Consider the following 230,686-nt stretch of genomic DNA (forward strand, 5'->3'; position numbering starts at 1 on the left):
AGCCAGGATCTGAGGGACTGAAGGTCACCAGCGCCATGGAAAGATAAATACAGAGCGCTATCAGAGCAATAACGGCGCCTTCCCGGGCGCCCTGGGCTGCCAGGCGGCGAAAGCGCAGCTGCTTCTCTGTCAGTTCCTGTGGTGCTTTCTTCGCTTTTGCAGATTCGGCCATGAATGCTCAGACGTTATCGGTGCTTGCGTTGCGAAGCGCCTGGAAGCCCCTCTCCAGATCGGTTTTCAGGTCTTCGACAGCTTCGATGCCTACGGAAATCCGGATCAGGTTTTCCGTAATCCCGGCCCGCGCCTTGTCCTCCGGCGATAAGCGCCCGTGAGTAGTCGTAGCCGGGTGCGTAATTGTGGTTTTGACGTCACCCAGGTTTGCTGTGATGGAAATCATTCGGGTGCCATCAATGAAGGCCCAGGCCTCTTCCCTCGCGCCCTTGAGCTGGAATGACAGCACGCCGCCAAACCCGGTTTGCTGCTTTTTCGCCAGCTCATGTTGGGGATGGCTCTGCAGACCGGCGTAGAACACACGCTCAACCGCCGGCTGTTGCTCCAGCCACAGCGCCAACTCTAACGCATTGTCACAGTGGGCGCGCATACGAATTGGTAAGGTTTCCAGACCCTTCTGGAACACCCAGGCGTTGAAGGGGCTCATGGTGGGACCAGCAGACCGAAGGAAGCCATAGATCTCTTCCATCATCTTCTCGGCCCCAACCACAACACCGCCCACGCAGCGGCCCTGGCCATCGAGGTATTTGGTGGCCGAGTGGATCACGATATCCGCGCCCTGCTCCAGCGGTCGCTGGAGCACAGGCGTACAGAAACAGTTGTCCACCACGAAAAGTGCGTCGTTATCCCGGGCCAGCTGCCCGAGGGCCGCCATATCTGCAACTTCGCACAGCGGGTTGGATGGCGTTTCAATGAACAGCATACGGGTCTCGGGGCGCACCGACGCCCGCCACTCTTCCATGTCCGTCAGACTGACAAACGTGGTTTGTACTCCGAAACGGGCCATGTATTTCTGGAACAGCACGTTGGTGGTGCCGAACACACCCCGGGAGCAGATTACATGGTCGCCGCTCTGCAGCAGCGCCATGCAGGTGCTCAGGATTGCGGCCATACCGGAGGCGGTAGCAACTGCCCGCTCTCCACCTTCCATGGCGGCAATCCGGCCTTCGAAAGCCTGGACCGTCGGATTGGTAAATCGGGAATAGATGTTTCCCGGCTCATCACCGCCAAATCGCGCCGCTGCCTGCGCGGCACTGCCATAGACGAAGCTGGACGTAGGGAAAATGGCATCGCTGTGCTCGAGCTGCCCGGTGCGGATCTGCCCTGCCCTCACTGCCAGTGTGTCCACCGACATACCATCAAGGTCCGACTCGGGAATCCAGACAGTCTCTTCACGGCGAAAGGTCATCAACTACTCCTGCCTGCTACGGCTCTTTCAGTCTTCGTCATTGTAAAGATCGATAATACCGTTATCGCCAGATGTGGCGCCGGCGCTCTTGAAACGCTTGTCATCGTTACGCAGCTCTTCCAGACGGTTCAGATACGCTGCATCGACATCGCCGGTTACGTAGTTGCCGGTAAACACGGAACATTCCCAGCCTTCGATGTCGTCATTGACATCACTAACACAGGTTACCAGATCCTCCAGATCCTGATAGAGCAGCCAGTCGGCCCCGATCAGTTCACGGATTTCTTCAACGGTGCGGTCATGGGCGATCAGTTCACTGGCCGAAGGCATATCGATCCCGTAAACGTTCGGGTAGCGAACGGGGGGTGCCGCAGAGGCAAAATAGACCTTGCGAGCTCCGGCATCCCGGGCCATCTGCACGATTTCCTTGCAGGTGGTGCCACGCACGATGGAATCGTCCACCAGCATGACATTCTTGCCACGGAATTCCAGATCGATCGGGTTCAGCTTCTGGCGTACCGATTTCTTACGCATTTTCTGACCGGGCATGATAAACGTCCGCCCGATATAGCGATTCTTGATGAAGCCTTCCCGGAATTTCACGCCCAGACGGTGGGCCATCTGCATGGCTGAAGTGCGGCTGGTGTCAGGAATGGGCATCACCACGTCGATGTCGTGGTCCGGCGTCTCGCGGAGCACCTTCTCGGCCAGGGTCTCGCCCATGCGCAGACGGGCTTTGTAAACCGACACTTTGTCGATAATGGAGTCCGGACGGGCAAAATACACGTGTTCGAAAATACACGGGTACAGATGGGGCTGCTCGGCGCATTGCTGGGTATATAGCGTGCCGTCGGTTTCAATGTAGACGGCCTCACCGGGCGCAATGTCCCGCACCAGAGTGTAGCCTGCCGCATTAAGGGCAACGCTTTCCGAGGCAATCATGTATTCCTTGCGGCCATCTTCGGAGGTGCGCTCGCCGTAACAGGCAGGACGTATGCCGTTCGGATCACGGAAGCCCACAATGCCGTAACCGGTGATCATGGCAATCACGGCGTAGGCACCCCGGCAGCGTTTGTGAACGGCTCTCACTGCGGAGAAAATCTCGTCCTTGGTCGGGTCGAGCTTGCCGAGCTTCTGCAGCTCGTGGGCAAACACATTCAGCAGAACTTCCGAATCGGAGTTGGTGTTGATGTGCCGCAGATCGGTCCGGAACAGGTCCTTGCTCAGATCATCCGCGTTAGTCAGGTTGCCGTTGTGGGCCAGGGTAATGCCGTAGGGACTGTTTACGTAAAACGGCTGGGCTTCGGCGGAACTGGAACTGCCCGCTGTCGGATAGCGCACGTGGCCGATGCCCACGTTACCCACCAGCCGGCGCATGTGCCGGGTATGGAATACATCCCGCACTAGGCCATTATCCTTGCGCAGGAAAAACCGATCATCCTGAAATGTCACAATGCCCGCCGCGTCCTGGCCCCGGTGCTGAAGTACAGTCAGCGCATCATAGAGCGACTGATTGACGTTGGAAGTACTGACGATGCCGACAATGCCACACATGGATAAAGGTATCTCCGAGTGTTAAAACTGAATGTTAGCGGGACGCGGACGCAGGTTCCACGCCTTCCTGCTCTGTAACGGGTTCCGGTTCCAGCGCGTTTTCCGGTGCAGGCCCCAGAAAGCGTGCAAATTCATCGCCCAGGGTCCGTCTGGACCAATCTTCCACCACGGCCAGGCGATCAATGATAATTGAGGTTCGCCACCAGGTGTCCTGTGCCAGCGGCGTATACCGCGTAAACGCAATGGCCACAATCACCACCACCACACCGCGCAGAAGTCCAAACCCCATACCGAGTACCCGGTCAGTGGCCGACAGCCCAGTGGCCCTGATCAGATGGCCAATCATGTTATTGATGATGGCGCCAACAATAAGGGTTCCAAAAAAGAGTATGGCAAAGGCAGCAATCAGCCGGACAAGTGGCGTTTCAACCGTACTTTCCAGCAGAGACTGCATCTGGGGGTGGAAGGTTCTGGCCAGGATAAACGCGCCCACCCAGGTCACCAGCGACAGCGCTTCCCGAACAAAGCCCCGTTTCAGACTGATGAGAGTGGAAACTGTAATGAGGGCGATAATGACCCAGTCAATCCAGATCAGCGCTTCCATTGAAAACCCGGTGGAGAAAAGGAAGCGCGAATTCTATCAGGAAACCCCTGCTCGCCAAACCGCCAGACACACATTAACCGGACCCCGAGCGTTATTTTTCGCCGGAGGTGACCAGGCTATTGAGCCCAAAGGCATCGTCCAGAGCCCTCTTGGCAGATTCAGCTTCGGATTTGGATGCGAAGGGACCACTGAATACCCGGGTTAACGTGGTATCGCCTCGAACAACTTCCTGCAGGTGGGAGCCATAGCCTTTTTCTCGCACCTGGTCTCTGAGCCGGCGGGCATTATCGGAATTGCCGAAGCTTCCCAATTGAACCACCCAGGCGCCTTCCAGGGATCGTTCGTACTCAGCGGTTTCCGTGACAGAGCTCTCCGAGGCTTGATTGTCCGTCTCGACGGAAGCGCTGGACGGTTCCTGAGACGTGCTGGCTTGGGACTGCGGGCTTTCGGACGATGGTGCATCCCCGGAGGCTGTCTCCTCGCCCGGGGATTCCTCAAGGATCCGATACCCCGGCGAATCGGCGCTTTCTTCCTCGACAGCCGGTATCGTTACACCGCCTTCACTGGTTTCAAGGCCGTAAGATGGTGGGGGTTCCACCCCGGATTCAGGTGCTTCAACCTCGGGAAATGGCGGTTCCTCTGGAATCTTTATGGTGGTGGAAGTGCGCTCGGAATGAGGCTCATCGAAGAGCATGGGAACAAAGATAACCGCCAGGGAAACAAGGACCAGCGCCCCGATTATTCTCTGTTTCAGTCCATCCACGTCGTAAGGCTCCCAACTGTTATGACTGCGCCCCGAGAGGCACCTATCCGCAGATACTAACTGCCCGAAAGCCGGAACTCAAAGTGCTACCCGCTGCCATGGACAAAGTTTAAGGGGGTTTCGCCTGGCTTCGGCCTGATTCTTCAGCGAAGCAGAATCTCGCGACCCTCTGCGACCGTAAAGAATGAGCCGAAAACGACCACGATATCCTCGGGACTGCAGGCTGACAAAGCTGACTCGAGGGCCTCACCTACGGACTCGAAACCCGAGGCATCAGCGATACCGGCTTTGGCCAACCGTGCCTGCAAATCATGGGCAGACAGCCCCCTCGGCACCTTGAGACTGGATAGATACCAGGCATCAACCACACCAGCCATTGCTTTTCCGACACCTTCCACGTCTTTGTCCGCCAGGGCACCGTAGACCGCATGGACTCGCCGGCCAGAGGACTTCAGGCTATTCAGTTGTCCGGCCAACCATTCTGCGGCATGGGGATTATGCCCGACATCCAGATAAACATCCGGGGAAGACCCCAGACGCTCAAATCGGCCGGGAACGCTCAGACTTCCGAGCACCTGCTCAATGGCGGAAACCGACAGACCCGGTTCAAGCTGCCGCACAGCAACGACAGCCGCTGCCATGCTTTTGACCGGCAAGGGCCCTGCGGGCAGGCGTACCGGCTGGTTTTCATAGTCCAGAATCACCTCAGGAAACCCGGAACCAGACTGCGGTTCTGAACTTAACTGATAGTCCCGCCCCAACATCGCTAACCGGACCTTCTGGGCCGCCGCCTGCTGAAGCACCGACCGCGGCGGATCGGTATCCGCATAGATCGCCGGAATCCCCGGTCGGAGCACCCCTGCTTTCTCAAAACCGATGACTTCCCGGTTATCGCCAAGAAAAGCAACGTGGTCGATGTCCACCGATGTCAGTATGGCGAAATCTGCATCCAGAACATTGACCGCGTCCAGTCGTCCGCCCAGGCCAACTTCAAGGACCCAGTCGTCCAAGCCTGAGTCAGCAAAAGCCACAAACGCAGCGAGAGTCCCGAATTCAAAATAAGTCAGCGACACATTGCCGCGGGCGGCTTCAACCGCTTCAAAGGCCCGCACCAGCGCGTCGTCGGAGATATCGTCACCATTGAGGCGCACCCGTTCGTTATAGCGCTGTAGGTGGGGCGAGGTATAGGCTCCGACACGACGACCGGCGGCGCGCAAAAGCGCTTCTGTAGCGCCCACAGCGCTGCCTTTGCCATTGGTGCCGGCCACCGTGATGATCCGGGCTTGCGGCTTTCGCCGGAAAAGCCGGCGCATAACCACAAGCACCCGATCCAGGCCGAGGTCAATCTCTGTTGGGTGTATCGCTTCGAGGTAGGCAAGCCACTGATCAACAGAGGCGCCAGCCCCCGGTGAAGCCGGGGGCTGGTCCGAACGGTTACTCGGCGGGGGCATCGGTTTCAGGCTTTTCCGTCACTTCAAACTCGATGGGCTCTTCGGTTCCCGGACGTTCCTGGCCAGTGAACTTGGCCAGCACGTGGGCAATACGTTCACGCATCTGGTGACGATGGAGAATCATGTCGATAGCGCCATGCTCCAACAGGAACTCACTGCGCTGGAACCCTTCCGGCAGCTTTTCACGCACGGTCTGTTCGATGACTCGGGGACCGGCGAAACCAATCAACGCATTCGGCTCGGCAATATTCAGATCACCCAGCATGGCCAGACTGGCGGAAACGCCCCCGAACACGGGATCGGTCATTACCGAAATGTAGGGGATCCCCTCCAGTTTCATCCGTTCAAGGACCGCCGCCGTTTTCGACATCTGCATGAGCGACAGGATGGCTTCCTGCATCCGGGCGCCACCACTGGCGGAGAAACAGACCAGAGGAATTCTTTCTTCAAGGGCAACATTGGCAGCCTGGACGAATTTTTCGCCGACGACCTGGCCCATGGAGCCGCCCAGGAAACCGAATTCAAAGGAGCAAGCAACCAGAGGCACGCCAAGTGTGGTGCCTTTCATGGCCACCAGAGCGTCTTTCTCACCGGTACCTTTCTGGGCCTGGGACAGACGATCCTTATAGCGTTTGCTGTCTTTGAACTTCAGACGATCCCAAGGCTCCAGCTGGGCAGCAATCTCTTCCCGACCATCCGGATCAAGAAAAACGTCCAGACGACGGCGGGCCGTCACCCTCAGGTGGTGATTGCATTTGGGGCAAACATCCAGGTTTTTTTCAAGTTCCGGCTTGTAGAGAAAGGCGCCGCATTTGGGGCATTTCTTCCACAACCCCTCAGGTACCCCGGTCCTCTGCTTGGATTCCGAGCGTATCTTGCTCGGCATGATCTTGTCCAGCCAGTTACTCATGGTCTCATCCTGTCCTTTGACGCCTGTTTGCCCCGCTCCTCTCCAATCAGGAGGCGAGACTGTCCAGTGCTTCACGCATCGGGTGGAGCAGATCCGTCAATGCCCGCTTGAGCTGGTCGGTATCTGCCTGATTTCTGGCTATTGTATCGACCAGGACACTGCCAACAATTACACCATCGGATACCCGACCCACGGCGGCAGCCGTATCCGCATCGCGAATGCCGAAGCCAACACCCACGGGAAGCGCGGTCAGCTCGTGAATATGATTCACTTTCTGGGCAACCTCATCCACATTGATGGTGGCGGAACCTGTCACACCTTTGATAGAAACATAGTACACATAACCGGATGAGTGCTCACTGATTGCACGGATCCGATCATCGGTCGTGGTCGGGGCGAGCAAGAAGATGGCGTCGAGATTTCGCTGGGTAAACAGCGGGGCAACCTCGTCAGCCTCCTCTGGCGGCAGGTCCACGGTCAGGATCCCATCCACGCCGGCCTCCTTGGCGGCGTCGGCAAATTGCTCGTACCCCATGGCTTCCATCGGATTCAGGTAACCCATCAGAACCACCGGGGTCGCATCATCCGTCTTGCGAAACTCCTTGACCATGGCAATCACCTGTCGCAAGGAGGTGCCATGAACCAATGCCCGCTCGCAGGCCAGCTGTATAACCGGCCCGTCCGCCATCGGGTCGGAGAAAGGAACACCGAGCTCGATAATATCGGCACCTGCTTTCACCAGCGTATGCATCAGATCAACCGTGACATCGGGATGAGGGTCACCGGCGGTAATGTAGGGAATAAGTGCCTTACGACCCTGTCCTTTCAGGGCCTTGAGGACCCCTTCAATTCGGCTCATGCCTGCTCCTGTTAATTCTTCAGATCTCGATGCCTTCAAGCTTGGCAACAGTGTTGATGTCCTTGTCTCCGCGGCCGGAAACGTTGATCACGACGGTCTCGTCTTTGTCCATGGTCGCAGCCAGTTTGATGGCGTATGCGACAGCGTGAGCCGTTTCCAGAGCAGGCATGATGCCTTCCACACGGGTCAGCTTCCGGAATCCCTCCATGGCTTCATCATCAGTGACTGACACATAGCTTGCCCTGCCGATATCCTTCAACCAGCTGTGCTCTGGCCCCACACCCGGATAGTCGAGACCGGCGCTCACTGAATGCGTGCCCGCAATCTGACCGTTCTCGTCTTCCATCAGGTAGGTTCTGTTGCCATGGAGCACGCCCGGGCGACCGGCGCACAGGGGCGCTGCGTGCTTACCGGTATCAATACCAAGGCCGCCCGCTTCAACACCATAGATTTTGACTGACTCGTCAGCGAGGAACGGATAGAACATCCCGATTGCGTTCGAGCCACCACCCACACAGGCCACCAGCGCGTCCGGCAGTTTCCCGGTTTTCTCCAGTGCCTGGCGGCGGGTTTCACGACCGATCACGGACTGGAAATCCCGGACCAGCAGAGGATAAGGATGCGGGCCTGCAACGGTGCCGATGATGTAGAAGGTATCGTCCACATTGGCCACCCAATCACGCATGGCGTCGTTCATGGCATCTTTCAGGGTTTTGGTGCCACTTTCCACGGCATGCACGGTTGCACCCAGAAGTTTCATACGGAACACGTTCAGGGACTGGCGCTGGACATCTTCCGCACCCATAAACACATGACACTCCAGACCCAGACGAGCACAGACCGTGGCAGTGGCAACACCGTGCTGGCCGGCGCCGGTTTCAGCGATGATCCGCTTTTTGCCGAGAAAGCTTGCAAGCAGGGCCTGGCCGATGGTGTTGTTCACCTTGTGAGCGCCCGTGTGACAGAGATCTTCGCGCTTCAGCCAGATCTGGGCGCCACCGGTTTCACGGCTAAGACGTTCGGCGAAATACAGCGGCGTTGGCCGACCAACATAATCGGCGAGCTCTTTGTCGAACCGCGCCTGGAATTCCGGATCCTTCTTAAGGCGGGCATATTCTTTCTCGAGGGTCATCAGGGAATCCATCAGGGTCTCGGAAACAAATCGCCCACCAAAGGCCCCGAAGTGACCCCGCGCGTCCGGCAGTGCGCTCAGCATTTCTTCAGTCAGTTTTACAGACACGGTGAACCTCTTTAATGAAATGAGAAATTTTCTGGATGTCCTTGATACCTTTGGCCTGCTCAACACCGCCACTGACATCCACAGCCCAGGGTTTCACCTGCTCTACAGCGGCAGATACGTTATCAGATGACAACCCACCGGCCAATACGATCGGGAGTGGCCGATGGTCGGGAATCAGGTCCCAGTTGAACGACTTTCCGGTTCCGCCATACCGGTCGGGATCCCAGGCGTCTACCAGCAAACCAGAAGCATTCCGGAACTCGTCAAACGCGGCTTCTATCTGGCCGGCCTCACGAACACGAATAGCCTTGATCCAACGGCGTCCAAAGCCGGCACAAAACCCGGCCTCTTCGTCGCCATGGAACTGCAGCAAGTCGAGCGGCACCTGTTCCAGAACCCTATCGACAAACTGCTGGGTGGGGTTTACGAATAGCCCCACGACCGACACAAACGCCGGAACGCGTTTTGCCAGTTCCGCGGCCTGCTCCACAGTCACGGACCGGGGGCTGGGCTCATAGAACACCAGGCCCAGGGCGTCGGCGCCGGATTGAACAGCACCGTCAATATCCTCAGGACGGGTGAGGCCGCAAATTTTAACCCTTGTACTCATTGGCTCGGAACCCGCTGTTTGACATGGATATGCGTTGGTCTGACCGGGCTGTTTTCGGCCTTGGTGAACCATGGCCGCAGAAACCCCGGCCCACATTCTGCTGCTGGTATCCGGAGCTCCTCGGGATAGCCCACATCGACCAGGTACAAACCATGGGGAGGCGCGGTGACACCCGCAGCTGTCCGGTCCCGGGCAACCAGTATCTCATGAATCCACTCCGGTCGCTCTTTTCCAGAACCAACGGCCATGAGGGCACCGGCAATGTTCCGGACCATGTGGTGCAAAAAGGCATTGGCCTGCACGTCTATTACGACAAAGTCCTGTTTCCGGGTTACCGTAATCCGCTCGAGAAACCGGATGGGCGTCCGGGATTGGCAGCCGGCGGCCCGAAAGGAGGAGAAATCATGTTCCCCGGCAAGTACCTGCGCCGCATCATGCATGCGCTCGGCATTGAGGGAACGAAATGTCCAGCTAACCTGCCCTCTTTGAATGCCGGGGCGCACGGGGTGGTTATAAATGATGTATCGATAACGCCGGTAGGTGGCGGAAAACCGGGCATGAAAATCTCCAATGCCATTTCCGGCCCAATGAACAGAAATGTCTTCGGGTAAGGCAGTATTGATTCCCATCACCCAGGAACGGAGATTACGCACCGACGGGGTATCAAAATGGGCAACCTGATAACTGGCATGGACGCCGGCATCGGTTCGCCCCGCGCACACCAGCTCGACCGGATGATCCGCAACCTTCGCTACAGCCTTTGTCAGTTCCGCTTCTACCGAACGGACGCCGGATTTCTGCAGCTGCCAACCATGAAAGCCTCGCCCATCATATTCAAACGCGAGGGCGACACGCCCTGCCCCGATGGCATTATCCGTAGTCAGTTGCTGGGTTTCGAGAAACAAGTGTGAATCCGGAAAGAGTGTTGCTGTAAAAACAAAACGCCGGCTTGTTACCGGGTGTTTACCCGGCAGCCGGCGCTTGCTGCCTGTCAGATCCGATTATAACGAATCAGGACAGATTTTTAAGGAGGTCCTGCGCCTCCGCTTTCTGATCTTCGTTTCCTTCCAGTGCGACTTCCTCAAGGATATCGCGGGCTCCGTCAGCATCGCCCATCTCGATGTATGCCCGTGCAAGATCGAGTTTGGTGGCCGCTTCGTCGGTGCCTGCGAGGAAATCAAAGTCATCTTCGTCACCGAGCTCGCTTTCTTCAATATCAGCGGTCTGTGCTTTACCCGATCCATCAGAAACTTCATCGGAAGCCACCGGCAGATCCAGATCTTCTTCCGAAGTTGCCTCGTCACTTGCCGCGGCGTCAGATTCCTCCAGTTCCTCGGTGATGCCCTGCTGTTCGAGTTCCTCGGCACCCTCTACAGATTGCTCTGGATTGGCTTCGTCCGCATCGCCCTCACCAAGGGCATCTTCAAGACCAAGCTCTTCGTCGAGAGGCGCTTCTTCAGTTTCCTCAGGATTGGCCGAATCTGCAGAGTCGGAGAACTCCTCCATCAGGGCCAGATCTTCGTCAGAGACATCAAGCTCAAGATCGTCCAGCGAAGATTCTTCAATCTCGCTGCCGCCGAGCTCGTCTTCTTCGCCGGCGACCTTGTCCAGTTCTGCATCCAGTTCATCCAGGAAGGATTCGTCCAGTGAATCAATGTCCGCCTCAGCATCCGACTCTGCAAGCTCTTCAGTCGACGCTTCAGGCTCGGTCGTTGATTGCTCCTCAGACAGATCGCTGTCGGCGAGATCACCCTCTTCGAGATCCAGGCTCAGGTCTTCTTCGGATTCACCAAGCTCTTTTTCTGCGACAGATGACTCTTCAGAACCCTCGTCGAACTCGGAAGACAGGTCCCAATCACCGGATTCTTCCAGTTCCGAGGCGTCTTCAGCCTCAGCCTTTTCTTCATCAGACTCCAGTTCGAGGCCCGACAGATCGTATTCGATCATGTCGTCGCGGCTCTCTTCCTTACCGCCTTCAGCCTCTTCACCTTCGGAAGCCTCGGCAGTCTCCTGCTCGTCGAATTCATTCAGCTCGAAATCGGAAAGGTCTGTCTCGGACAGATCAGAGTCGAAGTCACCGAACTCATTCTCGACGGGCTCTTCGCGCTCGGAATCGAATTGATCCGCAAGAAGCTCCTCGGATTCCGGCTTATCCTGCGTTTCTTCCGGCTCTTCACCAGTGTCTTCCGAGTCGTAAGAGGTTGCGAAGGAATCCGAACGCAATTGCGATTCGAGATCATCGATGCTGGGCATCGACTCGGCTTCCTCCAACCGAGCCCGCAGTTCGTTGGCACTTGTCAGCGCCTCTTCGTCTTCCAACGCCTCAATCTCACCGAACTGCTTCTCAAAGGAATCGCGGTCCTGAGTGTCTGCATAGACACCCAGAAGCTTCAGGCGCAGATCAGTACGGCTGGGCTCGCGAGAGATTGCAGTCTCCAGGGTTTGCGCCGCCTGATCATGCTGGCCATAGGCTATGTAGGAATCCGCTTCGGCAAGGGCATCGCCTGCGGCCGATTCCTGATCCTCCTCATCCAGGCTCAGGTCGAACGAGTCGGTTCCCTCGTCAGCTTCACTGTTGAGCTGCTCATAAAACGCCTTTTCCCGGTTTGCATTGCGACGGGCAAGCAACAGAAGCAGCAGTAGAAGAAGAATCAGACCGCCACCCAGGGCAATCTGATACATCGGATTACCGGTAATGGCATCGATGACATTACCCGGGAAGCCCTTATCCGCCGCGGGTGCCTGGGGTGCCGGTTTGGGTGCAGGCTCCTGTGCCTGATCTGGCTCCGACGCAGCTGGCGCTGCAGCACCCGTTTCCTCAACAGGTTCATCAGCTTCCGCACCAGCGGGTTCTTCTGCACCTGCCATCGCTGACTCTTCAGGAGCTTCGCCAGCCTCCGCAATTGCCTGCTCATCAGTTGATTCACCCTGCTCGGCCGTGGTGCCGGTTTCATCAGCCATGGCATCAGACTCAGCGATTTCTGCAGGTTCGGCAGAACCTTCGGCCTCTACCGTCTCACCATCCGTCATGTCGGCATCAACGGCTACCGGTGTTTCGCCCTCAAAAACCTCGTCTGCTGCTCCGGTACCTTCCGAAGCCATCGTTTCGTCGGCCGCCGAATCCGCAACCTCACCTTCAAGTGACTCGGCCGGCTCAGTAGGTTCGGCGCCGGTTGCCTGCTGCATTTCAGCAAGCTGAGTGTTCTTCAGCTCAAGCAGCCGCTGAAGGGTCTGAACCTGATCCTGAAGATCCTCCACGCGGCTGTTCAGCTCGTCATTTTCGCGACGGGCGCTTTCAAGCTCTTCCATTGCGACTGCAGTACCCGCGTCAACGCCGCCGGGCAGTTCGCTGTCACCGCCCGCAGAGCCACTTTCGCTCGACTCTGTACCAGTTTCCTCGGAGACCACCAGTTTCAGTTCATCGCCACCGGAAGCAGCCTCTTGCTGAGCTGAAGGTTCTGGTTGCCGCTGAGCGGTTGCATCCACGGTACGCTGGGGAGCCTGGAATGCTTCATTCTGCTGGGCTACCAGACGGGTAGCCTCAGCACGGGTCCGGCTCTGGATCTGATCCAGAGAGGGCACGCGCAGGACTTCACCGCGCTTCAGGCGGTTAATGTTATTACCAATGAAAGCGTCTGGATTGAGGTCCTGGATTGCCAGCATGACCTGCTGCATGGAAACGCTGTTGTCAGGACGCACCTGGGAAGCGATGGTCCAGAGAGTGTCCGAAGCACCGGTGGGCCCGAAGGTATTGGCCTGATACCCGGTGCTGAGGGAGCGCTCGGCCTGTTGCTGACGACGCACTGACTCGGCACTGCGGGTGGTGCTCGGCTGACTGGTTGCCCGAGTCGTAGTGACTGTTGGAGTACTGACCTGCTCCTGCACGCCAGACTCTTCCGCGTAGACAGGCGGATCCACAAGCACCGCGTATTCCCGCATTAACCGGCCGCTTGGCCAGGTCAACTCAAGCAGGAAGTTCAGGTACGGTTCCCTGAGCGGTTCCCGGGAGGAGACATTGACAATGAGACTGCCATCGTTGCCGGTTACCACCTGGAAACGAAGCTTGCTGAGAAACTGGTTGCGATCCAGCCCCACCCGCTCGTATGCCTGTTCCGAAGCAATGTTGACGAACACGTCCGCTGGATTGACGCCACGGCTTTGGGGCAGAACAATTTCTGCATCCAGTGGCTCGTTCAGATAGGACTGAAGTTCAATTTCACCCAGCCCCAGGGCCTGTGCGACGCCGGATCCGAGCCCTCCCGCCAGAGCCAGGGCAACCGCAAGCTTGCGTACCTTCATGCTTTTTCCTTTCCAGTCTCCGTTATTCGTTACTGCTCTCTTTCAAACAGAATCGGACGAGGTTGGATGACTTCCGTCTGGATCATTCTCGTTATTATGAGTTCTTTTTAATTTTCAGTCCGGCAAGTATTGTTGATAAAACCTCTTTTATCAATCAATCAGCCGCAATCCTTGTACCATTTTTTTATCAATCGCGCGGAACTACCTAGCGCTCTTGAAAATAACAGGGGCGGAGGCTGAAATCAGCCTCCGCCCCATTACCGGTTCACTGAAACCGGACACAGTTGGCATTTATTGCCTCTGTGTAACAATTTTTAACGCTCCTGAAGGATCCGGAGCATCCGACGAAGTGGCTCAGCGGCACCCCAAAGCAACTGGTCGCCCACGGTGAACGCAGAAATGTACTCCGGTCCCATGGTCAGTTTACGGATGCGGCCAATCGGCACGCTCAATGTGCCTGTCACCTTCGCAGGGGTCAGTTCCTCGATGGTCGCATCGCGATCATTGGGAATGACCTTCACCCAGTCGTTCGCTTTGGCAAGGATCGATTCGATTTCAGAAACCGGCAGATCCTTCTTGAGCTTGATGGTCAGCGCCTGGCTGTGGGAGCGCATCGCGCCGATCCGCACACAGATACCATCAATGGGAATCGGGTTATCGGAGCGACCAAGAATCTTGTTGGTCTCAACACCCGCTTTCCACTCCTCCTTGCTCATTCCGTTGTCGAGCTGCTTGTCGATAAACGGAATCAGGCTGCCCGCCAGGGGCACCTGGAAGTGCTCGGTCGGGAAGCCATCCGAACGCATGGTTTCGGTTACCTTGCGGTCGATCTCCAGGATCGCAGAGGACGGATCATCCAGCTCGGATTTCACGCTTTGATTGAGCTCACCCATCTGGTTCAGCAGCTCGCGCATATTCTGTGCGCCAGATCCGGAAGCCGCCTGGTAGGTCATGGGTGAGACCCACTCAATAAGATCCTGCTCCAGCAGGCCACCAAGGGCGAGCATCATCAGGCTCACGGTGCAGTTGCCACCGATGTAGTCCTTGACGCCTTTCTCAAGGGCAGCATCAATCACGTTACGGTTGACCGGATCCAGAACAATCACGGAATGGTCGACCATCCGGAGCGTGGAGGCTGCATCTATCCAGTAGCCTTCCCAACCGGCGTCCCGCAGCTTCTGATAAACCGCACCGGTGTAATCGCCACCCTGACAGGTCACGATCACATCCATCGTTTTCAGAATCTCGACGTCAAAAGCGTCCTGAAGAGGCGGAACGCCTTCCTTACCTACGTCCGGTGCAGGCTTGCCAGCCTGGGAAGTGGTGAAAAACACCGGTTCGATGTCGGCGAAATCGTTTTCTTCACGCATGCGCTGCATGAGGACCGAGCCCACCATGCCACGCCAACCTACAAGTCCAACTCGCTTCATGTGCGATCTTTAGACCTCGTTTTATGCCCGCCCTCTACCTTTATCGCTGGCAGGGACAGGATGGATGATCCCGCGGCAACTGCGTCCCGTTGCCGTCGGGTCTCAAATACACTGGCCGGGGCCTCGGCTTTACAGCGCTGCCAGAACCGCCTCACCCATTTCCCGGGTGGAGACCTTCTTCGCGCCCTCGGACATGATGTCCGCAGTACGCAGCCCCTGATCCAGAACCTTGCTGACCGCCGCTTCAATAGCTTCAGCGGCCTTTTCCTCATTCAGACTGTACCGCAGCATCATGGCGGCACTGAGGATAGTGGCCAGCGGATTGGCAATACCCTGGCCGGCAATATCCGGCGCAGACCCGTGGCAGGGCTCATACATACCCTGCTTTTCCGAGTTCAGCGACGCCGATGGCAACATGCCAATTGAGCCGGTGAGCATAGCCGCTTCGTCCGAGAGAATATCACCAAACATGTTTCCAGTCACAATCACATCAAACTGCTTGGGTGCGCGGACCAGTTGCATAGCGGCATTGTCCACATACATATGAGACAGCTCGACATCCGGATATTCCCGGCGCAAATCGTTCATGATTTCGCGCCACAGAACAGTTACTTCCAGCACGTTGGCCTTGTCCACAGAGCACAGTTTCTTTCCCCTCTGCTGGGCGGCCTCAAAGGCAACGCGACCAATACGACGAATTTCCGATTCGGTGTAGGCGTAAGTGTTGTAGCCCTGGCGTTCACCGCTCTCAAGCTCACGCACGCCACGAGGCTGACCGAAATAGATTCCACCGGTCAGTTCGCGGACGATCATGATATCCAGACCGGAAACAACCTCGGGCTTCAGGGAGGAGGCAGAGGCCAGCTGCGGATAAAGAATGGCCGGGCGCAGATTGGCGAAGAGCTCAAGGTTGGAGCGCAGGCCCAACAGGCCTTTTTCGGGGCGCTTAGCCATCGGCAGGCTGTCCCACTGGGGGCCGCCAACAGCGCCCAATAGAATCGCATCGGCCTTGGTTGCCTTCTCAAGGGTTTCATCCGGCAGCGGCGTGTCGGCCTCATCAATCGCCGCGCCGCCCACGAGGCCGGACTCGAAGCTCAGACCCAGATTGAACTGATCGTTAATCTTATGAAGTACCTTTTCCGCTTCGGCAACGATTTCCGGGCCGATACCGTCCCCTGGGAGCATCAGGATTGTTCTGGACATGTTGTTTCCTTGTTCTATTCCTCAATGTCGGATTACGCCTCCGGCTAATCCGACCTACGTTTTCGGGTATTCCTGCGAGATGACAGGCAGGTCGGATTAGCGCCAGCGTAATCCGACACTAAAATCAGCTGCCAGCCCCAAACAACCAGGGCGCCGTCTTCCGGCGGCTTTCCTCGTAAGAGTGGATCAAATCCGAATCTTCCAGAGTGACCCCAATATCGTCGAGGCCGTTCAGCAAGCAATGACGACGAAAATCATCCACCTCGAACGTGAAGGTTTCACCAGCAGGCGTCGTCACGGTTCTCGCTTCCAGATCGATCGCCAGTTGATAGCCTTCACTCTGCTCGACTTCCTTGAACAGTTGGTCGACCACTTCCTCCGGAAGAACAATGGGTAACAGCCCATTCTTAAAGCAGTTATTATAGAAAATATCGGCAAAACTCGGGGCGATGATCACCCGGAAACCGAAGTCTTCCAACGCCCACGGCGCGTGCTCCCGGCTGGACCCACAGCCAAAGTTACGCCGCGCCAACAGTACACTGGCGTTTTTGTACCGATCCTGATTCAGGACAAAATCCGGATTGATCGGTCGGGTGGAGCAATCCTGGTCCGGCTTGCCCTCATCCATATATCGCAGTTCATCAAACAGGTTCGGACCAAAGCCGGTGCGCTTGATGGACTTCAAAAACTGCTTCGGAATAATCATGTCCGTATCCACATTGGAACGGTCCATGGGGGCGACGACGCCCTGATGTTGCTTGATTGCGCGCATGGTTCTCTCCTGTGGATCAGTTCATCAGCTCACGGACATCAACGAAATGCCCTGTTACCGCGGCAGCGGCAGCCATCGCCGGGCTTACCAGGTGGGTTCGCCCACCGAAGCCCTGCCGACCCTCGAAGTTCCGGTTGGAGGTAGAGGCACAATGCTCACCCTGCCCCAGCTTGTCGGCATTCATGGCCAGACACATGGAGCAGCCCGGATCACGCCATTCCAGGCCGGCTTCGATAAAGATCTTGTCCAACCCTTCCTGCTCTGCCTGGGCTTTCACCAGCCCGGATCCCGGCACCACCATGGCCTGTTTCAGGATCGGAGAGACCTTGCGACCTTTCACCACGGCGGCTGCCTCGCGCAGGTCTTCAATCCGGCTGTTGGTACAGGAGCCGATAAACACCCGGTCCAGCTTGATGTCAGTAATTGCCATATTGGGCTGCAAACCCATGTACTTGAGGGCGCGAACGATGCCTTCCCGCTTGATCGGATCGGCTTCCTGCTCGGGATCGGGAACCTTGCCATCGATTCCGGCCACCATTTCCGGCGACGTACCCCAGCTCACCTGCGGCTGGATTTCCGAGCCTTCCAGCTCGACAACCTTGTCGAAGACCGCATCGCTGTCGCTGTGCAGGGTGCGCCAGTACTCAACAGCAGCGTCCCATTGCTCACCCTTGGGCCCGAATGGACGATTGCGGACATACTCAATGGTGGTGTCATCAACCGCGACCATACCAACCCGTGCACCGGCCTCGATGGACATGTTGCAGATGGTCATCCGCCCTTCCATGCTCAGCCCCTGAATGGCCTCGCCGCCGAATTCGATGGCGTAACCAGTGCCGCCGGCAGTTCCGATCTTGCCTATGATGGCCAGCACGACATCCTTGCCGGTAACGCCAGGCCCCAGCTTGCCGTTCACCTTCACCAGCATGTTCTTCATCTTCTTCTGGACGAGACACTGGGTGGCCAGCACATGCTCAACCTCACTCGTACCAATACCATGAGCCAGGCAGCCAAAGGCGCCGTGGGTAGAGGTATGGGAATCGCCACAAACGATGCTCATCCCAGGCAGGGTTGCACCCTGTTCGGGCCCGATCACGTGCACAATGCCCTGGCGCTGATCCTTGATCTTGAACTCAAGAATCCCGAACTCGTCGCAGTTCTTGTCCAGCGTTTCAACCTGAATTCGAGAAACCGGGTCTACAATGCCCTCGACACCGCGGTCGCGATCCGTGGTGGGCACGTTATGGTCCGGCGTCGCAATGTTGGCATCGATCCGCCATGGCTTGCGTCCAGCCAGACGCAGGCCCTCAAATGCCTGAGGTGATGTCACTTCGTGCAGCAGCTGGCGATCGATGTAAATCAACGCCGAGCCGTCATCACGCTGTTTGACGAGATGATCGTCCCACAATTTGTCGTATAAGGTCTTGCCCGCCATGGTTCTCTCTCACTCTCTGGGGGTTTCTGGTTCTGAAGTTTGATGCTGGTATCTTACCGCCTGGATCCGGATAACCTCAATTCATGTTTTTTATCTTTGGCATCCCTTTTGGTTATACTTCGGCGAAGGTCCCGGGTTGGGACAGCACTTTCAAAACACGCCTACAAGCACATCCATGTGGGCTCGAATCGGGCCATCCCTGGCCCTCTACGGTTTTGAAAGTGCTGTCCCAACCCGCTCCCCAGACAATTGAGCAGCCCGCAATGATGCCCGGGGCGCCTGGTGAGGCGAACCTCCCAAAACCGTGGAGCGCCAGGGATGGCGCGACCGAGCCCTACAGGGATGTATTTACGGGCGTGTTTTGGGAGGTTTGCCCCTCCAGGCAACCTGCTCCCAAGTTCCAGGCCAGAGGACCCTTACGTGGACTCAAACGCATTAAAAGCTTTTCTGACAATCGTGGACCAGGGCTCCTTCTCAGAGGCCGCAGAAACCCTGCACCTGACACAGCCGGCCATATCCAAACGGTTGGCGGCCCTGGAAAACCAGCTTGGCACCAGTCTTATCGATCGGAGCCACCGACAGATTCGGCTGACCGATGCCGGTAGCCGGCTGCTGCCGCATGCGCGTCGAATACTGGATGAAATCCACAATGCTCGTGTCGCGTTATCGCCCGACTCAGGACAGGTAGAAGGCGAGCTACAGATTATCGCTAGCCACCACATCGGCCTTCATCACCTGCCGAACTGGCTCCGACGGTTCAAGCGGGAATACCCTCAGGTGTCCATCAACCTGCAATTCATGGAATCCGACGCCGCCTATGAACAGATGCGAAAACGCAACGCCGAGCTCGCGTTTGTGACACTCAGCGACAGCATGGAACCCAGTTTTCATGTTTTCGCCCAATGGCCAGACCAGATGGTATTCGTGGCCGGTGCTGAGCATCCTCTGGCGTCACTAAAGCGCCCGGGACTGTCAGATCTCGCAGGCCACCCTGCTCTTTTACCGGACACCAGCACCGCAACATACCGGGTGGTCAGCCGGCTGTTTCTGGAAGCGAATCTACACCTGAATCCGCAGATGCCAACCAACTACCTGGAAACCATCAAAATGATGACCAGCGTTGGCCTGGGCTGGAGTGTTCTTCCCCTGCGCATGGTTGATGACAGCCTGAGGGTGCTTGAGGTGGGCAAGCGAGTTTCGAGGGTGCTTGGTGCAATTGGTCTCTCCGGGCGGCAGCTCAGCAACGCTGCCCGGGCACTGCTGGAAATAGTTCAGGAAGAAGAGAATGCCTGAACTTCAACCCTCACCAGGCCCGGGTGGCGGCCGCAGGCCTCGCCAAGTGATCACGATTGCAATCGCCATGGCAGCAGCACCACCCCAGAAGGCCGCCGAGGTGCTGAAGCCATCCACCAGAAACCCCGACAGCCAGGCACCCAGTGCGCCGCCAGCTCCAAACGTCAGGCCGCTGTATAGCGCCTGCCCCTGGCCGTGATGGTGCTTGCCGAAAAAGCCCTGGATGTACTGAACCGAAATCGCATGCAACGCTCCGTAAGACGCCGCGTGCAGCAGCTGTGCGAACAGCAGCACGACAACAACGTCGGTGACCTCGGCAATCAAGATCCAGCGGATCATGGTTAATGTCAGAGCGCCAACCGCAATCTGGCGCACCGTGAAACTCCGCGTTAAACGATGCATCACCAGAAACAGCGCAATCTCTGCAAAAACACCCAGAGACCACAACAGACCGATCGACAGTTTGCTGTATCCGTGCTGCTCCAGATGAATGCTGAAGAAGGTGTAATAAGCACCATGGGAGACCTGCAGGAGGAAGTTCATCAAAAAGAAAGTCACCACCGCCGGGTGCGTGACGATGGCTTTCAGGCTCCCCTTCGGTGCCGGCGGCTTTCGCTCGCCCCGCTCGGCCGGCACCAGGAAGGCTGACACCGCAATGCCCGCAAATACCGGCAGCAAAAGCCATGGCAGGTTCTGAATCGGCACCATTTCCAACAATCCGCCAACCAGAGCTACCGCTCCGATAAACCCCACCGAGCCCCAAAGCCGAACCCGCCCGTATTTTTCCTTCTGCTCGCCCAGGGTTCGCAGGGTGATCACCTCATATAGCGGCAGAATGGCATTCCAGAAAAACGTGAACGCCAGCATCACCAGCAGCAACCCATAGAACCCCGGTTCCATGAACACACCGGCGAAGAACAACGAACCGGTAATGGCGCCGAACCGGACCAGACGAACCCGTTGTCCGGTTTTATCGCCTAACCAGCCCCAGACACTGGGTGCAATGATTTTGGTGAGCTGGATCGTCGCCATCAGCGTGGCGATTTGAAGATAGGAAAAGCCCTGGCCTTCGAGGTAAAGGGACCAATATGGCAGGAGCCCTCCGAGGAGAGCGAAGAACCAAAAATAGAGGTTAGACAGGCGCCAGTAGATAACGAAACCTCTTATCGGTACCAAAGAATCAGATTCGCAACGGCAGTGCCTTGGTGTGCTGTCGGATTACGCCTTTGGCTAATCCGACCTACATGGACGGTGACCGAACCTTCAGAGCCGAACATGAGAGCATCACCAGAGTCAGGCTGGTGTGGCGGGCTCTATTGCCCAAAAATGTGGAGCGCCAGGGATGGCGCGACCAAGCCCTACAGGGACGTATTTACGGGCGTTTTTTGGGCAATAGAGCCCGCCACAGCAGTTTCACCAAACCTTAAAAAGCAAACTTAGAGCTGCCCAATCACCGGCGTAGAAACCGACACGTCGGCGTTCTGCCCACGGTGCCGCAGGTAATGGTCCATCAACACAATGGCCATCATCGCTTCGGCGATGGGCGTTGCCCGGATCCCAACACAGGGATCATGCCGCCCGGTGGTGATCACTTCACAGGGATCGCCGTTCACATCAATACCCCGCCCCGGCAACCGCAGACTCGACGTGGGCTTAAGCGCAATACTGGCCACAATGGGCTGGCCCGATGAAATGCCACCCAGCACACCACCCGCATTGTTCGAGAGGAAGCCTTCGGGCGTCATCTCATCCCGGTGCTCGGTGCCCTTTTGCTCAATACAATCAAATCCAGCGCCAATCTCCACGCCCTTCACGGCATTGATACTCATGAGTGCATGGGCCAGATCCGCATCCAGACGATCAAAGATCGGCTCGCCAAGCCCTGGCGGCACGCCCTCGGCAACCACGTTAATCCGGGCACCGATGGAATCCCCCTCCTTACGGAGTGCATCCATGTAGGCTTCCATCTCGGCAACCTTGTCCGCATCCGGGCAGAAAAACGGGTTCTGATGAACCTGCTCCCAATCCAGCTTTTCGGCCTTGATTGGGCCCAGTTGAGACAGATAACCGCGAATCCGGGTTCCCAGGCGTTGCTCCAGGAATTTCCTTGCAACCGCGCCGGCAGCCACACGCATGGCAGTCTCACGGGCGGAAGAACGACCACCACCGCGGTAATCCCGAACTCCGTACTTGTGCATGTAGGTATAGTCGGCGTGAGCCGGTCGGAACTGTTCGGAGATCTTGGAATAATCCTTGGAACGCTGGTCGGTATTCTCGATCACCAGACCGATCGGAGTGCCTGTGGTCTTACCCTCAAAAACACCGGACAGGATTCTTACCTCATCGGCTTCCCGACGCTGGGTGGTATGCCTGGAGGTGCCAGGCTTGCGGCGATCAAGATCCCGCTGCATATCTGCCTCAGAGAGCTCGAGCCCGGGAGGACAGCCATCAATAATGCACCCCAATGCAGGCCCGTGGCTTTCGCCGAATGAGGTGACCGTAAACAGTTTTCCGAAAGAATTTCCAGACATAATTCAGTATCTTGTTCAGCTTTATTGAGAATTCAGATTAACTGGATGCCTGCCACTCACGCAGATCCGGTTCGGTAATCAGAAAGACGCCATCACCGCCATTCTCGAACTCCAACCAGGTCAGCGGAAGATCAGGATAGGCCTCATCCATTGCCACCCAGCTGTTACCAACCTCAACAACCAGAAGTCCACCAGGGGTAAGATGGTCAGCCGCACCGGCAATAATACGGTGGGCGATATCCAGCCCATCTTCGCCTGCGGCAAGGCCGAGTTCCGGCTCATGGCGGTATTCATCCGGCATGCCGGACAAATCTTCCGCATCAACATAAGGCGGATTGCTTACGATGATATCGTAACGGCCCTTTATATTTTCAAAGACATCCGACTGTACGGTACGAACCCGTTCCCGGACTCCGTGCAGTTCAATATTCGATTCTGCTACCTCCAGCGCATCTGCGGAGATGTCCGAGAGGTCCACTTCCGCTTCGATGAAAACGGACGCAGCACCAATGCCAATACAGCCGCTTCCCGTACAGAGATCGAGGATCCGTTCAACCGGCTTATCCGCCAGCCAGGGCTGAAATCCGTTTTCAATCAGTTCACCAATCGGAGAGCGCGGCACCAGTACCCTTTGGTCCACATGGAACGGCATGCCCATGAACCAGGCCTCTCCCAACAGGTAGGCCAATGGCACTCGTTCGTTTACCCGGCGGTCAATCCTCTCCAGAATCAGCTCTCGCTCTTCGCGGGTCAGGCGGGCATCCAGGAACACGGTGTTGTTTTCCAGAGGAAGATACAGGCTGCGCATGACCAGCTGAACCGCCTCATCCCAGACGTTGTCCGTTCCGTGGCCGAAAAACAGAGGCGAAGCGGCAAACTTTGAGGAGGCGTAGCGAAGGTAATCCCGAACGCTGTGAAGGTCGTCAATGGGGCTGGTCACAAACATAAATCCTGTGCGAGAGCGTGTCAGCGCAGGATTATACGCTGTTTATCCGCCCAACTGCAGCCCACGCGCAACGGCCGTCGCCAATTGCGTCAGATCGCCAAAGGGCCAGAGCTGTTACGGCTTTCCTCGTACCGATCCAGGGCAGCTGCCATTCGCTCCCTGCCCAGTTGAATCAACTCCGGCGCTTTGTGGTAATCGTAGCTCCGACAGGCATTCTTGGGGATATTAACCAGCAAATCGGGTGGGTATCCGGCAATTTTGTACTGCACCAACGCACTCTGCATCGTCTCGATGGTGAGGTTCATCACATCAAATTTCCCGATGCCAAGCTTGTCCCAATCGATGGTTTCGTGCTCTTCCTGACTCTTCTTGTCAGTTGGTTTCTTGTCGTGCTGCTTCTGATGTTCTTTCTTATGCACCGCTCGGCTGATTTTTTCTTCCGGGCTGTCGCCGTTGTCCGGCTTTCGGGCCGTCAGGGATTTCAGGGTGTCCCAGTCGAACCAACGCGATGCTTTCTCGCGGATCGTATCCACCCACTCGTCCATGTCCGTGTGATCATCCCCCGCGGGCGCGAATGCGGCGTCCGGAATTCGCCGTCTACGGTCATCCTCACCGCTGAGGTTAACCGCCACGATCATATCGGCGTGGGACGATATGGTTGGGATGATCGGCAGCGGATTGAGCAAGGCCCCGTCAACAAGAACCCGACCATTGAGAACCAGCGGCGTGACAACGCTTGGAATAGCCACTGAGGCGCGAATGGCCTGATCCAACGGGCCTTCCTGGAACCAGATTTCCTTGTGGGCAAGCAGATCGGTGGCAACAGCAGTAAAAGCGATAGGCAGGTTCTCGATCCGCGTGTCGCCCAGCATTTCCCTGACCACCGAAAATATCTTCTCTCCGCGAATAGCGCCAACAGAATTGAAAGTAACGTCCAGCAGTTTCAGGACATCAAACTGGCCCAATCCCGTGACCCAGTCCTTGTAATCCTGCATCTTGCCGGCCCCGAACATGCCGCCTATCAATGCGCCCATGGAGCAGCCAGAGATGGCAACAATGTCGTAGCCACGCTCTACCAGAATTTCTATGGCACCGATATGGGCATACCCACGTGCGCCACCACTTCCCAGCGTCAGGGCGACGGTCTTGCGAGGCTTGTTTCGGTCATCCCCTTTTTCAGGATTGGCCGGTGCATGTGTGGAAGAAACATCCGAACTTTTGAGAACCTTGGAAACATTATCCTGAGGATCATGCTCTGGGGGCTTGTCCTTCTGCTCTTTATCGTCGTCCTTTGATGGGCCCATGACCATTACCTCGTAATCACTATCACTTCCACCCGATCGCCCTGCCTGTCTGGATCACTGAAAACGCCTGCCGGGCCAACCACGATGATCTCCTGCTGGTTACGTGAGACACCTGTCTTCGACAGCACCTCCGCAAGCGACTCAGTGGCCAGACGGGCACGCTCCATCGACTCAGCGAACGATTCATCGGTCTCCAGTACAGAATAGCCCACCAGGACAACCACTGTACCCTCTTCACGGGCCAGGTCGGTCACCCGTCTGCGGTCCGTTGCCTGCCAGTCAAACCGATAGGTCATACCACCTTGCCAGGGCACAATGATCGGCCCCTCAACTCGACTGGTCCCAATGCCAAATCCCGGAATCGTAGCTCCGGATTCCACCTTCAGGTGTTCCACCCAGACATACTCCCGCAAGTTGCCCCGGGTAACCGTATAAACCAGGGTCAGCCAGCGAGAGCCATCCTCCGCAACGGTGCCGGCAACCAGATAATCCTGCGTTGCATCACGCCCATAGAGAACGGCCTGGTTGAAGATCTGGTTTGCCCAGACGTTGCTTCGTCCACACCGGATGCTGGAACACTCGAAAAGCATCTGGGCATTCCTCTGCCGCAACAGGCCCAGATAATGGTCCCGCGCCTCTTCCCGACTGGAGTCCCGGGCAATCCGATACAGGCGCCCTTCGCCAGTGACAGGTAGCCGAGCCAGGGATTCGGAGCGGATTTCGTTATTGATCTCTCTTACAGGGCTGAACAAGACCAGATGCCCCGAGGATTGAATCCGGACGGTGCCCTCAAGCGTCGATTGCGGATACGCCTCGGGCATATCTTCTGGCGCAGCCTGTGAGACATTCGAAAACGCCAAGAAACCGAGAGTTAGAACAAGAAAACGTTTGAACAGTAATTTCAGCAAGCGATTACTCATTTTCCAGGAATTGTCTGATGGCTGTTACAACCGGACCGGTCTCGCCATCAAGATGGCAGTGGTGACCCCCGGGTACTTTCGCAATCTGGAGGTGCGCAATGGCTTCCGCACGTTTGTCCAGGTCCTTTCTGTACGATAAAAGACCCTGATCGGCTCTGACAAAAAGCACCCGGGTGTCTATCGCTGCCAGCGAGGCCAACACCTGATCTTCGGTCATCATCAGCGGCGAGGGGTGTCGCAGCCGGGGATCGGTCTGCCAGACGTAACCATCTCCCTCAGGTTTCATATTACGTGGTATCAGGGTCAGCGCAGCTTCGGGGCTGAGCGGACTCAATCCGCCCTCGCGGGCTTTGGCTGCGGTGGCGATATCCGGGTATACAACCTGCTTACCTGAGCCTGCAATGCGTTTTTTGATGGCCCTTCGTAGCTGGGGAATGGTCTCTTTGACCGGCCGACTGAGGGCACCCAGGCTATCGATCATCACAAGATTCTGAACCCGTTCCGGGAATGCTGCCGCATACAGGGCGCCAACAATTCCGCCAAGCGAGTGACCAACTATGTTGATCCTGCCATCCGGAGTTTCCTGGAAATAGCGCTCAACCAGTTCAGCCAGATCGGCAACATAATCCATCAAGAGATAACTCTGGCCTTCCGGGCGGTGTCCGGAATGGCCATGCCCGGCGAAATCCAGGGCGTAAACCGGCCCAAGGGATGTCAGTTCCGGTGCCAGCTTTACAAAGGTAAGACTGTTGTCAAGCCAGCCATGCAGCATGAGGATAGGAGTATTGTCATGACTCTCTGGCTCGGAGGGCCAACTGAGACCGGCCAGGGTGATGTGCCGGAGTTTCCAGGCAGACTCACGGAATGCCGGAGTAGTTCCCTGAGTGTCGCTAGGCTCTGGCTGGCTGCCGGAAGCCTCCGTGGGAATCACCATATCGTTCATCCGACTCCCGCCTTCACATTGTGTGGGTTGGGCGATCGGAACTCAGCGAGCCTGCCAGATAGGATTCAATCTTGGTCCGGGCCGTTTCATCGTCGCCATTGAACTGGACACCGATGCCCGCCGCGCGGTTACCCTGGGCCCCCTTGGGCGTTATCCATATGACCTTGCCGGCAACGGGGATCTTTTCAGGCTCGTCCATCAGGTTAAGAAGCAGAAACACCTCGTCGCCCAGTTGATACTGCTTCTGGGTCGGGATAAACAGACCACCCTGGCGGATATAAGGCATGTATGCGGCATAGAGCACTGCCTTGTCCTTGATTGTCAGGGTAAGTATGCCACTGCGCGCGCCAAATCCTGGCCCCATAACTGACACCTTTCTCTAAGATCGTATTGAACGTTTTCGGGATCTGAAAATCCCTTTCATTCCGGAATCATAGCAGCTGTTGCCCCCAAAGGCGCAATCTTGCAGGCAATGATCACCTATGCCGCAGGGCGTTTGGCTGGCATCAGCTTTTGCCAGGCAATCAGAAGCCGACTTGCTTCCAGCTCCGGGCTGGCGTTGTACACACCCGCTGCCCTTGAATCCTTTACCATATCGAGCAATTCATGGGCCCGCCAGGCAGGTGTGGTTCTGGCAAGGAAACCGAGCATATCAGCGGCTTCACTATCCTGGGCACTTCCGCCGGCTATCAGGCGGGCCAGGTCGGCGGCCCAGGTCTCAAACAACCACAGGGTATCCTCCAGCCCCATCGACTTGAACGCCTTGGCGGCCTCGCCCACCGGAATTCTGGATTTCATGAACTCCTTGAAGCGCTCCAGAGCCGTATCGCGAAGGCCAATAAAATCACCGGTAGCATAGTCGAGGGCCAGCCTCGGCGCATTCCCGGCGAGCATCAGGGCTTTTGCCAGCACCTCCGCAGAGGGCTGGTCGTCTTCTGGCAGATCCCGCACGCGGCTGGCGAGCCATTGATTAGCTTCCCTGTTGCCCGGCACAGGAACAGTCAACGTCTGGCAACGGGAACGTATGGTAGGCAGGACAGGACGCCCGCTCTCCTGCAACAGGATCAGAGTGACATCGGGCAGCGGTTCTTCAAGGGTCTTGAGCAACGCATTCGCCGCGTTGATATTCAATTGGTCCGCCCGATCGATGATCGCCACCTTGTGATGGGCCACCTGCGGAGAGGCCACTGCAAAAGACGAAAGCGCCCTCACCTGATCAACCTTCACCATTCGGGATTTTTCCGGCGCATAAACCCGGATATCAGGGTGGCTGGCAGCCGCCAGGAGTTCACACTGCTTACAGTGCCCACAGGCAACCGGCTTACCCGCATCACTATTCACAGGCTTTTCACACAACAACAGTCCGCCAACAGCCTCGGCCCAGGCCCGCTTACCGATTCCCCGCTCTCCCACGAGGATCAGGGCGTGCGGGAGTCGATCTTCCGCTACACGGCTTTGCACGGTTTGCCAGGCGCGGGTAAGCCACGGCATATCTTGGGCAATGTCAGTCACTGGATTTTCCTGTCCGAGTCCTGGATCTGCGCAGCGGGCGCTTCCGCAGTTGACGCTTCATAGTGGCGAGCAGACGGCGCATTCGCTTTACCTGTTCACCGCCGTTTTCGTCTTTACCAGCGCCATAGTAATGGCTGTTGACCATACGGGCAAAAAGCCTGGCCGAATCTGCCGCGGCCGGTTCTGCTTTCGCCAGTCGTGACGCCAGCACCGATGGCGTTTCACCATGGCGAACAGGCACCCCGGCGCTGGCGCACAGCCGATGCCAGGTATCAACCACTCTCCGAAACGCGTCTCGCCGTTCTCCCCGGCGCATCTGGAGCGCCGAAATCAACCCGGCAATCAACAAGCCGGCGCCAACGATACCTGCTGTCATGTACCCCAGCTCCCGCATGCCGAACCCGCCGGGTAACCGAGACATAAAATCCATCTGAGTCTGGCCCTGGTAACCGACCACCCAGCGCTGCCACTGGTAGTTGATGCGATCCAGCTGCAGGCTTGCCCATTGCACCAGGGCTACATCGGCGTACCGCTGGGGTGAGGCCCAATTGTCTTCCAGGAAAGATCCCTCTTCGGCAACGGCATCCCGAAGGCCAGATTCAATACGGTCCGGCGCAATGGCCGCTGTAGGATCGACCCTCACCCAACCTCGCCCATCAATATAGGCTTCAACCCAGGCGTGGGCGTCGTACTGGCGCACGATCAGGTAATCGCCGCCGGCCCCGCTTTCTCCACCCTGGTAACCGACCACAACTCGCGAGGGAATCCCCGCAGCCCGAAGTACGAACGTGGTGGCGCCTGCGTAGTGGGCGCAAAAGCCCCGTTTTTCGTCGAACAACAGGGAATCAATGCCGTCATCTGGCATGGCAGGTGGTCTAAGCGTGTAGAAATATTCCTGTTCACGGAATCGTTGCAGCAGAGTCCTGACAATCTGTTCATCACCCATCGTACGGCGAAGCTCACCGGCCAATTCCCGGGCCCTGGGGTTACCTTCCGCCGGCAACTGGAGGTACTGCCGCAATTGGGCAGGGCTTTGCTGCTCAGGGGATGAACCCTCTTCCTCCAACGCCAACCGGTAGCGAACCGGGCTATCAGCTGGCCGCCGAAACCGGAAAAGGTCAGCCATACCCTCGACGACGTTATCCGAGACCGCACGTGAGTTTTCAAGTGCAAAGGCCCAACGTTGATCGGTTGGCTCCAGAAGGACGTCGTACTGATTAGATTCCAGGTCTCCTATGCCGCCATCAACCGCGACGCGGCCGAGAGGACGAAAACCCTCTCGCTGCCCCTGGCGCCAGGTCTCTCCATCCAGATAGTCGAGAATGAGGCCGCGCCAGTATCGGTCGCGATAGGCGGGCATTTCGCCCCCAAACGTTACCCGGAAAGCCCGTTCACTGCTCTGGGCCAGGTTGGAAATATCGCCGGGTCTCATGGTGTCGCTGATACCGGTGCGGGCCTCACCCGAAACCAGCGGAACGCTCCACAGCGGGGACATTCGGGGAAAAAAGACAAACAATAGAATGACAATCGGCAATGTCTTCAGAAACATACCGCCCAATCTGCGCCAACCAGACGTCATTCCCTTGGGGAGTTCCGGTGCGTTCAGCACCTGCAACCCGACAAGCAGCAGCGCTATCCCCGTGAAGTTGACCAATGTCCAGAGAATCTCCTGGTGGAACAGGAAATTCACGGAAGCGAGATAGGTGAGAATAAAGAACAGGACATAAAAGTCCCTTACCGAACGGGTTTCCAGCCATTTGAGGCCCACTGCCAGCACAAAAAACGAAGCGGCGGTATCCACCGTAAACCGTCCTTGCACCGTTGCGACATAGACACCAATCAGCACAAGCATAATGCCTGTGCGCAACAAACGACCGGGAAGCCGCACACGCCCATACTGTGCAAGCCACCGCCATGCCGCCAGTACGGCACAGGCGGCAATCAGCCACACGGGCAAACGGTCCCATTGGGGCAACAGAAGCAAACCAAAACCGGCAATCAGCCAGAGCAAAGCCCTCGAGGGCAAATTGTTCCCGCTAGCATCGTCTGATTCTTTGTCTCGCAGGCGGTCCAGAATACTCAAGCCTGACCCTCCGCAGCCCACCTTTGCGCACCATCCTTGGGCTTCCTCCGCGTTCCGTGGGGCTCGGCCACCGCATCCCTTGGCCGCTCTTCGCCCCAGGTCGCCAATACCCGGAGACACCGGGCCACATGGGCCGGGCCGGAGTCCGGCTCGATGACCTGTCCCGGAAGGTTCAGCCCGAACCGCACGCCAGTACGCCCCCGCTCTTTCACCAGGAATGCCAGGTAACTCAGCCGCAACTCATGGTCTGCTCCGGGGTAGGCGTTAAAATCCAGCCAGTAGGGACTGCCCTGTTCGCCCTCCCAGTCGGCGACCACCATTTGCCCGGTTCGTGCGAATCGTTTCCAGAGCACCCGCTGGCTGAGGTCGCCCTCCCGCCACGGCCGTATATCGGCGTGATCGTTGCCTTCGACAGATCTTGCCTCGGCAGACTCATCACCATCCGCGACCGTGCTGAATGCCTCTGGCGCCGCAATCGGCCTTGGAAATACGACACCGGCGGACACTGGCCGAAGCCAGGACCAGGCCTTCAGCAGGCCGAACGGAAACCGGGTCTCAATTCGAACCCGATCAGGACGCAAATAGCCCCGATGAGCGGAATGAACCGGCAGAGTGACATCTTGCGCCTCGCCTGAATGGACGTGCACTGGTGCAAGTCCCGATTCTTCGCACGAGAGAAGGATTGCGATGGCATCATCCCGCCCTGCCTTCAGGCGTAGCCGGAAAGGAATATCATCGCCAGCAAAGCCCTCTCCTGGCTGAATCAGGGTGAGCTCGAGGCCGGACAGATTTCGATGGGTCTGATGCATGGCCCCGACAAAAACAGCGCCCAATATAAAAGTGCTCAAGTAGATAAGGCTGTTTTGGTAATTTATTCCGGTCAGCAACATGATGACCAGCAAAAGGCCAAATACCAGGCCGGCGCCGGTAGGCAGGATAAAAATGTTTTTCTGACTGAAGGTCTGAAGATCGGACCGCGGAATGCGGCGGTTGATCCAGCGACGAAATCGGTTTGTGAACGGCTTTTTCATGGTGTCACTGAGGCCCTGGGATGCCGAAAAAGTTCATGGTATTCGAGCATGTTTTTGCTGTGATTAGTAACAGTACCGAAAAATCGACGATTTTGATCACAATCCCGGACCTTCCAGCTTGAATTCCTGTCCTACAAACCGAATACTCGCTTAAGGGAGCGTATTTTTTATACAAAAGGGGCCAGAATATGAAACGCCGACACCTGCTCACCACCGCCATCAGCGGTCTGGTTGTTGCTTTACCTGCCTTTGGTGGCGTTCAGACCATGACCTCGGACGAGATGGTGGAAACCTATGTTAAGGATTCCGCCGTTATCGTTGTGCCCAAGGAGCGGAAGAAATCTGACGCGGATCGGCAACGTATTCTGCGCTCGCTCACGATCTCCCCTGGCGAACCAGTCCTGTCCGAAGCGGAAGAGGAAGCCTACCGGGACGCACTACAGCGGTATATTGACGAGGGCAAAACCGATGCCCTGGAAAGCGCAGAAGAGGAATTTCTCCGGCGCGCCCTGCTCCTGCCCCAGGAAGAAATCGCCCGGGCACAGCCGCCGGCCGAGTTTACGCCAACGATTCCACCAATCATTTTTGGGCAGCAGGCACAGATTCCGGAAGAGCCTTTTACACAGACGTTTTTGAACGATCAACTGGGAATTGGCTTTGATGGCCAGAATCTGAACTTCAGTATTGGTAACCCGCCAGGGATTGACCAAATACAGATTCCGCAGGCTATCAATGAAGGACCCATCACACTGACGCCGCGTCCGGGTGGCGGGTTCGATCTTTCTATTGCGGTGCCGGATCAGTAACGCAGAGTAAGTTGATTCGATTTGAAAACGGCAGCCCGGAATGGCTGCCGTTTTTTTGTTGGCTCTCGGATTTTCTTTTGGCCAATAAAAACGCCCCGCGAAGCGGGGCGTTTCACCAACTTTAGCTTTAGGTCAGATTAGTGACCATAAACCTTCATGTTGGTATTGGTTACCGCCAGGTTGTCCATCTGGAAAGAACCGATGGAGGCGCCACCAATTTCGACAGCACCGACGAGGATGTCGGCCTGGAAATTCGGGATTGCAATTTCCAGAGCATCATTGCCAGTCGCGGCAGAAACACCCTTACCAACAGTAATGGTGGCAAACGCATACGCGTTAGACAGAGTGGTTGGATCCGCCGGATCTACAGCGCCGCCGCTTTCAAGGAAGTTGGCACCCATAACACGCATATCACGGATATTCACGCCCAGAAAGTCAACATTCATATCCATGTCAGTCACGTTGAAACCAACGTTCATGATCAGGTCGTCAGTGGCGGTATCAACACGGATGTTAAGCTGCGCCAGACCACCTTCGATACCAATGTTGCTGGCAAGGAGTGTGGAGTCGCCACTTCCGTCGGTAGCGTTCAGTGACGCGGAACCAACACCAACAGCGAAGTCAATCGGAGCACCTGAAATGCTGTGAACATCAATATAGGCGTCACCATCAGCCTCTACATCGATGTCGATCAGCAGGTCATCCAGCAGACCAGACACACCAGTCACGTTGCCGCTACCATCGCGCTCAACTGTTCCGCCACCGATGTAGATATCGTTGACCGACAGGTAACCTTCGTCGGTATAACGGAACTCGCCGATGCTGACTTCGGTTTCCAGTTCAATAGACACACCAGCCTGACCGGTCACGTCACCCATTGCACTGTCATCCAGTGCCTTGAGGTCAGCGTGAGCTGCAAACGGAGCTGCAGCAACGGCTGTTGCCAGTGCGAGTTTCTTCAGGCCTTTCATAACGTTCTCCTTTACGGAACAAATTGTTGTTATTTCCATACATGCAGACTGTTTGGTTTACTTTTGTATCTGCACGGATACAGAGTACGTCAGAGGTTACAGAATGTTCCGTGAACACCTTCACACTAACCAATAATTAGATTGTTCGACACAAAAGAGATCACTCCGCGGCTTCTTCATCAACCTTGATATTGAATATCTGTTTTTCCATGTCGACAACAACTTGCTCTCCATAGGTTGCCTTGCCGTCTTTGATCGTAAATGGAACGAGCTGCGCCAGAGTTGGCCCAAAAATATGCTCCATCTCAACTACGAGGACCTTTTCAGCATTTGATTCTTTGTTTGGATTGTCGGCAGTGTAAAAAATAGCGGTGGCTCCAATCTTTCCTTTTTTGACAAGTGCGATGAGAGAACGCCGCAGAACAGCAAGCGCCATTTCCGGGGGCATCTCTTCTGCCTGCCTGATACGAATGGCTTTTACGTTATCTCCTGTATCAGAAACCACTGCAAAGGGCTTTACTCCTCCTGTGAGAACGATGCGTTCTGAAAGGTTCTCAATTCCCTTCTCGTACATTCGTTCAAACTGCTTCTGAATCATCTGCTTTACTTCCTTGTCGGACTGATCAGCATCTTGGGCAGCTACGAGAGAAGGGATAATGGCAAAAATCATAAACACTGCCAGAAACTCCTTTACGAGGTGCTTAGCATTTTTCATCGGCAATCTCCGTCCTTTGCTCGGACACGTCGTTTGTTCACGTAACTGACGTACCCTGAATTGTTTTTATATTAAGAATGGCCGCCAAACTCAGTTAGAATGTCGGCCAGTGCCCCAAATTGATGTCCAACTGGAACAGCCCATCATTAGATCAGTGGCTCGGCAAACGCGACAACGCCCGTAATGTGTACTGTTTATCATTTCTCGAAGAATCCGGAGGAACCTTGAACCCGGCAACCATGCGTGAACTCAAAAAGGAGGCCTACCATCGCCTGCTCAGCCATGCCTGCCGGGAAGAGGATTTCGCTTATATCGGGAGTGTCGGTAACGGCCCGGCCCGGGGCGTCTTCAGCGGCTTTTCCGCATGCGCACTTGCCACCCAAGTTCTCCACAGTCCTGCTCAAACGGATTTCTGCTCCGACCAGCTTGCAGAGAAAATGGAAAGCCTCGTTCGAAAGTTCCAGATCGCAAAACACGCGAATCCTGAATGCCTTTCCGGCGGATGGATTGGATTTCTTGGGTATGAGCTTGGGTATGTCAGAGAATCACGTCTCCGGGAACTCTGCCCGTCACTGGATGTACCCCTCCTTTCGGCAGGATTCTACCTTTGGACCGCGAGCCACAATCGGAAAACAGATCGATATTGGCTCTGGATTCATCCGGAATGCCCTGACGAAACACGTGATTTACTGGAAAAGTGGCTGTGCTCGGACCACCCAAAGGACACCGCCGGGTGGGCTATGGTTTCCCGCTTCCAGCCGAGGCAAACACCGGATGCCTTCAGGGCGAGCGTAGAAAGGGTTCGCCACTACATTGAAGCCGGTGATTGCTATCAGGCAAACCTCTCGCAAGAATTTTCTGGCCATTTCACAGGAGACCCCTGGCAAGCATTCCAGGCTCTTGCCGATGCAAACCCCACTCCCTATAGCGGCTTCATCCGAACCGGCGAGGCATCCATCCTGTCGGTTTCCCCGGAGCGATTTCTCGAGATACACGACCGCACCGTGACCACCAGTCCGATAAAGGGCACCCGGCCAAGAGGGGCCACTCCGGAGACGGATTCCGCTTATGCCTCCGAACTGGAAGTGTCCGAAAAAGATCGGGCCGAAAACCTGATGATCGTCGACCTGCTCCGTAACGATCTGAGCTTGAACGCCAGTACAGGCAGCGTGACAGTCGACAAACTGTTTGCACTGGAATCCTATAAAAACGTTCATCACCTGGTCAGCCACATCCGCGCCGAGCTGGCCGAGGGTGTAACACCCTTGAAGGCTCTTTTTGATGCCTTCCCGGGCGGTTCAATTACGGGTGCGCCCAAGATCAGGGCCATGGAAATCATAAGGGAGCTCGAACCCCATTGGCGCGGCCCCTACTGTGGCTCGATTTTCTATCGCGGACTGGACGGCACGCTGGACAGCAATATTGCGATTCGCACCATGCTGTGCGATGGCGAGGGAATCATTCGCTGCTGGGGCGGCGGCGGGATTGTTGCGGATTCGGATCCCGAGGCCGAGTATCAGGAGACGCTCGCGAAGGTCGGGCCTCTGATGCGTTTCTTGGAAGAGTTGGTGATCGAGTGAAATAGATTCAGGTGTACATGAGGCCAGAAGAAGGCTCTCTTCTGACCCCGTGTTCAGAGTTCCGATCAGGCGCTATGGATCGCGCTGGCCTTTAGAAACTCCTGCCGGAGATCGTCGAAGTTATGAACCGCTGGGAACTGCGGAAACTCGTCGATCACGTTCTGCGGCGCATGGAACAAAATACCGGCTTCCGCCTGCCCCAGCATGGTGGTGTCATTGTAGGAATCCCCTGCAGCAATCACACGGTAATTCAGCAACTGGAACGCTCTCACTGACTGGCGCTTGGGATCGCGCTGACGCAGCAAATAGTTGGTGATCTGGCCGTCATCTGCCACTTCCAGTTTGTGGCACAGCAGCGCCGGGTAACCCAGCTTCTTCATCAGGGGCATGGCAAATTCGTAGAAAGTGTCAGAAAGAATTACCACCTGAAAACGTTCGCGCAACCAATCCAGAAACTCCCGGGCGCCGGGCAGCGGATCCAGCTCACCGATTACTTCCTGAATCTGCGGCAGTCCATACCCGTGCTGATCCAGCAGCTTCAGGCGCTGCTTCATCAGCACGTCGTAATCCGGAATATCGCGGGTGGTGGCCTTGAGCTCTTCAATGCCGGTCTTTTCGGCGAACGCGATCCAGATTTCCGGGATCAATACTCCTTCAAGGTCAAGGCATGCCAGTTCCACAACGATCTCCTGCTTCAATTGGTTAAGGGCGACCACGGTAAGTGCGTCTGCCGCTATTCGGAGCGTATGATAAGAAAAACCGGGCGGGATTGCATCGTAGAAGTGTAAAGCCAGGCTTTTATGCGCGGAATAACCATATAGATTGTCATTCCTTCAGGATATTAGGCGTTTAATGGTAGCCTTTTTATCAACTTAGATTTCCTTGCACACCAAAATAAGGCAATGCCGGGCCATGACCGATATTCAAACCCTGCGGGAAGAGCTCGAAGGCCAGAGCCCCCGTTCGATTCTCAAAACTGCTCTAAAGAAGTACGACAACATCGCCATTTCCTTCAGTGGTGCCGAAGATGTCGTGCTGATCGAAATGGCGCACAAGCTCACCGATAACCTGAAGGTGTTTACCCTGGATACAGCCCGTCTGCACCCGGAAACCTACGAGTTTGTTGAGCGTGTTCGCAAGCATTACGGCATCGAGATCGAGGTTCTGTTTCCAGACGCTCAGGAAGTTCAGGATCTGGTGAACAAGAAAGGTCTGTTCAGCTTCTACGAGGACGGACACAGTGAGTGCTGCGGCATTCGCAAGGTCAATCCCCTGCGCCGAAAGCTGGCTACGGTCGATGCCTGGATTACCGGGCAGCGGAAGGACCAGAGCCCGGGCACCCGCAATGACGTGCCGGTCATTCAGGAGGACACCGCCTTCTCTACCGATGACAAAACGCTGGTTAAATTCAATCCGCTGGCGAACTGGACATCGAAAGAAGTGTGGGATTACATCCGGATGTCCGAGGCGCCCTATAACGAGTTACATGAGAAGGGCTTTGTAAGCATCGGCTGCCAACCCTGTACCCGCCCTGTCCTGCCGGGACAACACGAGCGAGAGGGTCGTTGGTGGTGGGAAGAAGCCACCCAGAAAGAATGCGGCCTGCACGCCGGCAACCTGATTGCCCGGGAATAACCCGGGCGCAGCCTCCCCGCTCACTCTCTAGTGAGTGGGGAGCTCGACATCCTTGAACAGTTCCTCGATTTCAGACCGGCTGCCCTGGTGGGACACAGCTTCGTCCACCTTCTCCTTGGTGAGGTGGGGCGCAAATCGATGAATGAAGTCATACATATACCCCCTCAGGAAAGTCCCCTTCCGGAAACCAATCCGAGTGACACTGGGACGGAAAAGCTTCCGCGCATCAAGCGCGACCAGGTCCGTGTCGGTTTTGGGGTCAAATGCCATACTGGCGACAATTCCGACGCCAAGGCCCAACCTTACATATGTCTTGATAACGTCCGCATCCGCAGCCGTGAAGACAACCTTGGGCGTGAGCCCCTGGGACTGGAACGCCTCGTCAAGCTTGGATCGACCGGTGAAACCAAAGACGTAGGTTACCAGCGGGTATTCCGCCAACTCCGGTAGCGTCAGTTCCGACAATTTGGCCAAAGGGTGATCCTTGGGAACAATGACGCTCCGGTTCCATTTGTAACAAGGCATCATGATGAGATCGTTGAAAAGCTCCATGCCCTCGGTCGCAATCGCAAAGTCGACCGCGCCGCTAGCGGCCATCTCGGATATCTGCATGGGCGTGCCCTGATGCATATGCAGGGAAACGTCAGGGTACTCCTCAATGAAACCGCTGATGATCGGTGGCAACGCATACCGCGCCTGAGTGTGGGTTGTGGCAATACTCAGATCGCCCTTGCGCTGGTTGCTGAATTCCTGGGCAATTTTCTTGATGCCCTCAACCCGCCGCAGGATCTCTCCCGCCTCACGAATAATGATTTCGCCGCCCGGCGTGATTCGGGTCAGATGCTTGCCGCTGCGGGCAAACACTTCCAACCCCAATTCGTCCTCCAGCAGGCGAATCTGTTTAGAGATACCGGGCTGCGACGTAAAGAGGCTCTGGGCGGTTGCGGACACATTCAGATCGTGATGCGCAACTTCCCAGATATAGCGCAACTGTTGTAGTTTCATTGAATCTGCTGCTCCCTGGAGATCGAAGGATCTGGTAGAAGAATACGCATAAAAATACAGGCTTTCATTCTTTTTTAATATAGGTGACTACTTTCACACAGTTTAGACCAAAAATGCATTTACGCAGCCATTGATAAAACCTTGCCGAGGTGAACGTGGTTTCATAGCCCTTGACTTGGTCATTACAAAAGACACAATCCCTAATGCCCAGCCGGGGCAATTCAATACTCCATATACCCAGGGAATCCATGCTGCTCACCACCAAGTTTCTCAGGCCTACCTCCGATGCTCGCGCGGTCAAGCGCGACCGCCTGAGCGACCTTCTCGAGACCCATGGCCCCAAACGACTGAACCTGGTGATTGCTCCAGCCGGGTTTGGAAAGACCACACTGGTCGCCCAGTGGTGCGCACGAGTTACCTCACCCACCGCCTGGTTATCTCTGGACGAGCACGATGATGAGCCCAGGCGTTTCTGGCAATACGTTATCGGCGCCTTCGAACAGGCCGGGCTGAACGGCGCCGCCGAGTTGCGTAAACAGCTGGCCCACCAGTCTGACGAGTCCTTTACCGAGGCCATCACCGGTTTGATCAATATCCTGGCTCAGGACGGCAGTGCGTGGGGCCTCGTACTGGACGATTTCCACTTTGTTGGAAACCCGGCTATCCACCGGCAGTTTGCCTACTTCATCGACTATCTGCCGCCGGGAATCCTGGTCACCCTGGCGTCCCGAACAGAGCCGCCCCTGCCGCTCGCACGTTGGCGCGTCCGCCGCTGGATTGAGGATATCCACCCTGGCCTATTGGCCTTCTCAGCGGGCGAGTGTCGGCAGTTCTTCCGCGAAACCATGGGGCTTCAGATCTCAGACGAAGATGTCCACACCGTTTACCATAAAACCGAGGGCTGGGTGGCCGCCATGCAGCTTTCGGCCCTGTCTTCGACATTCTCCGGGAAGGAAGCTGCGAAGTCAGGGAGCCAGATAAATCTGGATGAGCGCTACATCAGCGATTATGTTTTGAGCGAAGTGCTGGAACAACAACCCCGGGATATTGCGGACTTCCTGCTTGAAACCGCCTGCTGCCCCCGGCTCTGCGCTTCCCTGTGTGATTCAATCCGCGAGTCCAGCGACAGCCAGGAAATGCTTGAGAGACTTCTGGGTCAGAACCTGTTCCTGATTCCGCTGGATACTCGTAACGAATGGTTTCGCTATCACGATCTGTTCCGGGATGCGCTGCTGCTCAGGATCAGTCATACAGAACCGGAAAAGGCAACGCGCCTCTGGCAACGCACTGTGGAGTGGCTATTGGCCCACGGTCATGTCCAGGAGGCCATTGCCCAGATCGTCCGTCAGACGGACTGGCCCTGGCTCGCCCGGGTACTGGCCGAACACGGGAACAACCTGATTCATGGTGGCTACCATCTGCCCGTTCTGGGCTGGCTCGATGCCCTGCCACAGTCGCTCGTCAACGATAACCCACAACTCCAGATGCTCCGTATCTGGGGATTATTCTTTGCCAACCGCGTGGATACTCTGGAACCGCTGCTATCGGCCCTTGAGGATCTGCTCGACCGTCAGGTAGCTGATTCACACCCGGATGCCGAAGGGGCTCTCGGACTACAGAGTGAGATCTCGCTGATGCGCTCGTATCTGGCCCGTACCCGGAGTGACGACAAGAGCGCCGCCGACCTCACCCGCCAGGTGCTCCGGGAGATAGATCACACCCGCATACCGTTGAAATCCGTGACCTATTACGGACTGGGCCTGGATTACTATGGCAAGGGTGAGCTTACTGAAGCTGAGGACGCACTCCAGTCAGCCGTTCGATACGGGCAGGTCGAACATAAACCCAGCACGGTGCTCTCGAGTGGCGGACTGTTGGCCTGGATTCAGTACAACCGGGGCGATATCGATCTGGCGCTGGAAACCTGCACTGACATCCGGCAATGGGTGGATAAGCATTACGCAGACCCGAGCCAACCAAGGCTCATTTCCTGTTGGCAAAACAGCACCCTGTGTGAAATCCACAGGGAGCGCAACCATTCAGAGCTCGCAGCGATGCATCTGAAGCCGCTTCTGGAGCATGTGGAGCGGGGTACGGAACCGGGGCAGCATGTGATCATCCAGTACGTTCGTGGCCATCTTGCCTTCAGCGAAGGTAAGCTTCAGGAGGCAATTGAGGCACTGGAGGATGCCTCCCAGACAGGCCGGAAACGCCGTGAACAGATCGTATTCGAACCACCGGCAAGCACGGCCCTTCTTGCGCGGTGCTATCTCGCCACCGGCCACCCGGAAAAAGCCAGGGCCTGCCTGGATGCCAGAGCAGACGGCGAATTTACCAACCCGCTTCACCTTGAACAAAGCCGAATCAGCGAAGCACGTGTACTGGTGGCACTGAATCAGCCAGAACGTGCCCAGGAAATACTAAGCGCCCTGCTGAAACCGGCTGAACGCAATGCCCACAACCGTCACCTGGTGGAGATACTGTTGGTTTATGGCGAGGCCCTGGCACAGCAAAAGCGGAACGACGAATCGCAACAGATGCTGACCCGGGCATTAAATCTGGCCGCTGAGGCCGGGTTCATGCGACTGTTTGCCGAGGAAAGCCCGGATCTTCGCGCCTTGCTGCTGAAGCTGCCCGCGCTGAACGGCCCTGGCAGCTGGAACACCAATCTCAGGAAGATGCTTGTTGATCAGAGCCAATCGAGACAGGTGAATTCTGACACTCGAGAAACCCCAACCAGCCGTTCGGCTGATAAGCCGGCACAGCAACCAACAGCGCTACCCGAACCACTCAGCCAGCGCGAGCTGGAGGTGCTGGCCTTGATTCATGAGGGGCACGCCAACAAGGAAATCGCCTCGAAAATGAAGGTCGCGCCGGCGACCGTAAAAGCCCACATTCGGAACCTCTACGGCAAACTGGGCGTCGGCCGCAGGACCGAGGCCCTGGCCCGCGCCCGGGACCTCGGGCTTTTTGAAGCCTGAGTTCGAGGCAGTCAGAAATGTGACAGGCGTCACATTCTGCACCAACAATCTAAGCCCGCTACGCCCTTTGGACGATCCGACTACGCCCTCTAATCCCCTATGATTATTCCAACGGTGAGGGAAACCTCACCAGGAATTCTGAAACTTCAGGCCTTCAGATTTCTTGTTCCGCGTTGTTTCGACGCCCGGGTTCGAAAGAACCCCTTTTGACGAGAGCCACCCCATCCGGGCTGGCTCTTTTTTTATGCCCGAATAAACCGGGGCCAAGCCCTAGCGCTCGATCATTCGACGGAACGGAGGCAAAGCGTCCAGTAAAAGCTGCCCATAACGCCTGGTAATTATGCGTCGATCCAGAATGGTCACCCTGCCGGTATCCTGCTCGGTTCGAAGCAACCGCCCCACCGCCTGGACCAATTTGATCGAAGCATCCGGTACCGTGATTTCCATAAAGGGATTACCGCCTCGTTGCGTCACCCACTCCGCCAGGCTCGCCTCAATGGGGTCGTCCGGCACAGAGAACGGAAGACGGGTAATCACAACGTGGTGCAAGTACTTTCCGGGCAAATCTATGCCCTCAGCAAAACTGGCCACACCAAAAAGAACACTCGGTCGACCCTCGTCCACCCGGCTGCAATGCTGGCGAAGCACTTCACCCTTGGCCATATCGTCCTGAGTGATGATGAGATCCGGATACTCCGGGGCCAGTGCGTCACGCACCTGCTGCATCTGGCGGCGCGAGGTGAATAAGACCAGGGTCGCTTTCTCTCCCGCCCAGAGGTCAGGCAATCGTCTTATAAGCTCATCAGCAAAGCCGTCATCCGTTGGCATGGCGGACATCGCCGGAATCTCAACCGTCGCCATCTCACCGTACCGGAAAGAGCTGGGTACAACGAGAAAACGGCTTCCCTGGGGCAACCCCGCCCGGGCATTCAAACGATCAAACCGTCCAAGTGCAGTCAGCGTGGCACTGGTGAGAACGGCTCCGTAGGCCCGGGACCAGAGCCTCGAGTACAACAGGTTATCCGCCAATACGGGAGAACTGTAGAGGGTAATGTCCTCCGCGTGATCCCAACGCTGGCGTACTGCCCATCTGGCCGGTGGCGGGCTTTTCTGTGTTTGTGGCCTGGCCGCGGCCTCCTCAGCCGCTTCGCTGTCAGTTTCTGGTTCACTGGCAGGTTTGGCGCTGCCCTGCTCGCACCAGGCCGTCCACAACCTTAGCTGGTCTTCTGCCCGGGCGTGAAACGAGCCGATCACCGGATACCAGGCTTCCGCGGTTTCCCGGTCGATCTCATGTTCCTTGCGTTCGTCGAAGGCGCCCTGAAGCTCATCCGCCAAGACACCCAATTGCCGGACCATGTTGGCGGTTGCAATACGGCTCTCGGCTGCCAGCTCCGCCATAGCCTCCGGTAACTCACCTTCCGGATAACGCCATTGGGCCGTCCGGCGCTCCTCGTTGAACTCCCACCCGGTATTCTGCTCAGCTTCCTCGTAGACCCGGTTCAGCACGAGATCCACCTCCCGCGAAGCGGAACTGATTCGATCCAGCGACTTCGCCGCCTGGGTACCAGCCGCGAGGTATGGCTGCATTTTCACCAGCGCCTGGGAAAGCTGTTTCAGCCATTGCCGGGTGGCGTTCAGGGGAAGCGATGCGGCGAAGTGATTGAGTGCCTTGTCCGGAAGGTGGTGAGCCTCATCGAAAATATAGAGAGCATTCTCCGGCTCGGGCAGAATTGCCCCGCCGCCGAGCGCCAGGTCCGCGAGCGCCAGATCGTGGTTGGCTACCACGATATCGGCATCGTCCAGGTCTTTACGGGCATCGAAAAACGCACAACTGTCGAAGTAGGCGCAGTGACGGTTGGTGCATTGACGGTGATCTGTGGTCACCTGTCGCCAGACATCGTCCGGGATCTGCTCCGGCCAATGGTCCCGGTCGCCGTCCCACTCCCGGGACCCATAGCTCGCCAGCATCTCTTCAAAAAACGCTCGGGTACCGGGCTCTTCGTTTTTGGGGCCGTCCAGCAGGAACAGGGGCATGGTATCGCTGTCGGTATTACCCTCATCGTGCAGACGGGCTTCCAAACGGGACATGCACAGGTAGCGGCCCCGCCCCTTTGCCAGCGTCCAGTTGAAATCCATTTTGCTGTGCTTTTTCAGGTCGGGAAGGTCCTTGAGTACGATCTGGTCCTGAAGAGCCACGGTGGCGGTGGATATCACAAGGGTTTTGCCCAGGGCTTTTGCCACCGGAATGGCAGCGATCAGGTAGGCAAGGGTCTTGCCGGTACCAGTGCCTGCCTCCACAACACAGGCCGAGGCCGGTGAGGTTCTCTGACCATCGTTCTCGGTGATATCGCCCATGTACTTGGCAATTTCAGCAATCATCAGACGCTGACCATAGCGCGCCCGGATGTCCTTGCCGGCGAGCACATCGCGATAACCTTGCTGGATGGATTGTTTGATGTCGTCGGTCAGTGGCATCAGCGGGGGCTCACCCAGTCCCGCACAACGCCAACCCGGAAACGGCGCCCGTCACGACTCAGCACCACGCCCTCTTCGGTGATATCGTCCACTCGCAGGCCCTCGAAGGTATCGCCCACCCGAAGGTATGTATTGTTGATCATCACCCGGCGGGATGCGGGTGAGGACGAATAGATATGGCTGTTAAAGGTCAAATCCGGGACGCTCTTCTGGAATGAAAGCGGCAACTCTACCAGATGAGGCACTCGGTCTGCCTGCCGCTGCTCCACTACCGGCAGCCTGGTTTCGGATATTGCGGATGAGGGCACGATTACCGTCGCCCGCTCCCTGCGCTCAGGTTCAGGCGTTTCAGTGGCAATTGGCGGAGGCGTTGAATCAGCGACGTCGGATTCCGGAACTGCCCCCGTCTCGGCGACAGGGCTTTCCGACATCGGATCCGATTCCGCATCGGGCGTCGCCGGAACCGGTTCCGGGGCGTTCTTCGCCATATCCTGTCCGGGTGGCACCTCTGCCTGATCCGCAGAACCCCAGGGCAGCGGCGTGCCCGGCCAGAACAGGAAGGCGAGAACACCCGCGTTAAGCATCAGTGCCAGCGCTACCCAGACAGCCGGCGACACCCGCTTTTTCTTCGGACGATGTATCAGCTGAACCTGCTGACCGAGGTCAGGAACGCGCCCCTGCTGCCGCTCGGTTTCAGATTTTCGCAATGCGTCAAGAATGTAAGACATGGTTACTCTCGACCTTCAGACTGCTTAGGCTTAAGGCGAGGAATGGAAGCCTCCAAATCATTGTTGATCTGGATGATCGTCATGGCGCCAGCAATTCCATCCACAGTGAGCCCTGTAATTGCCTGATACCAGCGAACCTGCTCTTCCGCATCCATTCGTTTGACGCGATCGCTCTCAGCACGGGAATCACTGTGCATATCCGCCAGGTCCATCATTCGCGCACCGATCCAGAGTTGCTCACCACCGCCATTACTGTAGAACCCGTCTCCCGTCAGGTATTCGGGCAAGCGCCAGAGTACCCGATATTCACCGAACCAGTGGCGCTCGATACTGGCAAAGGAAACAGTCTGGTTGCCAGACGGTAGGGCCACCTCTGCCGTATCGCCATCGAATCTGCGGAGCACGACAAAACCGGTGTTGCCGGCCTCATCCTGAAGCTGAAGCATGGCCGGGCGGTCGAGAAATTCCAGGCTTCGGCGGCTGCCCTGTCGATCAAGACACCCCAGCCCGCTTTCTCGGGCCCATTCGCAGGCCACGGGCGCTTCCGATGGCTGGTAGTCCCTTCCCCAGATCCCGAAAAGCACCTGGAACGCCGAAACGGAATCCAGAAGCTGATCCGGTACGGCCAGCTCAGGAGGCCGAGTCGGCTCTTCTGTCGCCGGTAATGGCGCTTCCTCAACTTGTCCGGATTGCTCCTCCACCCTCTCAACTGCCCCTTTCAGCGGCTCTGGCGACGACAGACCTGATGAGACTGCACTGTCGGGAGACCACCGCTCGAACAACCAGGCGGTTCCGATAATGGCCACCAGTATTGACGCGGCAACGATCAGGTACTGTGTTCTGTCAGCGGATCGGCGTGATCGTGAAGGTACGGGACCAATGGAAGCGCCACGCACTTCCTTTGCTGCGTGGCGGATATGATCAGCCGTGATTTCATGTTCACCTTCCGCGTAAGCGCCCAATAGAGCCCGGTCGCTGATCAGATTGATCAGGCGAGGAATGCCCTGACTCTCCCGAAAGAGACGAGTCATCGCACGCTGAGAAAATATGTCGCCGCGCATGCCGGCCACGCTGAGTCGGTAGCGAAGATACGCTGGCAACTCGTCCCGCCCGATGGCGTCGAGGTGGTAGCGTGCGGTTACCCGCTGGTTCAACTGTCGCAACTCCGGCAGCGCCAACATTTCCTGAAGCTCGGGCTGGCCAAGCAGGACAATCTGAAGCAGTTTCTTCTCGGCCGTCTCCAGGTTGGTCAGAAGCCGTAGCTGTTCCAGTACCTCGGCCGACAGGTTCTGAGCTTCGTCAATCATCAGCACTTTGTGGCGCCCAGCCGCATGAGCCTTGAGCAGGTCCTGGTTTATCAGGTCCACCAGTTCCTTGATGGTGGCACTGATCTCATGGGGGATTTCCAGCTCGTCACAGATGGAGGACAACAGCTCCCGGGCAGAGAGTCTCGGATTCAGGATCAGCGCGATATCAACGTTATCCGGTACATTTTCGATAAAACATCGGGAAACGGTGGTTTTTCCGGTCCCCACTTCACCGGTGATCACGATAAAACCACCCTGCCCCTGGACCCCATACATCAGGTGCGCCAGCGCCTCCTTGTGGCGATCGCTCAGGTACAGGTAACGAGGGTCCGGGGCAATGGAAAACGGCGGTTCGCGAAAGCCGAAAAAATCGTAATACATATCAGGACGTACCGGAATCCGCGTTACTGATCAGTCTGAGTTCGGCGGTGCGCCGGTTCTGTTGTTTAAGCCTTCGCACACACCGCTCCAGGGTTTTGGAGATGCGGGCATGGGAGCGGATCATGGAGATCTTGGGCCAGGTGGCGCGTTCGCCCGCCAGAATCATCTGACGCACGTAGGCCGGATCAGGGTTCGCCAGCATCCTGCTGTAGTCCTTGAACGAGTACGAGGGTGCGATAGTGACGTCCCCGGAATAGCGCTGGGCCATAATGGTGTACAACTGGCCCGACATCTGCCTCAGAAGTTCCGGCCGCAGGCGTTTACGGAGGTAATCGAACACCCCCTGGCCGTGGAACTGAATTTCGGACTTCATCAAATGCATCGGCAGGTTGCCAAAAGACAGCTTTTCATCACGACCGCGCTGGCTCAGGAAGGGCACCACATGGGGGTTGGTCTGGCTAACGATGGTGTAGTTCACATCGTACAGGTGCATCAAGCGCTCAATGGGCAGATCGCTCACCACGGAGCCATCCACAAACTTCAGGCGTGGCATATAGGGCAGCGTGTTGCCCTGGATGTCCTTTTTCATCAGGGTAACCGGCGGGAAAATACCCGGAACCGCGGCGCTCGCCAGTACCGCACTCCAGACCATCAGGTAAGGCGACGTATATCCGCACAGCAGGCGAGCCTTCTGGTGAGCCTGTACCGGAGAAACACTCACGTTGATCGAACGGCCAGTACGCTGGTATGCCTCCTCAAAGGTGTATTCGCCAATATTGCCCCGCAGACAGTTGCGAAGCTCTTCCTGATCCATCAGCCCGTCTCCGCGAACGGCACTGAGCAGGCCCCGCCATTTCCAGGCTTTCAGGTTATGGTTTTCCGGCACCAGCATTTCGGGGATTTCCGCGTCAGTATGAACACCGAGAATGCCCGCAATAATGGCGCCGATACTTGAGCCGGCGATAACCTGCGGCAGAAGCCCTTTTTCCCAGAGGGCCTTGATGACTCCGAAATGGAAAACACCAAGGGTAGCGCCACCACTGAGCAAGAGCGCCGGCCGACCATAGCTTGTCAGGGTATCGCGAAAGAACTGCAGCTTGTCGGCAACGGGAAAACCGGGGACGGATTGATCACAGAGGTAATCCAGGGCTTCACACACCTGGGTAATGTATTCTTCGATCAGGTGTTTGGTACCAACGCGGGATCGCGTGTAAAGTGCCGGGTTGCCCATGTTCCCGAGATCGTGGTGCAGTCCCTCCCTCAGGGCCCGCTTCAGGCGTTCGACATCATTCTGTTGGCGATACTGTTTCAGGTTGCTAAGGCGGTCATAAATCAATTCGTAGTGATAGAGATCGGAAGCGAAATCCTCTTTCCACTCGGCGTTACCTTCCAGAAAGTCCAGCTCCAACGCTGCTGCCTTCCAGACTTCATAATTCGGCGCCTCGGCCAGCATCTTCCGGAATTTGGCTATTCTTGGATCCTTCAGCACCGCTGACCTCCTATCAATCCGGATGACGCTCAGAAATCCTCGAGCATCAGGTCCTCATCATCACCGCTGGCAAACGGATCGTTGACCACCTTCCCGTCATTGATCAGGAATTCCCGACGCTGCAGGAAGGCATTTCGAACAAACACGTAACTGTCGCCAGAGATGAAGCTCTCCGCAGGAATCAAATCCGCGCGTTTATCAACAATCTGGAGGGCGCGGGCGTAATAAACTTCCGGACTGTCCACAGTATCCCAAGCGGATGGCAACGCAAAGCCGTCAGTTGCAAACCCGGTCAGGTGCCTTGGCGTGGAAGGCCGGAGAAACGGCAGCATAAGGTATGGCCCCGAACCGACACCCCAGTAGCCCAAAGTCTGGCCAAAGTCCTCGGGCCGTTCAGGCAGGTCAAAGGCGGTTGCCACATCAATCAGGCCACCCAGACCGAAGGTAGTGTTGTAGGTAAATCGACCCACAGCTACGACGGCCGACTCCCCTTTCAGCTGCAACACGCTGTTGGTGAAGTTCCTGAGTTCAGTCAGGTTATTAAAGAAATTGGTAATGCCGCGGTCAACAATCTGCGGGGTAAACGTCCGATAGGCCTGAGCCACCGGTTTCAGGAACCATCGGTCGATCGTTTCGTTGAACGTATACACCTTGCGGTTCCAGTTTTCCCACGGGTCTTTGGGATCAACCGGTACCGAACCTTCGGGAGGCGGTTCCTGCATATTCTGGGCTATCGCCTGACCCGATGGCACAACGGTAGCCAGGGACAACAACAGGCAAAACGTAACAAGCCGGCGCCGGATAAAAAAGTGTTTCATCATCTGCTCTTGGGTTGTTTAATTCGTTTCAATTCGTCGAAAATACCGGCGCTACTTTTTTATTATTAAACCGTTGTTCCGGAGAAACCGATGTCAGTACCGGGAAATCTTGTAAACACGATTACCATGCCCCTTCGCTGGGGAGACATGGATGCATACGGCCATGCCAACAATACAGTCTACTTCCGATTCTTTGAGGAAGCCCGTATTGTCTGGCTGGCCTCACTGGAGCTGGGCGGTCCCGAGGAGCCGACCGGTCCGGTTATTATAAAGACCAGTGCCACCTTTCTAAAGGAATTGAATCACCCGGCAACGGTTGAGGTGAAAACATACGCCGACAAGGCAGGTAACACCAGCCTCGACACCTACCATCTACTGACCGATGTCGATACCGGCGCTGTTTACGCGGAAGGTTATGCGAAGATCGTCTGGTTCGACCGTAAAACACGCTCCTCGGCTCCGCTGCCAGAAACCCTCCGGGCCCTGGCAACGTCTTGAACCAGAGAACGTCTACCGGCGGCGTACCACCACGCTGCCGATGGAATAACCGGCACCGAACGAACAGATAACCCCGAGATCACCACTGACAAGATCGTCCTTGTGTTTGTGGAAGGCGATGATCGAACCGGCGGAGCTGGTGTTGGCGTATTCATCGAGGATGACCGGTGCCTCTTCCTCGGTCGCATCCCGACCCAGCACCTTCCGGGCAATCAGCTGGTTCATATTCAGATTGGCCTGGTGCAGCCACATGCGGCGGAGATCATCCGGGGCCAGAGACAGGCTTTGCAGCTGCTTCTGGATGGTCTCGGCAACCAGAGGCGATACTTCCTTGAACACTTTCCGGCCCTGCTGCACGAAGAGCTTGTCCGGTTTGCCAACGCCTGAATCGTCTGCACGGTTCAGGAATCCGAAATTGTTCCGGATGTTATTCGAAAATTTGGTCTTCAGGCTCGTGCCCAGAATTTCGAACCCCTGCCCCGTACGGGTATCTTCTTCACGCTCAACGAGGATGGCCGTGCAGGCGTCACCAAAGATGAAGTGGCTGTCACGGTCACGGAAATTCAGGTGGCCGGAACAGATCTCCGGGCTGACCACCAGAACGGAACGGGCACTGCCGTTCTCGACAGAGTTGACCGCCGCCTGGAGGCCGAACGTAGCTGAGCTGCAAGCAACGTTCATATCATAGGCAAACCCCTCGATACCAAGCGCTTCCTGAACCTCGATGGACACGGCCGGATAGGCTCGCTGCAGGTTGGAGCAGGCAACGATTACGGCATCGACATCCTGTGCCGATTTGCCCGCCTGCTCCAGGGCCTCACGGCAGGCGGTCACTGCCATGTCGCATTGCACCGAAGGTTCCTCGTTGCTGCGCTCGGGGATATAGGGTTTCATGCGTTTGGGATCGAGAATGCCATCCTTGTCGATCACATGGCGTCGTTTGATGCCGGACGCTTTCTCGATAAAAGAAGAGGACGATGGCTGCAGTGGCGTCACATCGCCGCTGGCGATGGCATCTGCATTCTCGGCGTTGAACAGTTCAACATACTGGTTAAAGGCTTCGACCAGTTCGTCATTATCAATGGTTGCTGGCGGTGTGTAGAGACCGGTCCCGCTAATAACGGCTTTAATCACGCTAACCCCACGTCATGATTGTGAAAACGGGACACCAAGCGTCCCGTTTGGTTAATTCGTTCACCCACTGCCGGAAATACTAACACAGTCTCTGGGTTTTGCCCGTCAGGTATCAGTCACGGGCACCAGTCTGGTGCACACGGTGTTCTCTAAACTCGGGTTTTCTCCCATTGCCGGTCCAGGCGTTTAACCGATACCGTCATCACTGTGCCCAGTTGCTGTGCAAAAAACGATACCCGGAACTCCTCCAGCATCCAGCGGTACAGCACAAGCTCCGGATCTCGAATCCCCTGCCGCTGTTGTTCGTCCCGCTTCACCGCGTAGCGGGACCAGAGGGGCTCAATGGTGTGAAGAAACTCCCGCTCACGGCCCATTTCCCGGGGCATTTTCTCAAGGCGAATCAGAGCGGCCTCAAAATAACGACCAAATTCCGCCAACCACTCTGGCGGCGTTTGCACCAGAAAACCGGGATAGACAAGGTTCTGCAACTGGAACTTCAGGTCGGCCATACTGTTGGCCAGCGCCAGGTTGATTTTGCCTTTTAATTGCTTCGCCACTTTCTGGTAACCGGACATGGCCTGATACAGCCGTTCGTCTGCCTGCTCCAAAGCCGGAATGAAATCACCCCTGTGAGTGTCGAACACCTTGTCGAAATCCTCTGCCGTCCTTGGAATTTCGCCCGCGAGAAAATGCTGCATGGCCGTCGCCAAAAGCAGGTCGTCCAACAAAACTTTTGACTGGCCCACCGGCGCAAACATCAGCGCCGACTGCTTGAAACGAGGCAGTTTGCGTTCAAGATCATCAAGCGTCTTGCCGAACCGGTTGAGGATCAGGCGGGCAATGGCTTTGCGGGTGGTATCTTCAGCGGTCAGCCGATCCAGACAGCGTATCTGGCGCACCTGTTTACCCAGATCCTCCAGGGCCGGATAAACGGTCACCTGCATGCCACCTTTTTCCGTCTGGACCTCTTCCGGCAGTGAACCGAACTGCCATTCGGTGTACTCGCCGCTCGGTTCTGCTGGCGAATCATCCTGTGTTGCCGAGGCCAGTGCCTGCTCAGCCTGACCTTCAAGCTGGTGTTGCAGATCGGCGGTCTCGCGACTCTCAGCAATAGTGCGACCGCCGTCGCCCATGACCCGCAGGTTCATTCGGAGGTGTTTGGGCAATTCCGAGTCGGACCAGGCCTCGGGATCAATCTGCACACCGGTCATGCGGCGCAACTGCTCACCCAGCTGAAGCGTCAGCGGCTCGTTGGAGGGTTGCAGATTCTCAAGAGCCGCATCCACAAAATCGGGTACCGGCACGAAGTTCCGGCGCAGAGCCTTGGGCAGAGATTTCACCAGGGCAATACACTTTTCCCTCAACAGTCCCGGAACCAGCCACTCCAGACGACGGGATGGAATCTGTTTGAGAGCCATCAGCGGAACCTGAAGCGTGACACCGTCTTTTTCGCTGGTGGGTTCGAATTCATAGCTCAGCGGATAACGAACACCCTCCCATTCCAGAAAGTCCGGATACAGGTCGGCGGCCTGGGCATCCACCGGGCGCTGGAGTATGTCAGCTTCGGTGAGTTCCAGTTCCTTTAACTGTTCAACCGACAACCCCTTCCACCAGGTCTCGAAATGCCGACCACTGATAATGTCTGCAGGCAGGCGTTCGTCATAGAAAGCCACCAGTACCTCATCATCAACGAGCAGGTCCCGGCGCCGGGTCTTCTTCTCGAGATTCTCAACCGTATCGAGCATCTCGCGATTACGGGCGATAAAAGGCGCCTTTGACCGGTAATCACCCTCTACCAGCGCCCGGCGGATGAACAGGTTCCTGCATTCCGCCGGATCAACTTTGGCGTAGGGGATGCGGCGCTTGGCAACAATGTCCAGGCCGTAGAGGGTGACCTTCTCGTATCCCATCACCTGGGCACGCTTTTGCTCCCAGTGCGGTTCGAAATAGTGGTGTTTGACGATGTGACCGGCCAGGGGCTCGATCCATTCCGGCTGAATGGAAGCCACCACCCGGGCAAACACCCGGCTGGTTTCCACAATCTCGGTCGCGACGATCCACTTCGGACTCGTTTTGGCCACCTTGGAACCGGGAAAGATCAGCACTTTCCGGTTTCGTGTTGCCAGGTATTCCTTCTTCTCCACTTTCACTGCGACCTGGCCCAGAAGACCGGCCAGAATCGCCTTGTGCAGGGCTTCGTAACTGGCGGCATCTTTGTTCACCGTCAGCTTTTGCTCACGACAGATCAGAGTCAGTTGTCGATGGATATCCCGCCATTCCCGCATTCGCATCCAGCTCAGGAAACTTTTCTGGCAGACCTTTTTGAGCTGATTCTGGGACAGTTCCTGACGCTGTTCTTCGTAGAAGTTCCAGACGTTCAGCAGAGTGACGAAATCCGATTCTTTGTCATTGAACGGTGCATGGGCCTGGTCCGCTGCCTGTTGTTTATCCTGGGGCCGCTCCCTCGGGTCCTGGATACTCAACCCGGCAATAATCACCAGTGTTTCCGCCAGACTGCCCAGCTCTGCGGCCGTGACCAGCATCCTGGCCAGTCTTGGATCAAGGGGCAGCCGGGCCATGGTTCGGCCAAGCCGGGTGACGCGGCGCTTATCATCCACCGCGCCCAACTCTTCCAGGAGCTTGTAGCCATCGTTGACCTGGCGCTTGTCCGGCGCCTCAAGGAACGGGAACTGTCGGATTTCGCCCAGACCTGATGTGGCCATTTGCAGAATGACGGAGGCCAGGTTGGTTCGAAGTATCTCCGGATCGGTGTATTCCGGGCGATTGATAAAATCCGTCTCATCGTAAAGCCGGAAACAGATACCCGGCGCGACCCGCCCACAACGGCCCGCCCGCTGGTTGGCGCTGGCCTGGGAAATCGGTTCTACCGGCAGTCGCTGGATCTTGGAGCGCACGCTGTAGCGGCTGATCCTGGCCACCCCGGTATCGATCACGTAACGGATGCCTGGCACCGTCAAGGAGGTTTCCGCCACGTTGGTGGAGAGCACAATCCTTCGCCCCTTGTGGGACTGAAACACCCTGTTCTGCTCAGCATTGCTCAACCGCGAATACAGCGGCAGCACTTCTGTATGCCGCAGATCCACATGGCGCAACACCTTGCTGAGATTGCGAATCTCACGCTCGCCGGGCAGGAACACCAGAACATCCCCCGGCGGCTGTTTCTGGCTGCGCTCATGCTGCTCAATCTCGTCAAGGGCACCCAGAACGCCGTCCGTCCAGCCCTGATCCCGGTCGTCCTCATCTCCGGTTAACGGTCGGTAGCGCACGTCCACGGGATAAGTCCGTCCGCTCACCTCGATCACCGGCGCCTTGTCGAAAAATTCGCTGAACCGTTCGACTTCGATGGTCGCCGAGGTAATGATCACCTTCAGATCCGGGCGCTTGGGCAGGAGCTGACGCAGATAACCGAGCAGAAAGTCGATGTTTAGACTGCGCTCGTGGGCTTCGTCGATGATGATCGTATCGTAGCGATCCAGAAACCGGTCGTGCTGAACCTCCGCCAGCAGGATCCCGTCGGTCATCACCTTTACCCGGGACTGCTCGGAGGTGTTGTCGGTGAAGCGAACCTGATACCCGATCTGCTGGCCGGTCTGCTCACCGATTTCCTCGGCAATTCGCGCTGCCACGCTCCGCGCCGCGATGCGTCGGGGCTGGGTATGACCGATCAGCCCCCGGATCCCCCGCCCGCTGTTCATGCAGATTTTCGGAATCTGCGTGGTTTTACCGGAGCCGGTTTCCCCGGCAATGATCACCACCTGGTTATTTTCGATGGCCTCACGAATGTCGTCGACCCGTTCGGAAACCGGCAAGCCCTCCGGAAAACTGGCCGGCTTGTGCAATGCGTGTCGCTGCTGCACCTTTTCCAGCCCACGCTCGAGCCATTTCGCCATTTTTTCCAGGTCTTTCTGGTCAGGCTTCCCTTTGGTGCGGGCAACCGTTTTAACGATGCGGGCGCCCTCCTGCTGGTTGCAGGCGTCCAGCTGCTCCATCATGGCCTTCACGGCCGCCTCAGCATCAGGTTTCGGAGTCGGTGTGCTCGGATTATCGGAACGGGTGTCTGTCATTGAATTGCCGGAATAGCGCTCACTCGGATTCGATTGGGCGACAGTCTATCGGGAAAGTCGGTATCTTAAAAACGGAAAAACCCCGCCGAAGCAGGGTTCTCCTTGATCAACTGCTGGAAAGGCTTACTTGTTGTTCGCCTCGTCACGCAGCTCACGGCGAAGGATCTTGCCTACATTGGTCTTGGGCAGTTCGTCCCGGAACTCGAACTGCTTGGGCACTTTGTAGGCGGTGAGCCGCTCGCGACAGAACTCCTTGAGTTCATTTTCTGTCACGCCCTCAGCCGTAGGCACCAGGTAAACCTTGACCGCCTCGCCGCTCTTGGCATCAGGTACGCCAACAGCCGCACACTCGACCACCTTGGGATGGCTGCTCACCACATCTTCAATCTCGTTCGGGAACACGTTGAAGCCCGAGACGATGATCATGTCTTTCTTGCGATCCACAATGCGGATGTAACCGTCTTCCTGGATCAGCGCAATGTCGCCAGTACGCAGGTAGCCATCGTCGGTGAAGGACTTCTGGGTATCTTCCGGACGCTGCCAGTAACCGCGCATGACCTGTGGGCCTTTGACACACAATTCGCCGGGCTCCCCCAGGGGCGTCTCATTGCCCTCTTCATCAATGGTTTTAACCTGCGTGGAAGGAATCGGAAGCCCAATGGTACCGATCTGAATAGCGCTGTGCGGATTGAAGGTCACCACTGGCGACGTTTCGGTCATGCCGAAGCCTTCGCAAATCTCACAGCCGGTTACCCGCTCCCACATTTTTGCGGTGTCGCTGGTCAGCGCCATGCCGCCCGATGAGGTCAGTTTCAGGCTGCTGAAATCCAGGTCCTGGAACTCTTCATTGTTGCAAAGCGCAACGAACAGTGTATTCAGGCCAAGGAACGCGGAGAATTTGTGGTTCTTCAACTCTTTCACAAAGCCCGGGATATCCCGCGGATTTGGAATCAAGACGTTGTGAGCACCCGCCTCAAGCATGATGCCGCAGTTCAGGGTAAAGGAATAAATGTGATAGAGCGGCAGGGGGGCAATCACCACTTCCTGCCCCTCAACCACCATGTCTTCCATCATCGGACGGGTCTGCAGCAGGTTCGCAACCAGGTTACCGTGGGTCAGCATCGCGCCTTTCGCCACACCGGTAGTGCCACCGGTGTACTGGAGCACGGCAATGTCGTCCTGCTTGCACTCAACCGGAGTAAATTTCTCTCGGGCGCCGGCACTCAGTACTGCCGGCAGTTTGTGCGCCTGGGGCAGATTGAAAGGCGGAACCATCTTTTTGACATGCTTGATCACCGCATTCATCAGGGTGCGCTTGATCGGGGAGTGCATGTCCGCTATTTCAGTCACAATGACATGTTCGATGCCAGTGTGCGGCAACACCTTCTCGGCGTTCTCGGCCATGTTGGCCAGAACCACCAGAGCCTTGGCACCGGAATCATTGAACTGATGTTCCATTTCCCGCGTGGTGTACAGCGGGTTGGTATTCACCACAATCAGGCCAGCTCGCATGGCACCAAATACAACCACCGGATACTGGCTGACGTTCGGCATCTGCACAGCAATACGGTCGCCAGGTTTCAGATCTGTTTTGTTCTGGAGCCAGGCCGCGAAGTTACGGCTCTGGGTGTCGAGGTCACGGTAAGTGAGCGTTGCGCCAACAGCACTGAATGCGGGACGGTCAGCAAATTTTTTGACCGACTGCTCGAACACATCCACCATGCTTTTGTACTTGTTCAGGTCCACCTCGCGGGGCACGCCGGCGGGGTATTTATCCTGATAGAACTGCTCAAAATCCATCACCATCTCCTGTTTGGCGCTTTTGATTGTAATGATTTACCGATGTCAAGTTGTTTAAAAAATCAACCCTACAAAAGTATCAGGCTCAAAAAAGTGGGGAGAGAATAGCAGTTTTGTAACCGATGAGGTAGTTTTCGAGACTCTGACCCGAACACCGACCAGAACACCTGTACTTTAATGCCAACAGCACGGAGCACGCGATGAGCGATACCCTTGATACTCTGGAGAATATCACCTACGACGAGCTGAATGAGGGCGACACCGCCACCTTCACGCGCACCCTCACCGAGGATGAACTGGTGCTGTTTGCAGCGGTCTCCGGTGATGTAAACCCGGTACACCTGGACGCCGAATTTGCAGCCGGCTCCATGTTCAAAGAACGGATTGCCCATGGCATGTGGAGCGGCTCCCTAATCTCGGCGGCGTTGGCAACGGTGATGCCTGGCCCCGGCACCATCTACCTCGATCAGAGCCTGTCCTTCAAGCGCCCCGTGAAACTGGATGACACACTCACCGTAAAGCTGAAAGTCCTTCGGAAAGAACCGAAAGGCCGGGTCGTGGTCGAGTGCGATGTTCGCAACCAGAACGATCAGCAGGTGGTCATAGGAGAAGCGAAGGTGATTGCGCCATCGGAGAAGGTTTCTCTGCACAAGCCCCGGTTGCCCAAAATTACCATCGAAAACTGAGTTTCTTGCATCGGGCAGTTCTCACTGACTGCCCGATCAGCCGGTTCACCCGGGCAGGAAGTCAATCGGAAATCTGACCTTCCGGGCTTCAACACTGTCAGCCCCGAAATTGAACAGCCTCACCCGCATGGCAATCCGCTGCTCGAGTTTGGGATGTTCAAGTTCTGAGCTGACCACCTCGCAGGCAGAGACCGAGCCATCGGGCTCGATGACCAGTTCGAGCAAAACCTTGCCTTCCAGAGTCGGATCTTGCCGCAGTTCCCGCTGGTACATGGAATAGAGCGCCGTTTTCTGGGCATCGAAGACCTTCCGGATATTGCTCATTGCCCGTTCGCCGACCGATGGCTCGGCCTTTACGGGCTTGGCAGCCACTTCCCGGGATTCCTCCACAGGCGCTTCCACTGTTTTTACTTCATGTTCGGCCACAGCGACGCTTGTCTCCGGGGCGGTGGCGTCGGCAACACCACCACTGCCAGCCAGAACCTGCTCCGAGTCCGTCGTTGTTCTGTTTCGTTCGACGGCGTCCGTCTGTGTATTGACCGCAAACTCCCTCGCTGGTGCCTGTTCGGGCGACCTCAGTGAAGCCAGTTTGTCTCTCATGGCAAGCAGGCCGGACCGGGATGCTTTCTCCCGGGCCTGCTGGGCGGTCTGTTTCGGCTCCGGCTCAGATACGGCCTTAGGCTTGGTTTCTGGTTTCGGGGCAGGCACAGGATCTGGCTCAACCCTGGCGACCTCCGGTTCCGGCTGCTTTGGTTTCTCCTTCACCACTTCCGGTTCGGGCTCGGGCTCAGGTTCCGGCTGGACCGGCTCCGGTGGCACGACCGGTTTCGGCTTTTCCACCAGGCGCGCCAGCCGGGGCGGAACCTTCTCGGCCTCGCTGCGTTCAATCTCCGGCACTTCCAGCATCGGGACCAGCAACGCCGGCGGCAGAAACAGCGCCAGCACCAACATCATAATAACCGCGAATCTTCGACGTTCGCCGAGGTCACTGCTCCATGGCAACCCCGAACCGGCCAACGGGGAATGTGCGTTATCAGCCATTGCGGACCTCCCCTTCCACGGCCAGACGCACCCGCCGATATTGTTCATCCACACAGGTCTGCATGACCTTGCGAAGCAGCCGATAATCGGTATCCCGCCCAGCCATAATGGTCACCTCAAGCCCCTCCTCCGGGATTTCGGACCAGCGATTACGGCGCCAGGAAAGCTCTTCCGAAAGGCCGGAGATATAGGTGTCACCGGTCTCGATACCCTCCAGTCTTGCCACTTCGCTGCCCTGAACCAGAATGGCATTGCCCGTTACCTGAACTGTCAGGCTCTCAACAGCCTCCTGTTGGGCCGTGGACTTGGGCAATGGCACATCTGCGGTGTTCTGCATCACTTTCACATCCGAGGAATTCACCATCAGGAAAAAAACCAGGATGGTGAAGATGTCCATCAGCGATACCAGGTTCAGACCACCGGGCTTGTGCATCCGGCCGTAATGCCGATGAATTCTTTTCGCCTTGCGGGACGTTTTCATGCCCCCCCTCCTGCTTGGGCACTGGCGTTTGCCGCAAGTTGTCTGCCTTCAGGCGCATCCATCAGCGAGACATCAGGAAACAGCTCCCCCTCCACCACGCTGGCAGCAACCACGGCGGGATACGAGCGAACGGTATCCATTGCTGTAACCAGTGTCTGGTAATCGATGTCCGGTCCTACCTCGAGCACCACGTCGGTTTTATCCGGCACCCGATTCTTGATCTGGCGGAGAACCGCTCGGAGACCCTCGAAATCCTGCCCCTGCTGATCCACGGGAAGCACCCGGATCAGACCTCGACTGCTATCTGCGATCTCGATACCTTCCGGAATAAGGGTAACAACAAGCCGTAACTCCTCTGGCTCCGGTGTCTGCCCTGCTTCCATACCCGGAAAATTCAGCTCGATCATCCGGACCTGGCTGAACACCATGCCAAGCAACAAAACCGGAACCAACACAATCATGAGATTGAGAAAGGCGGTGATATCCAGTTCCGGCGATGTACTTAACCTGCGGTGACGGCGTCTCATGGCATCGACTCAGGCAGCGGATGGCCGGGCGGCACTGCCCGCAACAGGGGTCGAGCCAGAATCAGAGACTATGTTCAGCAACTTCACGCCGGCCATCTCGAAACTGTCCACAATCTCATTGGTCCGTGTTTGCAGTACTGCATGGAACATGAGCAGAGGGATAGCCGACATCAGACCGAAGGCTGTGGTATTCATGGCCACTGAAATACTCTCGGACAGCAAGCTGGCTTTCTGGGAAGGGTCTGCCGCCGCCACTGCGGTAAAAGCCGCAATAAGACCAATAATGGTTCCCAGCAGGCCTAACAGAGTGGCGATATTGGCCAGGGTCGCCAGGTATTGGGTGCGTTTCTCCAGGCGCGGCAGTACTTCCATCAAGCCTTCTTCCATGGCGTATTCAACATCCTCTCGCCGGCTGTTGCTAAGCAACCGGCCGATCCCGGCCCCCATGATCGAGGCAATCGCACTATCGGAATTAGTGGCCGCTTTCATGGCCCTCTGATAATCCCGCTTCCTGAGTAGCGGCAGGATGCCTTGCTCGAAGGCAATCCGGTTGCGCCGTCTCACCGCCGAGAGATAGAAGAACCGTTCCAGAGTGATGGCCAGCCCCAACGCCAGTACGATGGCAATGGGGTACATGAAAGGCCCGCCTTCCTGGAAAAAACGTACGATGGTGTCCAGCATGATTATTCTCCCGTTATTACTGCGCAGTCACCGCTGAGCCCCCAAGGGGACTCAGGATCAGAGGGTTGAGGTTTTCGCGGAACAGACGGTGTCGCTCCAGGGCAACCGGATCAGCCGGACGCACCAGTTCCGGCGCTTCATCATTCAGATCAGCCCTTGGTCGCCTTGGCAGGCTCGGTGCCTGCCAGGGCAATATGTACAGTACCCGGGGCTCGTCTTCGCCAAGACTTGCAGACAAGCCCTCAACACTGAGCCGGACCGTGTCATCCCGATCCGCCTGTACCGGGGTAATAACCAGCATCTGAAGGCCTGCAAACATCAGCGCGGCAAAGATTGCTTTGGCGGTTTTTTGGATTTCAAACATTTATTCCAGCCTCCGTTCCAGATCCGCAATCCAGCCGGCCACTTGTTGGTCATCTTCTTCCGTCAGCTCCCGGTAACGGCTGTAGTGCACAAGGGCTGTTTCCAGATCCAGCAGATACAGTTCAGCGATTACCGCCAAATTGAAATGCAGCTCCGCCACATCTGGTGAATGGGCGAGGCCTCCTTCCAACAACTTGGCCGCTTCTGCGAACCGGTGTTGGTCCTTGAGCACGAGCGCCAGGTTGTTCACGGTTACAGCGTTGGTCGGGTCCAACTCCACGGCTTTTTTCCAGGCCTTTACAGCCGTACCTTTCCGGCCCTCTTCGAAGGCCGTGCGACCTTCATATTCAAACTTTGCGGCCAGTTCCGGATCTGTCTTGACCGACTCCTTCGGCTGTCGGATTTCCTGGCCGGCACAACCACCCAGAACCAAGAGCAAAAGGAGTACCGAGCGCAGTACTGTTTTACGAAACGGATTAAACGTCATCCTTCGACCTCATGTTCCAACTGAGCCATTTGACGCTTCGCTCGTAACGGCCCGGATGCAGTTCCGCAAGAACGCCAAGGCTTCGCCCGATCCAGGCATCGTAGCCTTCCGATGCGATCCGGCGGTGGTTTTCGGTGTGCAGTTGAATCGCCTTTTCTTCGAAGGGGTAAGCCTCCTCTTCCAGCAGCATCTGGTACTGCATGGCCTCAAGCTCATTCAGGTCCGAAGGGATGGTTGAGGTCATCAGGTCTTTGGCCAGGCCCCGGTAGAGCTCTGCCCTGCGGAACAAAGACTCAGACAGGACGCGCTCGCCACCGAGGGCTTCGGCATCGAGAAATCGCTGTCTGGCCGCTTCCAGGGCCTTCTGTTTGCGGTCCAATGATTGTTCCAGAGGCTGGCTCAGGCTGATACTGGTGAACACCGCTGCTGCCCGGCCGCCAAGCACCAGGGATGCACGGGATGACCACTCAAGTGTGTCTGCACTGTGCCAGGCACTGTCCAGCTCTGCCTGAACCAGAGCTTCCCGCCAGGAGTCCGGATCGTCACCCGTCTCTACCAGGCGATAACGGAATGTCTGAAGCCGCTCATGCTCAGATCCGTCGGCAGCTTCCGGACCCGTTGCAAGGTAATCCACGTACAGGGCATTCCGTTCGGCAATAATTCCGGCCTCATTCAGCAATTCTGCGGCGCTCATCCGCAGGCCCCAGGGGTTGGCGCTATTGTCAGCGGCCTGAAGTAATTCTGATGCCGCCTGGCTCGGTTTATCGGACTGAATCCAGGCATGTACCAGCTTGTCACTGATGCCCGCGGCCAGTTCGTGTTGCGGGTGGTCGGCACGAAACGCCTGCAGGTCCGCCACAGCGGCTGCCCAGTCTGATGCCTTCAGCAAGGTATTGGCGGCGTCGTACCGTGCCCGAATGGCGATTTCCGAGCCGGGTAACACTGAATCAACCCTCCGGAAGTGACCTACAGCCTCTCTGAACCTGCCGCGAGCGGCTGCCATCTCTCCCTGGCGATAGACCGCCGTCGCCAGTTGCCGGCGAACGGCCGCCCGCTGTTCGTCGGTCACATCTTCAAGCTGATCGCCCTCCGCAAGATCCAGCGCCTGATTCCAGGCCCGCTCTGCCAACCCATACTCACCTTCCTTCTGTCGAATTCGGGCTGTCACCTGCCAGGCTGTATATTGCTCCGCCGGCGATGCCCCGGCTGCCGTGAGAACCTGCGACGCGTAATGCAGTGCCCGCTCATGGTTGCCTACTGCAAGCCAGCGGGAGCCCAGATCCGCCATGAGGCCTGAAATCCGGGCATCATCGGCGAAACGCTTTTCAAAGCGATTGGCTTCGTTTGATAGATCCTGCAGTTCGGGCCTGAATGCAGCAGTCGGGAGCTTTTGGTCGACACCATCTCTTAACAGGATGACTGCGGCCCAGGCAGCATCAGCCGCCTCGTTGTAACCGGGCGCTTCGTAGGCAGCCTTGCGAAAGTTCACCAGCGCCTTCGCAAACTGCCCTGCCTGAAGTCGAGCATCTCCGGCTAGGCGCAGGATCTCTCCACTCTGAGCTACCCTGGGCGCCAGTCCTTCATAGTAGGATGCGGCATTTGCAAAGGCCTGACCGGAAGCTGCATCCTGCCCCTGCTCCGCAGCACGGCCCCCCAGGTCATAGTGATAGTCCGCCAGGCGCTTGCTGTAACTCCGCCATTTGTCGCTCTGGTCCCCATTCAGCTCAGCAAACGCCGGCTCCGCGCCATAAGTCTCAACGAATCGAGCCCGGGCAGCGCGAACCTGCTCAACGTCACCGGCCGCCTGCCATACATCCACCACCTGCAACAGGAAGGCTGGAACCGAATTGTGATTGGGAGAATACTCAATGAAGGCCGTGTTGGCGGCGACACTGGCCCGGGTGTCGCCAAGGATGGCGTAATAGTCCGCGAGGCGGTCAAACAGAAGATGTTCCCAGGGACGCGACCGTTCTCTATCCAGCCAGGAAATCAGGGTGTCCGGGCCGCTGTTTCGTGCGGCCATTAATGCCAGGACCCGAAAGGTATCGTCGATGGTATCAACGCTGGACTCACTGACCGACTCCAGGCTCTGTTCCTGCGGTAAAAACTCATCCAGAACCTCGACGAAGGTTGCGGCAGCCCTGTTCCAGGCAGACGGCCCCTGCTTGAACTGGCTCCAACCAAGCATGTATCTGGCCTTTGTGCTGAATTCTTCGCTGTCATCGGATGTAACCAGGTGACGGTAGCCGTTTTCAGCCTCGGCGTACTGGCCAGCGGCAAAGGCGGATTCTGCCAATCGGAATCTTGCCTCCGTTACCAGAGGCGATTGAGGGTATAGCCCGATCAGCTGTTTCAGCCTCTGGATAGACGCATCCTGTTGTCCTGTCAGGGCATGGGCCTTGGCCATCTGGTAAAGCAGTTCATCCAGCCGGCCACCATAGGAGCCGCGCTCCAGAATCGACTCGTAACTGCTGATTGCCTCGCTGTAGACCCTTTCCTCTTCAGCCGGAGAGAACCCGATATCTTCACCTGAACGATCCCGGATATTGCTCAGACGGTTAAGGGCATCAATCCTCACCTCCGGTTCGTCAGATGTCCGGAACAGGCGGTGATAACGCCGGGCAACTTCCGAGGGCGAGATAGCCGGCATGGGCCGGCTTTCAAAGGTCAGGAAAACCGGACGCATATCCCCGATGGTCTCGCCGTCCCTGCCCAGCTCCACACGGAAGGATTCCTGAGCCATAGCCGGCGCAACCAGAAGCAGGGAGAGACAGAGGCTCTGGATCGGCCGGATCATGGCTTTGTTTCCTCCAGATTCTGGAGGGCAAGATATTCATACAGGTGAGCAATCTGTTGTTCAGTTTTGTCCAGTGCAAAGGCCATCTGCTGGTCCCTGGCCTCGACATAATCCAGAGCCAATTCGTCCAGCGCCGCTTCAGATGCCCGGAGCAACTGAAGCACAGACGAAGCCAGCGCTTCATTGCGCTCTGTCAGCACGGCAGCTGTGTGACGTAAACGTTCCAGGATTTCAGGTTGGCCCGATGCATTGCTCCTGACCTGATTCAACCGCGTCTGGGCGTCCGAGAGGGTTTTCCGGAGGGCCTGGATACGGGCTTGCCCGCCAGGACTGGCGTTATCCGCGAGCCGCTGGAGCCGTGCACCGAGCTCTTCACCTTTAGCAATCAGATCAGCTGTGCGTTGCCTGGAGCCCTGCTCCTGAATGCCGACCAGCTGTTCGGTCAGCGCTTCCTGAAATACCTCAAGGTCGTGCCCATAACGTTCCAGTTTCGCGGCCATCAAGCGAAGAGCTGCCACCCTCCCCGCAGCGGTCTGGGCATTCATCTCTTCCAGGAACCCCAGGAGGTAGGCCATCCGCGGCTGGGTCAATGTGCGACTGTCTGCAAGAAACCAGTCGACCCCGGTTTCCCGGGCATCTTCCACCAGGGTTTTGTAGGCCCCTTGTTCGCGAACCTTTCCCGCCAGTTTGCGGAGAGTCACCCGCTCACTCTCAAAGGCGGCGTTGGCGGCCAGATAGGCTTCACCGGCCTGCCCGAGATAGCCGGATAGGTCGTAGCCCCTGCCCATGCCAATCCAGGCGTCAGCGACACCGGGGTACGCCAGAGGATACTTCCGGGCCCGGTGCCAGCTCTGCATCGCTGCCCGATGATTGCCTTTTTCAGCCAGGGCGAGACCATGAAGATACAGTGCCCTGGGGGTGTTAAAGCTATCGAGATCGACCTTCTCCAGGAAGCTTATCGCCTTGTCAAACTCGCCATGCTGGTAAGCAAGGTAGCCCGCCCGAACCAGCAGATTATTCTTCAGGTGCTCGCTGCGACCGGAATTGTCGTCGCCCTCGGACATGGCTAACGCTACCCGCAGAGCAACCAGCGCCCTGGCCGGGTTGAGATCGGTTTTCGCGTAATCGCTGGCAAGATTGAGGTAACCCAGAGCCGCCCAGTAGCCTTCTTTCATTCCGGCCAGGATTCGCCCAGCCTCATCGGTACGACCCTCGGTCCTTGCCTTTTCCGCCGCTTCGAAGAGCGCTTGCTGTCGGCCATCACCAAGGTTGATGCCAACATCCCCGGCCTGTCGGAATTCCGTGAGGCCAGAACGAAGTTCGTCCGGCATTGACGGCGTAGCCGCCAAGGAAAACCCGCAGACAGTCAGAAGTACCGGAACCAGCAGGACCCGCAACACCATGACGCCCTACTCCCACTCCACGAAAGAAACCCGGGGTTCGTAATCGGGAGCCCGGGCTTCAAGGCTTAATTGCAGACGCAGAACGCCGGGGCGTTTTCTGAACCGGTGCGTGGATTCCCGACGCACAAAATCATCATCGGCAGAGCGAGCGGTAATGACCGTTTTCAACTCATGCTCGCCGTTTGCCAGATTCCCGGTGAACAACTGCTGTATTCCGCCCCGTTCAAGTGAAGCTCGCTCTCTGTCGGAATACAGGTGGGAGGCCACTGGCTGGCCATTCACAAACAGCTCGACGGAATCGAGATCGAGGGCATCCCGGCTTTGAAGTGTCAGAAAAACTGCCAGCCGGGTATTGGCTGGGTGCAGCACCTTTTGTTCGAGGGCAAACACGCGCTCGGAGTGACTGACGACCTCGGCGCTCAGGCGCTCGAGCTCTTCATCAAGCCCGGCCGCTGGTATTGCGGGAGCGGGCAGCAATGCAAGAATAACGGATCCGATGGCCACTACCCTTCGATGTGCTATCCGGCGCCTTTGTGTTTGTTGTGTGCCGAACATAAGCCTCCTGCCTTTGCAGCCTCTGTAACTCATGAAAACTTCTGTAACAGATCGACAGAAAGCGTAACACTTGGTAACCGTCAAGAACGGTATCCAGATCACCAAATGAAAAACGCGAGTTCGGCAGTTCGAAATTGAGAAGAGTGTCGAGTTATTTGACGGTATTCAGGAGGGGAGGAAAATCAGAACCCGGAATTCGCATAACTGGATTTTTAAACGACTGTTTTAACAGCCTTTAATCCAACTGGCCCTGTATTTGCTCTCTGGAAAGCGGCGGGAAAGCCTTCAGGCAACCCCGCTTGATATGCCGAGCTTTGCCGATGCCCTCAACCGCATCGGCTTTTTTTATTTACTCAGTTGCTTCATGGCCGATTCGAGGCCTTCAACCGTTAGCGGGTACATGTGGTCGTTAACGAGTTGCTTCGTCATTCCCAACGACCCCCCATTGCCCCAATAACTCTCCGGGAGCGGATTGATCCACACAACCTTCCGGAAATGTTCGGTGATGCGCTGGAACCACGTGGCGCCCGCTTCCTCATTCCAGTGCTCGATGGAGCCACCGGGGTGGGAGATCTCGTAGGGAGCCATCGTTGCGTCACCCACAAAGATCACCTTGTAGTCGGGCGTGTACTTGTGAAGGATGTCCCAGGTGCTGGTGGTTTCGTTCATGCGGCGGATATTGTTCTTCCAGACACTCTCATAGATGAAATTGTGGAAGTAAAAATATTCCATATGCTTGAACTCTAGCCGGGCAGCAGAAAACAGTTCCTCGCACACCCGGACGTGGGGGTCCATGGAACCGCCGACATCAAAGAAGATCAGCACCTTCACCGCATTGTGTCGTTCGGGCACCATTTTCAGGTCCAGATAGCCGGCATTGCGAGCTGTCGAACGGATGGTGTCATCCATATCCAGCTGGTCCGCCGCGCCCTGGCGGGCGAACTTCCGCAGTCGGCGCAGCGCCACCTTGATGTTGCGGATGCCCAGGGTCACGCTGTCGTCGAGATCCTTGAATTCGCGCTTTTCCCAGACTTTCACGGCCCTGCCGTGACGACCATTCTTCTGGCCGATCCGGAACCCCTCCGGGTTGTAACCGTTAGCTCCAAAGGGTGAAGTACCGCCGGTACCGATCCATTTGTTCCCGCCAGCGTGACGCTCCTGCTGCTCCTCCATCCGCTTTTTGAAGGTCTCAATCAGCTCCTCCAGGCCTCCGAGAGAATCGATCTTTGCCTTCTCTTCCTCAGACAGGTGCTTCTCGAACTCGGCCCGCAACCAGTCGTCCGGAATCAGGGCTTCAAGCAGGTCGTCGAGATTCTCGATTCCTTCAAAGTAAGCCTGGAACGCGCGGTCAAACTTGTCGAAGTGGCGCTCGTCCTTGACGAGGCAAAGACGGGACAGGTAATAGAACTCCTCCATATCCGCAAAGGCAAGCCGTTTCTGCAGGGCTTCCAGAAGATCCAGAAACTCTCTCAGGCTGGCAGGCACTCTCGCGCGCCGGACTTCAAGAAAAAAATCAATCAACATAAAACGTGACTCTTGCCAATGAGCTTGCCGAGAATCAGCTGCGACGACGGGCCATGAAAGCGAGCTTCTGCAGCAGGTGCACATCCTGCTCGTTCTTCACCAGGGCCCCGTAAAGCGGTGGCAGCGCCGAGCTGGTATCCTTCTCCTGCAACATTTTCGCAGACAGCTCATCCGCCATCAGCAGTTTCAGCCAGTCAATCAGCTCCGAGGTAGACGGTTTCTTCTTCAGGCCCGGCACCTTACGCACATCAAAGAAAACTTCCAGGGCATCGCGAACGATTTCCTGCTGCAAGCCCGGGAAATGTACGTCCACGATATTCTGCATGGTGTCGTGGTCCGGGAAGCTGATGTAGTGGAAGAAACACCGGCGCAGGAAGGCATCCGGCAATTCCTTCTCGTTGTTACTGGTGATCACCACGATCGGACGCTTCTTTGCCTTTACGGACTGCTGGGTCTCGTAGACGAAGAACTCCATCCGGTCGAGTTCCAGCAACAAGTCATTGGGGAATTCGATATCGGCCTTGTCAATCTCGTCGATCAGCAGCACCACCTGCTCGTCCGCCTCGAAGGCCTCCCAGAGCTTGCCCTTGACGATGTAGTTGCTGATGTCCTTGACCTTTTCATCGCCCAGCTGGGAATCCCGCAGACGGGAAACCGCATCGTATTCGTAGAGACCCTGCTGTGCCTTGGTGGTGGACTTGATGTGCCAGGGAATAAGCTTCATGCCCAGGCCGGCGGCCATTTCCTCCGCCAGCAGGGTTTTCCCGGTGCCCGGCTCGCCTTTGATCAACAGCGGGCGCTGAAGCGCAATTGCTGCGTTGACGGCCATTTGCAGGTCATCGGTGGCTACGTACTTTTCGGTACCGGTAAACTTCATGCTCTGGTTCCTGTTGGTTACTTTTTCTGGTCTTTCTGATCAGGCTTTTTCTTCGAATCGTCTTCGGGCAATCCGGACTCATCCTGATCATAATCGGGTAAATCGTCGAACTCGGACAAATCGAAATCCTCAAGCCCGAACTCTTCCTCGTCATCTTCTTCCGGCTCATCAGCGTCGGAGGGATCGGCGACATCCTCTAACTCAGGAATATCCTCATCCGTCTCTGCAGGCTCTTCTTCCACCGGCGTATCGGCCACCGGGATGTCCTCTTCCAGGTCATCGGCCGATTCCATTTCGGATTCAGAAAGCGCTTCATCTTCCGCTTTCAGAGTGGCCTCATGCTCATCAATCACGGCTTCCAGCTCGGACATATCATCTTCTGGCGCCTCCTCGGTGACCTCCGGAATCTCCTCGATTTCGGCATCCTCTTCCTGCTGAGGGCTTTCTTCCGGCTCAAGGCTTTCTTCTGGCTGAGAGCTTTCTTCTGGCTGATGGCTCTCCTCTTGCTGAAGATTGTCGTCCGCATCGTCGCTAGCCTCTGGCTCGGCATCCGCTTGAGGCTCCTCCTGCAGATCCTCAAGCGTTTCTCGTTCTGCGGCGGCCTCTGCCTGCTCCTGCTGGCGTTGCTTCCGCTGGCGAAGTGCAAACCACACCAGGCCGCCGATCAGCACCACACCACCGCCAGCTGCTGCGACCATCCACAAGGGTACTGCAAAGGCGGTTTCCGTATCTTCCGACTGCTCAGGCGCCGGCTCAGGCTCCTGTGTCGGCGGCGTCACCGGCTCCTCTGCCTGGCTTACATCGATGGGCGATGATATCGCAGGTTCAGGCTCGGATTGCTCCGGCTCGGATACGGGCGGCTCCGGCTCAGATTGCTCGGAGGCGGGCTCCGATTCAATTACCTCGGGCTCCACCTGTTCAAATGGCTGATCGGCAGGTTCCGTCCCTTCAGGTACCGTGAACCCGACAGTCGCACTGAACTTGCGGCTGAAGGTCTGGCCGTCGGCAACGACATCAAAAGTGTAGAGGCCAGCGGCCGGCAATCGACTCACCGTATCCCGATAGGTGCCATCTTCTGGCGGCTGTTCACCAGACAATACTTTGGTTCCGCTCCGGCCATCTTCCGAGGTGATACTGAGGCTGACCTCAATCACACCCAGAAAATCAGGATTGGTGATTTTCTCCCCTTCCTCGAAAAAAGCAACCCGGATGTTCAGCGGGTCCTCTGCGGTAAACGACGGTGGTAGTGGATTAACCACCATCCTGAGATCGCTGACCACCGTTACCCGGCTGCCCTCGCCCAGCTCGCCATTGATACGCCATTGCCCGGCCAACGGCTCATTGACCGTGATCAGGTCATAGCCCGCTTCCCTGGCCCAGCGGACATTATCGGGAAATTCAGAAAGATTGACGGTCTGCTCATCCGGGCGCACCAGGGCAAGCTCCCGTGTTGCGGAGGTCTCGGACTCGCCCCAGAAAATCAGGGCGGTAAATTCACTGACGCCCTCGTCTACAGTGAAACCGTTGCCCTCGATCGGAATCTGCTCCTGGGGTACCGCGGTGTTCAGGGCCTGGAGAAACGCCAGGTTCAGTGCATCCGCCGTATCGGCCACCTGGAAACGGCCACCGGATTCCGTCGCCAACGCCTTCAGAAAGTCAGTATCGGCAGCCTCTGACAGGGCTACAGGGTGAAACGTGGCGCCCCGCTCGATGAGATCCGCCACAATCGTGTCCAGAATCCGTTTTTCTTCTGCCGTATTGGCGGCGGCATCGTCGGAGATATCGACCTTGCCATCAGTTAGCAGGATAAAGTGGGTCTGCCCCAGATCGCCATCCGTGAAATAGTCATCGCTTGCCGTCTCAATAGCCGCGCCAAGGTTGGTTCTGAGGGCAACGGAATTGATCTGCGCGGAACGCTGGATGGCCATATCCCGCCAGGTATCGGTCACCTCCTGGTGCGGCACCAGCATGTTGACATACTGTCCGAACGTCCAGACACCGGCACTGGCTCCCTCTGGCAACAGCCGGGCGAGCAAACGAACGGCAGGTTGACGCAGATTCTCCGGATCGGTCTCTTTCATGGAACCCGAGATATCGACAATGATCCGCACGTCCGACTGTTCTGGCAGTTGAACGTCATCGATCTCCTGGGCGCCAAGCCCGGCAGACAAGCTGAGCGCGAGAAAAGCCGCGAACAGGCCCAACCATCTCGATGTCATCTCTCTCAAGGCATCCATCCTTTTATTGTTTTCCCGATTTACTTGCGAACCAGGCGGTAACGAACCAGATCCAGTACCCAGACCAGCAACATTACCAATCCAGCCAGACCGAGATTGAACAGCGCCCGGCCTGAAGCGTCGGCGTCGCCGAGGATCATTTCGTAACCGCCAAACAGCCAGGCCGGAATCCACCAGCCGGCCAATTCCGGCGACTCCACCGGGGTAAGCAGCAAGGCCACCAGGGCGGCAAGAATCAGGGTACGAACCCCGTAAAACGGAAGGAAACGCACAAGGCTCTTCATCATGTAAAAGAATACGACAAAGGCGATGGCGTAGGCGGCCCAGAATATCCCGTAGGCCAGTTGTGCATCAGTATCAATCATTACAGGATCCAGTGAATGATGTGTTCTTCCCAGTCTTCTTCCGGCACGCGGTCCTCTGAGATGACCTTGTGGCGAATCGAAACGCCTGCCTCGTGTACGGAGCCCGGATCCCCGCTTCGCAGAGGATGCCAGTCGGCCAGCGGCCGGTCTTCAGCCAACGTTCGGTAGGCGCAGGTATATGGCAACCAATGGTAGTCGCTGACGGTATCCGGTGTCAGCACTGTGCAGCCCGGCACTTTCTTTAGCCGTTCTTCATAAACGGTGCACTGGCACGTTTCCTCGTCCATGTAACGGCAGACAAGGTCGGTGTGGTAAACCTCACCGGTGTCCTCGTCTTCCAGTTTGTTGAGGCAACACTTGCCGCAACCGTCGCAGAGAGACTCCCATTCCTGCGCCGTCATCTCATTCAGGCGTTTACGCTGCCAGAACGGCACCTGGGCAATCATGGATTGCGCTGCTCCAGCTTACGCTTGAAGTCCACCACATAGCTTTCCTGCTCTTCCGGCATCTGCAGAAAAAAGCCCTTCTCGTTGATCGCTTCCAGAACCTGCTTTCCAGTGGTTCGTGCCAGCTTACGGTCGGGTGTCAGCACGAGGTCCATGGAGTGGACCGGCCGCCCGAAGATACCCCGGAGGCTCTCGGGAAGATCCTCCCAGTTCTGGCCGCGGCGAACGAAAAGGTAGGTGTCGCTCTTCTTGCTGCTGCGGAAAACGGAAACGAACTCTCGCTCTTTCATGACTTCAGCAATTCCTCGATATCAGCGCGGACAGGCGCGAGAACTTGCGCCCGCCAGCCCTGGAAAAATTCATGTTTCGCCAGATCGGGATGCTGCACAACCTTCTCAAGACGCTTCCTGGGCGCCAGCAATTCCATCGGAATATCAGCATCTTCTGAAGCTTTCCTGAAAAGACGCTTTAACTGTTTGAAGAAGCCCTGCTGATCCCGTGACAATGGTGGCGCGATCCTCTCAAGGGAGGAATTATCCGCGGTCGCCCCCCGGCTAACAAGCTCAAGGATGGTTTCACCGTATCGGCGGACAGCGCCGGAAGGGACACCCTGAATGTTGGAAAGCTCCTTGAGTGAACCGGGTAGCCTTTCCGCAATGGCAATCAATAGAGGGTCAGCCAGCACCCTGTTCCTCGGCCGGTCCCGCCGCTGACATTCCAGTTCGCGCCAACGAACCAGTTCTCTGAGCACCCCCTGCTGCTGGGCAGAAAGCGTCCAGCCTCCGCGCAGCTTCAGGTAATGGTTGTCCGGATCTTCCTGCCCTGCCAGCTCATCGGCAAAACGAGCCGACTCCTCCACGAGGGCCGCCTCTAGCCCGCGATCACGCAATAATTGGCTAACCCACTGGTACATCGGCTCCAGAAAACGGATATCGTCGATCGCATAGCGTTGCTGGTCGTCGCTCAATGGTCTTGCCAGCCAGTCGGAGCGGGTGGCGGACTTGTCCAGCGTCTCGACAAAAAGAGTTTCCACCAGCCTGGCGTAACCGAGGGAAAACCCGGCTCCGGCCATTGCAGCACCAATTTGAAGGTCTATCACACCGGCAGGCTCAATGTTGAGCCACTGGCGGAACAATTCCAGGTCTTCGCTCATGGCGTACAGGAGCTTAGGGATGCCCGGATCTGCCAGTATTTCCCGGAAACGTCGGGATTTCTCCGCAACGGAAGGGTCCACCAGGCAGAACTCACCACCAAGTCCCAGCTGAACGAGGCCCGGAATCGGATAGAAGGTGTTTACCCTCTCGAATTCAGTGTCCAGAGACAGAGGTTTGCCAGGTGATCGTTCCAGCCATTGGTCCAGCGCCTGCGGCTCCCGGACCCAATGAATGCTGGCCGGGGCCGGGGGAACGTCAACAGCCATCGAGGCGTGGGCAGAAATATCCATAAACGTGCCTGGTAGGATTATTTGTTCTGATTCAATCGGAGAGCGGCTTGCGGCCACGGAATGCGTGCGTCAGGGTAAAACCGTCAACATAGCCCAGCTCGCCACCCACCGGAATGCCATGGGCCAGCCGGGTAATCAGGATCCCCTGGCCATCAAGACGATCCGCTATGTAGTGGGCGGTAGCCTCGCCTTCCACGGTCGGGTTGGTCGCCAGGATCAGTTCCGTAACACCTTCATAGCGGATCCTTTTCAGCAGGCGTTCGATGCCGATTTCTTCAGGCCCCACGCCATCGATGGGCGACAGGTGTCCCATCAGGACAAAATAACCACCCCGGTAATCACCCGCCTGCTCGATGGCCAGCAAATCCGAGGGACTTTCCACCACACACAGCGTCCCGGTGCGGCGCTGAGGATTTTCACAGATGCCGCAAACTTCGGTGTCCGCAAAGTTCTGACAGCTTTCGCAGCGACGTACACCGGTCATGGCCTGGCTCAATGCCTCGGAAAGCCGGGTACCGCCCGAGCGGCCACGCTCGAGCAAATGGAAAGCCATGCGCTGGGCAGTTTTCTGACCAACACCGGGCAGGCAACGAAGGGATTCTACAAGCTCATCAACCAGCGGGCTGAACGCCATGAAAGGTCCTCAAACGACGGCAGGGTAAAATTCAGAACGGCATTTTGAAGCCGGGTGGCAGGCCCATGCCCGACATCATACCGGACATCTTCTCCTTCTGGTTTTCCTCAACGCGGCGAACGGCATCGTTCACTGCAGCGGCGAGAAGGTCTTCCAGGATGTCTTTTTCCTCTGACATCAGCGATGAGTCGATGTCCACTTTACGAACGTCGTGGCGGCCGTTCATGGTAACCTTGACCAGACCGGCACCGGCTTCGCCAGTCACCTCTGCCTTGGCAATTTCCTCCTGGGCCTTCTGCATCTCTTCCTGCATTTTCTGGGCTTTCTTCATCATATCGCCCATATTGTTCATCATAACTTATCTCCTGCTTGTCTCGGCCGGTCGGATACTCTCTTCGACTACCCGCGCCTCGAATCGTTCAACAATAGACTTTACGACCGGATCCTGGCGAATGGACGCCTCCGCCGCTTCCTGGCGGGCCTTCCGCTGGCGTTCCTCATAAGCCGCAGGCGTATGTGGGCCGGGATTACCGTGCTCGGTACGTAACTGAATGGAGTCGCCAAAGCGGTTTCTCAAGGCAGCGAGAATCTTTTCCTCGTGCCGGCTGTTCAGCAGCCGGGCGTGGCCCTCGTCGATTGTCAGGGTAATTACATCCCCATCCCGCGACATGGCGCCGTGACTGGCGAGATTACCGGGCATACCAACAATGCCCAGACTCCGGAAATCCCGGTGCCAGACAAATGCGCCCTCCGGCACAGGCTCTTGCTCAACTGCTGATTCTATCGCTGGTTCGGGCGCTGGCTCCGGCTCCACAAACGCGGGCTCCGGAGCCGGCGCAGGCTGATCAACCGGCTCGTCGGCGACGTCAGGTGGCGGCTCTTCCGTCACCGGCGCGTCATCGCTTAGAGGGTAGTTTTCTTCATATTCTCCAGCTGCCTCGGCCTGGGCATCAAGACTGGCCAGCCAGGATGCATCCTCCTCCGCAACAGGCGGGGCGGCCGGCATTTCGGGCTCGGGCTCATGTGTGGGTTCTGGTTCCGGCTCTGGCTGTGCGGGAGCTTGGCTGGCCTCTCGAACCGGCTCCTCAGCTACTTCCGGCTCCGGCTCAGACTGTGGCTGCTGCGTTTCAGGCTGTTCTGATTCTGCTTCTGGTCTCGGCGCCGGGTCGGGCTCATCCCGTGGCTCGGAGGCAACAGACTGACCACCAGAACTTATAGCGGGCGGCTCTCGCCGATCAGCACCAGGCCTGAAGGCAAGCATGCGGAGCAGGGTCATTTCGAAACCCATACGTGCATCCGGCGTAACGGTCAGGTCTTTCCGGCCGATCAGTGCAGACTGGTAGAAAAGCTGGGCGTCCTCGGCACTGAGCTTGCGAGCCAGGGCCTGGACTTGCTCGGCATCACCCAGCGCGTTATCGGCACTGCCCGGAACCACCTGCTCCATGGTGACCCGGTGGAAGAGCGACAGCAGATCGGCAAGAATCACACTGTAATCCGGCGCAAAATCGGAAATCCGGCTGATTTCCGACAGCAATGCCGGGCCGTCGCCCTCAACGAGTGCGTCGACGATGCGTTCGATATCCCTCTGATCAATGGTGCCCAGCATGTTACTGACATCACTGGCCGACAACTTCTGATTACCGAAAGCGATGGCCTGGTCGGTCAGGCTCAGGGCATCCCGCATACTGCCATCGGCAGCCCGGGCCAGCAGCCACAGGGCCGGCTCCTCAAATGGAATATCCTCGGCACCCAGTACATGGCGGAGGTGGCCAGCGATATGCTCCGGCGTCATTCGCTTGAGATTGAATTGCAGGCAACGGGACAACACCGTAACCGGCAGCTTCTGGGGATCCGTCGTCGCCAGCAGGAACTTGACGTGTTCCGGTGGCTCTTCAAGCGTCTTCAGGAAGGCGTTGAATGATTGATTCGTCAGCATGTGCACCTCGTCAATGAGGTACACCTTGTAGCGACCGCGAGTGGGTGCGTACTGGACGTTATCAGTCAGTTCCCGCATATCATCCACGCCGGTGCGAGACGCCGCGTCAATCTCGATCAGATCCACAAACCGGCCTTCCTGGATTTCCTGGCAACTGGAGCATTCACCGCAGGGATTGGGCGTGACGCCGGTTTCGCAGTTCAGGCAGCGGGCGAGCAGCCGACCAATGGTGGTCTTGCCTACCCCACGGGTACCCGTGAACAGATAGGCGTGATGAAGACGCTGGCTTTCCAGGGCGTGGATCAACGCCTGGAGCACGTGTTCCTGGCCCACCATATCCTCGAAGGTGCGTGGGCGCCATTTACGGGCAAGTACCTGGTAGCTCATGTTCCGCCAACTGCAGTGAAAAACGGGTTTAACCTTAGCACGGACGAGGTTTCAGAAGAAGCAAACTCGGTCTCGGAAACGGGCACGCCAGGTCCGGACATAAGTTCATGGCAATCAAGGATAATCAGAAAGATAAAAACGAGAGGGGGAGAGAAAACTGGGGGTGACTCCACCAGCGACACCCCGGCACACAATTCCACCGCTGCGGCTGCTCCCTTCCGGGCCTGACCGGGTTCACGGTTTCATGTTGCGGGGGCACCAATGGAGCCACCATAACGGCGTTTCAGAACAATTCCCTGAAAGCGGCGCGCATATTAGCAAAAGGGTTTGCACACTACAATGACAAATCGGCGCGCCCTCCCGTATCGGCATTAGAGGGGCAAGGGCACCTCGTCCTGACGGAACCAGCAAGCCAGACTGTAACGAGTGCGGTTTGCAGGTAACACCTCGTGCGGCATTTCCTCGCTCATGAACAAAACCATGCGCCCGGCCTCGGGCAATAGGGTTCCGCAAACTTCCTGATCGTTGTCGCGATTGAAAACCTGGAGAGCTCCGCCATCGGCTGCTTGCCAATCTTCGTTGAGATACAACACCAGACTGACAACGCGAGACGCCCTGCCCCGGAAGCTGTCCAGGTGCCGCTTATAGAAATCACCAGGGTGATAGGTCGCGTAATGGGTTTCAAATCGCTTCAACCCGAGAAACAGCCTCTGGTTCAACCCCTGGCGAATCGTCTCGAAAAATTCAAACAACGCAGCCTGGGGTGCTGTGACACCTTGCAACCATGCAATCTTGTCGCGTCGAACCGAGCGGTCACGCACCAGATCATTGCCACGGCCAATGCCGGCTTTTTTCATGGCATCAGTACGATCAAGAATCTGCACTTCCTGCTTCAGCGCCGCCAACAGGTTTTCTCCCAGCCGTGAGCGGACATCGAGCGACATCCAACCATGCTCACTCAGTCCCGAAGCCAGGTCGTCCAGCCACTCCTCGGACAACAGCTCACGTTGATCCGGCGCAAGGTCGGTTGACTGAACATCACTGCCTGCCACCGCATCGTAGGCGCTACTCAAGGGGGTGTTCACGGGATCGTTGATTGGGACTATTACCGGCGTTTCCATCGTCGGGCCTCGTGCTTAATTTGAGCGTATTTTAGGCGCAATTCTCGCCGGAGCGGCAGTTTTAATTTACTCTCTGTGTAGGCAAATACACTTAACCGGTTTCACTCAGCAGATTCCCATTAGCAGATAATCATGTCAGAAAGCAGTAACAGGCCACCGCTCTCACTATCGCCGGGCCAGTGGTCCTTCACGCGCTGGAAAACGATCGGGCAACTGGAAGCCCTCGAGGTACATCACCCTCTGTTTCAGGCAACCCTGTTTCTCCAGGGAGCCCACCTGGCAAGCTTCAAGCCACAGGATGAGTCCGATTGGCTGTGGATGAGCCCATCCGCACGCTACGAACCTGGTCGCGCCATCCGGGGCGGCATTCCGGTCTGCTGGCCCTGGTTCGGGGATCCTGCCCGCAATGCGCCTGAAGTCCGAAAGCGGATCCATACCGACAAAGCCCACGGCTTTGCCAGAACCGCACTCTGGAAACTGGAGGATGTCCGGGAGAACGCGCACGAAGTGGAAATCAGTCTGTCTCTGGATGCCAACGAGGACTTCAGTGATGTCTGGATTGGCCACGCACTTGCGCTGTTTACGTTCAGCTTTTCTATTCGGGGTTGCCAGCTGGCTCTAACCACGACGAATCTGGGGAAAGACCCCCTCGCGTTTACCCAGGCACTCCATACTTATCTGCCAACGAGTGACATAAGCCGCACACGAGTACTGGGCCTCGGAAACAGCCAGTACATCGACACCCTGGATAACTGGGAATACCGTAATCAGGAAGGCCCAGTGTATTTTGACGGCGAGACGGACCGGATCTATGAGAGCGGCGAGCCCCTGACCATCGTCACACCCCGAACCGGCCGCAAACTGACCTCGGTGGGTAGCGATTCGACCGTCGTATGGAACCCGGGGCCGGCGAAAGCGGCAACACTGTCGGACTTTCCGGATACGGCCTGGCAGTCCATGCTGTGCGTCGAAACCGCCAATGCCGCCAGCGACTATCGGGTGCTAAATGAAGGACAAAGCCACACATTAGGCGTATTCATCGGAAGGAAATCATGAGCCTGGCATCATTTCTGAAAACCCGACTGGTTCCCGCGGAGCTGGACGAACATATCAACCGCATCCGCAAACCCATCGGCAGCCTGGGCTACGATCCCTGGGGCTATAACAACGAAGCCATCAAATACGGGCTTTCGATTACCAAACAGATCTACGAAAAATACTTTCGGGTGCAGGCGCACGGCGTCGAGAACATTCCCGCCGAGGGCCCGGTGCTGATTATTGCCAATCACAGCGGGCAATTACCCATTGATGGCTTGCTGATCGGTTACGCTCTCGCCTCCCGGGAAAAAGATGCCCGCATTCCAAGAGCAATGATTGAGCGCTTCTTCCCGACTGTGCCCTGGCTGGGAAACCTGCTGAATGAAGTAGGCGCAGTTCTTGGAGACCCGGTCAACTGCGCCAAGATGCTCGCCAACGATGAAGCGGTCATCGTGTTCCCGGAGGGCGTGCGCGGCTCCGGAAAACTTTACCAGGACCGCTACCAGCTCAAGCGTTTCGGCAACGGCTTCATGCACCTCGCCATGAAATACAAAGCCCCAATCGTGCCCGTGGGTGTGGTTGGTTGTGAGGAAACCATCCCGGCCATCGCCAACATCAAGCCCCTGGCAAAGGCTCTGGGCATCCCTTACGCCCCGGTCGCCATGCCCGTGGTGCTACCGGCAAAGGTACACCTGAATTTCGGGGCCCCGATGTACTTTGACGATCTGGAAATCCCTGAAGAACAGGTCACCGAGCGCGTGGAGAAGGTGAAAGCGGAAATCAGCCGGCTGATCGACAAGGGACTGAGCGAAAGGAAAAGGCTTTTCTGATGACCGAACAACGCAGACCGCACATTCTGATTACCGGTGCCGCCGGCGCCCTTGCCCAACAGGTTATTGAGCAACTCCGCGACACCTGCGACCTGGTCGCCGTGGATTTTCGGGAACAGGTCTACCTGGGCGACGACATTCCCAGTTACTGTATCGATTTCAACAAAAGGGTTTTCGAGGATCTGTTCCGGCGCTACCAGTTTGATGGCGTGATCCACATGGGCCGGATCATGTCCAGCCAGCTCACCCGTATGCGCCGCTACAACGCCAACGTGCTGGGCACCCAGAAACTCCTGGACCTGAGCCACAAGTACGGCATCAAACGGGTGGTGGTGCTCTCAACCTTCCACGTATACGGCGCCGTGGCCTACAACCCGGCACTCATTGATGAATCTGCCCCGTTGAAAAGTGCGGGGCTCAGTGCCGATCTGATCGACTCGGTTGAGCTGGAAAACCTCGCCAACATCTACCTGTGGCGCTACCCGGAACTGAACATCACCATCCTGCGGCCCTGCAACATCGTGGGCCCCGGCGTGCGTAATACCATTAGCACGCTGCTGGCCAGTGAACGGGCACCGGTGTTGGCGGGCTTTTCCCCCATGATGCAATTCATCCATATTGATGACATGGCCGATGCGATTGTACTGGCGTATAAAAAACCGACACGTGGCGTGTACAACGTTGCACCGCAGGACTGGGTAGCGTACCAGCACGCGTTGAAGCTCTGCGGCTGCAAACGGATTCCTGTACCCTCAATTCCGCCGATGGTGCCGAAGATGATCCTCGGCACGCTTAAGCTCAAGAGTTTTCCGTCCTACCTGATGGCATTCTTCAAGTATCCGGTGGTAATAGACGGGCGGGCGTTTGTGAAGGAGTTCGGCTTTGAGCCCAAGCGGCCGCTGAAGGAGATTTTCCGGTTTTATCGGGAGAATAAGAGGCCGGTTTAGGTAAACGCTGGCTACATAAGTTACGCTCATTGCTAAACAGAGCTATTCTTGGAAAAGGACTTCTCAACGGGGCACTCTGGCATGTTCAGCAACATGGACGTACTCAGCTATTCCCTGGCGTCGATTACGTTCGGGCTTCTGACGATATTGGTTGCGGCACGGTACCTCCGGCGTGGCGTGGACCGCGCCCTTGCGCTGGCTTCAACCATTTCAGCCATTTGGGCCCTTTCCCTTGTGAGCCAGAGTCTTTGGGGCTACCCGGGCTTTAATCTTCGATACCTTATTGAACTCCTCCGGGATGCCGCCTGGATCTATCTGCTATTTGCCCTGTTAAAAGATGGTTTCAAGGAAAACAGGTTTACGGGCAAGGTAAAACAGATTCTGGGCGCCAGCGCTGGCGTTCTTCTTTTCGTTCTGCTTGGAATCGGACTTGTAGAAAACTTCACTGACCTGGATTTAGCCGGCGGGAAGATTAAACTCCTGGGCCAAATCGGCCTTTCTCTGCTTGGTTTGTCTCTGATCGAACAAATTTGGCGCAATTCGCCCAGCTTTGGCCGATCAAGCATCAAGTATATGTGTATTGGCGTAGGTACCGTTTTCGCGTTCGACTTCTTCATGTATGCCGATGCACTTCTTTTTGGCCATGTAGCGGACTCCTTCTGGAACGCCCGAGGCTTTGTAAATGCACTCCTGACGCCATTGTTTGCAGTCAATGTCATCAACACACGCAGGCAGCCTGTTGATTTCCAGTTATCCCGTTCGGCGGTTTTTCATGGCGGAACCCTGATATTCGCCGGCGGCTACCTTCTGTTCCTCGCCCTCGGTGGATACTACGTCCGAACACTAGGCGGCGAATGGGGCGACGCCCTACAAGTACTGTTCTTCACCATTTCTCTCGTGTTCCTGACAACGCTCCTTCTCTCAAGGCGCATCCGATCCAAACTGATGGTGCTCATCAGTCAAAACTTCTTTGACTACAAATATGACTACCGCGACGAATGGTTGAAGATGACGAGGGAACTGGCCGACCTGAGCAATGACCCTCCTCTGCCCCAGCGGGTTATTCGGATACTTGCGGGACTTGTTGAAAGTAATGCAGGCGCGATTTGGCTGATAGGCGAGCAGGACGCCTACATACTGAAAGCTTCGGTCAACCTCTCAACACCCAAATACACCATGATTGAGGGCGACTCCGAACTGGTTCGCTTTTTTCGGGATCGAGAATGGATTGTTGACCTCCATGAATACAAGGCTGATCCAGTCAGCTACAACCTCCTGGAGATTCCTGACGCAATAGCAAAAACGCCTGATTGCTGGCTGATCATCCCGCTTTATCTAGGTAATGATCTTTATGGCATGGCGCTCGTCGGCAACCCATACGCCAAAGTAGAACTCAATTGGGAAAATTTTGACCTGATAAAAGTGGTGGCTCGGCAAACCTGCAACCTGCTCGCCCAGGCAGATGCCCAGTACAGGCTATCCCGCGCAATGCAGTTTGAAGCCGTAAGTAAGGCTTCCTCTTTCATGGTTCATGACCTCAAGACCGTTATCGCCCAATTGTCACTGCTAGTGAAGAATGCGCCAAAGCACCGCAATAACCCTGCTTTCATCGACGACATGATTAATACGACTGAACACGCTGTGAGAAAAATGTCGAACCTGGTGGACCACATTCGCAAACCTCACACGGAAGAACGGGTCAATCTTGAACCAATCAACCTGACACACCTCGTGCAGCAGTTGGTGACACATTACCAACACCGTGCGCCAGCGCCGCATGTCGATGACGCTCCACCAGAAGTGATCGTTAAGGCTGATCTTGAACAACTTCGCAGCGTCTTGGGCCATCTGATTCAGAACGCGCAGGATGCGACGCCCCCCTCCGGCGAAATCACACTGACAATCAAGACCTCCAAAGGCTCCGTTGTTCTGTTCATTCAGGACACGGGCTCAGGAATGACCGAGGAATTCATCAGCGACCAATTGTTCAAACCCTTTGAAAGTACCAAAGGGTTAACGGGCATGGGTATTGGGGCCTATCAGGCAAGGGAATATATCCGGAAAATTGGGGGCAGTATTGATGTTACAAGCGAACCCGGGATTGGCTCATGTTTTTCTGTGCGGATTCCACTCGCATCCGACAGGTCGGTGTCGATGACCGAACAAACGTATCGACCAATTCATGACGCTGAGCAGCCGAAAGAGAGCGCCAATTAACCGGCGGTTTTTCCGATTGTTTCCTTCGAGCATTGCAAAGTGCCAACGTTCAGTTAAGAATCTCGGTAAGGGAAACGCTTGAAAAGGATTTAATTCTGTTGTGACTAGACGACTCTTGATCGTAGAAGACGATCCCGGACTCCAAAGCCAGATGCGCTGGTGCTTCAGCGACGACCTCGAGGTAAGCGTCGCATCGGACCGAGAATCGGCTCTGGCAGTGCTGAGGCGTGAAGAGCCCAACGTGGTTACCCTGGATCTTGGCCTGCCACCCGACCCGGGAGGGGCCTCTGAAGGCTTCGGCCTGCTGGAAGAGATTCTTCGGCTTGCGCCACTGACCAAGGTCATTGTGGTCACGGGTCGCGAAGATAAGGAAAATGCTGTCAAGGCCATTGGAATGGGCGCCTCTGACTTTTACCAGAAGCCTCTTGATGCGGACATCCTCACGTTTGTTGTTGACCGTGCCTTCCGTCTGTACGAATTGGAGCGTGAGAACCGTGAACTCGTGAGCCAGCAAAGTGCCGCCAATATAAAAGGCATTGTTGCCGCCAGCCCGCAGATGCTCCAGGTTTGCCGAACGCTGGAGAAAATCGCGCCGACAGATGTAACGACACTTATAAACGGAGAAACCGGAACTGGCAAAGAGCTGCTTGCCCGGGCATTGCATGATCTCAGCCCTCGTGCCTCAAAGCCCTTCGCGGCAATTAACTGCGCAGCGATTCCAGAGACCCTGCTGGAAAGCGAGCTATTCGGCTACGAGAAAGGCGCGTTCACGGGCGCAACACAGAACAAGAAAGGTAAGATCGAATCTGCCAACGGAGGGACTCTCTTCCTGGACGAGATTGGTGATATGCCCTTCGCGCTGCAGGCGAAACTGCTGAGATTTCTCCAGGAACGGATGATTGATCGCGTTGGCGCAATCGAACCGATTTCAGTCGATGTACGCGTTATCTGCGCGACCCACCGGAATCTGAACCATCTCATTGAAAGCGGCGAGTTCCGCGAGGATCTGTATTATCGCATCAGCGAAATCACGCTTGACGTTCCTGCTTTGAGAGATCGCGATGGTGATGCCCTCGTTCTCGCCGTGTCCCTCTTGAAAAGTATCGGAAAGGAGCTCGACCGCCCCCACCTGTCATTTGCCGAAGACGCCATAAACGCTGTTAATAACTATCCCTGGCCAGGGAATGTGCGAGAGATGATAAACAAGGTTAAGCGGGCGATCATAATGGCAGAAGGCAAAAGAGTGACTGCCGAAGACCTGTCACTGCAACCAAGCTCAACGCAAGATGAGAAATGCCTGAATCTTCGCCAGATTCGTGAAACCGCAGAGCGGCGCGCCCTTAACCAGGCACTCCAGGTAAGCGGATTCAATATGGCGAAGGCGGCCCGATTACTTGGCATAACACGCCCCACCATTTATAGCCTTACCGATAAATACAACATCGAAACCTCTGAAGCTTCACCAGAGAGCTAGAGAGCAAGGTAGGAATATTTATGAACCATGCACCAAAATCCGCCCAAATCCAGCGGCGCCAACCGAAGGCGCGCCTGATTACTTTATTCAGAGGGCGGTGTATCGGCATCGGACTAGCAGCCGCTCTCGTGCTGCCGGGGTGCGGCGGGGGCTCTACAGAGCCGGAAGGTCTTTCTCACATTAACCGCAGTGAAACCTACGCAGAGCAAGGACAGTACAGGTCCGCCATGCTGGAAATAAGGAATGCCATCCAGCAGGAGCCTGATAATCTGGACTACATTCTTCGCCTTTCCGATCTCTATCTTCGTGTGGGCGCCTATCCAGAAGTCGAGACACTCCTGGCTCCAAGACTGGATCAACAGCCTGGCGAGATCGCCCTCCCCTTGGCGGAATCCTACATTGGGCAGGGCAAGCATTTATCCGCGCGCGAAACATTGGCACAGGCCGACCTTGAAACCCCAGAAGAAAAAGGGCGTGGCGCCGTTGTGCAGGGCGAAGCGCTGAGACTCGCTGGCAGCTATCAGGCAGCCATTGAGCAATTCGAAAAAGCAGTGACCGAGGGATGGCAACTGGAAAAGGCCACCGCAGGAATTGTCAAAACATACTTACACTTGAACAATCCTCAGAAAGCGGTGTCTGAGGCTGATGCCTATCTCGCGGAACATCCGGCCAGCTCTGAAGTCTTGATGCTGAAGGGGCGCGCCCTTTACACCCTGAATCGCCTGGAACCAGCCGTAGAGACGCTAACGGCGGCTGTGAACGCCCTTCCCACCTCTGATTTTTTTCTACCGGTGCGAAGACAGACTCTGACCCTGCTCTCCCGCGTCCTTACAGAACAAGGCCGCATTACCGAAGCACAGGTATACAATCGGGTTCTTGCTGAGAACACCGATACCGATCTTGAGAATCAGGCAAAGTCAGCGATTTCTGCGATTAAGGAGGGTCGCTTCGACGAGGCCTCTGAGACCCTCCAGGATCTGCTCCAGTTAAATCCCGATAACGAAAGAATCGCTCTTACCCTTGGCGCGCTTAACCTGCAACAAGGAAGGCTTCAAGAGGGCCTGGACCTACTTTCCCAGAATATTGATCCGGAAACGTCCCCCACACGCTTCATTCGACTCACAACAATGGCTCGGATCGACAAGGGAGAGCGTCGGGAAGCCTATGCAACGTTAGCTCGAGCAATCGAGGCCCGCCCCGATGACACGGAACTGCTGGCCATGCACGGCATGGTGGCGCTGAGTCTCGAAGACACTCAATCCGAGGGTGTCGCAAGCCTGAGCCGGGCCCTGAGCCTCAATCCCGAGAACGTTCGTCTTCGACTGGCCCTGGCCAATTATTACGAACGTCAGGCGATGCCCGAGCAAGCGCTCGGACAACTCCGGATTGCCTTTGCAAACAAACCGGACGACTGGCCCACCACAGCGGCCTATGTGCGGTTACTTATCCGCGAGGGCCAAACCGGAGAACTTAGAGAGCTAAAACAATCCCTTGAGAACGGATATCCCCAGAACCGCTCTGCGCAGCTTCTTGCAGCGATCTCATTAGCAGGCGCTGGCAATACCGAAGACGCAATCAATAAGTTGGAAGGCCTTCGTGACAGCAACCCTGAAAGCATTGAGGTACACGTTACGCTTGCCCAGCTATACCAAGAGACGGGTCAACCAGATAAAGCCGTCAACAGCTTTGTCGCCGCTGCCAAACAAACCGAACCAAAACTACCGCTGCTGTTCAGGGCAGCACGGCTCCATGCCGCCAATAGTCAAAGCGATTCAGCCGTGTCGGAATGGACCAGATCGGTCAGTCAGGCTGACCCGGAACTGGCCAATGCCCTCGCCGCAACAGAGATCCTTTGGCTAGTATCGGAAGAGAACCTGGAAACAGCCCGTTCCCGTCTCGAAAAAGCCGGAAAGGGAATGGAATCAACGCCACTCAAGACCGCTGAAGCCAGCCTGCTTGCTGCAGAAGCACAACAACTCGCACTCTCAGAACAATGGGATTCAGCGGTCAACAAGGCTCAACAGGCTTTTGCATTGAACCCCGAAAATCAGGCTTTTGCTCTGCTACCGGCACGAATTCTCACCCAGCAGGGTAATATCGACGCAGCTCAGACTGCGGTACTGGATGTCGAACAGGTTTTCGGAACAACGGCCGCGGTGACCGTTGCACGTGCCGCCATCCTGCAGGCTGAAAATCGCGCCGAAGAAGCATTTCAGTCCCTCTATAAATTTTGGAGTGACAACGGAGACCCTGCAGTGCTTCCTGCGCTCGTTCAGCTGTCCAATCAGGTTGCCAATGAGAAGACCAACGAACTCACGGCAGAATGGGTTAATCTCGCCCCTGATAGCGTTCCTGCCAACCTTTCCCGCGGAAATCAATTGATGACCGAAGGGAACATCATGGCTGCCGCAAATCACTATCAAAAGGTTTTACAGCAGGATCCACTCCATACAACGGCTTTGAACAATCTGGCCTGGGCATTAAGGGATACAGATACCGCCCGTGCCCTTGAATTCGCAGCTCGTGCTGCCGAGATCGAGCCGGAGAACCCCGCGATTCTCGATACCTATGGCTGGATTCTTCACCTTGATGGCCAACACCGTGCAGCAATGGATCAACTTCAACGGGCGCTCGCCATGGCACCAGATAACGAGGAATTCAAAAAGCACCTAGACGAGGTTCGCAGGGCACTCTAACCATAGCCGTCTCGCCTTATCGATAAAAAACCAGACTCGAAAGCGTGTCTGGTTTTTTTACATCTCATGCATAGCCGCTTTACACAACCAACCTAATGGCTTCTCCACCCAACTGTTTCATATATATTTTCCCGTTCTGGCACAGATGTTGATATCTACAAAGGTGGGGACACGTCCCCGCCGCCAAACCTCTCGCGAGAGGGGGACGGAAAGCCACGGATCTCTCTGAGATAGCCGGGTTGCACGGAACGCACTACACCTTGACGGAGTATCAGTACAATGAAATTGGCCAGAACGACTTTAGCTGTAGCGTGTCTGAGCGCCATGTCTGCTCAAGCAGCATTCATTAACGACGGTTCTGAGGCGAACCTCAGTGAGATTATCAACGACAATCTCATTGTCTCTGGACCCAGCGTTAATGTGCTCGGCGATACGAAAAACAACGATGTAAGCACTGAACCTTTTTTCACATCATCCCCGGACGGAAGCAACAGCACAGCAACTTTTCTGATTGAAATCACGTCCATGCTGTCCAAACAGTCTTTCGGCATCTACAACGGCGACGATTATGTCGAGTTGTTTAACGGTGCGGACGAAGGCAGCTTCACCACAAGTGGCGGCTACAATGGACCCGTAACTGACAACGCCAACCGCGCCCAAGTCAGTTTCGACATCTCTGGTGGTAGCTACAGCGTTTACGTCAACAACCAGAAAAAGGGAACCTTCGCCAGCGAGGAGTTCGGATTTTACCTGGGCTACGGTGGCGCCCCGGTAATCTACTCGGATGCCGAGCGTAATGGCGGCGTTGAGCGCTTTGTTGCGATTCAGGGCAAGGGGCAACGGATCAATCTCGGCAGCGAAATAACTTACGGCTGCTCTGAGCAGACTCCTGAAAAATGCGTACTTTGGGAAAACGATGACTACATCCTCGGTTTCGAGGACGGATCAGACATGGATTACAACGACATGCTGGTCTACGTTGAAGACATCGTACCGGTTCCTGAACCCGGAACGCTTGCCCTTCTCGGTATTGGTTTGTTCGGCCTCGGTGTTGTTCGACGCCGGAAAGCCTAAGGCCCGATACAACCACCTAGAAACCCTGCCGTCCATGCGGCGGGGTTTTTGACGGTAAGACCTGATGACGAACGATGAATAAGGCGATACCCTTTGCAGTAAATCAATAACAGGATTCTCAGGTTACGGATGACTTTGGCTCCCCGGCTCTCTCATGCTTGGCCCTTCCTCTTGGCCACCCTCGCATCCGTTGTACTTTTCTATCCCTCATGGGCCAGGCTCGTTGAAATCTGGCTGAAGTGGGAGCAGACCATGTCACACGGCCTCCCCACAGCTATTGCTTATCTCGCTCTTCTTGTTATTCACCCACCTCTGGGTAGCAGCTCCGGCTGGTCTGATAGGGGGCTGTGGAGTCGGCCTGTTGGAGGCATACTGCTCATTCTTGTCACATTCGCGTGGGCGGCACTTGAACTGGTTCGAATAGATACGCTCGCCTATCTCAGCTTGCCAGTCAGCCTCTTTGCAATCACGTGGACTTTGCTCGGGCTGGGGGGTGCGCTGAAGCTCGTTCCGTACCTTCTCCTGCTCAGTCTATCGCTGCCTATATGGGCTGACCTCATTCCGATACTGGTGGATATGGCCACCATCGTCGTCGGGAGCGCAGTCAGCGCCTTGGGGATAACTGCATTGATTGAAGGCAGCAATATCACCCTCGCCTACGGCAGACTCGTAATTGCAGACGGTTGTTCCGGCATCGGCTTCCTTGCAATCGCAATGCTGCTTGGAGCGTTCACGGCAATCCTGAACGACTATCGGTGGCGAGGCTGGGCAATGATAATGTCCTGTTCCATCGTCCTGGCTCTGGTTATTAATTGGGTCCGCATCATTGCATTGGTGCTGATAGCTGACTGGACGAATATGGAAAGCTCCCTGGTTCGTGAACACGAGTTGTTTGGATGGATCGTGTTTGCCGCCTTTATTCTACCGGCGCTTGTTCTGGCTCCGGTCAGGCGCCGAAAAACTTTACAGACTGGTAATGATCACGTGATCAGCCACTCCGGTTTTGGTTTTATTCTTACAGCGCTGGTGGCCGGAACTGGGGTGGTTTTCTTGGTTCAGGCGAGGGAGATAGAGGAGTCTCCACTCTCGATCACAAGCTCTGACTTCAGCGAAATAAGTGCTCAGGCTCTTCCATTACCGCTCCAGGTGCCTGATCAGCTGGAACAAAAATTCTATGTGGAGGAAGACACGGGAGTTTACGTATCTCTGGCACAGATCCAACGTCACTCTCCGGAACAAAAGATCGTCCCCTACTTACCGCCACTCGTGGATCGCGACATGTGGTTCAGGGAGGCTACACCAGCCCCAGGCAAGGAAATATGGAGGCGCATCAACACAACCCAAAGGGTTGTTGTCTCGCATATTTACGCCATTGGCGGGTATCGCACAGACTCCTACGTCAAAGCCAAGCTATTGCAGCTACCAGCAATTTACAGCGGAAGAACGCGGTTCGCACTGATTTCACTGCAAACGCTGTGCGAAACCTCGACCTGTGATGAGGGCTTGGACCGACTTGCAGCCTTTGAGGCAGCGACCGATATCTGAAGCCAGTTCTGGCCTGTCGACCCGTTTTACACCTCAACGATTACCTTTGCCCTACGAAACGCCTTACTTATTGTTTTACCGAACTTTACGCATGTTGGCCCCACCATTGCTTTGAGAATTACTGCAACACGACATTAAACACAGGAAGGTGATGCTATGTATAAGGCAATTGGAGGGGTGGTAGCCGGTACGCTTTTGGCTGTATCCGGCGCAAATGCAGGTATGATTACGGACACCGTTAATCAGAATCAATATGTTGGTTGGTGGGGTAGCCACTCATACACGCACAACATAAACGACGACGGTTTCGCCCTAGGCAGTGCTGTGAGCGGTACTCTTGAGATTGGTATTTCGGATGACGGAGGGTTTCTTGACTTAGGGGAAACCATTCTGTTTGTCATCGAAGCCTTCGATTTTGACACCGGTGGTATTCAGTTCGGTACAGCCAATTTCGGCAATAATCTCGAAGCGCAGGCGCTTGGCGCGCTGAATGCTGATGGCTACCTGGACGTTACCGTGACATCGCTTTATGGTGACTTTTACGTTGGTCGTTCAGTGCTGACGGTCATTACCGAAGCGGTTCCCGAGCCAGGCACACTCGCCCTGTTGGGTCTTGGTCTCGCCGGCCTGGGCGCTGCCCGCCGCCGTAAAGCCTGACTACTCCTGGTTCTCAGGCAGAAAAAAGCCAGCTTGCGCTGGCTTTTTTTGTGCCTATAGTAAACGCCAAACCCTCTACCAGATTGAATAACCTCTATGTCCGCCAGCCTGAAAGTTATCAAGAGTGCTGCGTTGTTACTGGGTATGCAGGTCGTTCAGCGCGGACTGGGCATCATCAGCACCCTGATTCTCGCTCGCCTCCTAACGCCTGATGATTTCGGGATTATTGCGTTAATAACCATCGTCCTACAGTTTTTTGAGCTGCTGGCGGAGATCGGAAACCAACAGTACATTGTCCAGAAAGAAACACTCGACGACAGCGATCTTAATACTGCCTGGACAATGGACATTCTGATCAAGTCTTTGGTCGCGCTCGCCGTTATTTGCTCAGCACCGCTCTTATCCGCGTTTTTCGAAACACCGGAATTGGCCTTTGCTCTGGTCATAGCCACCCTTGCCCTTCCCCTCCGAGCGCTTCGTACCCCGGGAATGATGCAAGCCGTCAGAGAGATAAATTACCGCCCTCTGTTTCGACTTACCCTCTGGCAAAAGGGACTATCCTTTGTTGCCGTAATCACCATCGCCTGGATCGACCAGAGTTACTGGGCAATCGTTCTGGGAAGCCTGCTCTCCGCAGCCGTGTTTGCCATCGGTTCTTACCGGGTTCATCCATACCGGCCCAAATGGAGCCTTGAGAAAGCGCGGGAACAATGGAATTTTTCACAGTGGCTTTTGCTGCGGGGCATTGTCGGGTTTACGCGTTCGCAAATCGACAACCTGATTGTTTCAAAGCACTTCAGCACCTCTGCGCTCGGAGGATACAACCTGGTCCGTGAAATCAGCTTGTTACCAGCCTTGTCTGCAATCATTCCAATGAGCGAGCCTCTTCTGGCGTCGATTGCCCGGGTAAAAGACGATCCTGGCTCACTGGCCTACCGGGTCAGATTCAGCCTGGCTATCATGGTGACCGTTCTCACGCCTCTCACAACCTTCCTGATGCTGTACCCCGACCTAATTGTGGTAACGCTTCTTGGCGAACAATGGCAGGCATACAGCCACCTGTTGCAACCATTCGGGCTCTTTTTCCTCACCTTCTGCCTTTTCGCGCTGATCAGCGATGCCATTATTGCGCTTGGGCGAGTGCGAGCGCTGTTTACCTTCGATCTGATTTCGACTGTCATCATTATCACTGTCTTGCTTGTCTTTGCGACAGACTCTTTGACAAACATGGCGTGGTTCCGCGGAGGGCTGGCTATCGCAACCACGATCGCATTACTGATACTTCTGAACCACTGGACGGGGTTCAGCCAAACGAAATTGCTATTTCTTATAGTACCCGGTGTAGCGGGAACGGCCGCAGGTACGGGGCTGATGATGGTTATCCATTTCGGAGAGATTCAAGGACTCTGGGAATTGGCTGTTCGTGGGCTTTTATTCGTGATCACTTCTGCACTGACCACAATTTGCGCAGCCATACTACTCCTGAAGAGAACCGAAGAGTGGCATCAGGTTCGATACATACTGAAAGAGTTCAAACGCTAGTCAGAAGTAGCTCCCAAAGCATTGACACTTTCATAAACAATCACTTTGTGATGGCCCCAACCAATCGAAACAACATCCTGATCGCCATCCTCATCCAAATCTACGACCAGTGCGCCATCGTGGTGTTCGTCACCCTGATGTATCAACCGCGGCAACCATGATTCTCCGTTGTTCCGATTCTCATACCATAGGAGCCTCGCCCGCTCTGGATTCCGGAGGTCATGCTCACCCACAATCACATCCGGATCGCCATCGTCATCCATATCCGCCACGCCAAGACTCATTGGCCCTGTTAATCGTGCTATCAAGTGCTTTTCCCAGTCGCCCTTCTGAGTCAGCTGCTGGTACCAGACCAAATCACCTGTCTCACTTACAGCTTCAAACCCCACGACAATGTCCGGGAGGCCGTCACTGTTCAAATCCGCAACCACATGACGGTCTGGCTTTAGACCCTCGTCGTCTATCCAGACGGTTTCCCAGTCACCGCCCTCTCTTCCAAACAATATGACTGTCCCGAGAATGACGTCCGGGTTTAAGTCGGCGTCCAAATCTGCGACGGTAAGGGCCTCATCCAATGACAGGGAATTGAACTCACTCCACGCCCATTCCTGATGTCTAGCTTCTTTCGGAACAGTGATCGATTGGATGCCCTCTCCTGCAGCATGCCAGGACAAGAGCACACGTTCTTCCCCGTCGCCCACAGCAGGTAGTACTGCGGCACCCTGCAGGAGGTCTCCGCTTGCCCTCTGAATGTTCTCAAGAATTTCGAACTCACCAGTGCCAAGATTCCTGGCCCAGACAAGTCGCTCTCCGTGATTACCTTCTTTGTCCCTGGAACCAGCAACCCAGTTCGTCAGCTTTTCCCAGAAGGGTGTCTGATAACCATAGGCACGCCACCCTGTGGCAAGAACATCAGGTCTGCCATCTCGATCAAAATCATGAATCAAGGCAGCGTCAGTCGCACCAACCCCTAACTCTGAGCGCTGCCACTGGTCACCCAACGCACCCGGGTTTCGATACCAGAACCCACCGCTCACCAGATCTTTCTTACCATCCCCATCAAGATCCTCGGCAAAAACGGCAGTAGCCTGCCCTGGTCTCTCGCCATCAATAACATGCCGCACCCAACCCTGGCGGGAATCTAGTTGATTCCGCCAAATCCAGACCGGGTAATCACCCTGGAAATTCTTGATCTGCCAGTTCGTCCCGATCAGATCAATATCGAAATCATTGTCAATATCCACAGCTCTGAGACTATGCCCACCCCCAAGGGACAGCGTCTGTCGTACCCAACCGTTCGGTTCGTTCAGGTAAACAGAAACCGGATTTTCACCCTCGCCCTGGTTCATTTCGGCAGTGAGTACATCCATATCGCCGTCAAGATCCACGTCCCTCGCTGCTACAAAGTGATGAACGGTTTCAACGTCTTCGACAATCACGTGCTTCAACCAGTATTGGTCAGTTTCCCCACCTGGATTCTCCAGCCAGGCGATCTCGTAGAAAGCGCCAGCCGGTTCGGATGGGGAAAGCAAAATATCCGGCCAACCGTCACCATTGAAGTCTCCGGTATCGATGTAGACATCATGCCAGTGCCAGCCTCCTTTGCCGGCACCGGTGTACTGCATTTTTGCCCACGAATTACCGGATTCACCCGGATTTTGGAGCCACACATCACTTGCTACGATGTCGTTGAATCCGTCCTTGTCCAGATCTGCCAGAGTAAGTCCCTCTCCGTGCGGAACAGACAGATCTTCATAACGCCATTGATCACCGGATTCCTGCGTGAAGATCCTTATGAAATTTCCGTTCTTGTAGCCAAATAGAGACTGATTGCGAACGATTACTTCGTTCGCACCATCACGGTCCAGGTCGGTCACTTCAACATCGTGATATTTCCCCTCACCAATCAGATGGCTACCCCAGTCACCGTTCTTCAACCATACGATGCCACTGTCGGAAACAAGGACAATATCGTTGGCACCGTCACCATCAATGTCAGAAACTTCAAGATCTGTCCTGATCGCCAACGATTCGGTAATTGTGTGGCGCTTCCACGTCGGGTTTTCATACCAGACCAGTTCGCCCAAACGATTTGAAGAATCGGTTATGCCGAGTTTGCGCCCGACCCTCTCAAAAAAAGTGAGATGCCTTGGCCTATGCCCTCCGATAACGATGTCCAAAAGGCCATCGCCATCAATATCGCCGATCGTTTTGCCCCAGGGAGCATTTGGACCACGCGGGTCGATGGTTTCGCGTTCGAAAAACGAATTCTCGGGCCCTGAATCTGTTGGATGGGATGAGTCGCACCCGGTTAATGCGACGAAAACTGCCAGTGTAAGAATGCGTAAAGGCTGCATAATCCGTTGTCCGAGAAACATCCGTGTGGAGGCAGGAAGCGTAGCCTCGCAGAGCCGGAAAACTTCGGGGTGCTCGCTACACTTCGTTACAATAATGTACTAATATTAACATTAAGTTGAAGTCATTGGTTCGGCGAGGGATAGCACCATGAATCAGCAGTACGACGAAACCAGTCCGGTGGCTATCGGCCTGCCTGTCTATAATGGCGAACGATATCTGGAAGACACCCTTCGTTCCGTACTGAACCAGACTTTCAACAACTTTGACCTCTTCATCGCCGACAACGCCTCCACAGACCGTACCGAAGAAATCTGCCGAGATTACGCCGGGCGAGATTCGCGAATTCAATATATTCGTAATCCTATTAATCTGGGTGCATCGAAAAACTATACAGTCTGTTTTGAACCGGCCCGGTCCCGATATTTTCGGTGGCAGAACGCCGATGATCCCATTGAACCATCCTTGATTGAGAAATGCTTTGAAGTCTTGGAAGCGGATCATGATGTGGTTCTCGCCTACGGCAAAACCCATATAATCGATGAATACGGCGGTTTTTTAGAAGCTTACGACGACAAGATGAACCTCACTTCGGATTCCGCCTCCCAGCGGTTTAAGGATTGCCTTCAGAACCTGGGGCTGCAAAACGTAATTTACGGGCTTATGCGGCGAGATGTCCTGGCACGCACTGCTCTGCTGGGCAACTACGTAGCTGCAGATATCAATCTGGTTGTCGAGCTGTCTCTCTATGGGAAATTCAGTGAAGTGCCTGTTCACCTTTTCAATCGCCGCATGCATCCGCAGGCCAGTAGTTGGAAACGTGATGATAGCGAGCGCCAGAAGAATTTCTGGGACCCCGCAAAGCGAAAGCTGGTTATGCAGACCTGGCGAAGCATTAAGGAGTACTACAAAGCCGTCTGGAGAGCGCCTATTTCGCTTGAGGACAAACGGGTGCTGTCTATGTTTCTTCTCAAACGGGCCTATTGGTTCAAGGATCCGATGAAGAATGAACTTATGGATGTCATCAAATACGGGCTCATCAAACGCCCCTGAATCAGCAAGGAGAGATTATGAAGGTATTAGTTACAGGCCACAGAGGTTTTATCGGCACGGTTATGGTGCCGATGCTGCTTGAGGAAGGATTCGATGTCACCGGCCTGGATACCGATCTCTATCGCTACTGCACGTATGGCGACGAGCCCATGGACGTGCCCTCCATCTACAAAGATGTACGCGACGTTACAGCCAAAGACCTTGAGGGCTTTGACGCTATTGTCCACCTGGCAGCTCTTTCAAACGATCCTCTCGGAAATATCAATCCCGATCTGACGTATGACATCAACTACCACGCTTCTGTAAGAATCGCAGAGCTGGCGCGTTCTGTTGGTGTGCAACGTTTCCTGTTCGCGTCCTCATGCAGCATGTACGGAAAAGCGGGACAAGACGTTCTTGATGAAACTGCCCAGTTCAACCCGGTTACTCCCTACGCCAAGTCCAAGGTGCTGGTAGAAGAAGACGTTTCCAAGTTGGCCAGTGAGAGTTTCAGCCCGGTGTTTCTTCGCAATGCAACCGCCTACGGGGTTTCGCCGCGGATCCGGTTCGACCTTGTCATCAACAACCTCGTTGCCTGGGCCCACACCACCGGCAAGATTCTCCTGAAGAGCGATGGCACACCCTGGCGCCCTCTCGTTCATATTGAAGACATCACCCAGGCGGTAATCTGTGCCCTAAAAGCCGAACGCGATGTGATACATAACCTCGCAGTAAACGTCGGCAGTAACGAAGAAAATTACCAGATGCGGGATCTGGCGCAGTTCGTTAAGGAAACCGTACCGAACTGCGAGGTCGAATACGCAGAAGATGCCGGTCCGGACCCACGCTCCTACCGCGTCAATTTTGACAAGATTCATCGGGTGTTTCCGGAATTCAAAACCAGGTGGACGGCGCGCAAGGGTGTAGAGCAGTGTTATGAATCCTATCTTCGGTTCGGACTCAGTAAAGACGACTACGAGGGCATTCGTTACAAACGTATTGCTCACATCATGAATTTGATTGAGGAAGGCAAACTCGATCGCAACCTGGTCTGGCAGATCTAGGGGCCGAACAGATGATCTTTACTGAAACGCAAATTCCGGGCTCCTACCTGATAGACGTCAAGCGCATTGGCGATGATAGAGGTTTCTTCGGCCGTCTGTGGTGCGAGCGAGAAATGGAAGAGATGGGCCTCGTATCCTCAATTAAGCAATCCAACATCGGTGTAAGCCCTCTGAAAGGCACTCTTAGAGGGCTTCATTACCAAACAGCCCCACATCAGGAAGTGAAAATTATTCGCTGTCCGCGAGGCGCCATTTACGATGTCATTGTAGATCTGCGCCCTGATTCACCTACTTTCAAAAAATGGTTTGCAGTAGAACTGACAGCGGAAAACAGCCGGATGCTCTACGTCCCCGAAGGCTGCGCTACGGGTTATCAGACGTTGGTAGACGACACCGAGATCTATTACCACACTAGTGAGTTTTACCATCCGGAATCCGCAACGGGCGTTCGCCACGATGACCCAGCCTTTGGCATTGAGTGGCCGCTACCCATCGCAGCTATCTCGGATAATGACAAGAACTGGAAAAATTTCTGACAATAAATAGAAAGACAGGGAAGCAAAATGATCATAGTCGACACAGAGATTGCAAAGCGGGTACAGGAAGACCGCCCGATCAGACTGGCCATGGTCGGCGCGGGTTACAGCGCGAAGCATATCGCCGCACAAATCGAAAGTTCATTCCCGGCGATTCAGTTGGCGGTAATTGTCAACCGAACCCGCGAGAACGCCGAGGCGGTTTTTCGCAATGCGGGCGTCGAAAACACTCAGTTTGTTTCTACAAGCGCCGAACTGGAACAAGCAATTGAGTCCCGCACTCCCTGTATTGCGGACGACGCCAGAGTTGCGTTTGACGCCGCTACCATCGACGCTGTTCTGGAGACGACTGGCGAAGTGGAATATGGCGCCTGGGTCGCCCTGGAATCCATCAAGGCCGGCAAGCACACCTTTGTACTGAACTGCGAAATGGACGCAACCGTTGGTCCTCTGATGAAGCACTATGCCAAACAGAATGGCGTAGTCTATTCAAACTCAGACGGCGACGAACCCGGTGTAGCGTCCAACCTGGCCCGCCACGTTCGCACCATGGGGCTGGAGGTTGTGGGCGCAGGCAATCTCAAAGGCTTCTACGATGTTCACAGAACGCCTGAAACCCAAAAAGCCTTTGCGGAGGCCAACAACCAGAAACCGCACATGATGACCTCTTTCGTGGACGGCACCAAACTATCCATGGAGCTTACGGTTACTGCGAACGCACTTGGTTTTGGTGTGGGTAAGCGTGGCATGTACGGGCCCGCATGTGACGATGTACGAACCTGCCTTAGCCATTTCCCCGAGGATGCCTTCTCGCCCGGCAAAGGTATCGTAGACTTCCTTCTCGGCGCCTCGCCCTACACCGGCGCATTTATTGTCGGTTACACCGACAACCCGATGAAGCAGGAATACCTTAAGTATCTGAAGATGGGCGATGGCCCTTTCTACGTGTTCTATACCCCCTTCCATCTCCCCCAGCTGGAAATACCCATCACGGTTTGTCGTGGCGTTCTTTGTAATGATGCTGCCGTTACTCCCCTTGGCAAGCCCTATTGCGAAGCTGTCGCAATCGCTAAAAAAGACCTCAATGAAGGCGACATTCTTGATGGCATAGGAGGCTTCACCAACTACGCCCTGATCGACAACTTTGAAACCAGCCTGCGGGACAATCTGTTACCAATGGGCGTTGCCCAGAACTGCAAAGTAAAGCGCCACGTGCCCATGGACCAGGCACTTACCTACGATGATGTTGAGTTGCCCGGCGGACGCCTGATTGACCAACTCAGAGAAGAAATGATTGCTACACTTTGCTCATAGCGGCAGTTGAAGGGAGTCAGAGTTATGAAGGTTGTACTCTTTTGTGGCGGACTTGGAATGCGCCTGCGTGAATTCTCAGAAAATATTCCCAAGCCGATGGTTCCCATTGGCCACAGGCCGATTGTCTGGAACCTGATGAAGTTCTACTCCCATTACGGACACAAGGATTTCATTATCTGCCTTGGACACAACGCGCACGTAATCAAACAGTATTTTCTGAAATATGACGAGTGCCTTACCAACGATTTCGTGCTTGAGGGTGGCAAACCCCATCTGACCAAAACCGACATCCACGACTGGAAAATCACGTTTGCCGATACCGGGCTCAAATCGAACATCGGAATGCGCCTGAAAGCGGTTGAGAAGTATCTTGATGATCTAGGGCCTGACGACATGTTCATGGCCAACTATGCGGATGGCCTGTCGGATGTTCCACTCGATGAAATGCTCGAGTTCTTCATGAAAAGCGGAAAAACAGCCTGCTTTCTTTGCGTACAGCCACAACAGTCATTTCATTACGTGCGGCTTAACGACGACGGCACCGTGCACAGCATCCAGGACACGACCAATACCGGACTGACGGTGAACGGCGGCTTTTTCATTTTCAAGAAACGCATCTATGAGTACATACAGGATGGAGAAGAGCTTGTTCACGAGCCGTTTGAGCGACTGATTGCAGAGAATGAGCTGGTGGCTTACCGGTACGATGGTTTCTGGAAATGCATGGACACATTCAAGGACAAGCAGGCCTTTGACGAGCTTAATGCAAGTGGGGAATGTCCCTGGCAGGTTTGGCGGGAGAAGGTATAACACGCATGCTGCACACAGCTATTGGAAAGGGTCAAACCCCACTGAACGTGCTTTGCCTCGGGGCTCATTGTGATGACATTGAGATCGGCTGCGGCGGCACATTGTTGCATCTCTTGGCCAATCGGCCCGACGTAAATCTCACTTGGATTGTCTTTGCTTCTACCCCGTCCCGGCGACAGGAGGCTGAAACAGGAGCCGCGCTCTTTTCCAAAGGTGCTAGGTCTGTGGACTTAAGAATCCACGATTTCCGGGACGGTTTTTTGCCGACAGAACCGGTGCGATTGAAAGAATTTTTCGAAAGCCTGAAAACCGATGTAGCCAATCCTGATCTGGTATTCACACACTACCGCCATGATCTTCATCAGGATCACCGGGCAGTGTCTGATCTGACCTGGAACACATTCAGAAACCACCTAGTTCTTGAGTATGAGATCCCGAAGTGGGACGGAGATCTGGGCCAACCCAATATGTTTTTTCCCATCTCGAGGGGAACCGGAGAATCCAAGATTCGGTTTCTCCATGACGCCTACGCTTCCCAATCTGAAAAGCCCTGGTTCAGCCAGGATCTGTTCTGGAGCCTGATGCGAATTCGGGGCATGGAATCCAATGCGCCAGAGAGCATCGCCGAAGCGTTTTATTCCCGAAAACTGGTCCTGACCGCCTGATGCCAAAACGAACTCCTGCACAATCACCGAGGATTGCCGTTTTCGGTCACTATGGAAATCAGAACCTGGGCGATGAGGCCATTGTTGAGGCGGTTCTGAGAAACCTTCGCACCTACATTCCCGATGCAGAGTTGTCCTGCTTTTCCATCAATCCCGCAGACAGCGGCCCCCGACATAACGTGGACTCCTTTCCGATCCGGTATCGTGCGGACTATTTCAATCCAGCACCTTCCAGCGGCTCGGATACATCCGAGGAGCCACTGGCGCAGCAGACGACAGACCAACCGTTGCCCGCCCAGAGGTCCTGGAAGGCCCGAATGAAAGCCCTGCCCTTGCTTGGCCCGCTGCTGACCTTGGCACAGCAGGTTGTCGAATTTTTTCCCGTTCTCAGGCAGGAGCTTTCCTTTCTCCGCGCAGCCCGAAAGCGCCTGGATACGATAGACCTGGTTCTTGTCACCGGGTCTAACCAGTTCCTGGACAATTTCGGAGGTCCCTGGGGCTTTCCATACACCCTGTTGAAATGGACCTGGCTTGCGAAGGGGGCCGGCGCCAGGGTGGGTTTTATCAGTGTGGGTGCAGGCCCCCTGAGTCATTCCCTCAGTTACTGGATGCTCCGCAAGGCACTGAGCCGAGCCGACTTCATTTCCTTCCGTGATGAGGGCTCCCGAAAGCTTATCCTCGAAAAAGTCGGTATTGACGGTTCTATCTATCCGGACCTGGCCCATAGCCTTTATGGATCGGAGGCTCCACCGGATCGTCGACCGAAAAGTGATGAATTTCGCGTCGCCGTAAACCCTATGCCTGTATATGACAGCCGTTACTGGCATCACCCGGACGATGCTCGCTACCGCGACTACGTGCAAAAGGTGGCATCCTTGTGCTCCGACATAATGGCAAGTGGTGCAAGGCTCACGCTGTTCAGCACCCAGATTAGGGATGAGGCAGTCATTGAGGATGTTATCGAGTTAGTGGACGCCGATACGGCGGCCTTCCTGGAGCCCGAAATTGCCCGCAACAGAACGGTCAGTGAGCTGATGGACACCCTGAACAACGCCGATTGCGTTGTTGCGACCCGCTTCCATGCCACCGTACTGCCTCTTCAGTTGGGCATTCCGGTTCTGGGTATCTGCTATTACCGAAAGGCAGCGGAATTACTGGAAGATGTCGGACTTGGCCGTTATTACGTCAACATTGATGATTTCGATGCAGAAACCCTGATCGCCAAATTCAATGCGCTGAGGGAACAGATTGCCTCAGGCGACCTGGAGATCTCCAAGCAACATTCACGATACCTTGTTGCCCTCTCAGAGCAATATCAGAAAATTGCCGCCCTGGTGAACACAGGAGGTTCGCAGTAAGCATGGCCCGACCCAACGTTGTACTTCGGGAAGAAAACGGCTTTCCAAGGCAGTTCGACCCTGTTCATACAGGCATGCCGTTACCTGAAGGGTACTTAAGACCAGGGGAGGATCACGGCCTCCAAACCTCCGAAGGTCACCCCGTGGAACCCTTCCAGTCGCGACCTTTAAGTTTGTGGAACGATGGCAGTATTCGATGGCTGGGCATTGCCTTTCCCGCCCGCCTTGCACCCTGGGAAACCCGGGAGATTGAACTGGTCGCCCACAACCGCAGTGCCAGCCCTAAGAACATGCCGCCGCCAGCGCCCCGTCTCCTGGCCTGTGAACAGGCCCTTTCGGTAAGAATCGAACGAGCCGATGCGAGCTGGCGGGTGCTGAGCTTCGACTTGATCGACCAGGACAACAAAACCTGCGATGTCCGAATGGAGGAAACCTGGGTGTTAATCGAAGAAGGCGCCCTGTTTTCAGAATATCGAACGACGGGTTCTTTCCTGTCGCAAGCAGGCGAGCCATACCTCCGATTCTTCGTTACGCTCCAACTTTACCGAATCGGGCAACTGGTTCGCATTGAAGCCGGGCTGCACAACACCCGACGTGCACTGCATCGCGGAGGCCTCTGGGACCTTGGCGATTCCGGATCTGTTCACTTTCGTTCGTTCTCACTGTCTGTCCGCCAACCGAATGTCGCGTCATACTGGATCAATGCCGGGACAGATTCCGCTACCATTGCTGAATCTGCCCGGCCCCTTCGCCTGCATCAGGAATCCAGCGGTGGAGAAAACTGGAACAGCAGGAACCACGTGGGCGCAGACGGCAAGCTGACCACTCGTTTCCGGGGATACCGTTTATATCGCGGCGAAGAGAACGCAGGCCACGGGGAACGGGCAATGCCTGTTTGCGGTATGCTGGATAGCGACACTGGGACCTGCGCCACGATGAGGCATTTCTGGCAGAATTTCCCGTCCGCGCTAGAAGCAAACACGGATGCTCTGAAAGTCGAATTTTTTCCCGCCATTGGATCGGCCTACGAACTTCAGGGCGGCGAACAGAAACAACAGACGGCCTGGCTTCAACTGGACGGCGAAGGCGACACGCTCCGCAACCTCCACTTTCCTGTGATCCCAGTAGTGCCAGCGGAACACTATGCCATTGCCAACGCATTCCCCTTTTTTACACCGATCCATCAACGAGACCGGATCGACCGCCTGATTGAACTCGGTTTGTGCCCGGAAGCGGGGTTTCTCCAAAAACGCGAAGTGATTGATGAGTACGGCTGGCGAAACTTTGGCGATATCTTCGCCGATCACGAGAGCCTCTACCTGCCCTCTGACGAACCTCGTTTCATCTCTCATTACAATAATCAGTACGATGCCATCTACGGTTTTGCCCGACAGTTTGCCCTGACCGGAGACAAGCGTTGGTTCCAACTGATGGACGACCTTGCCCGCCATGTGGTTGATATTGACATCTACCACACCGATGAAGACCGGGCGGAATACAACCACGGTCTGTTCTGGCATACTGACCATTACCTTGATGCCCATACTGCAACCCACCGGACCTATTCCCGCTTTAACACAACGAGTTCAATGCCGGGCCAGACCGGAGGCGGCCCGGCTGCGGAGCATTGCTACACAACCGGCCTTCTCTATCACTTCTGGATGACCGGGTCCGAGAATTCAAAATCGGCCGTTCTCGAGCTTGCCACCTGGATGCGAAAGGCTCACGAAGGTTCGGTGGGGCTGCTTCCTCAGGTGCTCGCCATCAAGAAAAATGACTTGCCTCGATTGACAAAGGTTCTGGCAGGTAACCTCAATGGCGTTTACCAATATCCGTTTACCCGTGGCACCGGCAATTACATAAACACCCTGCTTGATGCGAGCCTGATTCAGCCCGAGGCTGACTGGCTGAGCCAGGCCGAGCATGTGATTCGCTGTACTATTGGTCCGGCTGACAACATTGAACACCGTAACCTTCTTGATGTCGAAACCGGCTGGCACTACCTCGTATTGCTATCGGCAATAACCCGCTACCTGTGCCTGAAACTGGACAGCCACTCGCGGGACGACGTCTATGAATACGCTCTCGCCAGTCTGAAACACTATTGGCGGTGGATGGTGATAAATGAGCAGCCCTTCCTTCACAAACCCGAAGAACTGGAGTTCCCCAATCACACCTGGGTTGCGCAAGACTTCCGAAAAGTGGCACTCCTGAAACAGGCCGCCCTGTTTGACGCCGAAAACAGCGAGGCATATAAGCGTAAAGCCTTCGAATGGCTCGGGGAGATCACTCGCACTCTTGAAGTCAGTGAAGAGCGTTTTTTTACACGAGTACAGATTATACTGCTCCAAAACTACGGCCCTCACCGATACGATATTCCCATAGCGGAAGAAGCAGCAGCAGGGAAAGCGGCTTTGAAGAAACATCGCAAGCATGGCAGAACAGTTTTCACGACCAGAGTCCTGATCCAGATTCTTCAACGCCTGGCCAGGGGGATCGTTCAGTTTCGTCCCGCCCGTGAAAAAGCCTGGCTGACTTTACGACTGGAGGGATGACGTGAAGTCCTTACTTAAGCCTTTGATGCGCCTGGTATTCACTGTGCTCGTGTTGCCGTTGTGGGTGGCGTATCATCTCCTCTCTCTGGGCGCCAATCGAGATTCCGTATTCCAGTCGTTTTCCCAGCTTCTGAGCCTTGTTCCCGGAAAGCCGGGAATATACCTGCGGGCCAGCTTTTACAGCCTGAGCTGTCCTGACACCTCTCCGGAAATATCCATTGGCTTTCTTACGGTTTTCTCCCACTGGGATACCACGATAGAGAAAGGTGTCTATATCGGACCGCAGTGCAATATCGGAAAATGCTCAATCGGTGAGAGCACCCTGTTAGGCAGTGGCGTCCATATTCTCAGTGGTGCAAATCAACACACCTTTAGCGACCCCACACAACCGATCCAGGAACAGGGAGGCACTTACACAAAAACCCGAATAGGTCGGGATTGCTGGCTTGGAAACGCCTCCGTTATTCTGAGTGATATAAACGATCACAGCATCGTTGCAGCCGGAAGCATTGTCACCCGGCCTGTGGGGGAAGCGCTGATTGTAGCCGGGAACCCGGCAAAGACTGTTCGGCCACGATTCAGTGAACAGCCTTCGAAGAGGACTGCGCCTCAAGGAAATGAGAATGACCAGTAACTTTGAGTCCCTCTATTACCAGAGCCCTGTCTGGCTTCAGAACGTGCTTGTCAGTGCCATGGGGTACAAGCTCTTTTTAAAGAGATACACCGGCACTTATCGGGACGTTCGAAAGCTGGTTGAACAGGCACGAAACTGGACCCATCAGGAAACGATCGACTACCAGAGTGAACAACTGCACGAGATGGTGAGGTTCTGCCGAGAAAACGTGCCCTACTATCAGCGCGTGTTTTCGGATATCGGCCTTTCGGAGCAACACATCACCCATGTTTCGGATCTCCGAAAACTACCGGTCCTGGACAAAGACACGTTGAGATCCAGACCTGAGGAATTCCAGGTGCCGGGTCAGAAATCATTTGTTCTGCAGAATACCAGCGGAAGCACGGGGACGCCGCTGACGCTGGCCGTCAACGAAAGAACGTACAAAATGGCCATGGCACTTGTTGTGGACCACGAAGAGTTTCACGGGGTCCCTTTTGGAGCAAGGAGAGCCACATTCGCCGGGCGCATGGTGCAACGGGCCAGTGACCTTACACCACCCTTCTCTCGGCTTAACAGGGCCGAGAATCAACGACTGTATTCAAGTTATCACCTCAACCCGGCCACCTTTCCGGCCTATCGCAAAGATCTTGATGTCTTTGCTCCAAAAGAGTTGATCGGGTACCCGTCCGCCATCGCGGAACTAGCGGGTTACTACGCAGCCACAGGCACGGTCCCCCAATTCCAGCCAACAGTGATCATCACAAATTCCGAAACGTTACTTGCATGGCAAAGGGAACGCATCGAAAGCGTGTTCGGGTGCCCCGTGAGGGATTATTACGGCACCGCCGAGTACGTTGTCTTTGCCGGCCAGGACAAGCACGGCCTTTACCAGTGCAATCCAACGCTCGGAGTAACGGAAGTTCTGCCATATTCATCGGGCGAACTTGCCGGAGATGTCATTGCAACCACCTTAACCAACACCTGTATGCCTTTGCTTCGATATCGGGTTGGGGATTCCGCGACCCTGACCGCCCGCGAAGATCTGATGGAGGCGAGTCAAACCCGCCTGGCGTCTATCAATGGCAGGATTGATGATTACATTGAAACGCCAGATGGCAGAAAGATCGGGCGGATTGATCATATATTTAAAGGCTTGAGCGGAATCAGGGAAGCCCAGGTAGTTCAGGATCGCCCAGATCATTGCACTATCAATATTGTCAGGGCTGACGACTCAAGCCCTGTCGACGAACACACACTGGAGGAAAACTTCAAAGCCAGAACTGGTTCTCAGGTAGGACTCACTTTCCAGTATTCGGATGCGATACCAAGGTCTGCAAATGGAAAGTTTAAAAGTGTTGTCCGGCAATAATATGGGCTCTGCTATGATTCAGTTTTCGTTCGTTATTCCCTGTCTGAATGAAGCTAGGCATATTAGACAATGTCTGCAGTCTCTTCAGAATCAAACGATTCCCAGAGATCAATTCGAAATAATCGTCGTTGACAACGGATCCTCGGATGATTCAGTCAGAATCAGCAGGGAACTGGCAGACAAGGTTTGCATTGAACCGGATCTGAAGGTTGGCGCCCTTCGAAATTTTGGCGCCAGGTTGGCACAAGGCGAGATCCTGATATTTATTGACGCAGATTGTACCCTGCCCGCAAATTGGCTGGATCGATTGAGCCAACAATCCCTGTCATCAAATCAACGTTTGGTTCTTGGCGGTGGTTGTGAGTTGCCGCCGGATGCCACATGGATTGAAACGCACTGGCTTCTTGAGGGACCGAACGGCAACGCTTTACCAAAAGATTTACTAGGTTGTTCTATCGTGATCGGCAAGAGCTTTTTTAATGAGGTAGGAGGTTTTAATGAAACCATGTCGTCCGGAGAGGACAGCGAACTTTCAACAAGGCTGAAAAATGCTGGAGGAGAAGTCCACATCTCCAGAGATGCAAATGTTATTCATTGGGGCAATGCAAAAACACAAAAAGCTTTTGTAAAAAGGCAAATATGGCATGCTGAATCATACTCAGAGGATTTAATGCGCAACTTAAAAGACCCTGTGTTTTTAATAACCGTGGGATTTGGTTTTTGTCTGGCTGCAACGGTTGGTGCTTTCGCGTTGCAATCATCGTCCCTGTGGCTATTTGCTACTTTTCTATTTCTCTTCCCTATTCCATTGACTTTAAAGCGCTATAAACGAGCCTCGCGAGTTCCAAGAAGCCTCTCAGAACTCGCGAGATCTTATTACCTTGACCTCTTATACCTTTCGGCACGTCTCTATAGGCTAGTAACGCTGACTACAAGGCGAATTCTATTAATTCACCTCAAGTGAGGTTGGTGGCGAGGGAGGAGAAGCCAATTCTTCAGACATTAAATCGGCTGGAATATCAGTTCTGATCACGACATCGTCAATAGAGTACCACTCTTCCCTACGGTCAGAATTTGGATAAGTCTGGAAGAAATCGTTTCCACCGATCGCAACAAGATTCCATTTGGCATTCTCATTCTCGGAGGAAGACGGCCTTATCCAGGGGATCGAGGTGTTACTGAAAATCTGCTCACCATTCAGCCACTGTTTGAAGACGCCATCAGTTCTACCAGGCGCCGTGTTCATCTTCACGTAGAAGGCGATCTTAGTCCAGGCTCCACCAGGTCCAAAAACCTGGTCATGAACGACTTTCTCGTTCGGGTCATTTGAAATATAACCGCCATTGACTCGATCAACGATCTTTGGGTTCTCGCCACCGGCGCCCATTCCCAGGACATCTCTGGTGAAGTTGAGATTGATGTCACCAATACCAACTATTTGACGAGGCAGGCCTGATATATCGCCCGACGAAAATCCGTAGTTGTCTCCGTGTGGCCCCCCCCTGAACGCAAGTGCATTACGCACTCCGTAGCTGTTCACATTATGATCCCACAGGGCTATCGGCCCCAACTCTCCGTCACCAAAGGCCTGATATTCGCTCCCTTCCTCACTCCAACTCGACACACGGAACAGTTTGGACGCAGGGGATGGAGTCCCACTCACATATTCGCGGGACCAGTTATCACCGAACCTGATCCAGAACTCTACATAAAGTGAGTCATACCCCTCTGGTAGAAATTTAACCAGCATTGACTCGGAGCCCCAGTAATTCCAACCTGCATCGTACGAATCTCGCCAGCTCACAAAGGATTTACCCACTCCTCCTCTGGCTTTCTCGGAATTCGATGCAAGAATTTCAATCGTCTCATGCCTGTCTGGATGACCTGTGGAGGGTGCCCATACTGGGTCTTGCCTAACAGAATACCAACCCTGCGGAATCACATGCGTTCCCGCGCTTTGGACACGATCCGGTTTTCCAGCCGGGCTCGCAGAAGTGGCATTGATCTCCAGACCACTCGTCCAGTCAGGCTGATTATCAAAATTTTCCACAAACAGTACTTCACTTGTGACAGCAGAACTGTATGTCGCTGCCATGAACAACAACACACTTGCACGACTAACAATGGGATGGGAGTTCATAAACCTTATACCTCGATGCCTCAGGGATGGTGATTCCATTAACTTAAACAAACTCAAGCTTGAACGTCGTGAACTGTTCATACTTCCCATGCGAAGTAATGTTTCATATTGCGTTGTACTGTAAAATAAAGTTTAGCACTTATAGTAGAAGGTCTCCGGACAGCGATAGACCTAATTTTTTCCAAAAGATTCTCGATAGCCTCTCTGGTTATTAGGACAAAAGCCCTTGACCAGGTTTCGCTTTGGCCGCTATGACACGTGGTCGTGGTTGCCAGAACTGGTATGGAGACGTGCCAGTGTGCCGCCGGCAACCTTGCCGGAGGCTTTCCAACACATTAAAACGGAAAAGACTCTCCGCACTGCGGATAGCAAAATTCTCACAGCCAGGACGTGCGCTACATGCCCGAAGCTTCTTCTGAAACTCTGCCTCTGAAAGTTCTGTTTATTGCCTATTTCTACCCACCAACCGAGAGCACAGGTGTTCCTGGCAGCATGCGCACCGTCAAGTTTGTGCGGGCTTTAAGCAATGTCGAGGCGCATGTTCTGACAACACAACCGCAGGTTGGGCCCGTAGCGGATGCCCTCGGTCATCTTTCGCTCCCTGTCAATGGAGAAAAAATTCATCGGGTGGCGGTTTGGGATATCTTCAAAGCGTTGCTGGCCGTGCGGAAATTCTTCACCCGTAGAAAGACATCCCCCGAGTCGGGATCTGCGTCTTCGCCTAAGACGACGTTCCGGTCGTCGGCACCGAACCCCGACAACAAAGCCTCTTCAATTCAGCGCCTAAAGGACTTTGTCTACGATTCCTGTTATTTTCCCGACCAGGCCGGGCCGTGGATTATCCCGGCAACCATCCGGGGAGTCAGGGAAACGCGCAAAAACGGTATCGACGCCATTTTTGCCACAGGATCACCCTGGTCTGGTCTGATCGTTGGCTACCTGATCAGCAAATTCTGCGGGAAGCCACTGATTGTGGATTTTCGCGATCCATGGATGAACAACCCGTTTCACCATTCCAAAGGAAAATTTCTGGACAGCCTGGCCTTACGGCTCGAGAGAAAGGTTGTTCAACATGCCACGGCAGTGTCCCTGAATACTGAGCCGCTTATGGAAGAGTTCAGCGAACGGTACCCGGAGCAACGGGATAAGTTCCTGGTATTGCCCAATGGTTTTGATCCCTCGGATTTTGAGGATATCGATGCCGGCAACGCCGGAACAGACTCGCCCGATCTTGTCCTTTGCCATGCGGGCTTCCTGTATGGTGTTCGAGACCCGGCCGTTCTACTTGAAGCCATCCGGGTAGCAAATCGAAAGCGAGCGGGCGAATCCGGCAAGATCGTCTTCCATCAGATCGGCGACGTTCAACTCGATTACAACCTGAGAGACAGGTTTGCGGACCTTCTGGAGGATGGATCGTTGATCATTGATGAGCCAGTGCCTTACAAGCAGTGCCTGCGCTCCCTGGCCTCAGCGGATCTGGTGGTTAACATACAACCCGGAACCCAGACTCAGATCCCATCCAAGCTCTATGATTATCTGGCATTGGGCCGCCCAATCATCAATATCACGCCGGCAGATGGGGCCCTGGGCCGATTGGTGGCTTCCAGAGGCCTTGGCGAGCTCTACGGATTTGATGATACCGAAAACCTGGCCTCAGCACTGGATGGCAGATTCTCCGACTCTTCGATAGGATCCTTTTCAGGTTATCTGAACGCCTCCGAATTCCATATCAGCAACATATCTGACGACCTTTACAGAAAGTTGCGTGAAGTATCCTCAATTCCCCGTCAACGCTAGAGCAAGCAAGTAAACATCGGCACTTCAGTCGGCGGGTCTGGTATACCCAGACCCGCCGACTGCCCTACTCTAGAGAAACGCTGACCACTTTCGATGGTGCGCTGATCAATCCATTCATATCGATGACCTGCACGGAAAAATACCAAGTTCCCGCCGTCAGGTTCTCAAAGGTGTACTCTGTGGTTCCTGCGGATACCGACACATTCTGACCGAGCGAGTTTGCGGAAGTCCCGTAATTGACGCGATAGAAGTCGATCTCGCTGAGCGCGATGGAAGTTCCATCTGCCCTGGTACCCGGCGCAGTCCACGACAGCGTTGCCGTCCGTGTTGTCGGCGCTGGTTCTGGAGCTGGTTCAGGCTCCGGCGGTGTAGTCTCAGGTTCGCTGGGCGGCACCGATGTTTCTGAGGAAACATCCCCTTCCCAGCTCTTCACCGGTTCAAGGGACCAGGGATTCACGTCAGACTGGTATGCTTCGGCTACAGACACTCCCGAGTTGTTGTACTCCTGCGAAGCATCGTTGTTAAACGGATCTGAGCCATATTCCATCTCCCAGGTATCCGGAATGCCATCGTCGTCACTATCAGCCGAGACAGAAGATTCAAATGGAGTCACACGGAAGATCTCCGACGGCTGGACGACCTGTTGAGTCTCAAGATCAACTATCTCCAGACGAAGGAATGCACTTCCGTAGCCCTCCGAGAACTCAATCATGGCCGGGTATAAAGTGCCGGCAGACAGGACCACCTGCCCCGTATACGCTTCGCCACTTCCTCCTGTCCAGGAGTCAACGACCATTTCATCACCGACCTTGATGCGGACACTGTCATCCCGGGTTGCCCGCACTTCGTACCGACGGTTCCCGCTAGCGTGGGGCGGGACGATATAGGTGTACCAGCGCGCGCTGAAGTTATTGTTAGGTATACCACTACCGGGCGAATCCGCACCCCAGTCATTATCGACATTCTGGTCCAGTCGCGAAAAGACGAAGGTATCAAACCGGCGACCCGCGAAGAACTGCCCCTTCAATCCGGCGACGAAATCCGGGCTTTGTACTTCCTGCACAGGTTTGTCTTCTGGATCATCAATGATCGTGGATGCCTGATACTCCTCGAGATTTGAGTATCCATCCCCATCAAGATCGCGGGTGGCATCAGCAGGATCCCTCGGGTTTAGGCCAAAGGCGAACTCGGCACCATCGGGAATACCGTCCCCGTCAGTGTCGCTATCTGCGGGGTTGGTCCAGACTTCATACTCATCCCGAGCCGTCAGCAGGTCATTATCCAGATCAGAATCACCATCCCCCGGGTCAGAAGGGCTGAGCCCAAACTGGACTTCCCAGTTGTCGTAGAGTCCATCCTGGTCTTCATCAAGCGGTGGGTACTGATCGTTAAACGGAAGATTCTGCTCGCCGTCAAAAAAGCCAACCCGGTAACCTTGTTTGAATCCTTCGACCCCGGTTTCTTCCGGAGAGTACTGTTCGCTGGTCTGAGCTGGAGAATGGAGGTATTCCGCTCCTATAATGGCTCGCGAAAATCCGGGGCCCTCCCATGCCACGCTGAAGTGATCTCCACCACCTCCCTCTTTGTGCCTCAATTCAAAATAATACTGTTTGCCCGCCGTCAGCTCGATTTGCGGAGAAGCCTGTGAGCTGAATTTCCCAAATTGTTGAACGGAGCTGTAGGACGGAACACTTGCAATGACGGTTGCGTTGGCTGCAGACCGGTCAGAACTCAATGAGAAACTAGTCTGATCGTCACCGGACACGTAAAAACGGTAGACGCCCGTTACAGGTGGCTCAATGTATCCGCGTACGAGCGTAGCGTAGTTGTCCCCTCGGCTGGAACGAACCTCCAGTTGCGTCAGTTTCTCCACGACGTCCGGGTTGTCGGGGAATCTGGCGAGTCCCTCGACGTCAGACAGTTTAATACCCGGAACATTGTCAAAATATCGAAGGTCAACCCACCCGGGCTCGCTGACTTCAGGGAGTGAAGCAGTGGGAGGTAGAGTATCAATATCCCGAATGGTAAGAGACTGACACCCAGCCAAAACGAAAATCAATATCAAAGGAAGGACGAGCTTTCCGTTACTCATGGCAAACTCCGAATTGCGTGTAAGGTAAAACCATTACAGCCTTCCTAGAGTATTGTCGCCCACTCTCCTTACTGCCAGAGGCAGCATGTATCAATTCGCGATTAAAAAAACCTGCAAATAGGTACTTGATCTACTAACGGGGGAGGATTTATTTCAATGAGACCTTTCGCAAAACCCAATTGAAGATTGTCGTCACCTCGCCGCGCACAGGATGTTTGATAAGATAAAGTGAAGAGACCCAAACAACGGGTAGGCATAATGCGACTGAGAGAAAAGCCGTGGACATTTCCATCCCGGCATTCATCCCACCGGTATAGATCAGCTCAGCCGCCAACCAACAAATCACCGCGAGCCCCAGATTTGATAGCCAAGCACGGAAAAATACAAAGGCCTTCAAGCCCATTACCCGTGCAAGAATGAAGGTAGTAATGACCGCATCTGCGAATCCAACAAGCACAAAAGCGCTAGCCACCGCCTCCAATCCCAGTGGATAGGAAAATACAACGCCGGAAAAGTAGAGAGCGAACAGAATACCTTCCTTTACAACCATCACCCGCTCATACCCGCGAGCCAGAAACAGGTCTCCGGAGAACCAGTGCACTCCACGTAGCATTGCCCAGCCCGCAAGGATAGCGGCAAACGGGGCTGCAGCATCCCATTGATCCCCGAAAAATAAACGAATGGTCGGGAGGCTTACTACGCTTGCCACGGCCAGTACTGGCCAAAGGACGGCACCTAGCATGACGCTTGCACTGGTATAAGCATCGTTAACGTCATTACCACTGCGCTGCACCTCGGACAAATAAGGAAGCACTACAGGCTTTGCCCCCATCATTAGAGTCTGCGACATGAACTCGATGAACCCCAGCCCCCGTGAAAACAGGCCTACCTGTGCCGTCGTGCCCAGTTTTCCGATGACCATATCCGGGGCGGTTATCACCCCACGGCGAAAGAATCCGGCCAGTGAGCTGTAAATGCCAAACCGCATAACGGTGCCCAACTGATGTAATGAGGGTAACCAGCGGGTTTCGGGGGGGCGGAGCCAATACACAAGGATCACTTCGACGAGCACCGCAACTGTGTAACCCCAGGCGAGTGAGTAAAAACTGAAGCCTGCAAAAATGAGGGAAATGGTTGTTACCAGATTGCTCAGACTGGTGACAAGGCGGATAATCAAAATCTCCTTGAATTTGAAAGCTCGCATGAGCAACGCAGTGGGGATACTGATCATTGGAGCGAGGAAAAAGCTAACGGAAAGTATCCTGAAGATTGGAGTCAGTGGAGCCAATTCGTAGAAATTAGCGACCAAGGGGGCTACAAACCAGATGCCAACACCCATGCTCCAGGAAATCAACATGGTTAAGCCCATCGCCGACCGAACCTTCGTTTCCGTTAACTCCTCCTCCCGGACGAGATACATGCCGGCTCCGAGCAATCGGAACTCCGTCATGACCACAGTGATCGCACTCGCAATGGCAAAGGTGCCGATTTCCTCGGGTGTTAACAGTCTGGCAATGATCATGGTCGACGCCAGACCGATAATCATCAGGCCGTACCGGGTGACAAATGAGAAAACGACAGCCTTACGAACATCAGACACGGATTCGCTCTCTCTCTGCGATGGCACAATAAACTTTCAGGTAGTTGTTCACCATCGCACTGACCGTGAAAGACTGTTCGAATCTTGACAGGCTTGCAGCCCCCATGTGCGATCGCATGTCAGGCTGTTGCTGCAGCCGTTTCATGGCATTGGCGAATTCATTGGCGTCATCACTGGCAGTAAGCAACCCGGTCACGCCATCCTCAACAATTTCCGGATTCCCCCCGACTCTGGTGGCGATCTGGGGGATACCCAGGCTCATTGCCTCCAAGAGCGTCATGGAAGTTCCCTCTGTATGGGATGACAGAAGAAACACATCCAGACAGGCCAGGTGATGCTCTGGCCGGGTGATGAATCCGGTAAACCGCACACTGCCGGATAGTCCGAGTTCCGCCACAAGTGACTCCAGCGAAGATCGCTCTGGCCCATCACCTACAATCAAAAGCTTGGCTGGCCCGGATCCTTCAAGGAACCTGGCGAAGGCTTTGATCATCATTCGTTGATTTTTCACGCTGTCGAGACGGGAAACCGTACCAAATACCAACTCGCCGTCGGCCAAGCCCAGTTCTTTTTTCAAACCAGCTACCTTTCGCGAATCCCGAACCATACCCCGGATACCGTTATAAATGACGCTAATCTGCTTTCCGGGGATGAACTCGTAGCGGTTGAGTGCCTCTGCCGTGGCGTTGGATATAGCAATGATTCTGGCCGTCAGCGTGGCCATGACAGGATTGATCAGGAAGGCCTTGTATCTGTACCTGTCGGGGTGAAACCGGCCGTGCTCGGTGAAAACCACTCGGGCTCTGGTACCCAGGCTTGCCAGCCAGCCATAAAACCAGGGCGTGTACTGATGGCAATGAACAATATCATAGTCACCCTGCCTGATCACGGCACGAAGGTTAGCGACCAGTCCAAAGTCGATACCCGGCTTCCTTTGAAGACTGTTTACAGCCACACCCTTTTCCACCAACTGTTGGCCAATGGGCCCCACGAAGCCATCAATACACAACACTTCGCAGTCCACGTCGCTGTTGTCAATGCCCTCAATCAGTTGACGGATCACCTGTTCCGTGCCGCCAATGGCCATGTTGAATGTAACGTGTAAGACCTTCATGCGCGTGCCTCTGACCACATCATGCCTTTTATGTGGTTATTGCCCGTTCGGGATTCAGCTTTCATAGCGTCGAACCCAGACAGCAAACATGAGCATCGTCCAGAGTTCCTGGGTAAAACGGCTGTCGCCGGATAAATGGGCTTGCCACAAATCCCTTACGCGTTCCATCCTGAAAATGTCCGAAAGCCCTACGCTGTCCAACTGGAATACGGCGTCGGCGAACTCCCGAAGTTCTGTTCGGAGCCACTGCGCCAGCGGAACCGAGAATCCCATTTTCTTGCGATAAAGGATGTCATCACTCAACATTTCTGAAAATGCTTCCTTGAGCACGAACTTTTTCTGATTGCCCTTCAGTTTGAGAGCGGAAGGAATGCCAGCGGCGTATTCCACCACCCGGTAGTCCAGCAAGGGGGCTCTCGTCTCAAGCGAGTTCGCCATGCTCATCCGGTCCACTTTCACCAGAATGTCGCCAGGCAGGTAGGTTTTAAAATCGGTGTAGAGAATTCTCGATAAATGGTCGTCGGCCGGCGCCTTCCGGTAGTAATGACAGGTGATACTGGAAGGATCGTAGCCATCAGTCTCCTTTTCGAAACCGGGGGCTACGATATGATTCCAGACCGACGGATCAAAAAAACAGTTGCTGCCGTAAAATCCCTCGTCAGCCTCGGTAGATAGGGTTCTCAATAGCGAACGGGCTTTCCGCAGGAAGGACATTTCCGAGCCTGCGAACAGGTCAGAGAGGTACGGGAAGGCACTGTGCCTGATTCCCCGGGGAACAAGTTTTCTCAGCTTGTTCTCAATGGCGTCAACGTAATATTTCTCATAGCCGGCGAAGTTTTCATCGCCACCGTCTCCGGCAAGGGCTACGGTCACCTTCTGTCTCGCCAGCTTGGAGACAAAATACGTCGGTATGAACGAAGGGTCGGCAAACGGCTCATCGAAATAGGAGGCTATGTGGTTAAAATGACTGGCCACATCTTCCTGCACGGTAAACTCGTGATGATCCGTTCCAAACTGATTGGCAACCTGACGGGCGTATTGCACCTCGTCATACTTCTCAGAGTCAAACCCTATCGAGCACGTAGTAACCGGTGTGTCGGTATGGGAGGCCATCAGGCCCACGATGCCACTGGAGTCAATACCTCCACTGAGGAACGCGCCCAGGGGAACGTCACTCACCATTCTCAGTCGGACGGCATCGGATATCAGGTCCAGCACTTCACCTTTGATATCCCCCAGAGACGCCGGGTTTACCGTTGAAAAATCGAGGTCCCAGTACTGTCTGGTATCGATGGTGCGTCCATCGGTTTTGAGCCAGTAGCCGGGTCCCAGCTTATGGATGTCCTGATAGATGGTCTTGGGATCCGGGACATACTGGTAGGCAAAGAAGTCCTTGACGGCATCAGGCCGTATTCGCCTCTTCACAAATGGCAGGGGAAAAATCGCTTTCAGTTCGGACCCGAACGCAAAGTTGCCATCGGCGTGGTAAAAATAGAGCGGTTTTTTGCCCAATCTGTCCCGGGCGAGGAATAGCTGCCCCTGCTCCTTGTCCCAGATAGCGAATGCGAACATTCCGTTCAACCGCTTCAGGCAATGCTCGGATTCCCGTTCATAAAGCCTGAGCAGAACCTCCGTGTCGGTATGGGTCTGAAACACGACACCGTCGTTTTCCAGCTCTTTCCTCAGCTCTTTGAAATTATAGATTTCACCATTAAAAACAATTACATAGCGCCCAGAATCCGAAACCATGGGCTGGTTGCCGGCATCGCTAAGATCGAGAATGCTGAGGCGTCGGTGGACCAACCCAATGGTGTTATCAATGTAGGTGCCACCGTGATCCGGCCCACGGTGCACTATTGATTTGCCCATTTTTTCAAGGCAGTCCAGGTCCTCGCTCAGACCCTCCGACCCGGAAACACGGAAAAATCCCGCCAAACCACACATAGTATTTCCTTTACCGTTGGGCGCTGCTCAAGCAAGAACGCCGTTCACCCATGTCCTTGAGTCAATTCCCTCTTCACCTGTTCGGCAAGCAGCCTGTAAAAGCCCCCCCGGTGTTTCAGTATGAAGTGGACATACTTTATAGACTGAAGGTTTTCCGCAAGCTTGCGAGACCGGTCGGGATGAGTGGTCAGCGGATAGGATTCATAGGGTAATTCTCCGGCATCCACATGACCGAAGGCAAAACGCCAGATGCATTCATCTCCCAGAACAGGAATCGCCGGATTATCGAGTAATCGCTGCATGGTCTCGCGCATCAGATCAATCGAAAGGGCGTGACGATGAAAACCATAGAACCCGCCGTTAAAGCGTTTGATCGGTCTGGCCGCGGGAAAAACTGACCGCCAGTCCCCATCCGGTACCCGTAAATTGGGCAACAGTGGAACCGAGTAAAAACCCGGTATCCCCTCGCTGTTCAGCCATTCAATAAGTTCATCCGGGCGCTGCAGGAACAGCGTATCTGAGTCGAGGACCACCACTTTTTCGGCCCTGGCAAAAAGGTGAAAATCGAACACTTTCAGTGCCCAGGCTTTCCGATGACTTTCATAACCTTCGCCCAGGGAGAACCTGCTCGGAATCTGTTGTCGCAACACTGCAATCTCCGGGAAGTCTTGCGCGGCGTTATTGGCTTCATGATAAAGATGAACGCGGGCACCTGGGACCGCTGCTTTCAAAAACTCGGCATGCTCAACCTGCAGCGACTCATCACCATGAAAAACAACAGCGATTCCCGGTTCAAACCGCAGAAGTGAGCGACAGGCGGCAACCGCCATGTTGAGATCGCGAACACAGGTGACCATATGGAGTTCTGTATTGGCTCCTGTGTCACAGGGAATAGGAGGCGTGTTCACGATCCCCTTGAGTGCCGCATCCAACGGCCCCTTGTACAGGGAATCCTGGAGCTTTCGGGACCAGCTATATGGCAACCTGCGTTCCACAAAGAAAACCCTGAAGGCTTTCCCGATAACCCCCTCAGAACCTTGCGTTACCATCATTTTCTACCCCGATTCTGCGATAACCGGGTGGGCCCGCCTGAATGCGCCGATTCCTGGCTGGCCTGCCGTTCACTTGATTCAGCGTCACGGGACAACAACTGCCGGAACAGGTTTTCATACTCTGTAGCCATCCTGTTTGCTGAATACAATGCCTGTATTTTCTGCCGCGCGGCTTCAGCAAGCCTTTCGGATTCCGTAGGATTCTCCAGCAAAAACCGACAATGGGATTTCAGTTCATCCTTATTTCCATGAACCGCAAGCAACCCCGTTCTATCGTGTTCGACCAGCTCACTGACACCGGGAATACTGTACGCTACAACGGGAACCTTCAGTGCCATGGCCTCCATCATGCACCGTGGAATTCCCTCCAGAGAGGAAGTCATCACGAACAAATCAAAACGACTCATGAGGCTGAGCCGGTCATCTCGGAACCCCAAAAAGCGGACGGCGTTCGAGCACGGCTTGCCTGATGCAACTGCTTCAAGCTCTGCGCGCTGGCGACCATCACCCACTATTTCAAGCCTTAGCCTGTTATCCTGCTCATACAAGTCGTCGAAAACCTCTATCAGGTCCCCGACAGCTTTTCTGGGAATCAACTGGCCCACAAACCCTATTCTACGAATGGGCTCTGCATCCTCAACGGCGGACGGAGATGCTGCCGCCTCAACTGTTGAACGGATTTCCTTGAGATCAACCCCGTTAAGAATAAGTTGCAAGCGGTCATCTCGGACGCCAAAACGCCTCATGTCCGCCATCAATTCTTCGGATAACGGGGCCACCGCATCAAAATGGCGGAAAAACCGCGTCCCTAACCGTATGAACAGGCCGAGCTTCCAACCGACGTTGCCTGAAAAACCGTGAGGCGTGCTGACACACTTGATTCCGGCAATACGGGCCGCTAAAAAGCCCAATATGTCAGACTTGTATCCGTGCGTATGGATAACGTCAATATCCTGTTCTCGTATAATCCGGACCAGTTTCTTCACAACACCTGGATCAAAGCGTCCTTTCGTGGGGACGGTGTGCACGTTTCCTGCCTGTGGAGGATACAATTCCACAATTTTCAGGCCCTGACCGGAGCCCTCACGGGTTACAGCGAGATCGTGGATGACCCGGGTCGGATCCGAGTTATTGGCCAATGCCAGAATCCAGCGTTCTGCCCCGTAGAACCCAGACGGTGTAATAAACTGAAGAACTCGAACAGGTTTCAATTTATGGCATCCTTTCCCTTGCAGTACGTTGTGGGCTGGGAACCAAAGACTCACGCTTACTCTCTGCGCGATGTCTCAGGTAATAAACATTAATAGCAACAGCGAGAAACAGAATCATCCAGTAGAGAATTTCTGCCCGAAAACGATTGACGAAAGTCCCTGCCACCAAATAAGCAATTAACGCACATTCTATCGCCAATATTTGGAAGTAGGCGTCGCTGTCACCCTTTTCAATAACGAATTTCTTCGCCTTTCGTGCCAGGAGGTAAAGAGAACCCAGCATACAGCAGAAAAACCCGAACCCCAGATAGCCCAATTCTGACAACCCCTGAAACCACATTGAATGAACAGACCTGAACTCAACACCGCCACGGGTCTGTTCGTCCATATATTGGGGCGCCAGAAGATTGTATCCATTGATACCAAGACCCATCGGATTGTCTTCAAGCATGTCGAAGGTCGTCCACCAGAAAGCCATGCGGCTCGAGCCGCTGGTTTCCTGATCTTCTATCTCCTTTAGAGTGCCCATTCGTTCCCAGAACTGGTCATCCGTTACATAAAGGGCACCGGAAAGTCCGAATACAACCATGAAGACAGCTGTCCACCTTTGCCCCTTTCTTTGGTAGCGAGAGAAAACCATGAATAGGATGAAAATTGCCAAGCTGACGACGCAAGCCAGGAAAGAGCCTCGGCTGTTGATCAGTACCAGCCCGTTTGCAATCAGAGCTCCACAGATAACCGCCAGGATTCGGATTTTCTTATCTCCCACCCATGCGAAATAGAGCAATAGGACACCCGCAGGGGCGAGCGCCGCCGCCGTATCGTTGGCGTCGAGCGAGTCCACCATTCCAATGCCCTCCACGCGACCAGCTGAATTGCGCCCGGTCGAGCGAGCGATGTACCCGATATAGGCACATCCCAGGATGTAAACCCAGAGACAAACTTTCAGAGCCTGTTCTGAATGAATGAGCTTGTAAGCTACAAACACAATCACCACCAGCTTGAGGAATTCAAAGGTGAACCGCTGATGGCTAGCAGGATCGAGAGCCCAGGTATAGGTAACGTAATACATAACCAATACCGCCACCAGCCACTTCAGCGGTGGCATGTCCTTCCACGGACTCAACTGTGAATAGTGCTTGTACCGAATGGCAAGGGCATAGAGCATCAGTAGCGCACCAATCATCGAGTACCTCAATCCCGGAATATTGCTTGCCCACCAACGATTGTCCGGGTTGAAAAAATATACGATCTGATAAACGACGAAGGCTGCAACACCGCTGTAGGTAAGCGCGGCAATCACGCCACCAAAAAAAAACATGAGGAAGAGGAGCGCAAACTTCGACATTTAGCGCGATTCCTTTCCCGGGCGGGCACTTTCCCAGACTATCTGTGTCTTTCCACTAAGTGCCCGGAGAATTCCACGGACCGCATAAAGATTAACCATCACAAAATAGTAAGGAACTGAAACCCAAATAGGTAACCTCTGCTTGTTCGTACTCAAATGCCCAACAAACGAAAGCCCCAAAATACCCAGGCTGACAATGCTCACCATCTGAAAGATCGGTAGCCCATCAATTGCGAGTACCAGACTTCCGATGACTCCAGCGAGCAAGAAGAGGGGAATCAACCAACGAAGCAGCTTGTGCGAAACCACCATTAGTGCAAAAAAACCGGTTCGGAATGGATTCATCACCGGACGAACCCGAAACAGGCCCCGAATACTCCGGTTCACTATTCGCTCTTTCCTGGCAACTTCGCGATCAAAATCTCCTGCCGTTTCTTCAAAGCACTGTGCGTCTGCGTCGAAGATCCCCCGGTACCCCTTCGCAACAATCTGGAGGGGATTCACGAAATCATTGATATCCTGCTGAGAGAGGGGTTCCCAAAGTTCTGAACGGATCGCGTATATCGCTCCATCGCCACCAACAACTGAGTGAAGTTTGGACTCCATGGCCTTTATCGCAAGCTCATATCGCCAGTAGAGGTTTTCATTCTGGGCGCTGGCTCCCTTATCGCTATCGGTGTAAAGGGCCGCCCCCACCACATAGCCTACCTCAGAGTCTGCGAAATTCCGGACAAGCTTGGCGATAGCGTCGGGCGCGTATATTGCGTTGGCGTCACTAAAAACCGTAATCTCAGATTCAACTTCAGCCATAGCGAGATTAAGTCCCATAGTCTTGCCCAAACGACCTTCCTGTCGAATCAGAATAACCCCGTCACCCGAGAACTTTCTGACCAACTCATCCGTCCCATCATTGGAACCATCGGAGACCACGATGATCTTTAGTAGCTCTTTCGGATAATCGAGCTCAAGCGAATTTCTCAGTTTCTCCCGGATCACCTCAACTTCGTTGTAACAAGAAATAACCAGGGTGACGGAAGGAAAAGCCTCTTTGCGAGTGTGGGTGACGGTTGGTTTGCCGAGGGTAAGGATCCACAACAGTGCTGGATAGCCAACGTAGACATAAACCGGTAGTAAGAGGCAAAGAATTGTAAGTGCAAGTACGACAGTCATAATGTGATGTAACGTCTTAGTTTGGGACCAATCCAGTTTGCCACTGCCAGAGGCAAACGGCGCCAAATTTCCTCCGCAATCGGCCTTAAACGCGAAACGCCACTTTGATGACCCGATCTTTCAGGTTCGCTCTCTACTCTTTTTTCAACTTGCCACTTGCTCCAGACAAGCTCGTAAGGTTTAGCACCCCACTGTTTTTTGAATCTGTAGGTTCCCTCGCCAAGAGTTGACCGGCCATAATCAAAAGAGGTGCAGCCACGCTCACATACGTGGCTGAGCAGCGCCCAATAAAGAAGCATGTTCGGTGCAAGGCGGTTGTACTTTTCAAGTGTAGAGGCCCAAGGAATACAGGCCTTACTGCCCGCTAGGAGTACGATTCCCGCACCTACCGGCTGATCATCCAGAAAAACCAACCCCACAAGCATCTGATCGCCATATGCCTGTTTCAGTTCGCGGAACCAAGCTCGGCTGTGTACCGGGGAACCGAGCCGTCGCATATTCCAGGCAAAAACATTGTAGAACTGCTCAACGGCATCCAAATCCTTGCGTACCTCTGAGGTAAGGCCATTTTTTTCCGCCTTGCGTATCTGGCTACGCAATTTTGGTTTGAAGCTTTGAAACAGGGCAGTCGCATCACTAGGCAAACTGGAAAGCATTCGCACTTTCGGGCTCCCTGAAACCGATTTCAAATCCAGCTCTTCAAGCGCCGCCCCGCCCTGACGGATTTCCAGCCCCCCTGCTCTATTGGTATCAGCAAGTGATTGCGCCTCGGCCAACAAAAGGTGCCTCACATCACAGTCGTCAGCCAAAACACCAGCCAAATCGCAGAATGGCAGAGAAATCAGATTTGACCGCCCGACTGGTGTTTTTATTTCGACTAACGGCAGCACACCGCAGAGGATGCTCCCCCTATGCACCGTTACCAGCCAGCCTGTATGGCGATAGGCACGCTCTACCGCCGTTAGCCAACAGCTGTAATGGTAGGGCGTAGCTAACGGATGGTTGGCTACATAGGCGTCGTATTCCTCAACCGGATAGACGGATACCCTGGAAACTCGAGCTTGCAATTCATCCGCCATAGTCACCACCCGATTCTTTGACCCAGCGGTTTCTTGCGCGTCGGGCCACATCCTCTAGCTTGAGTTTGAAACGGGGCCGTTGAAGCGAAATCTGAACAAGATGACGATGCAACTTCCCAAGGTTGGCTTTATATCGCTCGTTACCACCCATAAAATCGTAATAGTGGAAGCCGTGATGACGATAATCTTCTATACACAGGCTGTGACCCAAGAGACCAGGTTTCAGCCGGTTATCGGCCTCAACAACCATTCCGCCGAGATAGAAATAAACCACTTGGTTGTAGACGAGGTTATAGAAAGATGCGACTTCTTTATCGCCAGCCATGACAGCCACCAAATCCACTCCACCGTCGGGCCACTGAAACCGGATTAATTCGCGATGAAAACGGACAAAGTCCGGATTGGCAAATCCGCTTTGGTCCGGGCCCGCACCCCATCGCTCAAGGTGCCTTGGCCCAATACGGTCGAACATTGCCAAAGCTTCCTCTACCGAATCTGGCCTGACAAGGCTTACCTCTCCTTGCTTCCGGTACAGTCGATGGGAGCGATTGATCTGGTATCGGGTATTACGTGAGAGGCTATCCAGATAGTGCGTTCCGGTTCTCCTCAACGCATTAAGATCCACACCGAAACACGGTGCCTCCCAACGGAGATGCTTGTGCAATCCTGTGGCTCGAGCAAAACTGTCGGCCTCATCGGCGTCTATCGCACCGATTATGAACTCATCCCAATCTGTCATCGAGTTGCATAGATACTCAAGGCATGCCTTTGCAACCGAGCTTTCCTTGCCGCGCTCAGCCAGAAAGCCGTTGTACTCTATCCAGATCTGGTCAAGCAGTTTGTGACCTGTTTGGTGCAGTCGAAGGCATTTAGATTTCATCACACCATGCCGCCGCTCCTCTGTTTGTACCACCAAACCAAGTCCCACCAGGCGGGCCCCCTCCTCTACTCGCAGTAACCAGGCTCTAGGTTGATATACGTGCAGCCAATGCCCAAGCCACTGCCATGAGAGGAAAACCGTTGGGGAAGCACGGTTTTCCAGATCGAGCCAATCATCACGAAGTCTGGAGTTTTCAGTGACTGACTCTCTTTTAACCGTCAGCAGTCCCGCTGTCATGGCTTCCTTCCGTTCGCCTGGGGTCAGTGTTGGGGGCTGGGGTGCTTTACCAGAAACGGACCGATAGCAAGATAATCCAAAGCCCCCTGCAGGAATGCTCTGACCGCGTCCTCAGGAGAATCAACAATCGGCTCCTCATGCATGTTGAAGCTGGTATTGATAAGACTGGGTATGCCACTTAACTTCTCGTATTCCTTCACGATATCGTAGTAGCCTGGGTTAACCTCCCTCTTGATCAATTGAGGGCGTGCTGTGCCATCCACGTGAACTGCAGCGGGGCAATTTTCCCGCATGAATTCGGTGCAGTCGAAAGTGATGGTCATGAATTCAGCTGCATGCTCAGCACCTTTGATATTGTGATAGCACTTTTCCCTGGCCTCATAGAGGGTTACCGGCGCAAACGGCATGAATTCTGTTCGTCCGAGGCGTTTGTTGAGCCACTGATTTACCTCTGGCTCTCTGGCGTGGTACATGATCGATCGATTTCCAAGTGCCCGTGGCCCGTATTCCATACGGCCGTCGAAGCGGGCAACGACCTGACCACCATGAATCAGGGTTGCTACATCCGCTGCCAGATTCTCGGGGCGTTGATACGTCAGTCCTTCAGACTGCAACGCCCCCTCGATTTCCTGAACTGAATAGTCTGGGCCCATATAAGCATTAGAAATCGAAGGTTTAACTCCACCCGGCCAGCTGTGATAGAGAGCTGCGCCGGTTCCGCACCCTCCATCCCCCATATTCGGGTACACAAAGATCTGATTGACGCCCTCAATCTCGAAGATTCTTTGGTTCAGTTTAACGTTGGCGGTTACGCCGCCGGAAAGAACTATTGTGTCGATACCGGTTTTCTTCACCCAGTAACGAATATAGTTAGTAGCTACTTGCTCAAGGACGTACTGGTAAGCAGCCGCGACATCAATCTTAGGGAATTTGGATGCAAGATATCGGGAAAAATACACGTTGTTCGCTTCGTAAATACGAAAATCACCGGGTGATTGATCTATCCGTGAGAGCAGAATATCCCCAAGGATAGAGGGATCTCCGTAAGAAGCTAACCCAACGATTTTTCCCTCGTGGCGACTAGGTTTAAAGCCAAGACTCGAGGTTACGTGCTCATAGAGCGTACCAAGAGAATTGGGGAATGGCAGGCCGTGCAGTCGGTGAATTTTGCCATCTCGCCCTTCGCTGACAGAACCTGCGAGTCCTGAACCGTATCCATCCAGAGTTACGCACAATGCTTGATCAAAGCCACTGCAGAAGAAGCTGTTGGCTGCGTGGGACAGATGATGATCCATTCGTTTAATCGACTTGGTCCATCCCATTTTCGCCAGGCCATCCGTCAGATCCTTTTCCCAGTGCTGAAACGACTCAGTAGCATCCTCTCCCCATTGCCTGGAAGACTTTAATGCAGCGTTATTTGACGCCAGCTTCTGCGCGCCGGCCATGCTGTAGTAGGAGCTATGTAAGAACCCTTTTTCCATGATCGCATTGGGATGTTCCAACCCGTGAATGGGCTCCGATCGATCCGGAACTCGGGTAAGAGCTTCCTTTACCTGAGGCCCCAGGTCCGCGGGATGAAATTGTTTAATAAAAGCCTTCTCGTCCTCCAGGTTCTTTGAGAAAAGCTTTTGCTCATTCTCCCAGGTAAGAAATGGATAACAGATCAGGTCGAATTCTTCTATCGACAGTCCCGTGTAAGCCAAAGCCTTTTCCAAAGCCAGTTGCGGAAAGCCGTCCTGCTGTTTGACTCTGGAAAAACGTTCCTCACCTGCAGCGAACAGAACCGTTCCGTCTTCAACAATTGAAACAGTTGAGTCCTTGTCTAACGGGGAAATCCCGAGCACCTTCATGCCATACTCTCCATAAAATCACGAATGCGGGTCGGTGTAGAAGCCTGGCCACCTAACTCATTGAAAAAGAAATCAAAATAGCGACGAAAACTGTCAAGAAAGTGCCGTAACTGAGCGTCATCTTGAACATAGGATGTGTTCCCCGGCACTACACTGGGACTGTGAAAGCTCCATGTGAAGGTTCGAACGCCCTTTTTAAAAAGGGCCCGAGTCAATTTGATGTGCTCAGCCGGACTGAACCCCTCAGGAGACAACATCAGTCTGTCCACTGCTCCTAACCTCGAGAGAATTCCCGGCACTTTGAACTTTCGAAATACTTGCGCAGCCTCAAATAAAGGAAGTGCTGCACCACCGGTCCAGCCTACAAACCCTCCTGTGCATGGCAGTTCCAGGATTGGAGCATCGTCACCACCGAACCAGAAGGGCCGGGCGTCAAATCGGCGGTAGTCGGGCCCACCGTCAGCACGGGAATCAAGCGGAGGACAAACTGATAAATCGATTTCGAACCCCAAGTCCTGCAGAATATTGGTCGTGTTGGGCCCAAATCCGTATCGGCCAGCTTTGTACACTACAGGTGACGATTCAAAACTATCGATGATCCTGTTCTTTAGAATAAGGAGCTTTTCTCGCTCTAATTCATAGGGGAGGTTACCCGGGTAAGTATTTGGCCTGGACAATTCCTCCTTGAAAGGAGGATTTACCCACGGATGAAGATGGGCTCCTATCTCACACTGGCCTTTTTCAGCGAACTGTTTCAGTAGCCGGTGACCTTCTGGTTGGCTCGCTACAGGGTAATCAATAACATAACAAGGCCGAATCCCGTATTCGTTAAAAATGCTTTGTACGCGATCGATATACGCCATGGCTGAAACTTGGTTGGCCTTAGAGTCTGGCTCCGCAGTCCAGTCAAACTCCTCCTCCGTATCGATCACAACTATCAGCTGTGGCGGTGAATCGGTCGGTAGTTGTATATACTTCCTTTGATCAAACATGATTCCTTTCCTGATCCCTTCAAGTACCTTTAACGCGGCTGGCCGACAAGGGAGAACCCCTTCGATAGGCGGAGACGTAGCACAAACTGTTCTTCATCGTTTCGCGCAAGTCGACTACGTAGATAGGCTTGATCGAACTCCACGCTGAAAGAAGTCTCTTCAGCCAACTGACGGATCCAACTGACATTGAATCGGTGGATCTGATCGATCACTGTTCCAGCGTCTTCACCGGCATCTCCCTGCCAGCGATATGCGAATGTCAGCCGCTGCAGTGACGTCAGCTGATAGCCCAGATCAACTCTTGCAAAGTATTCGTGAGTCGTAGCGCCCGTAACCTCCGATTCCAGAATCGCACCTTCCACCGCAAGCCCCAGATTGCAGGCACTGCAAATTCGAGACGTGTTGTGCGAGATCAGAACCGAGTCACTCACGACAAGGTCCCGAATACGAATGGTATCCGGAACGAAATCGATTTCTGGTGGCTGCTCAAGAGACAAGTCGGTTGCACTATCAGATAGTCTTCGGTTGTATTCGACAGAGGTCTGCCAGTCACCTGCCAGCCAAGTTCTTTGTAGAAAACCGGTAACCGCCTCGCTCTCCGTTACCTGGCCATCTGGATATTCGGTGTCTGCCTGACTACCTCCCGCACCAATTCGGAAGGATCCGTTCTCCAGCAAGTTGCTGTAAACGAGCTGAGCCGAATCAATCGTAATGTCGATATCTTCATCGTTCGACCAGCTCCTGCTGACATTGATACCGCCGGACGACCGTTGACTGAGCCTTCTGGAGAATTCACTTGCGGCAGTAAAAGACTCCCGGTCGTTTAAATCTCCACTTCCAAAGCTTTTCCCTGCCTCACCTGAAAATCGAAGGGTCGAAAGGTCCCCCGGATAAAAGCGAATACCCGCCCCGGCATTTAACGTATTCTGGGTATCATAATCGGAGGGATTTACAACGAAGCCAGTGTCATTCCTGACAGAACTGACTGTGTGTCCGAGATTAAAATCAAATCTGCTGCCAGGATCGAAGTGGGAAAACCGAGATGCTCCAACAATAGAACTGTTTTCCGTCTGCTCGCCATTGCCAAGGTCGCGCTCTGTTTCAAACGTCCCACCATAATCTAGAGCCAAGGAGTTAGCTCCAATCTGGAGTTGACCACCAACATTGCCAGATAAACCAAGGCTGGGCTCAGTGTTCGTATCCGTGCTCGTTCCTTGGTCGATTCGCGTATGTGTAAGTGAAGTAAACAAAGACCCGGCGCCTGAAATCTCAGTTACGTTATCGGTCAAATCTTGTGCTGTTGCAGGAAAAGAGTAGATGCAAACGCCCAACAAAACTGACGCGACCATTCCTTTGCATTTCACAGACCGAGATTCCATTCACTTACTCCTGAAAAACCACGCCTGAGAATTTACTAGAGCCGAGCGCATCCACGGATTCGGCAATTACTTCAGCGGTCACATCGCCAAACGGAACACCAAAAATTATCTGGTCGGCGAATCTTTCCAGAATCCTCGCCTCCGTGGTTTCCAGAAAAGGCGGAGCATTCAATACGATGCAGCGATCCGGGTAGCGAGATTTCAATTCGGAGATTAACTCACGCATCCGAACAGACGAAAAGAGTTCTACGGCCGAAAACACTTGGGTACCTGCGGGAATAACGCTCAAGCGGGAAACACCGCTTGGGTACAATATATCTTTGATTGAGAGAGATTTGTCAGCCACGTAATCGGTGACACCTGCCTGCATCTCGACCGATACCAACCTCGCCAGGTCTTGATTGTATGGGTCACAATCCACCAAAAGTGCAGACGTATGCGAGTCCATCGCAAAAGAGGTGGCAAGATTGAATGCGGTTAAGACTGAGTTTCCTTTTCCCCCCAGGCTACTGAACATAACAGCAAAGTTTTTCTCCCCCGCCCGGTTTTTCAACTGGATGCGCAATTCTCGATAAGCGTCCATCACTGCTTTGTCAGGCATTCCGGGGTAAATGATTTTCCTCTCGCGTAATTGCTCACGACTCCATGGACGAGGATTTCCAATCAACTCAAGAGAAATCGATGAGTCGTAAACTGTGGGCGGATATTCGCTCTGATCGATATCCACCTTGACCCAATTGGGCCTTACCCTGTCTGACCCGGCAAAGGGACGCTCTGTCCTGAAGTTATCTTCAGGCTTTGCTTCGCCCTGGTCTTTCCGTCGGCGTTCACCTTCACTCTTCAGAAGCGCGTTATAGAGCTTGTTATCGTCCATTAGCTACTCCCAAGCGCTATTAGCTCTGAAATCTTGTTAATTAATTGCTCAGGCGTAACTCCCATCACACTAAATACAAGAACCGATAAATAGCCCACCATGAAAGTTGTAAGAATAAACAGGATTGCCAAGGTATCCTTCCTGAAGAGTCGATCCTTCCAAGAACTTCGGTAGTGCGGGATGGTTGTAAGTACAGGAATGCTCTCAGGAAGTGCTAATTGCAGCCCCCTCGGGGACCGAATGCGTTGATCAAACATCACCAGCAAAGTCAGCAATCCAAGAACAAGCGTACTTCCAAGAAAGGGGCCTGCGAGACCAATTTGATATAGCTGCAATCCATCCCAGCGGGTTGGATAGGATGCCGGCTCCTGGATCTTATAACTTACTCCCTCACCCTGTACGTCCAGGGTCATTGATAGCCTTGCCCTTTCCCGGCGCTGCAGCATGTCCTCGTAGACACCTCGAGTCACATCATAGTCCCGCGTAAGCTCCGAGAGCTCGGCCTGGTTTTCTGCAACCCGTTGCGAACGTTCGAACGCCTCGCCCAACAGACGTTGAAGGGAAACAAGCCTGTTTTTCTGCACCTCAAGCCGCGTGGAACTTTCGGAAAGCTGAATCTTCAGATTCTCGTATACCGGGTTTTCCATGACCTCAGTGACACCACCCTGCTTGCTGTCGTCACTTTCTGTCGACACTTGGCTTTCCAAGTCAGCTATTTGATCCTTGACACTGACAACGTCGGGGTGCTTTTCATGAAAACGCAAGAGAAGGGAGTCCAATTCTTGTCTGAGCGCAACGAGACGGCGCTCCGCAGAGGATCTTCCCGGATCAACAGTTATTCTGCGTACTGGTTCCTCACTCGCCAATTGAGACCGGGTTAATCGAACCTCTGACTCAGTTTGTTCTATCTCGAGCTTGAGATTCTCAATCTCCCTTCTCAGGTTCTCGATTCGCGCGAGAACGTTACCTTCTGTTCCCTCCTGGTTCTCAGTTTTAAATTCTTTGAGTCGCTGTTCTGCTGCCTCAAGCTGCCGCTGATAGGATTTGACCTGAGAGTCAATGAATTCAAAGGCATTCCGGCTTTCCGATCGTTTTTTACTAACCGTGCGCTCCAAAAAGCGGTCCAAAACCGAGCTCAGAACCTCAAACGACTGGTTCGGATCCCCGCTTGTGTACTTAAGCTCTAAAAAATTGCGATTGGATATTCTCAGGTTTACCTGGTCTCGAAGTTGGGAGATCGCCGTGTTACGTGCCTGATCAGTCTCAGCGCCGGAAATAAGACCGGAATCCAACGCAACCTGCTCCAGGAAGGAACGACTCTGGAGCATCTCTCTTGCCTCATTGATGCGGTCTATTTGGGTTACTTCTGCCTGGCCTCTCAGTAGCGGCTGCAAAATATTTGACTGATCGGCGTACAGCAAAGCTTCAGATGTGTACTTCTTAGGGGTCACATATCCGAACGCCAATACTCCAGCCGTTACCACCATAAAAATAATTTCGGCGGCAACGCGTTTTCTGTAAAGCTCAAGCTTGACTGCTCGTAAAACTTCCAGAATAAACTGGATGTCCATTAGAGCTCACCTCTGAAAAGCTGCTTGCGGGGCACGCTGATAACATCGCCCGGTTGAAGTGCATGGTTAGTCCGCATGTCGCCATCGGTGAGGATGGCATCGAGATCTAATTGAAAACTTTGGTATTCACCCTCAATCTGGCGGTGCAATGTGGCCCTACCATCAGCAGCGAAATCGGTCACGCCGCCCGCAATCAGAACGATGTCCAACACGGTCATCCCGGGCTGGAAAGCAACAGACTGGGGCTGAGCTACTTGCCCAGTAATCCGGATGCGGTTCCGAAACTCTTTACTGGCTGGGTTCGTTACCATAATGGTGACCTCGGGCGTTCTTATATATTCCCCCAGAGCCACACTGATTTCTGAGGCCAGACCTTCAGGCTGTTTACCCTCTGCTTTCACATCGCCCATAAGCGGCATCGATATAAAACCATCTGGCCGAACCACAATAGTTTGCCCAAGTTCCGGGTTACGCCATACATGGATCGAGATGGTGTCTCCAACACCAATCTGATAAGGCTCAGGTTCCAGTTCAGAGACAGGGGGCATCTCCGTAGAGGAAGGAAGACCAGAGCAACCCCCGAGAATCAGGGCCAGCAAAACGACCAGCCCGGTCCGCAAAGTAGTGCAAATGCCCATACATGCTCTCCAAATTGCTGTTGTTTTGTTAGTCATTATTAGCGCACACCTTTTCCAAGAAGAATCACTTCAACCGTTTGAATCATGATCAACAGATCCATAACAAAGCTGTGGTTCTTTGAGTAGTAAAGGTCATACTCAAGCTTTCCCCTGGCATCTTCGACCGACGCACCATACGGATATTTAAGCTGGGCCCACCCCATTAATCCAGGCTTCACGTAATGGCGGGTGTCGTAAAAAGGAATCTTTTCTTTCAGTTCAGAGACAAACTCCGGCCGCTCAGGACGGGGACCAACAATGCTCATTTCTCCCTTTATGACATTGTAGATCTGAGGAAGCTCGTCGAGACGGGTGTTTCGGATGAAAGCTCCAACCCTCGTAACTCGATCATCGTTGGCGCTCGCCCATCTCGCCTTGCCATCCTTTTCAGCATCCTGACGCATACTGCGAAATTTGTAGATTCGGAACTCCTTGCCAAGCAGCCCTACTCTTTTTTGGCTGTACAGGACAGGACGCCCGGTTTCAAAAAATACGGCTAGCGCAGTCAGAACAATGAAGGGCAACATGATGACGAGTAGCGTCAGACTGATTGAGAGGTCAAGCATGCGCTTGGCAAGCGCCCTGCTCCTCGACGCCTTGAATCCTTCAGAAAACACTATCCAGGAAGGATGGACCATATCGAGCTTCGCTTTTTTTAGCTCACGCTCATAGAAATCAAGACCGTTGGTGACAGAAATCCCACGAAGCTTACACTCCATCAATTCAGGAACCGGAAGCCAGCCGCCCTCTTTGCGACGTCGCTCCTGTTGCGCAACCACTATTTCAGAAACCTTGTTTTGACGGCAGAACTGATAGAAATCGTAAGGCGTTGGCAAGATGTTAGCTTCTGAGATGGCCTTTGTCGGGCTGTCGGCTATGCAGCCGATAATCCGAATGCCCAAAGCGCGCATGTTCCGTTCGTACTCATCCAAAAGCGCGGCGGCAAAGTCACCAGCCCCAAAAATGACTACACGCCGAACGACCTGCTCCGAATCCACAATGCGCAGGAATAAGAGGCGAAGCGCAATCACTACAATCGAGGCCAGCATTACGACGCCAAAGAGGTTCCCGCTTCCAGGGTCTGCTGATGGCAACACAGAATATAGAACGGTCAAGCCGATCCCGCCGACGAAACAGTAAGCTACGAGAGTCCTGAAAAACAGCGATGTCAGGCTTTCATGAACCATTGCAAGGTAACCGCCCATAGCGAGCGTGCCGCAGCTTAGAATCAGGGCGAACAGAAATCCAGAGACAATATCTGTGCTCATAGGGGCGTGATCTACCCCTAGAAATGTCAGAAAGAGCGTAAAGAGGGAAAAAACTGCAAAAAGAACCGTAAATTCCAGTACCCCAAGTACCAGATACGGCAGATGCAGATAATGCTTTCGAAAACGTATATACGACACGCTGAACTTCCTTGTCGTCTGTTCGACAATCAGCGACAGACAAACATCTAATTCCGCCGGCAGCAACTACCTATGCCACCGAATCCACTTCCACTTATCCAATTCTGCGCTGAGAACTTCGCAATCTCAACTGCATTGTATCTTTCTGTAACAGAGTTTTACATTCTTTTATGTTTGAGTTTGTTTTCTTGGTTTTCGGTAATTGTATTTCTCATACGACTGAGTGAAAATCGAAGAGTTGGTGTTAAGTTGGGAAGGAGTACCCATGACTAGCCCGGATGCAAAAGAAGCACCCCTTCATGCAATGAGTATCGACGTAGAAGATTACTTTCACGTTGCTGCCCTTTCCAACGTTATACGCCCAGAACAGTGGGATTCTCTGCCGAGCCGAGTTGAGCAAAATACCGAATTGTTGTTGGAGCTGTTTGAGCGGCACAGCGTAAAGGCCACCTTTTTCGTGCTGGGTTGGGTAGCCGAAAGATTTCCACACCTCGTCCAGAAGCTCGCCAGCCACGGCCATGAGATTGCATCGCACGGGTACAGCCACCAACTGATTTATAATCAATCGGTTGAGACTTTTAGGGAAGAGACGCTGCGCTCGAAAGATTTGCTCGAGAGCATTATCGGCAAAGAGGTTTGTGGATACCGAGCCGCAAGCTATTCGATCACCAGAGAGTCGCTATGGGCCCTGGACATCCTCAGCGAGGCTGGGTTTACCTGGGATTCAAGTATTTTTCCGGTCAGGCATGACCGATACGGCATACCCGATTCGCCCTCAGCTCCTTATTCCATCGAAACCGAGAGCGGGAATATAATTCGAGAATTCCCGCTAACCACCGCGCACGTAATGGGGCTTGCGATTCCAGCTGCTGGCGGGGGCTACTTCCGACAATTTCCATACGCCGTTTTTCGCTATTTGTTCCTCAATGCGTCGGGATTTGGAGATCGCCCGCAGATGTTTTACCTGCACCCTTGGGAAGTTGATCCAGACCAACCTCGTTACAACAACGCGAGCTGGTTCTCCAGATTTCGTCACTACACAAATCTTGACAAGTGCTACGGACGCCTTGAGCAGCTTTTACAAGACTTTCGATTTTCGACAGTAAGCGAGAGCTACAATGCCTACGAGCACGATAAGACGCTCGTGCGCAGCAATCAAATGATCCGCCTGGCCTAGGCGAAGGACGAGAGCAGACAATGTATCTGGAATTTTTCGGCCTGCACAGACACCCGTTTCGTATTACTCCGGAAGATGATTTCATCTACATGAGTCAGCAGCACTCACGGGCATACGTCTACATGTCATCTGCAATCTGGAGTACCGAAGGATTTGTCGTCATTAGCGGGGAAATTGGATCTGGAAAAACAACGCTGCTCAAAAAGACCATAAGAAACCTTGAGGGTGACCTTAAACTACTCAACATTTCCTACACCAACCTTGAGTCCAAAGATCTGTTCGGACTGATCCTGCGCAAGGCGGGCATCAAGGTCGAGGACGATAGCAAGGTTGCCATGCTTTTCCAGATAACAGACTACCTGGAGCGCATGGCTTCTGAGGGTACTCCGGTAGTGCTCACTATCGATGAGGCTCAGAATTTGACGCGCGAAAACCTCGAGGACATCCGCATGCTTACCGGTATGGAAAGCATGGGGGGCCCCTCAATGCGGGTTATCCTGCTCGGGCAGCCGGAGTTGAAACAGTCCGTAGCAGCGATTCCCCAGCTTTCTCAGAGGGTTAAGCTCTTCTTCCATCTGGAAGGTCTCACAGCAGCAGAGACTGCCGAGTACATCGACTATCGCCTGCTGGTGTCAGGCCATGGAGGAAATAAGCTGTTTGATGATGAGACAGTTCGGGAAATCCATAACCTCAGTAAAGGCATCCCTAGGCTTATCAACAAGCTCTGTGATGGAATGATGATGTGTGCATACTCCGAGGATCGGCCTTTCATCGATCCTTTTGATCTAAAGGGCATCAGGAAGGACCTGCTTGGAGAGGACGCTACCGAAGGTAGTCACAAGACCCCACTCAGAAAACGGAAAGAGCCCTCTCGTGTGGGTTCCAATGTAAGTGAGGCTACCGATTGGTCCGGCTCTTCCAAAGCGTTACTTCGAATCGCGGAAGCTTTGGAGCGCATTGATCAACGTCTTTCTCAGATTGTTCCGGAGGAGAAGCACCACAATAATCATCACTCTTCTGGAGATAACGTAAAGCCACTATCCCCCGGGCGTAAATAGAGAGGCTTTTTCCGTATTCGATTCAGCCTCCATTAGCTGTAGACATCTAACCTCTCCCAAGTCTCCAAAGGCGATCGCTCGGGCGTAGGCCTCAGCGCCGGCCAGTGTTGTGGCCATAGGAACCTTCACTCGTAGGGCGAGCCGCCGGAGTTCGGCTGAAGCAGCAATAGCCGCCCGCCCATCTGTCGTATTAATTATCAACTGTATGTCGTGATTTTTAATTATATCCAACACGTGTGGCCGACCTTCCTCAATCTTGTTGACCCGCGCTACCGGGATTCTTTGGCGCTGGAGATATGATGCGGTTCCCCTGGTTGCTACTAATTCAAAACCGAGGTTCACAAACCAACTCGCAACTGCTGCTGCACCAGCCTTATCTTCATCTCTGACAGAGAAAAACACCCTTCCTTCACGAGGTAAAACCTCACCCGCCGCCAATTCAGCCTTGGCAAAGGCCTCATCAAAGCTGTCACCCAGGCCCATGACCTCACCGGTCGACTTCATTTCCGGCCCCAGGATCGGATCCACCGCCGGGAACTTGTTGAACGGGAATACCGATTCTTTCACCGCGTAGTAACGCGGAATGATTTCCTGGGTGAAGCCCAGTTCCGCCAGGGTCTTGCCGGCCATGACCCGGGCGGCGACCTTGGCCAGGGACACACCGATGGCCTTGGAGACGAACGGCACGGTCCGGGAGGCTCGCGGGTTTACCTCGATCACGTAGATCTCACCATCCTGCCAGGCCAGCTGCACGTTCATCAGGCCGATCACGTCAAGCTCGATGGCCATCTTCTTGACCGCATCGCGCATCTCGTCCTGAACCTGCTGGGACAGGGTGTACGGCGGCAGTGAACAGGCGGAATCGCCGGAGTGCACGCCGGCCTGCTCGATGTGCTGCATGATGCCGCCAATCACCACATCCTTACCGTCGGAGATGGCGTCAATGTCCACCTCGATGGCGGCGTTCAGGAAGTGGTCCAGCAGTACGGGGCTGTCGTTGGAGACCAACACCGCGTTGCGCATGTAGCGCACCAGCTCTTCCTCGTCATAGACGATTTCCATGGCCCGGCCGCCCAGCACGTAGGACGGGCGAACCACCAGTGGGTAACCGATTTCCCGGGCCGCCAGAATGCCTTCCTCGTGGCTGCGCACGGTGGCGTTTTCCGGCTGCTTCAGCCCCAGGCGCTGGATCATCTGCTGGAACCGTTCCCGGTCCTCGGCGCGGTCGATGGCGTCCGGGCTGGTGCCGATGATGGGTACGCCGGCCGCTTCCAGGCCACGGGCCAGTTTCAGCGGGGTCTGGCCGCCGTACTGGACAATCACGCCCTTGGGCTTCTCGACGTGAATGATTTCCAGCACGTCTTCCAGGGTGATCGGCTCGAAGTACAACCGGTCGGAGGTGTCGTAGTCAGTGGACACGGTCTCCGGGTTGCAGTTGATCATGATGGTTTCGTAGCCGTCTTCGCGCATGGCCAGGGCCGCGTGAACACAGCAGTAGTCAAATTCGATGCCCTGCCCGATCCGGTTGGGGCCACCACCAATCACTACGATCTTCTCGCGATCGCTGGCGTCGGCCTCGCACTCTTCCTCATAGGTGGAGTACATGTAGGCGGTGTCGGAGGCGAACTCGGCGGCGCAGGTATCCACGCGCTTGTACACCGGGCGGATGCCCAGGTCGTGTCGCAGTTTGCGCAGGCTTACCTCGGAGATGCCCAGCAGTTTGGCCAGGCGGGCGTCGGAGAAGCCCTTGCGCTTGAGGCGGAACAGGGTGGCTTGGTCAATGTCGGCCTTGCCGGCACTCTTCAGGGACTGCTCTTCTTTGATCAAGTCTTCAATCTGCACCAGGTACCAGGGGTCCACCTTGGTGTGAGCGAATACGTCCTCGACACTCATGCCGGCCCGGAAGGCGTCACCGATGTACCAGACGCGATCGGCTCCAGGAACGTTCAGTTCCCGGGTCAGGGTTTCCCGGGCGTTTTCCGAGGTCAGTTCTTCCAGCTTTTCATCAAAGCCTTCGGAGCCTACTTCCAGGCCGCGCAGGGCTTTCTGCAGGGACTCCTGGAAGGTCCGGCCGATGGCCATGACCTCACCCACGGATTTCATCTGGGTGGTCAGGCGGGCGTCAGCCTGGGGGAACTTCTCGAAGGTGAACCGCGGGATCTTGGTGACCACGTAGTCGATGGACGGCTCGAACGAGGCCGGGGTGACGCCGCCGGTGATTTCGTTGCGCAGTTCGTCCAGGGTGTAGCCCACGGCCAGCTTGGCGGCGACCTTGGCGATCGGGAAGCCGGTGGCCTTGGAGGCCAGGGCCGAGGAACGGGACACCCGCGGGTTCATCTCGATCACGACCATACGGCCGGTGTCCGGGTTGATGCCGAACTGGACGTTGGAACCGCCGGTTTCCACACCGATCTCACGCAGGACCGCCAGGGAGGCGTTCCGCATGATCTGGTATTCCTTATCGGTGAGGGTCTGGGCCGGGGCCACGGTGATGGAATCCCCGGTGTGCACGCCCATGGCGTCGAAGTTCTCGATGGCGCAGACGATGATGCAGTTGTCGTTCTTGTCGCGGACAACTTCCATCTCGTACTCTTTCCAGCCGATCAGGGATTCGTCGATCAGCAGTTCGTTGGTGGGCGACAGGTCCAGGCCACGGGTACAGATTTCTTCGAATTCGTCGCGATTGTAGGCGATACCGCCACCAGAGCCACCCATGGTGAAGGAGGGGCGGATGATGCACGGGAAGCCGATGTCGTCGGCCACTTTCCAGGCTTCTTCCATGGAGTGGGCGATGGTGGCGCGGGGGCATTCCAGGCCGATCTTCTTCATGGCCTTGTCGAAGCGGTCCCGGTCTTCGGCTTTGTCGATGGTGTCCGCGTTGGCGCCGATCATTTCCACGCCGTGTTTTTCCAGGATGCCGTGGCGCTCCAGATCCAGGGCGCAGTTCAGTGCGGTCTGGCCGCCCATGGTCGGCAGCAGCGCATCCGGCTGCTCTTTCTCGATGATCTTCTCGACAGTCTTCCAGGTGATCGGCTCGATGTAAGTCGCATCGGCCATGACGGGGTCGGTCATGATGGTGGCCGGGTTGGAGTTCACCAGGATAACCCGGTAGCCCTCTTCGCGCAGCGCCTTACAGGCCTGGGCTCCGGAGTAATCAAACTCGCACGCCTGCCCGATGACGATGGGGCCGGCGCCCAGGATCAGGATGCTTTGGATGTCGGTACGTTTTGGCACGCTTCCCTACTCAGATGACAAACAAGTCCACAAACTCTTGGATCGGAGTATTCTCCAGCGTTTCCTGCTCCTTGCATAGATTGACGATAGTGTTACACCTCCGAGCCGGAAATCTCGTCTCGAGATTGGAGCGGAACTTTTCTTCCAAAAGCGGCATACCCTCCTTCCGGCGACGACGATGACCTATCGGATATTCGACAGCAATATTGTCCGTGCTCGAACCATCATTGAAAAACACCTGAATGGCATTAGCGATGGAGCGTTTGTCAGGTTCCAGATATTCGCGGGTATACCTCTCGTCCTCCACAACTTCCATTTTGTCCCGAAGTTCATCGATTATCGGATTAGCTAGATGGAAGCCGTCTTCATAATGCTCCGCGGTGAGACTACCAAAGGCGAGTGGCACGGCAGCCATATATTGCAGGCAATGATCACGATCTGCGGCGTTTGCAAGCTTCCCGACCTTGGAGATGATTCGGATCGCAGATTCATGAGTGGTGATCACGATCTTATTGATTTCGTTCAGTCGGTCTTTAACTTCCGAATGTAAGATAACAGCCGCTTCTGCTGCGGTTTGAGCATGGAACTCTGCCGGGAACGATATCTTGAACAGAATATTTTCCATTGCGTAGGATCCAAAATCCTGGGGGAGCGAGAACTGGCGCTTATTTTCGGGCTTTAACTTCTGGTCTTTATTGGTTTTACTGAACAGAACGTCGTAAAAACCCCATTGAGGTGCTGTCAGCACTCCCGGAACCCCCATTTCACCTCGCATCGCAATATCCGCCAGTCGGACCGCCCGTGACGTGGCATCACCCGCAGCCCAGGACTTCCGCGAGCCGGCGTTGGGGGCATGGCGGTAAGTCCTCAGGGATTGTCCGTCTACCCAGGCATGGGACAGCGCCGAAAGCAGCTGCTCTCGGTCCGCGTCCATTAACCGGCAAGCCACCGCCGTTGAGGCCACTTTAACGAGCACCACATGGTCCAGCCCGACGCGATTAAAGGAGTTATCCAGGGCCAGAACACCCTGGATTTCATGGGCCATGATCATGGCCTCCAGAACGGTTCGCATGGTTAACAGTTCTTTGCCCTCAGCAACCCGTTTCTGCGAAAGGTGGTCTGCAACAGCCAGGATAGCGCCCAGGTTGTCCGATGGATGCCCCCATTCAGCCGCCAGCCATGTGTCGTTGTAGTCAAGCCAGCGAACGATGCAACCGATGTCCCAGGCGGCCTTCACCGGGTCCAAGCGAAATGGCGTTCCGGGCACACGGGCACCATGAGGGACCACTGTACCTTCGACGATTGGGCCGAGGTGTTTGGTACATTCGGGAAAGCGGAGAGCCAGAAGGCCACATCCCAGGGTGTCCATCAGGCAATAGCGGGCGGTGCTCCAGGCTTCTTCACTGGTTATTTCATAGGTGAGAACGTAGTCCGCAATTTGTTGCAGAACTTCGTCGTAATCGGGACGTTCGTTGAGATCAAATGTTGCAGACATAGGGGGCCTCCTTGCCCCCACTATAGATTCGGTCAGAAGCTATCGCCAGGCACCCGCACCCAACCTTCCATCAAAACCCGCGCACTGCGGCTCATAATGGCTTTGGTTGCGGTCCATTGGCCATCTACTTCCTTCGCTTCCGCGCCAACGCGCAAGGTTCCGGAGGGATGCCCAAAGGTCACATGGGTACGGTCGCCACCACCAGCGGCGAGGTTTACAAGGGTTCCAGGAACGGCCGAGGCCGTAGCAATAGCGACTGCGGCCGTGCCCATCATGGCGTGGTGCAGCTTGCCCATGGACAGAGCGCGAACCAGAACGTCTACGTCCCCTGCCCCGATGTTTTTGCCGCTAGAGGATACGTAATCCGAAGGCTTCGCCACGAAGGCGACTTTCGGGGTGTGCTGGCGGTTGGCCGCTTCCTCGATATTCTGGATCAACCCCATTTTCACCGCACCGTGGGCCCGGATGGTTTCGAACCTTGCCAGGGCTTTGGGATCGGAGTTGATGTCGTCCTGCAGCTCGGTGCCCTTGTACCCGATGTCTTCAGCGTTCACGAAAATGGTCGGGATTCCGGCGTTGATCATGGTGGCTTTCAGGGTGCCCACACCGGGCACTTCCAGGTCGTCCACCAGGTTGCCGGTGGGGAACATGGAGCCTTCGCCATCGGCGGGGTCCATGAATTCCACCTGCACTTCGGCGGCCGGGAAGGTCACGCCGTCCAGCTCGAAATCGCCGGTTTCCTGCACTTCACCGTTGGTGATGGGAACGTGGGCAACGATGGTTTTCTGGATATTGGCCTGCCAAATGCGGACGGTGCAGGTGCCGTTTTCCGGGATCCGCTCTTTGGCAACAAAACCGCTGTTGATGGCAAAAGCGCCGACAGCCGCAGTAAGGTTGCCGCAGTTACCGCTCCAGTCCACAAACGGCTTGTCGATGGAGACCTGGCCGAACAGGTAGTCCACGTCGTGATCCGGCTGCGTGGGATCGGCCAGGATCACCGTTTTGCTGGTGCTGGAGGTAGCGCCGCCCATGCCGTCGATTTGCTTCTGGTAGGGGTCCGGGCTGCCGATGACTCGCAGCAGGAGTTTATCCCGGGCTTCGCCCGGGGGTTGGCACGCCTCCGGCAGATCTTTCAGCCGGAAAAAGACGCCCTTGCTGGTGCCGCCACGCATATACGTGGCGGGGATTTTGATTTGTGGCTGGTGTGTCATGCCGCACCTTCCGATTGCAGGAAATCCTCCGCAAACCGCTGCAACACACCGCCTGCGCTGTAGATGGACACTTCTTCAGCGGTATCAAGGCGGCAGATAACCGGAATGCGCTCAGTGCTACCGTTCTTCCGATGGATAACCAGCGTAAGCTCCGCGCGGGGCGCCGGGGTGCCTTCCACGTCGTAGGTTTCGGTGCCGTCGATGCCGAGTGTCTTACGGGTAGTGCCCTCCTCGAACTGCAGGGGCATCACGCCCATACCGATCAGGTTGGTACGGTGAATCCGCTCGAAGCCTTCGGCGACAATCGCTTCTACACCCGCCAGGGCAACGCCTTTGGCGGCCCAATCGCGGGAGGAGCCCTGCCCGTAGTCGGCGCCGGCGATGATGATCAGCGGCTGTTTGCGCTCCATGTAGGTCTCGATGGCCTCCCACATGCGGGTAACCTTGCCTTCCGGCTCGATCCGCGCCAGGGAACCCTGCTTCACGTTGCCGTTTTCGTCCCGGACCATTTCGTTGAACAGTTTCGGGTTGGCGAAGGTGGCACGCTGAGCGGTCAGGTGATCGCCACGGTGTGTCGCATAGGAGTTAAAGTCTTCCTCAGGCACACCCATCTTGTGGAGGTATTCACCGGCTGCGCTGTTCATCAGGATCGCGTTGGAGGGCGAGAGATGGTCGGTGGTGATGTTGTCCGGCAGCACCGCCAGCGGGCGCATGCCCTTAAGGGTCTTCTCACCTACCATACCGCCTTCCCAATACGGCGGGCGACGGATGTAAGTGCTCTGCGGACGCCACTCATACAGCGGGTTGGTGTTGGCCTGGGCATCCCGGGTGATGTCGAACATCGGGATGTAGGTGCTGCGGAACTGCTCCGGCTTGACGCTGGATTTCACGATGGCATCGATTTCCGCATCGTCCGGCCAGATGTCCTTCAGGGTGACAGGATTGCCATCCTGGTCGTAGCCCAGCGCATCTTTCTCGATATCAAAACGGATCGTGCCCGCGATCGCGTAGGCAACCACCAGCGGGGGTGAGGCCAGGAACGCCTGCTTGGCATAGGGGTGAATCCGGCCGTCGAAGTTCCGGTTACCGGAGAGCACCGCCACGGAATACAGGTCTCGGTCGATGATTTCCTGCTGGATTTTCGGGTCCAGGGCACCACTCATGCCGTTGCAGGTGGTACAGGCGAAGGCCACCACACCGAAGCCCAGTTGCTCAAGTTCCGGCAGCAGTTTGGCTTCTTCCAGGTACATCTTGACCGTTTTGGAGCCCGGCGCCAGGGAGGTCTTCACCCATGGCTTGCGGGTCAGCCCCAGCTTGTTGGCGTTACGGGCGATCAGGCCTGCAGCCACCATGTTGCGGGGGTTACTGGTGTTGGTACAGCTGGTGATAGCAGCGATGATACACGCGCCATCCGGCATCTTGCCCTCTTCCTGCTCCCATTCACCGGCGATGCCGCGTTCTGCCAATTCGGATGTTGGCAGATGCGCATGGGGGTTGGAGGGGCCAGCCAGGGTACGGGTCACTTTGGACAGGTCGAACTTCAGCACGCGCTCGTATTCAGCGTTCTTCATGCTGTCGGCCCAGAGACCGGTTTCCTTGGCGTACTTCTCAACCAGAGCGACCTGCTCGTCTTCACGACCGGTCAGCTTCAGGTAATCGATGGTCTGGCCGTCGATGTAGAACATCGCGGCGGTGGCGCCGTATTCCGGAGTCATATTCGATATGGTGGCACGGTCGCCAACGGTAAGGCTGTCAGCGCCTTCACCGTAGAACTCCAGGTAGGCGCCAACCACACGTTCTTTACGCAGGAACTCGGTGATGGCCAGCACCATATCGGTACCGGTAATGCCAGGCTGCAGCTTGCCCGTCAGTTCAACGCCCACGATATCCGGCAGGCGCATCATGGAAGCACGGCCAAGCATAACGCTCTCGGCTTCCAGGCCACCTACACCAACGGAAATAACGCCCAGGGCGTCAACCATCGGCGTATGGCTGTCAGTGCCGACACAGGTATCCGGGAAAGCAACACCATCGCGGTTCTGAACCACCGGGGACATTTTCTCCAGGTTGATCTGGTGCATGATGCCATTGCCGGGAGGAATCACGTCTACGTTCTTGAACGCGGTCTTGGTCCAGTTGATGAAGTGGAAACGGTCGTCGTTGCGGCGATCTTCGATCTGGCGGTTCTTCTCGAACGCGTCTTTTTCGAAACCGGCGTGTTCGACGGCCAGGGAGTGATCCACGATCAACTGGGTCGGCACTACCGGGTTGACCTTCGCAGGATCACCACCCTTCTCTGCGATGGCATCACGCAGGCCGGCCAGGTCCACCAGGGCGGTCTGGCCGAGGATGTCGTGGCACACAACGCGAGCGGGGTACCAGGGGAAGTCCAGGTCGCGCTTGCGCTCGATCAGCTGCTTGAGAGAGTCCGTGAGCACCTCCGGATCGCAACGGCGAACCAGTTGCTCCGCCAAGATCTTGGAGGTGTACGGAAGCTTTTCGTACGCGCCGGTCTGGATGTCTTCCACGGCCTGGCGGGTGTCGAAATAATCCAGGTCGGTGCCTGGTAACGGTTTACGATATTCGGTGTTCATGGGCGCTCCTCAATCGGTACCCACTTGGCATCCGCCGGGCCTGTGTAATCGGCACTTGGGCGGATGATGCGGTTGTTGGCGCGCTGCTCTTTCACGTGGGCGGTCCAGCCGGAAACCCGGGACATCACAAAGATCGGGGTGAACAGTTCGGTCGGAATGCCCATGAAGTGATAAGCGGATGCGTGGAAGAAGTCGGCGTTACAGAACAGCTTCTTCTCGCGCCACATGACTTCTTCACAACGCTCAGAGACCGGATACAGCACGGTATCGCCCACTTCGTCCGCCAGCTTCTTGGACCACTGCTTGATAATGGCGTTGCGCGGGTCGGACTCTTTGTAGATCGCGTGGCCGAAACCCATGATCTTCTCTTTGCGCTCCAGCATGCCCATCAGGCCTTCTTCGGCCTCTTCCGGCGTCTTGAACTTCTGGATCAGGGCCATGGCCGCCTCGTTGGCGCCGCCGTGCAGAGGCCCGCGCAGCGAACCGATAGCACCGGTCACACAGCTGTGGATATCAGACAGCGTGGAGGCACACACGCGGGCGGTGAAGGTGGAAGCGTTGAATTCGTGCTCTGCGTACAGGATCAGCGACACGTTCATGACGCGCTCGTGCAGTTCGCTGGGCTTCTTGCCGTGCAGCAGCTCGAGGAAATGGCCGCCGATGGAGTCCACATCACTTTCAGTTTCGATACGAACGCCTTCGTGGGCGAAGCGGTACCAGTACGTAATGATGGACGGGAACACCGCCAGCATGCGGTCGATCTTGTCGTCCTGCTCGCTGAAATCTTCTTCGGTTTCCAGGTTGCCCAGCATGGAGCAGCCGGTACGCATTACATCCATCGGATGGGCGTCTTTGGGGATCTGCTCAAGCACGGTTTTCAGGGCAGCCGGCAGGCCGCGCAGGCTTTGAAGTTTTTTGGTGTAGGCGTCCAGTTCCTGGCGGTTGGGCAGTTTGCCGCGCAGCAGCAGGTAGGCGATTTCCTCAAACTGGGCTTTTTCAGCCAGATCGGCAATGTCGTAGCCGCGGTATGTCAGGCCGGCGCCGCTTTTGCCTACCGTACAAAGGGCAGTTTCGCCAGCTACCTGGCCTCGGAGGCCCGCGCCGCTCAGTTGTTTTGCTTCAGCCATTGTTGTCTCCCATCTTATTGGAGCCTGAAGGCTGGGTCAGAAGAACACTTTCTTCTGCCCCAGTTTCAGCTCATTCTCAGTCTTGTGAAGGCGGGGTCAGAAGAAAGCGTTCTTCTGACCCCAGGTTCCGTTGTTAGCCTTTGCTCTGCTGGAACAGTTGGTCCAGCTTCTGCTCGAAATCGTGGTAGTTCAGGAAATCGTACAGCTCCATCCGGGTCTGCATCAGGTCAACCACGTCTTTCTGGTCACCCTTCTCCAGGATGTTCTGGTAAACAGTCAGGGCGGCCTTGTTCATGGCGCGGAAAGCGCTGAGCGGATACAGAACCATATCTGCGCCGGCCTCGGCCAGTTCCTGCCGGTTGTATAAAGGCGTGGCACCGAATTCGGTAATGTTGGCCAGGATGGGCACGTCCAGGGCTTCAGAGAAGGCTTTATAGTGCTCAAGCTCGGTGACTGCTTCGGCAAAGATGCCGTCAGCGCCAGCTTCGATGCAGGCCTTGGCACGCTCAATGGCAGCTTCGAGGCCCTCTTTCTGGAAGGCGTCCGTACGGGCCATGATGAAGAAGTCTTTGTCTTCACGGGCATCCACAGCGGCCTTGATGCGGTCGACCATTTCTTCCTGGGATACGATTTCCTTGTTCGGACGGTGGCCACAGCGCTTCTGGGCAACCTGGTCCTCAATATGGACAGCGGCTGCACCGGCACGTTCCATCTCTCGAATGGTACGGGCGATGTTAAAGGCGCCACCCCAGCCGGTATCAATGTCGACCAGCAGCGGTACGTCGGTAGCTGCGGTAATACGGCGAACATCCTCGACCACATCGTTCATGGTGGTCATGCCCAGATCCGGCAGGCCGTAGGAGGCGTTGGCGACACCGCCGCCAGACAGGTAAATGGCTTGGTGGCCCACTTTGTCGGCCATCATGGCGGCATAGGCGTTGATGGTGCCGACAATCTGCAGGGGCTGGTTGTCTTTGAGCGCCTTGCGGAAGCGGGCGCCGGGGCTGAGTTTGTTGGTCATGGTGTTGGCCTCTTCTCTTTTGGATTCTTGTTGTCGGATTACGCCTGCGGCTAATCCGACCTACGTTAGATAGTGATTTCGCCTTCCTGGATTTTCTTTTCGATGTTTTGTCTGGCGGCATTGATATGTCGCTTCATCAGGAACTCCGCCAGCTCGCCGTCGCGCTGGGCGATGGCTTCCACGATTCGCCGGTGTTCGCCGAGTGCCCGTTTCGGACGCCCGGTGGAGGTGCTTAGCCGGTAACGGTACATGCGCACCATGTAGTAAAGATCACCCAACAGCATCTGGGCCAGTTTGGTGTTGCGGCTCCCGGTGGCGATCCGGTGGTGGAAGTCGTAGTCGCCTTCGGCCTGGTAATAGGCCTGGCCCTGGGCTTCGTCGATCATGCGTTCGTGGGTGTCGAGTGTCGCCTGGAGGTCGGCGATTTCCTGATCGGTCATGCGCTCGGCTGCCTGGCGGGCGGCCAGTCCTTCCATGACTTCACGTATGCGGTAGAGCTCCATCAGCTCGGAGGCGCTGACGGAAACCACCTTGACGCCGGCATGGGGGCGGCGCACCAGAAGGCCGCGGGACTCAAGGCGGCCCAGGGCTTCCCGGAGCGGGCCGCGGGTGAGATCGAACCGGGAACAAAGCTCCAGTTCACCGATCTTTTCGCCCGGGGCCAGCTCGCCTTTCACGATTGCCGTTTGCAGACAATCGAAGGCCTCATCGGCGCGGGTGTAGGTAGGAGACAGTAACTCAGACATAGTTTGTCAACAAAACCTGATTGATTTTGAGAAAAGCTACGCCTGAGCGGCCATATTGTCAACAATATTGGCTAAATTGAGCTTCTGATTGTTTACAATAGATCCAGTCAATCAATAGAGCTTTCGCTCAGCAACCGGTGGCGGGGTGTACTGATAAAGCCAGGTTTCGGTAAGCGCCTCGGTGCCCAGCCTGAGGTACAGGCGAATATTGACGGGTTCAACCGAGTCATCCGGCACCAGGTCAAACATGGCCCGGTAACCGTCGATTGCAGACAATGGTCTGGCGGACGTGATTTCAACCTCTCCGCGGCTCACACTGATAACCGGCTCCACATCCGCGCCCTTGCTGAGCATCTCAAGGGCACCGCCAGCAAAATCAACCGCAAAACGCCTTGAAAAATAGGTGCGCTCCTGGCCCACGACACCGCCCAGCCCGGTCCGGGATGCCTGCACCGTGGCCAACTCATAGGGCCGCACCGGCGCCTGCTCCCCCCAGTGCAAGCGGTAACTGTAGAGGTACTCCCTGCCTGGCAACAGAGGCTCTTCGGGGTGCCAGAAAGCAACGATGTTATCGAAGGTTTCATCCACGGTGGGAATTTCCACTAGGTCAACACTGCCACGTCCCCAATCTCCTCGAGGCTCCACCCAGAGGCTGGGACGCCGATCGTAGAACACACCGTCATCCTGGTAGTGGTCAAAATTCCTGTCCCGTTGCATCAAGCCAAAGCCTGCGGGATTGTTATCCTCGAAACTGTTGAACCGGAGGTTGGCGGGGTTCACCAGTGGTCGCCACAACCATTCACCGTTGCCGTTGCGCATGGCCAGGCCGTCGGAATCGTGTATTTCCGGGCGCCAGTCGTAGCCCATGCGATCGTCATTTTCCCCCACCTGGTACATGCTGGTCAGCGGGGCGATGCCGGCCCGGGTGATTTCGGTTCTCGGGTACAGCGCCACATCGACATCCATAACCATGTTCCGTCCGGGGTCCAGCACAAACGCGTAGGCACCGGTGGTGCTCGGTGAATCCAACAAGGCCCAGACCCGCAGCAGCTGGCTATCCGGTGCCGGTTTCTCCAGCCAGAACTCCGAGAAACGAGGGAATTCCTCCTTCCGGTTCATGCCGGTATCTATCGCCAATCCCCGGGCAGAAAGACCATACTGCATCTCCGAGCCCACTGCCCGGAAATAGCTGGCGCCCAGGAAGGCAGCCAGATCCAGGGCAAAGTTGTTGTGGTAGTGAACCCGAAAGCCCGCGTAACCAAGATCCTCGGGCAGATCGCCCAGAGGCTGTTCTCCCCTGTATCGAAAAAGCTCCTGTCGATAGGCCAGTTCATTGGCCTCTCCCTCGACGACTTCATGAATTCTGACCGGCTGCTGAAAGTACAGCCCAAGATGAAACAGCTGAATCTGGAAAGCAGTATTATCGCCACGCCAAAGGGCCTGGTCGGCTCGGAAAGCGATGGCCTGGTAATCGTCCCAGGAAATGTTTTTAAGGGTTCGAGGCAACTGGCCTTCGATGGAAACATGAGCCTCGCCCGCCAGCGCCCGAGCTCGGCCCTTTAGCCAGGCATAGCTGAACCCCGGCATAGAGCCGCCTGCCGCACGGGAGATTCCGGAACCGAAAGCTGATAAAGGCAGAGCACCCACACCGAACGCAGAGAGCAACACCTTTAGCAGTGTTCTTCGCTCTATCATCGTTTCTCTTGCCTATGCCTGACCACCTTCGCACCACTCTGGTGCATTATCTGAACCACGCTACAGCTAAACATTAGACGAGATCTCCAGTTTCAAGACTACGAAGCCTTGATATAAGTTACGGCAAAAGCACGCCTTGGCTCATAGTAGGCAACAAATCCATGTAGCCCCCTGCATTTGTGGTATTAACTTGGGTAAACTCGGCACACTTTGTGAAAGTACAACCGTTCATAGGCTTGCGCAGAGGCGTTGAGCAGACTCGAGGGCGTGAAAACGACCATTAAAGGACGAATCATATGATCAGAAAATGCCTGTTTCCCGTTGCCGGCTACGGCACTCGCTTTCTCCCGGCCACCAAGGCGATGCCGAAGGAAATCCTGCCGGTGGTGAACAAACCCCTGGTTCAGTATGGCGTTGAAGAAGCCGCGGAAGCCGGTATCCATGAATTTGGTTTTGTTACCGGCCGGGGTAAGCGGGCTATCGAGGACCATTTCGACATCAGCTACGAGCTTGAGCACCAGATTGCGGGCTCCGGCAAGGAAGACCTGCTGACCTCCATCCGTGATCTGATCGACCACAACAGCTTCGCTTTTACCCGGCAAAATGAAATGAAAGGTCTCGGCCACGCTATTCTCACCGGTCGCAACCTCGTAGGCGATAGTCCCTTCGCGGTTGTGCTGGCCGATGACTTCTGCATTGGCCCGGAAGGTGAAGACGGCGTACTGGCGCAAATGGTGAAACTGTATAACCAGTTCCGTTGCTCCATTGTTGCGATCGAAGAGGTTCCGGCCGACGAAACCCACAAATACGGTGTGATTGCCGGTGAATCCATGAAGGACGGGCTTTACCGGATTACCGATATGGTGGAAAAGCCGGCCCCGGAAGATGCGCCCAGTAACCTCGCCATCATCGGCCGCTATATTCTCACGCCGGACATCTTCGACATTATCGAGCGGACTCCCGCCGGGAAGAACGGTGAAGTCCAGATTACCGACGCCCTACTCGAACAGGCGAAAAACGGCTGCGTACTGGCTTACCAGTTCAAGGGACGCCGGTTTGATTGCGGCAGTATTGATGGCTTTGTGGAAGCCACCAACTACGTTTACGAGAACATCTACAAGAAAGGCAAGTAAGGAATCCGGGGCGGTATCAGTTGCCCAGGATCTGAAGAATCATTCGCCGGTTTTCCGCGCTTGTCCTGCGGAACCGGCGAAGCAGCTCCACCTCTTCTCCGGTCAGTTGTACCTTCTCAAGTACTTCTTCCAGCTCGGCCACCGATGCCAAAAGCTCATCACTCTTGTCCAGGGCAATACCGGGAAGTTCAAGTTGCCCGTGGTCCTCGGGCTTCTCTGGCTCCCAATGCTGCATGGGTTGCGCATGTTGCATGGCCACTTACCTCGTCATCCAAACCGGGAAACCTGTCCCGATAATGCCCTGCGAAGTGAATCAATCCGGAAATGTAACGTACATATAGCTTTGCACACAATCTGCCTATACTAAAGGAGTCTTCGCAGCTCCTGGGCAACAACCAACAGGCTATTTATGGCGGCAAGAACACTGGATATCGACTCGGCATGGGAGTTGGTGCTTAGCGCAGTAAACCGCAGCAATGTGACACTGCCGTTGCCGGGAACCAACAAAGAAGCAGTAAAGCTCAATGGCCACGGCGCTTGGCACCTGATGCAACCGGCCACGGGTGAAGCGAAGGATCTGCTTTCGGTGTTTCTTCCCCTGTGTCGGCCAGCGCCAGCGGATGGTCGCCCCAAAGTTATCGGCCAGCTCGGCCAGAGCCTTGATGGGCGAATTGCGACGGTGACGGGCCGCTCGCGATTCATAAACGGCGACGATGGGATTACGCACCTGCACCGGATCCGTGCGGTATCCGATGCCGTGATCGTTGGTGCCGGCACTGCCGCCACCGACAACCCCCGTTTGACCGTACGGCGCACCAACGGTCGCAACCCGGTACGCGTGGTTATTGATCGTCATCACCGCGTGCCGGACAGCCATCACCTGTTTACCGATGGTGCGGCCCCTACCCTGCGATTGGTGGCCGGGAGCTATGACAAAGACAGGAATCCGTCTATTGAATCCGGTGTTAGCGAAATCCCCTGTCTTGGAGATGCGGACGCCCAAGCCCCCGTGGATCCGAAGCTAATTCTTCAAGTTCTGGCGGATTTCGGGCTCAAAAAGGTGTTCGTGGAAGGCGGCGGCGTCACTGTCTCCTCGTTCCTCAACGCCGGCTTGTTGGACCGGCTTCACGTGATGGTCGCGCCCATGATCATCGGCAGTGGGAGGCCCGCCTTCTCGCTCCCGGAAATCGATTTCCTGGACGATGCGCTGCGGCCAAGAGCGCAGCTGGTCAACCTTGGCAGCGATATGCTCTTCGACCTGGATTTCTCCCGAGAGGCATAGGCCGGTTTAGCGACTGGTGAACAAAAACACCACCCCGGGCAAGCTCGAAACCAGCACCAGCGCCCCGTACCCCACACTCAGCGCCACCCCCTGCTCCGCTGGCAATCCGGCCATGGGCCAGATCAACGCTGCGGCGCCCTCCCTGATTCCCCAGCCGGCAACCGTCAGAGGTATGACCATGCTCAGAAGCAGAATACTGCCCAGGCCGACAATCAACCCTGCCTCCGCCCAGGTATCAACGTAACCCGCACCCCAGGCCAGGCAGAGAAACACCCCCAGATAGCTCGACAAGACCACCAGCGAAGAACCGATCTGAACCGGCAATACTGAGCAATCCAACAACGACAGATACAGATCACGCCGAAGGCGCTGCAGGTAATCGGCAAGGCCCGCTTTCCGTGCTAGCCATGGGGCTATGGCAACAAAGAGAATGCCAACTCCAAGCCACGCCCAGCCATTCCAAAAGCCGGCAGTAAGCTGCCCCGAACCAAACAGCCACGCGATGGAAACTGCGACAACCAGCGCCAGCACCAACTGGCCCGAGAGCCGCTCGATGGCGACCCCGTGGACAGCCGCGAGACGTTTACCGGCACCCTCACCGTGGCGCCATGCCCGGTTAACATCACCAAGCACGCCACCGGGCAGAACCTGGTTCAGGAATGTCGCCAGGTAGTACTCTCGCACGGCAACGCCATAGTCCAGGGACAATCCAAGCCTCTTTGAGGTGAAGCGCCAACGCCAGGCAGAGAGCAGCACCTGCACTCCGGTGAGTACCAGTGCGGGTATCAGAACAAAAGAAGAAAAGCGGACAAGCTCCTGCCAGAGCGCGCTGGTATCGACAGAGCGAATCACGAATCCAATGACCAAAACCGTGATCAACCACCGGGCCACCAACCGAACCCGCTTTTGACGCACCTCCGTCAAGCCAGCTGCCCGGTTGGCAGAGCCAAAAGGTCGAGATGCCGTACGATGACGTTCAGGCAGCCCTCAGACAACTGATGGTTCCGCGTTTCCAGCCAGAGGTTCAGGCGGTCCCTGTCTCCCGGAGATTGCTCGATCGCCGCCTCGGTCCATCCCTCCATCAGCATCCGGGCCAACGCCTGATCCTCGCTGCCCAGGGTCCAGGGCGATTCCGCCAATTTCACCTGGTAACCGTCTGCGTCAAGCAGGTGTTTCAGCACAATGGGGGCCTCGGGCCCAAGCGCCGCACCGGTGCCTTTGTCCCCGTGCTGATGCTGGTTCACCAGCGTTCGGATCAGCTCATCATCAGGATGACCGGGGGACAGTTCAAAATGCCCTGCGTAGCTCAGCGCGATAAGTATTGCTGAATTCCTGCGCGACGCCGCCTGACTGAGGGCTTTCAACCAAGTCTCGGAAACAAGATCAATCAGTGCTGACGCCGTGATCAGGGACACCTCGGGGGGCAGGTGCTGCTCCATATTCTCCGGTGACAATTGCACCGCGCGCGTTTCAAAGGGTACATCCAGCACATTTACCCGCTGCCGGGCCTCGCGCAGCAACGCCGCGTCCTGATCCAGGGCAAGCCAGGCTTGCGGTACCTGTAGTGCAGGTACCAGAAACAGGGCGTTGGAACCACGGCCGGTGCCAATGTCGACAATCTGCATGGGGCAATGAATTTCAGGCGGCAGGCTATCGTAACGGTCGAGCAACCACCGGTTCAGTTCCGCGGTCAGTTCTATCGAGCGAGCCCGATGATCTGCCGGTTCCCGGGCCGCCAGCCATTCGCTCTCGAATTCTGAATGCTGGTGCAGGTTTGCTGGAAATCCTCTGAAGTATGCTAATGCCTCGCTAAAATCCCGGGCGGTATCGGCCCATGATCGAACCCGCCTGGATTCCCTCGCAGCCAGTTTTCGTGCATGTTCGAGCTGGTACGGATCCTCCAGCCAGTTCCTGAGTCGGGCCTCGAGAGCCCTGATATCCCCGGCACAATACTGCACCACGCCCGGTCTGGCGGAGGTTTGAGCCAGGGCGCCGCCATCGGAGGAAATAATCGGCAGCGCTTCCGCCAACGCCTCGTCGATCACCATGCCGTAGCCCTCATAGAGCGAAGGCATGACAAAAAAGTCGGCCTGCGTGTAGAGATCGGCAAGCCCTGAGTCGTCCACTTCACCGACCAGGGCAATCCTGTCTTCAAGACCGGCCGCGGCAACCGCCCGACGCACCTGTTGGCTGTAACCCGGATCACGGCTGTCAGACCCGGCCAGTGTGCAGCACCACGGGAGAGCCTTCAGTTCTCTCAGCGCTTCCACCAACTGATGCTGGGCCTTTCTCGGGGACAGATGGGCAACGCATAGAATGTGAGGGCCACTGCTTTCAGCGGGCCTGCTCCGGACTCGCGTTGTTTCAGCCCTGACCACACCCGGCTTAGCAACCCGAATGGCCTCCGGCAGAACGTCGTAATCCGCAAGGCGGGCGGCCGTGTGTTGACTGGTGGTAATAACGCCTTCCACGAAGCCGAGGGCCCGCTTCTCGGATTCCAGAAACCATTGCCTGTCTCCCTCGCTGAGGCCGGTCTCGTCAGCAAGCGGATGATGGACCAGCCCAAACAGAGTTAAACGTCGGGTATGCTTTTCCACGATCTCCGGCAGCCCGCCCATGGCAAGGCCATCAAGGATCACAGACGTTCCAGCGGGCAAACTTGCGAGTTTCTGATCCATCGCTTCGCGGGCGATCCTGTCCGGACGCGGAAACTGCCCGGCCAAACCGCTCACCCGGGCTGTGTAACCGTCTTTGCAAAGTGCTTCTACCAGCTTACGAACATACCGGTAACCGCCGGTGTTCTGTTCCGGGTCGCCCGGAACGAGAAACTCCACCACTCCCGGTACGTCAGATTCCGGCATGGTAGCTGGCCCAGGCAATGTGAGATTCAGAGAGGGTGACTTTCAGGCTGACAATACCCTTTCCCGCCTCCCCCAATCGCCCCCCATGAATGGCCGCCGCCATCCGGTCGAACACCAGCTTCGCCATAAACTCCGTAGTGGTGTTCCGGCCTCGCAGTTCCGGTAGCTCGTCGAGGTTCTGCATATTGAACTCTGAGAGAACGTTCTTGAGAAGCTCTGAGGCCAGGCCGATATCCACGATCAGGTCGTCCTTGTCCAGCTGGTGACGCTCGAAGGTCACATCCACCACATAAGTGGCACCATGCACTTTCTGCGCGGGGCCAAAGATCTCTCCTTCGAAACTGTGGGCAATCATCATATGGTCCCGGACCGTCAAGCCGAACATAATCTCTCCTTAGCAGGTCATTTTGAAATATCAGTAAACAACGCGATGGCAGAGTGTTTCCCGGCCATCGATCAGAATCCGTGCCATGGACTTTGGCAGGTCCTCGAACCGGCACTCACCGGTAATCAGCGCATTCAGGGCATCATCACTGAGTAGTTCCAACGCCAGCGCCAGGCGCTTGCGATAGTCCCACCTGGGAACCCGGGAGGGCGCAATCTGCCCGACCTGACTGGATTTCAGGGTCAGACGACGCGGATGAAATGCAGCACCCAATGGTGCGGAGACCAACTGATCCCCGTACCAGCTCATTTCAATCAGTGTCGCCTCCTGCCCCGCCAGCCCCAGAGCCGTTTCCAGGCCCGATGGGTGGCCGCTGGCATGTATCACAAGGTCGTGATCGTCGGCGGTAGGTTCGGCACTGAAGGTCAGCCCCAGTTGTTCGGCAACGGTCTGTCTCTCCGGGTTTGTGTCGATAGCGGTAACCCGGGTGCCCGGAATGCGACTGGCCAGCCAGGCGACAAGCAGACCAACCACTCCAAGACCAACCACCGCGATTCGATCGCCGACCGCTGGCGATCCATCCCAGAGACCGTTGACGGCGGTTTCCATATTGGCAGCAAGAATCGCTCGCTCGGCGGGCAGGTCTTTCGGTAAGGGTGTGACGGCCGACGCCGGCACCCGATAATAATCCTGGTGCGGGTACAGGCAAAACACCGTTTGACCGACCAGTTCCACGGGCCCTTCAATCACCTTTCCTACGTTGGCATAGCCGTACTTCACCGGCCAGGGGAATTCACCGGCCTGGAAGGGTGCCCGCATCGCGGTGTATTCGCTTCTGGGAACACGACCGTGAAAGACCAGTGATTCGGTGCCCCGACTTATCCCCGAATAGAGGGCCTGGACCGTGACAATCTCTCCTGCCTCCCCATCACCCGCCGGCTCCAGAGGCGTTTCCAGAATTTCGCCCTTTCCAGCGCCGGTTACCCACCAGGCCCGGGCGACGGTCTCTGTATTGGAATTCTCTGGATCACGTTGCAAAGGGAGCTCCTTTCCTGGCGTTGTTTTGAGCGGCATTGGAAACGGCCTTTCCTGCCTGAACCATCAGGTCTGAACGCGGTCAATGCTCGTAAGCACACTCATACATATCAACTATAGTCAGTGTACAGTGCGCCCGGGGTGTTTGATGCCTGCAAACCTATACGCTGGAGTTCAGTGATGGATTCTAACGGCCGTTCAGCTTCACATTGGGTCGCCCTCCCGCTGGACCTCGCCTGGGGTTTTGTCCTTGTAACCCTCTTATGTCTGGCTACAGGCTGGCTGGCCGGGCCTCCCGTTCTTTTCTATCTGCTGACAGTCGCACTCTACCTTTGCGTCTGCGGCCTGGTTTCCCGGGCCTGGCCCGAAAACCGCGACTTCGGCTGGGCGAACCGGGCAACCCTGTTGAGGGGTTGCCTCGTGATTGTCCTCTTCGCCTTGGCTCCCTTTGCCGAACATCTGACTGACAACCTCTGGTTGTATGGCTGGATGGCACTGTTGGCACTCATTCTGGATGGCGTGGACGGAAAAGTTGCCAGGGCAACCGGCTCCGAGAGCGACTTTGGCGCCAGATTCGATATGGAGCTGGATGCCCTGTTCATCCTCGGGCTCAGTATTGCCGTGCTGGCGTTGGGAAAGGCAGGCATCTGGGTGCTTGCCCTCGGCCTGATTCGCTACGCTTTCGTTGCCGCTGGCCACTTTGCGGATTGGCTGAATGCGCCACTGCCAGACAGTTTCCGACGGAAGACGGTTTGCGTTTGGCAGATCGTTACCCTGCTCGTGGCGGTACTTCCGCCAATCAATTCGCTGTTTGCCAGCACCACCCTGGCAACCGCCCTTGCTCTGCTGGTGTGGTCGTTTTTCGTGGATATTCACTGGCTTTATCAAAGGAGACATCACCATGATGTTCAATAACCGGAAAACCATTACCCGTTCTGCCCTTGCCTTGCCTGCGGTCCTCGCATTGAGCCCTGCAGCCTCGGCCGAGCCGCAAGATTTTATCGTCGACGACGAACACTTCTCTATGTTCTTCGAGATCATGCACATTGGTTACGCCCCGGTCATGGGCATGTTCCGAGAAGTGGAGGGCCAGTTCGTTTACGACGAGGAAACCATGGAGCTGAAGTCGGGCCAACTGGTATTCCAGAGCGACAGTGTGTTCACCAATCACAAGAAGCGTGATGAACACGTTCGCAACGAGGACTTTCTCGACTCTGACGAATACCCCGAGATCACTTTCACTGTTACCGACTTTGAAACAACCGGCGAAAACACTGGCAAAGTAACGGGAGATCTGGAGCTACTTGGCCAGACACGGCCCGTGGTATTGGATGTAACCCTGAACAAATCCGACGTTTACCCCTTTGGCCACGAGGAATACACGCTGGGGATCAGCGCTTCCACCACACTGAAACGCAGTGAATGGGGTATGACCTATGGTCTGGATGGTGAAATGGTCGGCGATGAGGTCAAATTGCATTTCGGTTTCGAGGCGATACGTGAGTCCGGCATGTTCTGATTTGTCAGTGGCGATAATGTGACCCGCTGCACAACGCGGACACATTCTGTTACAGGATCGGGCCGGATTTTTGGGCTGCGGCGCAAAGCCCGTTATGTTTAGAACTACAACAATAATCAAGGGACCTGCCGCATGCCCGGTAAGGCTATTATTCTTTTCACAATCATAACTGCCGTTGTGGTTGGCACGGGGTATCTGCTTTCCGCCGACAACCACACCCGATTCAGTTGGTTCACGAAGCCGGCCAGCGACATCGGGTCCGCTTCTTCTCAGAGCCCAATTGAGACAGTCCAGCCGTCGCCCGATCCCGTGCAGCAACCCGAGCCACCATCGGACAACGCCCTTGGCTTTATGCTGGCCAGTGTTGCCGATCAGTACGCTGAAGCCACACGATATCCAGCCTGGTCGGTGCCTCTAAGCCCGGAACAGGCCCGCGCCTACCGTGGCAATCACTACGAGCCTGTCAGCCTGCCTCTGGAGGGTAACGGGCAATTCACAGTCACGCTTGAAAAATACCGGTTTACAGAAGGCGAACAGATTCTTGTTGCTGCGGCCATTCAAAGCCCTCAGGTAGTTGACCGCTCTCTTTCCGCAACCCTGGAGAGACCCGAAAGCCGTGATGCCGTCGCAAGCACCACACTGGAGCAAGCCGGTTCGCCGGGTTACTTCGAGGGCGTTCTGGCCGCCAATGAGTCACCGGGGGAATACCGCCTGATCGTCGAAGCCCGGCTCGACGGCAAACCAGTTCGCCACGCCTCAACGCTGACCGTAGAGCCCTACCTGGGGGACTTTGAGGGGTTGGGCAATGCCTGGGTCAGCGGCAACAACCTGATTATCCCCGTTCGGTTCTCTCCGGAAGATCCCGGCTTTTATGCGCTCTCGGCCCAGCTTTACGTCGGCCAACGTCCGGTTGCCCAGCTGCAGGTGGAGAAACGGCTGGACAGCACTTCGGAAACCATCAACCTCAGGGCCCACGGCACGGTGTTGGCGAACCAGACCGTGGACGGTCAACTTCAGCTGAAGAACCTGCAGATTCGCCAGCTCCCAGCCAGGCCAGGTGACAGAACCAACTACGCTTTCGGCCCCGACGAGGGCTACTCATTCACACCGCCGGACCTCGAGAGCCTGACCGACACCCCGGCGGTGGACCCCGAATCGGAACAACGGGCGGCGCTGCTCAGGCAGCTTGCCGACAAGTTCTGATGGCAGAGCGTGAGCTTTGCGCCGGCTGACGCCGGGCTGTACCGCCACAGAGTGGCGGAGAAACGTCTTGTGACAACAATAACTCAGCAAAGACGGAGCAACTATGAAAACAACAAAGATCGGAAGTGCCTGTAAGGCCGCCCTGGCGGTCGCCATCACCGGCAGCCTCTTTGCCGGAACCGCCCAGGCCCAACTGGCCGGGCACAATGTGATCCTGGTGCACGGCTTCCAACAGGAAGACCTGGCCAACCCTCCCGCCAACCTTCAGGAAGTGAAGAGCGCCGGTGAGGACTACTGGCGCACCTTCTGGCTCTCCCGTGCGGAGGCCCGCATCGACTGGGGCAGTGACGGGCGCGTTGAGGGTGGCATTGCCCAGCAGGCCTATGAACAGATGCGGCAGATCAGTCAGCAAGGGCTGTGCAATGACTACTGCATTGTCGTTTCCCACTCCACCGGTGATCTGGTTACGCGCTATCTGCTGGAAAACCAGGCTCGCTGGCTTCAGTCTGAGGGCCTTCAACCGCTGAAAATCCTGGCGTCCCTCGACTACTCCGGCGCAGGCGGGGGCACAGAACTGGCCAACCTGGCCTTGAGCCTTGCCTACAACGACAGCTGGTACAATTGGCCCCTCAGGGCGGCGGTCGAAGCGTTCACAGGCATTGAGCCGGAACCAGGAAAACTGGGCGTGGTAAACGACCTTCAGACCAATGCAGCGCGCAACCTGGCGGTGAGCCCGAATTCGATCCCCAGGTTGCGCTTTGTGGCCGGTGGATCGTCCTACGGCGGAATCACCAAGCCGTTCATTGCTGGTACCGACGATGGCGTGGTCCCCACCCATTCTGCCTGCGGTGCAACCTCCGCATCCGGAATTGATTCCTGCTCCTCAAGTATCAGCCTCGCGGGGAAGGTAACCAACCAGAATGGCCCAAGTGCTCTGTACTTCAATCACTACCCGGTACTGATGAACGAGGGTGTCACCCACAGCGGTGTGCTCGGTTCCGAGACAGGCAACATCTCCGTGCCGGTGGTCAACAACACCACCCTTGGCGGCCTGCAGGTTGATTTCGCCAGCCGCACCTATAACAAGCGTGCATGGTGGCAGTGGTGGGGTTCCGGTGACCGATACATCGAAGTGCCGGGTTCGGACCAGACGGATATGTCCAATCTGGTTTACACCACCCTGAACAACTGACTGCTCCTGGACAGATCAAACCAAAGGCTCAGGGAAGAGCCTTATCCCGCCTCGGTAATTCTACCCATCTTTCCTTTTTAGTTCGCAAACTATACATTGGTTCGCTTTCCCCGATTGATTCACTCATTGCCGGCAAGCCATAACCGATGTCTGACACCCACAAATCCGATCTTCTTCTGGTTATTGTCACCCTGTTCGCTGCCATTAGCTGGATGTTCTCCAAAGAAGCCGTGCTGCTCATGCCCCCGTTGATGTTCATGGCCGCCAGATTTCTGATTGCTGGCACGGTCCTGGCTTTTTTCGCCCGGCGCGCGCTAATGAAGCTGAGCCTGGATCAACTCCGAAGAAGCGTGGGGGTCGGCCTTGTGTTTGGCACGGCCATGACCTGCTGGGTGATGGGACTGGTTCATATTACCAGTCTGGGCGAAGGAGCTTTTCTGACCAGTCTGGGGGTTGTCATTGTTCCCATCATCGCCCGTTTGGTGTTCAAGGAGGCCCAGCCTCCGAGTACCTGGCTGGCCATTCCTATTGCCGTTGCCGGGCTTGCATTTCTATCCCTCGAAAACGGATTTCGCCCCGAAGCGGGCCAGATCTTCTTTGTCATAGCCGCGACGATCTTCGCCCTGTATTTCAATCTCAATACCCGGGCGGCCAATCAGAGAACGGTTATCAACCGGCAGGGCAAGACTTTAGAGAAACATCGAGTGCCAGCCCTGCCCCTGACAGCCATTGCCCTGCTCACCGTAGGTATGCTGACGCTGATCGAATCCATGATTATGGAACCCTGGCGGCCTACCCTGAATAACCTCTCACCAATGCTGGTATGGTGGGTGGTGGCCAGTGCCGTGATTGGAACGGCCGGCCGCTTCCTGCTTCAGACACTAGCCCAGAGCCTGTCGGCAAACAGCCATGGCGTCGTGATTCTGGTGCTGGAACCAGTGTGGGTTGCTCTTTTCGCGGCAGGTTGGTTTGGCGAGACCATGACCAGCATTCAACTGGCCGGCTGTGGCCTGATCTTCGCTGCATTGATCGTCAACCGCTGGGCAGTTTTGAGCAAACTGATCAAAGAGAAACTACGGAATCGGAAAACCGCATAAAAGAGGTTGACCGGCATCGGCTGAATCAGTATATTTCGTCCCCGTTGCAGGACACAGGACCATAGCTCAGTTGGTTAGAGCGCTACCTTGACATGGTAGAGGTCCCCAGTTCGAATCTGGGTGGTCCTACCAATTCTGCAAAAAAGTCAGTTGCTTACGTGCCTCGTAAGAACTGGCTTTTTTTGTGCCCGAAATGACCTCTCAGACAGTCTCACCGCTGCGAACGGTGCTTTTCCTGTTCGACTACTATCAGTTCCTCCAAATCAAACCCTTCTGCCCTGGCCCGATCCTTGAATGCCTCTATCGCCTTTTCGCTGACTTCCGGCTTACGGGAGAGGAACCAGAGATAGTCCCTGTCGTACCCGGTCACGTAGGCATGGGAATACGCTTCTTTATCAAGCTCAAACACAACGTAAGATGCATAAAAGGGCCCGAAAAAGGATACCTTCAGGTGCCCCGTGTTTTCATCCTCGACAAACACCGCACGGCCATCGGCTTCTTCCCATTTCCCTTCCTCCGCGTTATAGCCACGGTTAATGACTTTTATGCTGCCATCTTCGTTGCGACTGTATTCAGCGCGAACATTGGTGAGCCCGCGTTCAAAGGAATGGTCGAGGCGGGCAATTTCGTACCAGGTACCCAGGTAGCGGTCACTCTCGAAACCGGTGACCGGCTCAATGTCCTCGGGAAGACCGGTACAGCCAGCGACAGCAATAAGCCCGACTAGCAAGGACCATCTTTTGACAACGGCTATCACCTCGAACGCTCCGTTTTCGAATATCAGAAACGACAAGGGCCAGCAGTTGCTGGCCCTTGTTTCATACTTTGTAGAAGTCCCGATACCAGTCTACAAACCTGGCAATGCCCTCCTCTACGGGTGTGGCCGGTTTATAGCCGACGTCTTCGATCAGATCATCGACATTGGCGTAGGTGGCGGGAACGTCCCCGGGCTGCAGTGGCAGCAGGTTTTTCTCGGCTTTCTTGCCAACCCGCTCCTCGATAATCTCGATAAACCGGGAGAGCTCAACCGGGTTGTTACTCCCGATGTTATACAACCGGTATGGCGCCTTGCTGGTGCCTGGATCCGGGTTCTCGCCGCTCCACTCGCCGTTGGGTTCAGCAACATGGTCGAGGGTCCGGATCACGCCCTCCACGATGTCGTCGATGTAGGTGAAATCCCGGCGATGGCGGCCATGGTTGAAGACGTCGATGGGCTCGCCGGCGAGGATCTTTTTGGTGAAGATAAACAACGCCATATCAGGCCGGCCCCAGGGACCATAGACCGTGAAGAATCTAAGGCCTGTGGTAGGCAGGTTATACAGGTGGCTATACGTGTGGGCCATGAGCTCATTCGCCTTCTTGGAGGCCGCATAGAGACTCAGAGGGTGATCCACGTTGTCGTGTACCGAGAACGGCATGGTCTCGTTGGCGCCGTATACCGAGCTGCTGGAGGCGTATACCAGATGCTTCACCTTATTATGCCGGCAACCTTCAAGGATATTCATGAAGCCAACAAGGTTGGCATCCACATAGGCGTGAGGATTCTCAATGGAATACCGCACACCGGCCTGGGCCGCCAGATGGACTACCCGCTCCGGTTTATGCTCGGCGAAGAGTGCCTCCATGGCGGCGCGGTCTGCTACATCCTGGCGGACTTCGGTATAACCGGCTTTGTCGGTCAGGCGTTTCAGCCGCGCTTCCTTCAGGTTCACATCGTAGTAATCATTGACGTTATCAACGCCAATGACTTCATCTCCCCGATCGAGCAGGCGATGAGCCAGATATGAACCGATAAAACCGGCCGTTCCGGTAACAAGAATCTTCACGTGTCTCTCCCTGAAACGAATGCCGGCCTCAGAAGGACACGCCGGCACTCACGAACGGTCCGCCTATCTCGACATCAAGCCGGTCATTACCGTCTTCGTAATCAATGGACATCTGACGATAGCCTGCACGGAACTGGATCAGCGATATCTCGTACTGACCGTAGGCATTGAAATCGTGCAGCGAATCGCCGTCGAAGCTGATGAAGTTGCCTTCCGCACCCACGGAAACGCCCGTTAGCGGCAAGTCGAAACGTGCTGCAAGATAGCCCATCGGGATAACGGCATCCACCTTGGTTTCATTGGCAGCAAAACCGCCGCCGACCTCCTGTACAACCAACTCTCCCGACAGGTCTCGCGCTGTCACGCCAAGATCCAGATTTACCCAATTATCAAGTACTTCGTAATATAGGGTCAGATCCAGCTGGTCGAGATCGAAATCGGATTGAACGTCCACGTTCCCGGGAATCCCAACAAAGCCAGAGGTACCCAGGCGGCCGCGACCACTTTGCTCAATAACCGTGTAGTTGAGTCGAACATTCGGAAGCACTGGTACTGGGTGTTCGAGATACAGCGAAGCATTGGCGTTGGAGTCGCTATCGAGATTCAGATCGTTCTCAACGTCCACAACGTCATTGTTGGTGGCAGCCTTCCCGGAAAGATCCGAATCCCAGTAACTTACGCTGGCACCTAGACCAACCACATCTGCCTGTGACAGAGGCGCCACCAGGATCAGTGAACCACCTACAGCAAGCATCAGTTTACGCATGACACACCTTTTGAATTTGTTGTCAGTTTCAGTCAGTCGAACTGGATTCCCAGACGGCGCCCGACTTCTTCGTAAGTTTCGATCACTTCGCCAAGCCCCTGGCGGAAACGATCTTTATCCATTTTCTTGCGGGTTTCCTTGTCCCAGATCCGGCAACCGTCCGGGCTGAATTCATCGCCCAGCACGATCTTTCCTTCGCTGCGCCCGAACTCCAGTTTATAGTCCACGAGCAGCATACCAGCATCAGCGAACAGGGCCTTGAGCACGTCATTTACCCGGTAGGTCAGGGCTTTCATCTGCTCCAGTTCGTCGGCTGAGGCCCAACCAAAGCTGACGGCCAGGGATTCGTTGACCATGGGGTCGTGGAGCGCGTCGTTCTTCAAAAACAGTTCGTACGTGGGCGGATTCAGCTCCTGCCCTTCCTCTACGCCAAGCCGACGGCAGAGGCTGCCTGCGGAGACGTTGCGGACCACGCATTCAACCGGGATCATGTCCAGTTTCTTCACGAGCGATTCGGTCGACGACAAGAGTCCCTCGAAATGGGTCGGTACGCCCGCCGCCTCGAGTTTTTCCATAATGAACGCATTGAACTTGTTGTTCACCATGCCCTTGCGATTAAGCTGTTCCTTTTTCTCGCCGTCGAAGGCGGATGTGTCGTCACGGAACACCAGCACGAACCGCTCGGGGTCGTCGGTACGGTAGACGGATTTAGCCTTGCCGGCGTAGAGTTCTTCGCGTTTTTCCATTGGGGGTCTCCGAAAAGCGGCCGCCCTGAGCGGCCTCTTCCTGAATCAGTATAGGTAATCGAATAGTTGCGCGAGCAGATCCGCCGTCGTGCGGCTGCCAGTGTAGTCCGGAACCTCGTCGGCAGAGATGACAATGGCGTCGCTCTGCTGGCTGAGGTTTACAGTGTGGGTATGCTGCGGCGCCTCTTTATCACTGAACCAGCTGAACCAACCCGGATCCCGCTCGTCTTCGGTCCGGAAATCGACATGGAACCAACCCTCACTGCGGTTCAGATCAACAACAGGAATGCCCGAGTCTGTCAGCGCCCGGCTTACTTCAGCCCAGGAACGACCATAATCAAGCTCCATGCGGATCGAGACCGCCTCATCGTTTTCCGAGATCAGGCGAACAAGCGGATCGCTAACCATGCCGGATGCTGCTCGGGAAAAGGACTTGGTTTCCTCCCGGGCCCTGAGAAAATCTCCCAGGTCTGACAACAGGCGTCGCTGAAGCTCCAACGCCTGCTCCGAGGGGTCGGACACACCGCTCCAGGGGATCAGTTCGTCTGGCTGATCCGCCACTTCCAGTTTGCGCACCTGCACTTCGGTGGTCTTACGACGAACGCCGGGAGCCATACGCAGCTGGAGGACGACTTTCTGTTCGCCAGCAGACGGATTATCGGAAAGCTCCACCAGTTCCCTGGCGCGCTTGCTGAAGTTGGCAAGCTCAGTCTGCAGGAGGCCGAGCTGGGGGCTGTCAAAACCAACGCCCAGGCCACGGTCCGACAGGTAGCTGTTCACCGCGGGCCAGATTCGTCCGGGCACATCGTTCACCAATAGCCAAAGCCGGCCATCGAGCTCTTCAATCACATAGTTTTCATCCAGGATGTCCGAGGTCATGTCCGGCGGACGCGGTATATCGGACGGGTACATCTTGCTGGCATCGGCCGGCTGGACATCACGGATTGGCATGGTCTGGCTGAAACGGGAATCGTCGGCGGTTGGAGGCAGTTCCAGCGGCTTCCCTTCCGTCGCATTTACGTAGCGCTCGGAACGATCTTCAACGAAGCTGCATCCTGAAGCTGCTGCGAGAAGCAGCAGCCCGGATACCATAACAGCGGGTTTCAACATCAGGTTACTACCGGTTCCTTTTAGAACCTGCATCAGGTTACTCCGGGGCTGGGATGATTTAAGCAAACTCAGAGTACACCTGAGGCCTTGAGGGCATCTTCCACTTCGCTATGGAACTTTTCGCTGAGCGGTGTCAGCGGCAGGCGGATGCCCTCCCCGATCATTCCCATTCGGTGAAGCGCCCATTTAACCGGAATCGGGTTCGCCTCAAGGAACAGCTTCCGGTTGAGCGGCATGAGCAGTTCGTTCAGACGCTCGGTCTCTTCGCGGTTTCCTGCTACGGCCGCTTCGCAGAGCTGGGCCATGGCTTTCGGAGCTACGTTGGCAGTCACAGAGACGTTGCCTTTGGCACCCGCGAGCATCAACTCAGCCGCGGTGGCGTCATCACCGGAATAAACCGCAAGACGGCCATTCAAGGCTTCGATCAGTTCAGCACCGCGGGGAATATTGCCCGTGGCGTCTTTGATACCCACGATGTTCGGGATATCAGCAAGCCGCAGCACGGTCTCGTTCAGCATGTCGCAGGCAGTCCGGCCGGGCACGTTGTACAGCATCTGGTTCATGCCGGGGACGGCTTCGGCGATGGCTTTGAAATGCTGGTACAGGCCTTCCTGGGTCGGCTTGTTGTAGTAGGGAACAACGAGCAGACAGGCATCGGCGCCAAGCTTATGGGCTTCGGCCGTCAGTTCAATGGCCTCACGGGTACTGTTACCGCCCGTGCCCGCAATAACCGGGATGCGACCATTAACGCGTTTGATGATGTGGCCAATGGTCTGGCAATGCTCTTCCGGGTCGAGCGTTGCGGATTCGCCAGTGGTGCCCACAGCCACAATGCCGTGCGTGCCGTTTTCAATATGAAAGTCTACCAGCTTGTCCAGATCCTCCCAGTGAATATCACCGTTTGGATGCATGGGCGTGACCAGTGCGACAAGGCTACCCGTAATCATAAAAGCTCCGTCCGAATAAAACCGATATGGTAATGTTGGGCACGAACTGACACAAGGGAATTAAAGGAGATGTCATGCCATCCGTTGAGTTAAACAAACCCGTTCCGGATTTTGAAGCGCCGGCTACCGGAGATCAGACCATAAGGCTGGACAATCTGAAGGGTCAGAATGTGGTGATTTACTTCTATCCGAAGGACAACACCCCTGGCTGCACCACTGAGGGCCAGGACTTCCGGGATCGGATGAAACAGTTCGAAGAGCTGGACACGGTTATTCTTGGAGTATCCAGGGACGGCCTGAAAGCCCACGAGAACTTCCGGGCCAAGCATGAGTTTCCCTTCCACCTGATTTCAGACAAGGACGAAGCCCTCTGCAACCTCTTTAACGTGATCAAGCTGAAAAAGCTCTACGGCAAGGAGTACATGGGCGTCGACCGCAGCACCTTCCTGATTGATAAGGACGGCGTGTTGAGAGCGGAATGGCGTGGCGTGAAGGTCAAAGGCCACGCGGACGAGGTTCTGGAGGCCGTACAGGCGCTTTAGGCGCCTGTCAGGTGTCGCTGGTTTCGGCCAGCGGCGCAGACTCCTTCACCGGCCAGGCAGCGAACACGGCCTTGAGCATAGTTGCCAGCGGAATAGCAAAGAAAACACCCCACAAGCCCCAGATGCCTCCGAAGAACAATACTGCAACGATAATGGCGACCGGGTGCAGATTGTTAACTTCCGAGAAGAGAATCGGAACCAGGACGTTACCATCCAGCGCCTGAATAACACCGTACACCACCATCACCCAGATAAACTGGCTGCCCCAGCCGAAGGCGAACAGTGCAATCACCGCAACAGGGATGGTGACAACAGCGGCGCCAATGTAGGGAATGACCACGCTCAGCCCCACCAGCAGGGAAAGCAACGCAGCGTAGGGCATGCCCAGTAACTTGAAGGCAATGTAGGTGGCGCCCCCCACGATCAGGATCTCAACCGCCTTGCCGCGCACGTAATTGGCACACTGGAGGTTCACCTCGTGCCAAATCTGCAGCATCATCGGACGCTGGGGTGGCAAAAGCCGGGCAATGGAATTCAGCAGCACTGCCCTGTCCTTCAAGAAGAAGAATACCAGAATCGGTACCAGCACCATGTAAATCAGTAACGCCACAAGGTCCGGAATGCTGGACAGCGAGAACGACACCAGCCATTGGGTCATGTGCCCCACTTCGGTGCTCACCTGACTGTATACGGTGCTGACAGCCTCTCCAGAGATCAGGTGGGGATATTGTTCCGGCAGCAGCTCAAGATAGGATTGGAGCTCCCGGATGATACGCGGTGCTTCACCTGCCAGGTTACTCAGCTGCGTCCAGATCAGCGGAAGCAGGCCAAACAGGAAGCCGACCAGTACGCCGAGGAAAACCAGGAACACGCCAATGATCGAAACCGTCTCCGGCACGCCTAGCTTGTTGAGCTTGGTAACCAGGCCCTGCAGAATAAAGGCGACAATGAGCGAGGCAATGGCCGGCGCAAGCATGGCGCCGAACCAGATAACAAAAACGGTTCCTGTCACCAGTATCAAGAACAGGATGACCGCTTCTTCATCCGAGAAGTATTTATGCGCGAGACCGCGTAATGTCCTGATCATTTACAGCTCCGAATTCTTAACCGCCGCACTTTATCACAAACCGGTACTGCCCGGCGGTTTCGGAACTGCTCATTAGCTTGTGATCAGACAGTTGCAGAAAGGCCGGAATATCCCGTGCGGAACCCGCGTCTGTTGCGATCACCTCGAGTTCTTCACCGGGCGCCATGCTGTTAAGCTCCAGTTTTGTTTTCAGCAAAGGCATCGGGCAGCGCAACCCGGAGGCGTCAAGCGTTCGATCAACCATACTAGCGATACACTCTCGCGAAAATTATAAGCGGATTTAACAAGCGGGCATTATGCCGACAGTGATAATGTATTGCATCACAATCCTCTTCAAGCAGGGGATCAGAACTTTTTATCGTAAACCGCTGTCAAACCGGCGACTCAGACCACAGGCACCCGGCACTACATGATTGTTAATCAACCCCGACCCCGAACGCTAGCGGGACTGGCGGTAACCGCCTTTCTGGCACTGTTGTTTGCTGCATTACCGGGCCATGCCCAGGAAAGCAGACTACCTAGCATAGGTGGCAGTGGCGGAGGCCTGATTGCAGGCCAGCAGGAATCGGATATCGGCCAGCAGGTCATGGTGTCTATCCGCCGATCAGCACCCCGGATAAGCGACCCCCTGGTTTATGACTACCTCAGCGCTATCACCTATCGCCTGGTTCCCTCGGCGCCCCTGCAGAATCGGGACCTGACCCTGGCGCTGATAGATAGCCCGGCAATCAACGCCTTCGCCGTGCCCGGTGGCATTGTTGGCGTCAACGGGGGTTTGTTCCTGAATGCCGCTACCGAGCAACAGTTTGCCTCGGTACTGGCGCACGAGCTTGCCCATCTTAGCCAGCGGCACTTTGCCCGGCGCATGGAACAGCAGGAAACCAGTGCGCCGCTCACACTGGCAGGCATGATTGCCGGCATTGTGTTGTCGGCGGTCACCCAGTCGGATATCGGTTTTGCGGCCATTGCAGGAACCCAGGCTCTGGCGGCCCAGAACATGCTGGCTTATAGCCGGGCCCATGAGCAGGAAGCCGACCGGGTCGGCCTCGACATTCTGGCCAGTGCCGGCATGGATCCCCGCGGCATGCCAGAAATGTTCGAAATCATGATGAGGCAGAACCGGATGCAGGGAAATCGCCTACCTGAATATCTGTCGACGCACCCGTTGACCCAGAGCCGTGTGGCCGACACCCGCAGCCGAGCCGAACAGTATCCGGACGAAAAGATCCGTGATGGCCAGGAATATCACCTGATGCGCAGTCGGCTACAGGTGCACTACGCACCCTCAGCCGATGTCGCGGTGGAAACCTTCGAAGCCTACCTGGATAGAACGGATGTTCAGAGGAATGACGCTATCCGGTACGGCTTGTCCGTGGCCTATCTTGAGAACAGGCAGTACGACAAGGCGGTGGATATACTGGAAGACCTTCTGGCCAGGAATCCCGGCCGGATCACCTTCCAGGTGACTCTGGCAGAAGTAAGGCTGGCGCAGAATCGTATGGACGATGCGCGGGCTCTACTGAAAGACGCGCTGGCAAGAAATCCGGGTAACTACCCGATCACCCATACCCTGGCACGCACCGAAATAGCTGACAGCAATGGTGCCGCAGCGGCTGAGTACCTCAAACAGCTGACTCGCCAATTCCCGGCGCAGGAACATCTGTGGCTTAAACTGGCCGAGGCCGAGGGTATGGCAAGAAACATCGTCGGCGTGCATCGCGCACGGGCGGAGTACGATGTCTTGATGGGTGATCTGGAGTCTGCCCAGCGTCAGCTCCGGCAGGCACAGGAGAAGTTGCCAGCAGGGGCACCTCAGCGACAGGTTGTGACTGAGCGGCTGGCCGAAATCACCAGCCGCCTGCACGCCCGGGCCAACAGCTGATCAGGCGTTACCTGCCGCCTTGAGATTCATGTTGGCGGTAAAATCCAGCATACGCTGAAGCGGCTGCAGCGCTTTTTCCCGCAAGCCAGGGTCCACAAGCACTTCCTGATCACCCTGCTCCAGTACCTGCAGCAGATTCTGCAGGCCATTCATGGCCATCCAGGGGCAATGGGCGCAGCTCCGACAGGTAGCGCCATTGCCTGCGGTAGGCGCTTCAATGAGCGTTTTGTTCGGAGCAAGCTGCTGCATCTTGTAGAAGATGCCGTTGTCTGTGGCAACAATGAACTTTTCATTGGGTAACGTCTGCACTGCGTGAATCAGCTGCGACGTTGATCCTACGACATCCGCCATCTCAACGACGGCATCGGGGGATTCCGGGTGGACCAGCACCGCTGCATCGGGATACAGGGCCTTGAGATCCTCAAGCCCGCGATACTTGAACTCTTCATGGACGATGCAGGAACCATCCCAGAGCAGCATATCAGCGCCCGTGGTTTTCTGAACGTAGTGCCCCAGGTGCTTGTCCGGCGCCCAGAGAATTTTCTCGCCGCGGGTGTCGAGGTCTTCAACAATTGCCTGGGCACAGCTTGAAGTAACTACCCAGTCTGCCCTCGCCTTCACCGCCGCCGATGTGTTGGCGTAGACCACAACCGTCCGGTCCGGGTGCTGATCGCAAAACTCGGCGAATTCATCGGCAGGACAACCCACGTCCAGCGAGCAGGTAGCCTCAAGGGTTGGCATCAGAACACGCTTCTCCGGGTTCAGTATTTTCGCCGTCTCACCCATGAAACGTACGCCAGCAACCACGATGGTCGAAGCTGGGTGCTGATTGCCAAACCGGGCCATTTCGAGGGAATCCGCAACACAGCCACCGGTTTCCTCGGCAAGACGCTGGATATCCGGATCGGTGTAGTAATGAGCTACGAGCACCGCATCCTGCTCCCGCAGGGCCGACTTGATACGAGCTTCCAGTTCGGATTTTTCGTCCTCGCTGAGCGGCTTCGGCTCGGCGGCATGGGCCAAGTGTTCTTGAACGAGGATACGGTCTTCGGCGTATGTCATTACTGCGTCTCTGTGTTGCGTTAACCGGGGCATTATAGCATTCGAACCCGGCCTTAATATTTCTGAAACAGGGCTATCACAAAGTTGTGATTTCGTTTTCTGTCACCTGTTTACCTAGGTGGGAACGTATACGCAAAAAAAAAGAGCCCGGAGGCTCTTTTTTCACAAAAACCCGCAGGTTTCTGTTATTTGGTGGGTCGTGAAGGATTCGAACCTTCGACCAATTGGTTAAAAGCCAACTGCTCTACCAACTGAGCTAACGACCCTGAACTGCGACTGAAGCCTGAGCTCCAATCCATACCGAATGACTCAGCCCACCCGGTATTTCGTATTTGGTGGGTCGTGAAGGATTCGAACCTTCGACCAATTGGTTAAAAGCCAACTGCTCTACCAACTGAGCTAACGACCCAAACGAGGCGCATATAGTAATGATTTTTGGCCGTTGATCAACCCCTTTTTCTCAGGTTTCTCAACATTTTTGCCACACTCGGCAATCAGCTGTTCTGGGACTCCAGAAACTTCCGGGCCAGGTCCGCAGCACTACTGGACGGGTAATCCTCGATCACCGTTTGCATGCTGCGCCGTGCCTGCTCTTTTTCCCCCAGACGATCGTGAGTCACGCCCAGCTTGTAGACAGCATCCGGTGCCTTGCGGTGATCAGCGAAACGGGTGGCAACAATGGTGAACGCCTGTTTTGCCTGCTCGAGTTGAGGCTTGACCAGATATACCTCACCCAACCAGTAATAGGCGTTTACCGTGAGATCGCCCTCCGGATACTCATCGATAAACTCGTATATCCGGCTGATGGCCTCATCGTATTTCTTCTGGTTACGGATCAGGTCCTGAATCTGTTCGTAGGCCTTTCGCTCTTCAGCGCTCGGCTGACGATAATCCCTGGCCTCCGGAGCAGACGCTGTCGAACCAGGACTGGTGCTGGCTTCCGGCGCCGGCTGCGATGCAATCTTTTCCGACAGGTCCAGAATACGCTGGTCCAGATCAATGTAACGATCGCGCCCCTGCTGCTGCAGGCGTTCGATCTGGTGTCTCTGCTCCTCCACTTCACCCTGAAGCCGCCTGACTTCGCCCTGAAGCTGCTGGATCATGTAGAAGAGCTCAGACGTCGCCTGACTGTTATTGGCGTTTCGCTGAGCGTCCTGAGCTGATTGCGCCAGGGCAACCCCCGCCTGCCCAATGGCAAGCGGGAGAACCACTGTCGCCATGAGGAATTTTCTCATGGTCCTTCCTGTGTGATTACTCAAATACGAGTTCCACACGACGGTTCTGGGCCCACGCGCTCTCGCTGGAACCCATCACTGCCGGCTTCTCTTCACCATAGCTTACGGTTTCGAGCTGGCCACGTGAAGCGCCATTGACGATCAGGAAGCGCTGTACCGCGTTGGCACGACGCTCGCCCAGAGCCAGGTTGTATTCCTTGGTGCCGCGCTCATCGGCGTGACCCTCGATACGCACATTCTGACCCGGGTTATTGGCGAGGAAGCGGGCATGGGCTACCAGCACGTCACGGGCTTCTTGTTTGATTTCAGCAGTGTCGAAATCAAAGTAAAACACGGTAATTTCGCGAAGCGCCTGCTGCTCCGCCTGTTCACGGGCGGCCATGCGCTCTTCCTCGGTCATGGCTGAAGAGGAAACACCACCCTGGTCATCACCACCATAAACCGTGGAACCACCTTCCTGATCAACAGCAGCGACATCGGAACCATACTCACCGCCTTCCTCAGAGGTGCCACCGGTGGAGCTACAGCCAGCTACCAGGCCAACGGACAACAACAGTGCGAATGCTTTTGATTGAGCCGAGAAATTCATAGTTTCTTCCTTTCAGTTAGGTCATGTGATCAGTTTGAAAATTGCCAACGCCGATAAAGCCCGGCGATCAGCGAACTAAAGGTCCCCAGGCCGGCTCACGGACATCGCCTTCGGATGCCGGCAAGCTGTAGGCTGCCCCACCATCCGCAGATATAACCGTGAGCACGTTACTTCCATTCTGCCGCGTGGCATAGATCAGCATCCTGCCGTTGGGTGCAACGCTGGGAGACTCATCAGATTCCGTACGGGTGAGGATCGTTTCCTCCCCGGTTTTCAGTTCGGTACGGGCGATGTGGAACGCCCGATCCCGCTGGTGCACGTAATAGACGTATTTGCCGTCGTTATCGGGCCTGGGCCGGGCATTGTAGCGGCTGCCAAAGGTGATACGACGAGGCTCAGCACCCGGTGTTTCCATATGGTAAATCTGGGGCCCGCCTGAGCGGTCCGAAGTGAAGAAAATACCCTTGCCACTGGCGTCGTAGCTCGGTTCGGTATCAATGGCCCAGTGGTTGGTCAACTTGGTCAGTTGCCGACTATCGAGATTCATCCGGTAGATTTCGGCGTTACCGTCCTTCGAAAGGGTCATCAGCAGAGACCTGCCGTCGTCGGACCAGGCTGGGGCCGAATTCAGGCCCGGAAAATCAGCCACCTTGGTGCGCTGGCCGGTTGCAAGTTCATGCACGAAGATTACCGGCTTTCCGGTTTCAAAAGAGACATAAGCCAATTTTTTACCGTCCGGGGACCAGGCGGGGGACAGAATGGGCTCCTGGCTTTCAAGGCGTATACGGGCACGTTTTCCATCAACATCGCTCACCTGCAGCCGGTACCGGGGCTTGCCGTTTGCGGTATCCAGCGTCACGTAAGCAAGCTTTGTGGAAAAGGCACCGGGTACACCGGTGATCGCCTCATACACTTTGTCGGCGATGTAATGGGCCAGAGAACGTGTGTTGGAAGCAGGCGCCGCCGCCGTCTCCCCGAGAATCCGCTCCTCGCGGTTCACATCGAACAGTTCATACCGCGCCTCCACACGGTCGCCGCTTCGGGTGAGCGAGCCGACCAGTACATAGCGCTGACCGAGCAGACGCCAATCCCGGAAATACACTTCTTCCCGCCGGGACGGCAGGCTCAGCATCTTTTCTGGAGGCAGAGTACGGAACTCGCCCGTCATGGTCAGATCGGCCTGGACAATGCTGCCAACCTTGTCTCCAGCGGGCATCTGCCCGGATTCGGCGAAGGGCACCACTGCCACGGGAATGGCGGAATCCGCACCTTCGGTAATCCGGATCAACAGCTCGGCACGGGCTCCTGAAACTGCGGCAAAGATCAGGGCGAAGGCGACAAGTAGCATTCTGGACGGTTTGTGCCAAATCCGATGTGTCATGGTGGTATCCGCATCCTTATCTCAACCGACGTGGGTTGAATTCAATCGTAAACTGTCGGAAATACCGTTCAAAGGTATCCCGATCATTCGGTATCGGGTAACGGCTCAGCGAGCGCACGGCTCCCAGAGCGGAATTATCAAACGCAGTGTTACCACTGCTACTGACCAGACGCACCCCGGCGAGCTCGCCGGTTGGCAACAGGGTAATCTGCAGCCGCGCGGTCATATCTTCCGTTGCCGAGGATGGCGGATACCACGCCTGACTCAATCGCTCCCGGATCAATGCCTGGTACTTCTCGCTCTCCGACAACATCTGGGCTTCCCGGGCTTTGGCGGCAGCCGCCTCCTGCTGGCGACGCGCCTCTTCTTCCCGAGCTCTTTGGGCCGCCTGCGCCTGGGCCTCCAACTGCTGTTCGCGAAGCTTGCGCTCCGCCTCAAGACGTTTGCGCTCGGCTTCCTGGCGGGCCAGTTCTTCCTGTCGCTTGCGCTCAGCCTCTTCGCGTTTCCGTTGCTCTTCCAGCCGCCGCTTCTCTTCTTCAGCTTTTCGCTGGGCCTCTTCCTGACGACGCTTCTCTTCCTCGGCTTTCTGTCGCGCCCGTTCCTTGGCTTCCGCCTCTGCCTTTTTCCGCGCCGCTTCCTCTTCACGCGCTTTCCGGGCTTCCCGTTCCCTCGCCTCGGCTTCCTGGCGCTCCTGCTCCTTCTGCTGCTGCAGTCGTTTCTGCTCTTCCTGGCGCTTCTGCTCGGCGATACGACGCGTTTCTTCCTCTTGCCTCTGCCGCTCAGCCTCTTCCCGACGTCGCTGTTCCTCGGCCCGACGCTCTTCGTCGCGCTTCTGTTGATCGTCTGGCTCGACCACCGGGCTGGGCTCAGGCTCCTGTTGGGTAATCAAACGTGCCGATATGCTTCGGGGTGGCGGCTCGTGGTCGGTACTGGTCCACGACCAACCCGCCAGCGCAATACCCAGAATCAACGCATGCAGCGTGACCGAGAGCGCCACCGGTGATTTCCACGGTGCCATGCCGGTTGTGGTTACGTCCCGCTCGTGATCTCTCACAACACTCCTGCCCGCACCACTGTCAATTGTCGTCCCGAGGTGATTCGGTGATCAGGCCGATACTGCTCGCCCCGGCACCCTGTAATTCCGCCATCAATCTGACAACGGTGCCATAGGGAACGTTTTCATCACCGCGAACCAGAATCTCACTTGAAGCACGCTGCGAAAGAATCTTGGAGATCTGTTCCCGTAAATCCCCCAGTGTCATGGGGTCGCTGCCCTCATCACCGATTTCGACGTAATAGGCACCGTTTGCATCCACGGAAACAATGATGGACTCAACATCCTTATCTGCCTGGATCGGGTCCGAGGTTGTCTGGGGCAGATCCACCTTGACCCCCTGGGTCAGCATCGGGGCGGTGACCATGAAAATAATCAACAGCACCAGCATTACGTCAATGTACGGAACCACGTTGATCTCCGACATTGGTTTGCGCTTGTTTTCCGGCATCATTCCCATGCCTTTCATAAAGCAGCGCTCCTAAGCTGATCTACGCCCATGAATTTCCGTGCCATCATGCGGCGCCCTTTTCGCTCTGGTGCACCCGGCGATGAAGAATGCTGGAAAATTCATCGGCGAAGGTTTCATAGTTTTTCAACAGGGCATCGGACATGGCCGAGAAACGGTTGTAGGCGATAACCGCCGGTATTGCAGCAAACAGGCCCATGGCAGTCGCAATCAGGGCCTCGGAAATACCGGGCGCTACCGTGGCGAGCGTTGCCTGCTGAACCTGAGCAAGGCCGCGGAAAGAATTCATGATGCCCCATACAGTACCAAACAGACCGATGTACGGGCTGGTGGAGCCCACCGTAGCCAGAAACGGCAGGCTTGTCTCAAGCCGCTCGTGCTCCCGCGAGAACGCTACACGCATCGCCCGCTGGGTTCCCTCCATAACCGCATCGGCGTCCCGGCTCTGCTGACGCAACCGGGAAAACTCCTTGAAACCGGCCCTGAACAGGGATTCCATGCCGGAAAACGGCGTCGGGTCGGCATTCACCTCCCGATAAAGCTGCCCCAGATCCATACCGGACCAGAAACGCTCTTCAAACGCCAGTTGCGCCCGTTTGGCCTTGCGGAATACCTGCAAGCGCTGGAATATGAGTGCCCAGGACATGATCGACGCCAGGGCCAGCAAAAGCATGACCAGCTGTACCAAGACACCGGCATTCGCAATGAGGTACCAGACTGAAAGTTCTGAATCCACTTCTTACTCCTGGCTCGTTCTGTTTATCGTTTCATTACGCTGGACATTCCTGGCCAGCAATTCCTGCATGTTTTCGGGCAAACGCCGCGGGCGTCCGGTATCCAGCGCAACGCAGGCGACCCGGACATTACTGTCACTCAAAAGCTTGCGGTCGGTGGCCCGCATGACCCGCTGCCGAAAGTCCATCCATACCCGGCCGAAAGCCACCGGTTCGGCGGTGACAAGCAACTCGTCATCAAGCTTGGCAGCAACAGCATAGTGAATATCCAGCCGCTGGACGACGTAACTGATATTGTCTGCCAGACCCGCCCTGAGACCTACCCCACAGCTTCGTACCCACTCGGTGCGGGCCCGTTCCATGTAATGGAGATATTTGGCGTGAAATACGATGCCGCCCGCGTCGGTGTCCTCGATGTAGACCCGGATCGGCAGCTCGAATCCTGCCTCTGGCGCCTGCTCAACCAAAAAGATCGTCCTCCCTGCCCGACTTCGGCGGAATGACACCAAAATGCTGATAGGCGTTGGAGGTTACCATCCTGCCCCTGGGCGTCCGGACCATGTAGCCCTGCTGGATCAGGAAAGGTTCAAGCACATCCTCGATGGTGCCGCGCTCCTCGCTGATAGCTGCAGCAAGGCTTTCGACACCTACCGGGCCACCATCGAACTTTTCAATCATGGCCAACAGCAGCCGGCGGTCCATGTGGTCGAAGCCCTGATTATCCACTTTAAGCATGTTCAGGGCCTGATCGGCAATGTCAGAAGTAATGCGACCGTCGGAGCGAACCTCCGCAAAATCGCGGACTCGACGCAACAGACGGTTGGCGATACGCGGAGTTCCCCGGGACCGTCGCGCAATTTCAAACGCGCCTGCTTCATCAACGGCTACCGACGACAGACGCGCGGAGCGCAGAATGATGCTGGTGAGATCTTCTGTGTTGTAAAACTCCAGCCGCTGGACGATGCCGAAGCGGTCGCGCAGCGGCGACGTCAGCAAGCCAGCCCGGGTCGTAGCCCCGACAAGGGTGAACGGAGGCAGATCCAGCTTGATGGATCGGGCAGCCGGGCCCTCACCAATCATGATATCGAGCTGGTAATCTTCCATCGCCGGATAAAGGACTTCTTCGACGGCGGCGCTAAGACGGTGGATCTCATCGATGAAGAGAACGTCACCTTCTTCAAGGTTGGTCAGCATGGCCGCCAGGTCACCGGCTTTTTCGAGCACCGGACCAGAGGTTGTCTTGATGGACACGCCCATTTCGTTGGCGATGATATTGGCCAGCGTGGTCTTACCCAGACCAGGAGGCCCAAAAATCAGTACGTGGTCCAGGGCCTCCTCGCGGCCACGGGCGGCGGATATGAAAATATCCATCTGTTCACGGACCGTGGGCTGGCCAACGTATTCAGCCAGCAGGGTCGGGCGAATGGCCCTGTCCTGTACTTCCTCGTATTCACCGGCCCGGGCCGAGATCAACCGGTCGGATTCGATCATGGCATCACCCATAGTGTGGGAATCAACATCGTGCCTCACGTTTGCCCGCTATTCCAGCGCAGCCCCAATTGTACAAAGGGGTTTGCAGGTGTCACGTTACGCTCTCTACAGGTTCACGACAGGTTTTCGCGATCAGGCCGGTATCATATTTCGTAGGGCCAGTCTGATGAGGGTTTCGCTGCTCATGCCCTCTTCGGCGACTTTGCTGATGGCCTTTGCGGCCTCCTGTGGCTTGTAACCCAGAGCAATCAATGCGGCTTCCGCTTCCTCGGTAGCCGCCGGGCCGCCAACCGGACCCTGTCCGTCCACTTGCCCCAATCCTGTCGTCTCAGGCGACGTTGGCACAAATTGCCCTTCAAGTTGCCCTATCCGGTCTGCCATTTCAATAAGAAGCCGTTCGGCGGTCTTTTTGCCAACACCCGGCAGCTTGACCAGTGAGGCGGAATCGCGATTTTCGACGCATCGTATAAACTGCTGGGCGTCCAGACCGGAAAGAATGCCAACCGCCAGTTTCGGGCCAACCCCGTTAACCTTGATCAGGAGGCGGAACAGGTCCCGGTCCAGGCTTGAGGCAAAGCCATAAAGACTCTGGGCGTCTTCCCGGACGGCAAAATGGGTGTGGAGGGTCACTTCATCGCCGGTTTCCGGCAGATGAAAGAAGGTGGTGTAGGGAATGTCGACTTCGTAGCCCAGACCCGCGCATTCAACCAGCGCCTGGCCCGGAGACTTTTCAACCAGAATACCTCGGATACGACCAATCAAGCTGAATCTCCTGTCGCTCCTGGGAGCGGTTTATTGTTGTCGCACGCGACCGCTTCGGACCTTTCCGGCGCCACTGGCGACCCGCAGAATACTCTGGCTCATGTGGGCATGGCACAGGGCAATGGCCAGTGCATCGGCCGCGTCGGCCTGGGGTTTGCGTGAGAGCGAGAGTAACACCTGAACCATGTGCTGAACCTGGGATTTGTCAGCGCCACCCTTGCCGACCACCGCCTGTTTGACCTGCCTCGCCGAGTATTCGTGAACCGCCAACCCGCTGTTGGCGGCACTGACGATGGCTGCGCCGCGGGCCTGGCCGAGTTTCAGTGCAGAGTCCGGGTTCCGGGCCATGAACACCTGCTCGATGGCGAATTCTTCCGGCCGATACTCACCGATTAGAGTGGCAAGGCTCTGGAAGATGGTCTGGAGGCGCTCAGCCATCGGCTTTTCCCCCACCCGGATACACCCGCTATCGATGTACTCGATATGGCGACCATCCGCCCGAATGACGCCGTAACCGGTAATTCGTGACCCCGGATCAACGCCCAGAATTATCGCCACATCAATGCCCCTGACTGGTCAAAGCGATTCCATGATCTCGCCGGAAATATCCGCGTTGTGGTAGACATTCTGAACATCGTCCAGATCTTCGAGCATATCAATGAGCTTCAGGATGGTTTCTGCGCCGTCCCGATCCAGCTCAACCCGCGTGGACGGAACCATGGTTACTTCGGCATTGTCCGGTACCAGCCCGGCATTGACCAGCGATTCCTTGACGTCCAGAAACTGCTCGGGTGTGGTGACAATTTCCCAGGATCCGTCGTCCTGGCCTGCGAGGTCTTCGGCGCCAGCATTGAGAACGGCTTCCACCAGCCTGTCCTCTTCCCACTCCGGACCGTAGCTGATGATGCCCTGTTTGGTGAACAGGTAGGCTACCGATCCGTCGGTCCCGAGGTTGCCGCCCATCTTGTTGAACGCGTGGCGTATCTCGGCAACAGACCGGTTTTTATTATCAGTCATGACTTCCACGAATATCGCCACACCACCCGGGCCATAGCCTTCGTAGGTCAGCTCTTCGTAGTTGTCATCATCGCCACTACCGGCGCCACGTTCTACCGCGCGCTCGATGGTGTCTTTTTTCATATTGGCTGTGAGCGCCTTGTCGATGACCGCGCGCAGACGGGGGTTATCATCTGGATTACCCCCGCCCTGGCGCGCAGCTACGGTCAGCTCACGAATGATTTTGGTGAAGATCTTGCCCCGCTTGGCATCCTGTGCCGCCTTGCGGTGCTTGATGTTGGCCCACTTACTGTGACCCGCCATACAGCTCCTCTCTTAAATCATTGACTTACTGGTTGCCCTCGCCGGCTTCCGCCTTATTGCCTTCAACCGGCTTTGACGGCTTGCGCAGACGGATATGCAACTCACGCAGCTGCTTCTCGTCCACTTCGCCCGGCGCCTGAGTCATCAGGCAGGTGGCGCTCTGGGTTTTCGGGAATGCGATGACGTCACGGATGGACGTAGCGCCGGTCATCAACATGACCAGACGGTCCAGGCCGAACGCCAGACCACCATGGGGCGGGCAGCCGAACTTAAGGGCATCCAACAGGAAACCGAACTTGGCGCGGGCTTCTTCTTCACCGATTCCCAGGATCCGGAACACCGCTTCCTGCATTTTCTCATCGTGAATACGGATGGAACCGCCACCCAATTCGGTGCCGTTCAACACCATATCATAGGCACGAGAGAGCGCGTTGGCCGGATCTGCAGCCAGCTCTTCCGGGCTGCAGGAAGGCGCGGTGAACGGGTGATGAATCGCGGTGAGGCCGCCGTCCGGAGTCTCCTCGAACATTGGGAAATCCACAACCCAGAGCGGTGCCCACTCGGACGTCAGCATGTCCAGATCATGACCGATCTTGATGCGCAGTGCGCCCAGGGCCTCGTTGACCACATTGGTCTTGTCCGCGCCGAAGAACACGATGTCACCGTCTTCAGCACCCACGCGCTCCATGATGGCGAGCGCAACGTCATCACCCAGGAACTTGATGATCGGGGATTGCAGGCCTTCTACGCCCTTGGAGAGGTCATTGACCTTGATGTAAGCCAGCCCTTTGGCACCGTAGATGCCTACAAACTTGGTGTAGTCGTCAATCTGCTTGCGAGTCAGCTCGCCACCTTTCGGCACACGCAAAGCTGCTACACGGCCTTTCGGATCTTTGGCGGGGCCGGCGAATACCTTGAAGTCCACGCCTTCGACCAGATCATTCACATCCAGCAACTCAAGCGGGATCCGCAGATCCGGCTTGTCGCTGCCATAACGCTGCATGGCCTCGGCATAAGGCATCTGCGGGAAGGACGGCAGCTCTACATCCAGAACATCCTTGAACAGCGAACGGATCATGTCCTCGTTCAACTTCATCAGGGTCTCTTCGTCAATAAAAGAGGCCTCAATGTCTACCTGGGTAAACTCGGGCTGACGATCCGCACGCAGGTCTTCATCCCGGAAACATTTGGCAATCTGGTAGTAACGGTCGACACCAGACACCATCAGCAGCTGCTTGAACAGCTGCGGCGACTGCGGCAGTGCGAAAAAAGAACCCTCATGGGTACGGCTCGGCACCAAATAATCCCGCGCACCTTCCGGCGTAGCACGGGTCAGGATGGGCGTTTCCACATCCATGAAGCCGTTGCTGTCCAGATAGTTACGGATATAGCTGGTTACCCGGGAACGGAAACGCAGGCGGTTGATCATTTCCGGGCGACGCAGGTCTACAAACCGGTAGCGCAGACGCACGTCCTCGCCAACGTCGACATGCTCATCCAGCGGGAACGGCGGGGTCGCTGCGGCGTTCAGAATGCTCAGCTCCTTGCCCAGAAGCTCAACCTGCCCGGTCGGCATGTTGTTGTTTTCGGTGCCGGCAGGACGGCGACGCACCCGACCGGTTACCTTGATCACGAACTCGCTACGGACTTTTTCCGCAAGCGCAAAGCTCTCAGGGGTATCAGGATCAACAACCACCTGAGACATACCATCCCGATCCCGCAGATCCAGGAAGATAACCCCACCGTGGTCACGGCGGCGGTGGACCCATCCGCAAAGTGTGACTTCCTGATCGATGTGGGATTCGTTAATCCCACCGCAATAATGACTGCGCATACCGGTTCCCGTTACGTTTAATGTGTTCGTTTATCACAGATGTCTGGGCAAGCTGGTGGCGATGGCTTTCCGAAACCGTGCGGAGCCATGGATGGCGGAGCCGAGCGTACATGGATGTACTCACAGCGTGTTTCGGAAAGCCATCGCCACCAGCTTGCTTGCAGCATGTCTGGATCGCAAAAATTAACTCGCGACCTTACTCGAAAAGCCGCCCATTATAAACACAATGACGCTGAAAATCAGGCGCCCCTGGAGCGTAAATTGGAAGGCAGGATGACTGCCGGGTTTTAGAGGGCTAGAATGCTGATTTTTAACGGCATAGGGATGGAGTCTCACCTTGGCAACCAGAGCGGAGCAGAAACTGAAAACGCGGCGGGCACTGATGGATGCTGCGCTTTCGCAACTGAGTGCCGATCGGGGCTTTGGGAGCCTGAGCTTGCGGGAAGTTGCCCGGGAGGCGGGCATCGCTCCGACGTCCTTCTACCGGCACTTTGCGGAGCTTGATGAACTTGGGCTGGCGTTGGTGGATGAGGGCGGTGTAGCGCTCAGGCAACTGATGCGTCAGGCCCGCAAGCGGATTGCCCGGGACGGTGGCAGCGCCATCTCGACCTCCGTGGAAACCTTCATGGAGTATCTGGGCAACAACGCGAACCTGTTCCGGCTGATGCTCCGGGAGAGAACCGGGGTATCCAAGCCGTTCCGGACGGCGGTGAAGGCCGAGATCGATCATTTTGTCACGGAACTGGCGGATGACCTCCGGCGGATCGCCGATGAGCAGAACAGACCGCTTTCCGAGGCAAGGCTGGTGGCCGAGGCCATGGTGACACTGGTGTTCAACCAGGGTGCCGAGGCACTGGACGCGACGTCGAAAGAACGCGAAGAGCTTAAGGCCAAGCTGAAAACCGAGCTCAGAATGATTCTGGTCGGCTCCCAGACTCTGGCAAAGCGCCCGTAATCTGAGCGGGCTTTAAACGCCCGATTTCAGTTCCGCCAGCACCGGCGCCAGCCGTTGCCGAACCTGCTCCAGCTCCTCATCGGTATAAGGTACCGGCGCCTGCTTGCCCCAGATCGGACCCGGCCAGGCCGGATCGCCCTCGAATCGCACGATATGATGAAGATGAAGCTGGGGCACCATGTTGCCGAGGGCCGCAACGTTCATCTTGTCACCGCCAAAGACCTCCATCATCGCTTCACTGAGAGCCGAGGACTCGCGGACCAGCTGGTGCTGCTGATCCGCCGATAACTGGTAAATCTCCCGGATCCCGGCAACCGCCGGAACCAACAGAACCCACGGCCAGGTACTGTCGTTCATCAACCGGATTTCACACAGCGAGGTGCTTCCAAGGCCCATCGTGTCGGCCTCCAGTCGCTCATGTAACCGGAAAACTACCGGTTCACTCATGATCCCCTCCCCATTATCTGGATTTACTCCGAATGGAACTGCGTACGGCCACGGCCAATGGCGTAGTAGATGAGCCCGTAGCGTTCCAGCATCTCAGGCTCGTAGAGGTTGCGGCCGTCAAAGACCACAGGCTCGCGAATGGTCGCGGCAATGGATTCAAAGTCCGGCGAACGGAATTCTTTCCACTCGGTACAGATCGCCAGCACGTCTGCGCCCTTGAGCGCCTGCTCTTTCGTGCCGCAAAGAGTCAGGCCATCCTGGTCACCATAGATACGCTGGGTTTCCTCCATCGCCTCGGGATCAAAGGCCTGTACCCTGGCACCAGCCTTCCAGAGATCTTCCATCAGAGTGCGGGAGGAAGCTTCACGCATATCATCGGTATTGGGCTTGAACGCCAACCCCCAGAGCGCAACGACCTTGCCCTCCAGCTTACCACCAAAATAGTGACTGATCTTGTCAAACAGCACGTGTTTCTGGGCGTAATTCACCCCTTCCACAGCATTAAGCAGGCGGGCTTCATAACCACAGTCACTGGCGGTTCGGGCCAGGGCCTGAACATCCTTCGGGAAACAGGAGCCGCCGTAGCCACACCCCGGATAGATGAAGTGGTAACCGATCCGCGGGTCGGAACCAATACCCCGGCGTACGGCTTCGATATCGGCACCCAACCGCTCTGCCAGATTGGCTATTTCGTTCATAAAGCTGATCTTGGTGGCCAGCATCGAGTTGGCCGCGTATTTGGTGAGTTCCGCAGACCGCAGATCCATAAAAATCATGCGATCATGATTGCGGTTAAACGGGTAGTAGACTTCCCGCAGAAGCTCCGCCGCCCTCTCGCTGTCGGTACCAACAACAATACGATCAGGCTTCATGAAATCGTTTATCGCAGCGCCTTCCTTGAGAAACTCAGGGTTGGACACCACATCGAAATCCAGCTCCAGACCACGCCGATCCAGCTGGGCGCGAACCGCAGCCCGAACCTTGTCGCCGGTGCCAACGGGTACGGTCGACTTGTCGACCACCACCTTGTAGTCCTCCATATGCTCGCCAATGGAGCGCGCAACCGCGGTCACGTACTGGAGGTCCGCAGAGCCATCTTCGTCCGGAGGCGTACCCACGGCAATAAACTGCAAGGTACCGTGGCGAACCGCTTCTTCTGTATCGGTTGTGAAGGACAGGCGACCCGCTTCCACCGTATGTTTGACGATGTTGTCCAGGCCTGGCTCATAGATGGGAATCTGGCCATTCTTGAGCTTTTCGATCTTGCCCTGGTCCACGTCCATGCAAAGAACGTTATGACCAACATCCGCCAGGCATGCACCAGTTACCAGGCCCACATAGCCTGTTCCAAAAATCGTTATTTTCATCCTTTAAATCCCGATACAAGTACTGAAAGGTTATTCGGTGTCGTCGGCTTTTTTCTTCTGCCAGATCGCTTCCCACGCCAAAGCGGTGCCGACAATGGTATCCAGATTGTCGTAGTCTGGCTGCCAGCCCAGGGTCTGGCGAATCAGGGTGTTGTCCGCCATCAGCCCTGCCGGATCGCCGGCGCGCCGGTCGGTTTCGGTAACCGGGAAGTCAACGCCGGATTGCGCCTTGACCACATCAATCACTTCCCGAACCGTAAAGCCGCGACCATAACCGCAGTTCATGACCTTCGAGTGACCACCATTGGCCATATAGTCCAGCGCCATCACGTGGGCCTTGGCCAGATCTTCCACATGGATGTAGTCGCGAATGCAGGTGCCATCCCGGGTATCGTAATCGGTACCGAAAATACTCATTCCGTCACGCTGGCCGGTCACGCACTCGCAGGCCACCTTGATCAGATGCGTGGCTTCAGGTGTCGCCTGCCCCAGCAAGCCTTCCGGATTGGCACCCGCAACATTGAAGTAACGGAGAATCACGTAGTTGAGACTGGAGGCTGCAGCCAGATCCATAATCATCCGCTCGCTCATCATCTTGGACGCGCCGTAGGGGTTGATCGGAGCCAGCGGCAGGTCCTCGGTGAGCACCGTTTGCTCAGGCATGCCATAGACGGCCGCAGTAGAAGAAAACACCATGTACGGTACGTCGTGTTTTTCGACCGCTTTCAGGAGGTTCAGGGTATTGCGGGTGTTGTTGCTGTAGTACTTCAATGGGTTGGCAACAGACTCGGGCACCACAATATTGGCCGCGAAATGCAGAACCGCTTCAAACCGGTGACGGGAAAACAGATCCTCCACTGCCGCTTCATCGGCCAGATCTCCAACCACCAGTTCGCCAGCAGTCACCGCCCAGCGGTAGCCTGTGGAGAGGTTATCGAACACCACGATGTCGTGACCGACCTGGCCCAGCTGGCGAACCACATGACTGCCAATATACCCGGCTCCGCCGGTAACGAGGACTTTCATAGGCGAGAACTACTCCTTCCCTGAATTCTGTTTGCGCAGACGCCGGATCTCTGCCCGCCGCCGGCTGAAAAATTCACTGATCACCCGGCTGCACTGATCGGATAGCACACCGCGAACGGCAGTCACGTCCCAGTTCAGATGGGGCTCTTCAAGCGTTCGGCGTGCGGACTCTATCGCTCCGGCCTTGGGCTCGGCTGCGCCATATACTAGCCGACTGATGCGGCCATGAACGATCGCGCCCACGCACATAGTACAGGGCTCAAGAGTAACGTAAAGCGTGGCATCGGGCAGCCGGTAATTGCCGACTCGGGCAGCAGCATCGCGCAGGGCCCGGATTTCCGCGTGGGCAGTGGGATCACATCCGGAAATCGGCGCATTGAATCCGGCACCGATTTCCTTGCCATCCAGAACCACCACTGCGCCAACAGGCACTTCGCCTTTTGCTGAGGCCTCACCTGCCAGCTGCAGAGCGCGATTCATCCAGTATTCGTCTTCCGCTGCCACCTCAGACATCGGACCCAGTCATCTGACGCTTATTCCCACTCAATCGTCGCCGGCGGCTTGGATGAAACATCGTACGTCACTCGTGAAACGCCGGTGATCTCATTGATGATCCGGTTGGAAACGGTTTCCAGAAGATCATAAGGCAGGTGCGCCCAGCGGGCGGTCATGAAATCGATGGTTTCAACGGCACGCAGTGCCACCACGTATTCATAGCGGCGTGCATCCCCGACCACGCCCACCGACTTGACCGGCAGAAATACTGCAAAAGCCTGGCTGGTCTTGTGGTAAAAATCCGCCCGGTGCAGCTCTTCCAGGAAAATGGCATCCGCCCGGCGCAGGATATCGGCGTATTCTTTTTTCACTTCACCCAGGATGCGAACACCCAGGCCCGGCCCCGGGAACGGATGACGGTATACCATGTCGTACGGCAAGCCGAGCTCCAGACCGATCCGGCGCACCTCGTCTTTAAACAACTCCCGCAAGGGCTCAACCAGCTTCATTTTCATGGTTTCAGGCAGGCCGCCCACATTGTGGTGGGACTTGATCACATGGGCCTTTCCGGTCTTGGAAGCGGCAGATTCGATCACATCCGGATAGATCGTGCCCTGAGCCAACCAGTTCACGTCCTTGATATTGGCAGCCTCGTCGTCGAACACATCAATGAAGGTGTTTCCGATGATCTTGCGCTTCTGCTCCGGATCACTGACGCCCTTGAGCTTAGACAGGAACAGGTCTTCGGCATCAACCCGAATCACTTTCACGCCCATGTTGCTGGCGAACATATCCATCACCTGGTCGCCCTCGTGAAGACGCAGGAGGCCATTGTCCACGAACACGCAGGTCAGCTGATCACCGATTGCCCTATGCAGCAGCGCAGCTGTTACCGATGAGTCGACACCACCTGACAAGCCAAGCAGCACCTTGTCACTGCCGACCTGCTCACGAATCTGCTGAACCGCATCATCCACGATCTTGGCCGGTGTCCAAAGAGCCTCACAGTTACAGATATTGAGGACGAAGTGCTCGAGGATCCGCTTGCCCTGAAGAGTGTGGGTTACTTCGGGGTGGAACTGAACACCGTACAGATTCCGGCTGAGATCCTGCATCGCAGAAATTGGGGCGCTCTCGGTGGAGGCCAGAAGCTCAAAGCCTTCCGGCATCGCCACAACCTTGTCGCCATGGCTCATCCACACGTCCAGCAGGGACTCGCCAGCAGGCGTCAGATGATCGGTGATATCCGCCAACAGCGGGCCCTTGGCGCGCACCTTCACCTGGGCATAACCAAACTCACGCTTCTCGGAGCTGGCCACGCGACCTCCGAGCTGCTCTGCCATGGTCTGCATGCCGTAGCAGATGCCGAGAATCGGAATGCCGCGATCAAACAGCCCTTCCGGTGCACGGGGACCGCCCAGTTGAGTAACCGACTCCGGACCACCCGCAAGAATAATCCCTTTGGGATTGAACTCATTGAGCTCTTCATCGGTGATATCAAACGCCTTGATCTCACAGTAAACGCCGATCTCCCGCACACGGCGGGCAATCAGCTGGGTGTACTGGGAACCGAAATCGAGAATCAGGATGCGGTGGTCGTGAATGTTCTGGGCCATGGAGTCCTCGGAGCTGAATAAACAACGCGGCCCTCTGGGGGCCGCGTCTGGTAAGGCAATGATTAACCGATACGGTAGTTTGGCGCTTCTTTGGTAATGGTTACGTCATGGACGTGGCTCTCGCGCATGCCGGCATTGGTGATCCGCACAAATTCCGGCTTGGTGCGCATTTCTTCCATGGTGGCACTACCGGTGTAGCCCATGGAGGCTCGAAGACCACCAATCAGTTGGTGCACGATGTTGCGCATCGGCCCCTTGCAGGCAACGCGACCTTCGATGCCTTCCGGCACCAGCTTCTCGATGCCTTTGCTGGCATCCTGAAAGTAACGGTCGCTGGAACCCTGCCCCATGGCTCCGATCGAGCCCATGCCCCGATAGGCCTTGTAGCTCCGGCCTTGGAACAGCTCAACTTCGCCCGGCGCTTCATCCGTACCAGCCAGCAGGCTGCCGATCATAACGCTGTGGGCGCCAGCGGCAATCGCCTTGGCGATATCACCAGAGAACCGGATGCCACCATCTGCAATCAGTGGCACGCCACGGTCTTTAAGAGCTGCGGCGACGTTGGAAACCGCAGAAATCTGGGGAACACCAATACCGGCAACAATCCGTGTGGTGCAGATGGAACCAGGACCGATTCCCACCTTTACAGCATCTGCGCCGGCATCTGCCAGGGCGATCGCTGCGTGAGACGTGGCAATGTTACCGCCGATTACCTGCACATCCGGGAAATTCTTCTTGATCCAGCGAACGCGCTCGATAACGCCACGGGAATGCCCGTGAGCCGTATCCACCACGATGACATCAACGCCGGCCTCGGCCAGTGCCGTAATTCGCGCTTCGGTGTCGCCACCGGTACTGACGGCAGCACCCACCCGCAGACGACCCTGGTCGTCCTTGCAAGCCAGCGGATAGTCTTTCGCCTTCTGGATATCCTTGACGGTGATCAGCCCGCGCAGCTCAAAGTTGTCGTTAACAACCAGAACCTTTTCGATACGGTGACGATGCAGCAGCTCTTTAACATCATCCAGACTGGCCCCTTCCTTGACAGTTACCAGTTTTTCCTTGGGTGTCATGATGTCCCGAACCAGCGTATCCATGCGGCTTTCGAACCGTATATCGCGACCAGTGACAATACCGATCAGGTCGTGGCCGTCCACCACCGGAAGCCCGGAAATACTGTTCGCCATGGTGATATCGACCAACTCGCGAACGGTGGTCTCTGGCGATACGGTGATCGGATCCTTCACAACACCGCTTTCAAACTTCTTGACCTTGCGGACTGCCGCCGCCTGTTGCTCAACGGTCATGTTCTTGTGCATGATGCCGATACCGCCTTCCTGGGCCATGGCGATAGCCAACTCCGCCTCAGTAACGGTATCCATTGCGGATGACAGAAGAGGAATATTGAGGGTGATACCCTTGGTCAGCTGGGTCTGCAGGCTGACCTCGTGGGGCAGAACTTCTGAATATCCGGGGACCAGCAGAACGTCATCAAATGTGAGGGCTTCTTCGGCAATTCGCAGCATTGGGATCCGCCTTTTGATCGTGCTAAGTTGGGAATTTCCGTGCTGTACCCGCGGCGGTACAGCAAAGCAAAATCCTTAATCGATCTATTATAATGGCGCTCTCGGGGACAGTAAACCGGCCCGTTTTTAAGGTTCGATTGCATCTTTTTGAAATTTCGCTATTTTTACCCTCCCCTTTTTCGGCTATTGCGTATGTATAACGACGGATCAGCACCGGCAACGCCGCACCTCCAGGACACCCGCCCCCGGGCACTGAGCGTCAGTGAACTGAACCACCAGGCCAGACACTTGCTGGAATCCAGCTTCATGCAGGTTTGGGTGGAAGGCGAACTGTCCGGATTTTCACGCCCTTCATCCGGTCACTGGTATTTTTCCCTGAAAGACCGGAAATGCCAGGTTCGCTGCGCCATGTTCCGGGGAATGAACCAGCGTATCCGGACATTGCCCAAGGAGGGAGATCAGGTACGAATCCGCGGCAAGGTTACACTCTACGAGAACCGCGGTGATTTCCAGATTATCGTTGAGCACATCGAGCCGGCAGGCCTCGGTGCCCTGCAACAAGCCTTCGAGGAGTTGAAGCGTAAGCTGTTGGCCGAGGGCCTGTTTGACCAGACCCGCAAAAAACCGCTGCCCGCATTGCCGAGACACATCGGGGTGGTCACCTCACCCACCGGCGCCGCTATCCACGACATACTGACTGTTCTTGCCCGTCGCTGCCCTGCCATTCCGGTTACGCTTTACCCGACAGCCGTACAAGGCAAAGCGGCCACGGCCGACATTGTCCGCGCCATTGAGGCCGCCCAGAGCCACGGCGTTGCCGACGTGCTGATCATCGGTCGCGGCGGCGGTTCTCTGGAAGATCTCTGGTGCTTCAACGAAGAATCGGTAGCCCGCGCCATTGCCGCCTGCCAGATTCCTACCGTCAGCGCTGTCGGCCACGAAGTGGATGTCACCATTGCGGATTTCGTGGCGGATCTGCGAGCGCCAACGCCCTCGGCGGCAGCTGAAAAGATCTCACCGGATCAGTCTGACTGGCTCAGACAGCTTGGGGAGCGTGAATCCCGGCTATCCAACGCCATCGGCCTCGCTCTCAAGCGCCTGAGCACCCAGCTCGGGCATCTGGGAGCGCGGTTGCGGGACCCAAGAAGGGAGCTTCTGGAAAAGGCCCAGCGCATGGACGAACTGGAGTTGCGGCTGAAGAAGGTCATTCAGCAACGCCTGTCGACCGTTAGCGTTCGCAATGACCACCTGCGCCAGAGACTGGCCATGCAATCACCCCGCCGCCAGCTCACGGAGGGCCAGGAAGCCCTGCAGCGCGTGAACGAGCGATTGGCTTCCGTTATTCAGCAAAATCTGAAACGGAGCCGCGCCAACCTGGAACATGCGGCCCAGACCCTGAATGTAGTCAGCCCTCTCGCGACGCTGGGCCGGGGCTATGCCATCGTGCGTGACAACAACGGAAACATTCTTCGGGATGCCTCAAACGTTAATCCGGGCGACACCATCTCAGCCCGAGTTGCACGGGGCGAAATGACTGCGAAGGTGACTTCGGTCAAATCTACAGAAGAAACTGGCCCCTAGCGCCCCCAGACTAAGCCAATGGTCTACTAGTCCATGATTTCAAACGGCCTAAAGTTGTCAGGAAACATACTAAAACAACAACAGGCACGATGAGGTGGAATGTATGGACTACCACTCGGAGTTCCGGCGGTCGATCAACAAACCGGACGACTTCTGGCGTGAGCAGGCGGACAAAATTGACTGGATTGAGCCGCCGAAAACCATCTGGCAGCCAACCGACAATGGCCATGGGCAATGGTTTCCCGACGGCACCCTGAACACCTGCGATGTCGCGCTGGATGCCAACATCCGCGCGGGGCGCGGCGAGCAGAAAGCACTGATCTACGATTCTCCGGTTACCGATACCCAGCGCTCCTACACGTACAACGAACTGACCGATGAAGTGGCCCGGTTTGCTGGTGCCCTGAAAGATCGCGGCATCACCAAGGGCGACCGGGTCATCATTTACATGCCGATGATTCCAGAAGCTGTCATTGCCATGCTGGGCTGCGCGCGGATTGGCGCCATTCATTCGGTGGTCTTTGGCGGATTTGCAGCCCACGAACTTGCGGTTCGCATTGACGACGCCAAACCCAAGGCGGTCATTACCGCCTCCTGCGGCATCGAAGTTGCCCGGGTGATCGAGTACAAGCCTCTGGTCAACAAGGCCATCGACCAGGCCAGCCACAAACCCGAAACCTGCATCGTTTACCAGCGCCCTCAGGTGCAGGCGGATCTTCAGGATGGCCGTGACCACGACTGGAACGAGCTGATGAAAACGGCCAAGGCGGCCGACCCTGTGCCCGTCAAGTCAACCGACCCCCTCTATATCCTTTACACCTCCGGCACCACCGGTAAGCCCAAGGGTGTGGTGCGCGACAATGGTGGTCACGCGGTCGCGCTGAACTACAGCATGAAGCTGGTCTACGACGCGAAACCCGGTGACGTTTACTGGGCCGCCTCTGACGTTGGCTGGGTGGTCGGCCATAGCTACATTGTGTACGCCCCACTGTTTGCCGGCTGCACAACAATCCTGTACGAGGGTAAGCCGGTGAAAACGCCGGATGCCGGTGCCTTCTGGCGGGTAGTTCAGGACCACAAAGTGAATATGCTGTTTACCGCGCCCACCGCATTTCGCGCCGTCCGGAAGGAAGACCCGGAAGCGGATCAGTTGTCACGCTATGACATCAGCTCGCTAAAACGCCTGTTCCTGGCTGGCGAACGCCTTGATCCGGCCACCTACGAATGGCTGAAGGAACATACCGGCCTGCCAGTGCTTGACCACTGGTGGCAGACCGAAACCGGCTGGGCCATCTGCTGCAACCCGGTGGGTATCGAATTAATGGCCACTAAACCCGGATCGGCGACTGTGCCCTCCCCGGGCTACAACGTCCAGGTCGTGGATATGAACGGCAGCCAGATGCCTGCAGGAGAGCAGGGGCAGATTGCTGTGAAACTGCCGCTGCCGCCAGGCTGCATGATGACGGTCTGGGGCGATGACGAGCGGTTTCGGAAGACCTATCTGGAGCCGATTCCAGGGTTCTACAGTTCCGGCGACGGTGGTTTTATTGACGATGACGGCTATGTGTTCGTGATGGGCCGTACCGATGATGTGATCAATGTGGCCGGCCACCGTCTTTCCACCGGTGAGATGGAAGAAGTGGTTGCCTCCCATCCGGCCATAGCGGAGTGCTGCGTGGTCGGTGCGCACGACGATATGAAAGGACAGATCCCCATCGGACTGGTTCTGATCAAGGACGGCGCAACCATCGACCACGACGAACTCGAAGACGAACTGGTGGAGATGGTTCGCGACAAGATTGGCGCCATAGCCTGTTTCCGCCGCGCTCTGGTAGTGGATCGCCTGCCAAAGACTCGTTCCGGCAAGATTCTGAGACGGGTTATCCGTCAAATCGCCGATGGTGAGGAGTACACAGTGCCAAGCACCATTGATGATCCCGCCATTCTGGAAGAAATCAGCCAGCAGTTCCGCCACTGACAAAGGCGTTCATCACCTGCCCGCCCCCGCTTTACGGGGAGCGGGCATTTTTTGTTCAATCAAATCCCAAGCCATTGTTTTTGCCGACAATAAAACCTGCATGAAAGCTGCAAAATTTCGTTGACGCCCCATAAAGTCGGTCTATACTGAAATTGCTGTGAAAATACAGCGGTATTTGGTGAATGCGTTTCAACGTCCTGCCGAAGTGCTCTTCGTTGCCCCTTCCTCAGTACTCTCTGGATTTCTCAGCACCGATTCCATGTGGAATTTTGAAGGTCCCGTGAGGGCAAATTACAGGAAGACAGGAAAGATCAATGTCCGATACTAAAACCGGCCACGTTAAGTGGTTTAACGAGTCCAAAGGCTTTGGCTTCATCGCTCAGGACGGTGGCAGCGACGTGTTTGTTCACTACAGCGCAATCAACGCAAGCGGTTTCCGCACCCTGACCGAAGGCCAGCAGGTGCAGTTCACCGTAACACAGGGCCCCAAGGGCCCGCAGGCGGAAAACGTAACCCCGGTCTGAGGGACTACGCTCCGTCCTTTGCCCCTCACGGGCATCGGAAAACCAACAAGCCGGCATTCGTGCCGGCTTGTGTCGTCAGGGCACCGGGTTATCAGGCGCCCGCCGTTTCAACTTCCACTTCTTTCTTGGGCATATCAACACCCACGGCCTGGGCTACCGCCGAAAACAAAGCCTGCAGGGTGGCGGATGTCGTGTCTTCCGCAAGAGCCGCCGCGCTGCAATGCCTGCCGCTTGCGGTCAAGCGAATACAGGCCAGCGCATTGGCATTGGTGCCCTCACCCAACGCAAACTCGTCGTAAGCCTCGACAGCAATGGAGATACCAAAGCGCTTCTCCAGCGCCTCCGATACGGCTTCCACCGCGCCCAGCCCGTGGCCATCCAGACGAACCGGCGACGCATCGCGACCCACCGACACCTCGGCATGCACACCCTCTTCATCCCGATGCAGGTCGTAGGACCGCAGCGCCCAGTCGGCATGGACCTTCAGATAACGATCCTCGAACAGACGATGAATGGTCAGGGAGTCGATCTCTCCGCCGTTGGTTTCCGCTTCTCTCTGGACCACCTTGCTGAACTCGATCTGCAGCCAGCGCGGCAGGCTGATGTTGTAATCCCGCTCCAGCACATAAGCCACACCGCCCTTGCCAGACTGACTGTTGATGCGCACCACTTCCTCGTAGCGGCGACCAACATCGAACGGGTCGATGGGCAGATAGGCGACATTCCAGATCTCGCCGTCCTTGCGGCGGGCCAGACACTTCCGGATAGCATCCTGATGACTGCCGGAGAAGGCGGTGAACACCAGTTCGCCGGCATAGGGGTGCCGCGGATGGGTGGAAATCTCGGTGCAGGCCTCAACCACCTCGGTGATCTCGGCCATGCCAGACAGATCCAGTGTGGGATCAATGCCCTGGGAGTAAAGGTTCATGGCCATGGTCACCAGGTCCATGTTGCCGGTACGCTCGCCGTTACCCATCAGGGTACCTTCGACCCGGTCGGCTCCCGCCATCACCGCCAGCTCGGCCGCGGCCACGGCGCAGCCACGATCGTTGTGGGTATGCACACTGATGCTGATGTGTTTACGGCGCTTGATGTTGTCGCAGATCCACTCAATCTGGTCGGCGAACACATTCGGTGTCGCCATTTCAACGGTGGCAGGCAGGTTGATGATCATCGGCTGCCCCTCTTCCGGACGCCACACCTCGCTCACGGCATCAATCACTTCCGCAGCGAAATCCAGTTCGGTACCAGTGAAGCTTTCCGGCGAATACTGGAAGGTCCACTCGGTCTCCGGGTGACGCGCGGCGATGTCGCGAACCAGTTTGGCACCGTTGACGGCAATATCCCTGATGCCATCCCTATCCAGGCCAAATACCTGCTCCCGCTGAACTGTGGAGGTAGAGTTGTAGACATGCACGATTGCTTTACGGGCACCAGCCAAGGCTTCATATGTGCGTTCGATCAACTCAGGGCGGGCCTGGGTCAGCACCTGTATCTTCACATCCTCGGGGATGCGGTCTTCTTCAATCAGCTTGCGGCAGAAATCGAAATCCGGCTGGCTGGCAGCGGGAAAACCGATCTCGATTTCCTTGAAGCCCAGCTTGACAAGCAACTCGAACATCCGCGTTTTCTGGGCGACAGACATGGGCTTCACGAGCGCCTGGTTGCCATCCCGGAGATCCACGGCACACCAGGTGGGCGCCTTCTCGATGACCTTGTCCGGCCAGCGACGGTCAGTTTTGGCAACAGGTTTGAACGCAACGTATTTGCGATGATCGAAAGCCATGCGTGTGATTCCTTGCGGGTTCGGGAATGGATTCTTCAATGTGCACAGGTTAACGCGATAAAGCTGGAATTTGATTGCGAACTTCGGTGCGAATGGGTACTTTATAACTTATATATTGCTAGCCAAACATCATTTGTAGAATTTTATGGCTGAAAATCAGAAAACCCTCGTCAAAATTGACAAGATGGACCGTCGAATCCTCGAACACATCCAGCAGGATGGTTCCCTGACCAACCAGGAACTGGCAGAAAAAGTCGGGTTGTCTCCGTCACCCTGCCTGCGTCGTGTGAGAGCCCTTGAGGATGCCGGCATTATTGTCAGAACCGTCACAATACTCGACCACAAGAAACTCGGCCTCTCGCTGACGGCAATCATCCTGATCGGGATGGATCGACACACCCCCGAACGTTTTGCCGCGTTTGAAGAGCAGGTGGCCGAATACCCGGAAGTGCAGGAGTGCTACCTGATCACCGGCCAGGACGCCGATTACATGCTCAAGGTGGTGGTACCGGACATGGACCACTACCACCATTTCCTGCTGAACCGCATCACCCGCATTCAGGGGGTCAGCGGAGTGCATTCGAGCTTTGTGCTCCGAAGGGTGATCGACAGTACCGCCCTGCCCCTGGGTTATCTCTCCTGATTCAGGCTACAAGCTCGCGAACGTACGCCCGGGCCATGCACTTGAGCTCTTCCACCAATTGCCGGCCCTGCGCCTCCGGCAGGGTCACGGCCAGCCGAAGCACAGTGCCCGCAGACCTTGGCAGTAGCAGGCTCGCAGTCCAGCGCCGGTCTTCCGGAATCTGGGGGCATTCCGCTCGGAGCTTCTCATCCAGGTCGCGGGCGTTGGTGTAAAGCTCTCTGAGGTCCAGCTCCCTGAGTTCCGGCATCGCCTCAACACCACTCCAGATAGCTGAGTAGGCGGGCTCATGACGGTAGAACTCGTAGAACTGATCGATGAGAACATCTACCGCATCGACCAGACTCAGTTCCTGCAGACGCTCTCTCAGGGCGCGCTCCATCTTCTCCACATGCTGCTCAGCAATGGCATGAACGATGGCCGCCTTGTTGGGGAAATACCGGTACAGCGAAGCGAGGGACATTCCGGACTGCCGGGCAATGGCGGACATACTGACTGCGTCAACGCCGGTCTCGTGAAAAATCATGGCGGCATGGCGAAGGATGGCGTTGACGCGCTCCCGGCTGCGCGCCTGTACCGGCCGGCGCCGCGGGGCCACATCAATAGATTCGTCGGTCATCATCTGTACCTTGTGCAACAGGCTCCGTACAATAATGGCCACTTTACGACAAATAAAGGCTCCGGCGGGCCAACCGCCGCCTGTCCATTAGTCTAACACTTCAGATTTTTTACAAACGGAAGACACGATGCGAGCAAGCCGTTACCTGATTGCCACCCAGAAAGAGACCCCCGCTGACGCCGAGATCATCAGTCACCAGTTGATGTTGCGCGCCGGCATGATCCGAAAACTGGCCGCCGGGCTGTACACCTGGTTGCCCATGGGCCTGCGTACTCTGCGTAAGGTTGAGCGGATTGTTCGTGAAGAAATGGACAAGAGTGGTGCCCAGGAAGTGTTGATGCCGGCGGTCCAACCGGCAGAGCTCTGGGAGGAATCTGGGCGCTGGACCCAGTACGGCGGCGAACTGCTGCGGATGAAAGATCGTCATGGCCGGGATTTCTGCTTCGGACCGACCCACGAAGAGGTAATTACTGACCTGATCCGGAATGAGATCAGCAGCTACAAAGAGCTGCCGGCCAACTTCTACCAGGTCCAAACCAAGTTCCGGGACGAGCGGCGCCCCCGGTTCGGCGTGATGCGGGCCAGGGAATTCCTGATGAAGGATGCCTACTCGTTCCACCTTAACCCAGAATCGCTGAACGAAACCTATCAGCTGATGCATCACACCTACTGCGCCATCTTCGACCGTTTCGGTCTGGATTACCGTGCGGTTCAGGCGGACTCTGGCGCCATTGGCGGCAGTGCGTCCCACGAGTTCCATGTGCTCGCGTCTTCCGGCGAAGATGACATCGTGTTCAGCACAGACAGTGATTACGCGGCCAACATCGAGAAAGCCGAGGCGGTAGCTCCGAGCGGTACCCGCCCTGCGCCGGCCGAAGAGATGAAGGAAGTTGCCACGCCGGACCAGAAAACCATCGAGGCGGTGTCAGCGTTGCTGGGCATTGATCCCACTCGCACGGTCAAGACTCTGCTGGTGAAGGCCGAGGCGGACGAAGACGGCAATTCCGGCCTGGTTGCACTGGTTCTCCGCGGGGATCACACCCTCAACGAAATCAAGGCCGAAAACCTGGCCGGCGTCGCCGAGCCTCTGACCATGGCCACCGATGAGGAAATCGAACAGGCCGTGGGCTGCAAGGCCGGGTCTATCGGCCCGGTAAAGCTCAACTTACCGGTCATTGTTGACCGCAGTGCGGCCCACCTGGCCGACTTTGTCTGCGGCGCCAACCGTGAAGGTTTCCATCTGACTGGCGTGAACTGGGAGCGAGACGTGGCACTTGATCGCGTGGAGGACCTGCGCAATGTGGTTGAGGGCGACCCCAGCCCGGATGGCAAGGGCACTCTGGAGATCCGGCGCGGGATTGAGGTCGGGCATATCTTCAAACTCGGCAACAAATACAGTACCGCCATGAACGCCACGGTTCTGGATGAGAACGGCAAGACCGTGACCATGGAGATGGGTTGCTACGGCCTCGGCGTTTCCCGGGTTGTTGCCGCAGCCATTGAACAGAACCACGACGAAAACGGCATCATCTGGCCGGACGCCATTGCGCCTTTCCAGGTGGCCATCGTCACACTGAACGCCCACAAATCACCCACGGTTGCCGAAACCGGCGAAAAGCTTTACGAGCAGCTGCGCCAGGCCGGCTACGACGTGCTTCTGGATGACCGAAAAGAGCGTCCGGGTGTGAAGTTTGCCGATATGGAACTCATCGGTATCCCGCACCGGTTCGTGGTGTCCGAACGCGGTCTGGCTGCCGGTACGCTTGAGTACAAAGGCCGGAGGGATGCGGAGAAACAGGATGTGCCGGTGGCTGAAGCGCTGCCCTTCCTGGTAAACGCCTCGCCTCGCAAAGGGCTTTAACCACATGCCCGCCGCCGGCGGGCGAACCTCTGACGGCACCCGGCTGCAAGGGTGCTGTCAGGGGTTTTCTTTTCCCGTACCACCCACGATTCCCGGTTCAATTTCCAAAGTGACGCCGAACCGCCCCGCCACGGATTGACGAATTTTCTCAGCAAGTTCGAGTATGTCGGCCCCAGTGCCGCCCGAATGGTTAATCAAAACCAGAGCCTGCCGGTTATGAACGCCCACCCGGGCATTCCGGAAACCCTTCCAGCCACTTTGATCAATGAGCCAGGCCGCCGCCAGTTTGACGCCTTGCTCCTGAGGATAAGCCACAATATCGGGGTTACGTTCCCTGAGAGATTCAAACGTTGCGCTATCCACCACCGGGTTTTTGAAGAAACTTCCGGCGTTAGGAATGATGTCTGGATCCGGCAGCTTGCGGCGACGGATTGCCATCACAGCCTCCGCCACGTGCAACGGGCCAAGAGCGGTTTGCGGCGTATCAGCAAGGTATTCCTCCAGATCCCGATACCCGAGCACAAGGGGCCGCGTGCGCGACAGAGCCAGACGGATTTCAGTGATGACGTAACGGCCCGGAGTCTGTTTGAACAGGCTGTCGCGGTAAGCGAACCGGCACTCCGCGTTCTCGAGAACGACCAGCTCACCAGTCTTACGGTCGAGGGCTGTAACCGATTCAAGACAATCGCAGAGTTCGACCCCGTAAGCACCAATATTCTGGACCGGAGCGGCACCCGCGGTTCCGGGAATCAGCGCAAGATTTTCAATGCCGCGATAACCGGCACGGGTGGCATATAGGACCGCCTCATGCCAGTTCTCACCTGCGCCGAGAACCAGGGTAGCCTTGTGATCTTCAATGTGCTCCCAGCGGCGGCCACGAATGGCCAGGCGAACCACCAGCCCCGAAAAATCACCCGCGAATACCAGGTTGCTTCCACCACCGAGAATCAGCACTTCCAGGTCTTCGGAGGCAGCCCAGTTTAGAGACTGGACCAGCTCATCGGAGGTGTGAACCTTCACATAAAAACGAGCCCTGGCGGGCACATGTAGGGTGTTCAGTGCCTCCAGCTCGACGTTTTCCTGGATTTCCGGCCGCTGCTTCAAGCCAGGCGCCCCCGGATATCCGCCAGCAGGCCTTCGCCAGCCTCGTTTATCAGATCCAACACGGTTTCGAACCCTTCCTCACCGCCATAATAGGGATCTGGCACTTCGTGATGGGCCGAGCGGCCATACTCCAGAAATAGCGCTGGCCGGGTGCCGCCGTTCTGGTGCCAGACATCCTTGATGTCTGCAAGATTCTGGCGATCCATGACCAGTACGTAGTCAAAGGTATCGAGATCTTCCGGACTGAACTGACGTGCCCGCAATCCGCTGATATCGATACCCCGGCGCAGGGCAGCCTCCTGGGCGCGGGTATCCGGGCTCTTGCCAATATGCCAGTGTCCGGTGCCACACGAGTCGATGTATATCTGATCCGCGAGGCCGGCTTGCGCGACCAGGGAACGAAACACACCCTCGGCAGTGGGCGAGCGACAGATGTTCCCCAGACAAACAAAAAGCACCTTTACCGGTTCAGCCATGGTCGATCTCTCTCCTTTCCAGCCAGTGGCGCACCCTTTGCAGATCAGCCTCTGTATCAATGCCACCCTGCGGGTTAACGGCGGCCACATCCACATGGATCCTGGCGCCATTGTATAGCGCCCGCAACTGTTCCAGTGATTCGGTAACCTCTGTAGGGGCTGGCGCCCAGCTCACAAACTCACCAAGAACCGACGCGCGATAGCCGTAAATGCCAATGTGCCGGAAATACCCGATGTTGTCTGGCAGAGACCTGTCGACGCCCGTCAACGGTGTTCCTTCCTGCCACTGGTCCCGGGCCCACGGAATCGGCGCGCGGCTGAAATAGTGCGCCATCCCCTGGTGATCAAACACCACCTTTACAATGTTGGGATTGAAGACCTGCTCCGGGTCATGGATTCGTTCACACAGGGTTGCAATTGCGGCTTCCGGATGAAACTCAAGGTTGTCTGCCACCTGATTAATCAGTTCCGGTGGAATCAGTGGCTCGTCGCCCTGAACGTTGACTACCCGGTGGTCGGCTGCAAACCCGAGTTCCCGAGCGACTTCTTCGAGGCGGTCAGTGCCACTGGCGTGATGGGGGGATGTCATGACCACCTCGGCACCGAAGCCTTCGCAAGCGGAGCGGATTCGTTCATCGTCGGTGGCCACAACCACCCGGTCTGCCCGGCTTTCCGCAGCACGCTCACAAACGTGCTGGATCATGGGCTTTCCGGCAATGTCCGCCAGCGGCTTTCCTGGCAGACGACTGGAGGCATAGCGAGCCGGAATCACAACGGTAAAAGACATGACGTAACTACCCCGGTGGACTTGGGTTTAGCGCTTGTGCAGACGCTCATCGGTGGACAGGGTCCGGGCCTCTGTGGCCAGCATTACAGGAATTCCCTCACGGATCGGGAATGCCATGGCGTCCTGGTAACAGACCAGCTCGGTTCTGTCCTCGTTGAGCTTCAGATCGCCCTTGCACACTGGACAGGCCAGCATTGCCAACAGTTTCTTATCCATCTTGCTTACTCACTTGAAATCACGAAGTTATAGGCTCGGAACACTGACGAACCCGGGCCAGAAACGCATCCCGGAACGGCCCCGGCAACCTGGCCTCGACCACCAGGCTCCACGCATTCTCGGGCGCGAACTCCCGGCATTTCACCGCATCCTTTGCCGTCATGACAATCCATTCATCGGTCTCGGTTGTCAGATCCTCCGGGCGGAACCGGTGATGATCCGGAAAAGCCGACTCGGTCACCGAAGCACCCAGCGCCCTGAGCGTATCGAAAAACCGGGCCGGATTGCCGATGCCCGCAACCGCCTTAACCGTTTTTCCCTTCAGGTCGCCCACAGCTCTGGACGCCCCCGATTTGAGGTGGACCAAGGTCGTCGGCTCCAGAACCATGGAATAGATGGCCGGATGGTCAACGCCGGCAAAGCTCTCCAGAGCCTGCTCCGGGAGCTGCTTGTCATTTACGATAACAAAATCCACGGAAGCGAGCCGGGAAACCGGCTCTCGCAGGGGACCAACCGGGATCAGGGCGCCGTTGCCGATGCCACGCTGCCCATCAAAGACCGATAGCTCAAGATCCCTGGGCAGTTTGTAATGCTGGAGCCCATCGTCGCAGATCAGCACATCACCGAGGTTGTTCGCGAGAGCATAATCGGCAGCGCGTCGCCGGCGAGGATCAACCACGACCGGGCAACCCGTGCTGAGCGCCAGCATGACCGGCTCATCACCGGCTTTGACAGGGCTGGTATCTGCCGTGACTTCCAGCGGGTATTGGCCCGCATCGCCTCCATACCCCCTGCTGAGGATCACTGGCCGCCAGCCAGCAGATGCCAGTTCAGAGACCAGCCAGGCGGTGAGCGGCGACTTCCCGGTTCCGCCTGCAGTGATATTGCCAACTACAATCACTGGAACGGGCAACGACGCATCCCGTGCTTCCCAGGCCGCGCGGCGACGAGCCTCGGCGATGCTTCGGTACAACCAGGACAAGGGCGCCAGAAAAAACAGGGGCCGTTTGCTGCCATACCAGAGACGTTCAACCAACGAACTCAGGGCGGATTTCACCCCACTCATGCCTGCTCGCTGAACTGCATCTGGTGAAGTTGCGCGTAAGCGCCGCCAGCCGCAAGGAGTTCGTCATGGCGCCCGGACTCTGCAATGCGTCCGTTATCCATCACCAGAATCCTGTCGGCTTTCTCGATAGTGGAAAGGCGATGGGCGATGACCAGTGTGGTACGGCCCTGCATCACCGTTTCCAGCGCCTCCTGGATATGGCGTTCAGATTCGGTATCCAGCGCCGAAGTGGCCTCGTCAAGGATCAGAATCGGCGCATTCTTCAGCAGTGCCCGGGCGATGGCCAGCCTCTGCCGCTGCCCACCCGAGAGCATTACACCGTTATCGCCGATCATGGTGTCCAGGCCTTCGGGCATGCGGTCGATGAACTCGAGAGCATGGGCCTTGGCGGCGGCTTCCCGAATTTCCTCGGGGCTGCAATCTCTCAAGGCACCATAGGCGATGTTGGCAGCGATGGTGTCGTTGAACAGAACAACGTTCTGGGTGACCAGCGCGATCTGTTTCCGCAGGGCTTTCAGGGAAAAATCACGGAGCGAATGGCCGTCGATCCGGATGTCGCCGCCGGTATACTCATAGAACCTCGGCAACAGGCTCACCAGCGTAGACTTTCCGCTCCCGGAGCGACCGACCAGAGCCACGCTCTGTCCTGCCGGAATGCTCAATGAGATGCCTTCCAGAACATTGTCTAACTGATCACGGTAACTGAACGCGACGTTGTCAAACTCGATATCGCCATCAACGCGATCCGGTGAGTAAGTGCCCGGATCCTGCTCCGGGGATTCATCGATGGTTTCGAAGACATCGTAGGCCGCAGCAACACCTTTCTGAATCTTTGCGTGGACCGAGGTCACCTGCCGGATGGGCTTTGCCATGGTGGTCGCAGCCGTAATAAAAGCAACCAGTTGCCCCGTGGTCATTTCGCCACGGATTTCCGGCGCCAGCATCATCCAGACCAGACCGGCAATGGCAATGGCCACCAGCACCTGAATCACCGGAACACTGATCGCCTGAGTCGATGCCATCTTCAGACTTTGCTTGAGGTTCTTTTCATTAACCTCCTGAAAACGCTGACGTTCGTAATCCTCGCCACCAAAAGTCCGAACAACCCGGTAGCCAGTAATCGATTCCGAGGCCACGTGGGTGATGTCGCCCATGGACCCCTGGATGCGCTTGCTGATCTTGCGAAAACGCTTGCTGGCATAGCTGACAACGGCGGCAATAAGTGGCCCTACTGCCAGGAAAATCAGCGTGAGTTTCCAGTTGGTGTAGAACATGTAGCCCAGCAGACCAACGATGGTCAGGCCTTCGCGAAGCGTGATGGTCACAGCGTTGGTCGTGGCCTCCGCCACCTGCTCCACGTTGAAGGTAAGCTTGGAGACCAGGCGCCCGGCTGCATTGTCGTCAAAGTAGCGGGAGGGCAAGGTCATCAGGCGATCAAATACATCGTTGCGTAGTGCATTGATGACCTGGCGACCGACATAGCTGATGAAATACTGGCTCAGGAAGGTGCCCAGGCCCCGGAATGCAAACACCCCTACTATGACCAGGGTGAGCATCAGGCGGTTCTGGTCGGTGGGGTTCTCGATGGCGGCAATGACGTATTCCATCGCAGCCGCCATGCCGGTTGAGGCGGCGGCATAGATGATGTTGCCGAGTACCGCCAGGGAGAACGCCAGGAGGAACGGCTTAACATAGGCAAGCAGGCGCTTGTAGGTTTCCCAACTACCTGCCGGTAACCCGGCCGAGGGGTCGGGCAGAGGCTCGGTTACCTTCACTGGCTCTCAGCCTCCCGCTCAGTGGTAATGCTGAGCTTGGCGAATCCCAGCCGCCCGGCAACGTCCATGGCCCGAACCACAAACTCGTGGGGAGTGCGAGCATCGGCGGTGATGATGAACGGGAGCGAATTGTTGCCTTCGGCCAGCTCACGCACACCCCGTTCAAGGGTCTCGCGCCGATTGTTGACCAGCGTCCGGTCATTCAGGATGTACTGCCCCTCGGCATTGATCACCACGTCAATCTGTTGCACTTCCGACGCCGGCGCAGGCTCGCCACTGGCCTCGGGGAGCTCCACCTGCAAATGGCTTTCCCGGGTAAAGGTTGTGGAAACCATGAAGAAAATCAGCAGCAGGAACACCACGTCGATCAATGGTGTCAGGTCTACCCCGACTTCCTGGCTTCTCTGGCGCTTGAACTTCACGGCGTTCAGGCTCCTTCCACGTCGATTTCGCGGTCTCCGTGTACTACCTCAACCAGCTTGATGGCTTCCTGCTCCATGCTGACAACCAGCTCATCCACCCGGCGGATGAAATAGCGATGGCAGATCAGCGCGGGAATGGCCACGCTCAAACCGGCAGCCGTGGTGATCAGCGCCTCGGAGATACCGCCCGCCAGGTTACCCGCGTTGCCGACCCCGGCCAGCTGGATCTCGGCAAACACCTTGATCATGCCAATAACGGTGCCCAGAAGACCCAGCAGAGGGGTAATGGTTGCCACAGTACCCAGAGGATTCAGGAAGCGCTCGAGATCATGAATGACCTGGCTGGCCTCGTGCTCGATGCTCTCTTTCATGATTTCGCGGCCATGCTTTGCGTTGAGCAGGCCACCGGCCAGAATCCGACCCAGGGGCGAGGAACCCTGCAGGGCTTTCAGCTTCCGGCCATTGAGTTCTTTTTTCTTGATCCAGCGCCATAACTCGTTAATGGTCTGGGGAGGCGCTACCCTGGAAGCGCGAAGAGTCCAGATACGCTCCAGAATGATGGCCAGCGCCAGAATGGAACAGGCAACAATTGGCACCATCAGAATGCCACCGGCTTTCAACAGCTCGAACACGCTTGGTCTCCCTCATTGTTTGCAAGCCGCGCTACTTTAGCATAGCTACCGGTGGAGGCCACACCTGCAATGTCACGGTATTTTACATTGGTCCCGGGCGAGTCCCGGGCCGCCAATCCAGAATGGCGTCCCATGGCGCATTTCCTTCAACACCAACCGGTTATCCTCGATGGTCATCACTATGCTGCCAGAACAGGCTGTATTGAACGAAACGGCTCCGATCGCGGCATAGCGAGCGGTTACCGTCGGGTGAGGATGGCCGTACCGGTGGCGATACCCGGCAGTGTAGATAACCTGATCCGGCTTCAACGCCCGAACCCAGGCTTCTGAGGATGACGTTTTGCTGCCATGGTGTGGCGCCACAAGCACCCGGGTAACCGGTGCCTGAAGATCCTCTCGGTCAGCAAGATAAGCCAGATACCTGGCTTCCATCTGGTCGGTAATATCCCCCGGCAGGAGCCATTCGGTGCCTGATTCGGGATGGTAAATACGCAGCACACAGGACGCATCGTTACCTTCTGTCGCACCTTTGCCCTGCCAGAACTCCAGAATCAGGCCGCCCAGCTTCTGGTTTGAGCGCTTGCAGCCCGAAACAGGCAGATCGGCGACCTGCTGTCTGACGGCCACCGGCTCGCCAGCAATAACTTGCCCGACTTCAATCTTCTGGGTGAGTTCGGCTACCCCGCCGGCATGATCACTGTCTGCGTGGCTGATTACGAGGGTGTTGATCCGACGTATGCCTTCGGCCGCCAGATTCGGTAGCAGGGTTGATTCAACAGCCGAAAACACACCCGGAACGGCAGGACCGGTGTCGTACACCAGGGCTTCATCGCCATGACGGATCAGAACCGACAGGCCCTGACCCACATCCCAGACCCGTATTTCCGGTGTGCGCAGATAGGGGGTCTTCATCAAGGCTTGGCCCGGAACCATTAACCAGAACACCGCCAACAGAGCGGCAACCAACCGGAATCCGGTAAACGGCACGAATACCAGCGTAACGGCCAGCAACCCCCAGCCAACTACCTCGGCAAGGCTGGCCTCAATGTCCGGCGACTGCCACTCCGAGAACCATTTCAGAACGTGCCAGAGCACGCCCAGTGCCCAATCGAACATTGGCACAAACACCTGGTCAGCGCCCGGGACCACGGCAGTAACCAGCCCTCCGGTCACCAGCACCGGCATGACCACAAGAGATACCCACGGAATGGCCACCAGATTGGTCAGCAGACCAACCAGAGGCTGACCCTGGCCGAATACTTCGAGGATTGGCCATAAACCGCCGAAGACGGCGAGCTGCGCAATAACGAGCCCGGACGCCGGTCCCGTCCCCGCCAGCCGGGCCGAGAACACAGCTATCAACACGGCGACAGCGGTGAATGACAACCAGAACCCTTGATCCAGGGGCGCAAAGGGATCCAGTACAAGAACGGCTGTAAGAGCAGCCAGAAACGCCTGCCACACCGGCGCCTGACGACTGAGCAGAATCAGCCACCCACCTGCGATAACCATGATGAGGGCGCGTCGTGTTGGCACGGTAAAGCCGGCGGCCAGCGCATAAACCAGACAACAAATCACTATCGAGGAAAATACGATCCCGCGTCTGGCCTCATCGCTGACCCATCGCGCCGGCCATACCAGTAACAGCCGCCTACATACAACGCCGGCACCCAGGGCCACCAGACCGAGGTGTAGGCCCGAAATCGCCACCAGGTGAATGGTGCCGGTCGCCTTGAGCACATCCCAGTGGTTCTGTTCCATGTGCCCGCGGTGGCCAATCAACAGCGAGGCAACCAACGGAAAGTGCTTGGCGCTGCCAAACTGCTCCCTCGTCCAGCGTTCAAGCGAAAGATGCAGGCGCCGGTACTGGCAGTGCAGCGAACAGTCTACCGTCGTGTCCAACCGAACATTACGGACGCTTCCCGTGGCACGATACCCTTTCCGGAAGAGCCAGTCTTCATAGCGGAAACCGGCAGGATTCAGCGTGCCGTGGGGACGCTTGAGAGCAACATCCAACCGCAGCCGGGCGCCGGGAAGGTATTGGCTGCCGCGACCATACCAGGCCAGCCTGAGCAGGCCCGGCATCCTTGCTTCCTGCCCGGCTTCGATGGGAAGGTTGTGCCAGTGGGTGACACAAAGACTGAAACGTAAACTGTTAAAGCTTCCGGGAGAAGGAATGTCGCACAGGTATCCCGAAACCGAGAGGCGCTCCCCTTCCAGGCTGGCCGGGAGGACGGTCGAAAGACGGTCTCCGGCATGCCAGGAGGCCCAGAACAGCCCCAGGAAAAGACCAAGGGCGAACACTGTTAGCCGAGAGGCAAGTGTCGAAAGAGAACAGGACAGGGCAACGGCGAGCAGAAATATCGCGGCGAGCAACCACTCGGAAGGTGGCAGTATCGACAACCAATACAGTAAGATAACGCCACAAGAGAAGGCGACAACGCCCACTACTGCGGAACCGGACTTGCCATACGAGCATACCGGTCGGTTGAGACTTCCGGACAATCCTTGTCCTCCTGTTTGTCATAAACACCGGCGACATCCGATGTGCCGGTATACTAACTCCGTTTAAAGGCAGAACTTCCAATGCCAAAGAAGTTCATGAAACGCTATCTGCCCTCACCAGAGAAGGTGCAAGCGATGCAGTCGCTGAGCTTTCTGGGCGATATTCTTCATGAACCGAACCTCTGGCACATCAACCGACACAGTGTTGCTAGGGCGTTTCTGGTCGGCATCTGGTTCTGCTTTATTCCCATGCCCTTCCAGATGCTCGCCGCAGCCTTCTTCGCTATCTGGTTCAATGCCAATCTGCCACTGTCGGTGGTTCTGGTCTGGATCAGCAACCCGGTGACCATGCCGCCGATGTTCTATTTCAACTACAAAATCGGCGCCTGGGCCCTGGACCGACCTGTACTCAGCTTTGAGTTTGAACTGTCCTGGTCCTGGATCAGCGAGCGGCTTCTGGATATTGGCATTCCGCTCTACCTCGGCTCACTGGTGGTCGCAACCATATCAGCCTGCCTTGCCTACCTGATCATCCAGTATCTCTGGCGCAGGAAAATCCGCTCGGACTGGCAGGTGCGCCGAACCGCAAGATTGAGACGCCGCCGGGCTGCTGATCAAACTTCCTGAATCAGCCGGCCCTGCTCCAGGCGCATGACCCGCCCCAGACTCCGGGCCATTTTCATGTCATGGGTTACCATGACAAAGGCAATGCCCAGCTGATCCCTCAGAGATTCGATCAGGGCCTGGACCCCCTCGCCGGTGTGCTCATCGAGGTTTCCCGTAGGCTCATCCATCAACACGCAGTCCGGCTCATTTACCAGTGCCCGTGCAATGGCCACCCGTTGGCGTTCGCCACCGGAGAGCTCGCCGGGTTTGTGATCCAGCCGTTCTGCAAGACCCACCCGTTCCAGCAAACTGCTTGCTTTGTCTCGCGATTTGGATACCGCCATACCACCCAGGGCGCACGGCATCATGACGTTTTCAAGCGCGGTAAATTCCGGCAACAGGTGATGAAACTGATAGACAAATCCAAGATGGGCGTTGCGGAACCTGGCCCGCCGAGCTTCAGATAGCCGATGGATGTCCTCACCGCAGATAGCAATCTGACCGGACGACGGCTTGTCGAGCCCGCCCAGGAGATTCAGCAGGGTTGTCTTACCCGCACCGCTGCTGCCAACGATGGCTACGGTCTCGCCCTGGGCAACTTCCAGCGAGATATCTGAAAAAATGGTCAGTTTTCCTAGGCCCTCGTTATAGGTCCGCGTTACCTGACGACAATCGATCACCGGTGCAGAATGCGCCATAGCGGCATGTTCCTTACTCATAGCGAAGCGCCTCCGCCGGATCCACCCTCGAGGCCCGCCAGGCCGGGTATATGGTTGCCAAAAGGCTCATGGCAAGTCCGGCGCCGCTGATTATGAAAACATCCTGCCATTGCAACTGGGATGGCAGGTAGCTGATGAAGTAAACGTCCGCACTCAGGAACTGGTGGCCCAGCGCGCCCTCCAGCCAGGAGATAAAGGCACTGATATTAAGTGCACCAAAAACTCCAAGCGCTGTGCCAACGATGGTTCCGAAGATACCGATGACCGCCCCCTGGACGATAAAAATGCGCATGATCCGACCCGGCGTTGCTCCCATGGTCCTGAGGATCGCGATGTCTCCGGTTTTGTCAGTGACCACCATGACCAGTGTGGAGACGATGTTGAAGGCCGCTACGGCAACGATAAACATCAGCAGCAGACCGATCATGGTTTTCTCCATGCGGATGGCCTGGAAAAGATTGCCGTGGGTGCGGGTCCAGTCAGATACGTAATAGCGGCCGCCCAACGCCTCAGCCGCCTGCTGCGAAACCTTGGGCGCTGCGAACAGATCATCCACCAGCAGACGAACGCCCTCCGCCTTGCCCCCGGTTCGCATAAGCTTGGCTGCGTCATCCATATGAATCAGCGTGTAGTTGCCATCCAGTTCAGCACCGACACTGAAAATGCCCTTCACCGTAAATCGCTTGAGCCTTGGCAACACTCCCGCGGGGGTCACCGAGGCTTCCGGCAGCACGACAGTCACCTTGTCACCGACCTGCAGGCGCAGGCTGGCCGCCATCAAGCGACCGATGATGATGCCAAACTCGCCGGAGACCAGATCGTCCAGCCCTCCCTCGATCATATGGTTTTCAATGATGGACACCGTGCGCTCTTCTTCTGGAAGAACACCATTGAGCATAACGCCACGAACATTACCGCCACCGGTCACCATCCCCTGCCCCTGGATAAAAGGGGCGGCGGCCAGCACCCGGGGATGCTGCTGAACCCGGGCATCCACCGACTGCCAATCATCCAGAGGACCGGCACCCTGTATGGTGGCGTGGGGCACCATCCCGAGAATTCTCTGCTTGAGCTCCCGGTCGAAGCCATTCATGACGGACAACACAATGATTAGCACCGCAACTCCAAGCATCAGCCCGATCATCGAAGTCAGTGAAATAAAGGATATGAAGTGATTGCGGCGCTTGGCGGCCGTGTATCGCAAGCCAATGTAAAATGATAAGGGTCTGAACATGAAGAGGTGCCTGTTGCTACCTTCCGGTCTGTCGTGGTCTGGTTTTCCCGAGTACCTTCTGCCTTCCAGCACGGAGGGAAACTGCTAAACTGTTCTGTGCCAATAAAAATTCAGTTTTCCGGAGCCGCGATGCAGTCGTCCGACATTCCAAACGAACCGGTGGACTATTCCCCCGAACGCCGGGACTTTTACCGCATTGAAGACCGGATCGGCCTGGAGATCCGCAAGCTGGCCCCTGGCACCCCACTGGACGGGAATGCCTTCGATGGCGACCACCTTGAAAGCCTGAAAGCTGAATTCAGGCGGCTGGACCAGGACGTAAAATCCCAGCTTGCCAGTCTTGCCGAAAAAGACCGACTGCTTACCGGACTGATCAAATCCCTGAACGGCAAGCTGGATACGCTTGCGCGCATTATGGCCTTTGAGCAAAATCCGTTGCAACCTGAGGACTGGCAGGATGTAACCCTGAGCGAAGGCGGCCTGTCATTCTTCAGCAGCACCCCTGCCTGGCATCCCGGAGACCGTCTTGCTGTCCGGATGACCCTCCCGCCCGAACTTTTCCAACCCCAGGCACATGCCCGTGTGATTGAGGTACACCCCGACTCTTCAGGCGGGGCAAGGGTCCACACCGAATTTTCCCGGATTGATGACGGCGATCGCCAACAAATCGCACGGCATGTGATGCGGTGGCAGATTCGACAGCGCCAAAAAGAGTAGACTGGGGAAAAACGGGTGACTTTTGCTAGTCTTTTTCGGATATTACGCTTTATCCATGTCCTTCCGAGGACGCCAGTTTTCATGGAGACCCATCAATGAGAAAACAAACTACCCTGTTCGGCGCACTGGCAGTGACTGCCACACTGGCCTTTCTTCCGATGACGTCCGCGGTAGCTGAAGAAATCCGCGTGCCGGTTGGCTCCCAGGCCGATCGCGACCAGGCCAGCTTTCCCGGCTCGGGAATGAGCCAGTCGTCAGTCCGCGCTTCCTGGGGTGCGCCCATGGAAATTCAGGGCCCGGTAGGCCAGCCACCGATCACCCAGTGGCATTACCAGGACTTCGTGGTGTATTTCGAAGGCAACCGGGTTATCCATACCGTTCTCAAACGTAATCGCTGAGGGCCCGAGGGACTTTTCGGGTCGGAAATACCTTCCTTATGTCCTGACGTTCAACCAATCGTTGGTTAGAATGCCGTCTTTTATGATTCAAGGTGACGTAGTGACAACCAAACGAGTGTTGCCCGCCGAGTGGGCTCCCCAGAGTGCCGTGATGCTGACCTGGCCCCATCCGGGAACAGACTGGGCAGGCGTTATGGAAGAGGTGGAGCCGGTCTTCGAAAATATTGCGAAAGCCGTTCTCCGACACGAGCATCTGGTTGTAAGTTGCGAACACGTGATACGTCTGCAGGAGCTTGAGCAGCAGCTGAATCTCTACGCTGAGGAGAACGGGCTCCCTGGCCGTGTAAAGACCGTTCCAGCGCCAGCAAACGATACCTGGGCGAGAGACCATGGGCCGATTACCATCCTGACCGATGATGGGCCGGCACTGCTGGATTTCCGGTTCAACGCCTGGGGCGGAAAGTTTCCGTCGGAAAAAGATGATGCGCTGAACACTCATCTGTTCAACGCCGGTGTATTCGGCACAACCGCGATGCAGCAGGTGAACTTCGTGCTTGAGGGCGGCTCCTTTGAATCGGATGGCCAGGGTACCTTGCTGACAACGTCTGAATGCCTGCTGACGCCGACCCGAAATCCCGCCATGGACCGGACAGCCATTGAGCAACTGCTCTCAGAGATATTGGGTGTCCGCCGAATTCTCTGGCTCAACCATGGCTACCTTGCCGGCGACGACACCGACAGCCATATCGATACCCTGGCCCGATTCTGCGCACCGGATCATATCTGTTATGTAGCCTGCCCCGATGTCGCCGACGAGCACTACAGTGCGCTGGCGGCCATGGAAGAAGAGCTCCAGGAGTTTCGCCAGGCCGACGGCTCTCCTTATCGATTGACGGCTCTGCCCTGGCCCGATGCCATTCATGACGAGGACGGAGAACGCCTGCCCGCAACCTACGCAAATTTCTTGATAATCAACAATGCTGTGTTGCTTCCGGTGTATGACGTGCCGCAGGACCAAGACGCCATTGCTGTCATGAAAAAGATTTTCCCGTCCAGGGAAATAATACCGATTGATTGCCGGCCCTTGATTTACCAGCATGGCAGCCTTCACTGTGTGACCATGCAAATCCCGGCCGGAGTAGTCAGTTAATGAGCAGAGAAGCGCGCAAGAACCAGATCAACATTGCTGCCATCCAGCAGGCCTGCAGCAGTGACAAAGCAGCCAGCCTGGCCGTTACCGAAAAACTGGTTCGCGAAGCCGCAGCCAGTGGCGCAGACCTGGTTATTCTGCAAGAGCTCCACGCCACCCTTTACTTCTGCCAGACTGAAGATACGGCCGTTTTCGAATTGGCCGAGCCGATTCCCGGCCCCACCAGCAATCGCCTCTCCGATCTGGCCCGCGAACTGGGTGTAGTGTTGGTTGGCTCCATTTTTGAACGGCGGATGAACGGCGTTTACCACAACACTGCCGTCGTATTTGAGAAAGACGGCTCAATGGCAGGGCTGTACCGGAAGATGCACATTCCGGACGACCCGGGATTCTACGAGAAATTCTACTTCACCCCGGGTGACGCCCAGTTCAATGATGGCAGGAGCGGCTTCACGCCCATTGATACATCTGTTGGCAGGCTGGGCGTGCTGGTTTGCTGGGACCAGTGGTACCCCGAGGCTGCCCGCCTGATGGCCTTGGCCGGAGCGGAGATGCTCATCTACCCCACCGCTATCGGCTGGGATGTTACCGATGACCCGGATGAGCAGGCGCGTCAACTGGAAGCCTGGGTCACCGTCCAGAGAGGCCATTCGGTTGCCAATAATCTCCCTGTCGTGGCGCCGAATCGGGTCGGCACAGAACCGGATCCGTCCGGACACAGTGACGGCATTCGTTTCTGGGGCAACAGTTTTATCTGCGGACCGCAGGGTGAATTCCTTGCCCGGGGCGATGACAGCTCCGAGTGCATTCTGTCTGTAAGCCTCGATCGCACCCGCAGTGAATCGATTCGCCGGATCTGGCCGTATTTGAGAGATCGTCGCATCGACGCCTATGGCGACATCCTCAAACGCGTAAGGGACTGAGGCCGGAATGAAAAAGCTGGTTGATACCGTAGTCAGTGAACTGAACCAGATACTTCTGGGCAAGGAGCAACAGGTGCGTTTGGCCCTGTGCGGGCTACTGGCGCGAGGGCACCTGCTGATCGAAGACATCCCCGGCATGGGCAAGACCACCCTCTCCCATGCCCTGGCCAAGGTGATAGGGCTGAGCTACCAGCGAATCCAGTTCACCAACGACCTGCTTCCCGCGGATGTGCTTGGTTATTCCATGTACGACAAGCAGGCCGGCAGCCTGGTGTTCCATCCTGGGCCGATCTTTGCCCAGGTGGTTCTGGCTGACGAAATTAACCGGGCATCACCTCGTACCCAGAGTGCCCTGTTGGAAGCCATGGAAGAACGGCAGGTATCCATTGAGGGCGAGACCCGTCCACTGCCCCACCCGTTCTTCGTGATTGCCACCCAGAACCCCATTGAACAGGGAGGGACCTACCCTCTACCCGAGTCCCAACTGGACCGGTTCCTTATGCGCCTTCACCTGGGCTACCCGGCCCCCCGGGCCGAACGGGAACTGCTGGAAGGCGAAGACCGCCGCACCATGACCGAAAAGCTTCCCACCCTGCTCTCCCAGGCCGACCTGAAAACCCTGCAGGAAGGTGTACCAAGGATAACCGCCAGCCCGGCGCTTCTCGATTACGTGCAGCGATTGCTGGAACAGAGTCGGAGAATGCCGGGCCTTCTGTACGGGCTTTCGCCCCGCGCCGGCCTGGGACTCGTCCGGGCCGCCAAGGCCTGGGCGCTCATGGAAGGTCGGCATCACGTGTTGCCCGACGACATCCAGGCAGTTTTCCCGTCAGTAGCAGCCCACCGCCTCGAACAGGGCGAGTCCGGCAAAAGTGCGGAAAGGGTTCGTCAGCTGCTGGCAACCGTTTCCGTGCTTGAGTAAATAGCAAGGTTTTATAAGCGGAATTGGCCAAAACGAATGGCAGACCGCGCCTTTCATGTTAGCCTTTGCTCCTTTCCCCGAAGCGTCTGGCCCGGAACAGGGCCTGGCAACGTACGGCTTTTTCAGTGAGAGAATTCCCAATGAGCGACACCAAACATTCCCGACTGATCATCCTTGGTTCCGGCCCCGCAGGCTACACCGCTGCTGTCTACGCAGCCCGCGCCAACCTGAACCCGACCCTGATTACCGGTATTGAAGTCGGCGGCCAGCTCACCACCACCACCGACGTCGACAACTGGCCCGGAGACAACGACGGCGTTCAGGGCCCGGAGCTCATGCAGCGCATGCTCAAACACGCCGAACGCTTCGAGACCAGCATCGTCTACGACACCATCAACGAGGCTGACCTGCGCAACCGCCCCTTCCGCCTAAAGGGCGACGGCGGTGAATACACCTGCGATGCCCTGATCATCGCCACCGGCGCCTCTGCCATGTACCTGGGCCTGGAATCCGAAGAGAAATTCAAAGGCCAGGGCGTATCTGCCTGCGCCACCTGCGACGGTTTCTTCTACAAGAAACAGAAAGTCGCCGTTATCGGTGGCGGCAACACCGCCGTTGAAGAGGCGCTGTACCTTTCGAACATCGCCGACGAAGTCACCCTGGTACACCGCCGCGACAGCCTGCGCGCCGAAAAGATCCTCCAGGACAAACTGTTTGAAAAAGCCGAAAACGGCAACGTGAACATCGTCTGGGACCACACCCTCGACGAGGTCCTCGGCGACGGCACCGGCGTGACCGGCATGCGCATCAAGAGCACCAAAGACGGCTCCACCCGGGAGATGGACCTGGCCGGCGTCTTCATCGCCATTGGCCACAAACCCAATACCGACCTGTTCCAGGGCCAGCTGGACATGGAAAACGGCTACATCCGCATCCGCTCCGGCCTTGAGGGCATGGCCACCCAGAGCAGCATCCCCGGCGTCTTCGCCGCTGGCGACGTAGCCGACCACGTCTACCGCCAGGCCGTCACCTCCGCCGGCTTCGGTTGCATGGCGGCCCTGGATGCGGAAAAGTTTCTGGATCAACAGGATTGATCTAGTCTTTTAGAAGACTATACGGAAGCTGATCGAGGCCGGGAGGGCGAGCCTTCTAAAACTGTGCGGAGCCAGGGATGGCGGAGCCAAGCGTACACGGACGTATTCACAGCGTGTTTTAGAAGGCTGGCCCTCCCGGGCGAGACTCCAAGGCCCGTAAGCAACAAGACCAACGCGAACTAGGCAGTAAAAACCGGAGAAGGATGACCTCACTACCCTGGCTAGACCCGGACCAACTCTGGTTCCCCCCCGCCAACGAAGCCCTGGACGACCCGGACGGCCTCCTCGCCCTCGGCGGGGACCTGTCCACCGAACGACTCATCCTTGCCTACCGCAACGGCATTTTCCCCTGGTACAGCGACGACCAGCCCATCCTGTGGTGGTCACCCAACCCCAGATGCGTCCTGTTCCCGAACGAAATCCACGTGTCACGCAGCCTGCGCCGCACCCTGAACCAGCAACGCTTCGAGGTGACCGCCGACAGACACTTCGGACGGATTATCAGACTCTGTGCGTCAACCCGGGCCGAAGGCACCTGGATCACCGAAGAAATGATTGCCAGCTATTCCGAGCTGCACCGCATGGGCGTCGCGCACTCCATCGAAATATGGAACCGTCGCGGTGAACTGGCCGGTGGCATGTATGGCCTGGCCATTGGCCGGTGCTTCTTCGGGGAATCCATGTTTTCCCTGGAAACCAATGCCTCCAAGGTTCTCATGGTTCATCTGGCGCACCAGTTACAGCTTTGGGGTTATCGGATCATGGATTGCCAGGTGGAGAGCAGACACCTCCTGACCATGGGCGCACGGACTATTCCACGGGAAGAGTTTTTATCTATACTCAGGATGAGCATCGATCAGAAACCGGATCAGACCGACTGGACCTTCAGATGGCGTTGGCCCGGGCCGGAGGAGTGAATGAGCAATCTCAGAACCCTGGTGTTCTTCGCAACGCCGCCCCACGATTGCAGCTACCTGCCAGACCGCGAGGCAACCACCATGTTTGTGGATCCGCGGGCCCACATTGATAAAAAGCTTTACAGCCAACTGACCGCTCTTGGTTTTCGCCGCAGCGGTTCTCATTATTACCGTCCCCATTGCGAACAGTGTAATGCCTGCATCCCGGTCCGACTCAAGGTTGACGATTTCAGCCCGGACAGAAGCCAGCGGCGGGTGCTGAAGAAGAACTCAGACCTGAAGTGCACGATGGTGCCAGCGACTTTTGCGGAAAGGTACTACCAGCTGTATGCCAACTACATTGAGCAGCGACACCAGGATGGCGACATGTATCCGCCGACCCGGGAGCAGTTCACGTCGTTCCTGGTGGAAGGGGCAACGGACTCCTGGTTCCTGGAAATCCACAAGGATGAGCGATTGGTGGGGTTGGCGGCCGTGGACCTGCTGGACGACGGGTTGTCGGCCATTTACACCGTTTTCGACCCCGATCTTGATGACAGGAGCCTTGGCACTTACGCAATCCTCTGGCAAATCGAGGAAGCCCGCCGCAGAGGGCTGCCCCACCTGTATCTTGGGTACTGGATCAAGCAATGCCGGAAAATGAACTATAAAACCCGCTTCCGCCCGATCGAGGCGCTAAGAGACGGCCACTGGCGTGAACTGGACCCAGGCTAACTTTGCCAAACGCCGATAAATCAGGCAGAATTGCGCAATTTAAAATTACGGAAAGCATATCCAAACGAGGTTTCTACTGAATGCCGAAATCAGATGCCATTGAAATGGAAGGCGTTATCATCGACACCCTTCCAAACACCATGTTCCGCGTTGAGCTCAGCAACGGCCATGTTGTGACAGCTCATATCTCCGGCAAGATGCGCAAGAACTACATCCGCATCCTGACAGGTGACAAGGTCAAGGTTGAGCTGACTCCCTACGACCTGAGCAAGGGCCGCATTGTCTACCGCGCCCGTTGATGCTCACGTGACATCTGAAAGCCCCTTCGGGGGCTTTTTTCGTTGTAGCTAAAAAAAACCGCTGCCGGTTGCCCGGGCAGCGGTTTTTATTTCCTCAAGTAGATCAGACCGCCTCGGCAGGCTCGTCCTCGTACTCGAATACCAGCTCATCATCACGAAGGTGGATGAAGACATCACCGCCCTTCTCCGACAAACGCCCGAACAGGATCTGCTCGGCCAGCGGCCGCTTGATCTTGTCCTGGATCAGCCGCGACATCGGGCGGGCACCCATGGTGACGTCGTATCCCTTCTCGGCCAACCAGGCTTTGGCATCGTCATCCACATGCAGAACCACATGCTTCTCGTCCAGCTGTGCCTGCAATTCGGTGAGGAACTTGTCCACCACGTGAGTGATGGTATCCATCTGCAAGTCACCAAACTGGATAATGCCGTCCAGACGGTTACGGAATTCCGGCGTGAAGGTCTTGCTGATGATCTCCATGCCGTCCGTGCTGTGATCCTGCTCACTGAAGCCAATGGACCGGCGGGCCATACTCTCGGCCCCGGCGTTGGTGGTCATCACCAGGATCACATGGCGGAAATCCGCTTTCCGACCGTTATTATCGGTCAGCGTGCCATGGTCCATGACCTGCAGCAGCAGGTTGAACACTTCCGGATGGGCCTTCTCGATCTCATCCAGCAGGAGCACGCAGTGCGGATGCTTGTTGACCGATTCGGTCAACAGGCCGCCCTGATCGTAGCCAACGTAGCCCGGAGGCGCACCGATCAGCCGTGAAACCGTATGGCGCTCCATGTACTCGGACATGTCAAACCGTACCAGCTCGATGCCAAGAACCTTGGCCAACTGCTTGGTAACCTCGGTTTTCCCGACACCGGTCGGTCCTGCGAACAGGAACGCACCCTCTGGCTTCTCGGGCGCCTTCAGCCCGGCTCGTGCCAGCTTGATAGCGGTAGACAGCGATTCGATCGCCGGATCCTGTCCGAACACGGTCATCTTCAGATCCCGTTCCAGGTTCCGCAGCAGATCCTTGTCGCTGGTGGAGACGTTCTTCGGCGGGATGCGGGCAATGTTCGCAACTACATCCTCGATCTCGGTGACATCAACGGTTTTCTTGCGCTTGCCTTCAGGCTGCAGCCTCTGGCGGGCACCCGCTTCATCAATCACGTCGATGGCCTTGTCCGGCAAATGACGATCAGTGATGTAGCGGTCTGACAGTTCGGCGGCTACGCGCAGGGCCTTGTCGGTGTACTTGAGATCGTGGTGCTTTTCGAAATTGGGTTTGAGGCCCTTCAGTATTTGATAAGTATCCTCAACGCTTGGCTCGTTTACATCGATCTTCTGGAACCGGCGAGCCAGGGCGCTATCCTTCTCGAAAATACCCCGGAACTCCTGGAACGTGGTTGAACCGATGCACCGGATTTCCCCGGAACTGAGCATGGGCTTGAGAAGGTTGGAGGCATCCATCACGCCACCGGATGCGGAACCCGCTCCGATGATGGTGTGAATCTCGTCAATGAACAGGATTGCGTGGTTTTCTTTCTTGAGCTCGGCAAGCAACCCTTTCAGGCGTTTCTCGAAATCGCCCCGGTACTTGGTCCCGGCGAGCAGAGCCCCGAGGTCCAGCGAGTAAACCACCGCATCGGAGATAATGTCGGGCACCTGACCATCAACGATACGTTTCGCAAGCCCCTCTGCAATCGCAGTCTTGCCGACACCGGCCTCCCCCACCAGCAGCGGGTTATTCTTGCGACGACGAACCAGAATCTGAACGACCCGTTCGACTTCGTGTTCGCGCCCAATCAGCGGATCAATACGGCCCTGACGGGCCTGCTCATTCAGGTTGGTGGCATAGCTTTCCAGCGGTTTGGACTGCCCGCCTTCCTCACCGGCCTCATCATGGGACGCCTGATCATGGCTTTCCTGGTCTTCCGCACCCTGAACACGAGAAATACCGTGAGAAACGAAGTTCACCACATCAATCCGGGCAATGCTCTGCTTTTTGAGCACATAGACCGCCTGGCTTTCCTGTTCGCTGAAAATGGCCACCAGCACGTTCGCACCGGTTACCTCTTTCTTGCCGGAGGACTGCACATGGAAAACCGCCCGTTGCAGCACACGCTGGAACCCCAGTGTTGGCTGTGTCTCCCGCTCACTATCACTGCTTGGAATGAGTGGTGTGGTTGAATCCACGAATTCGACGAGTTCTTCCTGAAGCCGCTTGAGGTCGGCGCCGCAAGCCTTCAGAACGCCCACTGCCGATTCATTATCCAGTAGGGCCAGCAACAAATGCTCCACAGTCATGAACTCATGACGCTTGTCCCGGGCATTCTTGAAGGCCGTATTCAGCGTAATTTCTAGATCTTTGCTCAGCATGGGCCACCCCAACGTCTTTCAGTCCGCACGTTCAATCTCGCAAAGGAGCGGATGTTCGCATTCCGAGGAATACTGGTTCACCTGTGCCGCCTTTGTTTCCGCGATGTCCCGGGTATATACCCCGCATACAGCTTTTCCCTGTGTATGGACGAGCAGCATCACCTGCGTCGCCTTTTCTTCGTTCATTCCGAAGAACTTCATCAACACATCCACCACAAAATCCATGGGCGTGTAATCATCGTTCAGAAGCACCACCCTGTATCGCGCCGGGCGCTTGAGAGCAGGCTTCTCGGGGGCAACGCTGAGGTCATCCTGTCGCCCCGGTTGTTCGTCGTCCCCCTGATTAAATACTAGTAGAGAATTCTCGATAGTCCGCATCATTCCTTACCGGTTTATCGGTGCTCCTGTTAAATGTGGATGTCCGCCCCCGGGTTTTCAAGCGGGGCATGAGATATTTATCAATACGAACATGATACCGCTTCCAGACTGCGTTCAACCACACATTCCCGGCATAGAAACTATTGACTCATCGCTATGATTGGCCGAAAGTTAAGTTGCATTGTAAAATAATGTAAATCCATGCAAGGATTGTGTAACAGGATTCGGACCGACCGTGCGACGGCACCGATAGGCAAACAAAGAATCAACAAGAATAGAGACAGCAAAAGAACAGGGGAGTTCATCATGCCAAGAGGCAAGGTCAAGTGGTTCAACAATGCCAAAGGGTACGGATTCATCATCGAGGATGGCTGCAGTGACGACCTGTTTGCGCACTTCTCTTCGGTGCAAATGGACGGCTACAAGACCCTGAAAGCCGGCCAGGCCGTAACCTTTGACAAAAAGCCCAGTGACAAAGGCATTCACGCAGTCAACATCGTCCCTGACGAATTGCCCGCCAGCAAAGCGCAGGCTGGTACCGGGAGCGAATCTGCCGGCAAGTCGGGTCAGCAGGAATCAGGGCGTGACAACTATCCGCCCCGTGCCGTAAACGCCTGATCGGTTGCGACATTGGAATACTCGCACCCACCGGTTCTCTACTGGTGGGCCCGTTCCTTTTTGCTTTTCAGCAATCATCCCCTATTGAGCTATATCAACTTCACTTTGCCACTGCCCCTCTTTGCAGTACCCTGCTGTCCACAAACGCATCGTAATCCCGGGAACACAGCAGCGCATGGCTGAACTCGTGCTTTTCAACAAACCCTTCCAGGTTTTGAGCCAGTTTACCGACGATGGCGTCTCCGGTGGTGATTCACCGAGAGCCACCCTGGCTGACTATCTGCGGATTCCGGGTATCTACCCCGCCGGTCGCCTCGACTATGATTCCGAGGGCCTGCTTCTTCTGACCTCTGAAGGCCCACTGCAACACAGGATTGCCTCTCCTTCGCTAAAGATGCCGAAGACCTACTGGGTGCAGGTGGAAGGCGACATTACGGAAGACGCCTTGAAACATCTGGCGGCCGGAGTTCAGTTGAAAGATGGCCTGACCCGACCGGCAAAAGCCACCAGAATAGCCGCCCCTGCAGTCTGGCCCAGGGTTCCGCCGGTGCGCCATCGAGAAACAGTTCCCACCAGCTGGATTGAGCTGACCATCACCGAAGGCAAGAATCGGCAGGTCCGAAGAATGACTGCCGCCGTGGGCTTTCCAACGCTCAGGCTGATCCGGTACCGGATTGGCGACTGGACGCTGGAGGGCCTGGATTCAGGAGCCCACCGGACTGTTACTGTTAATCTTCCAGCTTCAGCAAAAACAACCCGCCGCGGCAAAGTCGCCGGCGCCCGACCCGGGAGAAACCGCAGATCATGACCTGGACACCCCACGCAACCGTCGCCGTTATCGTTGAAGATGGTGCGGGCCGCTACCTGATGGTCGAAGAAGTCAGCGGCGGCAAGGTTGTTTTCAACCAGCCCGCAGGCCATGTGGAGGAAGACGAAGCCATTCTCGATGCGGTTCGCCGGGAAACCCTCGAAGAAACAGGCTGGGACATAGAGCCGTTACATTTTCTCGGCATCTATACCTACAAGGCGCCCGCCAACGGAGTGACCTACTATCGATTCTGCTACGCGGCCAGGGCCCGGAACCGGCTTACCGACCGTCTGGACGATGGCATCATCGCCGCCCACTGGCTGACTCTGGAAGAGATTCGCGCATTGGGCACGCAATTGCGAAGCCCGCTTGTGCTTCAATGCATAGAAGATTACCGAAATGGTCGCCGATACCCGCTGGACGTGGTGGTGGATGCGCAGACGGCGCCACCGGAAAGATGATAAACTTGCGGCTTTTTAACCGGTAACAAAGCTGTCATGACCAACGCATCCGACACCCATACTTCAAACGGCGCAACCCACACCCGCGTCATTGTCGGCATGTCCGGCGGCGTGGATTCTTCCGTGGCCGCCTGGCTGCTCATGGATCAGGGTTATCAGGTTGAAGGCCTGTTCATGAAGAACTGGGATGAGGACGATGGCACCGAATACTGCACCGCCATGACGGACCTGGCAGACGCCCAGGCCGTGGCGGATGCCATCGGCATCAAGCTTCATACCGCCAGTTTCGCGGCGGAATACTGGGACCGGGTGTTTGAACACTTCCTGTCCGAATACCAGGCCGGGCGGACACCCAATCCGGATATCCTGTGTAACAAGGAAGTGAAGTTCCGGGCGTTCCTGGACTACGCCATTACTCTTGGCGCCGATTACATTGCCACCGGCCACTACGCCCGCCAGCGTCCGATTGCTGGCTCCCCGGGCAAGGCCCAGCTCTTGAAAGGGCTCGATCCCAACAAGGATCAGAGCTACTTCCTGCATGCTGTCTCCGGCGACCGCATTGCAAGGACACTATTCCCTGTGGGCGAGCTGGAAAAACCGGAAGTCCGTCGTATTGCCGAACAGCAGGGTTTCGTTACCCACGACAAAAAAGATTCCACCGGTATCTGCTTTATTGGTGAGCGCAAGTTCAAGGATTTCCTGAAGCAATACCTGCCAGCCCAGCCCGGCGATATTGAGACACCCGATGGCCAGAAAATTGGCCGGCACCAGGGCCTGATGTATCACACCATTGGCCAGCGACAGGGGTTGGGCATCGGTGGCCTCAGTGAATTCGGGGATGAGCCCTGGTACGTGGCGGAGAAAGATCTCAGTCGCAATGTCCTTATTGCAGTTCAGGGAAAGCATCACCCCCTGCTCTTTTCCCGGGGCCTGGTGTCCGGGCCGATTGACTGGGTAGCCGGCGTACCACCGGCAGGAACCTTCCGCTGCAAGGCCAAAACCCGCTACCGACAGCCAGACCAGGATTGCGAAGTTGAGGTTATCGAGGGCGGCGTCCGGGTGGACTTCGACAATGCTCAGCGCGCCGTCACGCCCGGGCAATCCGTCGTTTTCTACGACGGCGATGTCTGTCTCGGCGGCGGCGTTATAGAAGAGACCTGGCGAGACGGCGAACCCTTGCCAGACCGCCTGACCGGAACCCGGCACCAGGAAGAAACTGCATGAGCCGCTCCCTCAAGGATCAGACGCTGGCGCTGGCCGGCGTGTTCCAGGCCGCGAACCTGGTCCAGCAGATTGCCCACAATGGCCAGTGCAACGAAGCCAGCCTGGAAACATCTATTCGTTCCCTGTTTGCCACCGATCCGGCGAACACTCTGGATGTCTATGGCGGCGAACTTCGCGACATCCGTGAAGGCCTTGTCACCCTGTCCTCGGTGCTCAGCCAGCAGTCCCGGCAGCAGGACATCGAAGTACTGCGCTACGCCCTCAATCTGATCCAGCTCGAATCCAAACTGAATCGCCGCTCCGACATGCTGGACGTGATTGGTAGCCGTATCGATCAGGCCAGGCATACCGCCAGCCACTTCGGGTACACCCACCCCAACCTGATCAGCAATCTGGCATCGGTCTATGCCGATACCATCAGCACCTTCCGATTGCGGATCCAGGTCAGCGGCAACCCAGCGGTGCTGCAGCGGGAGGAGAACGCTGCCAAAGTGCGCGCCCTGCTGCTTGCGGGCATTCGGTCCGCCGTGCTCTGGCGCCAGACTGGCGGCCGCCGCTGGCAGCTGATCTTTGCCCGGAAGAAAGTTATCCGGCTCGCCGGCGAACTGGCCGAGGAAGCCAATCGCTCCCTGTACCACTGACGGCACTGATTCAGTGCCTTCGGTGGTGTATGATATGCACCCCTTATTTTCTTTTGATCCGAATCTTTGATGACTTGAGAGGTTTTCGATGGAACTCACCGCCCTGACCGCCATTTCCCCGGTCGATGGACGCTATGGCAGCAAGGTCAGCGTCTTCCGTGAAATTTTCAGTGAATATGGCCTGATCAGGAACCGGGTAACCGTCGAGATCCGCTGGTTGCAGAAGCTGGCCGCTCATCCCGGTGTAGCTGAGGTCCCCGTGTTTTCGCCTGAAGCCAACAGAGTTCTGGACAGTCTGGTCAGTGAGTTCAGCCTTCAAGACGCCGAGCGTATCAAGGACATCGAACGCACCACCAACCACGATGTGAAAGCGGTCGAGTACTTCATCAAGGAAAAAATTGCCGGCGTTCCGGAACTGCACGCCGTCACCGAATTTGTTCATTTTGCCTGCACCTCCGAAGACATCAACAACCTGTCCCATGCCCTGATGCTGCGGGAAGGCCTGGACCACGGCCTGCTGCCGGCCATGGACCGTGTGGTCGACAAGCTGGCGCAGCTGGCTCATGACCACGCCCAACAGCCGATGCTGTCGCGCACCCACGGCCAGACAGCCTCACCCACTACCGTGGGCAAAGAGCTGGCGAACGTGGTCCATCGTCTGCGCCGCCAGGTAAAACAGATCCGTGACACCGAGCTGTTGGGCAAGATCAACGGCGCAGTGGGGAACTACAACGCTCACCTGTCGGCCTACCCGGAAATCGACTGGGCCCTGAATGCCCGGGAATTCATCGAGAGCCTTGGCCTCGACTGGAATCCGTACACCACCCAGATCGAACCCCACGATTACATCGCCGAACTGTACGATGCCATCGCCCGATTCAACACAATCCTGATCGATCTGGATCGTGACATCTGGGGCTATATTTCACTCGGCTACTTCAAGCAGAAAACGGTGGAAGGCGAAGTGGGCTCTTCAACCATGCCCCACAAGGTCAATCCCATCGATTTCGAGAACTCCGAGGGTAACCTGGGCATCGCCAACGCGCTCTTCAGCCACCTCTCTGCCAAGCTGCCCATTTCACGCTGGCAGCGGGACCTGACTGACTCCACCGTGCTACGCAACCTGGGCGTTGGCTTTGCCCACAGCCTGATTGCCTACGAAGCCACATTGAAGGGTCTCGGCAAACTGGAGATCAACCCGGCTCGCCTGGATGAAGACCTGGACCATGCCTGGGAAGTGCTTGCCGAGCCGATCCAGACCGTGATGCGCCGTTACAACATTGAAAAGCCCTATGAAAAACTCAAGGCTTTGACCCGCGGCAAGGCAATGACCCCGGAAGTGATCAAGAATTTCGTTGAGAGCCTGGACATTCCGGAGCAGGCCAAGGCCGAACTGATGGCCCTGACTCCGGGTCGTTATATCGGTAACGCCGTCGATCAGGCACAAAACATCTGAAACCGGGAGCAACACCCATGGACATGCTTGGCGGACTGACACCTTCTGAATTTCTGCGAGACTACTGGCAGAAAAAGCCGCTGGTTATCCGTCAGGCATTTCCGGGCTTCCAGTGCCCGGTCAGCGCTGATGAACTGGCAGGCCTTGCCTGCGAGGAAGGCGTGGAGTCCCGGATTGTCATCGAAAACGACGATGGCAAACCCTGGCAGCTCCATAATGGCCCCTTCTCGCCGGACCGGTTCAGCTCACTACCTGAACAGGACTGGACGCTGCTGGTGCAGGGCCTGGACCATTGGGTGCCCGATATTGCCGACCTTCTCGAGCATTTCCGGTTTATTCCCAACTGGCGCCTGGATGACATCATGGCCAGCTTTGCCCCGAGAGGCGGCAGTGTCGGCCCGCATTACGACCAGTACGATGTATTCCTCCTTCAGGCCCAGGGTCATCGTCGGTGGACATTTGGTGGGCATTGCGACCACACCTCACCCAGGGTGGAGGGCACCCCGCTCCGCATTCTGAGCAGTTGGGATGGCGAGGAAACCGTTACCCTGGCACCTGGTGACATGCTGTACCTTCCCCCGGGCATTGGGCACCACGGAGTTGCGGAAGATGACTGCATCACCCTGTCGGTGGGATTCCGGGCGCCGACCATTGACGATATTCTTACCGGCTTTACCGACTTCCTTTGCAGCCGCTCCGACGCGGCGGATCACCTGAACGATCCGGACCTGAAGGTGCAGGAGAATCCCGGCACCATCCAGCCTGATGTGGTAGATCGCCTGGAGAATGTGATCCGGGAAAAGCTTGGCGACCGTCGGCAACTGGCGCTCTGGTTTGGCCAGTTCTCGACTGCACCCAAGAGCATGGATATTGTCGTTCCTGCTGACGAGCCCGCGTCCAACGAGGATGTTGCGGAAGCGATTCACGCAGGCGAGCAGTTGCGCTGGAACGAAGGCTCCCGTTTCGCCTACTACGACTTCGCCAGCGAAACCGCGCTGTTTGTCGATGGCGAGCAGTTCCTGCTCACGGGTGACGCCCGACCACTCGCTCCGTTACTGTGTTCCGCCGCCCGCGTGGATATGGCTGCCCTGGCCGGGTTTGCTGACGATGACGCGTTGCTTGGGCTTCTGACCACGCTCTACAATCAGGGCTCCGTTTACTTCGAATAGGCATTATGAGCATCCGGTTTCGCAAATACAGCTGGCAACTGGCTCCGGGGTCCATCCGCGACATTCGCCAGCAGGTGTTTATTGAGGAACAGAACGTCCCATCGGAACTGGAATGGGATGAAACCGACGAAATTGCCGACCATTACCTCGCTGTTCTCCCTGATAAGACCCCGGCCGGCGTAGCCCGGCTGTTTTCAACACTGGAAGAAACCGGCCACATTGGTCGCATGGCGATATTGCCCCAATTCCGTGGCCGGGGCATTGGGGAAGCACTGCTGAGGCACCTGATTGCGGAATCCGCGAATCGATTTTCCGAGCTCAGACTGTCTGCCCAGGAGCACGCCATTCCGTTCTACCAGCGCTCAGGCTTCCATGTCTGTTCTGGAGTTTATGACGACGCCGGCATACCCCACTTCGACATGCGCTGTCTGGCGCCGGATCTTGCCGCCGGAAGTCTCGGGGCCAGTGATTACCCCATGATTCTGGGCAGCGATACGGATTCCTGGCTATTCGATACCGAATCAAGACTGCTGGGCCTGATGGATTCAGTGGTTGGGCAGGCCAGCCAGCGGATCTGGCTGTACGACCGCCTGCTCGAACATGATCTTTATGACCGGCATCGGTTCCGGGAACTGATTTCGGCCCTGGCCCGCCGGCACCGGCTCAGTGAAGTCAGGTTGCTTATCCATGACGACAAGCCTCTGGTCAAACGCCGGCACGCCCTGGTCGAGCTGATGCGCCGACTACCCAGCCGAATGGAGCTTCGACTGGTGAATGAGGACTATCCGGTTGAGGACCAGCCCTTCATCCTCGCGGATCGTGAAGGTGTGGTTTACCGGCACGACTTCTACAAACCAGAAGGCTTTGCCAAGTTTTCCGACGGTGGCCGGGTGAAGCTGCTGTCTGAAAATTTCCAGCGCATGTGGGATGCGGCGCGCCCTTCCCTGGAACTTCGGGAACTACCGCTCTGAGTGATGGGCCTGAGGCGCGTCCGGCGCTTCGAATCTGGCACCGAACGGAGCAAACTCGGTATCAACCTCGGTGGCCACCTCGGCAATCAGTTTGCGCAACCATTGGTGATCCGCATTGTGCTGCAGCAGCGGACTCCAGGCCATTTTCAATTCAAATGGCGGGATCTCGAACGGCGGAACCTTCACCACCAGGTTCGGATTGTCTTTTTGCAGCCAGGCCGCCCGGGATGGCAGAGTTGCTACCAAATCGTGCTGCTCGGCCAGCAACATCGCCACCTGATAGTGCCGGGTGAACACCGAAATCTGACGCTTGCGCCCCATTCTTGAGAGTGCCTCGTCTACCCAGCCCAGACGCTGGACATCCTTGGGGTTTACCCCCACGCCAACGCCAAAACCGGTCTTGCTGACCCAGATATGGCTGGCATCCAGATAGGTATCCAGAGTGAAGGGTTCCTTCAGTACCGGATTTCGGGCGTTCATCAGGCAAGCAAAATATTCGGTCCACAGGGTCTTCTGGTGAAAAGACTGCGGGATCTTGTCGAACCGGTTGATCGCCATATCGAGCCGCCCCTGTTCCACATCCAGAAAGCTGACATCACTGGGCGTAAGTACGTCCAGGGTAACGTGAGGTGCTTCCTGGCGGATCCGCCTCAGTACCCGTGGCATCAGGCAGGACTCAGCATAATCACTGGCCATGATCCGGAACACGCGTTGACTGTCCAGGGCCGAGAAAGGTGTCTTCTCCTGCACGGCCTGCTCAATATCCGACAGGATACCCCGCACCAGCGGTTGCAGCTCCCGCGCGCGCTCCGTGGCCGTCATCCCCTCGCTGGTTCGCACCAGCAGCGGATCGCTGAACAGGTCCCGTAGCCGCCTCAGGCCATTACTCATGGCAGGCTGGGTAATACCCAGGTGGTTAGCAGCCTTGGTAACATTCCGCTCGCGCAACAACACATCCAGGTAAACGAGTAAATTCAAATCGACACGGGAAATATCCACAAAAACTCCGAAGCATCAGAAACGGGAAAACGCCATCATTCACGAAAACAATATACATGATACAGTGGATTCACGAAATCAATCCGCAACACGAACTTTCACATTTGAAAACGGATCTGGGGCGGTATTTCTGCTAGTCTTTCTGATACTTGCTGAATAATATCGGTATTTTGAGGCCGGTTTACAGACCCGCCATCATTTGATCCTGAAGCCGGAGTCGTTACTGACAAAATGGATACCACTACGATCGTCCTTCTGCTGGCGGCCATCGTTACCGTCTCGATTGTCATTATTGTGCTCAGCCAGATGCGCGAGCGCGCCCGTATTGAGCGGGCTCGCAAGATTACAGCCCAGGAAGACGCCTACAACAGGGCCAATCGACTACTGACCGAAATTCCCGGCCAGTATCTGACGGCCGATCTGAAGCTGCTCCTGATCAAGCGCATGGAAGAAGCCTGTGGGGAGCTTGCCGGGCTCAAGTCCAACCTGCCGGTCAAGGAGTGGCAGAACGCCGCCGCTGAGCTGAAAGCCGAGATCATCGAAAAGCGGGACAGGACCACTCCCGTCAAGATCGATTCCGCCGAAAAGTCCAACTATGTCAAAGAGTTGCTTCAGAACCTCTTCAAAATGATTGAAGCAATGCACAAGAGTGGCCGAATCGATGCGGCTACCGCCAAGAAAAACCTCAAATATGTGCTCTTCCTGGTCCACAAGACCCACGCGGACCTGCATGTGTTTCAGGCCCGGGATTACGTGCGCCAGAACCAGTTTCGCAAGGCCATCCACGCCTATCACCTGGCCAGTACCGAAATGGGCAAATCACGCGACAACCCTCTGGCCATGAAAGCGGTCAAGAGTTTCCGTACCCGCATCAAGGAGCTTGAGGCGCTGAGTGCAGAGGGTAAGGAAAGCCCGCTGGGAGAGTCCAAACTGGATCGAGAGTGGGATACCTTCCTCCACGACGACGAGTGGAAGAAAAAGGCCGACTACGACGACTGAAGGCATCGAACGGGTCACTATTGCAGACCCGTCAACAGGGATAGTGCAAACCCGTGAGCAAGGGCTTTAAACAACGACTTTCCTATCGACTGACCCGGGACACGGTACTGGTTGCCATGGCACTCGGGCTGGTGCTGAATGTTATCCAGATTACCCTGGACTATTTCAGCGCCAAGGAGTCGATGGAGAAGGAAATCCACGCCCTGATCGACATCAGCAACAGCCCCGCGTCACAGATTGCCTACAACATTGATGTCCGGCTGGCGGAAGAATTGCTCGATGGCTTGCTTCGCCACCCCGCCACCATTGATGCCCGGATTACCGATAACGACAACGAGACCATGGCCGCCGCAAGCAAAAGCAGCCCGGTGTCGTCCTATCGCTGGGTCAGTGATTTGCTATTCGGCCCCGACAGGGTATTCAGACAGGAGTTGCAGGTCCCACAGCTTGAAGATTTGCCGCTCGGCCACCTGATCGTCACCATCGATACCTATCACTACGGCGCACAATTTCTTCAGCGTGCCGGCTACACGTTGATCAGCGGCCTCTTGAAGAGCCTGATTCTGTCGGCGGCATTACTCGCCATCTTCTATTTTGTGCTTACCCGCCCCATGCTCAATGTGATCAGTGCCTTGAGCCAGGTACAGGCCAGCACTCCCGAGAAGGTCAGGCTTCCAATCCCGGCAAACCATCGGGAAGACGAGATCGGGACCATGGTCGGCATCATCAACCAACATCTTGAGACCATTGACTCAAGCCTTGCCCAACTTCGGCACGCAGAGAGTGCCATGAAGAACTACTCCACTCAGCTTGAACACGAAGTGGCAGACCGTACCCGGGAAATCTCGGAGAAGAACGAGGCCCTGCAACGGGGTAACCGTGCCCTGGTGAAAGCCAAGGAGGATGCGGTTCGGCGAGCACGGGCAAGGGCCAACTTCCTGGCCAGCATGAGCCACGAGATACGCACGCCGCTGAATGGCGTTCTCGGTATGCTGGGGCTGGCCCTGGAGGGCGAACTGGACCCGGCTCAGCGCAACCGGATGGAAATTGCTCTGAACGCCGGCGAAAGCCTGCTTGGCCTGCTGAACGACATACTGGACATCTCGAAAGTGGAAGCCGGCAAACTCAGCCTGGAAAATATCCCCTTCAGTGTCCGGCACCTGATCGAGGAATGCGCCACACTGCACGCCCAACAGGCGCGTCGGAAGCAGATTCTCCTGGTTACCGAAGTCGACCCTGATCTGCCCGAAAACTTCCTGGGCGACCCAACACGGGTACGTCAGGTGCTCAACAACCTGCTGAGCAATGCCATCAAATTCACCGACGAGGGTAGTGTCCGAATTCGGGCAGCCTATTCCGGGGGTAGCTTGAGAATTGACGTTGTGGACACCGGAATAGGCATGTCCAAAGAGGGCCTGCACCGGATATTCTCTCCTTTTTCCCAGGCTGACGTGGACACCACCCGGCTTTATGGCGGTACCGGCCTCGGCCTGACACTCTGCCGTCAGTTAGTGGAACGCATGCATGGCCAGATCCTGGTGGACTCCCGGGAAGGCAGCGGAACTCACTTTACCGTTACCCTGCCATTGCCGATACACGAGACCTCCGGGGCACAGGACCTGCCGAGGGTGGACCCACGGTTAAAAGACATTGGCATTGCCATGGCGATCCCCGCCGACAACCCGTATCGTTCGGCCATCGAGGCTCAGCTGCGGAAATGGGGGATTCCAATCCGCGGAGCAAGCAGGGACCCGGACGGAATTCTGTTGGCGCTCGCCAGCGCCGAAGACAAAGAAACCCTGGAGTTTGCCAACGATTGGCAGGGCCCGGGCGTGATTCTTGCCGATGCTACCGGGACCCTGCCCCCCGGCAAAGCCAACCACCAGCTACTGTCACTGCCGTTGCGACGGGACGAACTACTTCGCTGCCTTGGCCTGGCCGCGGGCCTGGTTCATTCGGACGATCAGCATGCACACAGGGCTGAAACGATTGACCAAAACGCCGCTGAACCTTCTCTGTCTATCCTCCTGGTAGAGGACAACCAGGTGAATCAGCTGGTGGCAACCAGCCTGCTGAAAAAGCTCGGTCACCGGGCAGAGCCCGCCGAAAATGGCCTCAAAGCTCTGCAGGCGCTCGAAAATAACCACTACGACCTGGTGCTGATGGATTGCCAGATGCCAGTGATGGATGGGTACGAGGCAACACAGAGGATTCGCCAGAACCCGGAATGGCAGCAACTACCTATCATTGCGGTGACGGCCAACGTGATGCAAGGCGACCGGGAAGACTGCCTTGCATCGGGCATGAATGACTACATAACCAAGCCGTACAAGCGGGAAGAGCTCCGTGCCGTGATTGAACGCTGGCGACCCTCTGACTCAGCGGAGGTGTCAGGCCGGTAGAAGTTTCTCGATATCGGCCCGGATATCCTCCGGCTTGGTTGTGGGCGGATAGCGACGTACAACCTTACCATCGGGCCCTACCAGAAACTTGGTAAAGTTCCATTTCACCTTTTCGGACCCCATCAACCCCTTGGCCTCTCGCTTCAGAAAGCGGAACAGCGGATGAGCGCCATCGCCATTGACCTCAATCTTGGCGAACATCGGAAAATCGACACCGTAGTTAAGGCTGCAGAACTGGCTGATGGCATCCTCATTGCCCGGATCCTGATTCAGGAACTGGTTGCACGGGAAACCCAGAACTTCAAAGCCCTTGTCGCCTAGTTCCTTGTGAAGGGACTGTAAACCTTCGAACTGCGGTGTGAAACCACACTTGCTGGCAGTGTTCACGATCAGGAGCACTTTACCCTGGTACTCTGCCATGCTTTTTTCATTGCCCTTGATATCCCGTGCGGTGAAATCGTAGACCGTCTCGCCTGCCATAAGCTTCTCCGTTTGATATTTCTATTCGTCCCGGACCATTGTTCACAATGCAGAGCAAAAAACCATGGCATTGCAGGCTGTACGGCCATCATTTTTAAAAAACGGTTCAGGTTTGTGAGCTAAATCTGCCCCGACACGCCACAATTCATCATAATTCCCCTGTTGCCGCTGGCCCTCGCTCCGCTAGAATAAAGGCCTGTCGTGTTGGCAGTTGCCATTTTCCGCTCTCAAAAGAAGGACATCCGGGTCTTATGCAGAACTACTATAAATCCGCCAAGCTGGATAACGTTTGTTATGAAATCCGTGGCGTAGTTCTGCGGGAAGCACGCCGACTCGAAGAAGAGGGTCATCGAGTACTCAAGCTCAACATCGGCAACCCAGCCGCCTTCGAACTGGACGTGCCTGAGGAAATCCAGCAGGACGTCATCTACAACATGCACATGGCCCAGGGCTATGTGGAATCAAAAGGGCTTTTCTCCGCTCGCAAGGCAGTGATGCACTACTGTCAGCAGCGGGGCATCGATAAAGTCGACATCGACGATATTTTCCTGGGTAACGGTGTCAGTGAGCTTATCGTCATGACCATGCAGGCCATGCTGAACACCGGTGACGAGGTGCTGATTCCCGCCCCGGACTACCCCCTGTGGACAGCCGCCGTCACCCTTTCCAGTGGCAAGCCCGTGCATTATCGGTGCGATGAGCAGCAGGACTGGTTTCCGGATATCGACGACATCCGCAAGAAAATCACCCGACGAACCCGTGCCATTGTTCTGATCAACCCGAACAACCCGACTGGAGCGGTGTACTCGAAAGAGCTTCTGGAACAGGTCATCGAACTGGCTCGAAAGCACAACCTGATCATTCTGTCCGACGAAATCTACGACAAGATTCTCTACGACGGTACCCAGCATGTTTCCACCGCCTCACTGGCAGACGACGTGCTTTTCTTCACCTATAACGGCCTGTCCAAGAACTACCGGGCAGCCGGTTACCGTTCGGGCTGGATGATTGTCAGTGGTGCCAAGCATCGGGCGAAGGATCTGATCGAAGGCATCGACATGCTCTCCAACATGCGGCTCTGTGCCAATGTGCCGGCCCAGTTGGCCATTCAGACAGCCTTGGGGGGTTACCAGTCGATCAATGATCTGGTGGCACCGGACGGGCGGCTGTATGAACAGCGGGAGATCGCCTGGCGAATGCTCAACGACATCCCGGGGGTAAGCTGCGTCAAACCTCAGGGCGCGTTGTACCTTTTCCCGAAACTGGATCCGAAGCACTTCCCGATCGTGAATGATGAGAAGCTGGTCCTCGACCTGCTTATTCAGGAAAAAATTCTTCTGGTGCAGGGGTCTGCGTTCAACATTGACGACAAACAACACCTGAGAGTGGTGTTCCTGCCACGGGAAGACACCCTGGAAGACGCCATGGGCCGGCTCGGAAACTTCCTGGCCCAATACCAGCAATAACGGGGAGAACCATGGCCGATATTCACGTCGAGGAATTCTACAAGGATGCGGCGATTGCTCTGGTGCAACTTTATGGCGCCTTCCCGCGCCGGATAAATCTGTTTGTCGAAGACATAGCCGGGCCGGATGAGCCGGACGAGTTCGGCCTGCACAGCAAGCGGCACATGGCCTGTTTTGGCGCCCTGCTCTGGCTCTCTGAGGAAGGCCTGCTCAGGTACGTCGATACCATTCGCCAGGAGGCTCTGGACCAGGCTGTACTGACACGGGACGCGTTTATCCGCCTCAGCTCTCCGGCACCACAAGCTTTGGCCAGGGAATTCGGCGTTGCCGAGGAGAATTCGGCGGGCTCGCTGCCTCCTTCGGTCAAGGAAGATCTTTCCACCCACATTCATCTGATCCGGACAGCCCTGCGCAGTGGTAACTCCGCCAGAATCAGCCATATCATGCAGTCCACCTTCTTCGCGGACCACGGCAATCATTAAATCACCGTAAGCTCGTTGATTGATTGAACCACGTCCGCATATAACGGTCTGAGTGACGGCTTTATCTTCTGTGACGAACTGATCAGGGAACCAACATGCGTATTCTGCTGTTTCTGGCAACCAACCTTGCTGCAATCCTTGTCGCCAGCTTTACACTGCGACTTCTGGGCGTAGACAGCTACCTCGCCCAAAATGGCATTCAGTACGGCTCTTTGCTGGCTTTCGCTGCGGTCTTCGGATTCGCCGGCGCCATCGTGTCACTGCTGATATCCAAGCGAATGGCCAAGTGGAGCACCAGGGCCCGGGTCATTGATTCGCCGCGCACGCCGGCCGAACGCTGGCTGGTGGATACTGTGGCCGAGCTGGCCAGGAATGCCGGTATTGGCATGCCTGAGGTCGCCATTTTCCCGGCGTCCCAGTCCAATGCTTTCGCTACGGGCTGGAACAAAAACGATTCGCTGGTAGCGGTAAGCGAAGGGCTTTTGCACCGCTTTAACAAGGACGAGATACGGGCAGTGCTGGGCCACGAAATCGGCCACGTTGCCAACGGTGACATGGTGACACTGGCCTTGATTCAGGGTGTGGTGAATACCTTCGTGATCTTCGCCTCCCGGGTCATCGGCTCCTTTGTAGACCGGGTGATTTTCAAAAATGAAAGCGGGCATGGGCTCGGCTTTTTCGCGGTCAGCATCATTGCCGAAATTGTTCTGGGTATACTCGCCAGCACGATTGTGTTCTGGTTCTCCCGCCGCCGTGAATTCCGTGCGGACATTGCCGGTGCCCAGTTAGCGGGTCGCTCAGCCATGATCAGCGCGCTGGCACGACTGAAACAGGAGAGCGAGGTACCGGATCAAATGCCGGACTCACTGCAGGCATTCGGTATCAATCGGGGAGCCCGTGGTGGCCTGAGCGCCCTGTTTATGACGCATCCGCCACTGGAAGACAGGATTCAGGCGCTACAGCAGGCCAAGCTATAAAAAAACGGGGCCCAAAGGCCCCGTTTTTTGTTCAGGTGTTGCAGGATCAGATTTTCAACTTGAATCCGATAGCCCTGAAACTGTCCTGCAAGGATTTGCTGGTGCCCTTGAGCTGGATCTTGAGGCTGGAGCACTCCCGGCGAACCGGATAGTCCCTCCGTAGCC

At 56.0% G+C, this 230,686-nt stretch carries 203 protein-coding genes, 3 tRNA genes, 1 other RNA gene, 1 pseudogene and 1 riboswitch (2 of these 209 running past the window's edge); of the genes and pseudogenes, 70 read left to right on the plus strand and 138 right to left on the minus strand.

Annotation, left to right across the window (positions count from 1 at the left end):
• The 16 genes from NUW46_RS10720 to leuC all read right to left on the minus strand — a co-directional run.
• A protein-coding gene (locus tag NUW46_RS10720) for a DNA translocase FtsK 4TM domain-containing protein (protein WP_418140067.1) crosses the window boundary here: on the minus strand, positions 1-172 show its 5' end (the start). It extends 2,429 nt beyond the left edge of the window; the window shows 172 of its 2,601 coding nt (coding positions 1-172); the start codon lies at positions 170-172; its stop codon lies beyond the left edge, outside the window.
• A 6-nt stretch (positions 173-178) separates the two neighbouring features.
• Positions 179-1,420 (minus strand): O-succinylhomoserine sulfhydrylase, encoded by a 1,242-nt coding sequence (locus tag NUW46_RS10725; protein ID WP_418140068.1) that lies wholly within the window; start codon positions 1,418-1,420, stop codon positions 179-181.
• 27 nt (positions 1,421-1,447) lie between these two features.
• On the minus strand, positions 1,448-2,974 hold the full coding sequence (gene purF / locus NUW46_RS10730) for an amidophosphoribosyltransferase (protein ID WP_069183545.1): 1,527 nt from the start codon (positions 2,972-2,974) through the stop codon (positions 1,448-1,450).
• A gap of 34 nt (positions 2,975-3,008) precedes the next feature.
• Complete coding sequence (locus NUW46_RS10735) at positions 3,009-3,578, minus strand: CvpA family protein (RefSeq protein ID WP_069183544.1); 570 nt, start codon at positions 3,576-3,578, stop codon at positions 3,009-3,011.
• A gap of 91 nt (positions 3,579-3,669) precedes the next feature.
• Positions 3,670-4,341, minus strand: a complete 672-nt coding sequence (locus tag NUW46_RS10740; protein WP_418140069.1) for an SPOR domain-containing protein — start codon at positions 4,339-4,341, stop codon at positions 3,670-3,672.
• A gap of 143 nt (positions 4,342-4,484) precedes the next feature.
• The gene (folC, locus tag NUW46_RS10745) at positions 4,485-5,792 is read right to left on the minus strand and encodes a bifunctional tetrahydrofolate synthase/dihydrofolate synthase (protein WP_418140070.1); all 1,308 of its coding nucleotides are present in this window, start codon (positions 5,790-5,792) and stop codon (positions 4,485-4,487) included.
• Positions 5,776-6,702 (minus strand): acetyl-CoA carboxylase, carboxyltransferase subunit beta, encoded by a 927-nt coding sequence (gene accD, locus NUW46_RS10750; RefSeq protein WP_069183541.1) that lies wholly within the window; start codon positions 6,700-6,702, stop codon positions 5,776-5,778. The genes folC and accD overlap by 17 nt, the downstream gene beginning before the upstream one ends.
• A gap of 46 nt (positions 6,703-6,748) precedes the next feature.
• Complete coding sequence (gene trpA, locus NUW46_RS10755; RefSeq protein ID WP_418140071.1) at positions 6,749-7,561, minus strand: tryptophan synthase subunit alpha; 813 nt, start codon at positions 7,559-7,561, stop codon at positions 6,749-6,751.
• Between the two features lie 19 nt (positions 7,562-7,580).
• Positions 7,581-8,789 (minus strand): tryptophan synthase subunit beta, encoded by a 1,209-nt coding sequence (trpB, locus tag NUW46_RS10760; RefSeq protein WP_370385348.1) that lies wholly within the window; start codon positions 8,787-8,789, stop codon positions 7,581-7,583.
• Complete coding sequence (locus tag NUW46_RS10765) at positions 8,782-9,411, minus strand: phosphoribosylanthranilate isomerase (RefSeq protein WP_418140072.1); 630 nt, start codon at positions 9,409-9,411, stop codon at positions 8,782-8,784. Before NUW46_RS10765 ends, trpB begins: the two co-directional genes overlap by 8 nt.
• Positions 9,408-10,316, minus strand: a complete 909-nt coding sequence (gene truA / locus NUW46_RS10770) for a tRNA pseudouridine(38-40) synthase TruA (RefSeq protein WP_305966930.1) — start codon at positions 10,314-10,316, stop codon at positions 9,408-9,410. The genes NUW46_RS10765 and truA overlap by 4 nt, the downstream gene beginning before the upstream one ends.
• 106 nt (positions 10,317-10,422) lie before the next feature.
• Complete coding sequence (locus tag NUW46_RS10775; protein ID WP_418140073.1) at positions 10,423-13,710, minus strand: FimV/HubP family polar landmark protein; 3,288 nt, start codon at positions 13,708-13,710, stop codon at positions 10,423-10,425.
• A 314-nt stretch (positions 13,711-14,024) separates the two neighbouring features.
• Positions 14,025-15,140: an aspartate-semialdehyde dehydrogenase gene (gene asd / locus NUW46_RS10780; RefSeq protein ID WP_069183535.1), complete on the minus strand. Its 1,116-nt coding sequence runs from the start codon at positions 15,138-15,140 to the stop codon at positions 14,025-14,027.
• A gap of 129 nt (positions 15,141-15,269) precedes the next feature.
• Positions 15,270-16,343: a 3-isopropylmalate dehydrogenase gene (gene leuB / locus NUW46_RS10785; protein ID WP_136632158.1), complete on the minus strand. Its 1,074-nt coding sequence runs from the start codon at positions 16,341-16,343 to the stop codon at positions 15,270-15,272.
• A 124-nt stretch (positions 16,344-16,467) separates the two neighbouring features.
• Entirely contained in the window at positions 16,468-17,115 is a 648-nt protein-coding gene (gene leuD / locus NUW46_RS10790) for a 3-isopropylmalate dehydratase small subunit (RefSeq protein ID WP_418140074.1), read from the minus strand.
• Positions 17,116-17,131: 16 nt separating this feature from the next.
• Entirely contained in the window at positions 17,132-18,550 is a 1,419-nt protein-coding gene (gene leuC, locus NUW46_RS10795; RefSeq protein ID WP_291908804.1) for a 3-isopropylmalate dehydratase large subunit, read from the minus strand.
• Between the two features lie 420 nt (positions 18,551-18,970).
• On the opposite strand from leuC, the gene NUW46_RS10800 reads away from it, so the two are divergent.
• Positions 18,971-19,843, plus strand: coding sequence for a LysR family transcriptional regulator (locus NUW46_RS10800; RefSeq protein WP_418140075.1), 873 nt, complete (start codon positions 18,971-18,973; stop codon positions 19,841-19,843).
• 3 nt (positions 19,844-19,846) lie between these two features.
• On the opposite strand, the gene NUW46_RS10805 is transcribed toward NUW46_RS10800, so the two are convergent.
• From NUW46_RS10805 to NUW46_RS10850, 10 genes are all read right to left on the minus strand, one after another.
• Positions 19,847-21,019 (minus strand): MFS transporter, encoded by a 1,173-nt coding sequence (locus NUW46_RS10805; protein WP_418140076.1) that lies wholly within the window; start codon positions 21,017-21,019, stop codon positions 19,847-19,849.
• Positions 21,020-21,279: 260 nt separating this feature from the next.
• Positions 21,280-22,374 carry a chorismate synthase gene (gene aroC / locus NUW46_RS10810; RefSeq protein ID WP_418140077.1) on the minus strand — a complete coding sequence of 365 codons (1,095 nt, stop codon included), beginning with the start codon at positions 22,372-22,374 and terminating at the stop codon, positions 21,280-21,282.
• Positions 22,375-22,411: 37 nt separating this feature from the next.
• On the minus strand, positions 22,412-23,314 hold the full coding sequence (prmB, locus tag NUW46_RS10815) for a 50S ribosomal protein L3 N(5)-glutamine methyltransferase (protein ID WP_418140078.1): 903 nt from the start codon (positions 23,312-23,314) through the stop codon (positions 22,412-22,414).
• A gap of 95 nt (positions 23,315-23,409) precedes the next feature.
• Positions 23,410-24,624, minus strand: coding sequence for a patatin-like phospholipase family protein (locus NUW46_RS10820; protein ID WP_349343107.1), 1,215 nt, complete (start codon positions 24,622-24,624; stop codon positions 23,410-23,412).
• Between the two features lie 5 nt (positions 24,625-24,629).
• A complete protein-coding gene (locus NUW46_RS10825; RefSeq protein WP_418140079.1) occupies positions 24,630-25,445 on the minus strand; it encodes a DUF4892 domain-containing protein in 816 nt (271 codons plus the stop codon).
• A gap of 91 nt (positions 25,446-25,536) precedes the next feature.
• Positions 25,537-26,487 carry an alpha/beta fold hydrolase gene (locus tag NUW46_RS10830; protein ID WP_418140080.1) on the minus strand — a complete coding sequence of 317 codons (951 nt, stop codon included), beginning with the start codon at positions 26,485-26,487 and terminating at the stop codon, positions 25,537-25,539.
• 13 nt (positions 26,488-26,500) lie between these two features.
• On the minus strand, positions 26,501-26,851 hold the full coding sequence (locus NUW46_RS10835) for a PilZ domain-containing protein (protein WP_008171779.1): 351 nt from the start codon (positions 26,849-26,851) through the stop codon (positions 26,501-26,503).
• 116 nt (positions 26,852-26,967) lie between these two features.
• Positions 26,968-27,999, minus strand: coding sequence for a DNA polymerase III subunit delta' (locus NUW46_RS10840; RefSeq protein ID WP_418140081.1), 1,032 nt, complete (start codon positions 27,997-27,999; stop codon positions 26,968-26,970).
• Positions 27,992-30,073: a transglutaminase TgpA family protein gene (locus tag NUW46_RS10845; RefSeq protein WP_418142024.1), complete on the minus strand. Its 2,082-nt coding sequence runs from the start codon at positions 30,071-30,073 to the stop codon at positions 27,992-27,994. The genes NUW46_RS10840 and NUW46_RS10845 overlap by 8 nt, the downstream gene beginning before the upstream one ends.
• Positions 30,074-30,078: 5 nt before the next feature.
• A complete protein-coding gene (locus NUW46_RS10850) occupies positions 30,079-30,972 on the minus strand; it encodes a DUF58 domain-containing protein (RefSeq protein WP_228744451.1) in 894 nt (297 codons plus the stop codon).
• On the opposite strand from NUW46_RS10850, the gene NUW46_RS10855 reads away from it, so the two are divergent.
• On the plus strand, positions 30,877-31,176 hold the full coding sequence (locus NUW46_RS10855) for a hypothetical protein (protein ID WP_418142072.1): 300 nt from the start codon (positions 30,877-30,879) through the stop codon (positions 31,174-31,176). The genes NUW46_RS10850 and NUW46_RS10855 overlap by 96 nt on opposite strands.
• Before the next feature lie 125 nt (positions 31,177-31,301).
• Positions 31,302-31,919 (plus strand): hypothetical protein, encoded by a 618-nt coding sequence (locus NUW46_RS10860; RefSeq protein WP_069183526.1) that lies wholly within the window; start codon positions 31,302-31,304, stop codon positions 31,917-31,919.
• A gap of 137 nt (positions 31,920-32,056) precedes the next feature.
• On the opposite strand, the gene NUW46_RS10865 is transcribed toward NUW46_RS10860, so the two are convergent.
• Positions 32,057-32,890 carry a DUF6160 family protein gene (locus NUW46_RS10865; protein WP_222464580.1) on the minus strand — a complete coding sequence of 278 codons (834 nt, stop codon included), beginning with the start codon at positions 32,888-32,890 and terminating at the stop codon, positions 32,057-32,059.
• Positions 32,891-33,050: 160 nt separating this feature from the next.
• The gene (locus NUW46_RS10870; protein ID WP_305966938.1) at positions 33,051-33,605 is read right to left on the minus strand and encodes a hypothetical protein; all 555 of its coding nucleotides are present in this window, start codon (positions 33,603-33,605) and stop codon (positions 33,051-33,053) included.
• Positions 33,606-33,844: 239 nt separating this feature from the next.
• On the opposite strand from NUW46_RS10870, the gene pabB reads away from it, so the two are divergent.
• A complete protein-coding gene (gene pabB, locus NUW46_RS10875; protein ID WP_222466093.1) occupies positions 33,845-35,185 on the plus strand; it encodes an aminodeoxychorismate synthase component I in 1,341 nt (446 codons plus the stop codon).
• Between the two features lie 65 nt (positions 35,186-35,250).
• Here the strand turns inward: pabB and thrH are convergent, their stop codons facing one another.
• Positions 35,251-35,865, minus strand: a complete 615-nt coding sequence (gene thrH / locus NUW46_RS10880; RefSeq protein ID WP_069183523.1) for a bifunctional phosphoserine phosphatase/homoserine phosphotransferase ThrH — start codon at positions 35,863-35,865, stop codon at positions 35,251-35,253.
• A gap of 232 nt (positions 35,866-36,097) precedes the next feature.
• Here thrH and NUW46_RS10885 point away from each other — a divergent pair, with 232 nt between their 5' ends.
• Positions 36,098-36,820 carry a phosphoadenylyl-sulfate reductase gene (locus NUW46_RS10885; protein ID WP_418140082.1) on the plus strand — a complete coding sequence of 241 codons (723 nt, stop codon included), beginning with the start codon at positions 36,098-36,100 and terminating at the stop codon, positions 36,818-36,820.
• Positions 36,821-36,847: 27 nt separating this feature from the next.
• Here the strand turns inward: NUW46_RS10885 and cysB are convergent, their stop codons facing one another.
• On the minus strand, positions 36,848-37,825 hold the full coding sequence (gene cysB, locus NUW46_RS10890) for an HTH-type transcriptional regulator CysB (protein WP_153637392.1): 978 nt from the start codon (positions 37,823-37,825) through the stop codon (positions 36,848-36,850).
• 248 nt (positions 37,826-38,073) lie between these two features.
• Here cysB and NUW46_RS10895 point away from each other — a divergent pair, with 248 nt between their 5' ends.
• Positions 38,074-40,806 carry a LuxR C-terminal-related transcriptional regulator gene (locus tag NUW46_RS10895; protein ID WP_418140083.1) on the plus strand — a complete coding sequence of 911 codons (2,733 nt, stop codon included), beginning with the start codon at positions 38,074-38,076 and terminating at the stop codon, positions 40,804-40,806.
• Positions 40,807-41,076: 270 nt separating this feature from the next.
• Here NUW46_RS10895 and dinG read toward each other — a convergent pair whose 3' ends face one another.
• The 5 genes from dinG to NUW46_RS10920 are packed head-to-tail and all read right to left on the minus strand — an operon-like array spanning position 41,077 to position 48,004.
• Positions 41,077-43,281 (minus strand): ATP-dependent DNA helicase DinG, encoded by a 2,205-nt coding sequence (gene dinG / locus NUW46_RS10900; RefSeq protein ID WP_418140084.1) that lies wholly within the window; start codon positions 43,279-43,281, stop codon positions 41,077-41,079.
• Positions 43,281-44,009: a general secretion pathway protein GspB gene (locus tag NUW46_RS10905; protein WP_418140085.1), complete on the minus strand. Its 729-nt coding sequence runs from the start codon at positions 44,007-44,009 to the stop codon at positions 43,281-43,283. The genes dinG and NUW46_RS10905 overlap by 1 nt, the downstream gene beginning before the upstream one ends.
• 2 nt (positions 44,010-44,011) lie before the next feature.
• Positions 44,012-45,697: an ExeA family protein gene (locus NUW46_RS10910; RefSeq protein ID WP_418140086.1), complete on the minus strand. Its 1,686-nt coding sequence runs from the start codon at positions 45,695-45,697 to the stop codon at positions 44,012-44,014.
• 1 nt (position 45,698) lies between these two features.
• The gene (locus NUW46_RS10915) at positions 45,699-47,186 is read right to left on the minus strand and encodes a DUF3336 domain-containing protein (RefSeq protein ID WP_349343095.1); all 1,488 of its coding nucleotides are present in this window, start codon (positions 47,184-47,186) and stop codon (positions 45,699-45,701) included.
• A gap of 29 nt (positions 47,187-47,215) precedes the next feature.
• A complete protein-coding gene (locus NUW46_RS10920; protein WP_418142025.1) occupies positions 47,216-48,004 on the minus strand; it encodes a VacJ family lipoprotein in 789 nt (262 codons plus the stop codon).
• A gap of 90 nt (positions 48,005-48,094) precedes the next feature.
• Here NUW46_RS10920 and NUW46_RS10925 point away from each other — a divergent pair, with 90 nt between their 5' ends.
• Entirely contained in the window at positions 48,095-48,502 is a 408-nt protein-coding gene (locus NUW46_RS10925; protein WP_136629432.1) for an acyl-CoA thioesterase, read from the plus strand.
• Between the two features lie 12 nt (positions 48,503-48,514).
• Here the strand turns inward: NUW46_RS10925 and NUW46_RS10930 are convergent, their stop codons facing one another.
• The 3 genes from NUW46_RS10930 to NUW46_RS10940 all read right to left on the minus strand — a co-directional run bounded on the left by NUW46_RS10930 (position 48,515) and on the right by NUW46_RS10940 (position 55,521).
• Positions 48,515-49,636, minus strand: coding sequence for a beta-ketoacyl-ACP synthase III (locus tag NUW46_RS10930; RefSeq protein ID WP_349343094.1), 1,122 nt, complete (start codon positions 49,634-49,636; stop codon positions 48,515-48,517).
• Between the two features lie 149 nt (positions 49,637-49,785).
• The gene (gene hrpA / locus NUW46_RS10935) at positions 49,786-53,721 is read right to left on the minus strand and encodes an ATP-dependent RNA helicase HrpA (RefSeq protein ID WP_418140087.1); all 3,936 of its coding nucleotides are present in this window, start codon (positions 53,719-53,721) and stop codon (positions 49,786-49,788) included.
• A 123-nt stretch (positions 53,722-53,844) separates the two neighbouring features.
• On the minus strand, positions 53,845-55,521 hold the full coding sequence (locus NUW46_RS10940) for a long-chain fatty acid--CoA ligase (RefSeq protein ID WP_069183512.1): 1,677 nt from the start codon (positions 55,519-55,521) through the stop codon (positions 53,845-53,847).
• A 200-nt stretch (positions 55,522-55,721) separates the two neighbouring features.
• On the opposite strand from NUW46_RS10940, the gene NUW46_RS10945 reads away from it, so the two are divergent.
• On the plus strand, positions 55,722-56,207 hold the full coding sequence (locus tag NUW46_RS10945) for a MaoC/PaaZ C-terminal domain-containing protein (RefSeq protein ID WP_069183511.1): 486 nt from the start codon (positions 55,722-55,724) through the stop codon (positions 56,205-56,207).
• Between the two features lie 45 nt (positions 56,208-56,252).
• On the opposite strand, the gene NUW46_RS10950 is transcribed toward NUW46_RS10945, so the two are convergent.
• From NUW46_RS10950 to NUW46_RS11050, 21 genes are all read right to left on the minus strand, one after another.
• Complete coding sequence (locus NUW46_RS10950; protein WP_418140088.1) at positions 56,253-57,248, minus strand: AgmX/PglI C-terminal domain-containing protein; 996 nt, start codon at positions 57,246-57,248, stop codon at positions 56,253-56,255.
• The gene (locus NUW46_RS10955) at positions 57,241-57,729 is read right to left on the minus strand and encodes an ExbD/TolR family protein (protein ID WP_069183509.1); all 489 of its coding nucleotides are present in this window, start codon (positions 57,727-57,729) and stop codon (positions 57,241-57,243) included. The genes NUW46_RS10950 and NUW46_RS10955 overlap by 8 nt, the downstream gene beginning before the upstream one ends.
• Positions 57,726-58,256 (minus strand): ExbD/TolR family protein, encoded by a 531-nt coding sequence (locus tag NUW46_RS10960; protein ID WP_418140089.1) that lies wholly within the window; start codon positions 58,254-58,256, stop codon positions 57,726-57,728. Before NUW46_RS10960 ends, NUW46_RS10955 begins: the two co-directional genes overlap by 4 nt.
• 9 nt (positions 58,257-58,265) lie before the next feature.
• On the minus strand, positions 58,266-58,937 hold the full coding sequence (locus tag NUW46_RS10965; RefSeq protein ID WP_418140090.1) for a MotA/TolQ/ExbB proton channel family protein: 672 nt from the start codon (positions 58,935-58,937) through the stop codon (positions 58,266-58,268).
• 16 nt (positions 58,938-58,953) lie between these two features.
• Positions 58,954-59,301, minus strand: a complete 348-nt coding sequence (locus NUW46_RS10970) for a hypothetical protein (RefSeq protein ID WP_418140091.1) — start codon at positions 59,299-59,301, stop codon at positions 58,954-58,956.
• Complete coding sequence (locus tag NUW46_RS10975) at positions 59,302-59,787, minus strand: tetratricopeptide repeat protein (protein ID WP_418140092.1); 486 nt, start codon at positions 59,785-59,787, stop codon at positions 59,302-59,304. It abuts the gene before it with no gap.
• Entirely contained in the window at positions 59,777-62,584 is a 2,808-nt protein-coding gene (locus NUW46_RS10980) for a tetratricopeptide repeat protein (protein WP_418140093.1), read from the minus strand. The genes NUW46_RS10975 and NUW46_RS10980 overlap by 11 nt, the downstream gene beginning before the upstream one ends.
• Positions 62,581-63,987: a hypothetical protein gene (locus tag NUW46_RS10985; RefSeq protein WP_418140094.1), complete on the minus strand. Its 1,407-nt coding sequence runs from the start codon at positions 63,985-63,987 to the stop codon at positions 62,581-62,583. The genes NUW46_RS10980 and NUW46_RS10985 overlap by 4 nt, the downstream gene beginning before the upstream one ends.
• 6 nt (positions 63,988-63,993) lie before the next feature.
• The gene (locus tag NUW46_RS10990) at positions 63,994-64,542 is read right to left on the minus strand and encodes an AraC family transcriptional regulator (protein WP_418140095.1); all 549 of its coding nucleotides are present in this window, start codon (positions 64,540-64,542) and stop codon (positions 63,994-63,996) included.
• Positions 64,543-64,887: 345 nt separating this feature from the next.
• Positions 64,888-66,066 (minus strand): vWA domain-containing protein, encoded by a 1,179-nt coding sequence (locus NUW46_RS10995; protein WP_069183501.1) that lies wholly within the window; start codon positions 66,064-66,066, stop codon positions 64,888-64,890.
• A 34-nt stretch (positions 66,067-66,100) separates the two neighbouring features.
• Positions 66,101-66,943 (minus strand): AAA family ATPase, encoded by an 843-nt coding sequence (locus tag NUW46_RS11000; RefSeq protein ID WP_069183500.1) that lies wholly within the window; start codon positions 66,941-66,943, stop codon positions 66,101-66,103.
• A 17-nt stretch (positions 66,944-66,960) separates the two neighbouring features.
• Positions 66,961-69,162, minus strand: a complete 2,202-nt coding sequence (locus NUW46_RS11005) for a VWA domain-containing protein (RefSeq protein ID WP_418140096.1) — start codon at positions 69,160-69,162, stop codon at positions 66,961-66,963.
• A 38-nt stretch (positions 69,163-69,200) separates the two neighbouring features.
• A complete protein-coding gene (locus tag NUW46_RS11010) occupies positions 69,201-69,545 on the minus strand; it encodes a hypothetical protein (protein ID WP_069183498.1) in 345 nt (114 codons plus the stop codon).
• Positions 69,545-69,991, minus strand: coding sequence for a YcgN family cysteine cluster protein (locus NUW46_RS11015; protein WP_069183497.1), 447 nt, complete (start codon positions 69,989-69,991; stop codon positions 69,545-69,547). The genes NUW46_RS11010 and NUW46_RS11015 overlap by 1 nt, the downstream gene beginning before the upstream one ends.
• A complete protein-coding gene (locus tag NUW46_RS11020; protein ID WP_418140097.1) occupies positions 69,988-70,281 on the minus strand; it encodes a YcgL domain-containing protein in 294 nt (97 codons plus the stop codon). The genes NUW46_RS11015 and NUW46_RS11020 overlap by 4 nt, the downstream gene beginning before the upstream one ends.
• On the minus strand, positions 70,278-71,435 hold the full coding sequence (locus tag NUW46_RS11025) for a ribonuclease D (protein WP_418140098.1): 1,158 nt from the start codon (positions 71,433-71,435) through the stop codon (positions 70,278-70,280). The genes NUW46_RS11020 and NUW46_RS11025 overlap by 4 nt, the downstream gene beginning before the upstream one ends.
• Before the next feature lie 31 nt (positions 71,436-71,466).
• Positions 71,467-72,069: a recombination mediator RecR gene (gene recR, locus NUW46_RS11030; protein ID WP_222464601.1), complete on the minus strand. Its 603-nt coding sequence runs from the start codon at positions 72,067-72,069 to the stop codon at positions 71,467-71,469.
• 31 nt (positions 72,070-72,100) lie between these two features.
• The gene (locus NUW46_RS11035) at positions 72,101-72,424 is read right to left on the minus strand and encodes a YbaB/EbfC family nucleoid-associated protein (protein WP_053115401.1); all 324 of its coding nucleotides are present in this window, start codon (positions 72,422-72,424) and stop codon (positions 72,101-72,103) included.
• Between the two features lie 3 nt (positions 72,425-72,427).
• A complete protein-coding gene (dnaX, locus tag NUW46_RS11040; RefSeq protein ID WP_418140099.1) occupies positions 72,428-74,392 on the minus strand; it encodes a DNA polymerase III subunit gamma/tau in 1,965 nt (654 codons plus the stop codon).
• 167 nt (positions 74,393-74,559) lie between these two features.
• Positions 74,560-74,656: signal recognition particle sRNA small type (gene ffs / locus NUW46_RS11045), an RNA gene on the minus strand.
• A 107-nt stretch (positions 74,657-74,763) separates the two neighbouring features.
• Entirely contained in the window at positions 74,764-75,513 is a 750-nt protein-coding gene (locus NUW46_RS11050) for a 2OG-Fe(II) oxygenase (RefSeq protein WP_418140100.1), read from the minus strand.
• Positions 75,514-75,645: 132 nt separating this feature from the next.
• Between NUW46_RS11050 and NUW46_RS11055 the strand changes: the two genes are divergently transcribed.
• The 10 genes and pseudogenes from NUW46_RS11055 to NUW46_RS11100 all read left to right on the plus strand — a co-directional run bounded on the left by NUW46_RS11055 (position 75,646) and on the right by NUW46_RS11100 (position 89,533).
• Positions 75,646-76,569 (plus strand): D-hexose-6-phosphate mutarotase, encoded by a 924-nt coding sequence (locus tag NUW46_RS11055; protein WP_418140101.1) that lies wholly within the window; start codon positions 75,646-75,648, stop codon positions 76,567-76,569.
• On the plus strand, positions 76,566-77,381 hold the full coding sequence (locus NUW46_RS11060; protein ID WP_209397149.1) for a lysophospholipid acyltransferase family protein: 816 nt from the start codon (positions 76,566-76,568) through the stop codon (positions 77,379-77,381). Before NUW46_RS11055 ends, NUW46_RS11060 begins: the two co-directional genes overlap by 4 nt.
• On the plus strand, positions 77,381-78,328 hold the full coding sequence (locus NUW46_RS11065; RefSeq protein WP_069183489.1) for an SDR family oxidoreductase: 948 nt from the start codon (positions 77,381-77,383) through the stop codon (positions 78,326-78,328). The genes NUW46_RS11060 and NUW46_RS11065 overlap by 1 nt, the downstream gene beginning before the upstream one ends.
• An 81-nt stretch (positions 78,329-78,409) precedes the next feature.
• Entirely contained in the window at positions 78,410-80,545 is a 2,136-nt protein-coding gene (gene prsK / locus NUW46_RS11070) for an XrtA/PEP-CTERM system histidine kinase PrsK (protein ID WP_418140102.1), read from the plus strand.
• Between the two features lie 151 nt (positions 80,546-80,696).
• Positions 80,697-82,019: a PEP-CTERM-box response regulator transcription factor gene (gene prsR / locus NUW46_RS11075; RefSeq protein ID WP_418142026.1), complete on the plus strand. Its 1,323-nt coding sequence runs from the start codon at positions 80,697-80,699 to the stop codon at positions 82,017-82,019.
• Positions 82,020-82,039: 20 nt separating this feature from the next.
• Positions 82,040-84,715, plus strand: coding sequence for a tetratricopeptide repeat protein (locus NUW46_RS11080; RefSeq protein WP_418140103.1), 2,676 nt, complete (start codon positions 82,040-82,042; stop codon positions 84,713-84,715).
• A gap of 172 nt (positions 84,716-84,887) precedes the next feature.
• Positions 84,888-84,962, plus strand: a riboswitch (cyclic di-GMP riboswitch).
• 32 nt (positions 84,963-84,994) lie between these two features.
• Positions 84,995-85,789 (plus strand): PEP-CTERM sorting domain-containing protein, encoded by a 795-nt coding sequence (locus NUW46_RS11085; protein ID WP_227514495.1) that lies wholly within the window; start codon positions 84,995-84,997, stop codon positions 85,787-85,789.
• Between the two features lie 129 nt (positions 85,790-85,918).
• The gene (locus NUW46_RS11090) at positions 85,919-87,334 is read left to right on the plus strand and encodes an exosortase/archaeosortase family protein (protein ID WP_418140104.1); all 1,416 of its coding nucleotides are present in this window, start codon (positions 85,919-85,921) and stop codon (positions 87,332-87,334) included.
• 576 nt (positions 87,335-87,910) lie between these two features.
• Positions 87,911-87,991, plus strand: a pseudogene (locus NUW46_RS11095) (PEP-CTERM sorting domain-containing protein); the annotation flags it as partial.
• Positions 87,992-88,087: 96 nt separating this feature from the next.
• Positions 88,088-89,533: a lipopolysaccharide biosynthesis protein gene (locus NUW46_RS11100; RefSeq protein ID WP_418140105.1), complete on the plus strand. Its 1,446-nt coding sequence runs from the start codon at positions 88,088-88,090 to the stop codon at positions 89,531-89,533.
• On the opposite strand, the gene NUW46_RS11105 is transcribed toward NUW46_RS11100, so the two are convergent.
• Positions 89,530-91,890 (minus strand): FG-GAP repeat domain-containing protein, encoded by a 2,361-nt coding sequence (locus tag NUW46_RS11105; protein ID WP_418140106.1) that lies wholly within the window; start codon positions 91,888-91,890, stop codon positions 89,530-89,532. The two genes, NUW46_RS11100 and NUW46_RS11105, sit on opposite strands and share 4 nt — an antisense overlap.
• Before the next feature lie 148 nt (positions 91,891-92,038).
• On the opposite strand from NUW46_RS11105, the gene NUW46_RS11110 reads away from it, so the two are divergent.
• The 10 genes from NUW46_RS11110 to NUW46_RS11155 all read left to right on the plus strand — a co-directional run bounded on the left by NUW46_RS11110 (position 92,039) and on the right by NUW46_RS11155 (position 104,171).
• On the plus strand, positions 92,039-92,941 hold the full coding sequence (locus tag NUW46_RS11110) for a glycosyltransferase family 2 protein (protein ID WP_305966971.1): 903 nt from the start codon (positions 92,039-92,041) through the stop codon (positions 92,939-92,941).
• A 17-nt stretch (positions 92,942-92,958) separates the two neighbouring features.
• Complete coding sequence (locus NUW46_RS11115) at positions 92,959-93,984, plus strand: NAD-dependent epimerase/dehydratase family protein (RefSeq protein ID WP_069183480.1); 1,026 nt, start codon at positions 92,959-92,961, stop codon at positions 93,982-93,984.
• Between the two features lie 11 nt (positions 93,985-93,995).
• Positions 93,996-94,520 carry a dTDP-4-dehydrorhamnose 3,5-epimerase gene (rfbC, locus tag NUW46_RS11120; protein ID WP_418140107.1) on the plus strand — a complete coding sequence of 175 codons (525 nt, stop codon included), beginning with the start codon at positions 93,996-93,998 and terminating at the stop codon, positions 94,518-94,520.
• Between the two features lie 27 nt (positions 94,521-94,547).
• Entirely contained in the window at positions 94,548-95,834 is a 1,287-nt protein-coding gene (locus NUW46_RS11125; protein WP_418140108.1) for an NAD(P)H-dependent oxidoreductase, read from the plus strand.
• A gap of 24 nt (positions 95,835-95,858) precedes the next feature.
• Positions 95,859-96,644 (plus strand): sugar phosphate nucleotidyltransferase, encoded by a 786-nt coding sequence (locus tag NUW46_RS11130; RefSeq protein ID WP_418140109.1) that lies wholly within the window; start codon positions 95,859-95,861, stop codon positions 96,642-96,644.
• Positions 96,645-96,649: 5 nt separating this feature from the next.
• Complete coding sequence (locus NUW46_RS11135; protein ID WP_418140110.1) at positions 96,650-97,309, plus strand: PIG-L deacetylase family protein; 660 nt, start codon at positions 96,650-96,652, stop codon at positions 97,307-97,309.
• Positions 97,309-98,667 (plus strand): polysaccharide pyruvyl transferase family protein, encoded by a 1,359-nt coding sequence (locus tag NUW46_RS11140; protein ID WP_418140111.1) that lies wholly within the window; start codon positions 97,309-97,311, stop codon positions 98,665-98,667. The genes NUW46_RS11135 and NUW46_RS11140 overlap by 1 nt, the downstream gene beginning before the upstream one ends.
• A gap of 2 nt (positions 98,668-98,669) precedes the next feature.
• Positions 98,670-101,222: a hypothetical protein gene (locus tag NUW46_RS11145; RefSeq protein ID WP_418140112.1), complete on the plus strand. Its 2,553-nt coding sequence runs from the start codon at positions 98,670-98,672 to the stop codon at positions 101,220-101,222.
• Between the two features lie 677 nt (positions 101,223-101,899).
• A complete protein-coding gene (locus NUW46_RS11150) occupies positions 101,900-103,207 on the plus strand; it encodes a phenylacetate--CoA ligase family protein (RefSeq protein WP_418140113.1) in 1,308 nt (435 codons plus the stop codon).
• Positions 103,176-104,171, plus strand: coding sequence for a glycosyltransferase (locus tag NUW46_RS11155; protein ID WP_418140114.1), 996 nt, complete (start codon positions 103,176-103,178; stop codon positions 104,169-104,171). Before NUW46_RS11150 ends, NUW46_RS11155 begins: the two co-directional genes overlap by 32 nt.
• Here the strand turns inward: NUW46_RS11155 and NUW46_RS11160 are convergent.
• A complete protein-coding gene (locus tag NUW46_RS11160) occupies positions 104,154-105,347 on the minus strand; it encodes a hypothetical protein (RefSeq protein WP_418140115.1) in 1,194 nt (397 codons plus the stop codon). The genes NUW46_RS11155 and NUW46_RS11160 overlap by 18 nt on opposite strands.
• 399 nt (positions 105,348-105,746) lie before the next feature.
• On the opposite strand from NUW46_RS11160, the gene NUW46_RS11165 reads away from it, so the two are divergent.
• Positions 105,747-107,144 (plus strand): glycosyltransferase, encoded by a 1,398-nt coding sequence (locus NUW46_RS11165; RefSeq protein ID WP_418140116.1) that lies wholly within the window; start codon positions 105,747-105,749, stop codon positions 107,142-107,144.
• A 64-nt stretch (positions 107,145-107,208) separates the two neighbouring features.
• Here NUW46_RS11165 and NUW46_RS11170 read toward each other — a convergent pair whose 3' ends face one another.
• From NUW46_RS11170 to NUW46_RS11250, 17 genes are all read right to left on the minus strand, one after another.
• A complete protein-coding gene (locus NUW46_RS11170; protein WP_418140117.1) occupies positions 107,209-109,236 on the minus strand; it encodes a PA14 domain-containing protein in 2,028 nt (675 codons plus the stop codon).
• Positions 109,237-109,384: 148 nt separating this feature from the next.
• The gene (locus tag NUW46_RS11175) at positions 109,385-110,836 is read right to left on the minus strand and encodes an oligosaccharide flippase family protein (protein WP_418140118.1); all 1,452 of its coding nucleotides are present in this window, start codon (positions 110,834-110,836) and stop codon (positions 109,385-109,387) included.
• Positions 110,829-111,950 (minus strand): glycosyltransferase, encoded by a 1,122-nt coding sequence (locus NUW46_RS11180; protein ID WP_418140119.1) that lies wholly within the window; start codon positions 111,948-111,950, stop codon positions 110,829-110,831. Before NUW46_RS11180 ends, NUW46_RS11175 begins: the two co-directional genes overlap by 8 nt.
• 54 nt (positions 111,951-112,004) lie before the next feature.
• Positions 112,005-113,894 (minus strand): asparagine synthase (glutamine-hydrolyzing), encoded by a 1,890-nt coding sequence (asnB, locus tag NUW46_RS11185; protein WP_418140120.1) that lies wholly within the window; start codon positions 113,892-113,894, stop codon positions 112,005-112,007.
• 44 nt (positions 113,895-113,938) lie between these two features.
• Positions 113,939-114,946, minus strand: a complete 1,008-nt coding sequence (locus NUW46_RS11190) for a hypothetical protein (RefSeq protein ID WP_418140121.1) — start codon at positions 114,944-114,946, stop codon at positions 113,939-113,941.
• The gene (locus NUW46_RS11195) at positions 114,943-116,157 is read right to left on the minus strand and encodes a glycosyltransferase family 4 protein (protein ID WP_418140122.1); all 1,215 of its coding nucleotides are present in this window, start codon (positions 116,155-116,157) and stop codon (positions 114,943-114,945) included. Before NUW46_RS11195 ends, NUW46_RS11190 begins: the two co-directional genes overlap by 4 nt.
• A 1-nt stretch (position 116,158) precedes the next feature.
• Positions 116,159-117,505 (minus strand): O-antigen ligase family protein, encoded by a 1,347-nt coding sequence (locus NUW46_RS11200; protein ID WP_418140123.1) that lies wholly within the window; start codon positions 117,503-117,505, stop codon positions 116,159-116,161.
• Entirely contained in the window at positions 117,506-118,675 is a 1,170-nt protein-coding gene (locus NUW46_RS11205; RefSeq protein WP_418140124.1) for a glycosyltransferase family 2 protein, read from the minus strand.
• Positions 118,672-119,754 (minus strand): FemAB family XrtA/PEP-CTERM system-associated protein, encoded by a 1,083-nt coding sequence (locus tag NUW46_RS11210; protein WP_418140125.1) that lies wholly within the window; start codon positions 119,752-119,754, stop codon positions 118,672-118,674. The genes NUW46_RS11205 and NUW46_RS11210 overlap by 4 nt, the downstream gene beginning before the upstream one ends.
• The gene (locus NUW46_RS11215) at positions 119,744-120,871 is read right to left on the minus strand and encodes a GNAT family N-acetyltransferase (RefSeq protein ID WP_418140126.1); all 1,128 of its coding nucleotides are present in this window, start codon (positions 120,869-120,871) and stop codon (positions 119,744-119,746) included. Before NUW46_RS11215 ends, NUW46_RS11210 begins: the two co-directional genes overlap by 11 nt.
• 23 nt (positions 120,872-120,894) lie before the next feature.
• The gene (locus NUW46_RS11220) at positions 120,895-122,721 is read right to left on the minus strand and encodes a carbamoyltransferase (protein ID WP_418140127.1); all 1,827 of its coding nucleotides are present in this window, start codon (positions 122,719-122,721) and stop codon (positions 120,895-120,897) included.
• Positions 122,718-123,713, minus strand: coding sequence for a polysaccharide deacetylase family protein (locus tag NUW46_RS11225; protein ID WP_418140128.1), 996 nt, complete (start codon positions 123,711-123,713; stop codon positions 122,718-122,720). Before NUW46_RS11225 ends, NUW46_RS11220 begins: the two co-directional genes overlap by 4 nt.
• Before the next feature lie 29 nt (positions 123,714-123,742).
• Positions 123,743-125,092 carry a hypothetical protein gene (locus NUW46_RS11230; protein ID WP_418140129.1) on the minus strand — a complete coding sequence of 450 codons (1,350 nt, stop codon included), beginning with the start codon at positions 125,090-125,092 and terminating at the stop codon, positions 123,743-123,745.
• A 4-nt stretch (positions 125,093-125,096) separates the two neighbouring features.
• On the minus strand, positions 125,097-125,966 hold the full coding sequence (locus tag NUW46_RS11235) for a polysaccharide biosynthesis protein (RefSeq protein ID WP_418140130.1): 870 nt from the start codon (positions 125,964-125,966) through the stop codon (positions 125,097-125,099).
• Positions 125,966-127,537, minus strand: coding sequence for an XrtA system polysaccharide chain length determinant (locus tag NUW46_RS11240; protein WP_418140131.1), 1,572 nt, complete (start codon positions 127,535-127,537; stop codon positions 125,966-125,968). Before NUW46_RS11240 ends, NUW46_RS11235 begins: the two co-directional genes overlap by 1 nt.
• Complete coding sequence (locus tag NUW46_RS11245; protein WP_418140132.1) at positions 127,537-128,211, minus strand: XrtA/PEP-CTERM system exopolysaccharide export protein; 675 nt, start codon at positions 128,209-128,211, stop codon at positions 127,537-127,539. Before NUW46_RS11245 ends, NUW46_RS11240 begins: the two co-directional genes overlap by 1 nt.
• Positions 128,212-128,213: 2 nt before the next feature.
• The gene (locus tag NUW46_RS11250; RefSeq protein WP_418142027.1) at positions 128,214-129,620 is read right to left on the minus strand and encodes a TIGR03013 family XrtA/PEP-CTERM system glycosyltransferase; all 1,407 of its coding nucleotides are present in this window, start codon (positions 129,618-129,620) and stop codon (positions 128,214-128,216) included.
• A 265-nt stretch (positions 129,621-129,885) separates the two neighbouring features.
• Here NUW46_RS11250 and NUW46_RS11255 point away from each other — a divergent pair, with 265 nt between their 5' ends.
• Together NUW46_RS11255 and NUW46_RS11260 are read left to right on the plus strand one after the other, a co-directional pair.
• A complete protein-coding gene (locus NUW46_RS11255) occupies positions 129,886-130,797 on the plus strand; it encodes an XrtA system polysaccharide deacetylase (RefSeq protein ID WP_418140133.1) in 912 nt (303 codons plus the stop codon).
• Positions 130,798-130,817: 20 nt separating this feature from the next.
• Complete coding sequence (locus NUW46_RS11260; protein WP_418140134.1) at positions 130,818-131,855, plus strand: ExeA family protein; 1,038 nt, start codon at positions 130,818-130,820, stop codon at positions 131,853-131,855.
• On the opposite strand, the gene carB is transcribed toward NUW46_RS11260, so the two are convergent.
• The 8 genes from carB to NUW46_RS11300 all read right to left on the minus strand — a co-directional run bounded on the left by carB (position 131,835) and on the right by NUW46_RS11300 (position 144,975).
• Positions 131,835-135,089, minus strand: coding sequence for a carbamoyl-phosphate synthase large subunit (carB, locus tag NUW46_RS11265; protein WP_418140135.1), 3,255 nt, complete (start codon positions 135,087-135,089; stop codon positions 131,835-131,837). The two genes, NUW46_RS11260 and carB, sit on opposite strands and share 21 nt — an antisense overlap.
• 10 nt (positions 135,090-135,099) lie before the next feature.
• Positions 135,100-136,584, minus strand: coding sequence for a 2-methylcitrate dehydratase (prpD, locus tag NUW46_RS11270; protein ID WP_418140136.1), 1,485 nt, complete (start codon positions 136,582-136,584; stop codon positions 135,100-135,102).
• A gap of 32 nt (positions 136,585-136,616) precedes the next feature.
• Positions 136,617-137,795 carry a 2-methylaconitate cis-trans isomerase PrpF gene (gene prpF, locus NUW46_RS11275; RefSeq protein ID WP_418140137.1) on the minus strand — a complete coding sequence of 393 codons (1,179 nt, stop codon included), beginning with the start codon at positions 137,793-137,795 and terminating at the stop codon, positions 136,617-136,619.
• Complete coding sequence (gene acnD / locus NUW46_RS11280; RefSeq protein WP_418140138.1) at positions 137,792-140,389, minus strand: Fe/S-dependent 2-methylisocitrate dehydratase AcnD; 2,598 nt, start codon at positions 140,387-140,389, stop codon at positions 137,792-137,794. The genes prpF and acnD overlap by 4 nt, the downstream gene beginning before the upstream one ends.
• Entirely contained in the window at positions 140,386-141,516 is a 1,131-nt protein-coding gene (gene prpC, locus NUW46_RS11285) for a bifunctional 2-methylcitrate synthase/citrate synthase (protein WP_069183450.1), read from the minus strand. Before prpC ends, acnD begins: the two co-directional genes overlap by 4 nt.
• 133 nt (positions 141,517-141,649) lie before the next feature.
• The gene (gene prpB / locus NUW46_RS11290; protein WP_222464645.1) at positions 141,650-142,537 is read right to left on the minus strand and encodes a methylisocitrate lyase; all 888 of its coding nucleotides are present in this window, start codon (positions 142,535-142,537) and stop codon (positions 141,650-141,652) included.
• Positions 142,538-142,602: 65 nt separating this feature from the next.
• Positions 142,603-143,283, minus strand: coding sequence for a GntR family transcriptional regulator (locus tag NUW46_RS11295; RefSeq protein ID WP_069183448.1), 681 nt, complete (start codon positions 143,281-143,283; stop codon positions 142,603-142,605).
• Between the two features lie 111 nt (positions 143,284-143,394).
• On the minus strand, positions 143,395-144,975 hold the full coding sequence (locus NUW46_RS11300; protein ID WP_418142028.1) for a glucan biosynthesis protein: 1,581 nt from the start codon (positions 144,973-144,975) through the stop codon (positions 143,395-143,397).
• Between the two features lie 299 nt (positions 144,976-145,274).
• Between NUW46_RS11300 and galU the strand changes: the two genes are divergently transcribed.
• Complete coding sequence (galU, locus tag NUW46_RS11305) at positions 145,275-146,111, plus strand: UTP--glucose-1-phosphate uridylyltransferase GalU (protein WP_064228337.1); 837 nt, start codon at positions 145,275-145,277, stop codon at positions 146,109-146,111.
• 16 nt (positions 146,112-146,127) lie between these two features.
• On the opposite strand, the gene NUW46_RS11310 is transcribed toward galU, so the two are convergent.
• Positions 146,128-146,364 carry a hypothetical protein gene (locus NUW46_RS11310; RefSeq protein WP_069183446.1) on the minus strand — a complete coding sequence of 79 codons (237 nt, stop codon included), beginning with the start codon at positions 146,362-146,364 and terminating at the stop codon, positions 146,128-146,130.
• A 156-nt stretch (positions 146,365-146,520) separates the two neighbouring features.
• Here NUW46_RS11310 and NUW46_RS11315 point away from each other — a divergent pair, with 156 nt between their 5' ends.
• On the plus strand, positions 146,521-147,393 hold the full coding sequence (locus tag NUW46_RS11315; protein WP_209397094.1) for a RibD family protein: 873 nt from the start codon (positions 146,521-146,523) through the stop codon (positions 147,391-147,393).
• A gap of 6 nt (positions 147,394-147,399) precedes the next feature.
• Here the strand turns inward: NUW46_RS11315 and NUW46_RS11320 are convergent, their stop codons facing one another.
• The 4 genes from NUW46_RS11320 to NUW46_RS11335 are packed head-to-tail and all read right to left on the minus strand — an operon-like array spanning position 147,400 to position 151,677.
• Entirely contained in the window at positions 147,400-148,284 is an 885-nt protein-coding gene (locus NUW46_RS11320; protein ID WP_418140139.1) for a lysylphosphatidylglycerol synthase transmembrane domain-containing protein, read from the minus strand.
• 29 nt (positions 148,285-148,313) lie between these two features.
• On the minus strand, positions 148,314-150,254 hold the full coding sequence (locus tag NUW46_RS11325) for a glycosyltransferase family 4 protein (protein WP_418140140.1): 1,941 nt from the start codon (positions 150,252-150,254) through the stop codon (positions 148,314-148,316).
• Positions 150,241-150,639, minus strand: coding sequence for a 6-pyruvoyl trahydropterin synthase family protein (locus tag NUW46_RS11330; protein WP_418140141.1), 399 nt, complete (start codon positions 150,637-150,639; stop codon positions 150,241-150,243). Before NUW46_RS11330 ends, NUW46_RS11325 begins: the two co-directional genes overlap by 14 nt.
• 30 nt (positions 150,640-150,669) lie before the next feature.
• On the minus strand, positions 150,670-151,677 hold the full coding sequence (locus NUW46_RS11335; RefSeq protein ID WP_418140142.1) for a zinc-dependent alcohol dehydrogenase: 1,008 nt from the start codon (positions 151,675-151,677) through the stop codon (positions 150,670-150,672).
• Between the two features lie 177 nt (positions 151,678-151,854).
• Here NUW46_RS11335 and NUW46_RS11340 point away from each other — a divergent pair, with 177 nt between their 5' ends.
• From NUW46_RS11340 to NUW46_RS11365, 6 genes are all read left to right on the plus strand, one after another.
• Entirely contained in the window at positions 151,855-152,589 is a 735-nt protein-coding gene (locus tag NUW46_RS11340) for a CDP-alcohol phosphatidyltransferase family protein (protein WP_305967240.1), read from the plus strand.
• Positions 152,576-153,193, plus strand: a complete 618-nt coding sequence (locus tag NUW46_RS11345) for a YceI family protein (protein WP_153633517.1) — start codon at positions 152,576-152,578, stop codon at positions 153,191-153,193. Before NUW46_RS11340 ends, NUW46_RS11345 begins: the two co-directional genes overlap by 14 nt.
• A gap of 132 nt (positions 153,194-153,325) precedes the next feature.
• The gene (locus NUW46_RS11350) at positions 153,326-154,396 is read left to right on the plus strand and encodes a hypothetical protein (RefSeq protein WP_305967239.1); all 1,071 of its coding nucleotides are present in this window, start codon (positions 153,326-153,328) and stop codon (positions 154,394-154,396) included.
• A gap of 103 nt (positions 154,397-154,499) precedes the next feature.
• A complete protein-coding gene (locus tag NUW46_RS11355) occupies positions 154,500-155,588 on the plus strand; it encodes a hypothetical protein (protein ID WP_418140143.1) in 1,089 nt (362 codons plus the stop codon).
• A gap of 146 nt (positions 155,589-155,734) precedes the next feature.
• Positions 155,735-156,685: a DMT family transporter gene (locus tag NUW46_RS11360; protein WP_305967237.1), complete on the plus strand. Its 951-nt coding sequence runs from the start codon at positions 155,735-155,737 to the stop codon at positions 156,683-156,685.
• A 55-nt stretch (positions 156,686-156,740) separates the two neighbouring features.
• Positions 156,741-156,817, plus strand: a tRNA-Val gene (locus NUW46_RS11365).
• 79 nt (positions 156,818-156,896) lie between these two features.
• Here NUW46_RS11365 and NUW46_RS11370 read toward each other — a convergent pair.
• From NUW46_RS11370 to dapA, 6 genes are all read right to left on the minus strand, one after another.
• Positions 156,897-157,415: a lipocalin family protein gene (locus NUW46_RS11370; RefSeq protein WP_418140144.1), complete on the minus strand. Its 519-nt coding sequence runs from the start codon at positions 157,413-157,415 to the stop codon at positions 156,897-156,899.
• A gap of 88 nt (positions 157,416-157,503) precedes the next feature.
• Positions 157,504-158,511, minus strand: a complete 1,008-nt coding sequence (locus tag NUW46_RS11375; RefSeq protein ID WP_418140145.1) for an NAD-dependent epimerase — start codon at positions 158,509-158,511, stop codon at positions 157,504-157,506.
• Positions 158,512-158,539: 28 nt separating this feature from the next.
• On the minus strand, positions 158,540-159,277 hold the full coding sequence (locus NUW46_RS11380; RefSeq protein WP_418140146.1) for a TIGR04219 family outer membrane beta-barrel protein: 738 nt from the start codon (positions 159,275-159,277) through the stop codon (positions 158,540-158,542).
• A 32-nt stretch (positions 159,278-159,309) separates the two neighbouring features.
• The gene (purC, locus tag NUW46_RS11385; RefSeq protein ID WP_412535953.1) at positions 159,310-160,023 is read right to left on the minus strand and encodes a phosphoribosylaminoimidazolesuccinocarboxamide synthase; all 714 of its coding nucleotides are present in this window, start codon (positions 160,021-160,023) and stop codon (positions 159,310-159,312) included.
• Positions 160,024-160,068: 45 nt separating this feature from the next.
• Complete coding sequence (gene bamC, locus NUW46_RS11390) at positions 160,069-161,166, minus strand: outer membrane protein assembly factor BamC (protein WP_069183432.1); 1,098 nt, start codon at positions 161,164-161,166, stop codon at positions 160,069-160,071.
• Positions 161,167-161,201: 35 nt separating this feature from the next.
• On the minus strand, positions 161,202-162,080 hold the full coding sequence (gene dapA / locus NUW46_RS11395) for a 4-hydroxy-tetrahydrodipicolinate synthase (RefSeq protein WP_136631902.1): 879 nt from the start codon (positions 162,078-162,080) through the stop codon (positions 161,202-161,204).
• A gap of 74 nt (positions 162,081-162,154) precedes the next feature.
• Here dapA and NUW46_RS11400 point away from each other — a divergent pair, with 74 nt between their 5' ends.
• The gene (locus NUW46_RS11400; RefSeq protein ID WP_069183430.1) at positions 162,155-162,622 is read left to right on the plus strand and encodes a peroxiredoxin; all 468 of its coding nucleotides are present in this window, start codon (positions 162,155-162,157) and stop codon (positions 162,620-162,622) included.
• Between the two features lie 7 nt (positions 162,623-162,629).
• On the opposite strand, the gene NUW46_RS11405 is transcribed toward NUW46_RS11400, so the two are convergent.
• Together NUW46_RS11405 and NUW46_RS11410 are read right to left on the minus strand one after the other, a co-directional pair.
• A complete protein-coding gene (locus NUW46_RS11405; RefSeq protein ID WP_069183429.1) occupies positions 162,630-163,709 on the minus strand; it encodes an AI-2E family transporter in 1,080 nt (359 codons plus the stop codon).
• Between the two features lie 16 nt (positions 163,710-163,725).
• Positions 163,726-163,953, minus strand: a complete 228-nt coding sequence (locus tag NUW46_RS11410; protein WP_069183428.1) for a sulfurtransferase TusA family protein — start codon at positions 163,951-163,953, stop codon at positions 163,726-163,728.
• A gap of 165 nt (positions 163,954-164,118) precedes the next feature.
• On the opposite strand from NUW46_RS11410, the gene NUW46_RS11415 reads away from it, so the two are divergent.
• Positions 164,119-165,591, plus strand: a complete 1,473-nt coding sequence (locus tag NUW46_RS11415; RefSeq protein WP_069183427.1) for a M48 family metalloprotease — start codon at positions 164,119-164,121, stop codon at positions 165,589-165,591.
• Here the strand turns inward: NUW46_RS11415 and nadA are convergent, their stop codons facing one another.
• From nadA to aspS, 15 genes are all read right to left on the minus strand, one after another.
• Positions 165,592-166,653 (minus strand): quinolinate synthase NadA, encoded by a 1,062-nt coding sequence (nadA, locus tag NUW46_RS11420; RefSeq protein WP_069183426.1) that lies wholly within the window; start codon positions 166,651-166,653, stop codon positions 165,592-165,594.
• A gap of 190 nt (positions 166,654-166,843) precedes the next feature.
• Positions 166,844-166,919, minus strand: a tRNA-Lys gene (locus tag NUW46_RS11425).
• 67 nt (positions 166,920-166,986) lie between these two features.
• Positions 166,987-167,062: transfer RNA gene (locus tag NUW46_RS11430), tRNA-Lys, on the minus strand.
• Positions 167,063-167,147: 85 nt separating this feature from the next.
• Positions 167,148-167,888, minus strand: coding sequence for a tol-pal system protein YbgF (gene ybgF, locus NUW46_RS11435; RefSeq protein ID WP_418140147.1), 741 nt, complete (start codon positions 167,886-167,888; stop codon positions 167,148-167,150).
• 16 nt (positions 167,889-167,904) lie between these two features.
• The gene (pal, locus tag NUW46_RS11440) at positions 167,905-168,477 is read right to left on the minus strand and encodes a peptidoglycan-associated lipoprotein Pal (protein WP_069183424.1); all 573 of its coding nucleotides are present in this window, start codon (positions 168,475-168,477) and stop codon (positions 167,905-167,907) included.
• Positions 168,478-168,544: 67 nt separating this feature from the next.
• Positions 168,545-169,825 (minus strand): Tol-Pal system beta propeller repeat protein TolB, encoded by a 1,281-nt coding sequence (gene tolB, locus NUW46_RS11445; RefSeq protein ID WP_418142029.1) that lies wholly within the window; start codon positions 169,823-169,825, stop codon positions 168,545-168,547.
• A gap of 49 nt (positions 169,826-169,874) precedes the next feature.
• Positions 169,875-170,855, minus strand: coding sequence for a cell envelope integrity protein TolA (gene tolA / locus NUW46_RS11450; RefSeq protein WP_418142030.1), 981 nt, complete (start codon positions 170,853-170,855; stop codon positions 169,875-169,877).
• A 79-nt stretch (positions 170,856-170,934) separates the two neighbouring features.
• Positions 170,935-171,381 carry a protein TolR gene (gene tolR, locus NUW46_RS11455; RefSeq protein ID WP_069183423.1) on the minus strand — a complete coding sequence of 149 codons (447 nt, stop codon included), beginning with the start codon at positions 171,379-171,381 and terminating at the stop codon, positions 170,935-170,937.
• A gap of 46 nt (positions 171,382-171,427) precedes the next feature.
• Entirely contained in the window at positions 171,428-172,117 is a 690-nt protein-coding gene (tolQ, locus tag NUW46_RS11460; protein ID WP_069183422.1) for a protein TolQ, read from the minus strand.
• Positions 172,118-172,120: 3 nt separating this feature from the next.
• Positions 172,121-172,582 carry a YbgC/FadM family acyl-CoA thioesterase gene (locus tag NUW46_RS11465; RefSeq protein WP_418140148.1) on the minus strand — a complete coding sequence of 154 codons (462 nt, stop codon included), beginning with the start codon at positions 172,580-172,582 and terminating at the stop codon, positions 172,121-172,123.
• Positions 172,575-173,606, minus strand: a complete 1,032-nt coding sequence (ruvB, locus tag NUW46_RS11470; protein ID WP_136632189.1) for a Holliday junction branch migration DNA helicase RuvB — start codon at positions 173,604-173,606, stop codon at positions 172,575-172,577. The genes NUW46_RS11465 and ruvB overlap by 8 nt, the downstream gene beginning before the upstream one ends.
• A 132-nt stretch (positions 173,607-173,738) precedes the next feature.
• Positions 173,739-174,368 carry a Holliday junction branch migration protein RuvA gene (ruvA, locus tag NUW46_RS11475; RefSeq protein WP_136632178.1) on the minus strand — a complete coding sequence of 210 codons (630 nt, stop codon included), beginning with the start codon at positions 174,366-174,368 and terminating at the stop codon, positions 173,739-173,741.
• A 30-nt stretch (positions 174,369-174,398) separates the two neighbouring features.
• Positions 174,399-174,926, minus strand: a complete 528-nt coding sequence (gene ruvC, locus NUW46_RS11480) for a crossover junction endodeoxyribonuclease RuvC (protein WP_069183419.1) — start codon at positions 174,924-174,926, stop codon at positions 174,399-174,401.
• An 18-nt stretch (positions 174,927-174,944) separates the two neighbouring features.
• Entirely contained in the window at positions 174,945-175,688 is a 744-nt protein-coding gene (locus NUW46_RS11485) for a YebC/PmpR family DNA-binding transcriptional regulator (protein ID WP_418140149.1), read from the minus strand.
• A gap of 25 nt (positions 175,689-175,713) precedes the next feature.
• Complete coding sequence (gene aspS, locus NUW46_RS11490) at positions 175,714-177,522, minus strand: aspartate--tRNA ligase (protein ID WP_209397034.1); 1,809 nt, start codon at positions 177,520-177,522, stop codon at positions 175,714-175,716.
• A gap of 337 nt (positions 177,523-177,859) precedes the next feature.
• Here aspS and fabR point away from each other — a divergent pair, with 337 nt between their 5' ends.
• Complete coding sequence (gene fabR, locus NUW46_RS11495) at positions 177,860-178,477, plus strand: HTH-type transcriptional repressor FabR (RefSeq protein ID WP_069183416.1); 618 nt, start codon at positions 177,860-177,862, stop codon at positions 178,475-178,477.
• A 12-nt stretch (positions 178,478-178,489) separates the two neighbouring features.
• Here fabR and NUW46_RS11500 read toward each other — a convergent pair whose 3' ends face one another.
• The 6 genes from NUW46_RS11500 to guaB form a co-directional block, all read right to left on the minus strand.
• Complete coding sequence (locus NUW46_RS11500) at positions 178,490-178,924, minus strand: HIT domain-containing protein (RefSeq protein ID WP_418140150.1); 435 nt, start codon at positions 178,922-178,924, stop codon at positions 178,490-178,492.
• Between the two features lie 23 nt (positions 178,925-178,947).
• Positions 178,948-180,291: a UDP-glucose dehydrogenase family protein gene (locus NUW46_RS11505; RefSeq protein ID WP_291907348.1), complete on the minus strand. Its 1,344-nt coding sequence runs from the start codon at positions 180,289-180,291 to the stop codon at positions 178,948-178,950.
• 30 nt (positions 180,292-180,321) lie between these two features.
• Complete coding sequence (galE, locus tag NUW46_RS11510) at positions 180,322-181,317, minus strand: UDP-glucose 4-epimerase GalE (protein ID WP_418140151.1); 996 nt, start codon at positions 181,315-181,317, stop codon at positions 180,322-180,324.
• Positions 181,318-181,326: 9 nt separating this feature from the next.
• A complete protein-coding gene (gene tadA, locus NUW46_RS11515) occupies positions 181,327-181,830 on the minus strand; it encodes a tRNA adenosine(34) deaminase TadA (protein WP_418140152.1) in 504 nt (167 codons plus the stop codon).
• A 20-nt stretch (positions 181,831-181,850) separates the two neighbouring features.
• On the minus strand, positions 181,851-183,428 hold the full coding sequence (gene guaA, locus NUW46_RS11520) for a glutamine-hydrolyzing GMP synthase (RefSeq protein ID WP_069183411.1): 1,578 nt from the start codon (positions 183,426-183,428) through the stop codon (positions 181,851-181,853).
• Positions 183,429-183,490: 62 nt separating this feature from the next.
• Positions 183,491-184,954, minus strand: a complete 1,464-nt coding sequence (guaB, locus tag NUW46_RS11525) for an IMP dehydrogenase (RefSeq protein WP_418140153.1) — start codon at positions 184,952-184,954, stop codon at positions 183,491-183,493.
• Positions 184,955-185,146: 192 nt separating this feature from the next.
• Between guaB and xseA the strand changes: the two genes are divergently transcribed.
• The 3 genes from xseA to NUW46_RS11540 all read left to right on the plus strand — a co-directional run bounded on the left by xseA (position 185,147) and on the right by NUW46_RS11540 (position 189,037).
• On the plus strand, positions 185,147-186,535 hold the full coding sequence (xseA, locus tag NUW46_RS11530; RefSeq protein ID WP_418140154.1) for an exodeoxyribonuclease VII large subunit: 1,389 nt from the start codon (positions 185,147-185,149) through the stop codon (positions 186,533-186,535).
• A 103-nt stretch (positions 186,536-186,638) separates the two neighbouring features.
• Positions 186,639-188,513, plus strand: coding sequence for a propionyl-CoA synthetase (locus NUW46_RS11535; RefSeq protein WP_418140155.1), 1,875 nt, complete (start codon positions 186,639-186,641; stop codon positions 188,511-188,513).
• A 314-nt stretch (positions 188,514-188,827) separates the two neighbouring features.
• Positions 188,828-189,037 (plus strand): cold-shock protein, encoded by a 210-nt coding sequence (locus tag NUW46_RS11540; protein ID WP_008169155.1) that lies wholly within the window; start codon positions 188,828-188,830, stop codon positions 189,035-189,037.
• A gap of 91 nt (positions 189,038-189,128) precedes the next feature.
• Here the strand turns inward: NUW46_RS11540 and leuA are convergent, their stop codons facing one another.
• The gene (leuA, locus tag NUW46_RS11545) at positions 189,129-190,823 is read right to left on the minus strand and encodes a 2-isopropylmalate synthase (RefSeq protein WP_418140156.1); all 1,695 of its coding nucleotides are present in this window, start codon (positions 190,821-190,823) and stop codon (positions 189,129-189,131) included.
• Positions 190,824-190,968: 145 nt separating this feature from the next.
• Here leuA and NUW46_RS11550 point away from each other — a divergent pair, with 145 nt between their 5' ends.
• A complete protein-coding gene (locus tag NUW46_RS11550; protein WP_069183406.1) occupies positions 190,969-191,466 on the plus strand; it encodes an Lrp/AsnC family transcriptional regulator in 498 nt (165 codons plus the stop codon).
• A 1-nt stretch (position 191,467) separates the two neighbouring features.
• On the opposite strand, the gene NUW46_RS11555 is transcribed toward NUW46_RS11550, so the two are convergent.
• Positions 191,468-192,082 carry a TetR/AcrR family transcriptional regulator gene (locus NUW46_RS11555; protein ID WP_069183694.1) on the minus strand — a complete coding sequence of 205 codons (615 nt, stop codon included), beginning with the start codon at positions 192,080-192,082 and terminating at the stop codon, positions 191,468-191,470.
• 127 nt (positions 192,083-192,209) lie between these two features.
• Between NUW46_RS11555 and NUW46_RS11560 the strand changes: the two genes are divergently transcribed.
• Positions 192,210-193,943: a proline--tRNA ligase gene (locus NUW46_RS11560; RefSeq protein ID WP_418140157.1), complete on the plus strand. Its 1,734-nt coding sequence runs from the start codon at positions 192,210-192,212 to the stop codon at positions 193,941-193,943.
• A 57-nt stretch (positions 193,944-194,000) separates the two neighbouring features.
• On the opposite strand, the gene murB is transcribed toward NUW46_RS11560, so the two are convergent.
• From murB to NUW46_RS11605, 9 genes are all read right to left on the minus strand, one after another.
• On the minus strand, positions 194,001-195,047 hold the full coding sequence (murB, locus tag NUW46_RS11565) for a UDP-N-acetylmuramate dehydrogenase (protein WP_305967221.1): 1,047 nt from the start codon (positions 195,045-195,047) through the stop codon (positions 194,001-194,003).
• The gene (locus tag NUW46_RS11570; RefSeq protein WP_069183403.1) at positions 195,044-195,523 is read right to left on the minus strand and encodes a low molecular weight protein-tyrosine-phosphatase; all 480 of its coding nucleotides are present in this window, start codon (positions 195,521-195,523) and stop codon (positions 195,044-195,046) included. The genes murB and NUW46_RS11570 overlap by 4 nt, the downstream gene beginning before the upstream one ends.
• Entirely contained in the window at positions 195,516-196,310 is a 795-nt protein-coding gene (kdsB, locus tag NUW46_RS11575) for a 3-deoxy-manno-octulosonate cytidylyltransferase (protein WP_069183402.1), read from the minus strand. Before kdsB ends, NUW46_RS11570 begins: the two co-directional genes overlap by 8 nt.
• Positions 196,311-196,337: 27 nt before the next feature.
• On the minus strand, positions 196,338-196,526 hold the full coding sequence (locus NUW46_RS11580; protein ID WP_064230163.1) for a Trm112 family protein: 189 nt from the start codon (positions 196,524-196,526) through the stop codon (positions 196,338-196,340).
• Between the two features lie 19 nt (positions 196,527-196,545).
• Positions 196,546-197,592 carry a tetraacyldisaccharide 4'-kinase gene (gene lpxK, locus NUW46_RS11585; RefSeq protein ID WP_418140159.1) on the minus strand — a complete coding sequence of 349 codons (1,047 nt, stop codon included), beginning with the start codon at positions 197,590-197,592 and terminating at the stop codon, positions 196,546-196,548.
• Entirely contained in the window at positions 197,589-199,367 is a 1,779-nt protein-coding gene (gene msbA, locus NUW46_RS11590; RefSeq protein WP_222464679.1) for a lipid A export permease/ATP-binding protein MsbA, read from the minus strand. Before msbA ends, lpxK begins: the two co-directional genes overlap by 4 nt.
• Complete coding sequence (locus tag NUW46_RS11595) at positions 199,364-199,789, minus strand: ExbD/TolR family protein (RefSeq protein WP_014577411.1); 426 nt, start codon at positions 199,787-199,789, stop codon at positions 199,364-199,366. Before NUW46_RS11595 ends, msbA begins: the two co-directional genes overlap by 4 nt.
• Positions 199,790-199,794: 5 nt before the next feature.
• Positions 199,795-200,421 (minus strand): MotA/TolQ/ExbB proton channel family protein, encoded by a 627-nt coding sequence (locus NUW46_RS11600; protein WP_064230167.1) that lies wholly within the window; start codon positions 200,419-200,421, stop codon positions 199,795-199,797.
• A gap of 72 nt (positions 200,422-200,493) precedes the next feature.
• Positions 200,494-202,926 (minus strand): DNA internalization-related competence protein ComEC/Rec2, encoded by a 2,433-nt coding sequence (locus NUW46_RS11605; protein ID WP_418140160.1) that lies wholly within the window; start codon positions 202,924-202,926, stop codon positions 200,494-200,496.
• Between the two features lie 81 nt (positions 202,927-203,007).
• Here NUW46_RS11605 and NUW46_RS11610 point away from each other — a divergent pair, with 81 nt between their 5' ends.
• Entirely contained in the window at positions 203,008-203,553 is a 546-nt protein-coding gene (locus tag NUW46_RS11610) for a DUF2062 domain-containing protein (RefSeq protein WP_136631775.1), read from the plus strand.
• Here the strand turns inward: NUW46_RS11610 and NUW46_RS11615 are convergent.
• Both NUW46_RS11615 and NUW46_RS11620 read right to left on the minus strand, forming a co-directional pair.
• Positions 203,541-204,230 carry an ABC transporter ATP-binding protein gene (locus tag NUW46_RS11615; RefSeq protein ID WP_209401018.1) on the minus strand — a complete coding sequence of 230 codons (690 nt, stop codon included), beginning with the start codon at positions 204,228-204,230 and terminating at the stop codon, positions 203,541-203,543. The two genes, NUW46_RS11610 and NUW46_RS11615, sit on opposite strands and share 13 nt — an antisense overlap.
• Positions 204,231-204,243: 13 nt before the next feature.
• Entirely contained in the window at positions 204,244-205,485 is a 1,242-nt protein-coding gene (locus tag NUW46_RS11620) for a lipoprotein-releasing ABC transporter permease subunit (protein WP_069183395.1), read from the minus strand.
• 129 nt (positions 205,486-205,614) lie between these two features.
• On the opposite strand from NUW46_RS11620, the gene NUW46_RS11625 reads away from it, so the two are divergent.
• The 9 genes from NUW46_RS11625 to infA all read left to right on the plus strand — a co-directional run bounded on the left by NUW46_RS11625 (position 205,615) and on the right by infA (position 212,616).
• Positions 205,615-206,202: a PilZ domain-containing protein gene (locus NUW46_RS11625; protein ID WP_069183394.1), complete on the plus strand. Its 588-nt coding sequence runs from the start codon at positions 205,615-205,617 to the stop codon at positions 206,200-206,202.
• A gap of 95 nt (positions 206,203-206,297) precedes the next feature.
• Positions 206,298-206,600: a hypothetical protein gene (locus NUW46_RS11630; protein ID WP_418140161.1), complete on the plus strand. Its 303-nt coding sequence runs from the start codon at positions 206,298-206,300 to the stop codon at positions 206,598-206,600.
• 100 nt (positions 206,601-206,700) lie between these two features.
• A complete protein-coding gene (locus NUW46_RS11635) occupies positions 206,701-207,750 on the plus strand; it encodes an agmatine deiminase family protein (RefSeq protein ID WP_418140162.1) in 1,050 nt (349 codons plus the stop codon).
• The gene (locus NUW46_RS11640) at positions 207,750-208,673 is read left to right on the plus strand and encodes a carbon-nitrogen hydrolase (protein ID WP_418140164.1); all 924 of its coding nucleotides are present in this window, start codon (positions 207,750-207,752) and stop codon (positions 208,671-208,673) included. Before NUW46_RS11635 ends, NUW46_RS11640 begins: the two co-directional genes overlap by 1 nt.
• Before the next feature lie 7 nt (positions 208,674-208,680).
• Positions 208,681-209,592 (plus strand): AAA family ATPase, encoded by a 912-nt coding sequence (locus NUW46_RS11645; RefSeq protein ID WP_418140165.1) that lies wholly within the window; start codon positions 208,681-208,683, stop codon positions 209,590-209,592.
• Positions 209,593-209,732: 140 nt separating this feature from the next.
• Positions 209,733-210,686, plus strand: a complete 954-nt coding sequence (gene trxB / locus NUW46_RS11650) for a thioredoxin-disulfide reductase (RefSeq protein ID WP_069183389.1) — start codon at positions 209,733-209,735, stop codon at positions 210,684-210,686.
• A 203-nt stretch (positions 210,687-210,889) separates the two neighbouring features.
• On the plus strand, positions 210,890-211,603 hold the full coding sequence (gene aat / locus NUW46_RS11655) for a leucyl/phenylalanyl-tRNA--protein transferase (RefSeq protein WP_222464685.1): 714 nt from the start codon (positions 210,890-210,892) through the stop codon (positions 211,601-211,603).
• Positions 211,604-212,317: an arginyltransferase gene (locus tag NUW46_RS11660; RefSeq protein ID WP_136631784.1), complete on the plus strand. Its 714-nt coding sequence runs from the start codon at positions 211,604-211,606 to the stop codon at positions 212,315-212,317. It abuts the gene before it with no gap.
• Between the two features lie 80 nt (positions 212,318-212,397).
• A complete protein-coding gene (gene infA, locus NUW46_RS11665) occupies positions 212,398-212,616 on the plus strand; it encodes a translation initiation factor IF-1 (protein ID WP_008169200.1) in 219 nt (72 codons plus the stop codon).
• Between the two features lie 103 nt (positions 212,617-212,719).
• Here infA and clpA read toward each other — a convergent pair whose 3' ends face one another.
• Complete coding sequence (clpA, locus tag NUW46_RS11670; RefSeq protein WP_136631785.1) at positions 212,720-214,990, minus strand: ATP-dependent Clp protease ATP-binding subunit ClpA; 2,271 nt, start codon at positions 214,988-214,990, stop codon at positions 212,720-212,722.
• 18 nt (positions 214,991-215,008) lie between these two features.
• Entirely contained in the window at positions 215,009-215,368 is a 360-nt protein-coding gene (clpS, locus tag NUW46_RS11675; RefSeq protein WP_418142031.1) for an ATP-dependent Clp protease adapter ClpS, read from the minus strand.
• A gap of 306 nt (positions 215,369-215,674) precedes the next feature.
• On the opposite strand from clpS, the gene NUW46_RS11680 reads away from it, so the two are divergent.
• The 8 genes from NUW46_RS11680 (at position 215,675) to NUW46_RS11715 (ending at position 222,716) form a co-directional block, all read left to right on the plus strand.
• A complete protein-coding gene (locus NUW46_RS11680) occupies positions 215,675-215,986 on the plus strand; it encodes a cold shock domain-containing protein (RefSeq protein WP_153633524.1) in 312 nt (103 codons plus the stop codon).
• Between the two features lie 175 nt (positions 215,987-216,161).
• Positions 216,162-216,794: a pseudouridine synthase gene (locus tag NUW46_RS11685; protein WP_418140166.1), complete on the plus strand. Its 633-nt coding sequence runs from the start codon at positions 216,162-216,164 to the stop codon at positions 216,792-216,794.
• Positions 216,791-217,255, plus strand: a complete 465-nt coding sequence (locus NUW46_RS11690) for an NUDIX hydrolase (RefSeq protein ID WP_418140167.1) — start codon at positions 216,791-216,793, stop codon at positions 217,253-217,255. The genes NUW46_RS11685 and NUW46_RS11690 overlap by 4 nt, the downstream gene beginning before the upstream one ends.
• Before the next feature lie 36 nt (positions 217,256-217,291).
• Positions 217,292-218,479: a tRNA 2-thiouridine(34) synthase MnmA gene (gene mnmA / locus NUW46_RS11695; RefSeq protein ID WP_418140168.1), complete on the plus strand. Its 1,188-nt coding sequence runs from the start codon at positions 217,292-217,294 to the stop codon at positions 218,477-218,479.
• Complete coding sequence (gene hflD / locus NUW46_RS11700; protein WP_305967211.1) at positions 218,476-219,120, plus strand: high frequency lysogenization protein HflD; 645 nt, start codon at positions 218,476-218,478, stop codon at positions 219,118-219,120. Before mnmA ends, hflD begins: the two co-directional genes overlap by 4 nt.
• Before the next feature lie 88 nt (positions 219,121-219,208).
• Positions 219,209-220,576, plus strand: coding sequence for an adenylosuccinate lyase (purB, locus tag NUW46_RS11705; RefSeq protein ID WP_418140169.1), 1,368 nt, complete (start codon positions 219,209-219,211; stop codon positions 220,574-220,576).
• Positions 220,577-220,593: 17 nt separating this feature from the next.
• Entirely contained in the window at positions 220,594-221,745 is a 1,152-nt protein-coding gene (locus NUW46_RS11710; protein WP_418140170.1) for a JmjC domain-containing protein, read from the plus strand.
• Positions 221,746-221,750: 5 nt separating this feature from the next.
• On the plus strand, positions 221,751-222,716 hold the full coding sequence (locus NUW46_RS11715; protein WP_418140171.1) for a GNAT family N-acetyltransferase: 966 nt from the start codon (positions 221,751-221,753) through the stop codon (positions 222,714-222,716).
• On the opposite strand, the gene NUW46_RS11720 is transcribed toward NUW46_RS11715, so the two are convergent.
• Entirely contained in the window at positions 222,705-223,715 is a 1,011-nt protein-coding gene (locus tag NUW46_RS11720) for a LysR family transcriptional regulator (protein ID WP_069183377.1), read from the minus strand. The two genes, NUW46_RS11715 and NUW46_RS11720, sit on opposite strands and share 12 nt — an antisense overlap.
• A gap of 231 nt (positions 223,716-223,946) precedes the next feature.
• On the opposite strand from NUW46_RS11720, the gene NUW46_RS11725 reads away from it, so the two are divergent.
• Both NUW46_RS11725 and NUW46_RS11730 read left to right on the plus strand, forming a co-directional pair.
• On the plus strand, positions 223,947-224,714 hold the full coding sequence (locus NUW46_RS11725) for a hypothetical protein (protein WP_069183376.1): 768 nt from the start codon (positions 223,947-223,949) through the stop codon (positions 224,712-224,714).
• A gap of 53 nt (positions 224,715-224,767) precedes the next feature.
• Complete coding sequence (locus NUW46_RS11730; RefSeq protein ID WP_418140172.1) at positions 224,768-227,116, plus strand: ATP-binding protein; 2,349 nt, start codon at positions 224,768-224,770, stop codon at positions 227,114-227,116.
• Here the strand turns inward: NUW46_RS11730 and NUW46_RS11735 are convergent.
• Positions 227,105-227,596 carry a glutathione peroxidase gene (locus tag NUW46_RS11735; RefSeq protein WP_069183374.1) on the minus strand — a complete coding sequence of 164 codons (492 nt, stop codon included), beginning with the start codon at positions 227,594-227,596 and terminating at the stop codon, positions 227,105-227,107. The two genes, NUW46_RS11730 and NUW46_RS11735, sit on opposite strands and share 12 nt — an antisense overlap.
• 251 nt (positions 227,597-227,847) lie before the next feature.
• On the opposite strand from NUW46_RS11735, the gene NUW46_RS11740 reads away from it, so the two are divergent.
• The 3 genes from NUW46_RS11740 to htpX all read left to right on the plus strand — a co-directional run bounded on the left by NUW46_RS11740 (position 227,848) and on the right by htpX (position 230,521).
• On the plus strand, positions 227,848-229,062 hold the full coding sequence (locus NUW46_RS11740) for a pyridoxal phosphate-dependent aminotransferase (protein ID WP_136631795.1): 1,215 nt from the start codon (positions 227,848-227,850) through the stop codon (positions 229,060-229,062).
• Between the two features lie 11 nt (positions 229,063-229,073).
• Positions 229,074-229,544, plus strand: coding sequence for a hypothetical protein (locus NUW46_RS11745; RefSeq protein ID WP_069183372.1), 471 nt, complete (start codon positions 229,074-229,076; stop codon positions 229,542-229,544).
• A gap of 95 nt (positions 229,545-229,639) precedes the next feature.
• A complete protein-coding gene (htpX, locus tag NUW46_RS11750) occupies positions 229,640-230,521 on the plus strand; it encodes a protease HtpX (RefSeq protein ID WP_418140173.1) in 882 nt (293 codons plus the stop codon).
• 46 nt (positions 230,522-230,567) lie between these two features.
• Here the strand turns inward: htpX and pdxB are convergent, their stop codons facing one another.
• On the minus strand, positions 230,568-230,686 hold the end of the coding sequence (gene pdxB, locus NUW46_RS11755) for a 4-phosphoerythronate dehydrogenase PdxB (RefSeq protein ID WP_418140174.1). 1,033 nt of this gene lie beyond the right edge of the window; 119 of the gene's 1,152 nt are visible here — the last part of the coding sequence; the start codon falls outside the window, past its right edge; the stop codon is at positions 230,568-230,570.

Source organism: Marinobacter sp. MA (assembly GCF_048298425.1).
Lineage (GTDB): Bacteria > Pseudomonadota > Gammaproteobacteria > Pseudomonadales > Oleiphilaceae > Marinobacter > Marinobacter salsuginis.

Coding starts and splice junctions, on each gene's coding strand:
- NUW46_RS11170 (WP_418140117.1), bottom strand. CDS start 109,236: ATGAGTAACGGAAAGCTCGTCCTTCCTTTGATATTGATTTTCGTTTTG.
- NUW46_RS11110 (WP_305966971.1), top strand. CDS start 92,039: ATGAATCAGCAGTACGACGAAACCAGTCCGGTGGCTATCGGCCTGCCT.
- NUW46_RS11235 (WP_418140130.1), bottom strand. CDS start 125,966: ATGGACGATAACAAGCTCTATAACGCGCTTCTGAAGAGTGAAGGTGAA.
- NUW46_RS11010 (WP_069183498.1), bottom strand. CDS start 69,545: ATGATTGATACTGATGCACAACTGGCCTACGGGATATTCTGGGCCGCC.
- dnaX (WP_418140099.1), bottom strand. CDS start 74,392: ATGAGCTACCAGGTACTTGCCCGTAAATGGCGCCCACGCACCTTCGAG.
- NUW46_RS11355 (WP_418140143.1), top strand. CDS start 154,500: ATGAAAACAACAAAGATCGGAAGTGCCTGTAAGGCCGCCCTGGCGGTC.
- purC (WP_412535953.1), bottom strand. CDS start 160,023: ATGGAAAAACGCGAAGAACTCTACGCCGGCAAGGCTAAATCCGTCTAC.
- NUW46_RS11105 (WP_418140106.1), bottom strand. CDS start 91,890: ATGCAGCCTTTACGCATTCTTACACTGGCAGTTTTCGTCGCATTAACC.
- NUW46_RS11245 (WP_418140132.1), bottom strand. CDS start 128,211: ATGACTAACAAAACAACAGCAATTTGGAGAGCATGTATGGGCATTTGC.
- NUW46_RS11080 (WP_418140103.1), top strand. CDS start 82,040: ATGAACCATGCACCAAAATCCGCCCAAATCCAGCGGCGCCAACCGAAG.
- ruvB (WP_136632189.1), bottom strand. CDS start 173,606: ATGATCGAATCCGACCGGTTGATCTCGGCCCGGGCCGGTGAATACGAG.
- NUW46_RS10885 (WP_418140082.1), top strand. CDS start 36,098: ATGACCGATATTCAAACCCTGCGGGAAGAGCTCGAAGGCCAGAGCCCC.
- NUW46_RS11125 (WP_418140108.1), top strand. CDS start 94,548: ATGATCATAGTCGACACAGAGATTGCAAAGCGGGTACAGGAAGACCGC.
- leuB (WP_136632158.1), bottom strand. CDS start 16,343: ATGTCCAGAACAATCCTGATGCTCCCAGGGGACGGTATCGGCCCGGAA.
- NUW46_RS10820 (WP_349343107.1), bottom strand. CDS start 24,624: ATGGGCCCATCAAAGGACGACGATAAAGAGCAGAAGGACAAGCCCCCA.
- NUW46_RS10950 (WP_418140088.1), bottom strand. CDS start 57,248: ATGGCTGATAACGCACATTCCCCGTTGGCCGGTTCGGGGTTGCCATGG.
- NUW46_RS10990 (WP_418140095.1), bottom strand. CDS start 64,542: ATGTTCGGCACACAACAAACACAAAGGCGCCGGATAGCACATCGAAGG.
- prpC (WP_069183450.1), bottom strand. CDS start 141,516: ATGGCTGAAGCAAAACAACTGAGCGGCGCGGGCCTCCGAGGCCAGGTA.
- NUW46_RS10775 (WP_418140073.1), bottom strand. CDS start 13,710: ATGAAGGTACGCAAGCTTGCGGTTGCCCTGGCTCTGGCGGGAGGGCTC.
- NUW46_RS11130 (WP_418140109.1), top strand. CDS start 95,859: ATGAAGGTTGTACTCTTTTGTGGCGGACTTGGAATGCGCCTGCGTGAA.
- dinG (WP_418140084.1), bottom strand. CDS start 43,281: ATGCCACTGACCGACGACATCAAACAATCCATCCAGCAAGGTTATCGC.
- NUW46_RS11580 (WP_064230163.1), bottom strand. CDS start 196,526: ATGGATAAGAAACTGTTGGCAATGCTGGCCTGTCCAGTGTGCAAGGGC.
- NUW46_RS11135 (WP_418140110.1), top strand. CDS start 96,650: ATGCTGCACACAGCTATTGGAAAGGGTCAAACCCCACTGAACGTGCTT.
- NUW46_RS10895 (WP_418140083.1), top strand. CDS start 38,074: ATGCTGCTCACCACCAAGTTTCTCAGGCCTACCTCCGATGCTCGCGCG.
- NUW46_RS11740 (WP_136631795.1), top strand. CDS start 227,848: ATGCAGAACTACTATAAATCCGCCAAGCTGGATAACGTTTGTTATGAA.
- hflD (WP_305967211.1), top strand. CDS start 218,476: ATGAGCCGCTCCCTCAAGGATCAGACGCTGGCGCTGGCCGGCGTGTTC.
- NUW46_RS10970 (WP_418140091.1), bottom strand. CDS start 59,301: ATGTTTGAAATCCAAAAAACCGCCAAAGCAATCTTTGCCGCGCTGATG.
- NUW46_RS11240 (WP_418140131.1), bottom strand. CDS start 127,537: ATGGACATCCAGTTTATTCTGGAAGTTTTACGAGCAGTCAAGCTTGAG.
- NUW46_RS11255 (WP_418140133.1), top strand. CDS start 129,886: ATGACTAGCCCGGATGCAAAAGAAGCACCCCTTCATGCAATGAGTATC.
- NUW46_RS11380 (WP_418140146.1), bottom strand. CDS start 159,277: ATGCGTAAACTGATGCTTGCTGTAGGTGGTTCACTGATCCTGGTGGCG.
- NUW46_RS11615 (WP_209401018.1), bottom strand. CDS start 204,230: ATGGCGCATTCTGCACCGGTGATCGATTGTCGTCAGGTAACGCGGACC.
- NUW46_RS11025 (WP_418140098.1), bottom strand. CDS start 71,435: ATGGATATTTCTGCCCACGCCTCGATGGCTGTTGACGTTCCCCCGGCC.
- NUW46_RS11410 (WP_069183428.1), bottom strand. CDS start 163,953: ATGGTTGATCGAACGCTTGACGCCTCCGGGTTGCGCTGCCCGATGCCT.
- dapA (WP_136631902.1), bottom strand. CDS start 162,080: ATGATTACGGGTAGCCTTGTCGCACTGGTCACGCCCATGCATCCAAAC.
- NUW46_RS11065 (WP_069183489.1), top strand. CDS start 77,381: ATGACCGAACAACGCAGACCGCACATTCTGATTACCGGTGCCGCCGGC.
- tolR (WP_069183423.1), bottom strand. CDS start 171,381: ATGAAAGGCATGGGAATGATGCCGGAAAACAAGCGCAAACCAATGTCG.
- NUW46_RS11050 (WP_418140100.1), bottom strand. CDS start 75,513: ATGGAAACGCCGGTAATAGTCCCAATCAACGATCCCGTGAACACCCCC.
- NUW46_RS10960 (WP_418140089.1), bottom strand. CDS start 58,256: ATGAGACGCCGTCACCGCAGGTTAAGTACATCGCCGGAACTGGATATC.
- NUW46_RS11230 (WP_418140129.1), bottom strand. CDS start 125,092: ATGGAATCTCGGTCTGTGAAATGCAAAGGAATGGTCGCGTCAGTTTTG.
- NUW46_RS11225 (WP_418140128.1), bottom strand. CDS start 123,713: ATGTTTGATCAAAGGAAGTATATACAACTACCGACCGATTCACCGCCA.
- NUW46_RS11500 (WP_418140150.1), bottom strand. CDS start 178,924: ATGAGTGAACCGGTAGTTTTCCGGTTACATGAGCGACTGGAGGCCGAC.
- NUW46_RS11610 (WP_136631775.1), top strand. CDS start 203,008: ATGCCAAAGAAGTTCATGAAACGCTATCTGCCCTCACCAGAGAAGGTG.
- NUW46_RS10850 (WP_228744451.1), bottom strand. CDS start 30,972: ATGTTGCTGACCGGAATAAATTACCAAAACAGCCTTATCTACTTGAGC.
- NUW46_RS10925 (WP_136629432.1), top strand. CDS start 48,095: ATGTCAGTACCGGGAAATCTTGTAAACACGATTACCATGCCCCTTCGC.
- aroC (WP_418140077.1), bottom strand. CDS start 22,374: ATGTCTGGAAATTCTTTCGGAAAACTGTTTACGGTCACCTCATTCGGC.
- galE (WP_418140151.1), bottom strand. CDS start 181,317: ATGAAAGTCCTCGTTACCGGCGGAGCCGGGTATATTGGCAGTCATGTG.
- NUW46_RS10905 (WP_418140085.1), bottom strand. CDS start 44,009: ATGTCTTACATTCTTGACGCATTGCGAAAATCTGAAACCGAGCGGCAG.
- NUW46_RS11330 (WP_418140141.1), bottom strand. CDS start 150,639: ATGTTCGGCTTGACGGTCCGGGACCATATGATGATTGCCCACAGTTTC.
- NUW46_RS11350 (WP_305967239.1), top strand. CDS start 153,326: ATGCCCGGTAAGGCTATTATTCTTTTCACAATCATAACTGCCGTTGTG.
- NUW46_RS11035 (WP_053115401.1), bottom strand. CDS start 72,424: ATGATGAACAATATGGGCGATATGATGAAGAAAGCCCAGAAAATGCAG.
- NUW46_RS11725 (WP_069183376.1), top strand. CDS start 223,947: ATGGATACCACTACGATCGTCCTTCTGCTGGCGGCCATCGTTACCGTC.
- xseA (WP_418140154.1), top strand. CDS start 185,147: ATGTATAACGACGGATCAGCACCGGCAACGCCGCACCTCCAGGACACC.
- folC (WP_418140070.1), bottom strand. CDS start 5,792: ATGCCCCCGCCGAGTAACCGTTCGGACCAGCCCCCGGCTTCACCGGGG.
- tolB (WP_418142029.1), bottom strand. CDS start 169,825: ATGCTACTTGTCGCCTTCGCCCTGATCTTTGCCGCAGTTTCAGGAGCC.
- NUW46_RS11715 (WP_418140171.1), top strand. CDS start 221,751: ATGAGCATCCGGTTTCGCAAATACAGCTGGCAACTGGCTCCGGGGTCC.
- NUW46_RS10855 (WP_418142072.1), top strand. CDS start 30,877: ATGGGTCTGATGCATGGCCCCGACAAAAACAGCGCCCAATATAAAAGT.
- NUW46_RS11645 (WP_418140165.1), top strand. CDS start 208,681: ATGAAAAAGCTGGTTGATACCGTAGTCAGTGAACTGAACCAGATACTT.
- NUW46_RS11190 (WP_418140121.1), bottom strand. CDS start 114,946: ATGATGGTAACGCAAGGTTCTGAGGGGGTTATCGGGAAAGCCTTCAGG.
- NUW46_RS10965 (WP_418140090.1), bottom strand. CDS start 58,937: ATGCTGGACACCATCGTACGTTTTTTCCAGGAAGGCGGGCCTTTCATG.
- NUW46_RS11485 (WP_418140149.1), bottom strand. CDS start 175,688: ATGGCGGGTCACAGTAAGTGGGCCAACATCAAGCACCGCAAGGCGGCA.
- prpD (WP_418140136.1), bottom strand. CDS start 136,584: ATGTCTGCAACATTTGATCTCAACGAACGTCCCGATTACGACGAAGTT.
- NUW46_RS11000 (WP_069183500.1), bottom strand. CDS start 66,943: ATGAAGTTTACCGGTACCGAAAAGTACGTAGCCACCGATGACCTGCAA.
- NUW46_RS11310 (WP_069183446.1), bottom strand. CDS start 146,364: ATGCAACATGCGCAACCCATGCAGCATTGGGAGCCAGAGAAGCCCGAG.
- NUW46_RS11090 (WP_418140104.1), top strand. CDS start 85,919: ATGACTTTGGCTCCCCGGCTCTCTCATGCTTGGCCCTTCCTCTTGGCC.
- NUW46_RS11015 (WP_069183497.1), bottom strand. CDS start 69,991: ATGATTGCCCAGGTGCCGTTCTGGCAGCGTAAACGCCTGAATGAGATG.
- NUW46_RS11400 (WP_069183430.1), top strand. CDS start 162,155: ATGCCATCCGTTGAGTTAAACAAACCCGTTCCGGATTTTGAAGCGCCG.
- NUW46_RS11345 (WP_153633517.1), top strand. CDS start 152,576: ATGATGTTCAATAACCGGAAAACCATTACCCGTTCTGCCCTTGCCTTG.
- guaB (WP_418140153.1), bottom strand. CDS start 184,954: ATGCTGCGAATTGCCGAAGAAGCCCTCACATTTGATGACGTTCTGCTG.
- NUW46_RS11140 (WP_418140111.1), top strand. CDS start 97,309: ATGCCAAAACGAACTCCTGCACAATCACCGAGGATTGCCGTTTTCGGT.
- prpB (WP_222464645.1), bottom strand. CDS start 142,537: ATGACCAACAAACTCAGCCCCGGCGCCCGCTTCCGCAAGGCGCTCAAA.
- NUW46_RS10910 (WP_418140086.1), bottom strand. CDS start 45,697: ATGTATTACGATTTTTTCGGCTTTCGCGAACCGCCGTTTTCCATTGCC.
- galU (WP_064228337.1), top strand. CDS start 145,275: ATGATCAGAAAATGCCTGTTTCCCGTTGCCGGCTACGGCACTCGCTTT.
- leuA (WP_418140156.1), bottom strand. CDS start 190,823: ATGGCTTTCGATCATCGCAAATACGTTGCGTTCAAACCTGTTGCCAAA.
- NUW46_RS11060 (WP_209397149.1), top strand. CDS start 76,566: ATGAGCCTGGCATCATTTCTGAAAACCCGACTGGTTCCCGCGGAGCTG.
- NUW46_RS11145 (WP_418140112.1), top strand. CDS start 98,670: ATGGCCCGACCCAACGTTGTACTTCGGGAAGAAAACGGCTTTCCAAGG.
- aspS (WP_209397034.1), bottom strand. CDS start 177,522: ATGCGCAGTCATTATTGCGGTGGGATTAACGAATCCCACATCGATCAG.
- NUW46_RS10835 (WP_008171779.1), bottom strand. CDS start 26,851: ATGGGGCCAGGATTTGGCGCGCGCAGTGGCATACTTACCCTGACAATC.
- NUW46_RS10975 (WP_418140092.1), bottom strand. CDS start 59,787: ATGACGTTTAATCCGTTTCGTAAAACAGTACTGCGCTCGGTACTCCTT.
- NUW46_RS11415 (WP_069183427.1), top strand. CDS start 164,119: ATGATTGTTAATCAACCCCGACCCCGAACGCTAGCGGGACTGGCGGTA.
- NUW46_RS10735 (WP_069183544.1), bottom strand. CDS start 3,578: ATGGAAGCGCTGATCTGGATTGACTGGGTCATTATCGCCCTCATTACA.
- NUW46_RS11710 (WP_418140170.1), top strand. CDS start 220,594: ATGGACATGCTTGGCGGACTGACACCTTCTGAATTTCTGCGAGACTAC.
- NUW46_RS11155 (WP_418140114.1), top strand. CDS start 103,176: ATGGAAAGTTTAAAAGTGTTGTCCGGCAATAATATGGGCTCTGCTATG.
- NUW46_RS11205 (WP_418140124.1), bottom strand. CDS start 118,675: ATGACTGTCGTACTTGCACTTACAATTCTTTGCCTCTTACTACCGGTT.
- NUW46_RS10945 (WP_069183511.1), top strand. CDS start 55,722: ATGAGCGATACCCTTGATACTCTGGAGAATATCACCTACGACGAGCTG.
- pal (WP_069183424.1), bottom strand. CDS start 168,477: ATGAATTTCTCGGCTCAATCAAAAGCATTCGCACTGTTGTTGTCCGTT.
- NUW46_RS10830 (WP_418140080.1), bottom strand. CDS start 26,487: ATGAACGATATGGTGATTCCCACGGAGGCTTCCGGCAGCCAGCCAGAG.
- prsK (WP_418140102.1), top strand. CDS start 78,410: ATGTTCAGCAACATGGACGTACTCAGCTATTCCCTGGCGTCGATTACG.
- NUW46_RS11200 (WP_418140123.1), bottom strand. CDS start 117,505: ATGTCGAAGTTTGCGCTCCTCTTCCTCATGTTTTTTTTTGGTGGCGTG.
- NUW46_RS11160 (WP_418140115.1), bottom strand. CDS start 105,347: ATGAACTCCCATCCCATTGTTAGTCGTGCAAGTGTGTTGTTGTTCATG.
- NUW46_RS11745 (WP_069183372.1), top strand. CDS start 229,074: ATGGCCGATATTCACGTCGAGGAATTCTACAAGGATGCGGCGATTGCT.
- NUW46_RS11180 (WP_418140119.1), bottom strand. CDS start 111,950: ATGAAGGTCTTACACGTTACATTCAACATGGCCATTGGCGGCACGGAA.
- NUW46_RS11620 (WP_069183395.1), bottom strand. CDS start 205,485: ATGTTCAGACCCTTATCATTTTACATTGGCTTGCGATACACGGCCGCC.
- prpF (WP_418140137.1), bottom strand. CDS start 137,795: ATGACACACCAGCCACAAATCAAAATCCCCGCCACGTATATGCGTGGC.
- NUW46_RS11165 (WP_418140116.1), top strand. CDS start 105,747: ATGCCCGAAGCTTCTTCTGAAACTCTGCCTCTGAAAGTTCTGTTTATT.
- NUW46_RS11625 (WP_069183394.1), top strand. CDS start 205,615: ATGCAGTCGTCCGACATTCCAAACGAACCGGTGGACTATTCCCCCGAA.
- NUW46_RS11220 (WP_418140127.1), bottom strand. CDS start 122,721: ATGAAGGTGCTCGGGATTTCCCCGTTAGACAAGGACTCAACTGTTTCA.
- NUW46_RS11210 (WP_418140125.1), bottom strand. CDS start 119,754: ATGGCGGATGAATTGCAAGCTCGAGTTTCCAGGGTATCCGTCTATCCG.
- NUW46_RS11360 (WP_305967237.1), top strand. CDS start 155,735: ATGTCTGACACCCACAAATCCGATCTTCTTCTGGTTATTGTCACCCTG.
- rfbC (WP_418140107.1), top strand. CDS start 93,996: ATGATCTTTACTGAAACGCAAATTCCGGGCTCCTACCTGATAGACGTC.
- NUW46_RS11570 (WP_069183403.1), bottom strand. CDS start 195,523: ATGGCTGAACCGGTAAAGGTGCTTTTTGTTTGTCTGGGGAACATCTGT.
- purB (WP_418140169.1), top strand. CDS start 219,209: ATGGAACTCACCGCCCTGACCGCCATTTCCCCGGTCGATGGACGCTAT.
- NUW46_RS10725 (WP_418140068.1), bottom strand. CDS start 1,420: ATGACCTTTCGCCGTGAAGAGACTGTCTGGATTCCCGAGTCGGACCTT.
- NUW46_RS11315 (WP_209397094.1), top strand. CDS start 146,521: ATGGCGGCAAGAACACTGGATATCGACTCGGCATGGGAGTTGGTGCTT.
- NUW46_RS11295 (WP_069183448.1), bottom strand. CDS start 143,283: ATGTCTGAGTTACTGTCTCCTACCTACACCCGCGCCGATGAGGCCTTC.
- NUW46_RS11085 (WP_227514495.1), top strand. CDS start 84,995: ATGAAATTGGCCAGAACGACTTTAGCTGTAGCGTGTCTGAGCGCCATG.
- NUW46_RS11690 (WP_418140167.1), top strand. CDS start 216,791: ATGACCTGGACACCCCACGCAACCGTCGCCGTTATCGTTGAAGATGGT.
- NUW46_RS11260 (WP_418140134.1), top strand. CDS start 130,818: ATGTATCTGGAATTTTTCGGCCTGCACAGACACCCGTTTCGTATTACT.
- NUW46_RS11550 (WP_069183406.1), top strand. CDS start 190,969: ATGGCTGAAAATCAGAAAACCCTCGTCAAAATTGACAAGATGGACCGT.
- trxB (WP_069183389.1), top strand. CDS start 209,733: ATGAGCGACACCAAACATTCCCGACTGATCATCCTTGGTTCCGGCCCC.
- NUW46_RS11405 (WP_069183429.1), bottom strand. CDS start 163,709: ATGATCAGGACATTACGCGGTCTCGCGCATAAATACTTCTCGGATGAA.
- clpA (WP_136631785.1), bottom strand. CDS start 214,990: ATGCTGAGCAAAGATCTAGAAATTACGCTGAATACGGCCTTCAAGAAT.
- kdsB (WP_069183402.1), bottom strand. CDS start 196,310: ATGTCTTTTACCGTTGTGATTCCGGCTCGCTATGCCTCCAGTCGTCTG.
- pabB (WP_222466093.1), top strand. CDS start 33,845: ATGCGTGAACTCAAAAAGGAGGCCTACCATCGCCTGCTCAGCCATGCC.
- purF (WP_069183545.1), bottom strand. CDS start 2,974: ATGTGTGGCATTGTCGGCATCGTCAGTACTTCCAACGTCAATCAGTCG.
- NUW46_RS10980 (WP_418140093.1), bottom strand. CDS start 62,584: ATGATCCGGCCGATCCAGAGCCTCTGTCTCTCCCTGCTTCTGGTTGCG.
- NUW46_RS11020 (WP_418140097.1), bottom strand. CDS start 70,281: ATGAAAGAGCGAGAGTTCGTTTCCGTTTTCCGCAGCAGCAAGAAGAGC.
- NUW46_RS11215 (WP_418140126.1), bottom strand. CDS start 120,871: ATGACAGCGGGACTGCTGACGGTTAAAAGAGAGTCAGTCACTGAAAAC.
- asd (WP_069183535.1), bottom strand. CDS start 15,140: ATGAAGCGAGTTGGACTTGTAGGTTGGCGTGGCATGGTGGGCTCGGTC.
- NUW46_RS11005 (WP_418140096.1), bottom strand. CDS start 69,162: ATGACATCGAGATGGTTGGGCCTGTTCGCGGCTTTTCTCGCGCTCAGC.
- aat (WP_222464685.1), top strand. CDS start 210,890: ATGACCTCACTACCCTGGCTAGACCCGGACCAACTCTGGTTCCCCCCC.
- ybgF (WP_418140147.1), bottom strand. CDS start 167,888: ATGAGAAAATTCCTCATGGCGACAGTGGTTCTCCCGCTTGCCATTGGG.
- NUW46_RS10955 (WP_069183509.1), bottom strand. CDS start 57,729: ATGAAAACGTCCCGCAAGGCGAAAAGAATTCATCGGCATTACGGCCGG.
- NUW46_RS11640 (WP_418140164.1), top strand. CDS start 207,750: ATGAGCAGAGAAGCGCGCAAGAACCAGATCAACATTGCTGCCATCCAG.
- NUW46_RS11685 (WP_418140166.1), top strand. CDS start 216,162: ATGGCTGAACTCGTGCTTTTCAACAAACCCTTCCAGGTTTTGAGCCAG.
- accD (WP_069183541.1), bottom strand. CDS start 6,702: ATGAGTAACTGGCTGGACAAGATCATGCCGAGCAAGATACGCTCGGAA.
- lpxK (WP_418140159.1), bottom strand. CDS start 197,592: ATGAGTGGGGTGAAATCCGCCCTGAGTTCGTTGGTTGAACGTCTCTGG.
- leuD (WP_418140074.1), bottom strand. CDS start 17,115: ATGCGCGCAATCAAGCAACATCAGGGCGTCGTCGCCCCCATGGACCGT.
- htpX (WP_418140173.1), top strand. CDS start 229,640: ATGCGTATTCTGCTGTTTCTGGCAACCAACCTTGCTGCAATCCTTGTC.
- asnB (WP_418140120.1), bottom strand. CDS start 113,894: ATGTGTGGTTTGGCGGGATTTTTCCGTGTTTCCGGGTCGGAGGGTCTG.
- NUW46_RS11555 (WP_069183694.1), bottom strand. CDS start 192,082: ATGACCGACGAATCTATTGATGTGGCCCCGCGGCGCCGGCCGGTACAG.
- tadA (WP_418140152.1), bottom strand. CDS start 181,830: ATGTCTGAGGTGGCAGCGGAAGACGAATACTGGATGAATCGCGCTCTG.
- infA (WP_008169200.1), top strand. CDS start 212,398: ATGCCGAAATCAGATGCCATTGAAATGGAAGGCGTTATCATCGACACC.
- bamC (WP_069183432.1), bottom strand. CDS start 161,166: ATGCAGGTTCTAAAAGGAACCGGTAGTAACCTGATGTTGAAACCCGCT.
- NUW46_RS11660 (WP_136631784.1), top strand. CDS start 211,604: ATGAGCAATCTCAGAACCCTGGTGTTCTTCGCAACGCCGCCCCACGAT.
- acnD (WP_418140138.1), bottom strand. CDS start 140,389: ATGAACACCGAATATCGTAAACCGTTACCAGGCACCGACCTGGATTAT.
- NUW46_RS10940 (WP_069183512.1), bottom strand. CDS start 55,521: ATGGATTTTGAGCAGTTCTATCAGGATAAATACCCCGCCGGCGTGCCC.
- NUW46_RS11630 (WP_418140161.1), top strand. CDS start 206,298: ATGAGAAAACAAACTACCCTGTTCGGCGCACTGGCAGTGACTGCCACA.
- NUW46_RS11100 (WP_418140105.1), top strand. CDS start 88,088: ATGTCCGCCAGCCTGAAAGTTATCAAGAGTGCTGCGTTGTTACTGGGT.
- NUW46_RS11505 (WP_291907348.1), bottom strand. CDS start 180,291: ATGAAAATAACGATTTTTGGAACAGGCTATGTGGGCCTGGTAACTGGT.
- recR (WP_222464601.1), bottom strand. CDS start 72,069: ATGGCGTTCAGCCCGCTGGTTGATGAGCTTGTAGAATCCCTTCGTTGC.
- NUW46_RS10870 (WP_305966938.1), bottom strand. CDS start 33,605: ATGAAAAATGCTAAGCACCTCGTAAAGGAGTTTCTGGCAGTGTTTATG.
- nadA (WP_069183426.1), bottom strand. CDS start 166,653: ATGACATACGCCGAAGACCGTATCCTCGTTCAAGAACACTTGGCCCAT.
- NUW46_RS11115 (WP_069183480.1), top strand. CDS start 92,959: ATGAAGGTATTAGTTACAGGCCACAGAGGTTTTATCGGCACGGTTATG.
- hrpA (WP_418140087.1), bottom strand. CDS start 53,721: ATGACAGACACCCGTTCCGATAATCCGAGCACACCGACTCCGAAACCT.
- NUW46_RS10825 (WP_418140079.1), bottom strand. CDS start 25,445: ATGCCCGAGGCGTATCCGCAATCGACGCTTGAGGGCACCGTCCGGATT.
- cysB (WP_153637392.1), bottom strand. CDS start 37,825: ATGAAACTACAACAGTTGCGCTATATCTGGGAAGTTGCGCATCACGAT.
- NUW46_RS10995 (WP_069183501.1), bottom strand. CDS start 66,066: ATGTTGATTGATTTTTTTCTTGAAGTCCGGCGCGCGAGAGTGCCTGCC.
- guaA (WP_069183411.1), bottom strand. CDS start 183,428: ATGGCCCAGAACATTCACGACCACCGCATCCTGATTCTCGATTTCGGT.
- NUW46_RS10860 (WP_069183526.1), top strand. CDS start 31,302: ATGAAACGCCGACACCTGCTCACCACCGCCATCAGCGGTCTGGTTGTT.
- trpA (WP_418140071.1), bottom strand. CDS start 7,561: ATGAGCCGAATTGAAGGGGTCCTCAAGGCCCTGAAAGGACAGGGTCGT.
- NUW46_RS11340 (WP_305967240.1), top strand. CDS start 151,855: ATGGATTCTAACGGCCGTTCAGCTTCACATTGGGTCGCCCTCCCGCTG.
- clpS (WP_418142031.1), bottom strand. CDS start 215,368: ATGCGGACTATCGAGAATTCTCTACTAGTATTTAATCAGGGGGACGAC.
- NUW46_RS11735 (WP_069183374.1), bottom strand. CDS start 227,596: ATGGCAGGCGAGACGGTCTACGATTTCACCGCACGGGATATCAAGGGC.
- NUW46_RS11055 (WP_418140101.1), top strand. CDS start 75,646: ATGTCAGAAAGCAGTAACAGGCCACCGCTCTCACTATCGCCGGGCCAG.
- NUW46_RS11560 (WP_418140157.1), top strand. CDS start 192,210: ATGCGAGCAAGCCGTTACCTGATTGCCACCCAGAAAGAGACCCCCGCT.
- NUW46_RS10920 (WP_418142025.1), bottom strand. CDS start 48,004: ATGAAACACTTTTTTATCCGGCGCCGGCTTGTTACGTTTTGCCTGTTG.
- NUW46_RS11540 (WP_008169155.1), top strand. CDS start 188,828: ATGTCCGATACTAAAACCGGCCACGTTAAGTGGTTTAACGAGTCCAAA.
- NUW46_RS11325 (WP_418140140.1), bottom strand. CDS start 150,254: ATGCCGGAATCTGACGTACCGGGAGTGGTGGAGTTTCTCGTTCCGGGC.
- leuC (WP_291908804.1), bottom strand. CDS start 18,550: ATGGCGGGCAAGACCTTATACGACAAATTGTGGGACGATCATCTCGTC.
- NUW46_RS10765 (WP_418140072.1), bottom strand. CDS start 9,411: ATGAGTACAAGGGTTAAAATTTGCGGCCTCACCCGTCCTGAGGATATT.
- NUW46_RS10865 (WP_222464580.1), bottom strand. CDS start 32,890: ATGAAAGGCCTGAAGAAACTCGCACTGGCAACAGCCGTTGCTGCAGCT.
- prsR (WP_418142026.1), top strand. CDS start 80,697: ATGCGCTGGTGCTTCAGCGACGACCTCGAGGTAAGCGTCGCATCGGAC.
- mnmA (WP_418140168.1), top strand. CDS start 217,292: ATGACCAACGCATCCGACACCCATACTTCAAACGGCGCAACCCACACC.
- NUW46_RS11535 (WP_418140155.1), top strand. CDS start 186,639: ATGGACTACCACTCGGAGTTCCGGCGGTCGATCAACAAACCGGACGAC.
- NUW46_RS11680 (WP_153633524.1), top strand. CDS start 215,675: ATGCCAAGAGGCAAGGTCAAGTGGTTCAACAATGCCAAAGGGTACGGA.
- NUW46_RS10985 (WP_418140094.1), bottom strand. CDS start 63,987: ATGGTGTTGCGGGTCCTGCTGGTTCCGGTACTTCTGACTGTCTGCGGG.